Genomic DNA, 230,686 nt, shown 5'->3' with positions numbered 1-230,686 from the left:
GTTGGATGGAAATAATCAAAAAAGAAATAATCCTTTAGTGTTTCTTTGCTACACCCAGGGTTATAGTGAACGTCAAGTTCCCCTTTAAATATCAACTTTAAGAGTATTTTTATATTTTCTTTAAATCTCCCAACTTGGTCTGCAATGTTCGATGTGCATGCATCTTGACAATTTAAACCTTTGCTCTTGTATTCGCTAAACATACTTCTCATTTTAGAGTTAAGATCAAATGCTTTTATTTCAAGATTTGTACTTTTCTTCATATAATCTAAGCCTTTAGCCAGTTTTGCATTGAAACTCTCCGTGAGCTTTGTAGCTAGTTCCCTTGCTTCTTCATCTCTATTAAAAGCTGGTATTGAGCCAACTTCAGGTGCATTTGCAACAACTACATGCTTAACACCATGTTCATTTAGAACCTTAAGTGCATTACATATTTCACTCACTGCTTGTTCCAACACTTCTTCCGCTTTAGTATCGTCATAAGCAGTGGCAACCATAACATCATTTCCGCCGATTATGATGCAAAATAAATCTTCTTTACCTATATCTGGATGATGTTTAATTACCGCATCTAGCTGGTTAGCTAAACGAAATTTATTGAAGAAATAAGAAAAAATAGGGTCAAAAATTTCAGATGCTGTTGCATATGAAACTGCGTAATTCTGACCTTGCTGTTCGTGGCATCTCCCAAAAAATGAATAACTCCACCCAGGTTTAAATTCATCTAAATCTAAATATTTTGCTATATATTCAACAGCAGTAGGGCCATTGCTAAAAGATCTTCCTTGATAAAAAGGATCATCAAATTTTACGCTTTTTGCAAAGGATAAATTATTTAAAATTCCAATGATTGCGCCATTATCGGATAAGCTATCACCCAGAACATAAAAATTTCTATACTTTGAATTAGAATTGTCATTTTTGTTTGTCATAATATTTACCGTAGATTAGCATGTTGTTTCATTAGATTCATAGAAAAAGAAAAATAGCGGTGAAATTATACAACTTTGGCCTAACTTGCTCTCCACTTTTTCCGGACAAAATCAGCTTCTTCTTAACTTGACACGTATACTTAAAAGAACCCTCTAAGTTTTCTAGCACGGCTTGGATGTTTCAACTTGCGCAGTGCTTTTGCCTCTATTTGCCTAATTCTCTCACGTGTTACATTAAAAATTTTTCCTACTTCTTCTAAGGTATGTTCCTTCCCATCTTTACCAAGGCCAAAACGCATTCTTAAAATTCTTTCTTCCTTTGGTGTTAAAGTTGCAAGAACATTGGTTGTAATGCCACGCAAGTCAGCAAGTATTGCAGCATCCTCTGGCCTGGAGACTCGCTTGTCTTCTATACAATCACCAAAGGTACTACTATCATCTTTTCCTGTTGGAGCTTCAAGACTTACTGGATCCCTTGCTATTTTCATAACTTTGCGTATTCTTTCCAGTGGCATTGTCAGTTCTACACTCAATTCCTCTAACGTCGGCTCTCTTCCCATCTCATGAGTCATCTTTCTTAATGCTCTGTTGATTTTACTGATAATTTCCACCATATGAACTGGTATTCTAACTACTTTAGACTGCTCAGGTATTGCTCTAGTGATTGATTGTCTTACCCACCAAGTGCCATAAGTTGAAAATTTATATCCACGTTTGTAATCAAACTTATCCACGGCCTTCATAAGACCAATATTGCCTTCTTGTATCAAATCAAGCAGATCAAGGCCTCTTTTTGAATACTTCTTAGCAATGGAAACTACTAGCCTTAAGTTAGCCTTAATCATTTCTTGCTTTGCTTCAGAGACTTCTCGTTCGTGTTTTTGTATTCTCTTGATTAGCTCCTTAAATTCTTGTACGTTATCTTCCTGTATATGCTGCTTAATACCGTTCAAGGTACTAGCTATATGTTCAGAGTTATCGTCTATAAACCTTAAAAATTTGTTTTTTAATTCACCTGTAAAAGAGGACTGATTTTCATTGATCTTTAAAAGACTTATCTTTTTCAATTCGTGCTTTAAAAGCACGTCATCATAAACTTTATAGAAACTTTCTCTATCGATATCGTATTTTCTAGCCTCAGCAATAAGATTAGCCTCTTCAAGCGTAATGGATCTATTTATCTTATAAAGTTCTTGTGTAATTCTGGCAACAGCAGCATCACTTAACTTAATTTGTAATGCTATAGACCATATTTGATTATACAAATTTTCTAGCTCATTAGAGAAATTTTTAGAATTTTTTCTTAATATCAACGCTTCATTTGTTAAAGTAATTATCTCATCCAATGCAACTATGACCTTTGGCAATAAGTCACTTTCCATTTCAAGAATAGAAACATTTAAATTGACTGAACTTATATCTTCATTATTACCGTCTTTCTCATCATCACTTTTTTTACTATCTTTCTCATCATCACTACAGTACTCAGCATCTTCAGAAACATCCTCAGAATCCTCAACATCTTCAGCACTTTCTTCACTCTCTTCACTTTCTTCTTTGGGTACCACATTAAAATCAGAGTTATAAATTGCATCCAGATCTATAATTTCTCTCAGTAAGAGAGCTCCATTACTTAAATCATCACGCCATACTTTTATCACCTTTAATGTTACTGATGTTTCAATTATTGCACGTAACATGTTATGCTTTTCAGATTCAATTTTTTTTGCTATCTCGATTTCATCTGCCCTTGATAAAAGCTTTACGGAGCTCATGTCTTGTAAATAAATCCTCACTGGATCATCATTTTGTACTAAAGTTGCAGTAACATTTGGCGATGTGTCATCATCATCAAGTTTACTATCATCACTGTTGGAAGGAATATCTTCTTCATCTTCGCTACTTTCAAGCACATTAATTCCGGAATCCTGCAATAAAGATATAGCATCATCTATAAAGTCAGACGAAAAATTTTCATCTGATAATTTATCATTTATATCATCAAAGGTGATAAAACCACCCTTTTTTATACTCTTAGTTACCAGATCTTTGATAATTTTTTTCTTATCTTCTGCATCATTAATAGTTGACATCATTACCTTTATAGTTTATAATTTTATTTCTTATTAACAAACAAACTTACAACGAGCAAGTCTATAATTTTACTTTTAACTTGTGGCTATTTGTTACTTCATATAGTTTAAGATACTGTTAATTTATGTACACTTGTCTTAATCGATTGTTCCATACTTTTCTTCCATTTTTACTGCTATGGATAATCCAACTGAAAATGTTGCAATTCCAACCACTATAGCAGTAAGCATTAAAACATGGGGTATAGGATTGCTATATGAATAAAAATTTGAAACCAATATAGGAGGCAAGGAACTTTTTATATATCCTAGAGATATGTAAAATAGCAAAACAGATGCTTGGAAGACGCTTACCCCTATCATTTTCTTGATTAAATTTTTATCGTTTATAATAATATATAAACCTAGCACCATTAATACAATAATAATCGTATAATTATATAAAGTCATTGTTTTTTCCTACGAGCAAAATTTATATATATAATTAACATAGAGGAGCAGACAGTAAATGCTACACCTAATTCCACCAAAAAAATACCTAATTTTTGACCGGTTCTATTATTGGTTAACAAGATATCATAAGATAAAAAATTTTGGCCAAGTAAAGTTGTTGCAACGCCCGTTCCTCCATAAATTAAAATACCTAACACGTTAGTCAATCTAATCACAGAATAAGGTATTGCTTTTAGAGTTGTAGATACACCAAATAGCATTGAATATAATATTATCCCGGAGGCAATAATTATTCCTGCTTGAAAACCTCCACCCGGAGTGTAATCACCGTGAAATTGTATGTATAAACCAAATAAAATGATAAAAGGTATCATCAAAAATGTTACTGCATTTAATATCGGATCTTTAATCATTTTCTTTTTCTTCTTTTAATATCAACGTTATACAAAGCGCAGCAGTAAAAACTACTATAGTTTCTCCAAACGTGTCATAACCACGAAAGCTTGCCAAAATAGCTGTCACTATATTAGGAATACCGGTAGCTTTTTCGGTATTTTCCACATAATAAGGAGCAACATGCAAGTGGATCGGAGCATTGTGGCTGCCAAAATCTGGCAATTGAATCATAAAATATGACAAACATACAGCCAGAAATAACATAAAAAAAAGCGTTATAGGGTTATGAGATAGATTTACTTTATGATTCTTTATCAAGGAGAGTGCTGCAAACGTAAAAACTGTACTGAGCCCCGCACCAACAGAAGCTTCAGTAATTGCAACATCAGGTGCATTCATAATTAAGTATATAAGCGCAATCAGTGAACTAAATACACACATTAGAACAGCACTTACGACTAAATGTCGCGAGAAAACTATAAAAACCGTAACTGTTAGTAACAACAAAAGTAACACTACATTTAATATTTCTAACACCTTAGCCTTCTTTAACAGTTTTTTTCTTAACTTTATAATGAGTGCGCGCTAAAATATAGCTATTAGTTGAGTTAGCTACCCATATTATAAAAATTAATAATACTATTTTAACAGTATTGATTGAAAATCCATTCTGCAAAGCAAAACCAATTAACAATAACGTTGCACCGCTAGAATCTGTAATACCTGCTGCATGTAACCTAGTATAGAAATCAGGAAATCTGATCACCCCTATATTTGAAATAATTATCAAACAAATACCTAAAAATATGAAAATGGATCCTATCATAAATTATCAAAACAACATTAATCTCATTAGTGCTATAGTTGATATAAAGCTAACGCTAGCATACAACAATGCTATATCAATTAAAAAAAAATTATTCAGAATGATTGATATTGCTGTTATAAGTACAACTACTTGCGTTGAGAAATTATTGAACGCTAAAACCTTATTGTACACATCATTTGACTTAGACACTATGCAACACAACATTACACTCATACAGAACAACAGTGTATAGATAGCAATGCAAATCATTTAAAGACTATGTAACTTCAGTAGATTTCTAAACGGATACTTCTTCATCGCCATCTTGATCATTTATTTCATCATCTATTTCACCATCCACTTCATAATCTTGGCTTTCTTGACTTACATCAAGATCTGTGTTATCAGAAAAATTTAATAAATTCGCTAGCTTACTTGTATTACTGCTGTAAACATTATTCATATTTCCTTTCATGTATTCCTTGCATCTACCTACCAAAAGGCTAAACAGCTCATGAGTATCCACCTGTTTTCCTGCTATTTCATGTAAGGAAACTATGGTATTTTTATGACCTTTAAACTTAGCTGCTTGAATTGGATTACTTGCCCCTGTATTTAAATCATGTGTTCTTTGACTTGCCAACAGAACCAATTTGAAACGGTTACTTACCCGTTCTATACACTTTTCTACAATAGACTCAGCCATAAGATACTACCTTAATAAATTTTATACTATATCACAAAAAACAAGTTGTCAATTTTGTATCTATTGCGATTCAACTTCATGTTTTACTTTTTCTGCCTCAGATTTTATTTCTTGGCTTTCTGTCATCGTGATTGTTATCTCATGATCAAGTTTTTTTAGAAATCCTAACAATCGCTCTAAAGAAAAACCATCTATTTTACCATTTTTAATTTGCGATACCTTTGGCTGATCAATACCAAGTTTCTCAGCTGCAAAAGCCTGAGTCCAAGCATTTTTTTCTATAATTTTATTTATTATATAAAGCAACTTTGTTTTTATTCCTGCACTGTCTAAGTTATTTAACGATATTATTTCCATAATTCTTACACTCACATATCAATTAACTTTATTAAATATTATAACATAATATTTAATATACCAAGATATTAATATCATGTAACTTGTCAATAATTATATGATATCAATATTTAAAACTTTAAGTTGATTATATATTAATATTTTTATCAAATTTCTAGTAATTTTAAATTACCATTTTACCATCAGTCTATCTGAAAAAACCATTTATAGAAAGAACAAGCTAAGATTACAAAGCTTGAAATACAAAAATAATTATTTTATAAATTTATCTTACATAAGAAGTTTATATCTCTATATCTTAACATAGATATTTATTTAAATTTTTAAAATTTCTATTTTAACAAGAATTCTATATATTATATTTATAATATAATTTAAATATTTGTTGCTTTTTAGCTGGAACATTATTTAGTTAGTAAGTAAAATTGTGTTGAATATGACAAAAATAAAAAAAGATGTTGCTGTTATTATGGGAAGTGAGTCAGATTACACCACTATGGTCCATACTGTTGATATGTTAAAAGCATTAGAAGTTTCACATGATATATTCATAATATCTGCACATAGAACACCAGAAAGGCTCTTCAATTTTGCTAAATCTGCACAAGAAGAAGGTTTTAAGGTTATTATAGCTGGTGCAGGAGGTGCAGCTCATTTACCTGGTATGGTTGCGTCACTAACTTGTTTACCAGTTATCGGCGTTCCTGTGCATAGTAAACAATTAAATGGGCTGGACAGTCTACTCTCTATAGTTCAAATGCCAAAGGGTGTCCCAGTTGCAACCATGTCTATAGGAGAAAATGGAGCATATAATGCTGCCATTACTGCCATATCTATATTGTCAATTTCCAACAGTGAAATTGCAGGTAGGTTAAAAAAGTGGAGAGAGAAACAGACCAAAGAAGTAAAAGAAAAACCAGTTTCATAATAAATCTATGGCAATAACTCTTTTAGACACAAAAACCATAAACCGTATAGCAGCGGGGGAGGTGATAGAAAGGCCAGCAAGTGTAGTAAAGGAATTAGTGGAAAATGCAATAGATGCTGGAAGTTTAGAAATAGAGATCAAAATAGAAAGTGGTGGGCGTAACCTTATTATTGTGACAGATGATGGTAACGGAGTAGAAAAAAACGATTTAGAACTTGCGTTTATGCGCCATGCTACTTCAAAATTGAGCGATAGTGAATTAATAGAAATCAAGCATCTTGGCTTTAGAGGAGAAGCTCTGCCTTCAATAGCAGCAGTAAGTAGGATAAAATTATCGTCTAAGGCAAGAGAAGCAAATGAAGCATGGTCTATAAGTTATGAGGGTGGAGAGAAAATAGGGGAGCTAACTCCTTACCCTTTATCACAAGGGACACATATTGAAGTACGAGATTTGTTTTTTGCCACTCCAAATAGACTAAAATTTCTAAAAACCGAAAGAGCAGAAACTCAAAGCATTGTTGATATTGTAAACAACCTAGCAATGATTAACTATCATATAGGGTTTACTCTCACTTCAGGTAATAAAAAGCTCTTAAAATACGCTAAGCAGACTTCGTTATTTCATAGATTGTGTGAAGTAGAAGAAGAATTTCAGGGCAATTCTTTGGAGATCAATGAAGAAGAAGACGACATTAAACTTACGGGACACATCTGTAAGCCGACCGTCAATCGTGGTAAGTCCACTCAGATCTATACGTTTGTTAATGGAAGGCCAATCAAAGATAATCTACTTATTGGCGCAGTTAGGTATGCATATCATGATTTTATTCCAAGCGATAGGTATCCTTTTGCAGCGTTACATTTAGAGATACCTTATGATCAAGTAGATGTAAATGTGCATCCAAATAAGTCAGAAGTAAGGTTTCAGAATAAGAAGCTCATATATGAGATAATGACAAGAGGATTAATTAAAGCATTGTCAAGAAGGATAGGCACTTTTCCAGCGCATGACCAGAAAATGGATTCAACATTGCCGGATCCTTTTGATAAACCTAATGTTCAAAAAGAATTTTATGAAAAAAGACCAAGTCCTTTTAAAAATCAACTAATAAAAGAATTTGCTTCTCCAAATGAAAAAGCAAAAGGCTTATCAGAACAGTCAAAATCGTTTGATTATACCGGCATACAGAAATTTCCATCACAAGCGGAGACTATGGTTCTGGAAAAAAAGGTGTTAGAGCAAGTTGATTTGATAGAGAGCCACCCGCTCGGGTTTGCACGCTGTCAGGTCTATAATACTTATATTATTGCAGAGGTAAGGGACAAATTGATTATAGTCGATCAGCATGCAGCCCATGAAAGACTAGTATATGAATGCTTAAAACAAAAATCAAGTATAAAAAGACAAAAACTGCTTCTTCCTGAAACGGTTGAAATTAAAGATCAGGCTGGAATGGAGATGATTGAAATCTATAAAGATAAGTTATTTGAAATGGGTTTTGATATTGAAATCAAATCAGAGAATAAAGTGATAGTAAAAGAAATCCCTGCAATCTTGGGCACAATAGATGTGAAAGAGATGCTAATTAACATAATTGATAGATTAACGGAAATAGAAGATACATTGCCAGTAGAAGATAAAGTGAACAAAATATTGGCCACTATCGCTTGTCATGGATCAATTAGAGCGGGTAGAAAAATGAGGTTAGATGAAATGAATGAGCTGCTGAGACAAATGGAAAAAACCCCATATTCCGGGCAATGCAACCACGGAAGACCAACTTATATAGAAATGAAACTCAGTGATATTGAAAAACTTTTTGAGCGTAGGTAATGAGGTTGCCATAAATATGTAAGTGCTCCTTTCTCGTCATCCAAGTAGCTCATAGAAACGAAAAAACTTCCTTGACAAACTCCGTCAGCCCCTTTATCATGAAACTGAAGCTATTTATTTATCTTCGCGATCTGTGCAGGTTAATGACAAAAAACTTAGGGTATTTGGCGTCTCATATTTAATTTTTCGCACTACGTGCATCGCATGTCTTTAAAAATTTCTGGGTTTTTACCTATATAAGCCGAAACGCGCTTACAAAGCGTTTAAGACAGCAAAAAACGTCAAATTGACAAGGGAGAATTTGAATACTAGCTACCCTAGGGTTTCTTTGCCTTTTTTCCTGCTTGGTAAATTTCTTAAACACTTGCGGTGTAGGTTAGTTGCAAGTTAAAAGCAGCTAAATCGCTCTTAATCAAGCGTTTTAGAATAAAAAAAACGCCGATATTTTAGTACATGGTAAATAGCCAACCACCACGGGGCTTCTTTTGCCTTTTTTTTCGCTTAGTAAATTTCTTAATGTTTATAGCTAAACGACAACCGTCATCCCGCTACGTGTTAGCGGGATCTATGTTAAGGTATGACAGTTAAGTAGGGGATCTATGTTAAGAGATACCGCGAATGAATCGCGGTATGACGGTTTGCGGCGGCATAGTAATTCGTCATCCCGCTACGTGTTAGCGGGATCTCTTGTTAGCGCCGCGGCGGTATGACGTCTCGCTTGCAACCTATAGCTTTGTCATTCCAGTGCTCCTTTTTTTGTCATCCCAGTGCCTTGACTATTTGGATCCAGAAAACTTAGCTTCGAGTCAAGTAGGCTGCAAATAAAAACTGGATTCCAGCGTCACGCGCTGGAATGACAACCTGACAATCGTCATCCCGCTACGTGTTAGCGGGATCTATGTTAAGAGATACCGCGGCGGTATGACGTATAGAAACTAAAAAAGTTCTTTTTTAAAAAACTTAAGTTATACTTATAAGTATTTGATACTTTTTATAGTGATTATGTCGAGTTTAAGCTGCCTTTATGGTGATAATGCAGAATTTGTGGAAGAAATGTATAGCCGTTATTTGCAGGGTGATAAATCAATCGGGGAGGATTGGTATAGAATTTTTTCAAGCAATTTAGAAGTTAATAAAGCGGAGACCTGCGGTGCACAACATGTAACTAAGGTGGATGATTCAGTTTCTAGTTTAGCAAATTTTTTCAGATCTTACGGTCATTTTTTTGCGGATCTTAATCCGTTATTACCCAATGTGAATAAGGAAGTAGATTATCAGAAATATTCGAATCTATATCCGGCAAGTGACGCTGGAATCTATAGAGATATTTACTGCAAGAACATCGGTTTTGAATTTATGCATATCTCCTCTTATGAGGAGAGGATGTGGCTGCAGGAAAAGATCGAAAATCAAACCTATACGCTGAGTTCACAAGATAAAAAGGAAATACTGAGGCACTTGATCGAATCTGAGATGTTCGAGCAATTTCTCCATATGAAATTTCCTGGATATAAACGCTTTTCTATTGAAGGTGGAGAATCAGCTATCGTTGCAATTGAAAAAATCATTAGTGATTCTACGGTTTTTGGTATTGAAGAAATAGTCCTTGGCATGGCTCACCGCGGACGACTCAATGTTCTAACCAAAGTGATGGGGAAAGAATATGCGGCAATGCTGTCTGAATTTCAAGGCAATCTTGCACACCCAAGTGGTCTTGAGGTGTCCGGTGATGTTAAATATCACCTTGGTTACTCTTCTGATCGAGCACTTTCAGGTGGCAAAAAAATACATTTAAGTTTATGCCCTAATCCATCTCACCTTGAAGCGGTAAATCCGGTTTTGGCTGGAAGAATAAGAGCAAAACAGAATATAAGATCTGTGCTTGGCATATCAATTCATGGTGATGCGGCTTTCATCGGTCAAGGAGTGGTTGCTGAAACTTTAACCTTAAGCAATATTGAAGGCCATAAAGTGGATGGCATTGTGCACATTGTCATTAATAACCAAGTTGGTTTTACTGCTAACCCATGTTGCGCACGATCCTCTTTTTATTGCACTGATATAGCAAAATCAATAGAAGCTCCAGTGTTTCACGTCAATGGAGATAACCCGGAAGCTGTGAGTTTTGCTACAAGTCTGGCGATGGAATATAGGCAGAAATTTAAAAAGGACGTAGTAATTGACATAATGTGCTACCGCAAATATGGCCATAATGAAGGTGATGAACCGAATTTCACTCAGCCACTTATGTATAAGGCGATATCAAAGCATAAAACTCCTGGAACATTGTATGAAGAAAAATTGACTGCAGAGAAAGTATTAGATGGCGATGAAGTAAATAAATTGCGCAGTGAATTCAGGGCAAAATTAGATAAAAGTCTTGCTGAATCAGCGGCTTACACTCCAAAAAAAGCTGACTGGTTCGGTGGAGTATGGTCAAAATTAAGAAGAGCAAAGCTGAACGATTTGAGCGAATACTACACGGATTCTGGTGTTCCGCCAGATGAGCTGAAAAAATTAGGTGTGCGTATAAATAGCAATATCCCAAGTAACTTTAACATTAACAATAAGGTTAGAAAAATACTCGATGGCAGAATAGACAGCATAAATTTTGGTAGTAATATAGACTGGGCAACTGCCGAAAGTCTTGCGTTTGCATCACTGCTCACAGAAAGAATAGGAGTGCGTTTATCAGGACAAGACTCTAGTCGTGGAACTTTCTCGCACCGTCATTCAAGGCTTGTTGATCAGGTAACAGAAGAAGCATTTATTCCGCTAAACAATATAAATGAAAAGCAAGCTCACTTTGAGGTCATAGATAGCGCACTATCTGAGTATGCTGTAATGGGCTTTGAATATGGATATAGTCTTGATTCTCCGTATTCACTGGTGCTCTGGGAAGGACAATTTGGTGATTTTGCAAACGGTGCGCAAATTATGATCGACCAGTTTATCGCATCTGCAGAAACAAAGTGGTTGCGATCAAGCGGTCTAGTTTTATTGCTGCCTCATGGTTATGAAGGACAGGGACCTGAGCATAGCTCCGCACGTATAGAGAGATTTTTGCAACTCTGCGCAGAGGATAATATGCAGGTAGTTAATTGTTCCACTCCGGCGAATTACTTCCATGTCTTACGCAGACAAATGCATAGAGACTTTCGTAAGCCTCTGGTAGTGTTTACACCTAAATCGCTACTGCGCCACAAAAGAGCAGTATCTAACCTATCTGATTTTGAAGGAAAATTCCTCACAGTAATTCCAGAATGTAGAACAGGTTTAGTTTCGAATGATAAAATACGTAAAGTTGTAATATGCAGTGGTAAAGTTTATTACGACATATGTGAAGCACAAAAAATAAACGATATAGCAGTAATACGTTTGGAGCAATTCTATCCTTTTCCTGCAGATAAACTAAGTAATGAACTTGAAAAGTACAAAAACGCTGAAATTATATGGTGTCAAGAAGAACCAAAAAATATGGGAGGATGGTTTTTTGTCAACCCATTGATAGAAGAAGTGTTATCTAATCTCGATATCCAAGCAAAAAGACCTAAGTGTATCGCAAGACCTGCTGCTGCATCTCCTGCATGTGGTTATGTTAGTGTTCACACTCAGCAGCAGGAGGAGATTTTAAAGCAGGTTATGCAGGGGATCTAGCACAATTGTGCAAATATTGAAGCGAAAGCTGGCAAGCGAACATTGTTCATCAGATCTTGACGCTGGGCACTGCAGCCAGGCGCAATAGAAAACGCATTACACCAATAAAGCCCTTTTGGTACTCAAGCAAATATAAAAGATTTTTATTCTATTAAAAAAAATTTAATTTTTATTAAAATTTTCATTTATTTTTATTTAAAAAGTAAACATTATTAATATTTACTTTAATTAATATAGGATATATATGAATACAAAAATATTTGAGATGTTAATAAGGAGAACTGGTCTACGCAGAGATAGCAAAGCTGAGATCATACAGTTAGAGGTTGTCTGGAAACTAGTAAATTCAAGCATATTCCCTCTTTAACATAACCCTACTCATAGCTAGGTATATGAAATTCTCAGTGGATGTTGTGAGTAAATCATACTCCTTCGATAGCCTTCTATTCCTATTAACCCAAGCAAAAGTCCTTTCTACAACCCATCTTCTTGGCTGTACTTTAAACCCTTGTTCTCTTGTTGGTAGTAGCTCAGGTGGCGTATCTTTGTGCACCCAAAATCTACATGGAGGCCTTTTAACAATTTCAATATCTATGTCATATTCTTCCTTTATGTGATTCTTTAAATTTCTTCCTTGGTATCCCATGTCAGCCCACATTTTTTTAACTTTAGTATATTTTGTTCTCATATTGTTTAATGCTATTTTAATACCATCTCTATCATTTTCGTTAGCAGCGCCTACGTAACAACCTAGTATAAAACCCTGAGTGTCTGTAATTATATGCCTTTTTCTACCCTTTACTTTTTTACTTCCATCATAGCCTTTGATCCCCCCTTTTCTGTAGTCTTTACAGATTGACTATCTACTATACAGGCACTCGGCTGCTCATTCCTTCCTATTTTTCTTCTACTATATTTTGTAATTTCATAATTCATTTTCTCAAAAATTCCCTGCTTCTTCCATTGCCTGAACTGCTCATACACAGTCTTCCATAGCGGAAAATCATTTGGTAAATACCGCCATTGACACCCTGTACGCAATACATAGAAAATTGCTTCTAATATTTCTTTTTTGCTATACTTTTGCGGCCTTCCTCCTTTCTTGTATGATACTCTGAAGTGTTTTTCTATTCTTGCCCATTCCCTTTCGCTTAGATCTGTTGGATACTTTTTTCTCATCTTTACCACGTACTAAAATTTCAGATATTATAGCCTTTTACTTGTTTCCGGACAACCTCTAAATAGAAATGAAAAAGCTTTTGTAGATGAGGATAAAGAATCTATCGAATTAGCTGAGGCCATTTTTGAAGAGAATAATATTTTTCGTTTCCGCAAATCAGGTCCTGCTATGGATTACATTTTGCACAAATTAATAAATGATAGGAAGCTTTTCGAGGAAATGAAAGATAGAGGTACAAGTATAATACGTCTTTTTTCTTTGTTATCAATGTATCATGGTCTTCCCAAGTGCTGTGTTGTGAGAAGAAGAGGGCGTATTACTGAGTGTGGAATATTTGCTTATGCTGACAACTGTTTAGAACTAGTACCTTTAGAGGACTTTATACTTATTGAGCCTTCCTCGTACCTCGAGTACATTGTGTTTGACAATGAGAATATCAGAAATAGGTTAGCTGAAGACTTAACTGAAGATAAAACAAAATTAGATATCTTTTTGAATGGAATTTTAGCAACAAAGAATTCGGATTTAGTATTATCTTGTATTAACAAGATAGAGGTTCTTAATGAGGGAGATAGATATTTTGTTAATCTCTTACAGAAAAACAACATGCTAGACTACATCTTAAACAAAGATGATACAACACTTGCAAAATCAACTCTAAAGGAGTTGTTGAAGCTTTCTATTTTGCAGGAAGAAAAAAGCACTGAGTTAGAATCTCCCCAAGCTTCAAGTGTAAATGTTAGCAAAGCTCAGCAACATTGTAGTATATAGCTGGTGATAAAGTTTAAAATAATTGCATATACTGAGGCTCATTTAGGTATAGAGCCTCAGTGGTGCTTAATTTTTCAATTTATGGTAGACTAGTAGCCCTACTATGATGTGGATCTATGCTCGCTTATAACTAAAATTTCACTTCCACCAAGGGGATATTATTCCAGCTATTGCTTCCATAGTCATCAATCGAAGCGTTTAAGTAATCTGTATCAAAGCGTACGGGCACATCAAATTCGAAGCTCGCAGTGATTATTGCATCTTTTACTGGCGGTTTCATGAATGTTATTTCTCCCGTTGAATAATTTACTGAATATTCACTCTCTTCTTTACCATTTAAATAAATCTTTACTGTCCCATGTACTGGCTTTTTGATCATACGTATATGCTTATCTTCCCCACTTACATAAGTTTTGATTAGCTGAAAAGTCGTTTTTTTGTTATCTCCTATACCAATCTCTTGGTTGATGGCTATAAAATCCGACCAATCCTTAAAACGAAACCCTATTGCTTTACCTTTTCGTGCATGAAAAAATGTTATTAGTTCTAGTAGCTGCTCGTTTGATCTGACCCCGTAAGCTATGTTGTATCTAGTGCGTGCATGAGACCAATTGATGTTGCGCTGTTCACAACCATTGTGAGTTGTTACAACGTCAGTGGAAAATTCCGGTCCTCCAGTGGAACCATAAGATATATTTTCTGGAAATCTAATTTCTGTGAATGACATATACCCTCCTGTGAAAGTAAAATAGTTTGGTTGAAGAAAATGTTGTAATTTGAAAGCGTTTCACATAGTATAGCTCTTTCCACAGAAGTCCGGATATGATAAGATTAAGGATAGATGGCGATAAGGAGGTTGGATGCCGGCAGCATATAGTTATGATTTAAGAAAAAAAGCAATGGAAGCACTAGACGAAGGGGAAAGCAGAGAAGCAGTGGCAGCAAGATTTAAAATTGGACGAACTACTTTGTGGGAGTGGCAGCAAAGAAAAAAAGAAACAGGCGACTTTCAGTCAAAAAAACTCGGTAATGGAGGTTACAATCAGAAAATTATCGACTGGAATAAGTTTATCGAATTTGCTAAAAAACACGGTAGAAAAACTCTGTCGGAAATGGCTAAACTTTGGGGCAACGTTAGTATCCAAACGATCCACCGAGCTCTCAGAAAAATTGGATTTACGCGCAAAAAAAGACATATGGATACAAGGAAAGGAACGAAGAAAAACGTGCTGAATTCTTAAAAATTATAGCAACAAAAGAACCAGAAAACTTAGTGTATATAGATGAGTCTGGGATTGATAACACGGAGGACTATCCATATGGGTATTGCCAGAAAGGACAGCGATTTTATGCCCTAAAATCTGGAAAAAAAACTCAACGAATCAGCATGGTTGCAGCCTTAAGTAGAAGAAAGATAGTTGCTCCATTAACATTTGAAGGCCACTGTAATATGGATATTTTTAATGGATGGTTTGAGCAATTTTTGGCACCGATCTTAGAACCTGGACAAACTGTCATTCTTGATAATGCTACTTTTCATAAGTCTGATAAGCTTATCAAGCTCGCTAAAGGAGTCGGTGCAGAAATTTTGTATCTGCCGCCTTATTCTCCAGATTTTAACAAAATTGAGCATCATTGGTTTGCTATAAAAAACAGAGCCAGGAAAAACATTCCTCTATTCGAATCCTTTCGTCGTGCTGTTGATTCTGCCTTCCTATGACCTATTCGGACTATTATGAGAAATGCTATAAATGACGCTATGGAAAGTGGATGAGACTACTGAGTTAAACTGCTGTCACACCCACAGTTACTATACTCAGGTTCATTTGAGTTGTCAAGCAAAAAAATAAAATTTTATGGCAAACTGTAACTAGCCTTGCTTGTGACTTAATTCATCTACTTTTTTGCGTAATACATTCAAATCAGTTGCTCCTACAAACAGGCTATCTCCAATTATTAAAAAAGGTGTACCACCTACTCCCAAATCTCTTACTAGAAGCTTACTGTTGTTTATCATTTGCTCAATTTTGTCCGCGTTATCTTTTATGGAATCATTAAAATCGTCCTCATCAATCCCTATGTTTTTCACTATATCCAATATGCTTTCGTCTGAAAATTCTCCTTTGTGACTTAAAGCAGCATGGTGAAAATCGAAATATTTTTCTTTATCGAGAAAATAGACAGCTAAAGCACTTTTTGCTGCCTTTAAAGAAGCGTTACCAAGTATTGGAGCATCCCTAAAGATATACTTAATTTTGCCGTCGTTAATTAACTGCTTTATATCATTCTTTATAGCTTTGCAATGTCCACAAGAATAGTCAAGGAAGCCTACAGCTATAACACTACTATTTTCATTTCCGGAGTAAGGATAAGTAAGGTCAAATATTTGATCCTTGTATTGTGAAATTTTACTTTTGGTTACATTATCTCGAGCAGCGTAACTACTTTTAATCGACTCCTCTTTGAGAGTTTTTACGATCTTATCAAAATTTCTGCTTATATAATTATCTAATTTCTCACCTATATAATCATCGTTTAGCATTTGGCTGCGATTTGAAAGCCAATTGTTTATTATCGGCAAGCTTGCTATTGCTATTATTAAAATTAATAAAAACGATATTCTAGACATACAATTTATTTAAAAACCTACAACATAAAACTTTTAGTACACATTTATCTGTATATTAAAAGAAGCATCTAATGTTAATATATAAAAACATTTATATCAAGTGTATTTTATAGTCAGTTTTGCCTCGAATACAAACTTTACGTACAATGATTAGGTATATTGTCACAAAGTTCATCAGAAGACTTGATAATGTAGGTGACCAAACTACCCCCAGAATAGCCAATTATGAGATGCTCTATCTTTTACCGCCACGCTGTAAATACGGCGGTAAAACAAAGTTGATAATTTTATTCCGCTGTGTATAATTTTCCGTGGAATAAACATATGAGTGAACCAATAATTGGCAGAGAAAAAGAAATAGCTATTCTACAAGACAAACTTCTTTCTCAATCAGCCGAATTTATTGCTGTTTATGGTCGGCGTCGTGTAAATGTTGTATTATCTGCATTTTATCAGCATAATATAGAAGTAATGTAATGCAGATATTATGCCGATGCCAAATTATACGATTACTTCTAAAATTGCTAATTGCCTTATGAAGATTGAAGCAGCAAAAGAAAAAGTGTTACATTTGCCACTCACTGTATCGATGCTCTCGTCCCTTCGTGAAACTGCACGGCTTTATACCACACACTATTCTACTATGATTGAAGGAAATCGACTTGAACCTAAACAGATTGAAGAGGTTTTAAGTGGTAAAAGCCACTTTCCAAAATATAGGAGAGATGAAAATGAGGTTAAAGGATATTATGCAGCTTTAACTCAAGTTGAACAATGGGCAGCAAGGAGAATACCCATTACTGAGAAAGCTGTTCAAACACTACATGCTCTAGTAATAGCAAGTGGAAAATCTAAAATAAAATCAACACCTTATCGTGATGGTCAAAATGTTATCCGCGATAGTCTTACACGTGCAATAATTTATATGCCACCTGAAGCAAAGGATGTACCAAAGCTCATGAGCAGTATGATTGATTGGATTCGTAACAGTGAGCAAGTGCCTTGCCCAATTATTGCAGGTATTGCGCATTATCAATTTGTAACAATTCACCCTTACTATGACGGTAATGGTCGTACTGCAAGATTGTTGACTACATTAATTTTACACCTTGGTGGGTATGACCTAAAAGGACTTTATTCATTGGAAGAATATTATGCTAAGAATCTAGGAGCGTATTATGAAGCAATCAGTATAGGTCCATCGCACAACTATTACATGGGACGAGCTGAAGCAGATATTACTAAGTGGGTGGAGTATTTCGTAGAAGGTATGGCAAATTCATTTGAGAACGTTTTACAACGTATAAATAAAGAAGAATACCACGCTGATCAGACTGATCTTATACGTAAGCTTGATCCTAAACAACGCAAAGCTCTTGAGCTCTTCCAGGAGTTTTCCGCTATTACAGCTAGTCAGGTTGGCGAACTATTTAATTTTAAGCCTCGTACCAGTGCGCAACTTTGTAAAAAGTGGGTGGAAATGGGGTTTATCAAGATTGTAGATTTTTCCAATAGAGGAAGGAAATACAAACTTAGTAAGCAATATGAGGATTTGATCTCAAATTAACTGAAAGCTCGCTAGGCAGGAAAGTAGTGCATAGGTCAAATTTCAATAAAGTGCTTGAAAACTAAATGTAAACTTAAAATTTTAAAAACTGGAATATGTACAACAACTTACGTGACTTCATCAAAGCCTTAGAAGAAAAAAAAGATCTGATTAGGATTAAGGAGGAAGTTTCAACAGTTCTTGAAATGACAGAAATTCATCGCAGAGTTTTGTCAAGCAAAGGGCCAGCGATCATTTTTGAAAATGTTATCACAGAAAATGGCAAAAATTCGATTCCAGTTTTGGTGAATTTATTTGGTACTATTAAGAGGATTGCATTGGGGTTGAACATAAACCCTGATGAACTAAGAGATCTTGGTAAACTTTTAGCATTTTTGCAATCACCTGAGCCGCCAAAAAACTTTAAGGATGCTATAAAAATGTTTCCTTTGTTGAAAGTCGTGTTATCGATGCGAAGTAAAGTCGTGAGCAAGGCTCCATGTCAAGAGGTAGTGCTAACCGGAGATGAAGTGGACCTAAGTCTACTGCCCATTCAAACATGCTGGCCAAATGAACCTGCACCACTTATCACCTGGCCAATTGTGGTAACGAAAGGACCCACGAAAGAAAAGCAAGATAATTTTAATCTTGGAATATATCGTATGCAGGTTATAGATAAAAAAACAACACTAATGCGTTGGCTTGCACACAGGGGTGGCGCAACTCACCATAAGCGTTGGAAGGAAGAAGGCAGAAATATGAAATTTCCTGCTGCTGCTGTGATCGGTAGTGATCCTGCAACGATTATTGCTGCGGTAACTCCAGTGCCAGAAACATTGTCAGAATACCAATTTGCTGGACTGCTGCGAAAGAAGCCGCTTGAACTTGTAAATTGTAAGACTATTCCACTTCAAGTGCCAGCTCACGCGGAAATCGTTCTGGAAGGCTATGTGAGTTTGGATAGATATCAAGATGAGGGACCATATGGAGACCACACTGGCTACTATAATTCTGTTGAGCAATTTCCAGAATTTAATATTACTGCAATTACTATGCGTAAAAACCCGATATATCTTAGCACTTTCACTGGCAAGCCACCTGATGAACCATCGATTCTTGGTGAAGCACTCAATGAAATTTTTGTGCCCATTCTTATCAATCAATTTCCAGAGATAGTGGACTTTTATCTGCCACCGGAAGGTTGCTCATATAGAATAGCGATAGTGTCGATAAAAAAATCCTATCCAGGGCAGGCAAAAAGAATTGTTATGGGCATACTTTCTTTTCTAAAGCAGTTTTTATACACGAAGTTTATTATCGTTGTTGATAATGATATAAATGTACGTGATTGGAAGGAAGTAATGTGGGCAATGTCAACGAGGATGGACCCTGTGCGTGATACAATCATGATAGAAAGTGTACCTATTGATTATTTAGACTTTGCTTCCCCTGAAAGTGGACTTGGAGGTAAAATGGGATTTGATGCGACAAATAAAATCCCGCCTGAAACCAAACGAGAATGGGGAAAGAAAATTAAAATGAGTGAGGAAATAGTAAGAAAAGTCACGGAAAAGTGGGAGGAATATATGGACTAGACTTCTTGCATAAAAGCAGAAAAAAGTTTGGCGTTTTTTATAATGCCGTAATTAGCATTAACTGATAATTGTGCGTCACAGTGCCCTTTTTTTGTCATCCTATAGCTATACCGCCGCGGTATCTCTTAGCCGCTAACAAGTAGTGGGATGACGAGCTTATCGTCATCCTGCCGCGAACCGTCATACCGCGATTCATTCGCGGTATCTCAGCCGCTAACAAGCAGCGGGATACTTAGGGATGACGGTTGTTGTTTAGCTGTAAATATTAAGAAATTTACCAAATAAAAAAAAGGCAAAAGAAGCCCTGGGGTTATTATCCGCTTTAAAATATTGGCGTTTTTTATGTTTTAAACGCTTGACAAGCGAGATTCAGCCGCTTTTAATTGCAACTAACTTACGCTGCAAATGTTTAAGAAATTTACTAAGCAGAAAAAAAGACAAAGAATCCCCGAGTTAGCTAGTCTTTTACTATCTCTGTCGAGTATTGGCATTTTTTGATGTCTTGTAACGCTTTATAAGCGCGTTCAGCTTATTTAGATAAAAATCTAGATGTAGATGAAGTTTTGTAAAGACATACAGTATCTATATACTGCAAAAAATTGAACATAAGACGCCGATACATTAAGTAATCCTTACCTTTTAATCTGCAGATTGGCGAAAGCAAATACAATAGCTTCAGTTTCATGATAAGAGGGCTGGCGAAGGGTGTCAAGCAATTTTCGTTTCTGCGAGTACCTGAGTTTATTGACTTCATTAGAGCCAAAACTCTTGAGACCTAGGTGATAATTCTATCTAAAAGGATGCCAAAAAAGAGAAGCAACCCTACGTAGGAATTATTTTTAAATATGGACATGCATTGACTGGGATCGTCAGGATTGAAATTTTTGTATTGGCGGTGAAATATGAACCCTACAGCAAGTAGAGCAATATAAAAAATGTTATTTAATGATGATAAGATACCAGCATATAGCCACGTCATAAGAGATATTAAATAAAATCTTTTCAACCAAGATTTTGTTGTATCACCAAAATATAATGCGGTAGATTTCATCCCGAGTTTTTCATCATCTTTTTTATCTTGATGGGCGTATATGGTGTCATAGCTAAGTGTCCAAAAGACGCATCCTATATAAAACAGCAAGGATTCTATACTGATCTGGTTTGTTATTGCTGCTGAGCCCATGAGCGATCCCATATTGAAGGTAAACCCTAAGAACAATTGTGGCCACCAAACATACCGCTTTAATAAAGGGTAAGTAGCTATCATACACATTGAGATTATTCCAAGTATGAGTGTAGTTTTATTAGTTAATAATAAGATTACCAGGGCAATAGACAGTAACAGTGAAAGTAAAGCTAAAGCCTGCTTTATGTTTAATGCACCACTTGCAAGTGGCCTATATTTTGTTCGTTCAACGTGCGCATCTATTTTTCTATCGAAGATATCATTGATTATGCACCCTGCGGGTCTCATTAAAAATGCACCTATAGTAAACAAAACAAGGAGAAAAAGAACCTGATACGATAGAGAAGTTGAGGCTAAAAGAATACCGCTCAAACTGGGAAATAGCACAAGCCACAAACCCGTTAAACTGTGCAACCTCATTAATGAAAAGTAACGATTGAAATGCATTAATTAAGTGTGATTATGTAATATTTTGCTTACATTAACAAAATTATCGAACGCTAAGTCAGGCTTGAAAACTAGTTCAGGTATAAATCGCAAATCAACATAACACAATATAGATTTACGTATTGACCATGCAGACTGGTTCATTTCATTAACAACAGTGTTAATATCACAATTATTCTCAGAAGGATCTCCAGTGCGTCTTTTTTCTGGATCTAAGTAGTCAGCTACTTGAATATTCAATGAAGATAACACAATATATACATCCGCTTTTTTCAAATCTTTACTTAATTTTACGTCAGATACCGCTACATTTTTATTGAACACCTTACCTTCCATTAGAACTCTTGATATTGCTCTATGCAATACCGATGCTATCTTTAGGTTTCTAATTTCCTTTTTCATATCCAGCTACTATAACACCCTTTCTTCTTGCACTAATTGATAAGCTTCCAAAATATCTCCAACTTTAATATCGACATTACCCTCTAGTGATACTCCGCATTCAAAGTTTACACCTACTTCTTTAACACCATCTTTAAATCTACGTAGTGCTTTTAACTTTCCTTCATGCACCAATTTGCCACCACGCATTACCTTAATTAAAGAATCTTTTCTTATGACTCCATCACTTACGTAACATCCAATGATATTACCAGCTTTAGATACATTAAATATTTGCCTTACAGATGCAGAACCAACACGAACCTCTCGTGTAACAGGCTTTAACATTTTAGTTAAATACATTCTCATGTCATCAATGAGCTCGTATATTATGTTATAAGTATGTATTTCTACACCTTTTTGTTTTGCCAAGTCCCTTATTTTTGAGTCCACTTTTACATTAAAAGCTAAAATTACTGCACTTGATGCTTCTGCAAGCAGCACATCTGAATCTGTTATCCCTCCTACTGCTTTGTGTAGGATATTTAATTTCACTTGATCTTTACCGAGTTTATCAATTGAACTTGATATTGCTTCAATAGAACCAGTTACATCGCACTTTAAAACTACAGATAGTTCTTCTATTTCACTGTTATTACGGCTGAATATATCTAAATTATTGTCGCCCAAATCTTCTTTCTTTTTCTTGATCAACTCTAGCCTGTATTCAACAATTTCACGCGCCTGCTTTTCAGAATTTACAACAACAAATTTATCTCCAGCATTTGGTACACCATTTAGACCAGTAATTTCAATTGGAGCGGAGGGTAGTGCTGCTTTTTCTCTTTGACCAAGGTGATTAACCATACTACGTACTTTACTGTATGTTGTACCAACTACCAATATATCACCAACCTTTAACGTTCCTTCCTCAACTATCAATGTAGCTGATATTCCTTTCGCTTTATCTATTTTGGATTCTATTACCCATCCAAGTGCTCGACAATCTTCTATTGCTTCTAGCTTCATTAATTCAGCGATTAACAAAATCGTCTCTTCTAGTTTATCTAAATTAGTTTTCTTTTTTGCTGATACTGGCACAATCATAACATCACCACCAAGCCCTTCAGGGATGAGATCATATTGAGGCAAACTATTAATTATTTTTTCTACATCACCAGGCTCAGATTTATCAATTTTATTAATAGCAACTATAATGGAAACATTTGCTGCTTTTGCATGATTTATTGCTTCAACTGTTTGTTTCATGATTCCATCGTCAGCTGCAACCACTATTACAACTATATTAGTAATATTGGCACCACATGCACGCATCGCAGTGAACGCTTCATGTCCTGGTGTATCAATAAAAGTAATTTTTTGCTTATCTTTTGTCGTTATTTGATAAGCACCTATGTGTTGAGTTATGCCACCTGACTCTCTTTCTGCAACATTAGATTCACGAAATGCATCGAGCAATGAGGTTTTACCATGATCGACGTGGCCCATAAAAGTGACGATTGGTGGTTTAAGTTTTTTAAGCAGGCTTTCTCTGCCTTCTATAAAAAATAAATCCTTTTCTTTGTTGACATCGCTCACTCGTTTGGCCGTATGATTAAATTTTTTCACTATTTCACATGCTATATCTGGATCCACCAGATCATCTACTCTATAACTCTCACCAACTTCTTCTTTGAACATTTTTAGCACACTCTTGCTATCTTCTGCCATACGAATAGATAACTCCCTGATAGTTATTTTGTCTGGTACAATAACTTCTCTTGATATATTTTTACCCTTAGTAAACTTTGACTTTCTACCTCTTATACCAAACCTTTGCTTAAATACAGGGGGTTGTTCAGTTTTTTCATCTATTGCCTGTGCAATTACCAGTTTAGAATGCTTAGAATATATATCTTTGTTGACTTTAAAAGACTTTTTATCGTTGTCCTCATGGTCAATACTATCTTCTTTTGGTTCAACTAAGTGGGTATTACTTAAAACTTGCTTATTTATTTCCTTAGATAAAGCGTCCGCTTCATTTTTCTCGTCAATCTCTTTATTGCTGTCTTCTTTTGCTGTTTTCTCTTTTTCTTCTCTCTGATTTCTTTCTTTCAGCAAAGCAGCATTCTGCACAGCATTAATGCGAAAAATTTGTTCTTTCTCTGTTAAAGAACATAATTTACTCTCGTCAAATAAATTATGTTCTTCTGCATCATGAGATTTTTTTCTTCTTTTTTTTACTACTGTAGCTCCAGTACTTGGGCTAGCTGAAGAGTTTAAATTGAGGTCTAATTTAAGCTTGCTTAAACCTTGGAGCGTTAATTTTTTATCACTGATATCTTCATTATTCATATTATTTTATTATATTAATCCAAGCTTTTTACGTGCTTCTATGATTATTGAATCTACTGTATCTTTTAGATCTTCTTTGCTATCGGATGAGGAAGAGAGTATGCTGCAAAACTCATAACTTGATAAATCTGCTATGTCCTCTAAAGTCTTAATATCATGCTTACTAAGAGCAATTTTATTGTCTATTGATAAAGTTAAATTGATTACATCATCCTCCATACCTAAACTTTTTAGCTCTTCTATTTTTCTATCATTTTCTGCTTTCAGGTACTTATTTGCTCTATTGTGAAGTTCGTTTGCAATATCTTCATTAAAGCCCTCTATTGAAGCAAGCTCTTTAATTGAAGCGCTAGATATGTCTTCTACACTTGAAAAACCTTCTGTTACCAATAGCTGACCCATAATCTCTTCTAAGTTTAAAGCTTCAGCAAATAAAGCTGAACATTGACTAAGTTCTTTACTTCGCCTTTCTGATTCTTGCTGAGTGCTTAATATCTCAATTTTCCATCCAACAAGCTCTGAAGCTAATCTTACATTCTGGCCCTTTTTTCCTATCGCTAAACTCAATTGATCTTCAGCAACTATTAACTCTATGCAATTTTCATTTTCATCAATAATAACCTTCGATACTTCTGCAGGAGTAATGGCTTTAATAACAAATTGACCCAAATCTGAGGAGTAATTTATAACGTCAATTTTTTCACCATTTAATTCGTGTATAATAGTTTTTATTCTATCTCCCTTAACTCCAACACAAGCACCTACTGGATCAATGTTCTTGTCGGGAGAGAAAACGGCAACCTTAGACCTTGAACCAGCATCTCTAGCTATACCTTTAATTGTCACTAATCCGTCAGCAATTTCTGGTATTTCTTGATTTAATAATGCCTCCAAAAAGCCTTCATGAGTCCTAGAAAGAATAATTTGACGTCCATCATCAGAGCGCTTAACAGTCTGTATGTAAGCTTTAACCTTATCACCTTCACGAAATGATTCACCACCAGTTAAATTTCGCAATGGAAGATATGCCCTAGTGCCATTTATGTCTATAATAAGATCTGAATATTCTACTTGTTTAACAATACCATACCTTATTTCTCCCACCTTATCTTTAAATTCCTCATATTGCTTTTTTGACTCTTCATCTTTAATTATTTGAGCAATCTTTTGCTGGGCAATTCTTGCTGAAGCAAGATCAGTGTTAAGAGAGAGTAATTCACTAACAGTATCTCCAACTTTTGCATCTCCTTTTATTAATTTAGCTTGTGTAAGCGTAATTGATTCACACTCGGTATTCTCTTTTTCATTTGATTCATCATCAATAACTTTTAGTTTTCTATATGAAGTAACTTTGCCTGTGTTTCTATCTATATCAACTACAATTTTACTTTTGCTACCATATTTTTGATGAGCCACTGCTTCTATAGCACTTTCTAGTGCCTTTATTACAACATCAAAATCTAAACCTTTTTGAAGTGAAAGCTCTCCTGCTGTTTTTATTACATCAAGGCTTCCAACTATGTTATTCTTGTTACTTTTCTGCTTAACACTGCTTTTACGATTAGCAATCATAATAAATAAATCCAATGTAATTAGTTATAATTATAGCTCCAACGGGCAAAGAACACTATCTTAGATGTTAAATGATTGCTAATTTAAGTCAAGTTTTTTCATGTTTTTGTATAACAAGCAACGCAGGAGTAAAGAATAAAGTTAAAACCGTTGCAGCCAATATTCCACTTGCTATGGTTGTTGAAATGTCAACCCACCACTGGCTTGATGGAGCATCATATGTGATTTGTAGCGTAAAAAAATTGATATTTAACCTGGTAATCATCGGTATTAAACCAAGAACTGTGGTTGCAACGGTAAGCAATATTGGCCTAACGCGAGAAATTGCAGCGTTTATTACACATCGCTTGATGTCATTTTTGTGTACCTTAATTTGGTGATGAAAGGCATCAAGCAATAGTATGTTATTATTTACTATAATTCCCGCCAAAGCAATTATCCCCACTCCACACATAACAACTACGAAAACTTGTTGGATAAGAAAGAAAACAAAAAACACACATGTTGTGGATAAAAACACTGCTGTCATTACGATAAATGTATGGTATACATTATTAAACTGTGTCACTAATACCAATATCATTAGTGTAATCGCTAATATAAAAGCCTTTAACAAAAATGCTCCTGATTTTTGTTGATCTTCTTTGTCGCCTTTAAAATAAATTTTTACTCCCTTGTCCCAATCCTGGGCAATAGAATTCTGAATGAACTTTACTCTTTCATCAACAAGATAGCCAGTATCAACGTCAGCAGAGATTGTCACTATGCGTAATCCATCAATCCTGTTTAGTTTGTTTACCTTTTTTTCGGGAGCATATTTTACTATATTGCTCATAGGATACGGGCCATTAACTGTATTGATAAAAAGATTGTCTATAGTCTTCATGTTGCGATCCTTTCCAGGGAAACGGAGTACAATATCGATTTCTTCATCCGTGTTATTTGGTCTATATTTTCCAATCAACACTCCATTTGTAACCATCTTTATAAAATCGCCAATGGTTGCAACACTTACTTCAGAGCTTGTAGCCTTATTCTTATCAACACTCATATTCCACTCTATTTCAGGTGCTGATCTGCTATCTTGAATATTTATAAACCCGGATGAAGGTTGGTTCATAATTTCTAGAATTTTCTCTGCTGCTAAATTCAAACTGGATGCACTCCCGCTGAGGTTGATTTGTATTGGCTTGTCAGCCGACGGTCCTGGCTTTTCCTCTTGAACATTAATTATTATTCCTTTCATGTCTTGCACACTGCTCCTTATATCATTTAGTATGTGCTTAGCTTTGCGCCTGAAGCGCCAATCCATAAGTTCTAGTTGTATTCTGGCGATAACGTTGTCTGAAAATGCTCCTGATCTAGCATAAGAAACATGAATTTCTTTTTCAATGCTCAAAATGCGTTCTTCCACTTCTTTGAGTATCAGATCTCGTTCTTTGGCTGATAAGCTTTCTTTTGCTTTAACACTGATTAAAATATTATCTGAATCCACTTTCGGAAAAAACTTTACTCCAGGACCAAAAGTAAAGTACAGCACACTAAATGAAAACAAAACGAATACAGTAGCACATACGAATTTTTTAGGATGATCCAAAACCTTCTCTAGCATGCGTACGTAAGCTCTTATTATAGGCCCAGCATTTTTTATTTCACCACTTTCTATAGCACTCATTTTTTTTATTTCTTTTTTTGAAGTTATCGAAGGCTTACCAAATATTGCACCAAGTGTTGGTATAAAAACCAAAGCCATAATGAGCGATCCAGTCAAAGTTAGAATTATTGTAATTGGTATGTACTGCATGAATTTACCAACAGTATCAGGCCAGAATAATAGAGGAAAAAACACTGCTAATTTAGTTAACGTTGATGATAGAACCGGATAAAACATATCACGAACTGAAGTGTAAAAAGCTTCTACTTTGTCCATTCCGCAGATCATCTTTCTATCGGCATATTCGCTGATCACAATTGCATCATCAACCAGCATGCCAACAGCCATAATTAAACTGAAGAGCACAACGATATTTAAGGTTATACCCATAAAGTAAAGAGCTATTATCCCAATGAGAAAGGAACCGGGTATCGAGAGTGCCACAAGAATAGCAATCCTTGTTCCCATAGAAAGCATCATTATGATCAATATTAACAACACAGCAAATATTATGCCGTTTTCCAAGTCATCAAGCACATCGCGGACGTTTTTTGACTGGTCGTTTAAGTACACCACTTTTAAATTTTCAGGTAATTGATCTTTTGCCTTATCCATTAAGTATTTTACTTGATTTACTGTGTCTATTATGTTTTTTCCGTTACGTTTTGAAATTTCTAGCACGACACTAGGTAATCCATTAATGCGAGCAAATCCTTGGTGATCCTCAAACCTAGGGTATACTTTTGCTATATCTTTGATTCTCAAAACTGCATCGCCTTGAGATCTAATAGGAATATTCATAATATCTTCTATATCTTTTAATAACCCTGATATTTTAATCGAATATTTACCGGCCAGTGACCCAGCTCCCACTAGTCTATTATTGCTTGATATAGCTTGGAATATTTCGTTTGATTGAATGTTATATTTTGTTAGAACTGTGGGCTCAATTATAACTTCCACTGTTTCTTTACGAATACCTGCCACTTCAACTTTGAGAACATTTGGCAGAGATTCTATTTCTTTCTTTAACTTGCGTGCTATTTCAGTTAAGGCTCTTTCTGGCAGATTACCAATTAAGCCAACATTTAATATGGGAAATAGACTCAAGTTTATTTCATTTATTATTGGAGATTCCGCTTCAACAGGTAACTTCGATTTTATGTTTGAAAGCTTTGAACGGACATTATCGAGCACTTCTTTATTATCATACTCTGTTCCAAATTCGAGTATCATGTGAGCACCATCATTAGTTGCAAAAGCTCTCAATTCTCTTACACCTTCGATGGATCTTAGTTCATTTTCTATAGGAAGCACTAATAGCTTTTCACTATCTTGAGCAGAAATCCCAGGAAGTCCAACAAACACGCTGATTATAGGAATCTGTATATCAGGATTGCTTTCCCTTGGCATTTTTACATAAACGTATGAACCGAAGATAAAAATTACTATAAGTAATAATACCACCGCCCTGTTTCGCTCTATGAGTAAGCTCTGCATGTTGAATGTTAGCTGAATATGTGTGTTTGTACAATATTATAGTCGAGATACATTGCATATTAATTAATCCTTGTGTAGCTTTAAAACTTTATGCAAATAATTAAAATTTTCGCAAAATTGCAAGTATAAGAAAATTCCTGTATAATAATTCTAGAACAGTATTTGAGAGGTTATTATGGTGGCAATTCTAAATATAACAAAAGGCAAAAATAAAGTTATTGTGTCTGGATTAGCTGGAGCTTTATCAGCTTTAATATTTTTAACAGCAATCCACATTGCCGCAAAGATAGCCATTATCGTTTCTGCTGCTGCAGTTACTTACTTATTACTTTCGCTGATTCATAAAATAAGAACTAAAGCTGAAATTACTCGTGTTTCAGGAGATAAAGTTTCAGAAGATGAAGGTGAAGAAAAAGATACCGTAAAAGAACCAAAAAGAACTGAAACTGAGCTAGAGAGGTTGTCCGGAAACAAGTAAAAGGCTATAATATCTGAAATTTTAGTACGGGGTAAAGATGAGAAAAAAGTATCCAACAGATCTAAGCGAAAGGGAATGGGCAAGAATAGAAAAACACTTCAGAGTATCATACAAGAAAGGAGGAAGGCCGCAAAAGTATAGCAAAAAAGAAATATTAGAAGCAATTTTCTATGTATTGCGTACAGGGTGTCAATGGCGGTATTTACCAAATGATTTTCCGCTATGGAAGACTGTGTATGAGCAGTTCAGGCAATGGAAGAAGCAGGGAATTTTTGAGAAAATGAATTATGAAATTACAAAATATAGTAGAAGAAAAATAGGAAGGAATGAGCAGCCGAGTGCCTGTATAGTAGATAGTCAATCTGTAAAGACTACAGAAAAGGGGGGATCAAAGGCTATGATGGAAGTAAAAAAGTAAAGGGTAGAAAAAGGCATATAATTACAGACACTCAGGGTTTTATACTAGGTTGTTACGTAGGCGCTGCTAACGAAAATGATAGAGATGGTATTAAAATAGCATTAAACAATATGAGAACAAAATATACTAAAGTTAAAAAAATGTGGGCTGACATGGGATACCAAGGAAGAAATTTAAAGAATCACATAAAGGAAGAATATGACATAGATATTGAAATTGTTAAAAGGCCTCCATGTAGATTTTGGGTGCACAAAGATACGCCACCTGAGCTACTACCAACAAGAGAACAAGGGTTTAAAGTACAGCCAAGAAGATGGGTTGTAGAAAGGACTTTTGCTTGGGTTAATAGGAATAGAAGGCTATCGAAGGAGTATGATTTACTCACAACATCCACTGAGAATTTCATATACCTAGCTATGAGTAGGGTTATGTTAAAGAGGGAATATGCTTGAATTTACTAGTTTCCCGACAACCTCTAATTCAGCGTTCTCTATCTTTAAAGCTTTATTTTCTGCTTTTAAGTTTTCTATCTCTGCTTTCAGTTTTTCTATTTTTTGCTGTAAATTTTTGCAAAGTTCTAAAAGGTTTACCACATTACCTCACTTTTGCTCTATGATTATCTTTTTAGATCACTTTGTCTACCTTATTCTACCACTCCGCTGAACGGATACCTTGGGTTAGCTATAGCTAACACCACAATTGTACTAACATTGTGATTTGAGAACAACCTTCACCAGAAAGGGTGTCATTCCAGTGTTAAGCACTGGAATGACGAGAGGTAACGCAAGAAGTTTACTCTTAATAAAAACCTGATGATGAATCATTATTACCAAATTTCGGCCTATTTCTGTTGCTGAAACCAGAACGAGGACGAGGAGGCCTCTTATGGTGACTTCCTCCAGGTTTTCTACTAAATGAATTATTGTAATAATTATCCCTGTCATTTGGACCATCTTTCCTTTCCTCGTTGTAAAGCTCACCTTCAAAAAACTCTCCCGTCTCTTGATCAACCCGACGTCTTGACAACTTTGGACACCCACCTTTTTCGAAGTCAATTACTAGTGCTTTGAAAGTATCATCTTGTTTAAGTACGCTCTCTATAGAATCTATATGTTCATTAGCTACTTCACTTATGTGCATTTTTCCTTTTCTGCCATTAAGAAATTCAAGCTCTACAATAGACTTCTCTATTCTTACAACCTTGACATCAACTATAGAACCTTGTTCTAGTTCTGTTATTGAATCAATCATCATACTCTTTGCAATTTCAGCTTCAGTGCCACTCGTAGCAAAAACAGAAACTTTACCATCATCTCCTATTTCAATTTTTGCATTACTTCTTTCACACACACTGCGTATATTTTTCCCCTTAGAACCTATAGCAGCAGAAATTTTGTCTTTATCTATGTAAAATGATAACATCCTTGGTGCATGGTCTTTGACATCATCACTGTGTTCTGAAATCACTGCATTCATTTTTTCTAAAATATGTAATCTTCCAGCTTTTGCCTGTTCTAATGATTTTTCAACAATTTCAAAGCTTATACCAGAAATTTTCATGTCCATTTGTAGCGCCGTAACCCCTTCACTAGTTCCTGCTACTTTAAAGTCCATATCACCAAGATAATCTTCATCACCAAGTATATCGGAAAGTATTACATACTCGTCTTTATCTTTGATGAGACCCATAGCAATTCCAGCAACAGGGGCCTTTATTGGCACACCCGTATCCATTAAAGCAAGAGAAGTCCCACAAACTGTTGCCATAGAAGAAGAACCATCAGACTCCAAAATTTCGGACACTACTCTTATTGTATAAGGAAATTCAGACTTATCGGGTAAAACAGGATGAATTGCTTTCCAAGCAAGTTTGCCATGACCGATTTCTCTTCTTCCTGGTGCACGCGCAGCAGAAGTTTCTCCAACAGCAAATGAGGGAAAGTTATAATGCAACATGAAATGCTCACGTCTATCCCCTTCAATATCATCCACAATTTGCTCATCTTGAGTGGTGCCAAGAGCAGTAACAACCAGTGCCTGAGTATTGCCTCTTGTAAATAGTGCAGAACCGTGAGTTTTGGACAGAATATCAACTTCAACTTCTATCTGACGTATCTCATCATGCTTACGACCGTCTATCCTTACACTTTTCTTCCTAATTATTTCACGTACTAAAGATCTTTCAAAGTTTTTTACTGCATACGTAATTAACTTTTCGTCTTTTCCAGTTTCTTTAAGAGTATTCAATATATTCTCTCTGATCGCTTCTAGAGCTTGAACTCGCTCTTGTTTTACTGTTTGCGAATATGCTTTTTCAAAATCTTTACCGTATTTTTCGAGCTCTTGTGTTATATCTGATGCATCAATAGGGGCAAAGCTCTCAGGTTTATTGCCAATTGTATCAGCAAACTCTTTTATGAGCTTAATGACAGGCTTAAGGTGTTCATGGCCAAATTTTATTGCATTAAAAACATTTTCTTCAGAGAGCTCTTTTACTTCTGATTCAACCATTAAAATTGAATTTTCATCACCAGACAAAAACAGATCCAAGCTGCTTGCTTTCATCTCTTGAACAGAAGGGTTGAGTATATAGTTATTATTTTCATCACAACCAACCATCACTCCAGCTATAGTAAAGTGAAAGGGAACACCAGAAATTGCAAGAGCTGCAACAGCACCAATCAATGCTGGCACTTCAGGAGGATTGACTGTATCATAAGTTAATAGATTGCACACCACACTAATTTCATCATGAAATCCTTCTGGGAATAGTGGTCTTATACTTCTATCTATTACTCTTGAGATTAAAGTTTCTCTATCAGATGGCTTGCCTTCTCTTTTAAAAAACCCGCCAGGGATCTTACCCATGGCATAGCTTTTTGCGATAAACTGCACATTTAAAGGTAGGAAATCAACGCTTTCTTCCTTCTTTTTACGTACAACAGTTACTAAAACAGAAGTATCACCGTAATTTACAACTACTGAACCATGAGCTTGGCGTGCTATTTTTCCTGTTTCTAAAGATAAGGCACGACCACCCCACTCTATAGATTTTTTTATAATTTTAAACATATTAAATTCCTCGATTATTTTCTAATGCCTAACTTCTCTATTAATTCCTGATAGGCTTCATTACCAAATTTACGCTTTATATAATTTAAGTGCTTGCGTCTTCTACCTATCAATATAAGTAAACCACGCTTAGAGTGATGGTCATGCTTGTGCACTTTAAAATGCTCAGTTAAGTTACTGATCCTCTCGGTCAAAATTGCACATTGTACAAAAGATGAGCCTGTATCATCTTCTTTAATTGCATATATATTTATCAAACTCTTTTTCTTTTCGGATGTTATCGACATCTAAACCTCATTTTAAATATTAAAAACACGAATAGGTTTCACACAACCATAAATAAAACTGCAGATTGCAATAGGTACACTACCCACCACCGTACAACAAATATCATGATTCTTTAAATTACGCAAGTTATTTAATACAACTTCCTGACCTTTTCTGATTTTCCCCGCATCTTCTAGGGAAATTTCAACTTTGAACATCGATTTTAAAGCCGATTCAATGGGGATGACGAAACTTTTTGTATTACTCCCTGTCACTCCATCATCTTCTGTCATCCCACCCCCCTCTGTTATCCAAGTAGCTGACACTGGGATGGCTTTGTTGCATCGCTCTTCGGATAGTAGGTAACGCACAATAAATTTATGAAGCTATCTCAAATTTAGCCATACCAATATCAGTGAACTTATTGAGCAAATAGCATTTAACAAGTAGTTCCTTCTCTCTATTTGTCTCAGATTTATTCCTAAAACTAAACCCGAATGTTTGTTTCAGTTGCGAGAAAAAACTTTCTATATAAGATCTTTTTCCATAACTCATCTCTTTTTTCCACTTCTTTATACCATCTTCATCATATGACTTTATGAGCTTGACTGCAGAATTTCTCTCAGCCATATAGCCTAACTTTGGATGCTCTGCTGCGTTGTTTTTCGGAGGAATTTTCGTTTTTATACCATATTGATTACACAGCTTATAGAGCTTTTCTCTGTCATATGCCCTATCTGCATATAGTACTTTTATGACATACTGAAAATCGACTTCTTTTAGCAAATCACAAGCTCCATAGTGATCAGAGTAGACACCGTTACTGTATTTTACAGCTATGGCTTTTTTGTTGTTTATATTCAACATTACGTGCAATTTTCTCGTTTGCTCATAGCCACGATATTTTCTGTCAGTGCTATTTTCCTTGCTGTGACCAGGAGTGTTGTTGTATATACTAATTCCTGTACTGTCTATAGCAATTTCGATATCTTCCATATTATTTTTATCAATTCTGCAATCATTTATCTTAATATTAAGTTTCTTAAACCTTCTTGATGCTTGTGAATAGCTGATAACTGCCAAATCTCTTCCTATTTGTTGCAAATACCCTTTTATAAACCCGACTGTTTGTCTTAAACCAATTCTAAAGAAACTGACGATTATATGCACCAAAATCACAACTTTATCACTATAAATATAGTTGCCGCCCTGCATTTTTGGACAATTCTCGTACCAATTTTCTATGGCGTCATTGATATAACAAAAAATGCTTCCTCTTTCTTGGAGAAATTTGTTATATTCATGGCAGTTACTGACTCTCATTTTTTGTGGCATATTTTTTCTTCAACAGTTAAATGGCTATTTATAATGAATTTTGTCAGTAACTGCCAGTTCTTTTCACTTGAGCGATGCAACAAAGCCCACTGGGATCCAGTTTCACCTTGTGATGGTGTCATGAAAGTAGCTGACACTGGTTTCCATCCAAGACGGTGTCATTCCTTACTATTACCCACAAATATAAATGGACTAAAAAGTAAAATATTACAATATTAAAGTTTGCAAATATTGAGGGTGTAAAATGGCAAGTAAAAGTAGTGAATGGGCTAAAAATGAATTTGGAGATAAAAGGTTAACTGAGCGATTAGTAAAGATTGCTGATATGTTTGACAAAATTACCTGAAAGTTAGATTAATCAAGCATGTGAAAGTTGGTCAGAAGCAAAAACAGCATAACGTTTTTTTCAAAATGAGAATGTAAAAGAAAGTGATATTTTAGCTACACATATTAATAAGACGGTTGAGAGAACAAAAGCTCACAAGAGGGTTCTTGTCATTCAAGATACCAGTTACATTGTATATAATAACCATAAAAAAACAAGCGGATTAGCAAATTTGTCCAGTTATGATACTGCAAAAGGTATTATAATGCATACAGCTCTTGCCGTTAGTATAGAAGGTTTGGTACTAGGGATACTAGATCAAAAAGTTTATTCAAGACCTGAAGAAACTGAGAACCTTAAAAAAAAGAGCGATCGCATTGAAGATAAAGAAAGCGTAAAGTGGTTGGAAACTTTAAGAAAAACAAATAATATTATTGATCCAACTCAAACTGAGACTATAACTGTATGCGATAGAGAAGCAGATATATATGACTTTTTTGAGCTTGCACATAATCTTAATTCGGCAGTGCTAGTTAGAGCATGCAGAGATAGAGCAGTAAATAGAAAATCTCGATATCCTGAAAAAGGTGAGCAGAAGTTATGGGCATTTATTAAATCCTCTCATTGTGCAGGTACGGTAGAAGTTGAAGTTCCTGTAAAAGATAATAAGCCAAAAAGAACAGCACGTTTGGAAGTTAGATTTGGAAAGTTTATGATGAATCCATCTAAGAATAATATTAGGCATAAGACGGAAGAACTACCTAAATTACCACTTTATGCAGTTTATGTTGTTGAGAAAACTCCCCTTCCCTTAAAAAAAACCGCTAGAATGGATGCTATTAACGAATCTTTCAGTTAATACTTTCGATGAAGCTGTTGAAAAAATTAGTTGGTATCAACTATGTTTTTTAAAAATTTTTTTATTTGTGTAATTTTGCAAATTATATGGGCAATAAAAACCCGTTTGTCATAGAAATAGAATTTTATATCAAACAGCTACCACAGCAATTTCTGCTTAAGCTAATGAATATGTGCTTTAAGTCTGTGTGGACGCACATATTCATTAGCCAATTTCAGTTACCGTTGTGAAGATTTTTAAGTATGCAAATTAATTGCTTCTTTAAGTCTTGTATTAGCAATTACTATAATTTTACGCATTAGGGCTGTTATAGCCACCATCTTCTTCTTACCATCAACTATGTTTTTTAAAATTTTTTGAATTTAGTCTCATTTGTTGATAATTTTGTATTTTTATTCAATTGAAAAATGTATTTTGGTAACAAAGATCCTAGTTTATACAGAAAGAAATTTATATCAAACAGCAACCACTGCTTAGATTTTATGGTTAACGAATATGTGCTTTAAATGTGTGTAGACGCACATATCCGTTAACCTATTTTCTATGCAGATTTTTTTTTATTTCATATTAATTGCTTCTTTAAGTCTTGCATTGGCAATTACTATGATTTTTCGCATTAGAGCTGTTATAGCTACCATCTTCTTTTTACCTCTACCAATAAGATCAGAATAAAAAGCACCAAGTGCAGATTTAGATCTTGCAGCAGCCATAGCAGCTGTGAAAAGCTTTGCACGAACATTGCTTCTACCACCTGTTATCCTTCGGTAACCAATAGTTTTACCGCTTTCTTTTGGATGTGGAGCAACTCCAGCAAGACTTGCAACTTCTTTTTTGTTTAGGTGGCCAAGTTCTGGCATTAGACACACAAAAACTTGTGATAACTTGAGACCTATTCCTGGCACTGTTCTCAAGATTTTTTGACGCTTTTGTAACTCTGGATTTTTATCAATAATTCTTTGTATGGCATCGTTGAACTCATTTATCTGACTGGTAAAAAAGTCTATTGTTTTTTGGCAACTTTCCTTTATATAGTCGTTTTCAGGTGCTGCAAGCCTACATTTCTCTTGAGTTCTCATTTGCGTAATGTCATCACGACGTTGACAGAGTGCAACTAAGGCGGTTTGTTCTTTTGACATAGGCACAAATAGAGATAGAGCACTATAGCGTTCAAAACCATATTGAGCAAGGGCTCTTGCATCTGATTGATCTGTCTTTGCTAAAGTTCCATGTGATATGATAAAACTTTTTACTTTACGAGTATTAGCTCGATGTACAGCAACATTCTTATCAACAAGAAAATGTGCTAAGCCAAGCTCATATTTTCCAGTGTTTTCTAAAGTTACTAGAGAATTAGGTAGGATATCTGAAAATTTTTGAAACAACTGTTGCCAACCAGTAGCATCATTGTCAAACTTGATAGCGCTCCTTTGGTTATAAGCTGCAGCAACATTTTTAAATTTTCCGATATCAATGCCAATGAAATTTTGATAAGATGTAATCATAATAAATAACCTCGATAGTTTAATTAATTTAAGATTGTAAACGGGTGCATACATATGTCCCATGCAACTATTCAAACGTATCGAGAGATGGGGCTAGTTTACCTTGATGGCTACGGTTGTAATACCAACTTTCATTCGGTCGCACACGCCCGTGATAGCCCTATTCCTATAGTGAGTAGGGTTATCTTCCCTCTTATCTCTTTTATATCACATTTTTAACTTACAACTTTCAACAAGCTTAGAATAAAAGGCGCCAAGTATAGATTTTGACCTTGTAGCAGCCATAGCGGCTGTAAAGAGCTTTGAACGAACGTTACTTCTACCACCTGTAATCCTTCGGTAACCAACAGCTTTACCACTTTCTTTTAGATACGGTGCAACTCCGGCAAGACTTGCTACTTCTTTTCTATTTAAGTAACCAAGCTCTGGCATTAAACACAAAAAATCTTGTGATAACTTTTTACCTATTCCAGGAACTGTTTTAAGAATTTTTTGGTGTTGTTGTAATTCGCGGCTTTCATCAATAATCTTTTGTATAGTATAGCCTTTCTTATAATAGTCCGAATGCGATAAGATATGTGTTTATGGCTATAGCAGGCCAGTAGCATATTACGGTCTGTTCGGATTATTGTAAAAAGAGCTATATCATTGAGTTCGTTTATTTGACTATCGAAAAACTCAATGGTCTTTTGACAGCTTTCTTTTATATGATCATTTTCCGGTGCTTCAAGTCTGCATTTTTCTTGAGTTCTCATTTGCGTAATATCATCACGACGTTGACAAAGTGCAGCCAAAGTTGATTGTTCTGTAGAGGTAGGTACAAATAGAGAGATAGTTCTATGGCGTTCAAATCCATATTGAGCAAGAGCTCTTGCATCTGATCTATCAGACTTTGCTAAAGTTCCGTGAGATAAAATAAAGCTTTTTACTTTACGAGTATTAGCTCGATGCACGGCAATATTTTTGTCGGTAAGAAAATGTGATAAGCCAAGCTCATATTTCCCTGTATTTTCTAAAGTCACTAAAGCATTAGGTAGAATATCTGAAAACTCTTGAAATAATTGTTGCCAACCAGAAGCATTATTATCAAATTCGACAGCATTCTTCTGTTTGTGAATTGCAACGACATTTTTAAATTTTCCGATGTCAATGCCAATAAAATTTTGATAAGATGTAACCATAATAAACCTCGATAGTTTTAGTTAATTTAAGATTGTAAACGGGTGCATATATATGTCCCAAGCAACTATTCAAACGTATCGAGAGATAGGGCTAGCGTACCTTGATACCAACGGTTGTAATACCAATTTCCTTTCGGTCGCGCACGCCCGCTATTCCTAGTGAGCAGGGTTATCTTTCTCTCTTATCTCTTTTATATCACGTTTTTAACTTACAATTGCCTTAGATGGAAAATAGAGATATTACATAAAATTTTAAATCCGGTCTCAAAGTTGAAGAATGTAGGCTTGGAATAGCAGAAAGACTAATGAGATATCTAACAGTTATGAGTATTATTGCTTGGAGGATCTTCTTTATTACATCAATTGCAAGAGCTAACCCAACATTACCATGTATAGCATTTCTCATAATAGTCCGAATAGGTCATAGGAAGGCAGAATCAACAGCACGACGAAAGGATTCGAATAGAGGAATGTTTTTCCTGGCTCTGTTTTTTATAGCAAACCAATGATGCTCAATTTTGTTAAAATCTGGAGAATAAGGCGGCAGATACAAAATTTCTGCACCGACTCCTTTAGCGAGCTTGATAAGCTTATCAGACTTATGAAAAGTAGCATTATCAAGAATGACAGTTTGTCCAGGTTCTAAGATCGGTGCCAAAAATTGCTCAAACCATCCATTAAAAATATCCATATTACAGTGGCCTTCAAATGTTAATGGAGCAACTATCTTTCTTCTACTTAAGGCTGCAACCATGCTGATTCGTTGAGTTTTTTTTCCAGATTTTAGGGCATAAAATCGCTGTCCTTTCTGGCAATACCCATATGGATAGTCCTCCGTGTTATCAATCCCAGACTCATCTATATACACTAAGTTTTCTGGTTCTTTTGTTGCTATAATTTTTAAGAATTCAGCACGTTTTTCTTCGTTCCTTTCCTTGTATCCATATGTCTTTTTTTGCGCGTAAATCCAATTTTTCTGAGAGCTCGGTGGATCGTTTGGATACTAACGTTGCCCCAAAGTTTAGCCATTTCCGACAGAGTTTTTCTACCGTGTTTTTTAGCAAATTCGATAAACTTATTCCAGTCGATAATTTTCTGATTGTAACCTCCATTACCGAGTTTTTTTGACTGAAAGTCGCCTGTTTCTTTTTTTCTTTGCTGCCACTCCCACAAAGTAGTTCGTCCAATTTTAAATCTTGCTGCCACTGCTTCTCTGCTTTCCCCTTCGTCTAGTGCTTCCATTGCTTTTTTTCTTAAATCATAACTATATGCTGCCGGCATCCAACCTCCTTATCGCCATCTATCCTTAATCTTATCATATCCGGACTTCTGTGGAAAGAGCTATACTTAACCATCATTACACCGTCATACCGCGATTCATTCGCGGTATCTCTTAGCCGCTAACAAGCAGCGGGATGACGAATTACTTAACCATCATCTACACCGTCATACCGCGATTCATTCGCGGTATCTCAAAGCATAGATCCCGCTAACACGTAGCGGGATGACGGTTGTTGTTTAGCTATAAATATTAAGAAATTTACCAAATGAAAAAAAAGGCAAAAGAAGCCCTGGGGTTATTATCTGCTTTAAAATATTGGCGTTTTTTATGTTTTAAACGTTTGACAAGCAAGATTTAGCTGCTTTTAATTGCAACTAACTTACGCTGCAAATGTTTAAGAAATTTACTAAGCAGAAAAAAAGACAAAGAATCCCCGAGTTAGCTAGTCTTTTACTATCTCTGTCGAGTATTGGCATTTTTTGATGTCTTGTAACGCTTTATAAGCGCGTTCAGCTTATTTAGATAAAAATCTAGATGTAGATGAAGTTTTGTAAAGACATACAGTATCTATATACTGCAAAAAATTGAACATAAGACGCCGATACATTAAGTAATCCTTACCTTTTAATCTGCAGATTGGCGAAAGCAAATACAATAGCTTCACTATCATGATAAGGGCGCTGGCGAAGGGTGTCAAGTAAGTTTCTATATAATATTTTCTAAAATAAATAGACTTCTCGCATCCAATTTTGGCAGCGCGCGACACACAACTGCAATGACAAGGTGTCGCAAGATAAACATCATATTCACACGAAGTACTTGACTTCACTTGTACTAAGAAGCATTTTATATATGTTGTGTGCCCGTAGCTCAGCTGGATAGAGCAACAGCCTTCTAAGCTGTGGGTCGTAGGTTCGAATCCCACCGGGCACACTCTTTTATCAATACTTTCTATAAATCTTCAAGTACTCTGGCACCACATTTTCAATTGCTAATGGTCGAACCTTCATTGTTTCAAGGTCAACTGACTTTTCGATTGAACTATTCATCATAACTTTCACCTGATCTTGAGTAAGCATAGGGTTCGTATCTCCGGTTATTGGTTTTAGCAGCATAGAAATAATTTTATTTTCTAAAAAGAAAGCTATTAACTTTGCCATTGGAAAAGATACATTGATCAACAAACACTTTCTGTTAGTAACATTCAGAATAAACTTCAATAAGCTTTTGAAAGAGTAAACCTTTGGTCCACCCATGTTATAAATTTTCTTGTCTTGCTTATTAAAACTGATAATACGATATACCACTTCAGCTAAGTCTGTTACACATATTGGCTGAAATTTAGTTGTTCCATTGCCAATTAGTGGTAAGAAAGGAAGAATAGTTGCTAATCTTGCAAATTTATTAAAGAAGTTGTCTTCTTTACCAAATACAAGGCTTGGCCTAATTATTATTGCTTTTTGAAATGCTGAAGTTACAGCTTTTTCACCTTCCAATTTACTTTTGGCATATTTTGACAACTTGCTATTTTCTATTCCCATAGCAGAAAAATGTATCATCATAGGTACATTTTTCATTTTTGCAGCTTTTGCTATCCTTTCAGCTATTTTAACGTGAACAGCGTAAAAATCGTGCTTTTTTGCTTCATATAATATTCCCACTAAGTTTATAGCTACATCACATTCTTCCATACCATCCAGAACTGATTTTTCATCAAAAAAATCGCCTTTAAATATTGATATTTGTCCTAAATTGCCACACAATTTTAAACAAGCAGCTTTTTCCTGATTACGAGTGAATATCTTTATTAAATATCCTTCTGCTGCCAAGCGTCTTACGATGTGTTTCCCTATAAACCCCGTTCCACCAAAAATAATTACACGTTTTGTCACAATTAAAGTTCCTAATAATTTGTTACTGTAAATTAATACAATGATTTCGCTTAATATTTTATTACGAATTCCCGTACAATAAGATCCATTTTCATTCCTCGCGAGCCTTTAACTAGAATTGCGTCATTATTCTGAATAATGTTAGCTAAATCACTTTTCAATTGATTAGAATCATTAAAATGCGTGCCTCTTATATTATCTGGCAAAAGCTCATGCAATTCTAACATAAATTTACCAACTGTATAAACTTTATCTATATTATTTTCTGTGATAATCTTAACCAAATCTGTATGAAACTCTATGCTTTCATCACCAAGTTCCAACATATCACCAAGCAAAGCTACTTTTCTCTGATTAGAATATGTACTCAAAGTTTTTATTGCAGTTTTCATCGAAGCAGGGCTGGCGTTATAGGAGTCATCAATTAAATGTATATATTTTTTATTGCATTTGACCTTATGAATATTGCCTCTACCTTTCGCTACACTAAAATTCTTAAGTGCAAGTGGTAATTTTGATAAATCAAGTCCGAGGCTTTGCACAACTGCTGCAACAGCAAGTAGCGAATAAGCAAAATGCTCACCTTGTACACGTAAATTACAGTTTATAATTTGATTATCACTCAGCCTGATTTTTAAACTTAATCTATTAGCAACTCGGTTTGATGTCATTCCAGCGCGTGACGCTGGAATCCAGTCTTTATTATACAACCGTCTGATATGCTCATTTGCAATTGAACTTCCTGGATCCAAGTAGTCAAGCACTGGGATGACAGAAGATAGTGCTGAAATGACAGAAGATTCATCGTTTCTTATTAAGTTTAGTAAACAAACTTCAGCATTTTTATCTTTACCGAAGCTTATTACATTTCTATTGGCGTGTGATGAGAGATAATCATAATATTTATTATCTCTGCTTAAAACCAAAGTACCGTTATTTTTCATACCATACAGAATTTCTAACTTCGCTTGTGCAACGTCAAATAGTGATGAAAAATTTTCAGTATGTGCAGGTTCGATGTTGGTAATAACTGCAATATTCGGATTACTAATTTTTGATAATTCTTTTATTTCACCAGCTTTATTCATTCCCATTTCAAGAATTAAGTACTGGCAGTTTTTTGGAGCTTTCAGAATTGTCAAAGGCAATCCTATATTATTATTTAAGTTACCTTCGTTTGCATGGGACACTCCATATTGCGATAAAACAGTATGCAGCATATCCTTTGTAGTGGTTTTCCCGACACTGCCTGTAACTGCAATAACTTTAGCATCAATAAGAACATTTCTAATGTAGTATGATGCCATATCGTGCAAAGCTTTCAGGGTATCTTGTACAATCATGAGAGGGAAACTTTTATATTTACCCTCACTCACTATTGCAGCGACAGCCCCTTTTAAAAACGCTTCATGCAAAAAATTATGGCCATCAAAATTCTTTCCCTTGAGGGCAATAAATAAATCACCTTTTTTTATGCTTCTTGTGTCCGTTGAAATATTTGAGCTATGTATCCAATTACAACCATTTACGTCTCTTCCGCCAGTTGCATCAATGATATTATTTGTGTTCCATTTAAACATAATTTAGAGTATTCTTTATAATAAATTGAACAATAAAAGTAGCGAAAATACTACATGTTTTAGACAATGTGCAAATAATGGTTGCAATCCCTATAATTCTATCTTATAATGGATATAGAAGTTTAAATTTTTTCGTCTATAATTAAAATGTATTTAGTTATAGAAACTACCTTGGAGGTATGTATGGCAGAATCTATTTGGGCTAAGATAGGCGGAGCAGTTAAAACAGGTGTAGAAGCTACAGGTCGGGTGTTTGCTCTTGTGCCTAAAGCACTTATTTACCCTATAAAGAAGCCGTTTGCTTCAACGGGTGAAATGAAACATGATGCTACAGTTTCGTTAAAGAAAGCTGTTGGTATAGATGTACCTGAAGAAGAAAGGGAATATGATCCACCTATAGAAACCACACAGGCTAGTAAGGATCTTGGTGTACAAATAACAGAGCAAAAGAAAGGGATAGGAAAGGTAAGTTTTTTAGTGTCAAGAACTCTGACGGGAGATATACCTTATTTGGATGATGAACAAATAAAAGCACTAAAAAGTGAGTATTCAAACATCACTATACATAGAGAAGAAAATAAAATTGTAATTGAAGTTGATGTTAAAAAAATAATTGAAGACATTAAAACTGACTATAAAGGAAAGAGTCCAGAGGAGATAAAAAAGCTTGCTATTGAAGAAATTAAACAAAAAGTTGACGGTAACCTTAAAGATCTAGCAAAAATTACTGGTGGAGAATTTAAAGTTCACACAGACTTAAAATTGCTGTATGGTATTGCAGAAAAATTGTATAAGGAATATGATAATCAAAAGCAGTCATCAGACAAAGTTGTGAAGTCTGATGTTGGTCAGCCTTCAGAAACTATAGCTTCAGGTGAGAAAAAATGGGCGCAAGAAGCTATAAAAGCAGGTAAGTCGCAAAGTTGTGGAATGCAAAAATAAGTTATAGGGGAGTATTATGAGTGAAGCTAAAAAAATAGAGGAAAGACATCATAGTCTAACTGTTCCTGGGGATATGTATCACTTACAACCAGGAGTTATTACTGGAAAAAGGGTAAGTGGAATAGAACCCTTTTTGAAAGAACAGCAGGACATGGTAAAAGTAAGGGAACTTGTAAGCTCTTTAAATCTTGAAGATGCTTCTGGTGAAGCGATAAAACCACTATCTACACCTAATGTAGAGAAAAACGAAGAAAGAGGGAAAGGTCGCTCTTAAAATATGAGCAATGAAGTTTATGATAGCGATAACATCTTTGCTCAAATATTAAGAGGTGAGTTACCTTGTGAGAAGGTACATGAAAATGAAAATGTACTAGCTTTTCATGATAAGTACCCTGACGCACCAGTTCATATTTTAGTTATATCAAAAAATCAATATATTTCATATGATGATTTCATTCTAAAAGCTCCTGAAGAGGAAATAGCGGATTTCTTCAAAACTGTAAGAGAGATAGCACACAAATATAATCTAGAAAAAACAGGATATAGATTAGTCACTAACTACGGTGAAAATGGAGAGCAGGTTGTACCACACTTTCACGTGCATATTTTAGGTGGTAAAAAGTTAGGAAAGCATGTAAACTCATAGTGTTATATGTTTTGTTAAATGAGCGAATATTTAACCATAGTAATCTTTATCTGCGTATCAATTGTAGTATCTTTTGCTTTAGGTATATTGCCTATGTTTCTTGCAGTGAGTAAGCCAGATGGTGAAAAGCTTTCCACATATGAGTGTGGCTTCAATCCACTATCCAGTGCAAGGAAAAATTTTGACATTAAATTTTACCTAGTTTCAATATTATTTATAATATTTGACTTAGAAATTGCTTTTCTTTTTCCTTGGGCTGTTTCTTTATCTAAGATAAGCTATGGTGGATTTTGGTCTATGATGGTATTTCTTGCAATACTCACTATAGGTTTTATCTATGAATGGTGTAAAGGTGCATTAGAGTGGGAGTAGTTTATGACAAATCAAATTCTATCTAATGATGACTGGGGTCGTTATAAAAAAGAAGGGTTTCTTGTCACTAAATTTGGTGATTTAACAGATTATGTAATGAATTGGGCAAGGTCTGGTTCATTGTGGCCAATGACATTTGGTCTTGCATGTTGCGCAGTTGAGATGATGCATACTGCATCCAGCCGTTATGATCTTGATAGATATGGTATAATGTTTCGTGCAAGCCCACGTCAATCAGATGTGATGATTGTTGCTGGCACACTAACTAATAAAATGGCAGCAGCATTGCGCAAGGTTTATGATCAAATGGCAGACCCGAAGTATGTTATTTCCATGGGAAGTTGTGCAAATGGTGGTGGTTATTACCATTACTCTTATTCAGTAGTCCGAGGCTGTGATAGAATTGTGCCAGTTGACGTGTATGTCCCTGGATGCCCACCAACCGCTGAGGCGTTGCTATATGGAATGCTATGCCTACAAAACAAAATAAAACGGACTCGGAATGGATAAAACTGCAAAGTATATACAAAAAAAGACCAAATGCGAGTGCATTCAAAAAGATGATGGCATTATTGTAATATATTCAACTTTAGATGAAATTGAAAAGTACCTATTCTTTCTACGTGATGATGAAAAGTGTAGGTTTGAACTATTAGTTGATATTTTTGGGGTTGACTATCCAAATAGAGAGAAGCGTTTCGAGCTAATATACAATCTGCTCAGCATTGTGCATAATATTAGAGTACACATAAAGCTTCAGTTATGTGAAAGCGACATGCCTCCAAGTGTAGCGAAGATATTTAGTACGGCTTTGTGGTTTGAGCGTGAAGTGTTTGATATGTATGGAATAGAGTTTTCTGATCACCCTGATTTGCGTAGGATTCTAACAGACTATGGATTCAAAGGTCATCCAATGTTAAAAGATTTCCCTCTCACTGGTTATGAGGAAGTAAGATATGATATAGAGACAAAAAAGGTTGTGTATAATCCTATAGATTTACCGCAAGATTTTCGTATGTTTGATAGCTTATCGCCTTGGGAAGGTAAAACCATAAAAGTAAATACAAAGGAGTAGAAAATGACAGTACAAAGAAAAAAAATATCTTTAATCGGTGCAGGAAATATCGGTGGAACTCTCACCCATATGATTGCACTAAGGGAACTCGGTGATGTTGTTTTACTTGATATTAGTGATGGAATACCACAAGGTAAAACACTCGACATAGCAGAATCATCCCCTATTGATGGATTTAATGTCAATATTACTGGCACAAATAGGTATGAAGATATAAAAAACTCCGATGCAATTATAATAACCGCTGGCATCGCTAGAAAACCTGGAATGAGCAGGGATGACCTCCTGCAAACCAATGCTAAAGTAATGAAGGAGGTTGGCGAAAATATTAAAAAATATTCTCCAAACGCGTTTGTAATAGTGGTTACCAACCCTTTGGATGCCATGGTTTCAGTGGTGCATAAATTTTCAAACCTTCCAACTAATATGATTGTTGGCATGGCAGGAGTGCTTGATTCTTCCCGTTTTCGTTACTTTCTTGCAAGTGAGTTAAATATCTCAGTTGAAGATATATCTGCTTTTGTGCTTGGAGGACATGGCGACACTATGGTACCACTAATCAATTGTGCTTCAGTTGCTGGAGTTCCACTTACTCAAATTATCGATATGGGTCTTATCACACAGAAAAAAGTCGATGAAATAGTTGAACGCACTCGCAATGGCGGTAAAGAAATAGTTGATCTGCTTAAGTCTGGATCTGCATACTACGCTCCTGCATCTTCAGCTATATGCATGTTAGAATCATATTTAAAAGATAAGAGGCGCATATTACCATGTGCTGCTTACCTTAATGGTGAATATGGTGTAGAAGAGTTGTTTATTGGTGTTCCTGTAATTATTGGAAAAAACGGAATTGAAAAGATCCTAGAAGTTAAAATGAATGATAGTGAACAAGAAATGTTTAATAAGTCTGTAAACTCGGTGAGAGAGCTGGTGAAATCTTTAGGTTCATAAGCAAATTAATGGTTTTATAGAGCTTCTTTATAGCTCAAACAGCCTAAAAAAGTTGCTTGTGGTTACCTTCGCTACTTGTTCTGGTGACTCATTCCACAACTCTGCCAAACAATCAACAACGTATTTCACCATTGCTGGTTCATTCTTTTTTCCCCTATAAGGCTCAGGTGATAGATATGGTGCATCAGTTTCGACTAAAACACGCTCGCGTGGTACATTTTGTGCAATTTCTCTGAGTAAGCTCGCATTTTTAAAAGTAATAATTCCAGAAAATGAAATATATAACCCCAAATCTATAGATTGATAAGCAAGTTCTTTAGAGGAAGCAAAGCAGTGCATTACTCCACTAAAAGCACCGGCTTTCATTTCTGACCTTAACATATCGATCATCTCATTATCAGCGCTTCTTGTGTGAATAACTAAAGGTAGTCCAGTTATTCTTGACGCTTCTATATGTAATGCAAAACTTTTTTTCTGATTGTCTTTGTTGTCAGATTTATAAAAATCTAACCCGGTTTCACCGATACTAATTACCTTTTGGTTCTTGGTAAATTCAACTAATTCATCAACATGTATACACTCACCGTTTTCTATAGCAGCATCAAGCGGATGTATACCAACAGAGGAGTAGACCTGATCATAGGATGAAGAAATTTTTAATAACTTAGGAACATCGTCAATGCTTACGCATATGTTATGCAAAACCTTTACACCATTTTGCTCTGCCCTTGAAATTACTTTTGGTATTTCATCGTCAGAAAAATAAATCAAGTGGCAATGAGAATCTACTATCATGAGCTTATTGTTGAGGCTTTTATTATAGAAGAAAACTCTTCTATCACTGTTTTATAAACTTCTTTTTTAAATGATATAGCACTGGCTACTAAACTATCTATACCTTGCCAACGCCACTCTTTGAACTCTGGATGACCAGTATAATTAATATCAATGTCCTCATCCTCTCCGCAAAACTTCATTAAGAACCACCTTTGCTTTTGACCAGAATATTTTCCATTCCAGCATATTGGTATAACTTCTTCAGGCAAGTTGTAGTATATCCAATCCTTGCTTTTAGTTATAACCTTTACTTTATTAGTACCAACCTCCTCTAGCAACTCACGTAACGCTGCTTGTTCCAGTTCCTCACCATCATCAACACCTCCTTGTGGCATCTGCCAGTAAGAATCGCTATCAAAGCGTTTTCCAATAAAGGCATGTCCTTGTCTGTTAAATAGCATTATGCCAACACAAGGACGGTACTTATCTTTCTGCTCAACCACGAGTACGCTCTGTTTTTAAATGATTTGTTACAGAAGTTTTAATTAATTTTCCATTTTTTTCTTTCTTCATCTCTTCAACAATTTTCTTTGCAACTTCCTTTGCACTCAAGTTCGAGTTATCAATTTCAAGCGAACCCTCAGGTATAAATAGCCTTTTCCCTTCAATTTTCTTTATAGCAAAATCCGGATCAGTAATTTTATTTTCCTGATATCTCTCTTCTGATTGGACACGTCTTACTAGTTTTTCATTATTACAATGTAATACTACAGAAAAAATTTCCATGTCCATTTTTTTACTTAAATTTACCACTGAGTTATATAATCTTTGGTCATAGGGATCACCCTCTATCAATTCATTTGTAAATATATAATGTTTTGATTTTACGTAGTGTTTTTCCAGTATTGCTAATACATTTTCCCTAACTGCAAAAATTTTTTCCCATAGGTCATCTGGAACTTCAGCGTTTTGTAATTTAACAATATCAAATATAATATTATTGAATAGATTATTGCTTACTATTACTGCACCAATGATTTTACACAGTTCCTTTGCAGTAGTAAACTTACCACTGCCTGGAAAGCCGATTAAGTAGATGAGAGTCTTGCCCATAATGAATACTAGTAAAAAGCTATTTTCAATTATATAAAAAGTATATACATTGTACATGCTAAAAACATGATGATAAAATAGATGCAGGTAATACCTTTAACAAGTAGTTGCGTTGAAAATAGTTCATATTTAGAAATTTTGAGTATATAATTATAAATGAATCATATAACCTGTAAACAATGCTTAGCGATATGGAATCGATAAGAAGTACAATTGAAGAGATAATAGATCAAAATAAAGGTCATGATATAGTAACTTTTGATGTGCAGAATAAAACCGTTATTGCAAAATATATGATTATTGCATCTGGTGATTCAAGCCGTCACGTTAAAGCTTTAGCTGAGCACGTAATAAAAAGCCTCAAGCCACATGATAAAATAGATGTAGAAGGTATGGATGAAGGCAATTGGGTAGTTTTGAATTTTCAAGGCATAATGGTTCACATATTCAGGCCGGAAGTAAGGGAGTATTATAAAATAGAAGAGTTATGGAACTAATTGCCTGGATAGCTGGTGCACAACTGCACAAACGTTGTAATTTTGAAGGCAACTCCTGCACAGGTAGTGGTGTCATGAAAGTAGCTGACACTGGAATCCAGTTTTTCATGCAATTTCATCGAAAACGTTGTATAGTGTGCTTGTTTATAATTAAGTTCCAGTGTCTGGGCACTGGCTTCTCTATTAGGGTTACCTTCGGCATTAATGACAGGATAGACTGGGGTTTATAAAATGAAACACGCATCTGAATTTTTAAATTTCATCCAAGAAAGAGGGTACCTATACCAATGCACAAACATTGAAGGACTAGATCAATTATTATTGCAGAGCAATTATATAGTTGCATACATTGGGTTTGATTGCACAGCACCAAGTCTTCATGCTGGTCACCTAATTCAGATTATGATGCTCTGTCACCTACAAAAATTTGGTTATAAGCCGATAGTCTTACTTGGAGGTGGCACAACAAAAATTGGTGACCCATCCTTCAAAGATAAAGCAAGAAGCATCTTGCCTGTAGAGAACATCAATCAAAATACATCCAGTATAAGGAGAATATTAGAGAAAATGGTGTCTTTTAATGACAGCAAGACTGGTGCAATGATAGTAAATAACGCAGATTGGTTGGATAACATAAAATACATAGATTTTTTGCGTGATATAGGAGCTTATTTTTCTGTAAATCGTATGCTAAGTTTTGATAGTGTGAAAACCAGGCTGGATAGAGAGCAAACCTTAAGCTTTCTGGAATTTAATTACATGCTATTGCAAGCTTACGACTTTATTGAATTAAACAAAAAATATGATTGTCGTCTGCAGATTGGAGGGTCAGACCAGTGGGGAAATATAGTAAACGGAATTGAACTTGGAAAAAAGTTGAATTTACCTGAGCTATTTGGCCTTACCATGCCTCTTTTATTAAATGCACAAGGAAAAAAAATGGGCAAAACTGAAAGTGGAGCAGTGTGGCTTGATGATAATATGCTAAAGCCTTACGACTACTGGCAATATTTTCGCAACGTTGATGATCAAGATGTTGGACGTTTTTTAAGATTGCTCACTGATGTGCCAATTGATGAGATTAGAAAATTAGAGTCTTTAAAGGATCAAGAAATAAATGAAGCAAAAAAGGTCTTGGCAACAGAAGTGACAAAAATATGTCATGGTGACAAAGAAGCGGAACTTGCACAATTTGCTGCAATTTCTGCTTTTGAGAATGAAGATAGCTCACTACTTCCTGATTACATCATAAAAAAAGAACAAGTTGCAAGCGGCATATCCTTAGTAGACCTACTACATGACACCGGTTTTGAACCTTCAAAAGGCGCTGCAAAGCGTTTAATACAGGGCAACGGATGCAAGATTAATGATAATGTTGTAAACAATATTGATCATGTAATAAATTTCGAAAGCTTTAAAGATCAGCCATTTATAAAATTATCTGCAGGAAAGAAACGCCATATAAAAGTTGTGGTAGATTAGGTCTCGAAGTAAGAAAACAAATTTTATACAAGTGAGAAATTAGATATGGAGCAAATTTTCAAAATTCGAGAATTATGTATAAAACAACTGGAAAGATAGTAGAAAGCGAAATTCTATTATATATAGCTAAAGTGGCTTAGGTTTACCTACAATTTGAAAAACAACAAATTCGTCATTCCGCTACTCATTAGCGGAATCTATACCGCGAATGAATCCATAACTGTACGGACATTGCAATTTGGGCCTACCAGGAGGGCAATGCCTCTTATCCAAGTACCCTCTTCTTGTCATCCCAGTGCTTGACACTGGGATGACTTTGTTGCATAGCAACTGAAAAAATCTGGTGGCTACTGACAAAATTCATTATAAAATAGCCATTTAACCTTGAAAGAAAAAATATGCCACAAAAAATGAGGGTCAGTAACCATAGCGAATATAACAAATTTCTAGAAAAAAGAGGAAATATTTTTCATTATATCAACGAAGCCATAGAAAAGTGGTACGAGAATGGTCCAAAAATACCAGGTGGCAACAATATTTATAGCGATAAAGTTGTAATTTTGGTGCACATAATAACTTGTTTATTTAGAATAGGCCTGAGGCAAACAGTTGGGTTTATAGCAGGATACCTTGAGCAAATTGGGAAAAATTTGCAAGTTATCAGCTATTCACAATCATCAAGAAGGTTTAAGAAACTCAATATTAAGATCAATGATTGCAGAAAATAATATGGAAGATATCGAAATTGCTATAGACAGTACAGGAATTAGTATATACAACAACACTCCTGGTCATAGCAAAGAAAATAGCGAAGATAGAAAGTATCGCAGCTATGAACAGACAAGAAAATTGCGTGTAATGTTGAATACAAACAGCAAAAAAGCCATAGCTGTAAAATACAGTAACGGCTGATCACTATGGAGCTTGTGATTTGCTAAAAGAAGTCGATTTTCAGTATGTCATAAAAGTACTATATGCAGATAGGGCATATGACAGAGAAAAGCTCTATAAGCTGTGTAATCAATATGGTATAAAAACGAAAATTCCTCCGAAAAACAACGCAGCAGAGCATCCAAAGTTAGACTATATGGCTGAGAGAAATTCTGCAGTCAAGCTCATAAAGTCATATGATGAAGATGGTATAAAGAAGTGGAAAAAAGAGATGAGTTATGGAAAAAGATCTTATATAGAAAGTTTTTTCTCGCGACTGAAACAAACATTCGGGTTTAGTTTTAGGAATAAATCTGAGACAAATAGAGAGAAGGAACTACTTGTTAAATGCTATTTGCTCAATAAGTTCACTGATATTGGTATGGCTAAATTTGAGATAGCTTCATAAATTTATTGTGCGTTACCTACTATCCGAAGAGCGATGCAACAAAGCCCACGCACTGGGATGACAGCAGTCCTACGTCATACCGCGATTCATTCGCGGTATCTCGGCCGCTAACAAGAGATCCCGCTAACACGTAGCGGGATGACGAGCTTATCGTCACGCTGCCACGAACCGTCATACCGCCGCGGCGCTAACAAGAGATCCCGCTAACACGTAGCGGGATGACGAATTACTATCTACACCGTCATACCGCGATTCATTCGCGGTATCTCTTAACATAGATCCCTTACTTAACCGTCATACCTTAACATAGATCCCGCTAACAAGCAGCGGGATGACGGTTGTCGTTTAGCTACAAACATTAAGAAATTTACCAAATAAAAAAAAGGCAAAAGAAGCCCCGTGGTTGGCTAATTACTTACATTATACTTTCAAGTATGGCGTTTTTTTATTCTAAACGCTTAATAACCACGACTCAGCTGCTTTTAAGCTGCAACTAATCTAAATTATAAACATTAAGAAATTTACTAAACAGAAAAAAAGGCAAAAGAAACCCTAGGGTAGCTAATTATTCACTATCCATTTTTTAAGTTGGCGTTTTTTATGTTTTAAACGCTTTATAAGCGCGTTTCAGCTTATGTAGGTAGAAATTTTATAAGACATAAGGTGCACATAGTGCAAAAAATTAAACATGATACGCCAGATACGTGAGTTTTTTGTCATTTAATCTGTACAGAGAAGATAAATAAATAGCTTCAGTGTTTATGATAAGGGGGCTGGCGGAGTTTGTCAAGTGGTTTTTTAGCCACGTTTCCCTGTTATAATGTTCGTTTGCTTGACCTAAGATCCAGGAGTATTTAAACTGAACCCTATACAGTGCTAAAAATGATAGGAAATCTAAGCGGAATAGTTGATGAAGTGCGCAGTGATCACATAATCCTGAACGTGAATGATGTTGGCTATATGGTGTATCTTTCAGCCAAAACTTTAAGTGCTTGTGCAATTGGAAGTAGAATCAAATTACTTATCGAAACCTATGCAAATAACAGAGAAAACACTACTCAGCTATATGGTTTTATAAGCGAAGAAGAACAGCAGTGCTTGAGGTTGCTAGTTAAAGTAAGCGGCGTTAGCTATAAAACTGCAATGTCAATTTTGGGCAAATTAACTCCAGAACAGCTATTTTTGGCAATTATGAATGAAGATAAAGTAGCACTCAAGATGAGCGGACTTGGCCTGAAACTCATAAATCGAATCATCACTGAATTGAGTGGCAAAGTGAGTAAACTAGAAATAAATAACAATAATTTTCATCCAATTAATGAAGATGCCCTTTCAGCATTGATCAATCTTGGGTATGAAAAAATGAAAGCTTATGATACGATAAAAAAATACAGGCCAAATCTGGACACTAAGGATATTATTCGCATGGCGCTTAAGGAGCTTTCAATACTATGAAATCAATATCGTGCGGTAAAGAATATACTGAAGATGTGCGCAATATCAACATCAGGCCTGAACAACTTGATGATTTTGTCGGGCAAAAAGACTTAATACAAAATTTAAAAGTGTTTATAAACGCTGCACAGACGAGAACTGAAGCTTTAGATCACGTTTTATTATATGGTCCTCCAGGGCTTGGCAAAACAACTTTAGCACAAATTGTTTCTAAAGAATTAAGAGTTAGCTTTCGCGCAACTTCTGGTCCTTTACTTAGTAAAGCTGGAGATTTGGCCGCAGTGCTTACCACTTTAAATGCAAAAGACGTTCTATTTATCGACGAAATTCATAGATTAAATCGCAGCATCGAAGAAGTTTTATATACTGCTATGGAAGATTTTTGCCTGGACATATTAGTAGGTGAAGGTCCATCTACTCGCACTTTAAGGATAGATCTACCACCATTTACGCTAATTGGAGCAACAACACGGCTTGGATTACTTTCTGCGCCACTCAGAGATCGTTTTGGCATTCCTTTGCATCTTGAGTTTTATTCCTTTGAGGAGCTGGTTAATATTATAAAAAGAGGCGCAAGAGTTCTTTCTGCTGAAATTGAAGAGGATGCAGCACGGGAAATTGCCTGCCGTGCGCGCGGCACTCCAAGAATTGCTTTGAGGTTACTCAGAAGAATAAGGGATTTTGTTGAAGTGAAAGATGATAAAAAAATTACTTATGAAGTCGCTGATTCTGTATTACTAAAATTGGGTGTAGATAAAATGGGACTCAATAAACTTGATATGAATTATCTAAGATTTTTATTCAACACTTCAGGCCCTGTTGGAATTGACACCATATCTATTGCGCTATCCGAAGATGTTGGCAATATTGAAGAAACAGTAGAACCTTATTTAATCAAAATTAGTTTTGTAAAGCGCACACCAAGAGGGCGCGTTCTAACCGATCAAGCAAAGGAGTATTTGAGCTTTCAACATTAAACATCATAATTTATATTGACTAATTGGCGTGGTATCTATATGCTAACATTAATATATTAAAAATAATGGAGGCATATATGTTAACTAATAGCACTGAAACTGTATCTTTAATTGAAACTTCTTCTAATCTAAATATCAGTCCTTCTGATAATAATTCGATTTCGGATACTAAAAATGTACCTAAATCAACACTAGATGAGAATGTACCTAAATACGTCACTCTTAATAATGCAGAAGAATGGAATGAGCTCTTTATAATGCAGAACAACACTTCTACTAATACCACTAATAAAAAGAAACCAAAACCTTATATTCATAACGATAGTAATGGTATATGTACATATACTGCTCGGGATGAGAATAAATATGGTGGTAAGAACATTATAGGCAAAATTGCTGAACAAATTAAAGAAGAGATATCTAAAAATATAGAAAATAATGATATAGAATTTATAAAACTTAAAGAAAGCAAAAATGAAGATAATATTATTGAGCCTGCCGTAAGAATTGCGATAGGTAGTAATACAAAAGAAATAAGCATGAGTGACATTCTAAATAACGATTTGTGTAAACAATATGGCGTGAAAGCAATTACATTATTGCTACCTCAAAGTAAAGCAAGGGGGCTACGTTGCCGGGTTGATGAACATGGAACAAGAATTTATGAAGTAGCTAATGGGTCATATCAAATGACTTTAAAGTGGAATGCTCAAGGAAAAGAATGTAATATTAAAATTAATATTCATGATAATGGCTCCGTAGAACTTATTGAGGGTAATGGTGTTACTATGGAGCAATTAGCTGCACATAAAGAAGTAAAAGTAGGAAGGCAATATGAAGCAAAGCCTTTACATGAAGTGTTAGCATCACAATTGCCACAAACACAATTACAACAAAGCTCTGAAGAAGTAAAATTTTTGGAGCAGCATTCAACAAATGTAGAAGACTTGAGCGGCGCATCACAAAAGCATCAAGCTCCTGCTGCTTCAAAATAGGTAAAGTAGTGAAAATTCAGTATAAGTTGCTTGCATCTGCAAGTAACTTATACTTTTATGATGAGCAACACAATACTACCAAGAAATTTCTACGAGCGGCCAACTTTGGTTGTAGCCGGGGAGTTATAGCCTTTCTTATAATAGTCCGAATGCGATAAGATATGTGTTTATGGCTATAGCAGGCCAGTAGCATATTACGGTCTGTTCGGATTATTGTAAAAAGAGCTATACTAGGAAAGATGCTGAAATTTTCTAACTTTAGTGGAATAATAACCGAAGTTGAAGCCTATATAGGAATGAATGACCCAGCTTGTCACGCGGCAAGAGGCTATACTAATCGAACCTCAGTAATGTTTGGTATGCCGGGGTTTTCATACGTGTACTTTATATATGGAATGTATTACTGTTTAAATATTGTAACAGAAACAGAAGGGTTCCCAGCAGCAGTGTTATAGCCTTTCTTATAATAGTCCGAATGCGATAAGATATGTGTTTATGGCTATAGCAGGCCAGTAGCATATTACGGTCTGTTCGGATTATTGTAAAAAGAGCTATAATACGAGGATTAAAGCTCATTGAACCGCTTGAAGCAAACTTAGGCGGACCAGGAATACTGTGCAAAAGATTAAACATTACAAAAGAACATAATAAGCAAGACCTTACTATAAGCCACAAATTTTGTGTTTATGAATCTCACCTCAACCCGGATTATGTGTGCACTCCGAGAATCGGAATTAGTAAAGGCCAAGAGAAATTTTGGCGGTTTAAGATTTTCTAAACTTAAGCTCCAGTGATCTTGCGTAGACTATTTGCCAATTGGATAATCACCAGTGAAACAAGCATCACAATATTGTGGTGTAGCATTGTTACACACTTCTCCTTTAACAGCCTGATATAATCCATCAATACTCAAGAAGGCTAGGCTGTTTACTCCTATAACTTCCTTAATTTCCTCTACAGATTTATTTGCAGCAATTAAATCTTTGCACTCTGGCGTATCTATTCCATAAAAACAAGAATGCTTAATTGGTGGGCTTGAAATTTTGAGGTGAATCTCTTTTACTCCTGCATCCTTTAGCATAACTATTATATTTGTTAACGTACTACCACGCACTATACTATCATCTATTAAAATTATGTTTTTACCTTTCAAAGTGTGCTTATTAGCATTGAATTTTAATTTTATTCTAACTTTACGTACTTCAGCGGTTGGTTGTATAAAAGTTCTTCCTATGTAATGATTACGAATTATTCCCAGTTCCATAGGTAATCCTGAATGCTTTGCATATCCAATAGCTGCAGGTATTCCAGAATCAGGTATTGGTACAACCATATCCATATTGTTTTTTGGTGGGCTCTCTTCTGCAAGTATTCTTCCTATTTCTTTTCTTATATCATATATGGACCTATTCTCCATTATGCTGTCTGGTCTTGAAAAATAAACGTATTCAAAAATACAAAAACTTGATTTTTGCTGTGGGAAAGGAAATGCTGAAGCTAGATTACCATTTCGATCAATGGTGACTAACTCACCTGGTTCTATTTCTCTAACAAACTCTGCATTTACTATATCAAGAGCACAAGTTTCAGATGCAAGAACATAAGAACCGTTTAACTTCCCTAAAACAAGAGGCCTGATTCCAGACGGATCACGTACTCCAATAACTACTTCTTGATTGATTGCCACAAAAGAATAAGCACCTTGTATTTGCTTTAATGCATATATAAAACTCTCTAAGAAGCCATCTTTTTCACCGCTTGCTGTCAGATGCACTACTACTTCTGTATCAATATCTGACTGAAAAACGCACTCTTGTTTAATTAATTGTTCGCGTATTGGAGAAATATTAATTAAATTACCATTATGTGCTATGGCAAAATCCCCAAATTTGCCACTTTTGCCAAGCATGGGCTGCACTCCAAACTTATTACCACTTGTTGAGTATCGAACGTGACCTATTGCACAATCTCCAGGTAAGGATTTCTTTATTTCATCTATATCATCAAATACGCTGCTCACTTGACCTTGAAAGTGATAAGAGTGCAGCTTATCGTTGTTACTGGTTACTACGCCAAAAGACTCTTGACCTCTATGCTGCAAAGCGTGGAGAGCAAGTATAGAGTTAAAAGCAGCACTTTGGTTGCAACTTATGCCAAATACCCCACATTCCTCACGCATTTCATCTAGCATAAAAACTATTAAGTAAAGTTTTATTTTACTTTAGCATAGGTAAAATACAAGCATTTTTTTGTTCATCTGCTTTTATTGCCAGCAATAATCCTATGCATATCAAGCTTGCAGCAGTTGTACTTCCTCCATAGGAAAGAAATGGCAGTGGATCGCCTATCACAGGCAAGAGGCCTATTGACATTCCAATGTTTACAAAAAAATGAGCGCTAAAAAAGGCGAAAATGCCGATAGATACCGACTTAGAAAAATAATTTTTCGACCTATAAGCGATAGAGAAAATTACTCCAAGTAATGAGGTATAAAGCAAAATTAAAGCCATGCTACCTAAAAAGCCCCATTCCTCACTCAGCACTGCAAAAGCAAAATCTGTACGTTTCTCCGGCAAAAATCCAAGTTGAGTTTGACTTCCGTTAACAAAGCCCTTACCAAGCAAACCTCCTGAACCAATAGCTATTTGAGATTGCTGCGCATTATAACCTATTCCAAGTGGATCCACTGATGAATCCAAAAATGACAATATCCTTTGCTTGTGATAAGGACGTAAAAAAGGCCAAATAGCCGGTACTGCAAAAATGCCAAGAGTTCCACATATTACTGAATGAGATCTTTTTATTATTGTTGTGAATATAATTGATATCCCTATAAATAACATTATCATAGCTGTGCCTAAATTAGGTTGCTTTAACACCAAGAACACGGGTAAGAAAATAATTATAAGTGCCTTAAGCAATCTTTTAAATTCCATCATTTTATACATACTCTGCTTATCAAAATAGCGAGCAAGCGCAAGTATTAAGCCTACTTTTGCAAATTCTGATGGTTGCAAACTAATTGATCCAATTCTTATCCACCTTGTTGCACCCATTATGTGTGAGCCAAAAAAATTTACTGCTAATAGTGAAATCGCTGCTGCTATATAAAAAAAGTAGGCGTACTTCAAGTAAAAATCTAGCTCTATGAATGACATAGCTATAGCGAGTAGGAAAAAGAAGGAAAATATGACCAGTTGGTGAATCGCAAATGGCACCCACTTTCCTCCAGCAGAAGAGTATTGAACAACAATGCCAACGCAAAACAGCGCTATCACGTTAATGACTAATAACCAATGAATCTTCTTCAGCCTACCCACAATAAAGACCTTATAACCTTAAAGTATAGTAAAATATGAAACAAAGATAAAAATCAAAAAACTAACTTCTCAACTACTAACCGAATTGGAGTGCTATATATTCCAGTTACTACTGTTAAAGCTGCCATAAACAATAGACAGAAAAGCATAGGAAATGGCACATCATTAATTTTGCCTAGTGTCATTCTAGTGCGTGACGTTGCATCATTTTCAAAATACATTTTCTCTACCATCTTCCACATGTATATTAGTGCAAGAAAAGAACCGGCAGCAAAAGCTATCAGGGAAATCCACGCGCGAGATTCGATAATTGCTTTCATTATATACCACTTGCTTACAAAGCCATTTGTTAAAGGCACACCGATTAATGCTAAACTGAGTAGAGTGAACGCAAGTGCTGTATAAGGCATTGATTTCTTGAGTCCCGATAAATTCTCTATTTTTGTTGTATCAAATTTGTAAGAAATACATCCTGCAGCCATAAATAAAGATGTTTTTATTATGCTGTGGTTTACTATGTGAAGAATTGCTGCAAATACACCTGTTTTTGAGTTAAAACTCAGTGCTAAAATTATATAACCAATTTGGCTAATACTAGAGTGAGCAAACAGTCTTTTTATGTCTTTTGCGGTTATTGCAAATATCGACCCAAATACAATAGCGCAAAGTGCGAGGATAATTATCACATTGTCCAGTAGCGGCTTAAATAAGAAAAAATTTTGATGAAAAACAGTATAAAAGATTCTGATGAAAACATATATCATCACTTTTGTCACTGTGCCTGAAAAGAATATGCTAATGAAACTTGGCGCCTCACTATATGCATTAACCAGCCACCTGCTTAATGGAAACAGTGCCATTTTGATTGAGAGACCAACAAAAATGAACAATGTGCCAAGCTTTATGATGTTGTTATCGTATAATGGAACTATTCTTTCAGCCATGTCAGACATATTGAGCGTTCCAGTCATTGAATACAAGAGCCCGATGCCAAATAAATAAAATGTTGCACCTATTGTTCCACTAATTAGATATTCAAATGCTGCAACCAAGGCTTTTTTATCCCTTCCCATTGAAACTAATACATAAGAAGAAAGAGATGAAATTTCCAAGAAAACGTAAAGGTTAAATATGTCGTTTGTTACTAAAATCCCAAGCAGTCCGCTTAAGCACAGTAGAAATAGAGAGTAAAAACCAGTGATTTTGTTTTTGCTAATCTCTTTTTCGTTAATATAAAAGCTATAAAGCACACTAATCAGCGCTATAAAATTCACTAGGGTTAGAATTAAGGAATTTAACACGTCGATTCTTAACTCTATTCCATACGGAGGAGCCCAATTTCCAAGGTGATAAGTTATAATTTCACCTTTATATGTTTTAATGAGTAGTATTGATGAAATGATAAGAGTGATTGTTGTTGCAATAAAAGAAATAAACCAAGATACCTTGTGTTTCTTGGCAAGAAAGCAAAACATTGATGCAATTATTGGGATAATAACTTGTAAGATTGGTAATTGCATTAAATTGTTGTTAATATATCGTTAAAGTATTAGTATATATAATACTTTTTGTTTTAATACCCTTATGTTATCTAAAATTTGTAATGCAATAAAACGCCTATTACGAAGAGAAGATAAATTTGTAGGAAGAGATGAAAATGGAAATTCTTACTATGAATCAAGTAAAGGAAAAAGGTGGGTTATGTATAGCAGTGTTTCTGAGCCTACAACAGTGCCTCCGGAATGGCATATATGGCTTCACTATACTGATAATGTAGTACCAGTTAATAATAAAAAAAGAAAAGTAAAACATACTCCTAATTTAACGGGTACAAAAGATGCATACTATCCAAACCAAAAAGTGAAAAATTACTATAAAAGCTGGAGTCCTGATAACTAAAGATGCGAAGGTCAAATATACTTGAAATAACCGCTGGATTATTTGTATTAATTTTTACTATTTTTCTGATTTTCTTTGCTATTGATAAGCTATCTTACATAAAGAAAAACTATAAGGATTGCTATAAAATATATGGTCTTTTTGCTAACGCTAACGGTATAGGAGTTGGTGATAGTGTCAAGATCTCTGGTGTAGATGTTGGAAGCATAACTGGTGTATCACTTGACAAAGCTACCTACGTAGCACGAATCGATATGTGTATAAGCAAAGACATAAAATTGCCAATTGATAGTTCAGCTCTGATCACTAGCAGTGGAGTTGTTGGCAGTAAATTTGTTAATATATCACCTGGATCAGATATTAAACTAATCTTGCATGGTGGTAAAATAGAGTATACTCAAGCTGAAGCAAACATGGGTGGAATAATGGACAGAATTCTTGGTATGTTTACGAAGTGAAAATGGCAGGATTCCAAGTGTACCCGTTCAGGTGAAGCCTCCTGTAGTTCTAAAGTATTTAAGGAGTTTGCCTTATTTCTTGCCTTTTCTACCGCTTGCTTTGGGGTTTATAGTATAGAAAGTGCCTTAACAGTTGCAGTGCATGTCTATTAATGATAAAATGAAGATTAATTCATTTTGATATTATGATTGGTTTACTGTTTGCCGTACTATTGTTCCTCTGTGGTAGTGATGCACTTGCAAAACAGGAGCCACGTTCAATAGCTGGAGATAATCACATAAAGGTAATAAATTATAACCCACAGGCTATACATAAGTATACGGGTTTTTATGGTTATCAGTCCAGTATATTGTTTGAACCAGGGGAGATAATACAAAACCTTTCAATGGGTGATTCAACTGGTTGGCAACTTCTTCCTCAAGGTAACAGATTGTTTATTAAGCCCATAGATGATATTGCTGATACTAATGCAACTATAATTACCAATAAAAGAGTTTATTACTTTGAACTTCATGCTGAAGAAGCAACTGGACTAGATGATCCAAGATTAGCATATGAAGTAAGGTTTCTTTATCCACTATTTAGCAGTGATGAGATTTACACAACAAATAACGGTGATATCTTCGAACAAGCTAGTCATACCATTATTCCTGATATCAATGATATTGAAGTTGTAAAGAAGGGATTAAATTTTAATTATTCCATCTCGCACGTCAAAGGTAGTCAGTCAATAATACCAATTAAGGTTTTTGATGACGGAAAATTTACATATCTACAATTCAATAAAATAAACTCTGATTTTCCGGCAGTTTTTATGGTTGATTCTGCAGGATATGAGTCTTTAGTAAATTTCCGTACAGTTGATAACTACCTGATAATCGAAAGGGTAAGTTCAGTGTTTACCTTAAGGAATGGATCGAGTACAGTTTGCCTATTTAATGAAACCATACCTTTCAAAAAAGGGTAAAGGCTATAATGCCCGAGATATGGGTGCAAAATTTTTTCTATGATGTTCTGTAATTCCATAAAGGCCAATAGTGTTAAGGTGCTCTTTTGTCCCATATCCTTTATTTTTATACCAATTATATTCAGGATGCTTATTGTGCAATTCTTGCATAAGCCGATCTCTCGTAACTTTTGCAACGATTGAAGCTGCTGCAATTGATGTACTCAAATTATCACCATTTACTATGGATTTCACTTGCCATTTCACTTCAGGTGGTTGATTACCATCAACTAGCACATAATCTAATTCTAGGTCCAAGTCTATCAACGCACGTTTCATTGAAAGTTTTGTTGCTTGCAAGATATTGTATGAATTTATTTCTTCTACGCTTGCCATTCCTATACCAAATTTTGCAACGGATATTATTTTTTCATATAGGACTTGCCTACATTGAGGAGTCAACTTTTTCGAGTCGTTGATTCCATCAATAATTGTATTTCTATCAATAAACACTACGGCTGCGGATATTACTGGACCAGCTAGCGGACCTCTTCCAACTTCATCCACTCCTGCTATCACTCCTGATAATTTATTTTCTAATGTAAAGTCTGGGTATTTCATAGGTTTTTATAATAAGAAAGTTATAGTAAAAACTGAACAGATAATAGAAATTATCCAAAATTTCATAACGATTGCATTTTCTGACCATCCCTTCTTCTCAAAGTGATGATGTATTGGTGCCATAAGAAAAACTCTTTTTCCTTCTCCATATTTAAACTTTGTATATTTAAAACATGATATCTGAATAATAACAGATAGAGTCTCTATTACAAAGATTATTCCAATAATGGCAAAAAGCATTTCTCTTTTAATTAGGACACTAGTTAACCCTAAAGCCGCACCTACCGACAAGCTACCAACATCACCCATAAATATTTTTGCTGGATGTGTGTTAAACCACAAGAAACTTAGAATAGCTCCTATAAATGCAATGCAGAATAAAGTAATATTCATATCTGCCTGAGTTATATATGCAATTAGCCCCAAAAAAGCAAAGGAAGTGATAACTTGAGTTGCAGCAAGGCCATCCAAACCATCTGTGAGATTCACAGCATTAGAAGAGCCGACAATTACAAACGCAGCAAACGGAACATATAGATAGCCAAAATCTATTATTACTCCTTTAAATAGGGACGTTTTTGTAAAACATTCAGCAGAGTATAGCTTAAGTATAAACACACCAACCAGAGCAACAATAAACTGAATAAGTATTTTGGTTTTTGCACTTAAACCTCGATAGTGATTTGTCTTCAATTTTAAATAATCATCAATAAATCCAAGTAGAGCAAAAAATAGAGTTATCAATATCAGCAGCAAAATTTCTGGTGTTAACTGAGCCCAGAGTAAAATTGGTAATAAAGAAGAAATCAGTATTATTATTCCGCCCATAGGTGGTACATTCTTTTTTGTTATTAAATGACTTTCTGGTCCACATGATCTAATTGGTTGCCCATCTTTGCTTATTTTTTTTAGAAGCTTTATAAAATAGGGAAAAAGAATAAACCCAAAAACAAATGAGGTAAAAAATACTTTTGTAGCTAAGATCATCTGCTTACTTAAATTGACTAAGTGTCATACCACCTATAGCTAATAAAGTCAACTTCTGTCATCCTATAGCCTGACCCACAACTGTACGAACATTGTGATTTGGGCCCATCAGTAGGGTGTCATCCCAGTCTGGAATCCACAACTGTACGAACGTTGTAGTTTGGACCACCAGTGGGGTGTCATCCCAGTGCCCAGACACTGGTTCTATGCAACTTAATTAAAAACGTTTGTTTTAGTGTAAGACAATTACCTTTAGCTTATCAGCTCAGTTATAAGCAAAATTTCTGGATTCCAGACTGGAATGACACCATTTGCTGTGCAATTTACCTTCAAAAATGAATGTTCGTACAGTTGTGAACCTGTGGCAGGTATTACATAAGAGCATTTCCCTCTTCTAAATTAAAACGCACTTTTGCCTCCTTTGCAGTCTATACTTTAGATGTATTTAATTTACAAATACTAATTATTTATTAATAATGGTGATATGTAAATATAGTTATAAAATAATTGTTACACTTGAATTCCTTCCTGGTTTCTGTTGTTATCAGAACATTTAAAACACTTTAAGAAAGCTGCTTAGTTAAATTAACTTAGACAAGTAAATAGCAGTTTTGCAGCCTGTTTTTATGAATGATGATAAAATGTTGTAGCCAAATGCGCTTTCAGCATTGTGCTGAATTGCAATATCTTTGTGCTCTAACTCCTCGTCGCGAAATTTACTTATAGTTTCTCTTAATTCCCCATCTTCTAAATGTGAAACTTGCTCTTTGTAGTGCTCCCCGATAACTTCTTCAACTGCAGCAGTGCAAGCCATAGCAGCTTTTTTGCCCATAATGGCAGTTGCAACGCCAAGCGACACTCCTAAAACACGCCAAACAGGCAACAAAACAGTAGGACGAACTTTTTGCTCTTTGATTTTCTCATTAAAATAGTGAAAATGCTTTTTTTCCTGCTCTTCCATTTCAATTATTTCATTGATTATAGAAGATTTCTTAAGAATAAATTTTTGACCAGAATAAATGCAAATAGCTCCATATTCTCCAGCGTGATCTACTCTAATTGCCTGTTGCAAGAACTGATTGTTGCTGTACCTTAAATTATTTAGATTTCTTTCTTTCTCCACAATACACCTTACCTGATACGAACAGAGCTACTATGAGATAAATTAGATTCCATGTTGCTAAGGAAACACCTAGAACGTAATGAGGTCTGTCACAAGATGGAGAGTAATTAGGATTTAGTAGATTATTTCTGAGCTCTTCTATACTAACGTTACTACTTGCTTGCTCTGTACAACCTAAAACATCATGAAATAAGTGGAGTTCAAGACCTATATGATAAAAAGATATTACTGCACCTATGAGGTAGCTGCAAAACATTGCATAGATTAGAATTTTGTTGTCTTTAAGCATGCACGCTACTGCAAGTAATCCAGCGATATAGTAAACTATTCGCTCGTATGTACATAACTTGCATGGCAGCATGTTGAAAAAATATTCTAGCACATATGCAAAAATTAGAGCAGCGGCACTCGACAGCAGAAAGATTGCAGGAATTCTGGAATTATTACACATAACTTTAAGTAAATTATCCCTGAAAGTATAAAGCAGAGTATTCATTTTACATAGGGATTTTTATTTTTTTTCAAAAGCAATCTAACTGGCACACCGTCTGCAAAGAAATTTTTTCTGAGATCGTTAATTAAATAGCGTTTGTAACTTTCATCAACACTTTCAGGTATGTTACATATCAAAGAAAAAGCTGGAGGTTTAGTACCAATTTGAGCGATATACTTCATTTTAACTGCTTTGCCTTTTACAAGAGGGTGAGAATGTTTTCCTACAGCATCTATGAGCCACTTATTCAGTTTTGCAGTGCTGATCTTCTTGTTCAAGGATTCACTCACTTCAAGACACTTATCTATCACATCACCGCAGCGCATGCCTTTTAACGCAGAAATTGTTATAGTTGGCACTTCCAAGAATAACCTGGTTACTTCCTGTTGTTTGACAAATTTTATTAACCTGCTTCTGTCATCCTTACCTATTAAATCACACTTATTTAAAACAACAATAATCCCTTTCCCTCCCTTAATTGCAGCTTCACCAATTGATAAATCCTGCTGCTCAATACCAACTAGGGAGTCTAGCATTAAAACTACCACATGAGAGCGCTTGATTGATTCCATGCTTTTCTCAACAAATCTTGATTCTAAGCCATCTACAACATTCGCCTTTCTGCGGATTCCGGCAGTGTCAATTAGAGTAATTAACTCTCCATCATGATCATATGTAATATCCACAGAATCACGTGTGGTACCTGGCTCTGAACTTGTTATTAGTCTGTTTTCTGCAAGTAAACCATTTAAAAAAGTTGATTTTCCAACATTCGGACGGCCGATGATCGCGATCCTCAGCCTACTCAGTTCATTGTTAGGTAACTCAGTGTTCTCGTTAAAATTTTCAATAACACCAGCTAATGCATCATAAAGATCAACCATGCCAAGATTATGCTCGGCAGAGATATACACCGGGCCAAGAAAATCAAAAAACTGCAAATAATCAACATTTTCGGATTTATGACTCTCGCATTTATTTGCTACTAGTATTACAGGTTTATTTATTTTTCTCTTCAGCCACTTTGCAAACTCTTCATTTCGCTCATTTTGCACTTTTGCATCAACAAGAAAGAAAATTATGTTTGAATTGGATAAAGAAAATTCGATTTGTTCAATAACTTGTAGTGAAAAATTAGTTTGGTCGTTCCATCCTCCTGTATCTATAACTTTAAACTCCAAATCGCTAATTCTCCCCATTCCCTCTCGCCTATCCCTTGTCACTCCTGGAATGTTACTCACTACTGCTGCTTTTCTTCCTACTAATCTGTTGAATAGGGTCGATTTTCCAGCATTTGGTAGGCCTACTATGGCGATTTTTAGCATAATTCAAGGGCATGTTCTATATGAAGTAAATTATAACCGAAACTTTTCAATTTAACTATTGACTTCGTAGATTATATAAGCATACTACAGTTAGAATTTTTTTATTTCGTTATGTAAAATATGGGGTAGTTATGCTAGTGTCAGAGCAAATAGAGAGTGTAGATAGAGAAGAATTAAAGCAACAAAATCATATACATAAAGATACAGAGTATTCGGAAGAGACGACAATATATGGGCATATTAATCAACATATGGAAAAAAACATCTCAAATACATTGCATGAAATATATGATGCTCTTATGTCATATAACGAATCGGAACAGCCAATGGCGTCAACTTAAGAACTTTCATTAGCAAACTCTCCTAAAGACATGATGGCGTTTAGGCTTATCTACTTTATTGCGGCTGTCCCGGTCGGATTTTAACTTTAGCGCGTATACTTAAAAAGGGCTTGAAAGTTTTTTGGCGCAATAAGTACCTGATAGAGTTTCTGTCTCATTACACTAAATAAAACTGAAAAATTTAAACGATACTCAGTAATTTGATCTGGGTTCCAAGGCCCTTGTGCATCACACATATGAAGCGATAATATATTGCACATGACCAAGTTTGCCCAAAATTCTTGTAATACAGCCTCTCCAGAAAAATTCTCTAACTCTGCTCCTACTTTGAGTCGTTTATAGCACTCCTCTATGTGCCACCTTAACACATAAGCTTTGCTCCAAAGTCTCGGTCAAAAACTCTGTTTCTCAGTTGGCTAATGTCAGCACTATAACTCTTACTTTCTGTCCTTTCATTTTATTTTTTAGCTTTTCATTTTCTAATATAAAATCAAAATCTAATTCGCCAGCGTTCCCATAGCTTACTATAATTTCTTTTTTGCAAGCGAAAAATAAAATCTACTTCCAAATTATAATGCTGCTGAATGAATTTTACTGAAGACGATCATAGATAAATAATAATTTCTCTTGATTTAATAAACGCATTTGAGTGATAACTTCGGGTAATTGCTCTGCCGCCAACGTTTGTTCACCTATATTCCAAGCTGCAAGACGAGCACTGCAAATCAATGAAGTATAGCTCTTTTTACAATAATCCGAACAGACCGTAATATGCTACTGGCCTGCTATAGCCATAAACACATATCTTATCGCATTCGGACTATTATAAGAAAGGCTATACACAAATCAACAAACAAATTGCCAATGGTGCCTGTTGTTCCATTTGGTTCAAACTCGGATACAATTTCCCCAGAGCTGGGTAATCTCATACCAGAACCATCTGCTGCAATAAGTCTATAGCCTCTCCAACTCAGGTTCATCCTGATAGGCTGTTTGGATGCTTAAATTCTTGAAAGCCTGTATGGCAAATCTTATATCTTGCTTTAGAAAAAGCTTGCTTTGAGGGTACATGTCAATGGCTCCATAAGTTCACATTCTATTCCCAAACTTTTTTTAACTAACTTTAAAATCATAGAAAATACTGTCGAAAAAGGAAGTTTTCTTGTTCGTGTAAAACTCAACACAATGGATTTTCTGAAAAGTTTTCGAGTATATTATATTTTTAATTTGTAGAATAAGGTTTTTTCCTTTTTGCATATTTCACCTAAAAAGGACACATTTTAGACTTCTTTGTTGAAATAAAACAGAAACAAAAGTGCTGTCCCTTGCACTCTTTGGATAATTTAATGATAAAAAATTTGGAGAGAAATTTTATACACTATCGCTGATATTTTTCCTTAAGTTGACGCCATTGCCTGAACGGATACAACTTAATTTTTAATCTGCAGGAGTCAAGTTGAGAATGTCCAATTTTCCACTTTCTTTATAGCATAACATACTTCAGCGCCTCTTGCTCCTCTTGAAGTCCAATGGGCTCACCACTTATGTGTAAATTAATCGTTAATGTTGTACACGTTCTTTTCTTTTTCTACTCTCTCTTGCTCTTCAATACAATATATAGCAAGCGGATTAGCTTTAAGTCTTTCGACTCCTATTTCTTCTCCTGTTCCATCGCAGTAACCATAAGTGCCTAATTTTATTTTTTCTAACGCCTCCTTAATTTTTTCTTTTCTATCTTTTCGACGCTTGATTAATTCCTCGTTTCCACTATCTTCATCAGAATAGTATGTATCAATACTATTATCTTCTAGTTCTTGTTTCTCTAACTCAGCGAGTATTGATTGTAACTTTAAGCTGAAGTATTCCAGTTGTTTTACGCTCATATATTCTTCATCTTTTGAAGGAGTGTAATCTTCTGGTGACTTTATTTTTGGTAACTTTTCCATAATTGCATTATCAAAAAAATAATAAAACCTATATAATTTATGAACAAAAAATTATACTACCTCAAAGTAAACACTATAATTTATAATAAACATTTAAAAGCCTAGTATGATCGACTCAGTAAAAAAATTAGTAATAGATGATAAGAACTTTACCTATATAGTATGTATTTTTATCATAATGTTAAGTTTATCTTCATTTACACTTAAAAACAACAATAAACAAGAAGTTATGTTAACATTAACATGGATATGTGCTACATTTGTTTTGCAGATTTCTACAAATAATTTGTTTACATCTGATTATCATGATGGAATATTAGAGCAAATCTTTGTACAGCCACTCTCTTCTAGGCTTATAGTTGCTTATAAAATTTTCGCTCACTGGTTATTATTTGGGTTACCGATTTCAGTAATTTCTTCCATATTCAGCTTTGCAATTCTAGGCAATAGTATTGAACACTCAATAGCAGTTGGAGTGTCTTTATTATTTAATACGCTGATAATCACTAATATTTCAGCTACTGGAAATGCATTGATGATTGGTCAAAACAACTTAGCATCAGGAGTATCGCAAATTCTTGTTTTGCCAATGATAATGCCAACCTTTGTGTATTTTAAAATGCTAACTCAATTTGAAAATTTATCCTTGAATATTTATACACTACTAATCACCATCTTAGTTTTTGTTATTTTGATTGTTAACAGCACCATAACTACTCACATGGCACTAAAATTTGCTGTGGAACAGGATTGAAAAATCTTACTGTTATTCAGTAGACTTCTTGCATAACCTAGAAAAAAGGCAAATAGTTATTATAGATTTAGGTTTATCGACAATTTGAAAAACCTTCATTCCAGCATCCTTCCCTGTCATCCAAGTAGCCCTTCGTTGTCATCCCAGTGTCAAAAACTGGGATAACAGCTAACCTGACAACCGTCATCCCGCTACTTGTTAGCGGCTAAGAGATACCGTGACGGTATGACGGTTCGCGGTGGCATGACGATAAGCCTCATCATCCCGCTACGTGTTAGCGCCGCGGCGGTATGACGATTCGCAGCGGCATGACGAGAAAGGGGCTACTTGGATGATACCTTTTTTCTACTTAGTTTGGGTTATGCAAGAAGTCTATTCCTTCATAAGGAGAAGTAGTTAAAGGAATTTACTCTATTTCTCCCTCTTTTTTTATTATTTTTAATCTATAGTTAACGTAAAAGAGATATGCAAAAACTCTATTGATCCATAGTCTGCAAATTATTAATAACACTTACTTTAAAGAACCTCACTTTACGCTGATCTTTGAGCGCTCTTCTGTGGTATTTTGTAAGAGTATAACTTGTGAAATCGTCTTCCCTATAGATTAAAGAGTTACACTGCTTTATATGTGATGCTATCCACTCTGCATAGTCCTGATGATCGGTTGCAATGAATATTTCCCCTGTTATAAGTATTTTTTTTGCTAATAAATTTAAAAATTCCGTATTAATTAATCGTCTTTTATTGTGACTTCTTTTTGGCCATGGATCTGGAAAGAGAATAAAGAATCTTCTTCTAAGAAACTCCTAAGAACCTTCTTCATCTATCGGCTCCTCTTTCATTAGTATATAACCAAATTCCTTTGCTTTTTTAGTCAAATTTTTGACTACTCTCTCTTTGTAGAGTGTTTCATAATAGTTCATTCCTTTTTCTACATATTCTTGTCCATATTTTAGCATATTATAAAAAATACATGCTAATTTCCTTGCTGTAGCAGTGATCGCTTTTGGTATCCCTAGTCGCTTCTTTAACCTCCTGCAGTATGCACCAAGTGCAGTGTTGCTTCTTGATACACAATGAGCAGCAAGTCGCAAGGCAGTTGCAGCACGATTAACAACTTTACGAGTTCTTGTTCCAATAATTTTCCCTCCTGTAATTTTATTAGCAGGACTTAATCCGAGCCAGGAAGAAAAATGCTTTTCTGTCCTCCATTTATTGTGATTTATACCTGTTTCTGAAATGACAGCCTGTATACTTAATACATCAAGTCCTGGAACTCTAGTAAAATCCATCCCCGTTATTCGATATAAATCTTCATCTACGGCAAAATCTGGACTATTCTTCTGTTTTCTCTTTCGTGTCTTATTCAATGCCCTGTTCTCATTCGACTTTGTTTCAAATGTTTTATAGTAATTTTCTATACTTTTATCACATCCCGTTATTTGCTCTTGAAAAAAAGTATATGCTGCATATTCTTGTTTTAGCACAAACAAGTGTTCCTCTCTATAATCACCAGCTAACGCTTTTGCTATAGTAGACTGATCATTTTTTATTCGTGCATCCCTGAATTTAGCCAATTTCTCAGGATCTCTTTCGCCTTCAATTATAGCTTCAATGATTTTCATACCAGTTATCCCAGTAATATGACTAATAACCTTGTGTAATTGAATATTCATTTGAATTAGCGCTTTTTGCATACGTTGAGTATGTTTAGCTGCATTTTCAATTAGATTAGCACGTTGTCTAACGTAACTACGCAGTACACACATTTGATTATCCGGTCTAAATGATCCTTGAAGCAGTCCATAGCTGTGCAATTATTGCAGCCATTGACAATCTTGAACATCAGACTTTCTACCAGGCACATTTTTGACATGTCGCGCATTTACTAATTTTACTTCAAATTTATGTGATTCTAATATTTGAAATAAGGGAATCCAATATACTCCAGTTGACTCCATGGCTACAGTTCTAACCTGACACTTTTTTAACCACTTTGCTAAGTTGTGTAGATCTACTGTAAAGCACCCAAATTTTTGGATACGTTGTTCATCTCTTCCTTCAGGTACACATACATAATGTACAGTCGAGCCAATATCAATCCCTGCTGCATCAAGGTTTATTGTTTTTAATTTACTTTTTGCTTCTGCCATATAAAATCCCTCCTATATTATTATGATAAGAAGCACTTCAGCTTGGGACGGTTAGGTTATACAATCTTCTAAACGAGGTAGCCCAAAAAGAACTCCATCAATGGTTTTACCATTTCCCCCAAAACCATGCTTTCAAACGGGCATTTATAGCACCATTGATTGTTTCGGTTATAGCTGCAGAAGCGCTTCTTCATAACACTATACCCAAAGAACATAAAGTAAAGAGGGAGTTTCTTTTTGGTTTTACAGATTTTATCTGTTCTGGGCTTTCAACACTGTTATCAGGAAAATTTGCAATCAATTCTCTTGCATCTTCTGTCCACATTAAAATATTTTTTATGTTCTGTATTTCTATGTTTGTTAGCAAGCGAGAAACCCCCTTTAAGTAGGGCTCACATCCTATAAATAATAGATCAGGTTCATTGAGCACCTGGTCAAGCATATTTTCACCGTTGCCAAAGCCTATTTCTACCCATATTCTTTTTTGTGAATTTACAATTTTCTCTATAGATTCCTTGCTGTTTTGAATAGAATATTTTTCCAATATTTCATCAACATCAGGTTTTAGCCTGGACCTTCTGGAGAACGATCTAATCCACTTGCTATTCTTAAATAGCATATTCTTGATACATATATAATTTTCTCACTATATTTTATATAGCTTAAACAATTCTCGAAATGAGTTAATGAAAAATTACTTGTCAATAATTGTTAATATTATATAATATATGAGTTCTAATAAAGTTTAAGTTAAAGGTAAAGGTAAAGGTATGAATAATAATAATCCAGTCGTAAATCTACCGGTTACTATCAGAAAGCTATCATCAAACAAATTTATAGAAGAGATATGTCAAGGCCAATTTGAGGATCAAGATAATACCTTGTTTGAAGATTCTTTTGTTAACAAAATTAAAGAAGGAGATGTGGTAGAAGGTGTAATTACAAGAATAAACCCTAACGACGTTGTGGTTGATATTGGTTTAAAATCTGACGGGAGAATTCTGATCAAGGAACTCGGTTGTAATGATGAGGTCATTATTGGCTCGAAAATCAGAGTTTATGTGGAAAGAATTGAAGATTATCATGGTAATGTTGTTCTTAGTCGTGAAAAAGCAATTAGGGACGAAAAATGGAATAAGTTGGAAGAAGATACAGTTACAAGGGCTGAAGTAAGCGGAGTTATTAAACGCTCAATTAAATGTGGCTTTATTGTTGATCTTGGTGACGGAACAAGCGCTTTTTTACCGCTGAGTCATGTGGATTTGAAGCAAGTAAAAGATGCGAAGCACCTTATTGAAACTGAACAAAAGTTCATCGTGCTTAAAATGGATAAGAAGCAGGGCAATATTGTAGTATCAAGAAAGCTGGTGTTAGAAAAATTGCACGCTGGTGAAAAAATTAAATTTTTAGAATCTTTAAATGAAGGCGATATAATAGAAGGGAAAATAAAAAGTATCACTCATTACGGTGTATTTGTCGGTATTCATGAATCAGATGTAGTGGGAGTTATAGATGGATTGTTACATATTACAGATATCTCTTGGAGTAGGGTAAGTCATCCGTCTGCAGTTTTTACTTGTGGTCAGACTATAAAAGTTAAAATTATAAAAATAGATAAGGAAAATGCTAAAATTTCCTTGGGTGTGAAGCAGCTAGAAGATAGCCCTTGGCAAGATGCAGAGTCAAAATATCCAGTTGATAGTGTGCATAAGGGTTATGTAACAAGCATAGAAGATTATGGATTATTTGTTGAGCTTAGACCTGGAATTGAAGGTTTAGTGCACTCGTCAGAAATAACTTGGGTTAAGAGTAATTTACCAGTTAGTAGTCTCGTAACAAGGGGACAAGAAGTATATGTAAAAATTCTCAGTATTGACATTGCTAAGAGTAGGATGAGTTTAAGCATGAAAAGGTGTGTAGACAACCCTTGGCAAGTATTTATCAATAAATATCCTCCTGGTTCTATTGTTTCTGGTGAAGTGAAGAATAATACCGGCTCATATGTATCTGTTGCTTTCGGTGATTCTGAAATAGATGAGAACGTAGAAGGGACAATATATGTGAAAGATTTTAGTTGGTCTAAAAATGGTTCAGATGAGATAAAGAAGTATAATGTAGGTGATAAAATAGAAGCAAAAGTAATAAGGGCTAACGTGAATCGGGCAAGAATTTATCTTGGAATAAAACAAATAGAGTATGATCCTCTTGAAGAACTGATAAAGAAAGTTAAGGTAGGTGATAAAATACAGGTTATTGTAGGTAAGAGAGAAGATAATGGACTAGTCGTTGAAGTTGAGAACGATGTAACCCTTCTAATAGATCAAGAGCATTTACCAGAGAATAAAAAACTCTCTATATCAGAAAAAATAGAAGTTGAAGTATTGGGTGTTGAAGAATATAACATAGCATTATCTGCTAAGTGATAAGGTTTACTTATTTTGGCTTCATATAAATGGCAACAAAGTCTGATATAATAGCGAGGGTAGCAAAAAGACATCCTTTTTTAGATAAGATTGTTATAGCAGCTATAGTTGATAGATTTTTTGGGATACTTTCAAGCACATTGAAACATCATAATAGAGTTGAAATTAGGGGGTTTGGTTCTTTTTCAGTTAGAAGTTATAACTTGAAAGAAACAAGCCATTTAATGTTACAGAAGTTTACAAAGAATCAATACTTTAAAACATATTTTCGTAGCAGTAAAAAATTATCTGATTTGATAAATGAATAAAAATTTATACCATAAATAAGATGAAAGTAGGGGTTTGAGTTTATACTGTACGATAGAAATTTTTAGCACCATATGCAAGTAGTAGAAATAGTTATACGTAATAACACATATAAAATATCTTGCGAAAGTGGGAAGGGGAATCATTTATTACGCCTTGCTAATAGTTTTGACAAGTTAGTTAGTTCTGTATCTCAAAAAACTGGAGGTAAGGGTTCGGATGCATTAAATTTCTTACTTGCAGCACTAATTCTTGAGGATAAAATTTTAGAATTAACAAAGCGATTAGATGAAGTAAATCAAGAGCGCGAAAAGTATAGAAACGAGAAAAGAATAGAATATACTGAGGTACTAGATAAGGTAAATAAGATTATCACTAATCTTGAGTGCATAAAGGATTAGCTTCAATAAAGCAAGCAATTAAATTGACTATCTGACTATTCAAGCCAGGAGGGAGGTTTGTCTTACGAGTTATGTAACAATATAATTCGTAATCATCAAGATCAACTATTTTTTCGTATTCGATTAGTTCGCTTAAGGAAAATTTATCAAGATATTTCAATGCGAAATGCCCTAAAAGTATATCGGTTTCTTTGCAACCCCTATGCCAGCTTCTATATATTAATTTTCTTCTGAGTAGTGAGGTATCTGTCATTACAATTAAACTTTTTTTAATTTAAAAGTTAAACTAAATACTTGTCAAGCGAGGCGCATTTTAATATACTTAACATTTTGTTAAGATCTAAATATACAGGTGGAATTAATTTCTAATCTTATCCATCAATTTAGCGATGGAATATATTATTTTTTATCATTTTCTTTAATAATTTCTGTCATAGTATTCGTGCATGAATATGGGCATTATGTTGTTGCCAAAGCATGCAAAGTTAAAGTTGAATCTTTTTCCATAGGTTTTGGTCCTGAAATTTTTGGTTTTAACGATAAGTCTGGAACTAGATGGAAATTAAGCGTTGTTCCATTGGGTGGTTATGTTAAAATGCTAGGAGATACTAATGCAGCGAGTGTCCCAGCTGATCAACAAGAATTAACGGAAGAAGAAAAATTGTATTCATTTCATACAAAACCGCGTCATAAAAAAGCAGCAGTAGTTTTTGCAGGGCCTTTTGCAAACATGGTATTTGCTGTTATAGCTTTTACAATATTTTTTAGCATAGCAGGTTATTATCGCACTCCACCGGTGATTGAAAATGTAATCGAAGGTAGTGCAGCTAAGCAAGCTGGTTTGTTGCCAGGTGACACTATTACACAAATCAATGAGCATAAAATAAAATACTTTGAAGATATTTCACGTGTGATAATGTCGAATCCTAAAACAAGAATGGAGATTGAGTATAGCAGAAATAATGAGAAGCACAGGACCAGTTTAACTCCATTAATAATCAAGGACAAAGACGTTTTTGGCAACACAATAGAAAGAGAAACTATAGGGATTATTTCAGTCAATACATTAAAGCAGTCGTCTTTTCTTGGGGCTGTGAGCTTATCAGTAAGTGAAACTTACCACACTATGTGCTTAACGATTAAAGCTATCTTTCAAATTATTGTTGGTAAGAGGAGTGCAAGTGAAATAGGTGGACCAATAAAAATCGCAAAATATTCAGGACAATCAGCTAAAAAGGGATTTATTATGGCTCTATATTTTATGGCAATCATTTCAGCTAATTTAGCTGCAATTAACTTGCTGCCAATACCACTGCTAGATGGTGGGCATTTATTTCATTATATCATAGAAGCGGTTATACGTAGGGATTTAAGCTTGAAATGTCAAAAATATGCAGCTATTTTTGGTGCTTTAGTGTTGTTTTTGCTTATGGCAACTGGAATGTCAAATGATATTAGGGATCTTTTTTGAAATAAAATATGAAAAAGCTATTTTATATACTGGTAGTGGTTTTTATTTCTTTTCCTGCCCTGCTTGTTGCTTTAGGAACTGCGGAAAAAGTGCAGGTGAAAGATGTCAAATGTATTGGTAATGAGAGGGTAAGCAACCAGACAATAGGGTTCTATATAAAACTAAAATCTGGTGATTATATAAACGACGATGATATAGACTCAATTATAAAAGATCTATATAAAACAAAGTTATTTGCTAGTGTTAATGCTTACATAGATGATAAAAAAAATTTAGTAATAAAAATTCAAGAAAATCCACTGATTAACAAGGTAGTGTTAAAAGGCAATAAGTTATTTAACAGCAAAGAGCTGCTAAGTAATGTGATTCAATCAAAGTCGCTAACTATTTTAACTGAAACAAAATTGCAAAACGATTTAGTGAATTTAGTCACTACTTATAGAAATAACGGTAAGATTGGTGTTAAAATTGAATATGACCTGAATAAGCTTGATGGCAATAGAGTCAATCTAATTTTTAAAATAAAAGAAGGCAAAACCTCTAAAATTAAGGATATAAGATTTATAGGCAACAAAAACTTTTCTGAAAATGAGCTAGAGCAAGTTATCAAAAGACATAGTAATGACATATTTAGTAAGTTATTTAGAGCTATTTTTAAAGGCGGAAATCATTATTCACCGCAATATCTATTGATTAACACAGAATTGCTCGATCATTTTTATTCATCTAAAGGATATATTCAAAATAATATTCAACCAATTGTTGAGGTTGATAATAACAATCAAACAGAGTTAACTTTTTTGATTGACGAAGGACAGCAGTATTTATTTGGAAATAATGAGGTTAATATTGAAACTGAAATTCAGGATTTGAGCCTAAAAGAAGAAATATTGGATTTTATAACAGAGGAAAACGATAAGATATTTAATAGAGTTAAAATTAATAATACAGTAGAAAAAATAAACAAATATTTAAATGAGAAAGGATATATATTTGCAAAAGTTAATCCAGAGTATGCACAACGTGACAATGTTGTAGATGTAACCTACAGAGTGCTGCCGGGTAAAAAGATTTATATAAATCAAATTACAATTGATGGTAACGATCGCACTTTAGATAAAGTGATCAGAAGTAAGCTAAGTGTAGCAGAAGGTGATGCGTACAATATATCTGAGATTCAAAAGTCACGTAAAAAACTAATGAGTAGTGATTTTTTTGAAACAGTGAAAGTAAATAGTTATGCAGTTAATGATAATGCAGTAAATCTTGACTTAAGTGTTAAAGAAAAAAACACTACTTCGTTGTATTTGGGAGGAGGTGTGTCTCTTCCTGGTGGAGCATTGATTAAAATTGACCTCAAAGACCGTAATTTATTTGGTACTGGAAAAGAGCTCTCTTTTGCTCTTGAAAAAAGTCAATACGTATTTTCTACTGATTTAGAGTTTGTTGAAAATAATTTTAACGATTCTGATACGTCACTAGGCATGGGTGTATTTTATGAAAAACAAGATAAACCAAACACTACTTTTGATAGTTGCGATATGGGATTTTTTACAAAGTTATCATATAAAGTCACAGAGAACTTAACTAATTCCCTTCGCTATTCTTATAAGTATAATCATATACACATGGATAATAAGGGTGGACAAGACACCGATATCTCTGAAATAATACTGGACCGAAAAGGTAAACATCAGATTTCATCAGTGGGATACACGTTGGCATATAATAAACTGGATAACCTCTATACTCCAAAAGAAGGGTATTTACTGCGCTTAAGTCAGGATATTTCAGGATTGGGAGGAAACGTGAATTTCCTGAAATCTGAATTCTTATCTTTTTATACGCACCCTATATTAAGCAAAATTGACGATGATATAACGCTACGCTTTAAGATGGCGGCAGGTCATATTTTTTCTTATACTGATGAAAATCTAAACATTGGCCAGCACTTTTTTAAAGGGGGTAATGAGATTAGAGGGTTTGACCTTTCCGGTATTGGACCAAGAGCAGAAGACAAAAATAAAAGCTCATTAGGAGGCAAAACTTATTTTAATCTAACACAGCAAGTGGATTTTCCTCTACCAAAACTATATGACTATGCTGGTATCAAAGGCTCACTATTTGTTGACTATGCAACACTTTTTGGCTTAGATGATAAAAATAAGAAGTATGAAGGGAAATACTATGATAGCAAGCTTGTGAGAGTGTCACCAGGTTTTGGCTTTTCAATGCTTTCTCCTTTTGGTAGACTTAGATTGGATTTCGGGTTTCCTTTAGTAAAGGAATCTTATGATATAATACCATCACCAAATGTTAAATTTTCTATTGAAGCGGGGATTTGAATGAAATATATACAGTTATTTATATCAGTTATTGCCTTAATTATTTCCTTATTTGTGGGGTATAAGTTTGTAGGATATCAACCTCAGAACACAAAGGCTGCAATTATCGATAGTGACAAAGTCATCAATGAATCTCTTGCTCTGCAAAATATACAACAACAAATAAAGGAGCAGAATTCTAGATTACAACAAGAATTTGAAAATGAGTTAGAAAAACTTAAGCCATCAAAAGAAGAATTTGACCTTTTGTCAGAAGAAGCAAAAAAGGAAAAGACAGGACAATTTAATAAGCACACTGTAAATGTTAGAGATAATTATGCTAAAAAAATGTTACATTTAGAAGAAAGCTATAGAGAAGCAGTAGAGAGTGTTTTTAACAAGATAAAAGAAGTCGCTAAAAAAACGGCAGAAAAAAACAACACAGATTTGGTACTATTTATTTCAAAAAAGAACCAAGTTTTATACTCCATGGATGAAGTTGATTTATCAGATGTGGTATTAAACAATATAAACAAGGAAATACCTGAATTTGCTTTAAAAGGCATTGAATAGACTTATGCAATTTAATATCAGTGATATTATAAAAACACTACCACATTCTTATCCGTTTCTCTTAGTAGATAGAGTTATAGAGTGTGATCCTGGTAAAAGTATAAAAGCAATCAAAAATGTGACTTTCAATGAGCCATTTTTTATTGGCCACTTCCCTGGTCATCCGATAATGCCAGGAGTCTTGATAATTGAATCTCTAGCTCAGGCATCTGCTATATGTGTTCTAGGTAAAGAAACAATAGAAAATAAAGTTGTTTACTTGAGATCCATTGAAAATGCAAAATTCAGAAAGCTAGTTACTCCAGGGGACACATTGATTCTTCAAGCTAACATTCAAAGTGTGTGTTTAGGTGTATACAAATTTAGGTGTATTGCATCTGTTAGCGAAGAAAAAGTTGCAGAAGCAACAATCTCAGCAGTATTGCAAAATAAATAAAATCTTCATCTGTAAGAAACAGCATGTACACTTTATAGTATAGCAATGAAGCTGAATTTCAAAATCTCATTTTCGAATCTATATACTCGCAATGGATTAACAAAATTAGATGAGACATTTTTGAATTATATTAAATCATGTGATGAGAGCTTGTTTTGTTCATTAATTGAAGCAAGAGAAAAAGCAGCTTCTTCTTCGATGTCATCCCAGTGTCACCTCCCATCATCCCAGTGTCACCCCCCGTCATCCCAGTGCTTGACACTGGGATCTAGAAAACAAGAAGGACGGTCAGCTACTTGGATGACAGATAGTCAGTTAATAGTAGACCTCTCATATTTACTTGATGAATTTATTGCAAAACTTTTCAATGTTGAAAAAGAAATAGAGGAGCTAAAGAAAAAGCACAACGACTTTGCTGTAATATATAAGTGCAAAAGATTATTTGTCCAACGCTATGCATTGAAGAAATACACTAATGTGGCGAATATAAATATTACTAACAAACTAAGTCCTTTTCTCACTTTGCCAACAACAGAAAAAAATTTCGCTGAGCAGGTGATGCATTGGTTTGAAGATAAAGAAAATCACAAAGAGGAAATAGAACTTGCGGCACAATATGCAGCGTGGAGAGTGAAAAATAAACAGAGCATATTATTTAGCATACATAAAAAAATTGACCACGAAAACCTCATACCATTTTCTAAAAAAGAAGTAGACAAAGTTGAAGTGCTGTATTCAAATGAAGTAAAAAGACGATACGGTTTTGACCTAACAAGTGAAAAGGCTAGTTTAGATAAAGCATTGGATAATGCTCACTACTGCATATTTTGTCATAAGCAAAGTAAGGATAGCTGCTCAAAGGGGCTAATTAATGATGACAATACTTTCAAAAAGTCTCCACTTAGAGTTGAACTGCACGGCTGCCCACTAGAGCAGAAAATATCAGAAATGAATCTGGTGAAAAGCGAAGGGTACAGCATAGCAAGTCTTGCAATTGTGATGATAGATAACCCATTATGCGCGGCTACTGGACACAGAATATGCAATGACTGCATGAATTCGTGCATATATCAAAAACAAGAACCCGTAAATGTGCCAGCAATTGAAACAAGGATTCTGGATGATGTGCTCAGTTTACCGTACGGATTTGAAATATATTCTCTGCTCAGCCGTTGGAATCCTTTAAATTTTCAGCGTTCATTGCCAAGAGAAAACACCGGAAAAAACGTTCTAGTTGTAGGCCTTGGTCCTGCTGGTTTTAATTTAGCTCATCATTTGTTGAATGATGGGCATAACGTTATCACCATTGATGGACTAAAGATTGAACCTTTGATCGATAATTTCCAGCTAATTAAAGATTTCAAACACGAAAAATTGAGTGAACGCACGGCAGGAGGGTTTGGTGGGGTGGCAGAATATGGCATTACTTCTCGGTGGGATAAGAATTACTTAAAGATTATTAGATTACTGCTGGAAAGACGTGAGCATTTCGCACTTTATGGAGGCATTCGTTTTGGTGGCACGATTAATGTTGATGACGCGTTCAACTCGGGTTTTGATCACATCGCCCTAGCACTTGGCTCTGGTAAGCCACGAATGATCAAAATAAAAAACATACTAGCTCGTGGAGTACGCATGGCATCTGATTTTCTGATGTCGTTACAACTGACTGGCGCTCTTAAATTTGATTCTATAGCAAATCTGCAAGTTCGTATGCCGATAGTTGTCATAGGTGCGGGGCTTACTGCGATTGACACTGCCACTGAAGCTTTAGCGTATTATCCAATTCAAGTAGAAAAATTTCTTCTTCGTTATGAGATATTAGTTGATAAGTATGGAAAGGACTGTGTTGAAAAAGATTGGACAGAAGAAGAACACAAAATTGCAAATGAGCTCATATCGCACGCACAATTGATCCGAGAAAAGCAAAAGTTAGCAAAAAAAGAGAATAGAGAAATAAAAATATTAGAGTTAATGCAGAGCCTCGGGGGAGTGAAAGTTATATATAGAAAAGAGCTAAAAGATTCACCGAGTTATCGATTAAATAGCGAAGAGGTGCAAAATGCACTGTCAGAAGGAATTTACTTTATTGAAAACTTAGAGCCAGTTGAAGTTGTGACGGATAAATATAACCATGCTGAATTAATAAAACTGATAGACACAAAATCCGGCGAAATCAAACGTATAAAAGCACGTTCTATTTTTATAGCAGCAGGTACTGAGCCAAATACAGTTATTGCAACAGAAGATAAAAAGCATTTTAAATTAAGTAATGGGTATTTTACTCATTTGAATTCATCAGGAAAAGAAATAGACCCAATATTTTCTCCTAAAATGCAAAATAAAGATAGAATATTAGTGTATAAGCAAGGCAATAAAACAATCAGCTTTTTTGGTGATCTTCACCCTTCGTATAGTGGCAGCGTCGTGAAAGCTATGGCAAGTGCTAAAAACGGCTACCCTATTATTTCTCAGCTTTTGAGTGGAGTTAATAGCTTCGTTTCTGTCATTCCAGTGTGTGATGTTGTGGGCCAGAAAAAAAATGCGTGGTCAAGTGTTGAAGACCTGGCTAATAAAGAATTATTTAATAGAATCAAAGAGCAATTCACTGCAAAGGTTATAAAAGTTCAATATTTAACAGACAAAGTTGTGGAAATAGTGATCAAAGCACCACTTGCGGCAAAGAATTTTAAGCCTGGGCAATTCTTTAGATTGCAAAATTTTGAAACCAATGGCAGAAAAGCCAATAATACAAACCTTGCTATGGAAGGTATAGCCGTAACCGGCACTGAAGTAGACAAAAAAAAAGGAATTATTTCCACTATTGTGCTGGAAATCGGCGGCTCCACTAATTTATGCAGACACTTAAGAGAAGGCGAGCAAATAATTCTTATGGGCCCAACTGGCAGACCTACTGAGGTTTACTAAGTCTCAATATTAAAGTGATGCCAAATTTTATTTCAAAAAGTAAATAATTTACTAACGCTCGTGCACAAATTAAAAATAAATTATGCACGAGTGTAGCGTTATGAATTAGGAGTGCTATATTAAAGCTTACCTCACTATTAAAGCTATCGGTCAGATTAGATTAAAAACCTAATCTGACCGGTTTCTCTATAACCCTCTAAACTCTGATATAATTATATGATAATTAGTTTAATTAGTGGTTAATATGCAAATTGATTTTATTCATATATTGAGATAGCATAAACCATATTGGTTTTAATTATTGTGCAACTTTATAAATCTTCACTGTTACTTCTACTGACTGTATTAATAGTTATAGTCCTAAAATTACCTGAAAATTTGAGCATTGCAGTAAATTGGTCTCTCCCAATTCTAGATTTTGATTTATCTTTTCGTACCATACTAATATCTTTTTTATCAGTTGCATTTTTAGCTGTTCTACCAGCACAAAATTTGACTTTTTCAGAGATGCTATCTTTTGCTGCTTACACTATTAGTTCACTTTATGCAGTTTTATCTGAACATATGATATTGGTTATAATATTCTGTGAATTAATGACCATCAGTGCATTTTTTATTATCGCAGCTAGCTGTAGAGATAGTGGACCTGCAATAAGGTACGCTTGTGTACACTTTTTCGTTGGAGTTATATTAATAGCAGGATTGGCACTTCAAAGCACTAACCTGATAATTTTGGGTTTATTGATAAACTGCGCTTGTTTTCCTTTTTCATTTTGGGTTGTTGATGCATATCCTGCTGCATCGCCACATGGCACCACATATCTCTCTTTATTTACCACTAAAGTCTCTTTTTTAGTGATGCTTTTACACACTTATAACCTATGGCAAGATTGTACTGAAATATTAGCGCTTGTAGGCGCCATCACTGCAATTTACAGCATTATATTTGCTTCTCTTGAGCAAAATATTCGCAGATTTTTATGCTATAACGTTGTAGGACAAATGGGCTTGCTGATTATTGCAGGAAGTTTGCTCAGTCCTTCGGAAAAAGCAATACCAATTTTGATACTGCATATAATCTTCTCTCTTGTTTATCAATCATTATTGTTTGTGGTCAGTAATTCGATTATTTCACAAACAAAAACAATTAGTTTTAATGGAGTGGGTAAACTGATGTCAGTGGAAGGCATGTGTGCTATAATCGCAATACTTACAATGGCTGCATTTCCTGGAACCGTTGGATTTATCAGTAAATCATATATCACAGCTGAAATTGAAATGAACACTGTTGCCTTAAAAGGGTATAAAAATTTATATAAGCTTCTAAATTTGCTGCTTCATTTAAGCGTGGGGCTAAAGTTTCTTTATTACTTATTTATTGCAAAAAGTAAGTCAAAACCTTTAGCAGAGAGAGGAGGCAAAATGACTATGATTATTTTAGCATTTATATGCGTAATCGCTGGCAATCCTTACTTACCTATTTACAATAAACCTTCGATTTTCGATTTTGTGTACGACACAAAAAATATTTGGTCGCAATTTAATTTATTACTATGTACCACTTTATTGTTTATTCCTTTACGCAAGTTATTTTACCCGAGAGTAAATTTTAAAATGGATGTTGATTGGATTTTTAGAGCTTTCATACCCTATATTATCTTGCTGTTCAATCAGTTAGTCTCTAAAACTAGAGAAATGTTTGCCAGCGTAGTGCAAAACTTGACTAATCCACTTGTTGGTTTATACTTTAATAATATTACTAAACTTAAAGAAGTGCTGAGTTATAACTCAGTGAGTTTTGTTTCAGCTTCTTCTCTCTTTTTAATGAGTATTCTACTAATGCTATTATGTTTAAATCGTTAACTGAAAGTTTAAATTCTGTATTTAGTAAACTGAGAGGAAAGTCAATCATTTCTGAAGATGATTTTAATCTTGCCATGCGTGAAATACGCATAGCCTTAATTGAAGCTGACGTTTCACTTGAAGTTGCAAAAAAATTCATCAACGACATTAAAGATAAAGTGATTGGGGAAAAAGTCATAAAAAGTGTTTCTCCAGCACAAATGATAATTAAAATTGTACAGGATAATTTAGTTGCAGTTCTCGGATCAGAGAAAAGTGACTTAAATCTAGCAGTTAAACCCCCTGCTGTGATTATGACGGTGGGCTTACAAGGTGCAGGTAAAACAACTACCTCAGGAAAGCTTGCTTTAAAACTAAAAAAGCAAAAGAAAAAAGTGATGCTTGCCTCTTTAGACATTTATAGGCCTGCTGCCCAGAAACAACTTGAAGTGCTAGGTAAACAAATAGATGTGCAAACTTTACCTGTAGTAATAGATGAGAAGCCCATTACAATTACAAAAAGGGCAATAGCAATAGCAAAGAACGATAATTATGATGTATTAATACTAGACACTGCAGGCAGGCTTCATATTGACAATAATATGATGAATGAGTTGAAAGCCGTAAAGGAAATAGCTTCACCTGCAGAAGTTATTTTAGTAGCCGACGCAATGATAGGCCAGGATGCGGTCAACATTGCCAAATCATTCAATGAGGTAATAGGTGTAACCGGCATTATTCTCACCCGTGTTGATGGTGATGCACGTGGTGGTGCTGCTCTTTCTATGAAAATGATCGCCGATTGTCCAATTAAATTTATTGCTTGTGGTGAAAAATTAAGTGACCTCGATGATTTTTATCCCGATAGAATTGCAAAAAGGATACTTAGCATGGGTGATGTTGTATCATTGGTTGAAAAAGCTGCTGAGATTGTTGGTCAGGAAGAAATTGATAAGTTACAAAAGAAAGTGAAAAAAGGTAAATTCGACCTAAACGACCTAGTGGGAATGTTAAAAACTCTGAGTAAAATGGATGGCATTAGCAACATAATGAAATTCATTCCTAGTTCATTTACAAAAAAGCTAAGTAGCAGTGTGCCAGATGACAATAAAGTGAAAAAATATATAGCCATCATAAACTCAATGACTGAAAAAGAAAGGCAAAATCCAGATATTTTAAATGGCAAAAGAAGACTTAGAATTTCTAAGGGGTCCGGAACAACTGTAACTGACATTAATCTTCTAATTAAGCAGTATAATCAAATGAGCTCTATGGTAAATAAGTTCAGTAAAGTTGACCATAGTAAACTCAAAGAATCTGATTTGATGGATATGCTAAGCAGAAAGTAAGTCAGCAGGTAGTGGAATGAGACAAATCATCAGTAAACCTTTAGCTATATCAAAAGCGGCTTAGGTCTCGCAAAAAAATTTACAGCTTCTTGCTAGCCAAGAAATTTATTATTAATTTTAAGAAATACTATAGCTGACCCAAGCAACACGTCATACCGCCGCGGTATCTCTAGATCCCGCTAACACGTAGCGGGATGACGAGGCTTACCTTATCGGATTGTTTCAACACGTCATACCGCGATTCATTCGCGGTATCTCAGCCGCTATAGCCTTTCTTATAATAGTCCGAATGCGATAAGATATGTGTTTATGGCTATAGCAGGCCAGTAGCATATTACGGTCTGTTCGGATTATTGTAAAAAGAGCTATAACAAGCAGCGGGATACTATAGCTCTTTCCACAGAAGTCCGGATATGATAAGATTAAGGATAGATGGCGATAAGGAGGTTGGATGCCGGCAGCATATAGTTATGATTTAAGAAAAAAAGCAATGGAAGCACTAGACGAAGGGGAAAGCAGAGAAGCAGTGGCAGCAAGATTTAAAATTGGACGAACTACTTTGTGGGAGTGGCAGCAAAGAAAAAAAGAAACAGGCGACTTTCAGTCAAAAAAACTCGGTAATGGAGGTTACAATCAGAAAATTATCGACTGGAATAAGTTTATCGAATTTGCTAAAAAACACGGTAGAAAAACTCTGTCGGAAATGGCTAAACTTTGGGGCAACGTTAGTATCCAAACGATCCACCGAGCTCTCAGAAAAATTGGATTTACGCGCAAAAAAAGACATATGGATACAAGGAAAGGAACGAAGAAAAACGTGCTGAATTCTTAAAAATTATAGCAACAAAAGAACCAGAAAACTTAGTGTATATAGATGAGTCTGGGATTGATAACACGGAGGACTATCCATATGGGTATTGCCAGAAAGGACAGCGATTTTATGCCCTAAAATCTGGAAAAAAAACTCAACGAATCAGCATGGTTGCAGCCTTAAGTAGAAGAAAGATAGTTGCTCCATTAACATTTGAAGGCCACTGTAATATGGATATTTTTAATGGATGGTTTGAGCAATTTTTGGCACCGATCTTAGAACCTGGACAAACTGTCATTCTTGATAATGCTACTTTTCATAAGTCTGATAAGCTTATCAAGCTCGCTAAAGGAGTCGGTGCAGAAATTTTGTATCTGCCGCCTTATTCTCCAGATTTTAACAAAATTGAGCATCATTGGTTTGCTATAAAAAACAGAGCCAGGAAAAACATTCCTCTATTCGAATCCTTTCGTCGTGCTGTTGATTCTGCCTTCCTATGACCTATTCGGACTATTATGAGAAATGCTATATCTACACCGTCATACCGCGATTCATTCGCGGTATCTCATCCGCTAACAAGAGATCCCGCTAACAAGCAGCGGGATGACGAGCTTATCGTCACGCCGCCACGAACCGTCATACCGCCGCGAACCGTCATACCGCGATTCATTCGCGGTATCTCTAGATCCCGCTAACAAGCAGCGGGATGACGAATTACTTAACCATCATCTACACCGTCATACCGCGATTCATTCGCGGTATCTCAAAGCATAGATCCCGCTAACACGTAGCGGGATGACGAGGTCATGCCACCGCGCGAACCGTCATACCGTCACGGTATCTCTAGATCCCGCTAACACGTAGGGGAATGACGAGGTCATGCCGCCGCAAACCGTCATACCGCCGCGGTATCTCTTAGCCGCTAACACGTAGCGGGATGACGTTTGTCGTTTAGCTATAAATATTTAAGAAATTTACTAAACAGAAAAAAAGGCAAAAGAAACCCTAGGGTAGCTAGTTATTCACTATCCATTTTTTAAGTTGGCGTTTTTTTATGTTTTAAACGCTTTATAAGCGCGTTTCAGCTTATGTAGGTAGAAGTTTGATAAAGACATAAGGTGCACATAGTGCAAAAAATTAAACATGAGACGCCAGATACGTGAGTTTTTTTGTCATTTAATCTGTACAGAGAAGATAAATAAATAGCTTCAGTGTTTATGATAAGGGGGCTGGCGGAGTTTGTCAAGCAAGTTTTTTCGTTTCTATTGTAATGACAGTTATGGCCTGTGCAAGAAATCTATTGATTTACAGCAGGTTCTTTGTTACAGTCCACAGTTATGCAAAGAAACTTAAAGCCTCATGAGTTTATTTACAGCCAGTGGTTTACATAATTTGGAGCTGTATAGCTGAGTATTGTATATGATAATATTGATAACAAACGATGATGGCTTTGGAAGTGAAGGAATAAAATTACTCAAAGAGGTTGCACGGAATTTTGCGTCAGAAATATGGATAGTGGCACCAGATACTGATAGAAGCGGAGCTGCAAGATCTCTTGATTATCCAGTGAAACAATCTATTGGAATAAAACAACATAGTGAAAGGGAATTTAGTGTGTCTGGTACTCCTGCAGATTGTGTCATTATTGCGCTAAATAAAGTTATGAATAAAAAACCAGACTTAATATTGTCCGGAGTAAATATTGGATCAAATGTCGGGGACGATATTTGTTATTCAGGAACAATTGGTGCTGTAATGGAAGGTGCTGCAAGGTCTATACCTTCTATTGCGCTGAGCCAAGTTTATCATGATAAAATAGACTGGCACAATACAAAGGTTTTTGCACCAAAGGTTATTGCCAAGCTAGTTAAGGTTGGTTGGCCTAAAAACATAGTGATGAGTGTAAATTTTCCTGCTACGGAAAAAGTAAAAGGAGTAGAATTTGCTGAACAAGGTGAATATAACATTGATGGGGATTTAACTTTTACTGAAAATTCGAATGGCTCTTTTAGCTTAAATTGGTCTCGAGAGCACTCAGGCAGTGGTAGTATAAATAAAATAAAAGAAGGATTTATTACTATTACACCGGTAAAATTAGATTTTACAGATTATGATACTTTGAATACTATGAAAAATTCTTGTGCAGACGAATTTTCTTCTATAGCTGACTGAGAAAAACATTTGCATTGCTCCTAATAGATATTTTCTATTGTGTTATCGCGAGCAATTATTTTTTCTTCACCTGTATCCATGTTTTTAATCTTTAAAGTTTTACTACTCAATTCTTCATCGCCAAAGATTAAAGCAGCTTTAGCATTTGCTTGATTTGCTTTTTTCATTCGGGTTCTGAGCGTTCCGCTATATTCATAGATTACATATAAACCATTTCTGCGCAATTCATTTGCAAGTGTTAAAGCATGTTTTTCAGCCTCTCTACCGATTGGAATTAGGTAAATAGGTCGCTCTTCTTTCGGAGAATAATTGATTAACTCCATTATGCGCTCAATACCCCCTGCAAATCCTATTGCTGGAGTGTGTTTTCCACCTACTGAAGATACTAAATTATCGTATCTTCCACCGGCAAAAACTGCCCCTTGTGCACCTAAATACTCTGTAACAAACTCAAACACTGTGTGGCAATAATAATCCAAACCTCGAACTAGTTTATTGTTTACGGTATAAGGTATATCAAGAATTGTTAATCCATTTAGTATTTGTTCAAAGAAATCTGAGGACTCTTTCGTATAATAATTGCTGATTTTAGGCGCATCAGAAATTATTGATTTATCTTTCTCATCCTTGGAATCCAGTATTCTGAGTGGATTTTTGATCAACCTATTTTTGCTATCTTCTGATAGATCATTTTGATACTTTGTAAAGTATAAGATCAAAGCTTCTCTATATTTAGTTATTGTTTCACCATCACCTAAAGAGTTGATTTCCAGCTTTACATTTTTATTGATGCCAAATTCAGTTAGTAAGTGCTGAGCGAGTGATATCAATTCAATATCAGCTTTTGGATCTTCTATGCCAAAAACCTCAAAATTTATCTGATGAAATTGCCTTTGTCTTCCCTTTTGCGGTCTTTCATAGCGAAATGCAGGTCCTGTTGAGAATAATTTTATCGGTGTTTGCAGTTTTTTTTCAATGAGTAGCCTGACAATCGCTGCAGTGAACTCAGGACGTAAAGTTATGCTCTTTCCCCCTTTATCATTGAAGCTATACATCTCTTTAGTGATGATATCTGAGCTATCACCTAAGGTTTTTGTAAAAACCTCCGTGTATTCAAATATTGGAGTTTGGGCGGGCAAAAAGCCGTATAGACTTGAGATTCTATTTGCTGTTTGCTGAATGTATTTAAACTTGTACCATTCATCAAACAGGAGATCTTTTGTTCCTCTAACCGTTTGATTAGTCATAGTGTGGTCTCTATACCCGCAACCTCTGGTATGTGGTAGCTCAGCATATTCTGCACTCCTTGCTTGAGGGTAATTGCAGCACTTGGGCATCCGGAGCAAGCTCCTTGCAACTCAACATAAACTATTCCATCTTTATAGCCACGAAATTTGATATCGCCACCATCTTGAGCAACTGCAGGTTTGATATGACTTTCCATCAATTCTTTTATTCTATTTACAATTTCTATATCATTTTTATCAAAAAATTCTTCATCTGGATCATTCACTTCTTCTTTATCTGGCGCTTTTCCACCTGAAGTAAAGTGATCCATGATTGTAGTTAAAATTTCTACTTTTAGTGTATCCCAATTAATTCCACCCAATTTTGTTACTGAAATAAAATCATGACCAAAAAACACTCTTACCACATGTTCTATTTGAAAAAGATTTGCTGCTAACTTGGAGTTTTTTATTTCATCTGCATTTGAAAAATCAGCCGTTTCTCCTTCGTTTAGAATTGCAAATCCAGGAAGGAATTTTAGCGTATTTGGGTTTGGTGTTTCTTCAATCTGGATGAACATGTTATTTACCATGACAATTATAATTGTTACTATTTAATCATAAAATGATAAAAAAATATACATGTCATTCATCTTTTTTCTTTTTTTAGTATTCATAGTAATTACATTTGTCTTGCCTAGCGTTGTTATATTTTTTCTTTTCCTGACAAAAAAAAATAATATGAGTTTCATGATGAACTCTATATTGAGTAAGTTTTTGAACGAATTTAGTAGCAGTAGAAGTTATACTGAAAATTACACTGGTGATAACATGTCCAAGGATGAAGCATTAAAGATACTGGGGCTGAATCCTGAGGCAAGTCAAAATGAAATCAATAAAGCATATCAAAATTTAATGAAATTAGTTCACCCAGATAAGGGAGGCTCGGAATATTTTGCGCAAAAGCTAAATGCGGCACGTGATAAATTGTTAAAAAAGTGATCTTAAAAAAAGTTTTCGTTTAACGAATTTCTTCCTTTGCTTTTTCTAAATACTCCAATATTGCTTCATGTAGTGCAGTCCATGTTATCTGTTCTTCCAGGGAAGGTATAAATTCTTGTCTCCAAGCATTCTTAAACTCCTGAAACCACTGTTTTTCAAAACCCTGAAATTCTAAAGAAATATCTACTTTAAAGCTATCAATTAAACTGGAAACTTCTACAGCTTTAGAGCTATCTAGTGATTTTAAAGATAACACTCCACTCTTTAAAATCTCTAACTCTTCCAATACATTAAGCTTAAATGGTTTATAGAGTGAAGACCATATGCGATATCTTAAATAAGAATCATAGTATAACTTAATTTTGTACATTAAAGTGGTAGATGCATCAGGAGAAATGTTATTCTCATATTGTGCAAGAGAAGATAATAAATTCTCATAATCTACTTTGCTTAAACATGGTTGTAGAGTCGATTTAATTTTTTCACTAAAGGTTAGATAACTAGAAGAAATGCCATGACTATATTCACTAAAGAATTCAGGAAATATATCTGCTTGTTCTAGTTTAAGAGGTAGATCTTTTCTAATTTCTCTTGGTAAATTATGTATTGAAAACTGATAAATAACCCATACAAAATTCTCATCAAACTCATCTGAGTAATCAGCATTATTATCAGGAAAAATTACATTACCTTTCTTATCATTCCAAGGTTCTATCTTATAGAAAAATCTGTTCAGCCTTTGTTTTAATTTCAAAATACCTTCATTTCTATCACCTGCTTTATACAATGTTTTGCCCATTTTGTGTTTAGCATCTTTAGGGTTTATTCTGTCACTTATGTGCAATCCAATTTCATTTTTCTCTAATATAGCTCTTTCCACAGAAGTCCGGATATGATAAGATTAAGGATAGATGGCGATAAGGAGGTTGGATGCCGGCAGCATATAGTTATGATTTAAGAAAAAAAGCAATGGAAGCACTAGACGAAGGGGAAAGCAGAGAAGCAGTGGCAGCAAGATTTAAAATTGGACGAACTACTTTGTGGGAGTGGCAGCAAAGAAAAAAAGAAACAGGCGACTTTCAGTCAAAAAAACTCGGTAATGGAGGTTACAATCAGAAAATTATCGACTGGAATAAGTTTATCGAATTTGCTAAAAAACACGGTAGAAAAACTCTGTCGGAAATGGCTAAACTTTGGGGCAACGTTAGTATCCAAACGATCCACCGAGCTCTCAGAAAAATTGGATTTACGCGCAAAAAAAGACATATGGATACAAGGAAAGGAACGAAGAAAAACGTGCTGAATTCTTAAAAATTATAGCAACAAAAGAACCAGAAAACTTAGTGTATATAGATGAGTCTGGGATTGATAACACGGAGGACTATCCATATGGGTATTGCCAGAAAGGACAGCGATTTTATGCCCTAAAATCTGGAAAAAAAACTCAACGAATCAGCATGGTTGCAGCCTTAAGTAGAAGAAAGATAGTTGCTCCATTAACATTTGAAGGCCACTGTAATATGGATATTTTTAATGGATGGTTTGAGCAATTTTTGGCACCGATCTTAGAACCTGGACAAACTGTCATTCTTGATAATGCTACTTTTCATAAGTCTGATAAGCTTATCAAGCTCGCTAAAGGAGTCGGTGCAGAAATTTTGTATCTGCCGCCTTATTCTCCAGATTTTAACAAAATTGAGCATCATTGGTTTGCTATAAAAAACAGAGCCAGGAAAAACATTCCTCTATTCGAATCCTTTCGTCGTGCTGTTGATTCTGCCTTCCTATGACCTATTCGGACTATTATGAGAAATGCTATAACTCCCAATCAAACAATTTGTGTGGATCTGGTTTACGCATTGTATAGCCAAGCTCTGGATCATACACTATAGTTCCTATTTCAGAATGACTAAATATCATATCCCTTTTAATTTTAAAACGCTCCATAAGGTATAAAATCAGCTCTTTAACAGATCTCATTTGCTCTTCCGGAAAAGGCTCAAGTCCTGTGTTTACAATTTCAATACCTACAGAATAGTTGTTAAGCTTCCGTAACTCTTCAAGCTTACTATCTACCTTAACTCTTGCATAACTAATACCAGCATGCCATGCTTCTTTCTCTAATGGAACCATTAAGGTGATGCTGCCATCCCTATCGACAATAAAATGAACTGACAATCCTCTAGCATTCAGCGTATCTTTTGTACCTTTTAGTGTTGATGTTTCAGTATGGTGAACTATAACCATTAACACTTTTTTACCTGCCCTATCACCATAATTTAAAGCTGAAGCTGGATCTAAAAATAACAAATCCTGATCTTTCAATAATGGTAATTTTTCTTGTAAATCTTGAAAATCATTCTCGATATTGCTTGAACTGGATACTTGCCCAGATATGAGAAATGCTGAGACAGTAATCAGTAAAACTAATAAATATTTGTTGACTTTAGATAGTTGGATTTTCATACCATCTTCATAAACACTTTGTAGATAATTTTTCATTATATAGTTAGAATAGGGTTGTTGAATAAATTTACAAGACAAAATCATACTAGTCTGGTAGTAGTAACATGTTCAGAGATGGAGCATTTAAAGTGCTAGGAATAGATTCTGGAGCGAACCAAAATGAAATCAATAAAGCATATCAAAATTTAATGAAATTAGTTCACCCAGATAAAGGAGGCTCGGAATATTTTGCACAAAAATTAAACGCAGCACGTGACAGGTTGCTGAAGAGGTAATTAATATTGCTTTAAAGTTTTTATTTGTGCGTAAAGGATAAGTTGCTACAATAAAAAAATAAGATAAAAGTAGCAATGGACATGTGTTGAGAAAGGTTTAAGTTATGCAGGAAGATAACAAAAAAGAAACAATAAAAGAAGAAAAAGGCATATTAGGATGGATAGAATATAGATTGCCTATATTTTCTTTTCTAAGACACACTGCTTCTTACCAAGTGCCAAAAAACTTAAATTATGCTTGGAACTTTGGCTCTTTGGCTGGTATAGCGCTGATTTTACAAATAATAACAGGTATATTTCTTGCTATGCACTACACTCCGCATGTTGATTATGCGTTTAATAGTGTAGAGCGCATAATGCGAGATGTGAATTACGGGTGGTTAATACGCTACACTCACGCTGTTGGAGCATCGCTCTTCTTTATGGTAGTCTATGTTCATATAATGCGTGGATTATATTACGGATCTTATAAAAGACCGAGAGAGATGGTGTGGTTTATTGGAATATTTATATTTTTTGCAATGATGGCAACTGCCTTTATGGGATATGTATTGCCTTGGGGACAAATGAGTTTCTGGGGTGCAACAGTTATAACCAACTTATTTTCTGCTATACCTTTAATTGGCAATAAAATAGTTATATGGTTATGGGGTGGTTTTTCAGTGGATAACCCAACACTTAACCGTTTTTTCGCTCTGCATTATCTTCTGCCTTTTGTTATTATTGCTTTAGCTATGCTTCATGTGATAGCTCTGCATAGGTTTGGCTCTGGTAACCCAAGTGGAGTGGAGGTAAAATCAGATAAGGATACCATCCCTCTCTATCCTTATTATATAGTCAAGGATTGCATAACTTTTGGTCTGTTTTTTGTAGTTTTGTTCGCATTTGTTTTCTATGCTCCCAATTATCTTGGGCATCCAGACAATTATATAGAAGCTGATTCTATGGTCACTCCGGTACATATAGTGCCAGAGTGGTATTTTTTACCTTTTTATGCAATGCTACGTTCAATTCCAGATAAACTTACTGGTGTGCTTACCATGTTTGCGTCTATTTTAGTGTGGTTTTTGTTACCTTGGCTTGATAAATCAAAAGTTAAAAGTGGTGCTTATCGCCCGGTGTTTAAGAAATTTTTTTGGGTTTTTGCAATAAATTTTGTACTTCTTGCCTGGCTTGGAGGACAAGAGGTAAAAGAGCCTTACATCACTATGAGTAGGCTATCTACTCTTTATTACTTTGCATACTTTGTGATAGTTTTACCACTGCTTAGTAAGTATGAAAAGCCAAAAGAACCACCAAAAACCTTAAGTGATTCTGTGCCGGAGATGAGGTGATGTCAATTCAAAGCAGATCTCTTACAAAATTCTCTGTCATCCCAGAGCTCTCTTCTGTCATCCCAGAGCCCTCTTTTGTCATCCCAGTGCTTGACACTGGGATCCAGAAAAAAAATAAATGGATTCCAGCATCATGTACACAATTGTATGAACGTTGTATACAACACACAGTGTCATTCCACTATCTTCCGTTGTCATCCCAGTGCTTGACACTGGGATCCAGGTATAAAAATACTTACAAATCATGCAATGGACAACAGATTCTAGGAGTGCATGATAACCATAATGTCAGTGATGAAATAAGCTGGATTCCAGTGTCAGCTACTTGCATGACATCAATTCGAAATTTACTAAAACAGTGGTTATGCATGGGATCTAATGTATTTGCAATCTTCTGCATGTTATTTCTATCTAGTCTTATATCTGCAGAAGAATTTAAATCATCACCAAATAAGAAAATAGACTGGAAATTTGATGGAATTGTCGGATCTTTCGATAGAGAGTCAATTCAGCGTGGCTATAAAGTGTATAAAGAAGTCTGTGCTGCTTGTCATTCAATGAATAGGGTAGCATTTCGTAATTTGCAAGATGTCGGTTTTTCTGAAGAAGATGTAAAACAAATAGCAGCTTCTTATCAAGTTAAAGATGGTCCGAATGATTTGGGTGAAATGTTTGACAGACCTGGAGTACCTTCGGATTATTTTATTGCGCCTTTTGATACAAAAGAAGCAGCTGCAGCAAGCAACAATGGTGCAGTCCCACCAGACTTATCATTAATTATTAAAGCAAGGCATGATGGTGCAAATTATGTCTATTCATTGTTAACAGGCTATCAAAACGGCGAACACGATGAAAATGATTTATATTTTAATTCGTATTTTCCAACAGGCAGATTAGCTATGGCGCCACCACTTTCTGAAGGAATGGTGGAATATGATGGTGCAAGGCAAGCCACAGTTGAAAATATGGCGTATGATGTGATAAATTTTTTACAATGGGCAGCAGAGCCAGAATTAGAGCGCCGGCATAAACTTGGATTAAAAGTAGTGGCGTATTTTATAATTTTAACAGTGTTTTTTGTATTAACTAACAACAAAGTTTGGAGCAAGCTCTATAAAAAGAAGTGATAGTCAATTTTGCCTCAAGCACAATGGTTGTCATCCAAGTAGCTAACACTGGTTCCTTTATGACGGTGTCATCCGAGTAGCTGACACTGGGATGGCTTTGTCGCATCGTACCTTATACGGTAATAATTTACGATAAATTCATGTAGCCATTTCGAATTTAGCCATACCAATGTCAGTAAATTTATTAAGCAAACAGCACTTAATGAGCAGTTCTTTTTCACGATTTAGAGGTTGTCCGGAAACTAGTAAATTCAAGCATATTCCCTCTTTAACATAACCCTACTCATAGCTAGGTATATGAAATTCTCAGTGGATGTTGTGAGTAAATCATACTCCTTCGATAGCCTTCTATTCCTATTAACCCAAGCAAAAGTCCTTTCTACAACCCATCTTCTTGGCTGTACTTTAAACCCTTGTTCTCTTGTTGGTAGTAGCTCAGGTGGCGTATCTTTGTGCACCCAAAATCTACATGGAGGCCTTTTAACAATTTCAATATCTATGTCATATTCTTCCTTTATGTGATTCTTTAAATTTCTTCCTTGGTATCCCATGTCAGCCCACATTTTTTTAACTTTAGTATATTTTGTTCTCATATTGTTTAATGCTATTTTAATACCATCTCTATCATTTTCGTTAGCAGCGCCTACGTAACAACCTAGTATAAAACCCTGAGTGTCTGTAATTATATGCCTTTTTCTACCCTTTACTTTTTTACTTCCATCATAGCCTTTGATCCCCCCTTTTCTGTAGTCTTTACAGATTGACTATCTACTATACAGGCACTCGGCTGCTCATTCCTTCCTATTTTTCTTCTACTATATTTTGTAATTTCATAATTCATTTTCTCAAAAATTCCCTGCTTCTTCCATTGCCTGAACTGCTCATACACAGTCTTCCATAGCGGAAAATCATTTGGTAAATACCGCCATTGACACCCTGTACGCAATACACAGAAAATTGCTTCTAATATTTCTTTTTTGCTATACTTTTGCGGCCTTCCTCCTTTCTTGTATGATACTCTGAAGTGTTTTTCTATTCTTGCCCATTCCCTTTCGCTTAGATCTGTTGGATACTTTTTTCTCATCTTTACCCCGTACTAAAATTTCAGATATTATAGCCTTTTACTTGTTTCCGGACAACCTCTTATAGCTCTTTTCATAGAAGTCCGGATGTGATAAGGATAGATAATGATAAGGAGGTTGAATGCCAGCAGCATATAGTTATGATTTAAGAAAAAAAGCAATGGAGGCGCTAGACGAAGGAGAAAGCAGAGAAGCAGTGGCAGCAAGATTTAAGATTGGACGAACTACTTTATGGGAGTGGCAGCACTGTAGGCTTGACCATAAATTATGTTAAGATAGAAAATGACTATTTTAGATAGAGCTTGATGTAATGCAGTGCGATACAAAATAACGGTAGAATATAATGGTAGTAATTTCTCTGGTTGGCAAAAACAGCAACACTCTGCTAACTCAATCCAGGAGAAGATAGAAAATGCTATATTTAATTTTAGTGGTGAGAAAGTTACTTTGTACTGTGGTGGCAGGACTGATGCAGGAGTTCATGCTTTAGGACAAGTTGCTCATTTTGATATGGAAAAGGAATTTGAGCTTTATAGAATAAGGAATGCAATAAACTATCATTTAAAATCAATTCCTATAGTCGTGCTTAATGCAGAAGTTGTAGATGATGCGTTTCACGCACGGTTTTCAGCAAAAAAAAGATATTACGAATATAGAATAGTTAATCGCTATGCTCCTGCCGCTCTGGAGACGGGTTATGTATGGCAAGTGTTTAGCCCACTTGATGTAAATATTATGCGTGAAGCTGCTAAACATCTACTTGGAAAACATGACCTTTCAAGTTTCCGTTCAAAAGATTGTCAAGCCGCAAATCCGATAAGAACAATTGATGATATCGATATAATACAAAATGGGAATCATATACACATCAAAATATCTGCTATTTCCTTTTTACATAACCAAGTGAGGATTATTGTGGGTACTTTAGTTGAATTTGGAAAAAATAGAACCAATCCGCAAGAAATGCTAAATATATTAAACCAATGCAAAAGAAGTGCCGCTGGAGTTACTGCACCACCTTTTGGCTTATATTTGGTAAAGATAGATTACTAATTTAATAAAAGCTAGTGAAATAAGTGCCATACCGCCACGGTATCTCCAGATTCCGCTAACAAGCAGCGAGATGACGAGTTTAAGTTCTCATTGGCATTACTACATATAATGCACTTGAATCGTCTTCATCAGTGATAATTGTAGCACTATTACCATCGGCTAAGCTAAACTTACATTTATTTTTTATGCAGGATAGAACATCAAGTAAATAACGCGAGTTGAACCCTATTTCTATAGGGGCTTCATTGTAGTCCACTTCTATGGATTCAGTTGCATCACTGCACTCTTGGGAGTTTGAATGCAGAGTTAGCAGCTTTTCTTGTAGTGAGAATTTAATAGATTTTACTTTATTAGATACAACAACGGAAACTCGATCTATAACGTCTGAAAGTTTTTTACTTTCAATAATCATATGCTTATCTTGAGATGCTGGAATAACTGCTTTATAATTTGGAAAAGTTCCATCTATTAATTTTGATATTAGAATATATTCACCGCATGTAAACTTGATTTTTCTGTCTGAGAGTTTTACTTTAATTTCATTACAATCGTCCAATATTTTTAACAGCTCCATAACAGTTTTACGTGGAATGATCACACCAAATTCGCCATTGATGTTCCCAGGCTTTGGCCTCTTTATACATGATAAACGATGGCCATCAGTTGCAACGCAGTACAGAAATTGCTCATCTGTATGTAGATATATTCCATTTAAATTATACCTTGTATCATCTAGTGATACAGCAAATTTTGTTTTAGTTAATAAGTCTATCAGGTCTGTATTTAGTAGAGTAAAATCATGTTTATAATTGTCTTCTTCAAGAGCAGGAAAGCTGCTTGAAACTACATTCGGTAAAGAAAAGTTTGCATTTCCGCAAGACATCAATAATTTTCCTTGGTTGTTTACTTCAAAATTGACATCCAAATCAGCGGGTAACTTCTTCACTATGTCATGTAAAGTATGCGCTGAAATTTTTACTTCTCCTTCTGTTAATACGGTTGCAGCAAGTGAGGCAAACATTGAAATGTCAAGATCAGTTGCCATTAATTTTATGCTGCCGTGTTGTGCTTTGATATTTATACACGCCAAAACATCTATTGCATTACGCCTTTCAACCACTCCACTTACTCTGGATAATGTATTTAAAAGACTTGTGCGGCTCACGCTAAAACGCATCTGCTCGCACACAGAATTTTGCTTTTTGATTTCTGTATCTACACCTGCAACCTCTGACATTGCTAACTCTCAAAAATATATTTTAAATGATATCCACATCCCATATAAAGTAAAGTGCTATTTATATTTCCATTGAAAGAGTAGTCTAGTTTATACTATAGCTGGGTATTCTGTTACAATAATTTACTTTGTATGGCATAAATCATGCATTTTTTGATACGCTTTTTGAAAACCAAGTAGGGAATAAGTATCATCAATGGTCACTGTTTTTGTTTTTCCATTAACTACCATTGATAATCCCTGCTTCATTTTTAGAATGAGATCTTGATCTATTTTTGTATGCTCTGCCCACGCAAAACTTCCCTGTATTATGGGCAGTGTATATTTAATTTTTTTGTCGATATTGAGAGCTACAGGCTCCTTATCATACTGAAAACCAGAGGTAACGCTTACCTCATCTGCTTTTTTATCAACATAACTAACCATTACATACGGCTTGCGATTGGTTGTATAATATTCGCTTTTTTTTTTAGGATAGGATACAATATAACATACTTTCTCTCCATCTTCCAATGCAGTATACACGAGCCAATCTTTATATTTTTCCTTCAATTGTACATCACTAACCGATGCAAAAGCGCCTATCGAAAAAAATATTAGAAATATAAAAAAACTACGCATGCAAACCAAATTTCAAACTTTCAGATTGTATATATTGTTTTACCTTAGCCATCGCCTGCTCAGCCAACTGCCTTATTCTTTCTCTTGAAACACAATATTTTTTACTAAGTTCATCCAGAGTTTGAATGTTTTCAGACAAATATCTACTGATAAAAATGTCTCTTGCCCTTTCGTTGAGACTCGCTAGTGCATTGTTTAAAATTGTTTCTTTTAATTCTTTTTCTTCATGATTCTGATAGGTTACTTCTTGACTGACCAAGTTACATGGGATCATATCTTGCAACTCCCTTTTAGAGTCATCACCTATTTTTATGCAATCGTTTAGCGACTGATCCTTACAAGCCATACGGTAATTCATCTGCAGAACGTCTCCTTCGGATACAGAAAGCTCATTAGATATTGCTTTTATTTCTTCATTATTTAAAGTTTCCCTGTTTGTATACTGTAAAATTCTTTTTTTTATTTTACGTAAACTAAAAAACAATCTTCTTTGTGCTTGCGTTGTGCCTATTTTCACAAACGACCAAGATTTCAATATAAAGTCTTTTATTGAAGCTTCAATCCACCACACTGCATAAGTTGAAAAACGAAACCCTAAATCAGGATTAAACTTTTTCACTGCGTGCATTAAACCCATATTTCCTTCCATAACCAGGTCCATCAACAATAGCCCATAATTTTTGAATTTCATTGCAATTTTCACTACCAAATTCAAATGGCTGGTAATCAATTTATGAGCAGAAGAAACATCCTTACATTGGTTCCAATTTTTTGCTAATCGTACCTCTTCCTCTTGAGACAGCATAGGAAATTTTTGCACCCTAGCAATATATTGCATGAGATTGGTTCTGCTATCGACACATAAGTTTGCCATTGAGGTCAACATAACAACTTAAATCAAAACTTCATGCATATAATATATTGATTTTCGAGCAAAAATTCAAGCTTTGATTTGAAAAAAGTACAAATTTTCCATCTAATTTCTTGGAGACAGTAGGCCGCAGTGTTAGCTAATTGGATAACATTATGTAACCTTAGATGATATTCTACCAGTACAATGGTAAACGTTATAGCTTAAACACATAGCAAATAGTGTTATTCCAGTGCCTTGACACTGGAATCCACATTTCTTTTTTCTAGATCCCAGTGTCATGCCACTTAGATGGCAAGAAAAAACTCACTGGGATAACAAGACTGAGATAGACTAGAAATTAAACGCTACTCCAGCTTCTGCACCAACAGTGCTGTAAAGAACTTTGTATGCGCCTGCATCAGTAACCTGTCTGGTTGAATCTTGAGGATCTGTTTTTTTTCCATCAAAATTAGCACCATAAGAACCGAAATAACGAGCTCCAGCATAAAGTTTGACTTCTGGAGTTACATCATAACTAACACCAGCTTTTACTTGACCAGCAAAACCAAATTTACTTTTTTGATCATTCACAGCGGGTTCCAAAGGAGTGCTAATATACGCTGCACCAACACCAACACCAATGTATGGAGTGATAGGCATATCTTCAATTGCTATATCGTAATACACGTTCACTAATCCTGAAATTGCTGTTACACTGTCTGCAATAGTATTTGCTGGGTCAAATGTTACATCTTTAACATCATTTTTGTTTAGGTATGAATAAACTCCTTCAACATCAACCCTGATGTCGTCCATTTTGTAACCAAATGCACCACCACCAGCTATAAAAGATGGTTTTAATGGACTGTAATCACTCTTGTCTTTCTTATAGGTAATACCATCAACTTTTGTGAAAAGAGGTAAAAATTCACCGTTGTATTGCAAACGAACGTAGTAGCTAGTTTCTTCATCACTTATTGGACCAACAGGATCTGAAAAAGCAGAGTTTGATAAACTTAGCAACGTTGCTAAAGCGGCTGCTGAAAAAAACTTTTTATAATGCATAATTGTCCTCGTAAAAAAATTAAAATTCCACTTTAGCAGTCTAAGTAACAACTAAAGTTAAGTCAAGTGCTAACTTAATAACACAAAATATTCTACATTTTAACTAATTTTTAGGAGAAGACAAAGATTTTATTAATGAATAAATACGACTTTTTTACTCTTGATTTTTTGGTATAGCTAACACAGGTAAGATTTACTATCGAAAGACCTCGTCATTCCGCTGCTTGTTAGCGGATGAGAAATCCACAACTGTACGAACATTGCAATTTGGGCCTACCAGGAGGGCAATGCCTCTTATCCAAGTACCATCTTCTTGTCATCCCAGTCTGGGATCCAGGAATTTTATTAAGTTGGTAAGCATAAAAGTAGCCGTTTTATGTTAAAACACAATGTTCTTGATGAGATTACGGCAAGGCTGGATTCCAGACTGGAATGACATCGTTTACTATGTGCCATATTGCAATGTTTGTACAGTTGTGGAATGAATCACGGTATGACGTAGGGCTATGCTAGTATAGGTACATTATATGAAGAAGTACTAGCGTTGGGAATATTAGAAAAAAAATACTTACACTAAAAGAAACTTCAGTAGTAAATTCAAAAAGGAAGTTTAAACCCAGATGGTAAACCCATCATACCTGCAAGATCAGAAGTTGCATTCGCCATATCTTCTTCTGCTTTTTTAACGGCATCATTAAACGCTGCTGTTACTAAATCCTCTACTATATCTTTTTCCTCATTTCTCATAAGTTCTAAGTCTATGTTCACCTTTTTAGCTTTATAGCTACCTATTTTTATGACTTCCACTAATACAGAAACTTTGCCACCACCAGAAATACCTTGAAACTCTTTTCCAACATATTTTTCTTGAGCTTCTGCAAGCTTTTTTTGCATCTCTTGCGCTTGTTTCATTATTTGACTAAAACCCACAACTTACTCCTTATTTTCTATATTAACTACTTTTGCACCTTTAAACGTGTCAAGGATATCCTTAACTGCAGGTGCATAATTTAAATTACTCACTTCCCTGTTTATATAACCTGTATCAACTGCAACAACCCACTCTTGCTGAGTCACCTGGTTTAAGTAATTTTTTAAATCATTGCAAAAATTACTATCCAACTTAGATACAGCTTTTAATTTTAAATATCCAGGTTTACAATCTATTAATTGTAGATTATTACACAGTTGTTTGTAAAGATAAATTTGGTTACTTCGCCTTAATAGTTGCAAAATCTTATCAAAATCGTAATTTTGTTGTTTATTTTCCACATGGATCCCAGTGTCACGCACTGGGATGACAGAGTGGGGTTGTTGTTTACTTTCCACATATTTTTTTGGATCCGAGTAGTCAGCTACTTGGATGACAGAGGGGGAAGGTGCAACAGGTCTGCCCTGTCTATTTCCTTGCTCTACATTCTGCGAAAGAACTTTTTTGATCACCTGTTCCGGAGAAGGCAGATCAGAAAGATAACAGAGGCTAATTAACATCATTTCAGCAGCAACATCGTTGCATGTTGAAGTTTTTATATCTTGAATACCTTTAAGCAACATCTTCCACAATCTCGAAAAAAATATTAAAGATCTCTTTATACTTAAATCTTTTATCCTATTCTTTTCATGCTCTGTAACTGCATTATCAATCTCTTTTGTAATCAAAAAACGGCATACTAACTGAATTGTTTGCAATAGACCTTCAAAAATACTAAGTGGGTTTGCTGTTTTTACCGCCTTGTCAAACACTGATAGAGCTTTCTGTAAATCACCTTCTAATATTGCCCCTAATAGATCAAATATAATATCTTTATCCACTAGGCCAAGTATGTCTGTCACATTTTTAGTGGATATTGCACCATCTTTGCTATATAGCACTGCTTGATTCATCAAAAACAAGGCGTTACGCATTGAATTTCCAGAGTGTCGTGCAATTAATTCTAATGCTCCCTTTTCAATGGAATAACTCTCTTTTTGTGCAACATCATTTAAACGTTCCACTATTTTAGCTACAGGAATGTTGTGTAAATCAAATCTTTGACAACGTGCAATAATAGTTATTGGTATCTTTTTTATTTCCGTAGTTGCTAAAATGAACTTTACACTAGATGATGGCTCTTCTAGGGTTTTAAGTAATGCGTTAAATGCACTGCTAGATAGCATGTGTACTTCATCTATAATGTAGACTTTGAATTTAGAGCTTATAGGTGAATAGCAAATATCTCCCAGGATTACTTTAATATCGTCAATGCTAGTGTGACTTGCTGCATCGATTTCAATTACATCTGGATGGCTTGAATTTTTTATTGCTAGACAATTTTCACATGATCCGCAAGGTTCAAAAATTGGCCCCAGGGAACAATTCAAACATAAAGCTATTATCCTTGCAGTGGTGGTTTTACCAACTCCACTACTACCAGAGAGCAGTATAGATTGTGGGATTTTGTTTAAAATAAAAGCATTTTCTAATACACGCACTAATATATCTTGACCTACTAGATCTTTGAAGCTACTAGGACGATGTTTTAATGCTATATTCATAGCCTCGGATAAAACAAATAATGAAATAGGTATGCAACCCAAAAAGGTTCTGATATGGCTGCTTCATTTCTGATCTGACCAAATTACAGAGTTTTTGCCTGCATACCTTATAAAATATTATACTTTTTTTTTTATTTAGCAAGGTATATCCTATATTAGCTCTATAATTTGATATGTTAAATTTTTTACAGTGCTATTTTGAAGTAAACAAAAAGTTAGTTGTCATGCAAGTCACTACAAGATTGTCACTCCAATGTTTATTTATGTCATTTCAGCGCTTATTTATGTCATCCCAGTGCCTAGGCATACAGCTGTATGAATGTTGTGATATAAGAGCAATTTTTACCGAAAAGGATGTCATCCCAGTGCTTGACTACTTGGATCCAGAAAACTTAACTGTAAATGAGCGCACTAGGCAATTGTATAACAAGAACTGGATTCCAGTGTCAGCTACTTGCATGACACTACCTGCTACGCAAACTTCTGTGGACTACAAAGAAAGTTCGTACAGTTGTAGGTCAAGCCATAGAGTAACAAAAAAAGGATATTGGTATAACAAAAGAGGAACATTATGATTTTATATCATTTTCCTCTTTGTCCATTTTCACGAAAAGTTAGAGCTTTTCTAAAAGAAAAAAAATTAGGCTGTGATCTAGTGTATGAAAATCCGTGGGAAAAGCGGAATGAATTTATGGAGATCAATCCAACCGGGCAAGTACCAGTGTTAATAGATAATAACTTTGTAATAGCGGATAGTAATGCCATTTGTGAATATATAGAAGAGACTTACAATAGCGACGTCAAATTACTTGGTTCATCCACTATTATTAAGTCTAAAATACGCGCTCTAATCAATTGGTTCGATAACAAATTTTACAATGAAGTTACTAAGTATATTATGAATGAAAAAGTAATTACTAACCGCAGCCCTGACTCTAGATTTCTTCATGCAGCTCAGCATAACCTGCCTTGCCATATGGAATACACCGAACACTTAATTAACAAGAACGTTTGGCTTGCAACTGATAAGTTCACTTTAGCTGATATTACTTTAGCATCGCATATTTCCGTAATGGATTATGTAAGTAGTTTTCCATGGGAAAAAAGTAAAATTTTAAAAGAATGGTACTCCATTGTTAAATCAAAGCCTTGTTTTCGTGAGATATTATTAGAGAGGATTTCTGGTTTAATCCCTCCTAAACATTATGCTGACCTTGATTTTTAACTTATGTTAGCTTTAAAGCTACAGTCATTCCTTCATCAGTTGGAATCAATATAGAGAAATATTTTTTTTCATCTGATAATCTATTATTAAACTCCCTCATGGCATGCCATGATTTTTCTGATACTTCTTTTGGAGGCGATTCTAAAAATACTGTGTTAAACAGTAGAGTGTTATCTGCAACGATTAGCCCATCTTGTTTAATGTATGACTCTGCCCAATCTAAATACTTAGGATAACTACTTTTGTCAGCATCAATAAATATCATGTCAAATGGTGCTTTTGCTGATAATTCATTAATTTTTTCCAGTGCATCGCCTTCTATTAGAGTAATTTTATCACTTAGATTAAAAGCACTAAAATTTTTTTTTGCTATTCTTGAGTGTTGAGGATTATTTTCTATTGTATATATATGACCGTCTTTTAGTAGAGCTTTTGCCATGCAAATCGACGAGTAACCGTATAACGTGCCAATCTCAACAATACTTTTGATTTTTTGGATTTTTATAAATAAACTTAATAGCTTTCCTTCTTCAGGGCCAATTTGAATATGTTGCTTTTTTTCAAGAATACAATATTCTTCTATTTTTTTATATTCTTTTGCAAATAGATTTCTTATGTATGACAATTTTATACTAAAATTATTACGCATATATTATAAATTAGGGAGACTTAATTCATACACAATTTATAAATATAATAATATAGTTTAAAATAATAAAAACATTTATTTTAAGTTATTATTTCATATTATAAAATTTTAAGTGACAAAAATTATTATATATCGTACTATAGTTAACTAGTATAATAAACAGTCGATTATTATGCTAGAATTAAAGGGATTGTTTATGCGCATTTCTCTTTTTAAAATATAATTTTTATAATCAATTAGAGGGGGTTATATGTCTTATACTATTGCTGGTGAAGTTGAAACGTTAAACAAAAAATCTAACAAGAATGAAGGGGTTATGTTACTACATAATCCAGCTTATCGTGAAAAGTATAAAGAACGTTTTGATGAAGCTCAGAGAAGAGTTATGGATATGGTTCAGTTTTATGATGGGACAATAGTATTAATAGAGAATAAAATCGCTATGTATTACTACACTTGGCACAGTAAAAAAAGAGAGTTTGAGCGTAAAAAACAACAAACAGTAGTGAAAAACAATGACTCAGCATAGAGTCTTTTATATGGTAAGCTACAGTGGTATTACTTCACTATAGCTTTTCCATATAATTTATCTATCACATTAGTGAAATATTTCAGCTCTTTATACCCTCCATGTTTAACTTTATTATGCTCTATATATGATTTATCATCGTTAAGCTTGATGAAAAATATTGGAGTGGCTGTGATACCAAGTTTATTAATTGCCAGTGATTTATCATTTACGATTTTATCCATTATTTTCTTATCATTAATGCATTGGTTAAATGCATCTTGCTTTAAGTTGCTTAGTGCAGCAATTCTTTGTAGTAAAGTCAAATCACTTAAATTGTAGTAATTCCACGAATCTATTGAGTTAAAAACAGCTTTGTTAAAATTAAAGTAGTCTTCTTGTTTTTCGTAGCAATGACTTAGCATTGCAGCCTTTAGCCCTCTGTAATCCAAAGGAAAATGACGAAATATATATAACATCTTACCTGTGTCTATATATTTCTCTTTAATTTTAGGAAAAACATTCCTATGAAAAAGAGAGCAGTGATAACAAGTTAATGAAGCATATTCTATCATTAGAATTGGTGCTTTTGGATCTCCTAATAATTTATCATTAGGTAATGGCGATAATAGCTCATTTGATGTTATTTCATTGGGTTTTTTTTGAATGTATTGGTTATCGGATAAATCTTGCTTAACAACTGCATAAGAATTAACACTTATGAAAATTAATAAAAACAATAGTCTAAAAATCATTACAATATAAACACTTAACTTACTAAAAAAAATTATACATTTATATTAATAATGTCAAGATAACTTTTGTTTAGCAAGGCTTTCAGCCCTATCTTTAAATGCAGCAATTATTTTACTTTGTGTATACTTATATACTGAGTTTAATAAAGTGGAAAATGAGTTGGACTTAAACTTAAACTCTATATAAAACTTTACCATAGTTTTATTTTCATCTATGGGAATGAATTGCCATTCATTGTATAGATGTTTAAATATTCCATTTGATGATACAGCTTTTATCCAACCTTCATTTGTTCCACTTGGAGAAAGAGAAGTAACTTCTGATGTATATCTACCTTTAATTCCATGAAAAGCTGCGAGGAGATCCACAACCATTTGGTTGTTAATTTTTTCTTTTATATAAACGGCTTTGCACCAAGGAACAAAATCAGGATACCTTTCAACATCAATTACAATTTGGAATACTTCATTAGGCAAACATAGGAAAACACCCTGTTCTTTGTATTGATGAAGCATAAATGTTAAACCAATCAAAATAGGATCCGTATCTACCGTCAGCCTTAGTAGATTCCTGAGACTAAAGTTAAGGTGGGCATCGCGTATCAATTTCAACGAAATTAACAGAGGCAATTCCCTTGACTAGAAATTATCGCTCGGGAAATTTAACTTAACTCATAACGCATAGAACAGACCCTTAATTAATTGTAGATGATTTATACAAGGTGTGTCTATAGATATATTAAAGCTAGCGATTATTATTTAATCTTTATTAAACTTTGCATTCTAAGTATCATAGCTAATAAATATATCTTATGAACATTACTAAAGTTTTAACTATCATTGTTTTTATTGTAATTTCTTCAAGTGCTTACACTAATTGTACAGATCACAAAATTTTTGTGCATACTATGAAGCAACAAGTGGATGGTATATCTACAAAGGAGAATAAAAAAAACCGGGAATGTGTGCAAAAAAAGCTTCAGGAGGTCATTCAAAACAATGTTAACCTCAAAGGAATATCGCAATTCGTCATAGGAAAACATTGGGCTTTAGTTAAACAAAAAGAAAAAGAAGATTTTTTAAGAGAGTATGAAGTGTATCTTACGCGTTTGTGCGTTAAAATTTTATATAAATACATGCATGATAGTGAAATGATCATAATGAGTACAAAAGCAGTTGACGATGAAACTTGCTTAATTGGTACAAGATTTTCTTACGGTGATGAAGAATTTACAAATATTGATTTTAAAGTTACTAAAAATAACAGTTCTTTCTTGATAAGTGATGTTGTAATGAGTGGAATAAGTATTGCTATTAATCAACGTTATCAATTTAGTGAAAAAATCGACACGCATGGCATAGCAAGCGTTATAGCTGAATTAAAATGCAATAACAATCCATGATATATATGCCTCATTGGCCTAAGCCACTTGGTAGCAGGCCGAATGATTTTTCTCTTGATCGCATAAAAGGCTTTCTTAGCAAACTAGATAACCCCGAGAAAAAAGTGCCTCCCGTAATTCATATAGCTGGAACTAATGGGAAAGGCTCAACACTAGCATTTATAAGATATATAATGCAAGCAGCAGGGTATAAGGTACACGCATACACTTCTCCACATTTAGTGAGTTTTAATGAGAGGATAGTGATAGCCGGCAGCTATATCGACGATAATGAATTATATAGCTTATTAGAAGAATGTCGTGCAGTAATTGCAGAACAACCTATCACTCTGTTTGAAGCTGCAACTATTGCAGCTTTTTTAGCTTTTTCTCGTCATAAAGCCGATATAACTTTAGTTGAAGTGGGTATGGGTGGAAGGCTTGATGCAACAAATGTTATAGATAATCCGATTTTAACAATAATTACTTCCATTGCACTTGATCATACGGAATATCTTGGCCCTACTGTAGAAATTATAGCAGGTGAAAAGGCTGGAATAATGAAACCTAATGTTCCTTGCGTAATAGCACCGCAAGAAAAATCTATAGTGAACACGCTAGAACACCACGCAATAAATAAGAAATCTCCCTTGTATAGAGGAGGTCTTGAATGGAATTGCAAAAAAAAGAACAACAAAATGGTTTTTCAATCAGCTATTCAATCAATAGAATTTCCTTTGCCATCTTTAAAGGGTGATCATCAGGTGATTAATGCAGGCAATGCTATTGCAGCATGTAGTATTTTAAGTGGAAAGTATGAATTTGATATTGGAGAAGAGGATATCACTTCAGGTTTACAGTGCACTTATTGGCCTGCACGGCTAGAGTCTATAAAAGAAGGTAATTTAATTTTCCTACTACCGAAAGATTGGCAATTATTTTTAGATGGTGCACACAATAATGATGGTGCTAGAGTACTATCTCAGTGGGTAAAAGATAATTTTGCTGAAGGTATTTATATGGTTTTTGGTGTTACTAGTAACAGAAATGTGGAAGAGTTCTTAGAGCACTTAAAGCCATATATCAAGCTACTATGTGCGGTTTGTGTTAAGTCTGAACCTAAAGCAACAAATACAAATTTGATTAGGGAAAAAGCCAATAACATAGGAATAAAAGCAGTTGAATGTGAATCAATTGGCGATGCAATATCAAATCACATATTAAAAGCCTCTACCCAAAACGTCAAAACCATACTAATCTGTGGCTCATTGTTCCTAGCTAGAGACTTCGCTATGGAGAATAGCTAACTTTGATGATATTAACTGACCGATGGGGAAATAACTTTGATTGCTCATAGTACTGCTTGGCTTTTCGTTATCGACTTCTATAAACTGATCATCACCTTTAAATTGCTCCTCAATTGAATTTATAGCTGTCTTTTTGAGAATATAATTACTTGCAGCATTTAAAATAGGTGAAGTAACAATTAAAAGCGTGAATGGTAATGAAAGTAATAAGCCGGATAACATCATAGAGTTAGTTATACCAAAGCCGTTGGCAACTAAATCTAATCCCATACCGAAAAACATTAAAGATGTACAGATTGTGTTGCTCAAAATAACTGAATTTTTTAGCCACTTTAATTTAGTCCTATCACTCTTTGAAAAATTTTCGCATTCTTGGTCAAAGTTAAACAATAATAAAATATTAGTCTGATGATTAAACTCTTTCACATTTCTAGTATAAATGCTCTTAACAGCTAGATTTAAAATAGATCCTGCTAACAAGGGAGCAAGAAAACCTACTGCTATTGGTACATTAGAAGAAATACCATTAATTATTAAAAATGCAATTGATGTGAAGGATACTAAAAGAACTCCTAAGAGATTTGAATAAGAAGAATATTTTACATAAGCAGTTACATTATTGTTAATTGACTGCTGCTTATTATAGAGTTTATTTCTGCACTTATCATCTAAGTATTTTTGCAATTCTTCATAACTGCGACTCCACAACTTACCGCGTAATTCTTTTATTAAATTATTTCTTTTATTGAGACCTTTCTCCAATGGCTCTATTATAAATTCTTCAAAAAATGGCCTATTTAATGCAATAACCTTAAATTTCTCCTCCGCTTCTTTATTGTTTGGGTTTTTATCTGAGTGATATTTTAACGATAATTTACGGTATTGTTGACTAAGCTTTTTCTTAATATTCTTAATGTCAGAATTTACCACATCCTCCTTTTGAATATTAAATGTTAAAAACAACTGCTTTAAAGCGTGGTACTCATTTTCATTCAAAACATTTCTAGCCACATTACACCTACAAATTAACTAACTATTAATGTTCTATAATATACATATTTCCAAACTATGTCAATTATTTCATAAATATCTTTGGTAAAAATTATTTCTGTTATGACTAGCATGATAAGTGTATGAAGCGACTAAAATTGTCATTACAGCGCTTAGTGTACGACAGTGCTCCAACATTTAGGGTTGCAGTTTTCATGGCAGATCTGAGTAGCTGACCCATCTAAGAGGTGTCATTCAAGTAGCTGACACTGGAATGGCTTTGTTGCATCGCACCTTATACGGTAGTATAGCATTTCTCATAATAGTCCGAATAGGTCATAGGAAGGCAGAATCAACAGCACGACGAAAGGATTCGAATAGAGGAATGTTTTTCCTGGCTCTGTTTTTTATAGCAAACCAATGATGCTCAATTTTGTTAAAATCTGGAGAATAAGGCGGCAGATACAAAATTTCTGCACCGACTCCTTTAGCGAGCTTGATAAGCTTATCAGACTTATGAAAAGTAGCATTATCAAGAATGACAGTTTGTCCAGGTTCTAAGATCGGTGCCAAAAATTGCTCAAACCATCCATTAAAAATATCCATATTACAGTGGCCTTCAAATGTTAATGGAGCAACTATCTTTCTTCTACTTAAGGCTGCAACCATGCTGATTCGTTGAGTTTTTTTTCCAGATTTTAGGGCATAAAATCGCTGTCCTTTCTGGCAATACCCATATGGATAGTCCTCCGTGTTATCAATCCCAGACTCATCTATATACACTAAGTTTTCTGGTTCTTTTGTTGCTATAATTTTTAAGAATTCAGCACGTTTTTCTTCGTTCCTTTCCTTGTATCCATATGTCTTTTTTTGCGCGTAAATCCAATTTTTCTGAGAGCTCGGTGGATCGTTTGGATACTAACGTTGCCCCAAAGTTTAGCCATTTCCGACAGAGTTTTTCTACCGTGTTTTTTAGCAAATTCGATAAACTTATTCCAGTCGATAATTTTCTGATTGTAACCTCCATTACCGAGTTTTTTTGACTGAAAGTCGCCTGTTTCTTTTTTTCTTTGCTGCCACTCCCACAAAGTAGTTCGTCCAATTTTAAATCTTGCTGCCACTGCTTCTCTGCTTTCCCCTTCGTCTAGTGCTTCCATTGCTTTTTTTCTTAAATCATAACTATATGCTGCCGGCATCCAACCTCCTTATCGCCATCTATCCTTAATCTTATCATATCCGGACTTCTGTGGAAAGAGCTATACTTAAGAAATAGTGACCTTACCCAGAAAAAGTGGAGAGAAAGAAAAGAGTTTTTTTGGGTAAAATAAAATTTTGGAGGATTAGAAATGGTAAGAGAATATACGGCAGAATTCAAATTGGAAGCTGTTAAACTGGCAAATGAACAAAGAAAGGCAGGTCAAACAATTACAAAAATAGCAAAGGATTTAGGAATAAAGGGTGGTTTATTAGGAAAATGGATAAAGAAACACAACGAAAAAAAGTCAGCGGCAAATGCATTTCCAGGTAGAGGTAACATGGCTCCTTACGACAAAGAGAGGTTTGATTTACAAAGCAAGAGTAACAAGGGAAAGAGACATTTAAAAAAAAGCCCTGGCCAGTCAAAAAGAGTAAAATATTTTTTCATAAAAGAGCATAGTAAACACTATAAAGTGCAGGAATTATGTAGGGTTTTCTGCTAGTGGCTACTATAAGTGGACCACAAGAAAAATAAGCAGTAGAGAATCAGCAAATAAAGAGCTACTCGAAGCTATTCAAAAAATATATCAAGCTTCTAAATTTAGATATGGAGCTCCTAAAATTCATGCTGAATTGAAGGCTTTGGGTAAAAGTTGCAATTTGAAAACGGTGCAAAGTATTATGCAGAAAAATGACATCAGGGCTATACTGAGAAGAAAGTTTAAAATTAAAAAACAACAAACAGATAATAGAGCTGTAGCTCCCAATATACTAGATCAAAACTTTATTGTTGATCAACCAAATAAAGTATGGGATTACTTACATCAAAACCAAGGAGGGATGGCTATATTTGGCAGCAATAATTCTCACGTATGGTAGTTAATGAGTAGTGCAATAAATAAACAATTGGTTATGAACTCTTTATTAATGGCCATTAATAGGCGTAAACCTGTTAAAAATCTACTGCTGCACAGTGACCAAGGTTCACAATATACTGCGCAAGGGTATCAATATCTCTTAGCTTCTAAGAAACTCCCTCTATTAGTTTATCTTGTTTTACCAAGATATAGCCAAATTCCTTTGCTCTTTTGATCAAATTTTTCACAGTTCTATCTTTATAGCGTGTTTCATAGTATTCCATTCCTTTTTCCACATATTCCTGCCCGTATTTGAGCATACTATAAAATATGCATGCTATTTTTCTTGCAGTAGCTGTTATTGCTTTTGGCGCTCCTAATCGTTTTTTTAATCTCCTGTAGTATGCACCCAATGAACTTTTACTATTTCCTACAGAATTAGCAGCCATTCGAAATGCATTCGCAGCACGATTAATGACTTTACGCGTTCTTGTGCTAAACACTTTTTCTCCTGTAATTTTATTGGCAGGGCTGAGTCCTAACCACGATGAAAAGTGCTTTTCTGTTGACCATTTATTATGGTTTATACCAGTTTCTGAAATTATGGTCTGTATACTTAGCACATCAAGTCCTGGAACTTTAGTAAAATCCATACCAGTTACTCGGTGCAGTTCTGCAAAGCAAAACCCGGCTTACTTTTGCTATACTTATTCTTTTCCTTACTCAGCTGTTTACTTTCGTAAGACTTTGTTTCAAACGTTTTATAATAGGCCTCAATATTTCTATCACACTCTGCTATTTTTTCTTGGTAAATATTATATAGTTCAAATTCTTGCCTTAGCGTGAATAGGTGCTCCTCCCTATAGTCACCAGATAACGCTTTTGCAATAGTGGATTTATTGTTTTTAATATTTGGACTCCTGAACTCAGCCAGTTTGTCAGGGTTCCTTTCACCTTCTACAATTGCTTTAATGATGTGCATTCCAGTAACACCAGTAATATCACTTATAACTTTATGTAACTGAATATTCATTTGAATTAATGCCTTCTGCATACGTAGAACATGCGTAGATGCACTTTCAGTGAGAGTCTTACGTTGCCTAACATAACTACGCAGTATACATATTTGATTGTCTGGTCTAAATGACCCCTGAAGTAATCCGTAACTGTGCAGTTGTTGAAGCCATTGACAGTCTTGAACATCTGACTTCCTTCCAGGTACGTTCTTTACATGTTTTGCATTTACCAATTTTACTTCGAACCCAGATGATTCAAGTATTTGAAACAAAGGGATCCAGTATACTCCAGTAGATTCCATAGCTACAGTCGTAACTTTACACTTTTTTAACCACCGTGCTAAATTATGAAGATCTTCAGTAAAACAGCCAAATTTTTGAACACGTTGTTCATCTCTTCCTTCTGGTACACATGCGTAATGTACAGCTGAACCAATATCAATCCCCGCTGTATCAGGATTGACTATCTTTAATTTACTTTTTGCTTTTTTCATGGTAACCTTCTCTTTATAATTTACAATAGTGAAGCGCTTCAGCTTGGAATGGTTAAATAATACACTCTTCTAACCGAGGTAGTCTAAGGACTCCATCAATGGTTTAACCGTTTCCTCCAAAACCACGCTGCAAAACGGGCACTTAAGGCACCATTGCATAGTTCGGTTATAACTGCAGGAGCGCTTCTTGTAAATTATACCTAACTATTACTGAAAATCTAGATAGGGAGTTTTTTGTCTGGTTTAACAGACTTCATCCGTTCGGCGCTGTAAAGAATATAGATGAGTAATAAAGGCTGTTGTTACGACAATTCTGTTGCAGAAAGCTTCTTTAGCTCATTGAAAAGAGAAATACTTATTGATACTTCACAACACTCTGCTCAACAAACTAGAACTGCAATATTTGAATACATAGAAATTTTTTATAACAAACAACGTCACTATTAACTATTGCATTCCAGAACAATTTGATGCATCATTCTTTTTGTAAAAAACATTCCACACTTTCTCTCCACTTTTTCTGGGTAAGGTCATATGTGTACATCCCCATCATGAATGCTATTTTCGGTAAAATCTCTTACAACGCTCAAAAGCAGAAAAACAAAAACTTGATTTTCTCAGCTAAATAGTGGACCATCAAAAGCACGCATAAATATCTACAATGAAAGAAAAAACTTTCACAATCATCGATGGCTATGGTTTTCTTTTCAGAGCTTACTATGTACTACCTCACTTAATTACCACAACAGGAATGCCAATAGGTGGTGTATATGGCTTTCTGAATATGGTTCTTAAGTACATTGCCCATTCGGACTACTTAACTATAGCACTTGATGCAGGGAAAAAGAATTTTAGGCACAATTTATATCCTGAGTACAAAGCGAACAGAGTAACGCCTCCTGAGGATCTAACTCCACAGTTCACCATACTGAGGGAAGCGGTAGAAGCTTTTAACCTCAGCTATGAAGAGATTGAAGGTTATGAAGCAGATGATATAATTGCAACACTAGCTGCAAAATACGCCAACCACCAAGACTTTAAAGTGGTAGTCGTTTCATCAGATAAAGATTTATTTCAACTCTTGAACCACAATATTTTAATATTCGACCCCATTAAAAATATATATATAGATGAAAAACAAGTAATAGAAAAATTTGGCGTAAACTCACACAAGCTTCTTGATTTATTTTCTCTAACTGGTGATGCATCTGACAACATTCCAGGCGTTCCGGGAATAGGTCCGAAGACTGCAGCTAAATTACTGGATGAATTTGATTCATTGAATAATATTATAGAGAACATTGATAATATCGAGCAAACGAGGATTCGTAATATTTTCACCGAACATAAGGAAAAAGCTCTAATTTCAAGAGAACTTTTATCACTATGCGAAAAAGTAGACCTTCAACATGATATTGCAAAATATGAAGTCCATTCTCCAAATATGGAAAAACTATTATCCTTTTTAAAGAAGTATGAATTCAATTCCTTAATAGGGAAAGTGGAAAAGCTTTTTTCCTATAATGGGTCTAGCACAAAAGAGAAAATAGAATATAGTAGTGAAGAGTTAGAGAAATTTTTGGAGCATTGTAGATATGAAGGCAAAATTGCAATTCATTACCACCTTGAAAACAATGTATTAAGTCTATCTTATAGCGAAAGTAATATTTTTTATATAGAGCAAGACAGCATACAAGATGCACTCATTATAATTAACTTAACTTTGCTCTCAAATGGAGTGCTTAAAATAATACATAACATTAAAGAGATCAGGAAAATCTTCCCTACAGTAGAGAAGATGCTAGATTCAGTTGATGATTTGATGATAATGTCGTATAGCTTGGATACAGGAAAGCATGATCACAGTATTCCAAACATAGTTGCGCATAATTTGAGTGAAAATGCAGAAATTTTCTCGGCAAAAACTTTAATAGCAATTCATGAAAAGCTAAAGCAAAGGTTATTTCAGGAAAAATTGCTCACAATTTACGAGCGCTTCGATAAGCCACTTATGAAAGTAATATTTGATATGGAGAAAAATGGGATATTACTGAACATACAAAAATTACAGGAGCTGTCCGATAAATTTCAGCAGGTAATTGCCGTGCTTGAAGATGAGATATATAATTTGGCAGGAGAAAGATTTAATATTGCTTCGCCAAAACAATTAAGTGATGTTTTATTCAACAAAATGGGGCTTAATAAAAAGAAAAAGTCAAAAAAATCTGGATCGTATAGCACCAATTATGAAGTTCTAGAGGCACTCGAAGAAGAAGGGGTAGAAATCGCAAGTAAAATCTTAAATTGGCGACATTTAAGTAAATTAAAAGGCACCTACACTGATGCATTAATAAAGCAAGTTGATCCACTTGATGGTAGAATACACACAAGCTTTTCAACGACTGCAACTGCAACTGGAAGGCTGAGCTCCAGCAATCCTAATTTACAGAATATTCCTATCAGAAGCGAAGAGGGAAATCTCATCAGACAAGCATTTATTGCGCCAAAAGGGCATAAGATAATTTCTGCTGACTATTCACAAATAGAATTAAGACTCCTGGCACACGTTGCAAACGTTGCAGCATTTAAAGAAGCTTTTGCAAACGGACAAGATATTCATGAGATCACCGCAAGGCAAGTTTTTGGAGTGCAAGAAATAGATGAGCAATTAAGACGCAAAGCAAAATCCATCAATTTTGGAATTATATATGGCATTAGCCCATTTGGTCTTGCAAAGCGGCTTGGAATTACCATTGCGGAAGCTGCTGAATACATTAATTACTATTTTTCCTGTTACCCAGAAATAAAGGCCTATATGGAAAAAGCAGTGTCTATCGCAAGATTGCATTGTTATGTAGAAACTTTGTTTGGCAGGAGATGCTTTGTAAGAGACATAAACAATACAATTCCTTATATAAGACAATTTGCAGAAAGGGCAGCAATAAACGCACCACTGCAAGGAACCGCTGCTGATATAATAAAACGTGCGACAATTCAGCTTTTTGACCAATTGAAAGTAGGTAAAATAATCCTCCAGGTTCACGATGAACTACTGGTTGAAGTAGAAGACGAAAAGGTGCAAGAAACAGCAAAACTTATAAAAGATATAATGGAAAATGCAATAGAAATTTCTATACCACTTGAAGTAGAAATAAAAATTGGCGACAACTGGGGTCTAAATTCCCTTAATTATGACTTAAACATCGTGAATTCTAGGAGTATAAATCATTTGAACTAATACGAAAAATATGTTAGAATAGAACATAGCAAATGCAAATAGGTCAGCCATGATAGGCCCACAAGTAAAAAGTTCAAAACCTCCAAAGTTACCTACTCAGGTAACTAACAAAGATGAGAAAGTTTTTAAATTTGAAAAAGAGAAACATCAGTTAATCTATCGTACTTTCCTAGATATTTTTAAAAATCCAGAAAAACTAGAAGAGCAAACGAAACAGGAAATAGAAAAGAAGGAACAGGAAATAGAAAAGAAGAAACAGAAATTGAAAGAAAAACAAAAATTACAGAGTGATCTGAAGTCATTAAAGGAACGGTTACCTCGATTACAGGATGAAAATGAAAAGAAAATTTTTACTTTTGTATTTGAGAATAGTGGAAAGATATTCAACAATGTCAATCCAGAAGATATAAAATCACTCAGTGAAGAGAATTTTTCTCAGTTTTTACTTTCCGTATTTGAGAAAATTAGAGAGAAAAAATTAGCTAATGAGGAGAATCTCAAGAATGGTAAAATAAAAGAAGTAGTAGATGACTGTGTAGCTGATATACGCGGTACAGAAGCTAAAGATTCATCCATAAAGTTCGTATTGGAAATGCCGCTGCTGCTAATTGGAGGGATCAAAATAGACCCGAAAAATATTTCTGGCTCCTTTATGGATGGGGTGAAAGAAAAAATACCATTCTTAGGTAAAGACAAAAAAGAGGAAGATGAACCACCACTTAGTGATGAAGAGATGGTAACAACGTTCTTAAGCAAGATCTTTTTTCCTGTCCTTCTTTCCACTATTCCAATGTTAATTTTTGGTCCTACTACACTCGGAGTAGTTCTTACTGCTATCGGCACAATATTTGCCATAAAAGGAGGAGTGGAGGTTCTTTTTTCAAATAACAAAAAAGGTACTTTGTATGACCCTAGCTCACAAGATAAAGATGATACAGAAAAGAGAGCAAAACTGAATGGAAAAATTCTCGAGGGCATTGATGATATTTTAAAAACCCCAGTTACAGAAGTTGAGAAAGGCACCTCTGTTTCTGAACAAATTTCCCAAGGAAAAGAAAAGAGTGAACAACAGCCTGTTCCTGAGCAAATTTCCCAGGTAGGAAACGAAAAAAGTGAGCAGCACGATCAATCTTGGACAGGAAAGGAAAACAAACGAAGGGAAAAACCACAGAGCAGCAAAGGTAAGACTACTCAGGTTTGCTAAAAGTGAATTGTGTAAGAGATCTGCTATTATTCTATAGCACATACAACAGGAGTATGGTCAGACGGATTTTCTAGCTTACGCAATCTATCATCTATGTAGCATGTTTCCAATTTATCTACAGCTTGTGGTGATAACAGCATATAATCTATTCGCATTCCTTGATTATTTCTGAGTGAATTGCCTTGATAATGCCACCAAGTGAATTGTTGCAAATTTGGGTGAGATATTCTAAACGCATCTTTAAACCCAAGATTCAAGATCGCTCTTAACTTCTCACGTTCTTTTATATGAAAGCACACTTGGCCATTCAATAAGTTTGAATCAAAGACATCAATTTCATCCGGTGCAACATTATAATCGCCAGCTATAATAGTTAACTCTTCATTCTTTAACAAAGTGCTCATCCTTTCATATAGATTATCAAAAAACTTGAGTTTATATTCAAATGCTTGAGAGTCCGGGCTTTGACCGTTTGGAACGTATACACTTCCCACCCTTACCTTCTGATTATTGTGCTTTATTATGCACTCTATATAACGCGCTTCTTGATAACCTTCTACGATATCAATCTTAAACTTCTCCAGTATCGGATATTTAGATAAAACACAAACGCCATTTCTTGCAACTTGTCCATAGACAGCACATTCATATCCCAGCTTCTCTATCTCTGCATAAGGAAATTGCTCTTCCATACATTTTATCTCTTGCAGCAAAATTATATCTATCTGACTATCAACTATAAAACTACAAAGTTGGTTAACTCTTTTACGTATGGAGTTTACATTCCAAGTTGCAATCTTTAGCATCAACAATCCTTATTAATTATATCAATTAAACTCTCCCCAGTAGGCAACCTCGATGTTATAATTTTTTTCCATTTGATTAACTTTAAACTATCAGCAATGTTTTTACTCATGGTATATGCAACTGCATTATTCATCACATGAGATAACCCACTTTTTAGAACTAATGAACAAAATATCCTTGCTGTCTGTGAGGAAAAAAAAGCAACACTATCAATTTTACCATCCAATAGTAAATTTTTACACCTATTAGTTAGATTCCTTTTTATAATTGTTTTATAGAGTACAACTTCTCTTACGTTAAAATCTTCTTCAGATAATCTCTTTTTTAGGTCACATGATACTTCTTGTCCCCTTATATACAAGAACTTTATTGCGTTTGAATAATGAGCTTTTATGAATGATATCAGACCATCAACGTTGCTGTCTGCTGAGATTATATCAGAAAATCCCAAATTTTTTGCAGCCTGCATGGTTGAATTACCAACTGTAATAATCGGAAAGTCATCCTCTTTGCATATTTGACTAAGAGCCTTTACACTGTTTTTACTTGTAGATATCACAACGTCAAATTCGTACGCAGATATATCAGGATTTAAGTACTTTATTGTGAATACTGGTTCTATAAAAACTTTGTATCCATACTTTCTCAATATATTTCTTGTATTGAACGAGTCCAATAAAGGCCTCGTTAATAAAATAGACTTCATTCTGATTTATTTCACTACTAGTAAAATAGTACCCTTTATACACAAATTACTGAATAAAAACTTTTATTTTGATAGCTTGAGCAATTATTCAAGTAATTGATGTGGAAGTAGGAGTACTAAGCGCTCCTACCCCAATAAGCCCACAATTTCTGCTTACACTTTTTTGACGCTAATTACATCGAACTCTTTTGAATGGCTTCCTTCAGTGGAATTATATAGCTAATATTCCTGTATAAGTTAAATAAGTTAATACTTAAGCTTGTACTCTTGCAGTATTTGAAGAGAGATTCTCAAGGACGTTTTTTGTCTGTGGTTCACTAATCATAGTTTGAACGATATTAGCTGCCATAATAACACAGCCTAGAATAAAAAAAGGCGTAGAAACAAAATAAATAACAGAAGACTCAAAAAGCGACATAGATGCAATACCTCCTATTAGAAATGAAGCACTGGATGCTATATCAAGATAGATCTTTGTTAACTTTTTTTGTCCTGGAGTGTTTTTTATGCCAGATTTCTTATTAAGATTCTGTTGTCGGGAATGATCATTTAGTGACCATATATTTAAAGCAAACGAAAGTGCACTGAATATAGTGCCGGCAATACTAAAATACAGACTTAAGACAGGAATATTCAAGACCAATGCCGCTATGTATCCAATGAAAGAGATAGTAGATAGTGTAGTAACTAAGCGTTTCGAGTAAGTTCGTACCTTCTTTCTGTAGGCTAACTTATCTTTTTCACCATACATAGCATAAATATTACCTAATATGTTATATTATAACATTAATTAATTCAATAAGCAATATGGAAGCTAAGAGTGCCCGAGAGAAGACTTGAACTTCCACAACTTAAAAAGTTACTAGCACCTGAAGCTAGCGCGTCTACCAATTCCGCCACCCGGGCTTTTTATAGTTTACTATGTTAAAGTTAAATAATATACTTAAACAATTTTTAGTTCAAAGGTAATGCCAAATCTAGATCAAATATTTTTTGCTCAAAACAATGTTAACATTAATAACGTATATAAAATAGTCAATAACGCTTTGAGCAATAGCGATGGTGGTGAGCTGTTTCTAGAATTTTGCCAGTCGGAGTCCCTGGTTTTTGAGGATAACATATTAAAACACATGGACTTGAATACTAGGAGGGGATTTGGTTTAAGGTCTTTTTGTGAAGATAGTACATCTTTCGTTTGTTCTTCTGAGATCAGCGAAAAAGAAATTAGTAATGCTGCTTCTATGGTAAAAAGCTCAGTGTCTTTAAACAAGACAAATTCAATAAATTTAAACGAAGAGACAAAAAGCCTATATTCGAGGATTAACCCTATAAATGAAATGGATCTGAATTCAAAGATTAAGCTACTCAATGAGGTTAATGAGTATGTAAGGTCCAAAAATAACTGCATGAAGCAAGTAAAAATAACTCTAAGTGGAGAATGGCAAGTTGTACAAATAATAAAGGGTGATCACAGATTAAGCGATATCAGGCCTCTGGTACGTTTTAATGTGCTAGTCATTGTAGAAAAAGATGGCCGTACCGAAAGAGGTTCTGCAGGGCATGGTGGAAGGGACTCTTATAGTAAGTTTATTTCTGAGAAAAAGTGGAAAGAAGTTGCAAACCAAGCGTTAGAACAAGCACTGGTAAATCTTGAAGCAATTCCAACTCCAGCCGGAGAAATGACAGTCGTTTTAGGTCCAGGCTGGCCAGGAATATTGTTACACGAAGCCGTGGGTCATGGACTTGAGGGCGACTTCAATCGCAAAAAAGTCTCAGCATTTTCAAATTCTGTGGGTAAACAAGTAGCAGCTAGTGACATCACAGTAGTTGATGACGGAACTCTGCCCAATTTGCGCGGCTCTATCAGCGTAGACGATGAAGGCACTCCACCCAGTTATAATATATTGATAGAGGATGGGATCCTAAAAGGATACATGCAGGATCATATGAACGCTAAACTCATGGGTGTAAGCCCAACTGGTAATGGTAGAAGAGAAAGTTATAAAGAAGTTATTATGCCGCGCATGACAAACACCTATATGTTGCCCGGAAAGTATACACCGAAGGAAATAATATCTAGCGTAAAGAAAGGTCTATATGCAGTAAATTTCGGTGGTGGGCAGGTTGATATAACGTCAGGAAAATTTGTTTTTTCATCTTCGGAAGCTTACCTAATAGAAAATGGCAAAATTACACAGCCAGTAAAAGGAGCAACACTAATTGGTGACGGTCCAACAGTGTTGAAAAAAGTATCTATGGTTGGTAATGACTTAAAGTTAGATCCTGGTGTTGGCACATGCTCGAAAGATGGACAAAATGTGCCCGTTGGAGTTGGTCAGCCGACACTCAAAGTCGACGCAATAACTGTTGGTGGAACTGAGATATAGATAAGGGCTAAAACGGATTCCAGCGCACGGCGCACAGCTGTACAAACATTATGATTTGGAAGCAATTGCCACCAATAGGGTGTCATCCCAGTGTCTGGGCACTGCCTTTGTGTTTGAGGCAAAACTGGCTATAACATTTAACACACTGCTTTCGCAAATAAATGTTCGTACAGTTATGTGTCAGCTACTTGGATGACACTTTTGTACTTGATGCAAGATTATATCTTGAAAAAATTAAGTTTTAATGCTATAAAATAATTGTAAATTTTGTCTCCGTGGTAGCTTTATGAATGTTGAAAGTAAAAAAATACACGATGCTAAAATAAAATTACCAATATTTCTTGATTATCAATCTACTACTAAAGTAGATCCCCGTGTTTTAGAGGTGATGATACCTTACTTTGGTGAGTTCAGCAATGCACACTCTCGCAGCCATTCATTTGGTTGGACTGCTGAAGAAGCAGTGGAAAAAGCAAGGAAACACATCGCTGATCTGGTGAACGCAGATAGCAAAGAAATTATCTTTACCTCAGGTGCAACTGAGTCAAATAATACAGCAATCAAGGGCGTTGCTCACTTTTATAAAAATAAAGGAAATCATATAATCACTGTCTGCACGGAGCATAAGTGTGTTCTGGATTCTTGTCGGCATCTGGAAAATGAAGGCTTTAAAGTTACATATTTGCCTGTTAAGCAAAACGGAATTATAGATTTATCAAAGCTTGAGGAAGCAATTACTGATCAAACAATCCTGGTTTCAGTGATGATGGTAAATAATGAAATCGGAGTAATTCAGCCTGTCAAAGAAATTGGTGTAATATGTAGAAAGCATAATATATTTTTCCACACAGATGCAGCTCAAAGCTTTGGAAAAGTTCCAATTGATGTTAATGAGATGTGCATTGATCTTATGAGTCTCTCTAGCCACAAAATTTATGGACCTATGGGAATAGGCGCATTATATGTACGTAGAAAGAATCCTCGTGTTAGGCTGATACCACTAATTAGTGGTGGTGGACAGGAAAGAGGCATGCGTTCTGGAACAGTTCCAACACCTCTTGCAGTTGGTTTTGGTGAAGCGGCACGTATTGCTAGAGAAGAAATGAAAAAAGAAACAACTAGAGTGGAAGAATTAAGGGATATTTTGTATAACAAGATAAAAGAAGCGTTTCCTGATATCGTTTTAAATGGTGATTATGAAAATAGAATTCCTGGCAACCTAAACTTGAGCTTTCCTTATGTTGAGGGTGAGTCTCTCATCATGGCAATCAAGGATTTAGCAGTAAGTTCTGGTTCTGCGTGCACGTCTGCGTCTCTTGAGCCTTCCTATGTCGTACGGTCGCTAAATAATGGCCATGACCTTGAGCATTCATCAATTAGATTTGGCCTAGGCCGATTTACAACTAAAGAAGAAGTTTTGTATGCAGCAGATCTTGTTGCTAAAAATGTTGGCCGACTGAGAGAAATGAGCCCACTTTGGGAGATGGTACAAGAAGGAGTAGATTTGAACACCGTGAAATGGGACTCTCATTAAATGTATCCGTTCCAACTGCAAATGCACTTTGAAATTACTCTGTACCGTTCACACTTAATTCTTCAATCTCACTAATAGAAAGGCCAGTAAACTTGACAATAGTGTTGACATCAACATTATTAGCCAGCATTGCTTTTGCGACTTCAATTTTCCCTTCCTCTTTACCAATTTTGATGCCTCTTTCTTCGCCAATTTGGATGCCTTTTTCAGTAGCAAGGTCAAGTCTGTATTCAAGAATGGCTTCTTCTTTCCGTAGATCCATTATTCTTTCCTCGTAAGCTACTAAATCTTTTTCATTCCAGCTAAACCTGTCTAATTCATCGTAGGCTAACTTTATTATTGGTGCTTTTTCTGCTATTTTCCTTAAGTCTTCTTCCGTAGTTTCATCTGCATATTTGAAGAAAAATAACCAACGATCCACTATGCTTTCTAGCTGTTCTTCCTTATTCTTAGGAAATTTAGGTAGTTCAATAAATACAAATTGAAAATCTTTTAAGTCATGCTCATTGGTTTTCTCATCTCTTATAGTGTGGCTGGATATATAATCAAGCTTATCAGGAAATAAATTACAATTAGAGATAGCAATAAAGAAAACCTTCTTTAAATCAATGTACTTACCAGATTTATCAGCTTGCCTTGAGTAAGCCTTAGCAGCATATAGTTGAGCTCGTTTTTCGAAGCCTTTATCGCGAGTGAGCTGGTCAGGTAAGGAAGCAGTATTACTACTACCCCCTCCCTTAGAAACGCAGCATGCAGGTTTCCCAACACTACGCTTGAGCCCCTTATCTAAGTTCTTCTTTTCTAGAACCGGCTTGTCCTTCATGATTCCTCAGGAAACATCATTCTTAATGGTGACACCAACAGTAGAGAACCTTCTCTTGAGAAAGAGCTTGCTAACATTCTTGTTCGTTTCACTCTCTCATCAAAATACTTTTTCCATTTTAAGTCAAGGGGATTTGCATCCGCTCTGATTTTAACATGTCGTCTGATAGGTATATCAATCAGCTTAAGCAGTCTTAAATACCGTATCTCTTTTGGTTTGTTCTTGCATAGGGGTGCAGCAAAAACCCATTGGCGTTGACCCATTACTTTGAAGTAACGATTCTTTATCCAACGTAATCCTTTACGAGGATGTCTTTTCTTTGCCCATTTCCATAAACTATGCCAAATTTCATTGTCGATCTTTCTAAACGCTTTTTTAGCACACACATGGTGATAGTAATTTCCCCATCCTCTCAGTAGAGAGCTGAGTGACTTAATTACTATAGCCTGAGTGTTCGCTATATTTGCTTTTATCAATGTACGTGCTTTATTAAGAAGTCTTTTAATACTTTCTTTCGAAGGTTTAATAATTAACTTCTTATTATATCTACGTACATTACAACCAAGAAAGTCAAACCCTGTTGTGATAGATGTAATCTTTGTCTTCTCTTCTGACAGAATTAAACCTCGCTCATGAAGAAAAGATGATACTAAAGGCTTAACTTCCTTTTCCAGTACTTCATGTGTGAAACCTGAAATAATAAAGTCGTCTGCGTATCTGATTACATTCACTCCACTTCTGATTTTGTTTCTTTTTCTACTGCCGAGTTTACCAAATCGACTTTCCAATAACTTTTCAAGTCCGTTTAAGGCTAAATTGGCTAGTATTGGAGAAATTATACCACCTTGCGGGGTACCTGCAGTTGTGGGATACAGAGTTTTTGATTCTAGGAAGCCAGCTTTTAACCAACTATGCAGAATTTTTTTCTCCATAGGAATATGCTTCATAAGCCATTCATGATTAATGTTGTCAAAGCATCCTTTGATATCACCTTCAAGTATCCATTGTAGTTGATTACGACTTGCCAGTAACAAATGACAAGCTACTGTAGCATCTGCACAGGATCTTTTAGGTCTAAAGCCATAGGAGTGACGATCACTGATCGTTTCAGCTATCGGTTCCAGAGCAAACAGATATAATGCTTGCATGGCTCTATCTTTTATCGTGGGTATTCCAAGAGGTCTTCTTTTGCCATTAGATTTACTGATATAAATCCGTTTTAGCGGAGAAGGTTTATATCCTCTTTGCTTTAACTGCTTTATTCCTTGAAATTTAGCATTGCAAGTTGACCATAGTTGACGATCTACACCCGCTGTGTTTTTTCCTTGGTTTTCAGTTACTCTCTTAACAGCCAAAGCTTTTCCGCTAAAAGAGCGTGTGAGAAGATGTTGTAAAGTTTTTACCTTACCCCATCTTCCTTCTTGGACAGCCTTAACAATACGTCTTTGTAGCCTCACAATAACTTTCTGGCATTTCTTCCATGGCAACTGCTTCCATGCTTCAAAGCTTTTGGTAGATGCACTTACAGGTTTACTTGTAATCATCTGCTTTCCTACCTTAAGTGGTTAACAAAGTTTCTTGTCACGAGGGACCAAACGGAAGTCTGCTCGTTTTCACGCGAATTAATGTTACAAATTCTATCCATTTCGTTACAAAATGGCATTCGCTTTCTCCATTCTCCTTTACCTGCACTTCCATCAGCATTCCTTGCGGTTTGCTTGCCATGTAGGCGAAAATACAGGCTTACCCTGTTTCTCCAGTCATACAATAGTGGGTTAGGTGGCTTCTCTATACCGGTGGAGTTATTATTTGCGTACATCTAGAAATGAAAAATGTAACTTATCCACATTACCTTTTGGTCAGAGCTTATCAGCATCTTTAGCTCTTTCATCGTATCGGTACTTATAAAGCTTCACTTACGTTCACCATACCACTAGCCTAGCCCTCCAACCACATGATGCTTGCAGTTTATGCCCCTCTCACGATTGAGCATCTTCTTTTTCAAGAGGAGGTTCATTGTCCGCATCGCTTGGCACCAACCGGTTGCCCGATTCGCACTGATGCGTAGACTCAGACGGCAAAACATCTGGTTTAATAAGTTTTAGAATCCTTTCAGTTTCTTTCTGAATGAATTCCTCTCCTTTTAAACAATATGACCGAAGACTTTCAGGTCGCACCATTTCTGCTATATATCTATTTCCGTGAGAATCCTTGCAGAGAACATCAACAATACTTTGTTTATCAGAGGCAACTTCGGGATCCATAATAGTGCTAAGAAACTCAACTTCTTGTATTGCATTTATCTCAGTAAACCCTAAAATATCGTTCAAAAAGTGGATCAGGATATTCTTATTTTTTTCCGTTCCAAAGATTTTTTTGAAACACAAATCATTGCGAGGATCGAGAAATTTTGAAAGAGCCATGGCAAAAATGCTTGAAAATATTAATAATTATACACTATTATTAACAATTATTCAACCATATTTTTGAAGATAGCTAGTTTCTGTATTTATTTTAAATTGAAGAAAGCTCAAATGAAAGATCGTGCTTTGCTAAAAATCACAGAATGCAGTCTGGTTACAAATAAACTATTTTGACAGTTAATGGGGTCTAGTTTTGATGTATGGACTATCCAAAGAAAAGGGTGGTATCATAACTTCAAAAACTTTTATGCTTTCTTCATTCAGAAATTCATACTTACCCTGCATTATTCCTGACGGTACATTTAAGTAGGTTCCACTTGTGTATTTAAATACCTCTCCAGATTTTATCACAGGCTGTTCTCCGATAACACCAACTCCGGCAATTTCATTTACTTTGCCCTTATAATCTATTATTTGCCAATGACGACTTAACAATTGAATAGTTGATTGGCTTTTGTTTTTTATCTTAACGTTATACATCCATACATAGCAATTTTCATAAGGAATGGATTGCTCTTCAATGTAAATTGGTAAAACTGTAACTTCAACAAAGTTGGTAGTCAATGTGTATTCTAGAATCATTATAGAATATTCATGATAAAAAGATAACATTCTAATTATATACTTTTTTCATAGATTTTTCAAGTATACTTTAATTAGGAAATATCAATTTATAGTATGAATGAACCAGATGCGCTGAGCAAAAAAGTAATAGGAATAATAGGTGGTGGACAATTAGGTAAAATGACTGCTATCGCTGCAACAAAACTTGGACAGAAAACACATGTTTTTGCCAGTGCTAAAGACGATCCGGCTTGCTCTGTTGCTGATGATTTCACAATAGCAGATTTCTCTGATAAGAAAGCTCTTGAATCTTTTGCACAGAGTGTGGATTTAGTTACTATTGAGTCTGAAAATATTCCATGTAGTGCAATTGATATCGATGTAAATTTTTATCCGGGTAAAAAAGCGTTACACATTTCGCAGAACAGACTGAGAGAAAAGGATTTTATTAAAAACTTGGGTATAAAAACTGCTAACTATAAGAGTATACAAAATTATAATGAGCTACTGAAAAGCAGTAGAGCTTTTGGCTATCCAATAAGGCTGAAAACAACAGAAATGGGTTACGATGGAAAAGGACAATATGTGCTTGAGAATGATTCTGAAGTGAAGCAATTTGCTTCCTTTGATTGGAATACAGAGTACATTCTTGAAGCAAGTGTTGATTTACTGAAAGAGGTTTCAATAGTCGTTGCAAGAGATAAAAACTGTAAAGTAGCTTTTTTTCCTATAGCAGAAAATTACCACGTTGATGGAATACTTGATACTTCAACAGTGCCAGCTAAAATAGATAGCAAATTAACTCAAGAGGTACAACGAGCTGCAAAGAAAATAGCAAATGCGCTTGATGTAATAGGAATTCTGGCTATTGAATTTTTTGTTACTAAAGATAACGAATTGTTAGTTAATGAACTAGCTCCCAGACCTCACAATTCTTGCCACTGGAGCTTGGATGCATGTAACGTTAGTCAATTTGAACAGCTAGTTAGGATAATATGCGGGCTACCTATGCAGGAAGTAGTATTACGCTTTCCTTGTATGACAAAAAATATAATAGGTAATGATATATATGATTCTCATAAGTATTTGAGCAACGAAAAAGCTAGTTTAACCATATATGGGAAAAAAGAGGTTAGAGATAAGCGTAAAATGGGACATGTCAATATAGATTTAAGTTAACAGTTTTTCTACGTCATACCGCCACAACTGTACGAACATTGTGATATGAGAATAATCTCCGCCAGGAAGGGTGTCATCCCAGTGCCCAGACACTGGGATCCAGTTTTCCATATAATCTCATCGAAAACGTTGTAACCATCAACTATGTTTTTTAAAATTTTTTGAATTTAGTCTCATTTGTTGATAATTTTGTATTTTTATTCAATTGAAAAATGTATTTTGGTAACAAAGATCCTAGTTTATACAGAAAGAAATTTATATCAAACAGCAACCACTGCTTAGATTTTATGGTTAACGAATATGTGCTTTAAATGTGTGTAGACGCACATATCCGTTAACCTATTTTCTATGCAGATTTTTTTTTATTTCATATTAATTGCTTCTTTAAGTCTTGCATTGGCAATTACTATGATTTTTCGCATTAGAGCTGTTATAGCTACCATCTTCTTTTTACCTCTACCAATAAGATCAGAATAAAAAGCACCAAGTGCAGATTTAGATCTTGCAGCAGCCATAGCAGCTGTGAAAAGCTTTGCACGAACATTGCTTCTACCACCTGTTATCCTTCGGTAACCAATAGTTTTACCGCTTTCTTTTGGATGTGGAGCAACTCCAGCAAGACTTGCAACTTCTTTTTTGTTTAGGTGGCCAAGTTCTGGCATTAGACACACAAAAACTTGTGATAACTTGAGACCTATTCCTGGCACTGTTCTCAAGATTTTTTGACGCTTTTGTAACTCTGGATTTTTATCAATAATTCTTTGTATGGCATCGTTGAACTCATTTATCTGACTGGTAAAAAAGTCTATTGTTTTTTGGCAACTTTCCTTTATATAGTCGTTTTCAGGTGCTGCAAGCCTACATTTCTCTTGAGTTCTCATTTGCGTAATGTCATCACGACGTTGACAGAGTGCAACTAAGGCGGTTTGTTCTTTTGACATAGGCACAAATAGAGATAGAGCACTATAGCGTTCAAAACCATATTGAGCAAGGGCTCTTGCATCTGATTGATCTGTCTTTGCTAAAGTTCCATGTGATATGATAAAACTTTTTACTTTACGAGTATTAGCTCGATGTACAGCAACATTCTTATCAACAAGAAAATGTGCTAAGCCAAGCTCATATTTTCCAGTGTTTTCTAAAGTTACTAGAGAATTAGGTAGGATATCTGAAAATTTTTGAAACAACTGTTGCCAACCAGTAGCATCATTGTCAAACTTGATAGCGCTCCTTTGGTTATAAGCTGCAGCAACATTTTTAAATTTTCCGATATCAATGCCAATGAAATTTTGATAAGATGTAATCATAATAAATAACCTCGATAGTTTAGAGGTTGTCCGGAAACAAGTAAAAGGCTATAATATCTGAAATTTTAGTACGGGGTAAAGATGAGAAAAAAGTATCCAACAGATCTAAGCGAAAGGGAATGGGCAAGAATAGAAAAACACTTCAGAGTATCATACAAGAAAGGAGGAAGGCCGCAAAAGTATAGCAAAAAAGAAATATTAGAAGCAATTTTCTATGTATTGCGTACAGGGTGTCAATGGCGGTATTTACCAAATGATTTTCCGCTATGGAAGACTGTGTATGAGCAGTTCAGGCAATGGAAGAAGCAGGGAATTTTTGAGAAAATGAATTATGAAATTACAAAATATAGTAGAAGAAAAATAGGAAGGAATGAGCAGCCGAGTGCCTGTATAGTAGATAGTCAATCTGTAAAGACTACAGAAAAGGAGGGATCAAAGGCTATGATGGAAGTAAAAAAGTAAAGGGTAGAAAAAGGCATATAATTACAGACACTCAGGGTTTTATACTAGGTTGTTACGTAGGCGCTGCTAACGAAAATGATAGAGATGGTATTAAAATAGCATTAAACAATATGAGAACAAAATATACTAAAGTTAAAAAAATGTGGGCTGACATGGGATACCAAGGAAGAAATTTAAAGAATCACATAAAGGAAGAATATGACATAGATATTGAAATTGTTAAAAGGCCTCCATGTAGATTTTGGGTGCACAAAGATACGCCACCTGAGCTACTACCAACAAGAGAACAAGGGTTTAAAGTACAGCCAAGAAGATGGGTTGTAGAAAGGGTTGATGTTGATCTTTGGTTGCGTTCTTATAATCAAACAAGACCTCACTCAGCGAATACTTCTACACCTATACAAACATTTTTTGACAGTAAACATATTTGCTTTTCAGAAAAACATTGGTAGGATTAGACAAGAGTCTTATATTAATTTTTACTACATCAATTCTTCTGTGTCAGATAAAATCTTGTCTTTTAAAGAAGATATTACATATTATTTCTGAAATCCAGTCGAGTTACTAACAACCGATACCTCATTAAGATAATTATTGGGTAACGATTTAAACTTCTTTGCAACATTCATAATTCTTGAACCTACCGCATTTGGATCTACATTTTTAATCTCTGCAATAAGTGCTTCTTCAACATCCATAGTTCTGTTCTCAGACACTTGCTTAGAAAATTCGGCAACCTGACTACTAAATTTTCCAGTACTCTTTACTCTTTTTATTCTATCATCAGCATTTAATAACTTCCTTTTTTTCCCTGTAAATTCTTCTTTATCCAATGAATCCTTGTGAGCAATTTCTACACTTTCTCTTTCCCTTGCTTTCTTATTTAACGAATACCCAGATGATGAGACCTCTCCACCCCCCTGTTCTTTTCTTGGATACGCATGCACACCACTAGACTCCTCTAGTATACCAATTGATGTTTGGAAATCCACTTCATTTAATCTTTCCATAACCAACAAAGCTTTCTCCTTGCAGGATCTTCCTTTAGCATGCTCACCTAAAATGTTATAAACTTTTTCAAGCATTAATAGCACTCTGTGTACAGTAGAAGCCTGATATTCGTCAGAATAATCAACTAAACTAATAACTTCCGAGCTCTGACTAACGTAGCTAAATACTTGCTCATATTTTTTAAAATATAAGCAAGTATCAATAAAGCCTTCTAGCGCTTCAGCTACTATTGTATGATATTTTGCATCATTGATACTAACTGAACCTTTTAAAGTCTTTAATACAATATCAAGATTACAATATTGCATATCATAATCCTCTAAATCTCTATAACCAATACCGAGTCTTAATCTTATTTTTAACATTGTATCAAGATCGCTAGTAGAAAGTTTTTCATAATAACTCAAGGCTTTCTCAAGACAATCGACTTCTTCATAATAATTGTCAGTATCCCTATGAGTACTAGCAATTCTGCACAAAAGGTCAATCAATTTGTGATAGGCAAAATCACCACCCGGATTAAAAGAAACAAAATTAGCAGAGGCAGTTTTAAGCGCAATCATCTCATAATAAATATTATTTTGTTCTTCATAATGTTGAGCTATTTCTAATAGTAAATCAGTTGCTTGGTATTTACTCAAAAAAGAATTTTGCTCAAAAACAAAGCTAGTAAGTTTATCAGAAAACTCTTTTTCTGCTATAGAATACTCCAGTTTATTCTCAAGATCACAACATTCCATGAGATATCTAGATGTTGAAAGAGAAGAATCGTGCTTGTCTAAAAAAATGGACATAGCTCCTTTAACTAGAACCTTCTTTGTATGTGGGTTACTCCCAACCCTAGCAACAGCTAACAGAACCTTGGCGAATGACAATTCATCCTTATGATAATAACATTCGTAAACTGTAGACAGTAAATCCTCGTTTAAAATGAAACTAGTTTTTTCCACATAAGAGCCCAAAGTATGACAAGCATCAACCAGTTTTACAAAAGCTCCAGATACTTCATGACCATAAGGAGAACCCTGATTTCTATAAAGCTCTCTAAAAATCTCTATGCTCTTCTCAAGACTATTGATTTCTGAAACATTTTTTCCCAAATTTCGCTGAGCATCAGCAAGATTTAATAGTGCATAAGCTGTTTCAGAAGCACAACCAGGATAATTTTTTACAATTTCTATACCTTTTTCAAGATATAAGATCTTTCCAATATCGTCTTGTAAAAATCCAGTAGCATTACCAAGTTTTATAAGTACTTCAGCCACCTTCACCTGAGTTGCATCAAGTCGGGATTCAACCCCCAAGAGCTTTGTAAGCACTGATACTTCATTGTCTGCTACTTTCAGGTCGGAATATGCTTCAACCAATAACCATAATAAAGGCTGTACATAACATCTTTCTACATCTGATGCACTTTCAGGATCCTTTGCTGCCCAACTCTCTACACGAAACAAAAACTCCTCTAAGTGTAGTGACAACTGTTCCTTCGTATCATAGTCTTCCGCACCTTTAATACCAACAGGGAAAAGACTTTTTAGTAATTCATAAGTCTTTTTGATAACCTCTTTCGTTCTTTTCTGATCATCTAATTGTAATCGGATTACTTCTTGAACCAATTTTTGAACATTTAGTGTGCTTTGTTCTTGTTTACCGTTCACCATAGAATATCTTGTAAGCAAACGAATAGCTAACTCCAACTTATTCTCATCACCTCCCGCTAAATTTAAAAACATTCTCCTATCGATACTCAGAGGTTCAAGATAAGACACAATGTCCAAAATCTCTAAAGCCAGACATCCATGTTCTTTATTACTTGATATCATATCAAGTGTAACCTTCCACGTCGTAAAAGTTGTACTAGTATAAGTATTATCAACACCCATAAACACATCAGAACCAAGCAGTTCCTTTTTCTTTTTGTTATATTGATTCAAATAATTACTAAGACCAAACCTACCTGGGCTTTGATCTAGAATATGTGACACTGCTTGTCGTAGAGCTAAGGGAAAAGATTCCATTATACTTACCAATTTTTCTATTTCTTCGTCTTGAGAATCATCCTTTATCTCCAGTCCTTTTTTTACAAATTGCAACGCATCATCTGATAACAACCCTTTTAGTTCTATACATCCTATTCCTTCCAATTCTCGATCACGAGAAGTAATTAAAATATAAGGCTTGTTATCACTAGATTTTAGAGAGTACAATGGTAAAAACTCCTTTAGACACTTAACATTCCAAGCATTATCAAAAATAAAGAGACTTTTCCTATCTGCAAAAAAACTATATACTTCTTTCACAATATCTCCTGCAGTCTTTTTCTTTCCATCTCTGCAATCAAGATTAATCCCCAACCTATTATCTCTAGCTAATCCAAGAAAAGACTGCACAAGCTCTGCCTTGCCCCCAGCATTTATCCATATTACATTTTCGTCGTAATCCCTGAAATATTTTTGCGCATACTTCCTAGCTAACTCAGTTTTGCCTATGCCACCCAACCCAACAATAGACACCATTTGTGATATCACTGACGTTTTTTCTGAACTTTGTATCCTACTATGTAAATCACTTAATTCTTTTTCTCTTCCAGTAAATAATGCCACTGGACCTTTTACTTCAAACCAAATCGGCTTTGAATTTCCTTTCTTCACTGCCTTTAAAATGGCTTTCTCATATTCAGCATATTCTAAAGCTGATTGAGTTCCACCAGTTCCACTTGAGTTATCTGAAGAAACTCTGGTGTCACCTCGACGAAGTGACAAACAACGTAGCATTGCCATTGGACTATTATCACTACTAGAACCTTCTGATTGTCTACTTTCCCCACCTCCTGGACCTTGTCCACCTCCTGGACCTTGTCCACCTCCTGGACCTTGTCCACCTCCTGGACCTTGTCCACCTCCTGGACCTTGTCCACCTCCTGGACCTTGTCCACCTCCTGGACCTTGTCCACCTCCTGGACCTTGATTTATAATCAAATCCTTTATACTATTTATTTCACTTTTAAGAGAAGCAATATCACCTTTCTGAGCTATTCCTTCGATTTTGATTTGTTCTAGTATTTCCTGAGCTTTCTCTTCTAAATTTATTCCTCCTAAAGTATATTGATACTCATCTTCTTGGACAGTTGAATTGCGACCCACGTAGACTGTTTTTCCCTTTTTCGTTATAGCGTCAACCCCTTCTTCCTCAAAGCTTAAAGGATGTCTGTAGCCGTATCGATCGCCAGAAGTTCTGCAAAATTGTAAATACACAGAGTTTGATTCTTCCTTTATAATTATACCCGTTTGATTGTATACTCCATTAGAAGACGTATGTTGTCCATTGTGCCTAAAGCTAATTGAAGACTCATCTAATCCTTCAATGTCACCTAAAAGAACACCTTCTATTATCGAATCAACCGATAAATCCTCCAATTTTTCACAAGCATAGTATATTGCTCTAAAGACAGCACATAATGATAGCTTTGACAGGGCTGGAGTATTAAGTCCACTACCTGTCAATTCCATAAATTGCTTTTCAAAACTTTGGAAAATTCTCATTCCAGCTTCCAATAAGATTAGATCGGAAGCAATCTTAGCTTTGGATTCAAAAATTTCAACAATTTTCTCAGCTTTTCTTTTTCTCCTAGACAGACTACTAATAACCGTACTAGTAAAGTTTCTGGCAAATAATGTCGCTGAAGGTGCAGCTCCTAAAAAGGAACCGGTAACTGCACAACCTGCCATCGCCCCAGCGAATGAAACCGGAAATTCTTTTAAGACTTTTTTAGCAAATCCCCCTTTTGACATCTGGTGAGATTTAGCTGATTCGAATAAGACGTAAGCATTACTCATAAAAGATTCTGCAAAAAAAAATAATTTCCTCCCTACCTCCATGGGCGGTTGATGAACAAAAACTACTTCAGCACTTTCCCTTGAAGTGCCTGGTTGATCGCTTCTTCTCGAACTAATCATAATTCCCCCACATAAATCTAAGTGTTTTAATTGTACAAGTCAAAATTAGAAATGCAAATATTTTATTTTTAAATCAGTATTATAGCTCTTTTTACAATAATCCGAACAGACCGTAATATGCTACTGGCCTGCTATAGCCATAAACACATATCTTATCGCATTCGGACTATTATAAGAAAGGCTATACTAATAGAGAAAGAAGAAAATGACTTTTGCCAATCTTTGGAGTACCACCTATGACCAAAAGACCACCTGGTGTCAAAATTCTTGGGCCTATTATATCTTTTGGCATTGGTGATTTATCGTTTAAGTAATGGTTTACAGAAAATGCTTTTTCTTCGTTTTGTTTTTCTTGTAATATGGAACTTCTTTCATCTTTACCGTTCAACCATGTTTCAGCAGAATCTATATTACCTTTAACTAAAGTCCAAAGGTCTATTATATTTCCTTTCTTTTCTTCGATCAGGTTGTACCAATTTCCTGCATTTTCTCCTTCCATTTCAACTATTATCTTATTTCCATTTCTACTGCCAATATAGAATTTATCTTGGTAAGATTTGCCTTCAGGTAACAAATAAGATAAACAATCTTTGATGTTATTAATTAATAATGATTTTATTTTCAAAGCATTTTTAGATGAAAAATCCATAAAATTCTCCTTGTTTATTCCAAATTTGTTCAACATATTTTTTAGACGTTTAAAGTCAAGATTAGCCAGCTCACAAACAGTTTCAAAAGATCGTGAGCGAATCCATTGACAAGCCTCTTTTTTAAGTTTAGGGTTTTTTCCTGCTGCATCCTGAATAGCTCTAGTAATAACAGCAGCCCACAACTTTCCTTCGTCATACTTCAAAATGGCAACCAATCATCTTGAAAACTTTTTTGTAATTCTGGAGTAATAACTGTAGTAATCCTATTTCTATCTCCGTATGTATTATTAGTTTCAACGCCTACTTTTACTGTAAACTCTAAATCGTTGAAATCAGCTATAGAGTTTATTCTTCTAGCGGTAACTGCTTTCTCTGAAGTGTCATTTGCATGAATATTTCTGGATGATTCCAAAATACTACGCAGCATAGAACGTCCAGATTCTCCCCAGATGTCTTCTTCACCTTCTGCTTTGCCATTTTTGATACCTATAATCTGAAAAATCTTGCGTTTTGCATATGGGCCTTCAGTGACGGTAAATTCTACATTTAAATAGATACTGCCAGTAGTGTAGTTTTTAGTGAACCAATTTTCATAACCTCCAGGCTTTATTGCCATTTTTACCTTGACTATTGTACCTTTCGGTATTAAACTGTTCTGCAGTTTTGCATTATTAAAATCAGTTAAAAAATCTTGTAGCATACGCTCTCCTATAAGTTGACTTTAAAGTGAAAGTTAGCTATTCCATTAGCTGCCAATGACCATTTATCTTATCGACAAGTTTGTTTGGCACGCGTTCACCATTGCGAAGCTCAAATACTATCTGGCGTGCACTGCTTTCTTCATCATGAGCAAACATCACCATACCAGTACTGTAAAATCCACGTAAAGATCCAGCACCACTTAGGCCTTGAAATGGATCTTCTTCGAGCATCTTTTTCGATAATTTTTTTGTATGATGAGTGAGTACAATACAAGCATCTGGATTGACAGCACTGCGTAGCTTCTCAAGAGTCTTTTGCAGAAAGAACAGCATAGCACTATTATCATTTTCATTCCCATATTCACTGCTAAAGATGTTACGTAATGGATCTATGGCCAAAACATCAGGTTTAAAGCGTTCATTTACAATCTCCTTAATTTCACTTATTTCATCATGATTAAATGATAAGTGCACTTTTGGCGTAATGATTAAGTTGTTAGCAGCTACATTCAAAAGTTCATTATCAAGTTGTTGCAAACGTTCTTTCATATATTCATATTCAATTTCAGTTTGCATGTAGAAAATTTTTAAAGGTCTATTTGAAGCCATACCAAGAAAAGAAACACCTGCAGCCATATGAACGAGCCATGAAATCAAAAAGTCGCTTTTGCCGATTTTAGGTGGGCCACCCAGTACCAATAAGCCTCTTTTTGTTAAAATTCTTGGTGAGATTATATCCTCTGGTGTTGGCGATCGATCGTCCAAGTATTCTTTCACACTGAAAAAAGGAATTTTTTGACCAATAGTTAAAAAGTTTTGTAGCATATAATAACCTCCTATATGTTGGGCGTGACAGGTTGAATTGCAAAAGCTTTAGTTTTAATTTTTGTAAGAAGTTTTCCTAGATGCGGTTCTTCAACCATATTAAGGCAACCACTTCGATCTTTAGCAGGATATCCCCAAGAATTAATCGTCTGACAGACAAATGAACGAACCTCTGTACCATCCTCTTTCTTGATTCCAACCATACTAATTACTTCGTCAACTATCCCAGGAATTTCACTTGCAGTTTTAGCTCCTTCACATTGAGGTAGCCAAGTCGAGCGATTGAAATCATCGAGGTATTGTCCAAGAGTTCCAACTGTAATGATGTCTTTATTTGGAATATGTTGAAACTGATTGAGCCAAGCCATCATCTCTTGAGCAAGTAACCCGTAAGCAGCTCTCATATCTTGTTTTCCTGATCTTTCAGAAAAAGCTTCAGGTTGCATTTTTGCCCATAATAGACATAAACGAGAGGCTACTGTAATACTATCGATAAAAACACATCGATACTTGAGAAACTCTGAAGAAAGCTCTTTGTATTTACTGGATACATGCTCATAGTGTCTTTGGCTATACGCTGAGTCAGATTTTAACGCAGGATTAGGACCACCTATGAGACATGCAATATCTCTTGCCTCATTCCAAGTACGAATACTTACAGAATCCCCTTGCCAATCTTGAACAGCAAGTAAACCTGCCTCAAAATCAAGACAAAGTGTTGGTTCATTTATGGTCTTTAAGAGACTAGTTTTACCTATACCATAAGGACCAAAGATGACCATTTTTATACCTGTTTGAACTTTTAGCCGTTCATTGCTGTTCATTATTTTCATTTTTCTCCCAGTACCTAAATATATATGTACGATGACCTAGGCAATTCGTCCGCAATTTGCAAAAAAAAATTTTTGAGCAAATATAATCGAGAGCCTATAACTTCTCTAAAACTGAGAATTTATTGCGTATTCGTTCTAGTGTGCGATAGATAGTTGTCTTTGGTATTTTGGTTATTACAGAAACTTCAGTAATAGTAAATACCTTAAGTAATTGACATAAATTACTATCTTTTTCAGACAAAGTTGAAATTATATTATTTATATCAGTGCGAATTATCGCTTCGATTTCCGAGTTCCTATGATCTGGAATATCGTCGTTTATATCATCAAAAGTTATATTACGTTTTAGACATAACTGATTGCGTAACATATTGCGAGCACAATAATTAGCTAATCTAGCAACGAAAGTACTAAAACTACTTCTTTTCTCATCGTGCCGGTTAAGATATTGCCAAACCTGACAAAAAAGCTCTTGTTCTATATCTTCGAGACTTTCGTTAATAAAACAGCTTTTGGATTTAAGGCGCGAAGCTTGAAATCTCACATGTTTAACAATTGTAGAATCGATTCCTTGATAAGAATTCTTCATAAAAACTCCAAAAGTTTCATGAATAGAGATTTTTACCAAGACTTTGTATGACTAATTTATTATAAAAAAGTAGTAATAATTTTTTTATCTAAAAGAATAAAATCTTTAAAAATTAAAATAAGATTTAAACGTTTTGATACACTACTGAAGCTACTTTTTCATAGGTAAAAAACTACCAATTTCGTACCTAATTTCTGAATTACTAATTAGTATTTCAGAAAGCAGTAATCGTTAAGTTATTGATAATATTGTCTTTTTTATGTTCTATTCCTAAAAGCCGTTTCTAAAGTTAAGTGGCTAAAATCGGCCAGTGAAGAGGATTTACGGATTACTGAAGTCTTATATATATTATATATATATTTAAATACAGGTAAAATATAATATATGATAATATAATAATATAAATATTGGCGTAATATAAGTTATGTAAAATAGTTATTAAGATAAGTAAAAACTCAAATGGCAGGATATGAAATTTTTTTTAATTTTTTTTCAAAATTGCGGACGAATTTGCGAGTCATCGTACATATATATTATACAGGGCATTGAACTTTAATTACACAAAGGAGTTTTTGTACGTCAATCTTAACGCTAGATCTCGGCAAGCAAACAGGCTGGGCAATTCTAACAGATGGAATAATTGAAAGTGGGAGCAAAAGCTTTCATGGTAGTCGTTTCAGCGGAGGTGGAATGTGTTTCTTAAACTTTTGCAATTGGCTCAATTCTTTGAAAGACATTTCTGCAGTGTACTTTGAGGAGGTGAGAAGACATTTAGGAACTGATGCAGCCCATTGCTACGGTGGGTTTCTTGCAGTGCTGTCTGCTTGGTGTGAAGAGAACAATATTCCCTACCAAGGTGTTAATGTTAAAACTATAAAACGCTTTATAGCAGGCAAAGGCAATGCAAGTAAGAGTGAAGTTATTGAAGCGATACGTGAAAAAAGTTTTTCACCTAGAGATGATAATGAGGCCGATGCTTTGGCATTAATGTTCTATATTAGTAAAGATATTAATAAGACGAAAAATCCATAAAAAGTGGGTCCTTTCAGCCAGAATGGCGGATTTGGTGGGTTCAACCCCAGGCCTTCTTTAGCGTCAGAGATATTTTGAATATTAACTTTTTAATTATTAAGGATTTAAATTATATGAATTTAGCAATCCACTACTATCCTGTTGAAAACCTCGTCGAATATAAGCGTAATCCTCGTAAAAATGATGATGTAGTAAATAGAATGTGTGCTTCAATCAGGGAATTTGGCTTTCGTATACCAATAGTTGCAAAAAGCGATGGAACTGTGGTTGATGGTCATTTAAGACTTAAAGCAGCAAGAAAACTTGGTATGGAGAGTATTCCAGTGGTCTTAAGTGATAATTTAAATGAACCACAAACTAAAGCTTTTCGGTTACTGGCAAATCAATCAGCTATAGCTCTTTCCACAGAAGTCCGGATATGATAAGATTAAGGATAGATGGCGATAAGGAGGTTGGATGCCGGCAGCATATAGTTATGATTTAAGAAAAAAAGCAATGGAAGCACTAGACGAAGGGGAAAGCAGAGAAGCAGTGGCAGCAAGATTTAAAATTGGACGAACTACTTTGTGGGAGTGGCAGCAAAGAAAAAAAGAAACAGGCGACTTTCAGTCAAAAAAACTCGGTAATGGAGGTTACAATCAGAAAATTATCGACTGGAATAAGTTTATCGAATTTGCTAAAAAACACGGTAGAAAAACTCTGTCGGAAATGGCTAAACTTTGGGGCAACGTTAGTATCCAAACGATCCACCGAGCTCTCAGAAAAATTGGATTTACGCGCAAAAAAAGACATATGGATACAAGGAAAGGAACGAAGAAAAACGTGCTGAATTCTTAAAAATTATAGCAACAAAAGAACCAGAAAACTTAGTGTATATAGATGAGTCTGGGATTGATAACACGGAGGACTATCCATATGGGTATTGCCAGAAAGGACAGCAATTTTATGCCCTAAAATCTGGAAAAAAAACTCAACGAATCAGCATGGTTGCAGCCTTAAGTAGAAGAAAGATAGTTGCTCCATTAACATTTGAAGGCCACTGTAATATGGATATTTTTAATGGATGGTTTGAGCAATTTTTGGCACCGATCTTAGAACCTGGACAAACTGTCATTCTTGATAATGCTACTTTTCATAAGTCTGATAAGCTTATCAAGCTCGCTAAAGGAGTCGGTGCAGAAATTTTGTATCTGCCGCCTTATTCTCCAGATTTTAACAAAATTGAGCATCATTGGTTTGCTATAAAAAACAGAGCCAGGAAAAACATTCCTCTATTCGAATCCTTTCGTCGTGCTGTTGATTCTGCCTTCCTATGACCTATTCGGACTATTATGAGAAATGCTATATTTAAAAATTCCGACACCTGATGTTTAGCAACAGCTTGAATAAATTTCTTATTAAATCTTGAATCGTTATATAGATCTTCTAAATTTTCATCGTAGTGTTTTGCTTCATTTACAGCAAGCTTTATTATCTCTTCTATACCACTTAGAAGTTTCCTATACAATTTGTCGTATCTATTGCCTAGCACGTGTGCAGCGAATGTTTGTTCAATGTATTTTGTTATGTAATTTTGCAGCGTATTATCTATCGTGCTTATATTCATCAGCCTGCTTTAATATTATATTAACTATTTTACACATAAAAAGGTTAATATTGAATTAATAGAATACTTCTGAAGTCAAATTTTACTGAAAATTATGGTATTTAAGATATAATTGTCAGCATGAAATAAAAACATAAATAAAATGGATCTTGTAACAAAAGTGAAGCTCAAGATAAAGATGAATAAGGGTAAAATCATAAATATACTTATCATTTGTGGTGTAATTTTTTTCATATACCTTATTCATGAGCCAGTTGTAGATATGGTAGAAAAAATTATAAGTAAAATAAAAGGTCTCTTTTAAAAATAGAAAAAGTGAACTTTTTCCATCATCCAAACTTGAACCTGGAAAATTTAGTTAATGCATAAACTACTTATGTTGGCTATGAGTTCAACTGTATAAAATTCCGGTAAATTAAAATAAGTATTCATAAAAATATTGTTTTCTATAAACAGAGTATCTATAATGCTAGCTTTGGGGTAAAGTATTGCAGAGGAATTTTTTAATCTGGTTGTTGGCGTCACTGTTTTATGCATACCAATATATATTACGCGTAATTCCAAATATTATAATTCCTGAATTGGTAGTAAGGTTTAATATAGGAACAACAGAAATAGGACAATTTTGTGGACTGTATTATGTAGGTTATGTGTTAGCACATATTCCTGTAGGTATTCTTTTAGATAGATTTGGTTCTAAAGTTGTTATACCGATTTGTATTGCATTAACATCTTTAGGTGCTTTACCTTTAGTCAGTTCTAATGATTGGAGTTATTCTATTATTGGAAGAATAATTACTGGTATTGGATCCTCTGCTTCAGTACTTGGACTCTTTAAAATAATAAGAATCTATTACCATAGAGAAAAATTTGCCATGATGTTCAGCATATCGGTTATTATTGGCATTTCAGGTGGTGTATTTGCCACCAAACCATTACATGTCTTACTTGATAAGTTTGGGTGGGATTATTTATTTACTGTGTATATAATGCTTGGATTATTGCTTGCTTTAACTACCTTTATATCTATACCTAAAGTTGGCACCTCAGACGAAGAATTAAATATTAAAAATTTAAGCAAAGTTATATTTAATAAAGATATTTTATTGAAAGCCCAGAACAGATAAAATCTGTAAAACCAAAAAGGAACTCCCTCTTTACTTTATGTTCTTTGGGTATAGTGTTATGAAGAAGCGCTTCTGCAGCTATAACCGAAACAATCAATGGTGCTATAAATGCCCGTTTGAAAGCATGGTTTTGGGGGAAATGGTAAAACCATTGATGGAGTTCTTTTTGGGCTACCTCGTTTAGAAGATTGTATAACCTAACCGTCCCAAGCTGAAGTGCTTCTTATCATAATAATATAGGAGGGATTTTATATGGCAGAAGCAAAAAGTAAATTAAAAACAATAAACCTTGATGCAGCAGGGATTGATATTGGCTCGACTGTACATTATGTATGTGTACCTGAAGGAAGAGATGAACAACGTATCCAAAAATTTGGGTGCTTTACAGTAGATCTACACAACTTAGCAAAGTGGTTAAAAAAGTGTCAGGTTAGAACTGTAGCCATGGAGTCAACTGGAGTATATTGGATTCCCTTATTTCAAATATTAGAATCACATAAATTTGAAGTAAAATTAGTAAATGCGCGACATGTCAAAAATGTGCCTGGTAGAAAGTCTGATGTTCAAGATTGTCAATGGCTGCAACAATTGCACAGCTATGGACTGCTTCAAGGATCATTTAGACCGGATAATCAAATGTGTGTACTGCGTAGTTACGTTAGACAACGTGCTAATCTAATTGAAAATGCAGCTAAACATACTCAACGTATGCAAAAAGCGCTAATTCAAATGAATATTCAATTACACAAGGTTATTAGTCATATTACTGGGATAACTGGTATGAAAATCATTGAAGCTATAATTGAAGGCGAAAGAGATCCTGAGAAATTGGCTAAATTCAGGGATGCACGAATAAAAAATGATCAGTCTACTATAGCAAAAGCGTTAGCTGGTGATTATAGAGAGGAACACTTGTTTGTGCTAAAACAAGAATATGCAGCATATACTTTTTTTCAAGAGCAAATAACGGGATGTGATAAAAGTATAGAAAATTACTATAAAACATTTGAAACAAAGTCGAATGAGAACAGGGCATTGAATAAGACACGAAAGAGAAAACAGAAGAATAGTCCAGATTTTGCCGTAGATGAAGATTTATATCGAATAACGGGGATGGATTTTACTAGAGTTCCAGGACTTGATGTATTAAGTATACAGGCTGTCATTTCAGAAACAGGTATAAATCACAATAAATGGAGGACAGAAAAGCATTTTTCTTCCTGGCTCGGATTAAGTCCTGCTAATAAAATTACAGGAGGGAAAATTATTGGAACAAGAACTCGTAAAGTTGTTAATCGTGCTGCAACTGCCTTGCGACTTGCTGCTCATTGTGTATCAAGAAGCAACACTGCACTTGGTGCATACTGCAGGAGGTTAAAGAAGCGACTAGGGATACCAAAAGCGATCACTGCTACAGCAAGGAAATTAGCATGTATTTTTTATAATATGCTAAAATATGGACAAGAATATGTAGAAAAAGGAATGAACTATTATGAAACACTCTACAAAGAGAGAGTAGTCAAAAATTTGACTAAAAAAGCAAAGGAATTTGGTTATATACTAATGAAAGAGGAGCCGATAGATGAAGAAGGTTCTTAGGAGTTTCTTAGAAGGTTTGTTTGGCGGTTTTATGGTTGGACCATTAGAAGGCTTTGCAGATGCGTGGTCCGCAACATTCTTGCATGAGATGTACGCTATAGATAGACACATTGCATATAGCATTTCAAAATGGATACTAGTAGGCTTTGGCTTTGGGCATTTATTACTTCCTTACATATTAGCAAAAAATCCAACCAAGCACTATGAAATAATAATTTCTTGTGCTATGGCCATGATAATTGTGTTCTTATTACTTTTTATATGCAATATTAGTGAACTCCTGGCATGTATATTACTATTCATTATTGGTCTTGCTTCTGCATACCAAATTGTTTTTACTGCTAAAGTTGTAAGTTGTGTAAAAAACGAAGCAGTAGCAAGTGCAGGATCTGTAGGTAATTCCATAGTTATGAGTTTTGGTTATTTTTTTCACGTCATTATTGCAAATATAATGAATTTTTATTGGAACGGTGAAATTATCGATGGAAAGCCATTTTATGGAACTGATGTAATGGTTAAGTCTATGTTAATAATACCTATATGCCTACTAATAGGAATGATAGGCTTTTGGTTACTTAAAGTTATAAGCTGTAAAAAGAGCTAAGCAGATTTAGATGATTAATATAGTATTGTTTTTTATAACTAAAGTATCTATAATCCTAAATTTTAGCTGAGATTCATGTTGCAGAGGAATTTTTTAATCTGGTTGTTGACGTCACTGTTTTATGCATACCAATATATATTACGCGTAATTCCAAACATAATTGCGCCTGAATTAATAACAAAATTTAACATAAGTATTGCAGATGTTGGCCAGTTTGGTGGGTTATACTATGTAGGCTATACGCTAGCTCATATACCTATTGGTCTTTTCCTTGATAGATTTGGACCAAAGTTTGTTTTACCTGCTTGTACCGTTTTGACATTTACCGGAACACTACCGCTTATATGCTTTGATGAGTGGAGTTATTCAATAATTGGAAGAATAATTGTGGGAATTGGGTCATCCGCTTCGGCAATTGGAATCTTTAAAGTTGCAAGCATGTATTTTGCGCAAGAAAAATCAGCAAGAATGGCCAGCTTATCTATAATTATAGGAATTTTGGGAGGGATATGTGGCGGGTTACCTTTAGACTTCTTACTCGATAAATTTGGCTGGAATTATGTTATCTATACATTCTCAGCATTTGGGTGTTTACTTGCTCTGTTGCTGTTCTTAGTAACGCCTGAAAGCAATGCTCAACAGGAAAAAGTTAGCATTAGAGACTTAAAAAACATACTTTTCAACAAGCATATTATTCTAATTAGCTTTTTTGGTGGACTCATGGTCGGTCCAATGCAAGGTTTTGCCGATGGTTGGGTGAAAGCATTCTTTTTTGAAGTATATAAAATGAATGAAGACTTGGCATCTTCTCTCTCTTCCGTAATATTGATAGGAATGTTAACAGGATCATTCTCTTTGGCTTATTTATTGGAAAAATATAAAAATAAGCATTATGAAGTAATAATTGCATGCTCATTTGCAATGATCGCTAGTTTTCTTTTGCTTTTTACTCAGATTGGTGGCTTGTATGTTGTATTACCTACGCTTTTTATTATTGGCTTCACATCTGGATATCAGGTGGTTACCATTTACAAAGCGATAAGTTATGTAAATAATAACTTAGTAGGCCTGGCTACAGCTGTGTCAAACATGATAGTTATGGTTTTTGGCTATTTTTTTCACACTGGGATCGCAAAAATAATAGATTTGTGTTGGGATAGGACAGTGATACAAGGAAATCCTGTGTATAGTGCTGAATTGCTGATAAAAGCAACATCTATTATTCCTGTATGTTTGCTGATAGCTGTTTTTGGGCTCTTATGGTTAAAAAAGCAGGATAAGCAGTCTTAAAATTGCTTGTGCATCTTAAAATTAAAGCGAGGTTTGATCTATGATGAGTGTTTTAAAAAAAATCTGTGGCTCTAAAAATAGTTTAAAGTCTTTTGATAACGAGGTTTATCAGTCTATAGAAAAAGAATTACAACGCCAAAAATCACAATTGCAATTAATTGCATCAGAAAATTTTGCAAGCAAAGCGGTAATGGAGGCACAAGGCTCTTTTCTGACTAATAAATACGCAGAAGGTTATCCAGGTAAAAGATATTACTGTGGTTGTGAGCATGTGGACAAAATTGAAAGTCTGGCTATAGAAAGACTTTGTAAGTTGTTTGGTGTTAAATTTGCAAACGTTCAACCTCATTCTGGTTCTCAGGCAAACCAGGCGGTATTTGCTTCACTGCTTACTCCAGGCGATACAATACTTGGATTATCACTGAGTTGCGGTGGGCATCTAACTCATGGTGCGGCACCAAGCCTTTCTGGTAAATGGTTTAAGTCAATTCAATATACAGTGAATAAAGACACTTACTTGCTGGATATGGATGAGATAGAAAAGCTGGCGCTGGAGCATAAACCGAAATTGATCATAGCTGGTGCTTCTGCTTATCCAAGAAAAATGGACTTCAAACGCTTTCGCGAGATTGCAGATAAAGTTGGTGCTTATTTGCTTGCAGACATTGCTCACTATGCAGGGCTTATTGCAGCGGGCGAATATCCATCCCCTGCTGAATATGCACATGTTATGACTTCCACGACTCACAAAACTTTGCGTGGTCCTCGTGGTGGAATAGTGATGACCAATGATGAAGCATTACACAAAAAAATTCAATCCGCAGTTTTTCCAGGATTGCAGGGCGGGCCACTTATGCATGTGATAGCTGCAAAAGCTGTTGCATTTAAAGAAGCATTAGCACCAGAGTTTAAGACTTATAGCAAGAAAGTCGTGGAAAATGCGAAAGTGCTGGCTCAAGAATTGCAAAAGCATGGACTTGACATTATAACCGGTGGCACTGACTCTCATATAGTGCTAGTTGACTTAAGATCGCAGAAATTAACTGGAAAAGACGTTGTAGATAGCCTTGAGAGAGCCGGTATTACCTGTAATAAAAACTCTGTACCATTTGATACAGCAAAGCCGACCATCACTTCAGGGCTCCGTTTTGGCACCGCTGCTGAGACAACACGCGGACTTGAGGCAGAAAATTTTAAAGAGATAGCTGGTCTAATAAATGAAGTAATTCAAGGATTAATCAGCGGAAATAGCTCAAGTGTCGAAAAAGCAGTAAAAGCTAAAGTTGAAAGGATTTGTAGTAATTTTCCTATTTATTAATTTATGTGGTGTCATCCAAGTAGCTGGTAGAAACGAAAAAACTTACTTGACACCCTTCGCCAGCCCTCTTATCATGAAACTGAAGGTATTCATTTATCTTCAATCTGTGCAGATTAAACGACAACAGTATTACGTAATTGGCGTCTTATTTTTAATTTTTTGCACTATGCGCACCCTACTTCTTCACAACATTTCTGGGTTTTTACCTATATAAGCTGAAACGCGCTTATAAAGCGTTTAAGACAGTATAGCACGCCAATTTGCAGGGTTAGAGAGTGACAACTAGCTAATACGGGATTTCTTTTGCCTTTTTTTCTGCTTAGTAAATTTCTTAAACATTTAAACTAAGATGAGTTGCATTTAAAAGCAGCTAAATTGCAGTGTTTAAGACTTAAAAAACGCCAATACTGAAAATATAGCCTTTCTTATAATAGTCCGAATGCGATAAGATATGTGTTTATGGCTATAGCAGGCCAGTAGCATATTACGGTCTGTTCGGATTATTGTAAAAAGAGCTATAGACAATGACTGGGGCTTCTTTTGCCTTTTTTTCGTTTGGTAAATTTCTTAATGTTTGTAGCTAACATGAACAAACATTTGAGAGTATAGCATTTCTCATAATAGTCCGAATAGGTCATAGGAAGGCAGAATCAACAGCACGACGAAAGGATTCGAATAGAGGAATGTTTTTCCTGGCTCTGTTTTTTATAGCAAACCAATGATGCTCAATTTTGTTAAAATCTGGAGAATAAGGCGGCAGATACAAAATTTCTGCACCGACTCCTTTAGCGAGCTTGATAAGCTTATCAGACTTATGAAAAGTAGCATTATCAAGAATGACAGTTTGTCCAGGTTCTAAGATCGGTGCCAAAAATTGCTCAAACCATCCATTAAAAATATCCATATTACAGTGGCCTTCAAATGTTAATGGAGCAACTATCTTTCTTCTACTTAAGGCTGCAACCATGCTGATTCGTTGAGTTTTTTTTCCAGATTTTAGGGCATAAAATCGCTGTCCTTTCTGGCAATACCCATATGGATAGTCCTCCGTGTTATCAATCCCAGACTCATCTATATACACTAAGTTTTCTGGTTCTTTTGTTGCTATAATTTTTAAGAATTCAGCACGTTTTTCTTCGTTCCTTTCCTTGTATCCATATGTCTTTTTTTGCGCGTAAATCCAATTTTTCTGAGAGCTCGGTGGATCGTTTGGATACTAACGTTGCCCCAAAGTTTAGCCATTTCCGACAGAGTTTTTCTACCGTGTTTTTTAGCAAATTCGATAAACTTATTCCAGTCGATAATTTTCTGATTGTAACCTCCATTACCGAGTTTTTTTGACTGAAAGTCGCCTGTTTCTTTTTTTCTTTGCTGCCACTCCCACAAAGTAGTTCGTCCAATTTTAAATCTTGCTGCCACTGCTTCTCTGCTTTCCCCTTCGTCTAGTGCTTCCATTGCTTTTTTTCTTAAATCATAACTATATGCTGCCGGCATCCAACCTCCTTATCGCCATCTATCCTTAATCTTATCATATCCGGACTTCTGTGGAAAGAGCTATAACTTCTGCTAGTAGGGTGTCATCCCAGTGCCCAGACACTGGGATCCAGGAATTTTATTAAGTTAGTAAGCATAAAAGTAGCCGTTTTATGTTAAAATACAACATTTTAATGATTATGAAAAGGCTGGATTCCAGCGGGCTTTGTTGCATCGCTAGCTATGATGGATTAAAGATAAAAAAGATGGAGAATATCAGTAGCTTATTATTCTGGTATTTATAATAAGAACGGTCAGTGAATACCTAAATTTGAGTAAAAGAAATTTCACTACCACTCACTAATCTGGCTAAAATTCAAGAATTTCAATGCTTTAGCTATTTTCAATAGAATTAAATTTATTAATATAAATAATAAATTACTATTCTTAAATTTGATCAGATTGATTGCAAAAAAACAAGATTTTCAATAGGTTGCTTATAATTCTAACTATAGTTAGCCTTTCATAAGTAGCGATGCAACAAAGCCATTCCAGCGTCACGCGCTGGAATGACATTGTAGGGTGTTATCCGAGTCCTTTTTCCGTCATCAGAGGACCATATGACGTCATCCAAGTAGCGTGACTACTTGGATCTAAGCTGTATAGCCTTTCTTATAATAGTCCGAATGCGATAAGATATGTGTTTATGGCTATAGCAGGCCAGTAGCATATTACGGTCTGTTCGGATTATTGTAAAAAGAGCTATAAAGTTAAGTTTTCTGGATCCCAGTGGGCTTTGTTGCATCGCTAGCTATGATGGATTAAAGATAAAAAAGGTGGAGAATATCAGTAGCTTATTATTCTGGTATTTATAACAAGAACGGTCAGTGAATACCTAAATTTGAGTAAAAGAAATTTCACTACCACTCACTAATCCGGCTAAAATTCAAGAATTTCAATGCTTTAGCTATTTTCAATAGAATTAAATTTATTAATATAAATAATAAATTACTATTCTTAAATTTGATCAGATTGATTGCAAAAAAACAAGATTTTCAATATGTTGCTTATAATCCTAATTATAGTTAGCCTTTCATAAGTAGCGATGCAACAAAGCCATCCCAGTGTCTGGGCACTGGGATGACACCGAAGGGGCTACTCGGATGACAAACCCTGTCATTCCAGGGCGTGACGCTGGTTTCCATCCAAGACGGCAGTGCTTGACACTGGAATGACAAGAAGAGGGCACTGCCCTCCTTGTATGTATTAGATATAGGCCGAGTTGTGGTCGTGATAAATGTGATCGCTTGCGCAATCGAACATTTTCACAAAACCATTCTCTAGATAAAGATTATATTCGTGATGTTGATCTGATAATACAATATTATCTTGCTCCCCTGAATTGAAATGACTTGAATCTGACAGCAATTCGTAATTTGGATTATCTATTTTACTAATGCTGTTTATTATAGCTCTTTCCACAGAAGTCCGGATATGATAAGATTAAGGATAGATGGCGATAAGGAGGTTGGATGCCGGCAGCATATAGTTATGATTTAAGAAAAAAAGCAATGGAAGCACTAGACGAAGGGGAAAGCAGAGAAGCAGTGGCAGCAAGATTTAAAATTGGACGAACTACTTTGTGGGAGTGGCAGCAAAGAAAAAAAGAAACAGGCGACTTTCAGTCAAAAAAACTCGGTAATGGAGGTTACAATCAGAAAATTATCGACTGGAATAAGTTTATCGAATTTGCTAAAAAACACGGTAGAAAAACTCTGTCGGAAATGGCTAAACTTTGGGGCAACGTTAGTATCCAAACGATCCACCGAGCTCTCAGAAAAATTGGATTTACGCGCAAAAAAAGACATATGGATACAAGGAAAGGAACGAAGAAAAACGTGCTGAATTCTTAAAAATTATAGCAACAAAAGAACCAGAAAACTTAGTGTATATAGATGAGTCTGGGATTGATAACACGGAGGACTATCCATATGGGTATTGCCAGAAAGGACAGCGATTTTATGCCCTAAAATCTGGAAAAAAAACTCAACGAATCAGCATGGTTGCAGCCTTAAGTAGAAGAAAGATAGTTGCTCCATTAACATTTGAAGGCCACTGTAATATGGATATTTTTAATGGATGGTTTGAGCAATTTTTGGCACCGATCTTAGAACCTGGACAAACTGTCATTCTTGATAATGCTACTTTTCATAAGTCTGATAAGCTTATCAAGCTCGCTAAAGGAGTCGGTGCAGAAATTTTGTATCTGCCGCCTTATTCTCCAGATTTTAACAAAATTGAGCATCATTGGTTTGCTATAAAAAACAGAGCCAGGAAAAACATTCCTCTATTCGAATCCTTTCGTCGTGCTGTTGATTCTGCCTTCCTATGACCTATTCGGACTATTATGAGAAATGCTATACTTTGCCATTACCACTTGATATAGCTAAACTATAACTATCACCATCCTTCATTATCTTGATGGACACCTTATCTTCAGGTAACACTATAAGCTTCTTTGTGCCACTATCGTGGATTACGAATTTGCCTTTTTCAAAATAGTATTTGTCTTCCGGCAAAGCACCAACCTTATAATCTGATGTGTGCAGTTTGTTCCAAAAATCTAACACAGATTGCTTTTCTGCTCCTTCCGCTCTATCATACAAGGCTTTCACATCATTATAATTTATCGTTACATTTGCCTTATGCTTCCCTTCTGAGTCCTGCTCGTAGCTCTTTTCTATTTTGAGAATTGTGTCTTTTAATACTACCTGTTCTTGCTCTTTCTCCTCCACTGAAGCTGACCTTTTTGCCCTTGTTGGAATTTGTGGCTGATCAGACTGCATTTCACTATTGTCGTTTGATGCAGTTTTCTCTTCAGCAGCTTGTGCAACAACATTAGTAGTACTATGAACTTCTGTCTTAGTTTCACTTAGAGGTTGTCCGGAAACAAGTAAAAGGCTATAATATCTGAAATTTTAGTACGGGGTAAAGATGAGAAAAAAGTATCCAACAGATCTAAGCGAAAGGGAATGGGCAAGAATAGAAAAACACTTCAGAGTATCATACAAGAAAGGAGGAAGGCCGCAAAAGTATAGCAAAAAAGAAATATTAGAAGCAATTTTCTATGTATTGCGTACAGGGTGTCAATGGCGGTATTTACCAAATGATTTTCCGCTATGGAAGACTGTGTATGAGCAGTTCAGGCAATGGAAGAAGCAGGGAATTTTTGAGAAAATGAATTATGAAATTACAAAATATAGTAGAAGAAAAATAGGAAGGAATGAGCAGCCGAGTGCCTGTATAGTAGATAGTCAATCTGTAAAGACTACAGAAAAGGGGGGATCAAAGGCTATGATGGAAGTAAAAAAGTAAAGGGTAGAAAAAGGCATATAATTACAGACACTCAGGGTTTTATACTAGGTTGTTACGTAGGCGCTGCTAACGAAAATGATAGAGATGGTATTAAAATAGCATTAAACAATATGAGAACAAAATATACTAAAGTTAAAAAAATGTGGGCTGACATGGGATACCAAGGAAGAAATTTAAAGAATCACATAAAGGAAGAATATGACATAGATATTGAAATTGTTAAAAGGCCTCCATGTAGATTTTGGGTGCACAAAGATACGCCACCTGAGCTACTACCAACAAGAGAACAAGGGTTTAAAGTACAGCCAAGAAGATGGGTTGTAGAAAGGACTTTTGCTTGGGTTAATAGGAATAGAAGGCTATCGAAGGAGTATGATTTACTCACAACATCCACTGAGAATTTCATATACCTAGCTATGAGTAGGGTTATGTTAAAGAGGGAATATGCTTGAATTTACTAGTTTCCGGACAACCTCTTATAGCCTTTCTTATAATAGTCCGAATGCGATAAGATATGTGTTTATGGCTATAGCAGGCCAGTAGCATATTACGGTCTGTTCGGATTATTGTAAAAAGAGCTATAATAGTCCGAATGCGATAAGATATGTGTTTATGGCTATAGCAGGCCAGTAGCATATTACGGTCTGTTCGGATTATTGTAAAAAGAGCTATATATAGGGGGTATAATCATGGGCATAATAGATAATTTTTTAATTAAATCTGTCAAAAACAATGACATAAAAGGTGTTAAACTGACTCTAATTCTCTATGATGCATTAAATAGTTTTAGAAAATTCTTTTCAAAGACTATGTCTCTCAAGAATACAGGATCATTTGATATAAATAATAATCAAGCTTTAAATCAGGCTTTAGGACATGCTACAGATCACAAAATAATGGAATTGCTGATTAATCGTGGAGCTGATATCCACTCAATAGATGAGAATGGAAAGAATGTTATAATTCGTGTTATTGAGAGTTTAGCAGAATCAAAAAATCTAAAATTGGATAGTGAGAAAAACTTACCAGCAGAGATAATTCTTCACCCCACAGTTTCCTTTTTACTAGGAAAAGGCGCAGAGTATTATTCTACAGATGATTTGAATGTTGAAGCTATACAACAAAAACCTCCTAGAACCTCTGAATATGAGCCAATAACTATGTACGCTGAGGTGAACAACAATGTAATACCACCTCAAAAACCTTCTAGAACTTTTGAGTATAAGCCAAAGAGCACTAATTATGATGCTTTGCCTTCAAAAGAGCCAATTTACGCTGAGGTGTATGATGCTAAGGTTAGTAACTCATTAGGGGAGAATGGTTATTTGAGTGTATCAGAAGAATCTATTTATGCTGAAATATATGATTCACATAAAAAATCCACTGAAAATTTATCATTGGAAGATAGTGGTTATTTGAGTATATCAGAAGAACCTATTTATTGCACTATAGATGATCTTTCAGAACAAAAAAGCCTACTAGCCTAAAACAGAAAGAGCCAGAACAGTCGTCAGAACCTATTTATGCTAGGGTAGATTTGTCCAAGAAAAGAGCAGAAAGAAAAGCAAAAGACATAAAAGCTAATTCTGGAACTTGCCATGGGTTAGTGCAAGATAAAGTGAATGATTGGCAAGTGAAGCTAAATGAGCTAAGTGCTAATAAGTCGATAAGTCAGCAACAGACTAATGATCAAAAAATTAAGACCAAGGCTGGCTTTAGTGTAGAAGAAATAAGGCAGAAATATGAGCGTAGAGATTCTGGCTATGATTCCGATACAAAAGTTGAACAACAATTAGAATTAGCTCCTAAATCTGAGATAGGTTCAGTGAGTATTGAGCGTGGAGTAATAGGAGGCTGTCGATATAAGATTACTGATATATCCCTCTAACTATGTGATTCAAAATAATTGAATTGACTTTATATATGTAATCGATATAACCTAGTTAGATTCAAGTTGACTCTTTCGTCTAGTGGTTAGGACACCACCCTTTCACGGTGGTAACACGGGTTCAAATCCCGTAAGAGTCACTCAAGTAGAATATAATTAAAGTTTTGAATGGGAAAAATTAGGCTCTATGTTGAAGAAGCTTTATCACAAGGCGTGAGTTTAGCACTTAATCCACAACAAAGTCACTATATTTGCAATGTAATGCGGCTTAAGAAGTATGATAATCTCTCTCTTTTTAATGGAAAAGATGGAGAATGGTTAGGAGAAGTAGTTAATATATCGCGTAAATTGACAGAAGTTACACCCAAAGAATGCACTAAACAACAGCAATATGAGGAAAATTTATACCTGTATTGTGCCATGGTAAAAAGTGCTGCTTTGAACAACATAGTAAGACAGGCAACTGAAATGGGAGTAATCTGCATTCAATTTATTTCAACAGAACGTACAGTGGTAAAAAATATTAACCTAAGTAGAGCAAAATTACAAGCAATCGAAGCAGCGGAACAATCAGGTAGGATAAGTATACCAGAGATTTTGCCTCCTATTAACTTTTGTGAGTTACCTGATTCCCAAAGTAAAAATTTTGTTTTGTGTGATGAAACAGGTAAAGCTGACAAAGTGCTGAAAGGCAAAAAAAATGTTGCTATTATTGTTGGTCCTGAAGGTGGTTTTTCATCTTATGAACTTGATCTTGCCGATAAGTTTTGTCAAAAATTGAGTCTAGGAAAAAGAATTTTAAGGGTCGATACTGCTGTAGTTGCTGCACTCACTTTCACCAATTGGTGTAGCTAGATTTTTAAATATGGCTAAGGTTTGGGTCATAAAGAAATCTGGTTCAGTGTTGCGCGCACAAAAACCCTGTAGACTTTCTACGAAGCAGTCTGTTGTTAAAGAGGAGCTAATAAAAAACATATTCTAAGATAATATTAAATCTCATATTATATTTTTTCTAAAGTAAACAAATGAATCTTGCATTTTGCCTGAGTTATTGATACTCTGAGTAAAGAAGTCGGGGCGTAGCGCAGCCTGGTAGCGCATTTGGTTTGGGACCAAAGGGTCGGGAGTTCAAATCTCTCCGCCCCGATGTTAGTATAATTGTAAGAACGCTGTAACATAAGAGCAATCTCCATCAGTAAGCAAGTAGCTGACACTGGAATGACATTATTTACCATGTAAATTATGGCATATTACATTTTAACGCTCAAGTTTATAAAATAATTGACAATGTTAATTTTCTAATTTATAAATAGATTTTGAAATGATTACCGAAGGAGGTATAGAGTTTGATAGAAGTATCAGTCCATTATGGTGATGTAGACAGAGCTCTTCCAGTATTGAAAAAAACAATTCAAAAGGAAGGAAGAGGGTTGAAAATGAAAAAACAATATCATGAAAAAAAATCAGAAAAAAGAGCTAAAAAGAAAGCTGAAGCTAAAAAAAAGAGGTACCAACAAGAGTGCAGAAGGCAACGTTATGGTTGGTAGTTTGTACTCAAGTTAATAGTTTATCATTGGTTATTTTATGAATATTCACGAATATCAAGCGAAAGAAGTTTTGCATAAATTTAATGTCCCAGTGCCAAAAGGTTTTGTTGCTACATCTGCAGAAGAAGTAAAGACTCAAGTAAGTCAATTAAAATCTGACGTGTTTGTAGTTAAAGCTCAAATTCATGCAGGTGGTAGGGGTAAAGCCGGTGGCGTAAAGCTAGCAAAGTCAGTTGAAGAAGCTCAACAGTTTGTAAAGGACATGATTGGTATGACTTTAGTTACTCATCAAACAGGGCCAAGCGGGCAGCAAGTAAGAAAAGTGTACGTTGAAGAAGGCTCAAGCATTAAGAAAGAGTATTATTTAAGCCTGGTAATCGACCCGAAGCTCAGTAGGCCAATATTCATATTTTCCTCAGAAGGTGGAATGGACATCGAAGAAGTGGCAAAAAATTCTCCTGCAAAAATTGTGAAATTTGATATTGATCCTGCTACAAGTTTTGATAGCAGCAAGTTAAGCAGCAGTTTTCATTTGAGTCCAGAACAAATAGAAAAGATATCGAACATTGCAAAAAAAATATATGATGCGTTTATTGCAACTGATGCGAGCCAAATTGAAATTAATCCACTGGTTGAAACAAATTCTGGAGATTTTATTGCGCTCGATGCAAAAATTAATTTCGATGATAATGCTTTATATCGTCACCCAGAAATTATGGAACTTCGTGATTATGATGAGGAAGTGAAAGAAGAGATAGAGGCTTCAAAGTATGGGCTCAGTTACATCAAAATGGATGGCAGTATTGGTTGCATGGTAAATGGTGCAGGTCTTGCTATGGCAACAATGGATATAATAAAATACTACGGAGCAGAGCCTGCTAACTTTTTGGATGTTGGTGGTGGAGCGAGTAAAGAAACTGTAACTGAAGCATTTAAAATCATATTGTCTGATAGCAACGTAAAAGGAATTCTGGTTAACATATTTGGTGGTATAATGCGTTGCGATATTATCGCAAGTGGAATTGTTGCGGCTGCAAAAGAAATGAGCATTAAAGTTCCTCTAGTGGTTAGATTATCAGGTACTAATTTTGAAGAAGGAAAAAAAATTTTAGAAGAGTCAGGATTAAATATTATTGCTGCAGATGAGCTAGATGAAGCTGCGCAAAAGATAGTAAAAGAGGTAAAATAAAGCATGTCCGTTTTAGTAAACAAAGATACAAGATTAATATGCCAGGGTTTTACTGGTGCACAAGGCACATTTCATTCAGAGCAAGCAATTGATTACGGAACGAAAATGGTGGGAGGTGTAACTCCTGGAAAGGGTGGGAGCACTCACCTTAATTTACCGGTTTTTAATACTGTAGCAGAAGCCAAAGAAAAAACCGGTGCAAATGCTACAGTTATATATGTACCTGCTAAATTTGCTGCTGCTGCAATACTTGAAGCAATAGATGCAAAAATAGAATTGATAATTTGTATTACAGAGGGCATTCCTATACTTGATATGGTGAAAGTTAAGCGTGCGCTTATCGGCTCAAAAAGTCGATTGATTGGTCCCAACTGTCCGGGAATTATTATACCTGAAGAATGCAAAATAGGAATTATGCCTGGCCATATCCATAAGCGTGGACACATAGGAATTATGTCTCGCTCCGGAACTTTAACTTACGAGGCAGTAGCACAAACAACCGCTGTTGGTCTTGGTCAATCCACGTGTATCGGAATTGGGGGGGATCCAATTCATGGTATGACATTTGTCGACTGTATGGAGCTCTTTTTAAAAGATGACGATACTCATGGTATTGTAGTTATTGGTGAAATAGGTGGAAACGAAGAAGAAGATGTATCACATTTTGTGAAAACAGAAAAAACTAAAAAGCCAATCGTTGGTTTTGTAGCAGGCCAAACGGCACCTCCAGGAAGACGTATGGGACACGCTGGAGCAATCATCTCCTCCAGCGGTGGAAGTGCTGGTGCAAAACTAGAAGTTATGCGGAGTGCCGGAATTGCAATTGCTGAAACCCCTGCAGTAATTGGTAAGAAGGTATTGGAAGTAATGCATCACTAGAATTAGGGTCACAAAAACCCTATATCACCGGTCATGAATACGTTATTTGCCCATTCGATTAATAACTTGCCTCCTGGTAAATTTACTGAAGTCTGTTGGGCAACCAGATATCCACGTAGTGTGGATGCAACAAGTGCTGCACAGGCTGCACTACCGCATGATGCAGTAATGCCTGTACCTCTTTCCCAAACTCTTAAAGCTATTTCTCCAGACTTTTCAACTTGTGCAATACTAATATTAATTTTCTGAGGAAATAATACGTGACTTTCCAACTTTGATCCTAAACTTTGCAATGGTATTTCATTTACGTTATCAACAAAAAAAACTATGTGAGGATTACCAATATTTACTGCAACAGGATCTTTTAGCATTTCAAGCTCTATAGGTAAGTGAAGAGTGTCACACTCAGTAGACAAGGGAATTTCATGCCATTTTAGCAAAGGTTTGCCCATGTTAACCTTTATGGATTTATCACCCACTTTAAAACACTCTAAAATGCGTTTGTTTACCAGCTCAATAGTGATATACTCAGTACCTTTTTCTGACATTATCAAATATCCAACACAGCGTGCTGCGTTTCCGCACATTTCAGCTCGACTGCCATCAGCATTATAGATATGCATAAAACAGTCTGCAGCATTAGACATTGTTATAATTATCACTTGATCACAACTGCTTTGATCAGCAATTTGTCTATGGTTCCAGTCTAAATTGTTTGTTGAACGTGAGTCTATGATAACGAAGTTGTTACCAGTGCCGTGCATTTTGATAAAATTTTCAGGACCTTGGCCACTCATCATAAAAAAACATTTCTTCTATTGGTCTCCTTTTTTTCTTACTTGTTTCAGCGCCCTCTTCTTCGTAACCAACCGCTATCACTGACATTACGTTAAAGTCATTGGGTATATTGAACTCTTTCACTATTTTATCTCTATCAAATCCACCCATTTGATGGGCCATTAAGTTCATAACTGCAGCTTGTAACATAAGTCCATAATTCGCTGCACCAGTATCGTGATTAGCCCAAAAATTTTCACCTTTATCAGATTTGCGGAAATTCTTAGCGCTTAAAGATATGATTAACACTTGTGCATCTTTTGCCCACTTTTGATTAGATTCATCAAGGCAATTTAGCAGCTTTTCCCATGCGCTTTGATTGTTCTGTTTGTTGCATATTACGTATCTCCAGGGTTCATCACCAAAACATGAGGGAGTCAGCCTTACAGCTTCCATTAAAATATCCATGTCTTCCTGAGATATTGCTCTTGTAGGATCGTATGAACGTCCGCTGTGTCTTGCTTTCATCAACGATAATAGATCTTGTTTACTCATCATTTTTAATTTAATAGTGCATAAATAATTCATTGTAGCACAATATAAGCAAAATTTAAATTGCAAAACCTCTCATAAACATATATTACATTTAATAAGTTATTTTTATTGGGAAGGTATGTTTATAACACAATCTAGCAGCAGATCAACACTGGCTGAAATATTGTCTTGCGTTTTACTTTTATTCTTGATGGCTCAAATAAGTATACCATTGCAGCCTGTGCCTATCACATTGCAAACTTTAGGAGTAATGCTTATTGGGCTTAAATTTAACCGCAGAACAGCATTCTATTCTGTGCTTACATATCTATCACTTGGTGCAGCAGGATTGCCTGTTCTTGCAAATTTTTCTGGTGGTTATCACGCTCTCCTTGGACCAACAGGTGGATATTTAATTGGCTTTTTAGCTGCTGTTATGGTAATGAGCAAAGTAAATGAATTACTGAACTCTAAGTATAAATCATTTGTATGTAATTCTTTAAGTTGTCTGGCTGGTACAGTTGTAATCTTTATTTGTGGTGTTAGTTGGCTTGCTGTTTACTTGGGTCTGGAACAAGCAATAATGGTGGGTGTTTTACCATTTATCCTTCCTGGTTTGATAAAAATTTTTCTACTTGTAGCAGCTTTGCAATATTTGAAAAAATGATAAAATTTCGCCCTCATCATTTTATGTGCACCCTCGCGTTTCGGGGATATGGGTATTCTCAGGGTTTTGTAGAAAATTATAAAAGGATAGCAAGCAAAGTAATTAGTACTCAAATCGAAGTAGTTGGTAACCTTGATAATATCTGTAGTGCTTGTCCAAATCAGACTAAACAAGGTAAATGCACCACACAAGCTAAAGTTTTAGAGCTAGATAGAAGGCATATGGAAGTTTTAGGAATTAAAATTGGCGAGACTTTGACCTGGAGTGAAGCGGTAGAAAAGATTAGGGAGAAAATGTCTTTAGAGAAATTCGAGTACGCATGTGAGGGGTGCAACTGGCAGCCATATGGAATATGTAAAAATGCCCTTTTAAATCTACAAAGGTAGTTGACAAAATGTTAAGATAAATTGAAGCATTTTTGTGGAAATAAAGCGAAATATGGAAGACAAAAGATAAATGCATTCTGAAAGGCTACACAGCATGTTCGTCCCGCTAATTAATAATATCTTTATTATTGTATGAGATAGGTAATTTAGCATTTATGAATTTGTAATGTGTTGCATATAGCTCAAAGAAATAAGGTTTACTGGTTACACGCTGCAGCCAATGCCACAACACTAGGACCTATGTTTATCTGCATGTTAATTTGCGTTGTGATTTTATGGAGGTCTTCTGTTACCTATGCTAGTGAAAATTTGGAGATACAGAAGGCCTTTGATAGTGTTGTCAAGCATATAAAAGCTGATAAAAAATATAAAGATCTTGATGTTATTGAGAGAAAAAGTGATAAATTTAACATCAAAATTGCGCAGAATTCTGGCAAGAGTTTTGACATATACTCTACTTTAAAAAAAGCAAAAGATTCCTTTGAATCAGGAGATAATGAAACAGCTATTTCTCTCCTTAATCAGATCATTGCAAAGTTTCCTTATCATAAAAATGCTTTAATTGGATTGGGAAATATTTATTACGCTAATAAAGAATACAAAAAAGCTGTAGAGATTTACACAAGACTGTTAAAAGAACACCCTAGTAACCCTTACATATTAAAAAATTTTCTGACGATAATCTCACAATATGATCCTGATCTGGCGTTGAGTGAAATGTTAAAATTGTATGATATACATAAAAATTATGCTCCTTTATTAGCAAATTTAGGTCTGATCTATATGAAAAAGGAGGATTATGTAAAAGGTAAAGAGTATATGATAACTGCTATTTCCCTCGATGAAAACAATATTTTTTATACTTATAATTTAGCTGTTATTCTAGATAAACTTTCAGATTTTCAAAATGCTACAATATTCTACTTAAAGTTGTTAAACATGGCTACAACTTCGAAAGATGTGAGTGAAAAAATACCTTTATACAAAGTGACAGCAAGACTAAAATTTATAAAACTTCACAGCACGCACCCAAAGATTTCATAAAAGCTTATAGCTTACCTAAAGCTAATTTATCGCTATTTTTGTTTACAATAATAATATTGAGCTATAGAATTAGATCTAAAGGGGCAATTAGCTCAGCTGGTAGAGCATCTCGTTTACACCGAGGAGGTCGGCAGTTCAAGTCTGTCATTGCCCATTTGCTTAACTGAATGTTAGTATTATTAATTACTTCAATTAAAGTATAGAAAATGCAGGATAATATAGTACCAATCTCAATAGTAAAAGAGCTGGAAGATTCTTATCTTTCCTACGCAATGAGCGTTATCATAAGCAGGGCTATACCTGACGTGCGGGATGGATTTAAACCTGTTCATAGGCGTATATTATATGCAATGTCGAGAGCTGGATTCGATGCCGGTAAGCCATATAAAAAAGCGGCTCGTATAGTTGGGGACGTAATGGGGAAATATCACCCACATGGTGATGCAGCTATTTACGATTCCTTGGTTAGGATGGCTCAAGATTTCTCTCTTCTTTTACCGCTTATTGATGGGCAAGGTAACTTTGGTTCGATAGATGGAGATCCACCAGCTTCAATGCGATACACAGAAGCAAGACTTCAAAAAGTGTCACACTTTTTACTGAATGATATTGATGAAGATACAGTTGATTTTAGGCCAAACTACGATGGAAATGAAACAGAGCCTGTTGTGCTGCCTGCAGAGTTTCCGAATCTATTGGTAAACGGTGCAAGTGGTGTTGCAGTTGGTATGGCAACCAATATTCCTTCTCACAACCTTGGAGAAATAATAGATGCTTGTATATTATATGTAGATAATCCTGAAGTTACTTTGGATGAGTTACTTGAAGTGATGCCAGGGCCGGATTTTCCAACTGGGGGAACAATTCTTGGAAGGTCTGGAATAAGATCAGCATTTGCAACTGGTCGTGGATCAATTGTTGTGCAAGGCAAGACTCATATAGAAGATCTGCCACAAGATAGGCAAGCAATAGTGATTGATGAAATACCTTACCAGGTAAATAAAGTAAAATTAATTGAGAAGATAGGTGAGCTTGTAAAAGAAAAAAGAATTGATGGTATAACAGAAATTAGGGATGAGTCCGATAAGTCTGGTATTAGAGTAGTAATTGACCTCAAAAGAAATGCTGAAGCAAGTTTTATACTTAATCAAATATTGGGGCTAACTCCACTAAGAAGTAGTTTTAGTGTTAACACTTTAGTGCTCAATAACAACAGGCCTGCTTTGATGTCATTGAAAGAAATCATAGAGGCCTTTATTGATTTTAGAAAAGAAGTGTTAATCAGGAGAACAGAATTTCGTCTAAGAAAAACGAGAGAAAAAGCTCATATATATATAGGGCTCTACATTGCGGTCCTCAGCATAGATGAAGTGATAAAAATCATCCGCGGTGCAAAAGATCCTGCGGAAGCAAGTAGAGAACTTTTAAATAAAGAATGGAAAACTTCGAATGAAATCAACACTATTATCGAGTTGATTTCAGATAGCGCAAGTTTTTTGAAAGATGGAGTGTATAGATTAACTGAGCTACAAATTAAAGCTATCCTTGATATGAAACTGCAGCGTTTAACAGGCCTTGAAAAAGACAAATTAGAAGCTGAGCTAAGTTCAATGATCAACCTGATAAAAGAATATATCGCTTTTCTTGGCTCAGGAGAGAAGTTGATGAAAGAAATAAAAAACAATCTACAAGAAATAAAGAACAGATTTGCTGTGCCGCGAAAAACTTCAATAGAAGAGTCAGACGCGGACATTGAAGCTGAAGATCTAATTCCACAAGAGGATATGGTGATAACCGTAACTATGAATGGTTATATCAAGCGTGTAAAACTTTCTCACTACAGAACTCAGCGTCGTGGTGGAAAAGGAAAGCTAGGACAGGGATTAAAAGAAGAGGATGTAATCACAGAATTATTTGTTGGAAATACCCATACTAGCTTTTTATTCTTTTCTAACATTGGTCGAGTTTATAGATTAAAAGTTTATAAGTTACCTCTTGCAGAGCCAACCGCACGTGGAAGAGCACTTGTTAACATATTTCCGCTTAGCGATGGTGAAACTATAACTAATATCATGCCATTGCCAAGTGAAAATGACGAAAATCAAAACATAGTTTTTGCTACTGCCTATGGAAACATAAGGCGTAACTCCTTAGCGGACTTTCACTATATTCCAAGCAATGGAAAAATAGCAATAAAGCTCGATGAAGGAGACAAATTAGTATCGGTTAAGGTATGTAATGAAATTGACCATGTTTTACTTTCAACAACGCTTGGAAAAAGTATCAGATTTGTTGTAAGTGATGTGCGTCAATTTAAGAGTCGCAATTCAGATGGCGTAAGAGGTATCAAACTTGTAAAGAATGACAGCGTGATATCCATGACCATATTAAATGGGATAGGTGTAGCAACAGAAACAAAAGAACTTTACTTAAAAGTTCCACTTGCAAAAAGACTGGGGACTGCAATTAATAACTCCATTGATTCTAAATTGGAAAAGACTTTGAATGATTTAGGAATAGATGACGAATTATTCTTAAAACTTGCAGTGAATGAGGAGTTTATATTAACTATTACTGAAAATGGCTTTGGTAAAAGAACTTCTGCGTATGAGTATAGAGTAACTAACAGGGGTGGTGTTGGTATCACCAATATTCTTACTACTAGCAGAAACGGTAATGTTGTTGCTAGTTTTCCAGTTGAGCAGGGTGATAATATAATGCTTATTACAGATAAAGGAAAGTTAATTCGCATTTCGGTCAATGAGATTAGAATTGCAGGACGCAGCACTCAAGGAGTCACTCTGTTTAAAACAGAAAGTAGAGAAAAAGTGGTGTCAGTAGCGAAAATTGAAGATCCTGATTCCACTGAAGATAGTATTTTTGAAGTTGAAAACTCTATCGCTTCTTAACCGTAGTATAGGTTAAACAAAAAGCGCAAGTTTTTGTTGATTAATACGCAGTATTTAAATTAAAATATATACTTATGGCTAAGTAAAGATCAATGGACAAAAAATTAACTAAAAATAAAAAACCACTGGCAGACAAAGAGGATAAAAAAACACCTCCTGTTAAAGATCTTACTAAAAATAAGAGTAGGAGAGATTTTATAACATTAACTACATGCGCTATGGCAGGTATAGGAGCTGCAAGCGGACTTTGGCCACTGGTTAAATCTATGAATCCTTCTGCTGAAGTTCTAGCAACTTCCACAGTGGAGGTGAATTTGTCTGGAATTCAGGAAGGACACGGAGTAAAAGTAAAGTGGCAAGGTAAACCAGTATTCATTCGTAGACGCACAAAGCAAGAAATTGAGGCTGCAAGAGCTGTGAATGTGAAGAGCTTGAGGGATCCTCAATTAGATGAGCAGAGAGTATACGAAGGAAAAGACGAATGGTTAATTATGCTTGGAATATGTACACATCTTGGGTGTGTACCGGTTGACCACGCTACAAGAGATGGTAATGGTTGGTTCTGTCCTTGCCACGGTTCATATTATGATACATCAGGTCGAGTAATTGGGGGTCCTGCACCGAAAAATATGGCTGTACCTGATTATTTTTTTCCCAGTGAGAATGTTGTGGTAATTGGCAAGAAGGCTTAACGAATATAAATAAACTCGTTAAAAAAAACTCACAGGATCAACATCTATTATCACTGCAATACTCGAATTCAAGTTACAATTTTTAATCCAATATTTCAGCTTTTTTTGTATGGATAGACTATGCTTATTGTGTATTTTTAATAATACCCTATACCGATACTTATTATTTAAAAAATTTATCGCTGCTGGTGATGGGCCAAGAATTTCAAATTCCTTTTTGTCTACACCTACATTTTTTTCCTGGATACAAATAGTTGAGCTACTTGAATGACAGAGAAGAGATTTTACTATTTCATTCGCTGCTTTTTGTGTTGCAATCTGATTCTTACCACAGATTATAAGCGCTATTAATCTGCTAAATGGTGGCATTTTGGCTTCGCGTCTTGACTTAAGTTCGATTTCATAAAATGAGTCTCTTTTTTGATGCAGCAATGCTTTTATTATTGAACTTTCAGGATTATTGGTTTGCACTATTACCATTCCTTTTTCATTAAACCTTCCTGATCTGCCTGCAACTTGGTGCAATAATTGATACGTCTTTTCCGCTGCTCTCAAATCAGAATTTTCGAGACTCAAATCTGCATTCATTACTCCAACCAAAGTTAATTTGGGAAAATTGTGCCCTTTAGCAATTATTTGTGTGCCGATTATAATGTTCACCTCTTCTTTCAATATCAAATCAATTACGTTACTAACCGACTTCTGATCGCTGCTTATCATCGCAGTTTTTGCGTTTGGTATTAATTTCACCATTTCTTCAAGCAACCTTTCAATTCCTATGCCGTAGAGGGACAATGGCTGTTCACTTTGGCAATTAGAGCATTTTTCTGGAAGTTTCAATTGATAAGAGCAGTGGTGGCACAAAAGAGCATTTTTTTTCTTGTGATATGTAAGCCAAACAGCACAATTTAAGCAGGAAATTTTATATCCACACTTTTTACAAATTGCCAGTTGTGCATACCCTCTGCGGTTTAGAAAAAGCATAACCTGCTGTTTTTTCTCTATGGTTTGTTTGATGCTTTCAAAAAGCTCAGAGGAGATCCATTGCTTGTTGTTCCTCATATCTACTACTTTAATGAGTGGCAATTCTGCACCACCAAATCGTTTAGTTAGCTTTACATGATTGTAATTCCCGTTTTTAACATGATGAATCGTTTCAAGCAGTGGAGTAGCTGATGATAAAATAATCGGAATATTTTCAAATTTGGCTAAGATTATCGCCATATCTCGAGCATTATATATAATTCCCTGTTCTTGTTTAAAAGATGAGTCGTGCTCTTCATCAACGATAATCAATTTTAGGTTTTTATAAGGCAAAAAAAGCGCTGACCGTGCACCAATAATTATCTGCGCATTTCCATTTGCTATATTGAGCCAATTATTCCGGCGAGTTTTTGGAGTGAGCCCTGAGTGCCATTCAACTAAGTTTTTTGATATCTGACCGCGAACACGATTTACCAATTGTGAAGTTAAAACAATTTCAGGTAGGAGGATTAAAATTTGTGTACTACCTTCTCCTGATGTCATTTCAACATATTCTGGTGTCATACTAGTACGTGGCAAAGACGGTATGCTAAATGTTACAGTGGGTTTTGCCTTGAGTATAAAGGTTTCATTCCAGTGCTTGACACTGGAATCCAGGAATTTTGATTGTAAATTAGGTATTGGTTTTAAGTTAAAATAAACATTTGTAATGAGGTTATATGAAAAACTGGATCCCAGTGTCAGGCTACTCGGATGACACCCTCTTGGTAGACCCAAATCACAATGTTCGTACAGTTGTGTCTCTGGGCACTGGGATGGTAAAGTCTGAGCAGCATTTGGAACGGCAGTGTAATTCTTAATCAATTGTGCAATCACAGAGAGATAAACTTCCGTTTTTCCAGATCCTGTCTCACCGTCAAGCAAAGTCACTGAATACTCGTTCAAATTGCTGATTATTTTATCACTAGCTATCTGCTGTTCAGGGCTTAATTGGCAACTTATTTCACTTGTTTCCTGCTTTTGTTCAACACAAACCAATTTATCTATGTGATTTACTTTTAACACTCCTCCCATTATCACTTTGGCAAGCATACCAATAGGTATTAAATTGTATTGTGCAACCCACTCTGCAAATGCAATCAATTTTGGTCTAATATTTGGTAAATCGATTTTTTGCTCAATAAATTTTAATTCTCGGTTACTTTTATCACTGTATTTCCAAACTATTCCGATTAAGCGTTTTTTGCCAAATGGCACCACTACGTAATCTCCAAGTAAAATCTCAGTATTTTCCTCAATTGCATATGAAAATAACTGATCAATTGGAAGTGGTAGTAATACGTCAACTGTTTTTGCCATAGTGATTGAGTTTAACATTGTTTTAAAGAGCTTGTAACTTTATTAAGCTTGGCAATATAGATGAATCGGTACAGAGAAAATCTTAACGTTTAACACATTTTTCATAGTACAGACCGTATGATTGATAAATAAAATGATTTATAGAATTTGTGGAGGCTACCAATGGTCAACGACAAGATTACTTTGAACTTTGAAATAGAAAAAGGCGAACCTATAGATCGATACTACTTTTCTGCACATATAAAGCTTACAGATGAAAGCAAAAATCTTTTGCGCGAGAAGCTTGGCAGTACAATTCAATTCGATAATCTAGATGATCACTTCAATCTTAACCATGAGAATTTTTATATCTACTACAACAAATATAGTGAGCACAATGGTAGAAGTGAGCTACACGTTAGGGATGATAACGGTAAATATTTAACCTCCAATCTTCCACTTAATTACTATGGATTCTCAATGGAACTATCACCTGACGGAGCGTCAATTGCAGATTATGGTTTTTATCCTCTGTATGCAATCTATAACCCAAATCACTATGATAAAGCAAAGGAAAAAGTATTTGATGATCACGGTGAATTGTCACCAATTGCATCAAATGTGTTAGATAATTTTTTAAGCAACACAAATAGCTTAACCACACAAGATATATTACAAAATGTATTCTCACAACTGCAGAAGAAAGCTGATGAAGAAGCAGAAAGATTGGCAAGAGAGAGAGAAGCAGAAAGACAAAGGGAGGAAGAGTTAAATGAAAAGAACGAGGAGTTAAAAGAACTTGTAGAAAAGGATGAGATTAAAATATTCAAAGTGGTAAAAGGTAATGATTTAGGTAATGGGCATTCAGCAGTAGTTTTACAACTTGATGGGGAAGAAGGTGACAAGATACCTCTCGACTCTAGTAAATACTACATAGCAGAGTATAGACACCACCCAGAATGGGAAGGCGATGAATATTTAAATTTTGTTAGCCCTGATAGTGATATGCTGGTTAATTATGAAAACTTATTTTTTGTGCTCAATCAAAGCTCCTACTCAGACTTTGAAAGTGGGTTTTATTCAGAAAACAGAACCGATCCCCATAATTATGCTAAATATTCAAAGGAACCATATTTGAGTGGTGACCAGCTATCTGAAAAATTATCTAATGAATTGGAGGAAGATAGCAATCAGATAGGTACTGAATTTACAATTGATGATGAGCAAGTAGACGAAGAAGTTGTGGTAGAGAGTGAAGCCAAGTCTGGGGAGAAAGGAACGGTTGGTGAGGATAACGCAAAAAATATAGCCTTTCTTATAATAGTCCGAATGCGATAAGATATGTGTTTATGGCTATAGCAGGCCAGTAGCATATTACGGTCTGTTCGGATTATTGTAAAAAGAGCTATACTATACAGGAAGAAGAATCTAACTATATAGATCAAATGCAAGCGGATGATAGCAGCAGTTATAAACCAGCTTTGCAAAGCAATCGTGATGATTATGCTGATACGAAAAAAGCTCTGCAGGAAAAATTGCATGGAGATGAAATACACAAGCAAAGTAATGAGAAAGCTCAAAAAGATATAGAAGTAAAAAAAGTAACTGTGGAAACTGACAGTAGCAGTAATAAGACTGAAAAACAAACAAAACCAACAGAAGATGAACAAGAAACTGTTATGGCAAGTGTGATAGAAAATATGGATAAAAATTCTGATATTGAAGCAGAAACTTCTAACAGTGTTGCAAATTCACAACATCCCTTAAAAATAAAGACAGGAAGTCCTCTTGAAGTGGGAAAGTATAAGGTGGAGCTGCAAGTGACATATGATGATGTAAAGAATTTTTATGATACCGTACGTGGTAAATATCATGCTGGCGATGGATATAACTACGAACAAGTAATGGTTTTATATAATGAAATTGTTAGGCCCGCTCACAATCATCATTACGAGCTGTTTACTCTTGATGAAGCACATGTTGCTAATGATCACCTGTTTATCAAGGGTCAGGATTTTGGAACTCTAAATGATTTTAATGAGATGTTCTATAAAAGTGATGAGTTAATGTGATGTAAAAAGCAAGATTCAATCTGGTGAACGAGAGTTAACTGACAGAGGAGATTGACACGTATGCCTTTATCTTTAAGATTGTTTATCAAGTATAGACATCAGCTCGCCCCATTCTCTTTTACCAATATTACTTTCTTCTCTAGTAACGTTTTCCCCTTTAATTAATTTGCGAATTATTTCTAGACCAGTTCTTGAAATACAGGCTGATTCTAGGCAATATTCAACAAAGGCATTGTAGGCCAGTGGAACCCATTTTTTTATTATATCCAGCATAACTTCTGCATAAACTCTGATTTCATATTGGGCATGCTTATCAGCTCTGAGCTTCAAAAAATGAAGGAGATTATGCAGATCTATTTTCCAATAAAATTGCGTGTAGTAATTAAGCATTAGGTTAGTTCTGGCAATTTCTCTTGCAAGCCCCTGCTCAATAAATTTTTCATAATGAGAATATACTAAATTAGAGTCATTTATTAGAGAATCTATTATTTCCTTTGAGGTATCTGGATCAAAAGCTTCCCCGCTACCTTGTTTATTATTGTCAGATTGTTTTGCAACTTGTTCTGGTTTAGGTGTATAAAATTCATTATCAAGTATTGAATACCTTGCTGAATATTCATTCACATTTGCAGTTCTATGCCTTATCCATTGCCTTGCAACAAAAATTGGAAGTTTCACGTGAAACTTAATTTCACACATTTCAAATGGAGTTGTATGATGATGTCTCATTAAATACTTTATAAGTGCTTCATCCTGACTTATCTGTTTTGTTCCCTTGCCATAAGAAACACGAGCAGCTTGAACTATAGCGCTATCAGAGCCCATATAATCCACTACTCGAATAAATCCATGGTCTAATACCTTATGTTCTTCATATAAGATTGCATCTATTTCTTTTACTATAGTTCGTTTGGTTGCTTCATTCATAAAATATCCTCAAGACGAAATGGAGATATCAGCTCCACATGAATTGAGTTTTTCATGCATTGCTTCATATCCTCTCCATAAATGATGTGAATTGTTTATTATAGTTTCTCCACCGGCTACCAAAGAAGCAAGCACCAAGGCTGCTGTTGATCTTAAGTCAGTAGCATATAGATTAGCTCCAGATAAGCTTTTTATTCCACTTATAGTAGCTTTGCTTTTCTCGATGCTGATATTAGCACCTAACTTTCTCAATTCATCTGCATGTGTAAATCTGTTTTCAAAAATGTTCTCTTCAATTACTGATATCCCATCAGCGATGCACATTGCAGACATCAGTTGTGGTTGCATATCACTGGGAAAATTGGGATATGGATCTGTCGCAACGTTAGCAGACTTAATAGAGCCATTTTTTCTGGAAATAACAATGCCTCCATCATACAGTTCAACCATAGCTCCTATAGTCTCCAACTCATTTGTAATACACCTTATATCAGATAGATTTATTCCTTCCAACTCCAACTTACCACCGGTTATTATAGCAGCTAGTGCATAGGTGCCTGCTTCTATGCGATCTGGTATTATTTTATGAACACATCCATTTAGTGCTTCAACTCCTGTTATTATGACCTTTGTATTATCAATTTCAATATCAGCACCCATTTTCTTCAGAAAATCTATTAAATCAAGAACTTCCGGCTCAGTTGCAGCATTGTTTATTGTTGTCACTCCTTCTGCAAATGTTGCTGCCATTATTACATTTTCTGTTGCGCCAACACTTATTTTCTCAAATGTGATTTCTTTTCCTTGTAGCTTTCCTTTCACTGTTGCAATTATATTATAGCCGTCAATTTCAATTTTAGCTCCCATTTCTTCTAATGCTTTAATATGCATATCAACGGGACGCTTTCCAATGTTGCATCCACCAGGAAATGCTGTTCTCGCTTTGCCAAATCTGCTAAGCATTGGACCCAATATTAGAAAAGAAGTTCTTAGCTTACTTGCGGTTTTATATGGCATCACGTGATTGTTGATATTGCTGCAGTCAATTTTCAAAGTATGGTTCGCTTTATAATTTTTATTGTGCATAAAGTTCACTTCTGCTCCAAGACTTTCAAGCAACTTAGACATTAGATGCACATCAATTAAATCAGGTACATTATGCAAAATTACCGGGGAGCTACTTAATAGACTTGCTGCCATTATTGGTAAAACAGCATTTTTTGAGCCATTAATCTTGATTTTTCCGACCAAAGGTTTGTAGTTATTTCTTATTAATATCTTGTGCATTTAATTAGATATAAAGTATAATTCATTAGTTTATTGAAGTCTTACTAAGTATAATAGATTGACCGTAAAAGGCAAAATTTGCTTTTTCTTCCTCATCATCCCAGTGTCATGCTACCTGCATGACACCTGATGCGAATTGCCCCCGAAATTTTATACTATGAATTACTCAAATGACGCTCTCGAGCTTTATCAAACCAAATAACACCAATTGCAACAATGAAATAACCAGCTGCTCCTAATGTAAGGCGAATTACTGCATCGAAAGTTGACAGAGGAGGAGACGGCATTAGAATGCTCAAAACACTATACACAAGATTATTTGTTGCATGAGCAATAGTTACTGGCCAAATCGAGTTGTCTTTTTCAAACAACCAGGTAAACATTATAGACATTGCACAAATATAAAGGGTATAAGCACAAATAGTCGGGAATGTAAAGCCATCCTTCCACAAAGCTGAGCCAGCAACCACATAAGTTGGTATGTGCCATACTGACCAAATAATACCGACAATAATTGCTCTGATATAAAAATTTGATATTTTGCTTTTAAGATTTTTCAAAAGATAGCCACGCCAACCGATCTCTTCACCAAGAGACATAATGATCCACATCACAAAGGTTGATAATAAAACAAATAACATCACTAATGGACTCAAAACTGCACTCAAATCCTTTACACGGTCTAACGTAAAAGACTCTCGGAAAAATGAAAAACCGCAATAAATTGACAAAAGACCATTGGAAATTAGCATACTTACCAGAATAAGTATAAACCCTAATAGACAGTTTTTTGGCGAACTAAGTTTAAAAAGATCCCTTACCTTCTGTTTATTATAAATGGTTAGCAAAATTGCAACTGAAGCCGGAACAAATGTTGTTAATAATGTTATGTCTTTGAAAGGTAAGCACCAAGCTATAATGCACGTCAAAAAATATGTAATTACAACAAATAATGTACAATTAGAGGTTGTCGGGAAACTAGTAAATTCAAGCATATTCCCTCTTTAACATAACCCTACTCATAGCTAGGTATATGAAATTCTCAGTGGATGTTGTGAGTAAATCATACTCCTTCGATAGCCTTCTATTCCTATTAACCCAAGCAAAAGTCCTTTCTACAACCCATCTTCTTGGCTGTACTTTAAACCCTTGTTCTCTTGTTGGTAGTAGCTCAGGTGGCGTATCTTTGTGCACCCAAAATCTACATGGAGGCCTTTTAACAATTTCAATATCTATGTCATATTCTTCCTTTATGTGATTCTTTAAATTTCTTCCTTGGTATCCCATGTCAGCCCACATTTTTTTAACTTTAGTATATTTTGTTCTCATATTGTTTAATGCTATTTTAATACCATCTCTATCATTTTCGTTAGCAGCGCCTACGTAACAACCTAGTATAAAACCCTGAGTGTCTGTAATTATATGCCTTTTTCTACCCTTTACTTTTTTACTTCCATCATAGCCTTTGATCCCCCCTTTTCTGTAGTCTTTACAGATTGACTATCTACTATACAGGCACTCGGCTGCTCATTCCTTCCTATTTTTCTTCTACTATATTTTGTAATTTCATAATTCATTTTCTCAAAAATTCCCTGCTTCTTCCATTGCCTGAACTGCTCATACACAGTCTTCCATAGCGGAAAATCATTTGGTAAATACCGCCATTGACACCCTGTACACAATACATAGAAAATTGCTTCTAATATTTCTTTTTTGCTATACTTTTGCGGCCTTCCTCCTTTCTTGTATGATACTCTGAAGTGTTTTTCTATTCTTGCCCATTCCCTTTCGCTTAGATCTGTTGGATACTTTTTTCTCATCTTTACCCCGTACTAAAATTTCAGATATTATAGCCTTTTACTTGTTTCCGGACAACCTCTAATTGTATGGTCCCAGAGTGTGATGGTGTGGATTTAGTATAAATAATTCTGGAGACTGTGTCCACTGATAACATATAAATTCATAAGGAGTAAGACCCTTAAGAGTTTTGAGTCTCTTTGCATAATTATAAGCCATAACAAAGTTATAAAGGTGTTCTTTAAGTTGCTGGTGCGATTGATAGTAATACTTCTTAACTGTAGCATCCTTTAAAGTTTTATTCATACGCTCGACTTGCCCATTCGTCCAAGGATGGCTAACTTTTGTCAAACGATGTTCAATAACATTCTCTTCGCAAACTCTATCAAATATATGTTGGAAAGCATACTTATGACGCTTCTGGTTTGTAAATTGTATACCGTTATCTGTCAAAATAGTATGGATTTTATACGGTAAAATTCTAATCAAATTACGTAAGAACTCAGCAGCTATGGGTTTTGTAGCACTGTTACACAACTCAACATAGGTAAATTTGGATGTCCTATCAATAGCAACAAACAAATGTAATTTGCCCTCCTCAGTTCTAACTTCAGCAATATCAATATGAAAGTAACCGATAGGATATTGTTTGAATTTCTTTTTTGACTTAACTTCTCCATCAACAGTTGGTAATCTGCTAATGTTGTGTCTTTGTAAACAACGATGCAAGCTAGAGCGAGTCAAATGCGGAATTGTAGACTGCAGAGCGTAAAGGCAATCATCTAGTGGCAGTAGTGTATACTTGCGAAATGTAACTATTATAGCTTCCTCTTCTAGCGTTAAAACAGTTGATCTTGGATGCTTTGGACCCATATCAGCATCTTTCGTAAATGAACGTTTTCTCCACTTAATAATAGTTTTTGGATTAAGGTTATAATGCTTGGAGAGTTTTGCTATGCTCTCTTTTCTATTTTGTATTGCTCTACGAATCGTCTGTGTTGTTTTGGCGCACCCATGTAATATCTGTCCCATAATGACTCCTTAAATGATGATGATAGTATACCATCACTCTCTGGGACCATACATCTAATAGTGGTTAAATTCATGCATACGCCCATCAATTCCTTTTCTGCATTATTGATCTTTATTCATAAATTGTCAATAAAATACTTCTTCAGGGATGAATAGAATATTTTTTCTTTTTGAATTGCTATTGATAGTTTAATTTTTATATGTATTCCCTTTCACAACCGTTTGTCATCCCAGTGTCACGTGCTGGGATGACAGTAGGAGAGCTGCTTGCATGACAAGAGGAGGGTACTGGAATGACAAGAGGAAGACACTGGGGTGACATCAACTAAACTTGTCCAAATATGAGCGATGCATTAGTGCCACCAAAACCAAACGAATTAGAAAGTGCATATTGAATTTTATGCTCCTGAGCTTTAAACGGTACAAAATTTAAATCACATCCTTCTGAAGGCTTGTGTAAATTTAAGGTTGGCGGAATAATTCCATTATTTAACGCAAGAATACTGAATATTGCTTCAACGCTCCCTGCAGCACCAAGTAAATGTCCTATAGAAGATTTAGTTGAAGAAACAGGTATTTTATAAACGTAGTCACCGAATAACTGTTTCATTGCTATTACTTCAATTTTATCTCCAAGTGGCGTTGAAGTTCCATGTGCATTGATATACCCTACTTGATTGGGATTAATTTGTGCGCTCTTTAAAGCAAGCTGCATTGCCTTAAATGCGCCTCTTCCTTCTGGATGTGGTGCTGTAATGTGGTGCGCATCTCCTGTGAGTCCGTACCCAACCAGTTCAGCATGTATTTTTGCCCCCCTTTTTTTCGCATGTTCGTATTCCTCCAGCACCAATATACCTGCTCCTTCACCCATAACAAAACCATCGCGTTCTTCATCCCATGGCCTTGAAGCTTCTTCCGGTTTATCGTTAAATTTAGTTGATAACGCCTTCATAGATGCAAAACCTGCAATTCCAACTCTACACAGTGCACTTTCTGCTCCACCTGCAATCATAACATCCGCTTCACCAAGTTTTATAGTTCTTGCTGAGTTTATGATTGCATGCGCACCTGTTGCACATGCGGTTACTGCTGAATCGTTTGGACCTGTAAATTCGTATTTAATAGAAATATGGCCAGATATCAAATTTATTAGACTTGCAGGGACAAAAAATGGACTGACACGTCTGGGCCCTTTTTCCTGTATGGTAATAACATTTTCCTGAATTGACGGAAGACCACCTATACCAGAGCCAATAGTCACACCAACACGTTCCCGATTGATATTTTGGCTTTCCAAAATTAATGAATCATCTACTGCCTGAATAGCTGCTGCAATACCGTAATGGATAAAACGATCTGTCCTTTTTGAGTCTTTCTCAGAAATATAATCTAGTGGATTGAAATGGTGCTCAATGTTGTCTGATTGCAACGGCACCTGCCCTGCAATTTTGCAAGCAAGATCAGAAGAGTCAAATCTATCCGTATTGATTGCTTTTATGCCAGACTCACTTTTTATTAGCCTTGACCAAGTGTTGTCAACATCTGCCGCTAGTGGAGTGATTAAACCAACACCAGTGACTACTACTCTTCTGCTCATTTAACACCAACTATTAGCCTTTTTTATTATTAATGTACTCAACTATTTGCTCCATAGTTTCCATTTTTTGTGCGTCTTCATCTGGAATTTCTATTCCAAACTCTTCTTCTGCTGCCATGATGATTTCAACTGCATCTAAGCTGTCTGTACCATGCTCCGAAAGCTTTGAAGAGCTGTTGAATTTCTCTACATCCTTACTAATATGCTCTAGTATAATCTTTTTCACTTTTTCTTCTATGTCTTCTCTAGTGCTCTTTGCTAGTTCGCTATTCACATTTCTTACCAAAAAAATAACCTATTCTTTGATGTTATAAAAAATTTTTATGTTTGCAATATCTTTTATAACTGGTAAACTACAGTAAAGTTTTCTACTGCCCTAGCTGGCTAGCGTTACGTGCTAAACAATTAACAATTCAAAAATGCTAGACGAAACAACAAAAAATTTGCTTATTGTAGAAGTAAATAAACTCTTACCCGAAAATAGCGAGAATAAGCTTATATCAGCTATGCGTTATATACTCCTTGCTCCTGCAAAACATATACGCTCCTTTTTAGTCGTAGCTTCATCGCGAGTGTTTAACGCGGAAGCTAAAAAAGTAATATCAGTTGCTGCAGCAATTGAATTTGTTCATGCTTACTCTCTAATTCACGATGATTTACCGTGCATGGACAACAGTGATACTCGCAGAAGCCAGCTAAGCTGCCATAAAAAATTTGATGAAGCAACAGCAGTGCTTGCCGGAGATGCACTACTTACTCTGGCTTTTGAGGTATTATCTTCGTTAAATGAGAAACGCTGTGAGATCATAAAAGTTCTTTCTCAGGCAATAGGAATTAGGGGAATGGTGGGAGGACAGGCTTTAGATATTAACAGTGAGCATATAGATTTTAGCCCCCAACCCTCTGTCATTCAAGTAGCGGACACTGGGATCCAGAAGGCTTTGCCTACAAGCATTTCATGCAAAAAGCCATGCGATAGTGGAGCTGAACATGAAATGGATTCCAGTGTCAGCTACTTGCATGACACCCTTTCTACCTTAAAACTACAACATTCGTACGGCTGTATGTATGACGCTGGAATGACGTCGGGCCAAGCTGATAAAATAAAAGAAATTCATTTGATGAAAACCGCAAAACTATTTGCAGCTTCATGTGAAATAGGTGCTATAATAGGGGGTGCTACAGACAAGCAACGTAAAGCGTTATATAACTATGGAATAAATCTAGGGCTTATCTTTCAAGCTAAGGATGATATTGAAGACTACGAACAAGATAAAACAAATAATCTTATGTCTGTGCTTGGTAAAAGTGAAGTAGAGGACTATATAGACGGCCTCTTTAAACAAGGCTTGGATAATTTGAGTGCGCTTTCAGGGGATACTAATTATTTATATGATTTATTGAATCAAGTAAAGAAAGATGGTTAGAAAAATTATATTACAAATGCTTATTTCCGTAGTAATGATTCTCACTTTAACTTCTGCTTTTGTGTTTACTATTGTCTATATAAACAAAGGTAAACCGGAAAAAAAGGACAAGCTTTATGAGATAAATGCCACGCATGGTGGTTTGATACAGACGATAGCACATTACCTAGTGAAGCCAATACTTGAATCAGCACTTGACCGCTATATTGAAAAGCATGGGCTGACAGAATATTTAGAAGAAATAACGCAGCAAAAGGAAGAAGATTCAATAAATTTTTATGAAATTACTGAAGGCAGTGGCAGCAAGGCTTTTTGTGGCCTGGAAGTCCTATTGCAAATATATAAAATTTCTAATAATAACTCAGCAACACTCCCTAGCAAAGTTTCTGATGTTACTTTGAAAATAGGTCAAGATGACCTAAAAGAAGTGAGTTTAGGGGTAATAGGTATGAAAGAAGGCGGAGAGCGTGTAGTTACTATTGCCAATGAGAACAAAATGAATTTTAATTCTTATTACGTCAAACTGATCGAAGTAAAGGATAAATATCCCGACTCAGTAAATAATCTGATGGTTTTTAATGACTTAATTAACAAGACTGGAAAACAAGTAAGGTGCGGTGATGAGATATCGGTTAAATATAGCGTAAAGGAGCATAATGGGGAATATATAGTCAAAGATCAAACAGTGCAATTTAGGGTTGGCGATAAAAAAATACCACTTGCTATAGAGCTTGGAGTTGTGGGAATGAGAGCTGGTAATAAAAGAACTATTCTTTCTCCGCCTGACCTTTTGACTATTACTGACGATATGTTAATAAAAGACATAGATTATGATGAAGAAAATATCTCAATAATTGACTTAAGCTTAGATGTTAAGCAAGAGGTCGCAGCACACCATTCTACTGTTGAAAAACAGCCTAAAGAATATAGCTGAAATTTTAGGTCTACTGGCTAATCTTCTGAACACTCTCTATACTACTTAAAGTAGGCTTTTCGTTTTTCCTAAAGTATAAACTTAGATAAATCAAGCTGCTTCGAAATTGACTCAAGTTTATCTTTTACATACTTGCTGTCTATAATGAATTTTTCGCTATTTTTCTCAGAAGCAATGAAACTTATTTCATCTAAAAGCTTCTCCATGACAGTGTGAAGCCTTCTTGCGCCTATATTTTCCACTTGCCTATTAACTGTAAACGCTATTTCAGCTATGGTTTTTATACCATCATCAGTGAACTCAAGTGTCACATTTTCTGTTTTCATTAAAGCTATGTACTGCTTTAACAAACTAGATTCTGGTTCCTTTAATATTCTTATTAAATCCTCTTGAGTAAGTGCCTTAAGTTCTACCCTGATCGGTAATCTGCCCTGCAATTCCGGTAAGAGGTCAGATGGTTTAGACTGATGAAAAGCACCAGATGCAATAAATAATATATAGTCTGTTTTTACATGGCCATACTTAGTTGTAACAGTTGTTCCTTCAAGTAATGGTAACAGATCGCGTTGCACTCCTTCTCTGTTTACTTCACCTTTTACTTCTGTACGCGCTGCAATTTTGTCTATTTCATCCAAAAATACTATACCGTCATTACTAACAAGATCAATGGCTTCTTTGATTATCTTATCTTCATCCATTAGCCTTTCACTTTCTTCATTAATTAATATTTCACGCGCTTCTTTTACCTTCACCGTAATAGTTTTTGTTTTTTTGCTCCCGTTAAACATCTTGCCCATTATTTCTGTTACATTCATCACACCAACTTGCCCACCTGGCATGCCTGGTATATCGAAAGTAGGTAACATACTCTTGCTCTCTCTGACGTTAATAGAAACTTCTCCGTCCTCAAACTCTTTATTCCTCAACCTTTCTCTAAAAATTTTTTTACTCTCTTCGGTTGCATTTTCGCCTACCATAGAGTTTACTATTGTTTTCTCAGCTAAAATTAAAGCCTTTTTAGCTAAGGCTTTACGGGCTTTCTCTTTAACTAAAACTATTGCTGCATCAACTAAATCGCGTATTATCGAATCAACGTCACGTCCAACGTACCCTATTTCAGTAAACTTCGTTGCCTCAATTTTTATGAACGGTGCACCGGCAAGTTTTGCTAAGCGACGAGCTATTTCAGTTTTACCAACCCCTGTATGACCGATCATCAATATATTCTTAGGTATGATTTCATCACGCAATGGAAATGGAACCTGATTGCGACGCCAACGATTTCTGAGCGCAATAGCAACAGCACGCTTTGCATCATCCTGTCCGATTATGAATCTGTCCAATTCTTTAACTATCTTCTGTGGTGGCAGGTCATCTAACAAAACTTGAGTGCTGTCATTAACTTGAACATCGCTGTCATTTGAATCAAAACCACTCTTAGTATCTTTATAGAGGTTATCTTTTTCATCGTAGGTGTCACTACTACAAGACCGCCCTTCTGAAAGGGTTATGGGCTGATTGGAAAAATTGGTGCATAAAGTTTTTTGCTTGGAAGACATATCACTCCTCTATCTTTTCAATAACTACATTATGATTTGTATAAACACATATATCGCCAGCTATCTTCATAGCCTTTTTCGCAATTTCCTCTATTGATATTCCTTTAATGTCAATTAAAGCTCTTGCTGCAGATAGAGCAAAATTTCCCCCAGAGCCAATAGCTGCGACTCCATCTTCAGGTTCAAGAACATCACCTGTTCCCGTAATTACTAATGAAATAGATTTATCTGCAACGATCATCATAGCTTCTAATTTCCTCAGATATTTATCCATTCTCCAGTCTTTTGCAAGTTCAACACATGCTCTCATTAATTGCCCTGGGTGCTTGTCAAGTTTAGATTCTAATCTTTCAAAAAGAGTAAATGCGTCGGCTGTTGCCCCGGCAAATCCAGCAATTACGGAATCACCAGAAAGACGCCTAACTTTTTTTGCTCCAGATTTTATAACAGTGTGGCCCAGTGAAACTTGTCCGTCACCTATTACTACTACACTTTTATCTTTTCTAATTGATAATATAGTAGTGCCATACATTTTATTGTTATCGTGTTGAATCATTTTTCTATCACTTTAAATAAGAATCTCATTATACTTTAATCTTTAGTCAAATTTACTAAATATGTTCAACTATAGCTTATAATATAATACCTTCCTTATAACATTTAAAGTGCAGATGCAAAACATAATTCACCCAGATTTGGAAAAAAGTATAAATAATTGGTTCGAAGCAAAATTTAATGGCCTTACATCGCCATTTTATAGCTCTATAGATCTTAGAAACTCTGGCTATAAAATCGTTCCAGTAGACGCTAATTTATTTCCTGCGGGGTTCAATAACTTAAGTGAAGAATCAAGAACAATGGCAGCAAGATTGATAAAAAGCTACTTTAAAAGACATCAATACAAAAAGGTTCTTATAATACCGGAAAATTATACACGCAATAAAATGTATATAGAAAACGTATTTGTTATAGAGAAAGTACTACAACTCGCAGGTTTTGAAACTAGAATTGGCCTTTTACATAATGAAGTATACAATTTAATAGAACAGTATGAAACTGTTGTGAAAGAAAACTCTCTGCTAAAGACAACTTCAGGATTTGTGCCTGATGTTATTATACTGAACCGTGATATGACGAGCCACATTCCAGACACGCTAAAAGACGTAAAGCAAGATATAGTACCAAGCCCACTATACGGTTGGCATAGCAGACAGAAATTTAAGTATTTTGAAATCTATCAAGAATTAGCGTCTGAGTTTTGTAGCGAATTTAAAATGGACCCATGGCTAATTTCTGTGCTTACAGAAAGCTGTGATGGAGTCGATTTTGATGATGATTCATCACTAAAAGCAATAGCGGCTAAAGTTGACCAAATATTATCTCTAGTGCAAAAAAAATACGAAGAATATAAAATAAAAACACAACCTTACGTTTTTATCAAAGCAAGCAATGGCACATATGGGATGGGCATTATAACAGCAACAAGTGGAGAGGAAATATTAAACCTCAATAAAAAAAAGCGTCATAAAATGAAAAAGATAAAAGAAGGAATAGCAATCAATAGCGTTATTATACAAGAAGGTGTACCAACCATTGACATGTTTAAAAGCAGTTCTGCAGAACCGCTAATATACTATATAGGAGATACTTCAACATGTTACTTATACCGATGTAATAGCAGAAAAGATGTATATTCTAGCTTGAATGCCACTGACTGTGAGTTTCATGATGTTAGCCAGGTTGTGGAAGGTAAAATTCTATCACTTTGGAGTATTGTTAGCAAATTAGCAGTACTAGCGTTGGCAGTAGAAATAAAATCTTTTCATCCCTAATTCTTATACCTCTACAGTGCTGTCATTAGAATGACCGTTTATATTATGAACATCATCAAGTTCAGTGGAAGGATCATCATTGACAGGTTGATTAAACAACTTATCAAGTTGAACTGCAAGAAATACTGCACTATATATTATGCTGACTGTTACGCTTAAGTTGAAATTATAGATTATACCACTACCCAAGTTTATTGGTATAGTTGGAGTTTCTATCCTTCTTAATATGAAGTTTAATAAACCTAACGACAAAGTTAATGTGCTGATAATAAGGTCCTTCTTACACTTAGCAGACTTTTCAGGATCCTTATTATCCAGATATTTCTTGCATGTATAATAATAGCTTATAGGTTCTGAAATGAACAAAAATAGGATCGTTGATGTTGAACTAATATAACTTGTTACATCTGCATTACCTCTAGCCAAAAAATGGATGACTTTCAACATCATCAATGCTTCTATGGTGCTGCTTGCAAGGTTAGCCGATTTACCCAAAATTTTTGCTAATTCTTTTTTACCCTTAGGGTCTTTATAATCTTTTACCAAATCCCGTAAGATAAATGCAGAATGGGCAATGTATAGGGTAGATGTCGGAAATTTCACCCATCGGGCAACATTCTTTATAAAGGAGATATTGGATCTATTATTGTCAATGAACTCGCAGCAAAATTGCAGTGAAATCTTACACAATAGGGCTGTTAAACCTGTTGTGATGCAGATTACCTTTCTGATATCATGATTATAAGCATCATGTACCTTTTGTGCGGGCGTGTTAGATTTCTTTTTTAGCTTGTTTAGCATAAAATAGTTAATAAAATAATAACTTTCTGTTATTCTATCACATAAAATCCTAAAAGAAAAGCCCTATGAATCAGGACTTTAAGGGAGATTTATGCACAAATCGGCTAAGCATTTTATAAACAAGGGATCGGTACTGAGAGTTGGCACACGAAAGTAATATCCATCCTTGATAATTGCTTTATATTCTATATCAAGTTCAACTAGAGTTTCTGAATGCTCAGAAACAAAAGATATAGGTGATAGAACTACAGGTACACCATCAGCTTTTGCGCGTAATAGCTCACTTTCAGTGCTTGGCTCTAGCCATTTTACAGGACCAATCTTACTCTGATAACATATTGACCAATCTAAGTTATTGATAGCTAACTTTTCTACTATTAACTCTACGCTTCTTTCTACCTGTGAAGCGTAAGGGTCGCCCTTTTTAATGATACTAAGAGGTAAGCTATGGGCTGAAAATAGGACTCTTGGTTTACCGATTTTGCTAGCCAATTTATAGTACTTAGCTATCAGATTAGCGTGAGCTTCAATAAAATCTTGGTTATCATAATAACGGTGAATCATTTTTGTATTGCATTTTAGGCCATACCGTTTAGCATTTTTTTGCCAATTCTCGATGGATGACAGAGTTGTGGTAGTTGAATATTTTGGATACAGTGGCAGCAGAATTACTTCGTCAGGATCAAACTGTTTTACACTTTCAATAACTTCGTCAGCAAATGGACGCCAATAGCGCATGCAGATGAATACCTTGTGTACATGGTTTCTATTTTCGTTTAATTTTAGTTCTAAAGCATTAGCTTGCATTTTTGTATTCTCTAGAATTGGCGATTTACCTCCAATTTCCTCGTATATTTTTCGTGCAGTATTTTCTCGTTTCGCAGATATAAACTTTGCTAAAAGAAACCGAAAGGGATTCGGTAGATTGATTATTCTCCTGTCATAAAAAAGGTTGAATAAAAAAGGACGGACCGCATTTAGTGAATCAGGCCCGCCAAGATTAAATAAGATAACTGCCTTTTTCACCTACGCACTACTACAACAAGTTACTTCTGGGGTGCCTATAAAATTAGCTACACACTCATCAAATTTAGTTATAGGCACTAAATTTCTTACACTGGCATACAATAAGTGGCCTGATCTCTTCAGGTTACTCTTGGTGGATGTGAAGTTCCAATCGAAAAATGTATCGACAAAAAGACTTGGTACCGTTTCAAGAAGTTCAACAGCAGCTAAAGATAGCATTATATAACTTTGCAGGACCTTCAAAAGAACCTTTAGAGGGAAAAGTAAAACTTTAACGAAAAGAGAGGTGCTACTCGTTTCATCCGGTGGTTGCTCTGAGTTAGGCGAATTATACTCGATGTGTTTTCTACTTTTATCGAAAATAGGGTAGATTATAGTATCTTTCTCAAATTCCTTATTCACTGTTTCTTTTGGGCAACCTGTTTGTTTTTCTAATAATTTTTCACGTAGATTAAAAGTTCTGACAATAAAACATGTGGCAATCATTAAGACAGCACAAGCAAGTGCACATTGTAAAAGACTTAAACCACCTACTATAGCCGGCAGTGCAAAACAAACAAGCGGTGCTATGATTATCATTTCAAGCAATGGAATAGTATTCCTTTTCATTGCAAAGGCAGCACCTTTTTTTAATTCTGTATTATGATGTGAACTATATTCCAAATAACTTAAAAAGGCCAAATTAAAAGTTAAAAATCCTTTTGTTCCACAAAAAAGTGATGACTTAAAGTTACTTACTAATTTTTTAGTAGTAGATTTAGCTTGTTTTTTAGTGGTAGGCTCAGCTTGTTTAGTAGTGTTATTTTTACAACATTCACCCATACAATACCTCCTTGATGGTTTATTCTTAACTATAAATAAAAAACTACTTTTATCAAATCAAAATTTGCAATAAAATGAATCCATAAATATACAATCTTATATAAGGAAATAATATGGCAATTGAGAAGACACTTTCAATCTTAAAACCTGATGCAGTAAAAAATAATATTACAGGCAATATAAATTCCTACATCGAACAATCTGGGCTGAAAATCACAGCACAAAAAATGATGTTACTAACAAAAAAACAAGCAGAGCTGTTTTATGAAATTCATAAAGATAGGCCTTTTTTTGGGGAATTAGTAGAGTTTATGACCTCTGGTTCTGTGGTAGTTCAAGTTTTAGTTGGTGAAAATGCAGTAAGTAAATACAGACAAATCATGGGAGCTACCAATCCAAAGCAGGCAGATAAAGACACAATCAGGGGTGATTTTGCTGATGATATTAGTGAAAATAGAGTCCACGGCTCGGATAGTCTAGAAAATGCTCGTAAGGAGATAGCTTTCTTTTTTGCTGAATGTGAGTTGGTGTAGTTAACTCAGATTGGCGTCATCCAAGTAGCTGACAACATAGAAACGAAAAAACTTACTTGGCACCCTTCGCCAGCGCCCTTATCATGATAGTGAAGCTATTGTATTTGCTTTCGCCAATCTGCAGATTAAAAGGTAAGGATTACTTAATGTATCGGCGTCTTATGTTCAATTTTTTGCAGTATATAGATACTGTATGTCTTTACAAAACTTCATCTACATCTAGATTTTTATCTAAATAAGCTGAACGCGCTTATAAAGCGTTACAAGACATCAAAAAATGCCAATACTCGACAGAGATAGTAAAAGACTAGCTAACTCGGGGATTCTTTGTCTTTTTTTCTGCTTAGTAAATTTCTTAAACATTTGCAGCGTAGGTTAGTTGCAATTAAAAGCGGCTGAATCTCGCTTGTCAAGCGTTTAAAACATAAAAAACGCCAATATTTTAAAGCGGATAATAACCCCAGGGCTTCTTTTGCCTTTTTTTTCATTTGGTAAATTTCTTAATATTTATAGCTAAAGTAATTTAAAAGTCCGTGAAGGGTGTCATGCCAGTGCTTGACACTGGCATCCAGTTTTCCATATAATCTCATCAAAAATGTTTATTTTCTAGCTACTTTTATACTTATCAACCCAGTATGCTTACTTACAATTAAAATTTCTGGATCCCAGTGTCTGGGCACTGGGATGACAGCTAGCCTGACAACCGTCATCCCGCTACGTGTTAGCGGCTAAGAGATACCGCGAATGAATCGCGGTATGACGGTTCGCGGCAGTATGACGTAGAGCTCACGTTAGCTATACTTTTATGCTTACAAACTTAATAAAATTCCTGGATCCCAGTGTCTGGGCACTGGGATGACAAAAAAGGAGGCACTAGGATGACAAAGGAGAGCTACTCGGATGATACCTTTTTTCTACTTAGTTTGGATTATGCAAGAAGTCTATTATAATCAGGCTTTAAGTGTGCGGAAGTAATTTTTTGCGTTAGAGTAAAAAATTTTTTCTATAGCTAATCAAAGTGGGATCAAGAGAAACTTACCACTTTCTTTACAAAGGGTTTGATGTTACCATTTGACTGCCTATTCTGAATTTATTGAATGAACGTTAACATAAAGAATCTAGTTCATGCTTTCTCTAAATTGCCAAGTTTAGGGCCATCATCATCACGCAGGTTAGTTATACATTTACTCCAAAACAAAGAAAAAGTTATGCTACCGCTTGCATCTTTGATTAAAGAGCTAGCAGATCTTATAATAGAGTGTGAAGTTTGCGGAAATCTAGATACTAAGTCACCTTGTTCTATTTGTACTAACCCAAAACGTGACACTAAGTTACTGTGTGTAGTAGAAGAATTGGGTGATCTATGGGCGTTTGAAAAAGGAAATATATATTCAGGTTTATACCATGTTTTGGGTGGCAGATTGTCTGCGATAAATGGCATAGGTCCAAAAGAACTCAACCTTGATACTATTCTGGAAAGAGTGACAAAATCTAAAGTTGAAGAGATAATTATTGCAATTAATCCGACATTAGAGGGTCAAGTTACTGCACAATATATAATTGAATTGCTAAAAAATTTGGATGTGAAAATATCACGTCTTGCTTGCGGCATACCAATGGGCGGAGAAATTGACTATCTTGATGAAGGAACGCTGAGGATAGCACTTACTTCAAGACAAGAATATGAGTTAAATATAAAATAAGACATGTGCTTAAAAAAACTTATATCGCTAATAACATTCAAAAAGAAAGGAATAGCGCCACCACTTAAAGTGGTGGCTTGGAAAAATGACCGCCTAAACTATAAGCAATTTACGAATAAGTTCAGCACTATAGTAAAAACGATTGATCAGTCTTTTACAATAATATCTTTGGAAGGATATAGTGGATGGGGCAAGACGTTTTTTTTGAAAGAATGGGTAAAAGAGTTAAAACAGCAAAATGAAATTGCAGCTTATTATAGCGCATGGGATATCAATGCATTGGACCAACCACTTCCTTCTTTTTTAAATTTTCTATTTGAAGATTTATTTGCATCGTATGAAGTAAAAAGAAGCGTTATACAACAGTTCAAGAACATAAACCAAGAGCTATTTTCTCTAAACACACTAGGAAAGCTGATCAGTAAATCTCCACTTGCTATGCTTTCAGTATTTCTTGATGCTGCAAAAGAGGCTGATAAAAAAGACATAGGTTTTGTCTTGAGTGAATTAAGTCTTCTCCAAAGAAGAAAAGAGAGTACTAGAGATTTTAAAACACAGTTAGCGGATGTGGTTAATAAAATCAGAAAAGACAAAAACATTTATATAATGGTGGATAATCTTGATGTGTGCCGTCCTAAATTCGTTGTCGATTTTTTGGAATCTATAAAGTATATGCTTGATGTGGAGGGGCTGGTTTTCATTATTCCTGTAAGTAAAGATAAGAGTAATGTACAAAGAGCAATCAGCACAATACTTGGACCAAATTTTGACCTAAAATCTTTTACTGATCTCTCTTTACATTTGCCAAAACAACCGATAGAAAAATTTACAAAAGAACTATTTGAAAATATTAAATTACCGAAAAAATCAAAAAGTTTAATTATAGATAGTTTTATATTTTATGCAGAAAGTCTATTGCTATCGCTGAAAACAATAGAATACTGCGTGAAAAAAATAAAACTATGTCTTCTGAATTATATAAAGGAAGAATTACCTGATCCGAATTTGTTTTCATTTTTGGTAATACTGCAATCGATAAATATTGATATATATGAGGAATTAGGTTTTTCATATCAAACAGCATTGGAAAAAATTGAAAGTGAATATAAATCTTTAGTTCTAAATGGTCAAGAAGAATGGGAAAAACTTAAAACCTCTCTAGAAACTGCTTTTGCAGAGAAGGAGTCAAAAATTAACAAAGCTATAAAGGACATAATATTTTAAAAAGATACCCTACCTTTGCATATACAAGGATAGGGTAACATTTGATTAACGCCCTTTTACTATGTCACTACCTTGTTCAAACTTTCTGATTAATTCGCTTACATTGACATTAGATAATTTTTTGCCTGCAGATTTGTCATTATGTGAAGCATCAGGTTTATGAAGGTCCTCCTTACTGTTACTCCTAGTAATATTACATCTAACAATGTTTGAATTATTAGACTTATCGCTTATATCTGAAATATTACTTTTTTCACTGTACGAAGACGAGTTGCTCGACATATTGTCTAAACTAAAACGCTTTTTACCTTGATAGATTGGATTCCAATCAAGAGGATTATAAGCTTTAGCTTTTTTATCAAGAGTACTGCTACTAACATCACTGATACCACTATCCCCTGAATCACGGCGTTGTTTGTTAGGAGTGCTATGAATGTTGTCTTCCATGAGTTTTTGCATTGTTGAGCCAAATGTTCTTCCAAGATTGCTACTTACTGTTTTATTACTATCATTTGCTTGGGAATGAGATGCATTTCGCTCAAAAATCGCTTTTATTCCAGCAAATTTAGCTTGGGAAGATTTCGGAGGAACAGGTGGGGCAACCATGCCTTTTGAGTTAATCTTTCCTTCATTTTTAGGAAAAATTTTTGAATTATTTTTTTCTACTGTAGTATTCATTTTTTTACCTCTAAGCCTATTAACTAGTAGAATTATAAACTTAGAGGTATTAATTTTGTAATAACGATGCTAATAAGTTACCGCAGTTTCAATAAACATCACCAGAGGATTCTCTATATAATGCTTAAAGGCATTTAAAAACTTTGCTCCGAGTGCCCCATCAACTGCTCTATGGTCAACAGAGAGCGTTACTGTCATTATTTCTGCTATTTCTATTTTCTCATTCATAACAATTGGTTGTTTTTTAGATGCACCAACTGCCATAATGCAAGATTGCGGCGGATTGATTATAGCACTGAAGGCTTTTATACCAAACATCCCTAAGTTGGAGATAGTAAACCCTCCTCCTTGAAACTCTTCAGGTTTCAATTTTCCAGATCTTGCTCTGCTTACTAAATCTTTCACTTCTTTTGATATAGATAAAATACCCTTTTTATCAGCATTTTTTACTATAGGAGTAATTAGCCCATCTTCAAGTGCCACAGCGATTGAAATATCTATATTTGAATATCTCAGTATTTTATTATCTATCCACGAAGAATTTATATCAGGAAATTTCTTCATGCTGAAAGCTGCAGCTTTTATGATTAGATCATTAATTGTTACTTTATTGTTTTCATCTGCTGAGTTAATCTCGTTTTTTAACGATATTAACTTATCAACCTGGCAGTCTACAGTTAAATAAAAATGTGGAACATTCTGTTTTGATTCAGTCAGGCGCTGTGCTATCACTTGGCGCATGTTGCTTACTTCAACTATGGTATCTTTCTCAGGACTTTCAGTATGTATACCACTGCCTAAAAACTCCAACACATCAGCCTTAATTATGCGACCATATGGTCCTGTACCTTTTAATTGCTGCACATTAACCCCTTCATTTTGAGCTATTTTCTTAGCTAATGGGCTTATTTTTGTTCTACCTTCTGCATAACCCTCTGTCATCTGAGTAGCTGACACTGGGATCCATTCTTCTTTTCTAGATCCCAGTGTCAAGCACTGGGATGACATTGAGGGGTTGGATTCCAGCGTCACGCGCTGGAATGACACCGAAGAATGACTTATTGGCTTTCCGTTTAAATCTTGGTGTTCTAATTTTTGATTATCAACAGCACTTTTTGTCACTTCCTTTTTAACTGCACTATTGATGGAAGTTGAAGTATAGTTGTTAAGTGCACTTTCATCTTCTCCTTCTTCCAGCATTAAAGCTATTGGTTGATTTACAGGCACGCCACTTGTTCCTTCTGTTACTAAAATTTTTGCTAAAACTCCTTCATCTATAGATTCAAACTCCATTATGGCTTTATCAGTCTCTATCTCAGCAATTACGTCGCCTACTTCAACTTTGTCTTGTTCTTTTTTATGCCACTTTACAATTTTTCCTCCAGTTTTGCTCATTGTCGGTGAAAGAGCAGGCATTAATATTTCTATAGGCATTGATTTTGCATTTAAAGATCTATTCAATTTTTAATTTACTCTTTATCTTATGTCAACCTAATCGTGAATTATGATGAATAAGTCTGTTACACTATCCCTCACGTTATCCCAGTGCGTGACACTGGGATCTTGGTTCAGTACTATTATCCTATTGTTTTTATTATTTAGCCATAGCTTGTTTGCTAATAACTTTGTTTCAACCAAATCAAATAAGATCAACATGAGAACGGGGCCAGGGTTTCACTATCCTGTAAAATGGATATACACTTGCAAAAATCTGCCCCTGAAAGTGATAGAAGAGTTTGAGAGTTGGAAAAAGGTCTGCGATATAGATGAAGACTGCGGATGGATAAAAGGCAATCTTCTTAGTGATAAGCGCTACGCGATTGTAAAAGAAGATACTTATGGATATCAAAAACAGAGTGTAGACAGCAAGATTACTATGAAAATAGACAAGTTTGTTGTGATGAAGATAGAAAAATGCAACGAAGAATGGTGCCTTCTTTCCACCCCAAAACGCAAAGCATGGGTACAAAAAAAACATATATATGGGGTTGATTAGGTTGACAAAAGATCTAAATTAACACTAGTTTCTGGGCCTTCTGTAGCATGCTCTTCAGATGAAGCAGAGGGTTCTTGAGGCTCTGGAGACTGTACAGGGCTATCACAGAAACTCCTTAACATCTCCTCAGCGGATGAATCTAAAATTTGTACAATAGACTTTTCACTCTGCTCTTTTAGCGATTGATCCACTCTAGAAATCAACTCAGAAAACTCGCTACCTGATTTTTCAGCTTCACTTTTTATTTTACTTTCTATGCTTGCAATATTACCTTGGTCAATTTCTTCTTTTGTTATGTTGAATGACTTTGCAACATCTTGATATCCAATCTTGCAATTTCCACAACCAATTATGCAAAAAGTAATAGAATCAGATATTTCGCTTGCAGCCCAATTATGTATAGTGTAAGCCAAATAATTGTCATGGTATTTAATGCTAAATTGTTGTTCTATTAACTCAGAAATTTTATTCTTTAGAGACATAAAGCACCCTCCTCTTACATTCGTTATACCTTTTTGTTAAGATACAGCAATTACACCATTTACTACATGCTTTACTTTAATTAATTATTAAAACAAGAGCATCATTTCCAGAGCTATATCTTTTTACCTTGATAATTCTTTTTTGACTTCCTCTTTAATTATCCCACTTATATTCACGTTAAGATCCCCTACCCAAAAATCAGTCATAGTTTCAAGATCGTATAGATCCTCTATTACTTTTTTAATAGCAGCATTTATTTCTTCTTCGTCAAATTCCTTTATAATAGGTCTAATCCTCACATACCCTGGAGAGCCTTTACCATAAATTCCTTTGCTTTTATTAATGCAGCCACCTGCACCAGATCTACTGCTTCTCAAACCACTTCCACACTCTACTGTTTCATACTTGATTTCACCATTTTCTATACATGCTATTTGATTGTCTTGTGTAGACTTCAGTTTATCTGCCTTTACAATTTTCTCCTCTAGCTTTAAATCTTGCTTATGAATTACTGTTTCCTCATAACCCTTACCACCGTATGTTCTATACTCACCTCCACCTGCAACAGTAATCAGTTGCTGGCAATGTTGCTTCTGCGAATTGCACATTTCTATGAAAACAGGTCCCCCGTCCTTATCTGAGAAGTTACTTTCCTGGTTACCCCCTCCCTCTGTGACTTGCACCTTAATTATAGGATAATTAGGATCGATTTTCAGTTTAGCTTTAATATAATCTCCTGGCATCCCTACTCTGCTTTCAGTAGAATGGCATTTTTGATTGTCACAGCCACTACCTTGTATATGACCTGCTTCACCACTTCCCCACGCTTCTATTTTAATACGATCAAATTTTATTGATAAGTCATCTGTATAAACATCTTTATTTTTATGATCATAGGATTTTTCATTATTTTTTTCAAGATCTGGTTTCTTATTTTTCAGATGTTCCTTGATTATCTCTTTTAATTTTTCTTTTAATTTCTTTTTGAGACCTTCTAAATCGAACCTACACAATTTATCAGCGTAAAAAACCTCTGTTCTGTTTGCTTTAATCAGTTGATCTTTTAATTGTGTACACTTTCGTACTTCATTTTTTTCATCTCTTAATACTTTACCATCCTTATCTTTACAATCCACTTCCTCATACCTTAAGTAGAATGGCTTATCATCTTCATTTTTATTCAAATATTGTTTTGAACGGCTACACTTTCCATCAAAGCAGATGCAACCATCATCACCTTGCTCACATCCTTCTTTATGCTCTACATCCGTCAATTTGTATACTACTTTCAGTCCTTCACCAGATTTTAATTTTTCGTCTATTTTGCTATCTTTCTTCACACAATAACTGCATTCTTCCTTCTTCTGCTCATTTTCATCAGGGAAGAAAACATACTCTTGCTTATTAAATATTATTTTATCCAACCTCTCTTGAGTTTCTTTCAAAGGATAAACTATTTCCTTGCTTGGAAGATAATAGAACTGATTTGATTCCTTGGAGTAAACAGCATTGTATTTAGTATATCTTGTTCCCATTAATTTTAGTGGTATTATTTTATTTTCTCTTTTAAGAACAAACTCCTCTGGTTCTGGCTGCCATCCAGAAAGACAAAGCATTTTACTGTTAGAATTTCCTTTATACTTTACTTCTATTTCCGGCTGCCCAGAGTTATTAAATTCACATTGAATAGATTTGTCTTTTAACTTTTTCTCAAAATCATTAAAATTATAAAAACTTCCGCCTTTAGAACATTTAATTTGCACATCAGGAACATAGCCATATTCTTTCAGAACTTTAAATTGTTGCGGATTACTTTCTAATATACCTTCTATAATATTATCAATATTACTATCAGTTGTTTTTGCTACTATTGCTGGTTTTACTACTTTTAAAGATAGGGGGCCAATGTTTATAGGATGGTTGAGGTCAGTATTAACATTAAAAGTACAGGAACCATTACTATAGGTTCCATGTGCTTTAGCACAAGTGCTCTCACTCATCTTCATTTCTACTTTCAATGTATTTGCATTTACTATCTCCACTATCTCAGGTTCTGGAGCAGGTGGTGCAGGAAAACAGCGGATGAACTGTGGATTGTTTTCATCTATACTTTGAGTTCCAAGGTATTCAGCGCAGAGCTTATCTTTTTCTCTATAAGTTTTGAAGTAGTACGTGATGCCATCTTTGTCTAAAATAGAGCGCCACTCAGCTTTATTTTCTCCATACCCTTTAGGGAAATCTAATTTTTCTCCAATCTCTCCGTCTCTTCCTTTCAGATCACCAATGATTACCTTAACCTTAGGATTAAAGTAATCATTGTCTTTATCTGTTATAGGAACAATTCTAACTTGTGGAAGCGACATTGCAAGTTGTTCACAAAATGGAGGGGGGCCAGGTGCAAGTGGAACAGGAGCACATTTTACTGCCGTTTGGTAGCAGGTATCACAGACTTTTTCCATCTCCCCAGGACGGAAAATATTCTCACCCGAAAATACTCTAGAACCCCATGAAGAAATTCCTGACATACAAGCCCCTTTTTGACTGCAAGCACATATTTTAGGAGAGTTAGCGAATCTTCTTTTTTCCTCATCAGTAACACCGTCTGCCCATTCCCATTTAAGACCCCGAGCAATTTCTCCTCCAGCTTTTGTTTTATCTCCTTCCCAGTCGATAAAAGCTGCAGCAGAAACTCCAGCTCCTGTACCTTGCGTTCCATATATCTGGCGGCAGGATTCCCCACTTTGTAAGTCATAACAATAACTTTGTCCATCATAAGCACATACTCTAATTTTGGGATTAAAGTAACCATCAACTCCTTGATCTTTTATTGCTTGCACCTTAATTTCCTTTACCCAATCTCCACCAACTATTGCTTCCCACCAAGTATTACTTTCTACAAATGTTGGACAATCAGCATATCCTTGATACGAAAGACCAAGTATCAAAAAAAATATCAATAAGAAATTAAGCCTTACACTTCTCATAAAATACCGGTAACCACTCATTAACTTCTTCTCCTTTTTCTTTTATTGCCTCATACATATACTTTATAGTCTCTTTGTTAGCTGAAAGTACATGTATTTCTTGCATATCCTTCAAATCCAGATTTAAGGTTACTAATCCTTTGTACTGTTTTATCAAAAATAAACCTTCCTGTGTTGGCGTCTGCAGAATTATATTCAGCTCCTCTTTCGACAGAGAAAATGCCTTCATGTATAATCTATTTGCATTGACGTTCGGCATCAAGATTCTTGTATCAACATGTTTATCTAAATATTGAGTAAATTTGCTAGCAAATGCGAGATTTAAATTCTCAGTACTTAGGATTACTACAACATTTAGTTCCGTCATTCTTTGCATCCAGTTATCAAACTCTTTCTCTGTAGGAAAAATATTACTTATCTCCCATGCTTCATCCAAAACAAGTATTGCAGGCGAGCCATCACATTTTGCCTCAAAAGAATATAAAAAATAGTAAAGTATCACGGACATACATTCCTTTTGTTTTGTAAGGTTTGCGGTGTTGAGAGATATAATTTTTGTTTCCCAGTCAATATCTGATTCATCACCATCTTGAAATAAGTAAGCAAAGTCACCATCGTCACACCATCTACTTATCTTACCCCCAAGGAGCAAGAGCACCTCAGAAATTTGTGAAATAGAACGTGATTCCTTGGGTATAGCAAATATAGAATCCACAATTTTTCTTATCTTTTCTTCTACGTCCACCAAGCTCGTATCGGCTACCATTCTTCTGATCAGTTCAACCAACATATTGCGATTGGAAGCACTATCTTCAATGTTTAGTGGATTAAATTTTAGGCTTTTGTCCTTATATTTTGGATCGATTATGTAATATTTACCACTCACTGCTTTAGTAAAAATTATTGATTTTCCAGTGTTATCCAATATGACAATTCTTGGGTTAAACTTTCTTGATTCTGATAATAGAAAATTAATGAGTGAAGTTCTGCCTGAATTTGGAGCTCCGAGTATCGTAGTATGGCCATTATTTCTTTTTCCATGAAAATTAAAGAAGTAAGGATTTCCTTTTTTTGAGAAAAAAATCATTACCGCTTCTTTCCACCTTCTTCCTTTTAATGTACCTGACGTAAAATCGTGCAGCATAGCAAAGCTGCAAGCGTATTTTGTTAAGATATTTTTCGGTTGCGTAATAAAAGCAAAATTGCCTGGAAGTTGTGCCCAAAAATGACTTTCCATATGTAAATCAGTTCTAAACATCATGAAGCCAACTAATGACATTATAGAAGATAAATCACTAATACTTTCAGCTAACTTATTCCTATCATCTGCAAATATTGTAAAAATAATTTTCTGTTGGCAGAAGTCTATACTAGAGGTCTTTTCAAGCTCTATTATTTCTTCAATTCCTGAGCTTTTAAGTAAGGTATTATCCTCACTAATTTGCAGCATGTTGATTTGTTTTTTAAATTCTTTTATTGCTTTGTTATTACTAGTAAATATCATTATTTCTGTAATGATAAATTCAGATTCAAGCTGCAAGCATCTATCTATATTACCTAAGGAGATTTCCCGGTATTCTTTTATGCTGAAAATAGAGCCAAATTTCTGTTGATTTTCAAATATTGTTTGAAACGTATTGAAACCAAAAGCTATTTTAAAATTTCTAATATATTGCGACAGGTCCCTTTCATGTATTGGATAATCTTTGTGCGTTAATGTAACAATATAGTGGAGAAATTCTATCATTTCAGAATATATTTTACCTTCACTAAACCTTAGACTCAGTTTTTTAGCTCCAAAAGGTCCTAAATCATCTTGAATTACGTCAGTTATCTTTTGCAACTCCTGATGGCTTTCTTGTAAAGACAACTTATGCTTATTCTTTATTCTATTGAAAAAAAACGAATTATTAGTATGCTTGCCAAAATCGCTAAACAATATTACAATGTATAGTTCATTTATATACTGTAATTTACTATCAGTTAGTTTATTAAACCACGTTGAATGTAGGTTGTCAGAGAAGTCTTCAGTTTTATTCCATTTCAAGCTCAGTTTATTGCGCTTTCTAACGGTATGAATCCAAACGGTAAAACACAGGCTATTAATATTTTTTGATATGCTTTTTCTAATTTCAGTTCTGAGGTCGCTGTAGTTATCAACAGAAGAATAATCTTCTAACTTGATTATTTTTAACAATTCTCCCTGTTTTGTTAGTATGGTTTCTTCATCGTAATGACAAGCATAAGGAACAAAATCTAAATCAATGCTTTCTAGTAATGCTAAGTTGTTCTTTTTTTTAAGCTTAGAGTTAACTGTTGGTACTTTTAACTGCATATGCGTATTCAATAAAGATAATTAAAAAAGATAAAAATACTATCTTAATTTTTATCTTTTTTTTCGCTATCGGATTGTAATTTTATATCTTTTGCAAAGTTAAATTTTTCTTTTAAGTAGTCTGTTGCCTTTTCTGTACTACCGAACATCAGGACCAGTACACCAAACATTATCATAAAAAAGATTAGACCTCTGAACACTACTGCAAGTATCACTGCAGCTATACACAACCCTATGATTGTTGAAGGACTCATATTTTCTACAGTATCTTTAACTGAAAATGAAGAAATAAAATTTTTTACCGTTTCTTGTATACCCTTTAATTCATCACTCGCCGAACTTGCTTCGCTAGAATATGATGCAAAAATGAAACTTAATAAGGCTATAAAAACCAAAACTTTATTCAATTGAATGCGCATCAACTAAACACCTTTTAGACATCCCTCAAATATAACAACTTTTATATCAATAGGCAAGAACTGAATTCACTTATCCACTACAAGTAACACATATTTAATTTTTACCGCTGCGAACATGCTGTAAGCTCTTATCATCAACAAGAGGACTCACATTAATGGATGTTAATTTACTTGATAGGAAGTTTGAATGCAATTCAGCTACTGCTGCTATAGCAAGCACTGCAACCATAGCAAGTAGTCCTGCTCCTATCAATCCTGATGTCATTGCTCCTGCAACAATGCACCCTATTGTGGAGAGAGCACAACCTGCTACAAGTGCAACGTGAAGATTTCTGTTATTGGGTTGGTTTTTAAGTAGGATATCTTTCTTAACTTGATCTGGATTTGCTTGACCATCTGAGTTTTCATTTTCTTGCATTTTTGGCTCTTTTTTTACAGTCTGCTCTGGCTGCACTTGAGTCTCGTTTTCTTTTGGGGATTCCAAATTTGATTCTAATAACTCAGTTTTTTCTCCACCCTCTGGTTGTAAGCCATTATCTCCTTCAACAGAGCTCAATGTTGAGTTTAAACTTTCCTCAGATGAAGTGCTTGTTACTAAAGTTAAACTGCTCCTTCTGCTACTTACTGGTGATTTCAAACTTTCTTTACTCGTTCTAGGTGAGTCTATTCCACTATCTGAGTCATTGCCACTACTGAGTTTAGAAGTTTTCTTCTCCTCTATTTCTTTCACAACCTTGCTATATTTTTCAAACACTTCCTCTGCAACATCTGAATTACTAAGTATTTTATTATCACCACTTTTTTTCTCAGCTACATTCAAGGGTGTTTCTTGTGTGTTGTTTTGCTCTTCAATATGTTTTAGCTGCATTTGATCTTCAATATTTTCTTCAACAGCATTTGGTATTGAGCTTACACTGCTGCTCCTGTTAGTAATATCCAAAATTGTTTTTACTATTTTTCCTCTTATTGTTTGTGGTCTTTGTGATTGTTCTCTTTCATTGTTAAATACTGTAGGTACAGCTAGTTCTTCTGATTTTATTACTTCATCTTTCAATGCAGGAAGAAAGTTTTCGATATAATACTTATAATGTTTTTGATATTCCTCTTGTTTTTCTGGTGATTTTTCTAATTGTTCTCTCAGCGATTTTTCTAATTCAGTTAATACCTCAGGACTAGCTCCTTCCTTGAACAACTCTATGCATTTTTTGATAGTTCCATCTCCCTTTTGTGGGCTTCCATATTTATGATTTTCTTTTGTTACCTTTTTGTATATAGTGTCGTGCAATTGTTGGTTAATATCTTTTTTAGAACTTAGCATAGACTCCTCCATACATAACAAAATGTATAGATACCTCTTTAGCGTTAATTTTACATTAAAACTGGGCAATTATGCCATATTATAAATAATTGCGGCAACTTGCTTATTGGAAGGTCGCTTAACTATTTGCTTTCTGGGCTTTCTACTTCTACAGATTTGCTATTAATATGATTCTTTGCTTGTTGAACTAACATATCCACTACTTCTTTTACAGGCTTTTCCTTATCAACCATGCCAACACTTTGGCCAGCCATTAAAGATCCCGTTTCAACATCTCCATCAATTACTGCTCTTCTTAAAGCTCCAGCCCAGAATTTTTCTATTTCAAGCTGCCCATCTTCTTTTGAGATCTGTCCCTTTTGGTATTCATCAATAACTTCTTTTTGACGCTTCATAAAGTCATCGCTTGCTTTGTTGGCTATAGCTCTTACTGGAATTACAGGAAAATCAGCACTTATCTGTACAGAAGGTATTGCATTACGTGCGGCTGATTTAATAAACACTTCCTTAAAATTTTTGTGGGCAATTGACTCATTAGTGCAGACAAATAATGTGCCTATTTGACAGCCACTTGCTCCTATTTCTAAGTAATTAACTATCACTTCGCCTCTACCTATTCCACCTGCAACAAACACTGGTATTTGTTCATTTTCAAAATGAGGCAATATCTCTTGTGCAAGAACAGAAGTGCTCACTGGACCTATATGTCCACCTGCTTCCATTCCTTCTATTATTAACGCATCTACTCCCATTTTCACTAACCTTTTCGCAAGGCTTAATGCTGGTGCAAAGCACATAACTTCAATGCCTGCACCCTTGATTTTTTCTATATTAGGCTTTGTTGGCAGTCCACCGGCAAGCACTATATGGCTCACTTTCGTTTCAATACACACATCTATCAACTCACTCAACTTTGGGTGCATAGTAATTAGGTTTACACCAAATGGCTTGTTAGTTAATTTTTGTGTCTCTATGATTTCTTTTTCCAGTAAGTCTGGGAACATTGCACCACATGCAATCACACCAAAACCACCAGCGTTTGAGATTGCCGAAACCAAATTTCTCTCTGAAACCCAGCTCATAGCACCACCCATTATAGCAAACTCACTGCCAAGAAAATCTGTTCCTTTTTTCCAGAGGCTACTTAACATATAACCTATATCATGCGTTTAAAAATGTTTTGTTTATCTATAAATGTGTGCTTCAAAGCGCCAAGTATATGTAAGATTATAAAGAGTACCATAAAATATGCAAGCATCGAATGTAGCTCGTTAGCCGTGTTAGCTAGATCTTTGTTTTGATTAATCAACAAAGGGATATGAAAAAAATATTTGATCTGTTTGCGAGAAGCAGAAGACATGACATAGCCAGATAGTGGCATTAGCACCATCAAAGAATATAAACCAAAGTGTACTGCTTTACTTATATTGATTACAAACCGAGAAAAATTTGCTGGAAGTGGTGGAACATAAGTAAAGACGCGAAAAAATATGCGTACTATGATTAATCCAAGAATAGTGATACCGCAAGCCTTATGAATAGCGTATATGTTGAACTTAATTTCATTGCTAAGTGGCAGGCTTTTCATATAAAGTCCAGAACAAAGCATACCGATAATAAAAACAGCCATCAACCAATGGATAACCCTTAAACCTAGGCTATATTTATCGTCTTCCATTTTGATTACCCTAAAGTAGCATTTATATAATAGAAAAACTATTTTTCAATCAAAATTATTAAAGCAATTTAGATTTACCGACAATGTAGCTATACAAATTCGACCCAGCCGAGAGTCAAGTAGCAGGCACTGGCATCTAAGTCATAGAAACGGATCAAATGCAAAACTTGCTTGACAAGCCTTGCCAGTCCCCTTATCATGAAACTGAAGCTATTTATTTATCTTCTCTGTACAGATTAAATGACAAAAAAACTCAACGTATCTGGTGTCTCATGTTTAATTTTTTGCACTATGTGCACTCTATGTCTTTATCAAATTTCTAGGTTTTTACCTATACAAGCTGAAATACGCTTATAAAGCATTTAAAACATCAAAAAACGCCAACTTAAAAAATGGATAGTGAATAATTAGCTACCCTAGGGTTTCTTTTGCCTTTTTTTCTGTTTAGTAAATTTCTTAAACATTTATGACTAAAGGTTAGTTGCATTAAAAAGCAGCTAAATCGCGGTTATTAAGCGTTTAGAATAAAAAAACGCCATACTTGAAAGTATAATGTAAGTAATTAGCCAACCACGGGGCTTCTTTTGCCTTTTTTTCTGTTTAGTAAATTTCTTAAATATTTATGGCTAAACGACAATCGTCATCCCTGTAAAGGTCAAGTATCCCGCTACGTGTTAGCGGCTAAGAGATACCCGGCGGTATGACGGTTCGTGATGGCATGACGATAAGGTTCCAGTGTCAAGCGTTTGGCGTGCAAATTTCCTTAAACGTTCGTATAACTCAAAACTTTACTTTAGGTCAAACTGCTGTATAGTGGCTTTATAGCTTTAGTTTTACAATGAATATACCCAGTATAGAAAATTGTGATCTTCACAATAAAACCGTCTTACTCAGAGTTGACTTCAATGTTCCTATAAAAGATGGAGAAATTCGTGATGTCACTCGTATTTTGAGAGCATTGCCTACTATTCAGTATTTAGTGAATGCGAGTGCAAAGATTATTATTATATCACATTTCGGACGCCCAAAGGCCAGAGACAATAATCTGTCGCTAAAAAATGTAATTGACACTTTATCGCAGTTACTAAATAAAAAAGTGAAATTTATTGACGATTGCGTTGGTGAAAAAGTACAAAGAGCAGTAAGTGTTATGGATGCAGGAGATATAATATTACTAGAGAATCTAAGATTTTATGAAGGGGAAAAGGAGAATGATGCAAACTTTGCCAGACAATTAGCATCTCTAGTGGATATATATGTAAATGATGCATTTTCTTGCTCTCACAGAGCTCACGCTTCTATTTCACGCATTACAGAATTTTTACCTTCCTATGCAGGATTTTGCTTGCAAGATGAGCTAAAGTATCTTGAAAAAGCTGTATCGTTTAAAGCTAAACCTATTACTGCGATAGTTGGGGGAGCTAAAATATCAACTAAAATAAAAGTGCTTATGAAGCTAACAGAAAAGGTTAATTACCTAGTTCTAGGTGGTGCAATAGCCAATAATTTTTTGTCATTTAGCAAAGTAAATATAGGGAAATCTTTCTTTCAAAATGGTGTTGACGACCTTCTACATAATATTGTTGAAACAGCAAATAAAAACAATTGCAAAATAGTTGTGCCAGAAGACGTTCTGGTTGCAGTAAACTCTGATTACAGCACTAGTATTTCAAGAAGAACTGAGTCCATTTTGGACGGTGATATAATTTTGGATATCGGACCACAAACTTTGAGTACAATAAGCAGTATAATAGCAAGCAGTAAGACTCTGCTGTGGAATGGACCTATTGGTGTTTTTGAACATTCAGCTTTTGCAAGCGGTACAATAGGGGTAATGAAAATCGTAAGTGACTTAACGCACAAAGGAAAGTTAACCAGCATAATAGGGGGAGGCGATAGTCTATCTGCAATAAGCGCTGCAGGCCTTACCGATAAGGATTTTACATATGTTTCCACTGGTGGAGGAGCATTTTTAGATTGGTTAAGTGGCGATGAAATGCCGGGAGTTGCTGCTCTGCAAAAACGATTAGATTAAAACTTTTTTAAATTATTTCTTATAGGCTAGCTTTTTTGTGAACGTGATTATGTCGAAGACAGTTAAACTAATTTTGTGTTTAATAATACCAATAATAGGATTTATTTTTTATATTAAGGATCATTATTTTCACACCGGCTATGTAGAAGAAAATGTTGAAGTCAATTTTGAACCATTTTTCAGTTCACAACCAGCCACCGTTTCAGAATTAACTGACTTCGATAGAGGAGTGTTGAAAGCCCAGAACAGATAAAATCTGTAAAACCAAAAAGAAACTCCCTCTTTACTTTATGTTCTTTGGGTATAGTGTTATGAAGAAGCGCTTCTGCAGCTATAACCGAAACAATCAATGGTGCTATAAATGCCCGTTTGAAAGCATGGTTTTGGGGGAAATGGTAAAACCATTGATGGAGTTCTTTTTGGGCTACCTCGTTTAGAAGATTGTATAACCTAACCGTCCCAAGCTGAAGTGCTTCTTATCATAATAATATAGGAGGGATTTTATATGGCAGAAGCAAAAAGTAAATTAAAAACAATAAACCTTGATGCAGCAGGGATTGATATTGGCTCGACTGTACATTATGTATGTGTACCTGAAGGAAGAGATGAACAACGTATCCAAAAATTTGGGTGCTTTACAGTAGATCTACACAACTTAGCAAAGTGGTTAAAAAAGTGTCAGGTTAGAACTGTAGCCATGGAGTCAACTGGAGTATATTGGATTCCCTTATTTCAAATATTAGAATCACATAAATTTGAAGTAAAATTAGTAAATGCGCGACATGTCAAAAATGTGCCTGGTAGAAAGTCTGATGTTCAAGATTGTCAATGGCTGCAACAATTGCACAGCTATGGACTGCTTCAAGGATCATTTAGACCGGATAATCAAATGTGTGTACTGCGTAGTTACGTTAGACAACGTGCTAATCTAATTGAAAATGCAGCTAAACATACTCAACGTATGCAAAAAGCGCTAATTCAAATGAATATTCAATTACACAAGGTTATTAGTCATATTACTGGGATAACTGGTATGAAAATCATTGAAGCTATAATTGAAGGCGAAAGAGATCCTGAGAAATTGGCTAAATTCAGGGATGCACGAATAAAAAATGATCAGTCTACTATAGCAAAAGCGTTAGCTGGTGATTATAGAGAGGAACACTTGTTTGTGCTAAAACAAGAATATGCAGCATATACTTTTTTTCAAGAGCAAATAACGGGATGTGATAAAAGTATAGAAAATTACTATAAAACATTTGAAACAAAGTCGAATGAGAACAGGGCATTGAATAAGACACGAAAGAGAAAACAGAAGAATAGTCCAGATTTTGCCGTAGATGAAGATTTATAGCCTTTCTTATAATAGTCCGAATGCGATAAGATATGTGTTTATGGCTATAGCAGGCCAGTAGCATATTACGGTCTGTTCGGATTATTGTAAAAAGAGCTATATATCGAATAACGGGGATGGATTTTACTAGAGTTCCAGGACTTGATGTATTAAGTATACAGGCTGTCATTTCAGAAACAGGTATAAATCACAATAAATGGAGGACAGAAAAGCATTTTTCTTCCTGGCTCGGATTAAGTCCTGCTAATAAAATTACAGGAGGGAAAATTATTGGAACAAGAACTCGTAAAGTTGTTAATCGTGCTGCAACTGCCTTGCGACTTGCTGCTCATTGTGTATCAAGAAGCAACACTGCACTTGGTGCATACTGCAGGAGGTTAAAGAAGCGACTAGGGATACCAAAAGCGATCACTGCTACAGCAAGGAAATTAGCATGTATTTTTTATAATATGCTAAAATATGGACAAGAATATGTAGAAAAAGGAATGAACTATTATGAAACACTCTACAAAGAGAGAGTAGTCAAAAATTTGACTAAAAAAGCAAAGGAATTTGGTTATATACTAATGAAAGAGGAGCCGATAGATGAAGAAGGTTCTTAGGAGTTTCTTAGAAGTTTGTGGAGATTGGGGAGCACATCCAGATAAAGAAGATTTCAAAATTTTACTTAGTTGTCCGCAGCATCAAGAAGTAGTGAAAGGAATATATAAGTGATTACGCCAGATGCGGATTTGGAGTTACTTAAAGATGAACTGGCTAACATTTGGTTTACAAATAGTGGAAGTGAAAAAGAAACTATAGGAACAAATGGGTGTCATGCAAGTAGCTGACACTGGCATCCAGTTCTTTCGCGCAGTTCCATCAAAAACGTTGTAAAGCGCTTTCGTGTTTACCAACTTAGTGCCCAATCTGGACCCAGACTGGGATGACAAGAAAGGAAGCACTGGGATGACACCATCATAAAGTGAACCAGTGTCAGCTACTTGCATGACACCCATTTGTTGTAAACTCACTTTTTCTTGATTTTTTGGTTTATCTTATCTACCTACTTTGCTACTCTGCTGAACGGATACCCTTTCTTAGGTATATTTTCAAACTCACCAATTAAAGTTTTTATATCTTGCGGTAAATCAGAGACAAATTCCATGTATTCCTTACTTTTTGGGTGGTATAAGCCCAGTGTATAAGCATGTAGTGCTTGTCTATTGAAATTACGAATGAAACTAGAGTTTTTAGCATATTTTGTGCTTTTACTACTATTTTTTCCATAAACTTGATCACCAACTATGGAATGTCCTATGTGGCTCATGTGGACTCGAATTTGGTGTGTTCTGCCTGTCTCTAAAGTGCATTTAACGAGGCTTACTTGTCCTATAACTTTTTGCACTAAATAGTGAGTGATTGCTAATTTGCCTGTGATTTTTGTTACACACATCATTTCTTTATTACCGCGTTTGGGAGCAATGTTAGTTTTTATCGTGCCTTGCTGAGAAGATAATATTCCCCAAACTATTGCTAAATATTCTCGCTTTACTTTACGATTTGATAACAATTCAGACAAAAAACTATGGGCTGCTTCATTTTTTGCAATTACCATTAGCCCACTAGTATCTTTATCGAGTCTATGAACAATTCCTGGTCTTACATCAAGGTGAGCGATAACTGCGTTCAAAAGCGTATCATTGTTTGTCCCAGCACCTGGGTGCACTGTTAATCCACTTTGTTTACTCAGAACTATAATGTCCTCATCTTCATAGACGATATCAAGTTTTATGTCATAATTAGGCTCAATTGATGTGGATATGTCAGGTTGAACGAGATGCACCACATACTCTTCATCTGGTTTTACTATGTGGTCATTATTAATTATCGGTGTGCCAAGTAATTTCACCTGCTCATTTTGTATCAATCTTTGCGCTTTGCTGCGTGATATGTTGCATTTTTCAGCTATATAGGTGTCTAACCTTAATTTCTCTTTATCATTATTAACACTTAAGGTTACTTCTAAGTGGTCTATAACAACTACCCCGCGCGAGCTACTGCAAATGCTGCTTGAATATTTTGATCTACAAAATCAACTTTTGTACTAGGAAGATCATCTTGTTTTTTAATATGGCAAATTGTTTGAGAGCCATCTTTCCAGTGAATTATTATTTTGTTATCAAAATCCCGTAATGTTGCCTCAACCTTTTTTTCTTTATTATCTTTTTCTTCCAGCTTAATAGATTCTAATAAATAATATAGAAAGTCACTTGGTTTGCCGTTGATTTTTTCTTTCCATTCATCTGTTTTTTCTTGTTCAGATTTTTTTTGCTCTAACTTTTCCTTCTTTTGCTGCAGCTTATTTTGTTCTGCTTCCAGCTCTAACTTTCTAACTGTGTCACGTAGTTCTTTGACTTTATTTTCTAACACTAATAATTTATTAGTATTATTTCCATTGTTAGCTTCTAAATCAGGCGTACTTGGTTGAGCTTGCTTCTTTTTTATTTCTTCTAATTCATTCCTTACTACGTTTAATTGCTTCTTCAATTCCGTTTTTTCCTTTTCTGTATCCTCTTTTAACTTTTTTAGCATGCTAAGGAACTCGTTATTATTAGACTGCGTAGTTGATTGAAGCCAGCCTACAAAGCGGCTTGGTTCAAATCGTTCAATCTTATCTTCAGCAATTTTAATAGCATTCTCTAACCTAGAAAAAGTACCTTCAATATCTAGTGAATGTGCTTTTTTTGTCAATTCTTTAGTGTTGTTTAAAACTTCTGAAATTTCTGCATGTAGCCAATCTAAATCTTTTTTGATGTCTTCTCTGATTTTTTTTAGGTGATCAAGCGTTTCTTTAATGTTAATATTTGCAGGCTTTAAAAGACTATTATCAAGTAAATCGCAAGCTTTTTTAAGGTTACTGTCAAATGAGTTGCAAAGCGGACTAAGTAGTTTTTTCATTAGAGATATTAGTTCATTTTCCCTTTTACCAAGCTTATTTTCTACTACTGATACAACCATGCCCTTTCCAGACCAGTATGGAAATAGAAGACCTAAAGAACTGTGTTTTCTAATAGTATGATTTTCATGATCCACGCTATTACTTATTAGATTGCTAGGTGTTGATATGATGCATAAAAGAATAGCGACTAATAAAGCTATTAATATTATTGGAGCATTAATGGATTGTGATATTGCTGAAACTACTATAATAGTACCAAATACATATGATCCAGTAAACAAGAGAATCCTATTTCTATTTTCTGCTTCTATATCTTCTAGTATTTCTCTCTGCGTCTTAGAAATTGGTAAAACTATTGAAAGCTTTTCCCCCTTTTTATCTAAATTTGTTACAATTTCAATTTTTTTAGCTTCTTGAGCAATCTGGCTGTACTGTTCATCAACTTGATAGTTTCCTATTTTTTTATCTATTTCATTCTCTTTTATTTTTTGTGTATTTATAAAGTTTATAACAGCAGTAAATAAGAGAACTATAAGAGGAATAAAGGCAAGAGGTGCTGGCGTGAACGCAAACCCAGCAATACTTACTGTAACAGGCTGAATAGAAAAGGCAGTAAATGCTATAAGAGTAGCAATGGTACTTGCTATCGATATAGTACCAGAATACTTTCTTATAGAGCTCAAAATTCTACTGGGCTGGTCAGAAAGTTTTCTAAATCCTAAAAAATCAAAATAGTCTTTGAAAGGATCTTGAGTGTCTGTAACCATAACATTTTTCTAGTTTAAACTTATTTAGGTATACATTAACCAAACCTTAAAATCAAGTTTCTTAATTTTTCAACATGTGCCAAGGCCTATTGGAGCGCACTGTATTAATCTTTACGTAACGATTTGTTAACCAAACAGAATGTGTGCCATACGTTTCTAGATCAGCATGTTTAATAATTTTAGCGTTGCAAGCTGAATAGTCGAATTCACTTAATTGAATTATCAGATCAACACTATTACAGTTTCTCAAGATATCTTCTTTTTTATAAGCAAGCAGTACTGATTTATTATTTCCTTTATTATATATACAGCCATACTTTAGTCTTTTATCTGGATTGCTATATTTTGTATGATTCAAAATTTGGTTCTGTCCGTTTTGCTTTGCCCACGTTTTGATAACAAAATTTCTGCTTTTTCTAGTGAGAGAATATAGTAAGTTATCACTCTCCTTTGCAGCAACATTATCAGCATTTATTAGGATGTCGGGGGTTTTATATGCAGCGCTAAAGCAAATACCTAGTACAATAAAAAAAAATCCCAAAAAACGCCAATTTCTTTCCCACAAGCACAGCCACAATAACCCAAATGTTATTATAATAATTGATGAGGCAGGAAAAGTACGAATGGGAATAACCAAATACTGAAGACTAGCGATAGCGTTTGTTATATACAAAATGCTGTCAATTGGGCGCTCTATAAATGGCGCTATAATCCATTCAATACCTAAAGGAATCAATAAGACATAAATTATTCCAAGTGGAATAATAATTAATGTAACTATTGGTATAGCAACTAAATTTGTGATAATGCCACTAATTGAAAAATAATTAAAATTATATATCGTATACGGAACAGTTGCTAAACTTGCTATTACTGAGCTGATCATTATCGACACAAAATATTTCATTATTTTTATTTTGAATAATTTATTAGCATTAATTTGATAACTGGCAACCAGTGCCAAAACAGCAGAAAATGACATCTGAAAGCCTGGCTTTAAAATTGCTTCAGGTTCTATGATAAGTATCACTGCAGCAGCAAACGCAATTGCTATTAACCCTCGATATTTTCTCTCTATCATTATTGCAACGAGTACTAAAATCACCATAATGTAGGCACGCTGAGCAGAAATTTGCATACCGGTAATCAATAAATAAAACGTGGTTGGCAAGATATAGCTCTTTTTACAATAATCCGAACAGACCGTAATATGCTACTGGCCTGCTATAGCCATAAACACATATCTTATCGCATTCGGACTATTATAAGAAAGGCTATAGTAAGGAATGCAGATATTTTCTTGGTGTTATACTTAAGAGTCAAAGTTTCAGATATTGCGAATAAATTACGAAACACTACAAAAAACAGACCAGCAACAAATGATAAATGCAAACCAGATATGGCAAACAAATGTGCTATACCTGAATCTCGTATCGCGTCCATAGTTTTTTGATCTATGCCATCTTTTTTACCGATCAGTAATGCAGAGATTATATCCGCATGTGGTTTTTTGATATTTTGCTGCAGGTTTTCATAAATGTATTGACGGAAAGATTCTATATACTCTAGAAATTGCCTTGCTTCAGCCTTTTTGTGTAGGGCTATTTTGCTTGTTGCAAAACCTGTTGCACTTATTTTCTGGTAATATGCTATTCTTGCAAAATCGTATGCATACTCCGAAGGTGCAATCTTTAGAGGGAAGAGTTTTGCTGATAATTTTACTTGATCGCCTATTTTAATGCCTTTTTCCACTTTGGTTCTAACTGATATTCTGATGTTATCTAGAGCTCTATCCGGTGTCATTCCAGCGCGTGACGCTGGAATCCATATCTTTTTTTTCTGGATCCCAGTAGGCTTTGTTGCATCGCTACTTATGAAAGGCTAACTATAATTAGGATTATAAGCAACTTATTGAAAATCTTGTTTTTTTGCAATCAATCTGATCAAATTTAAGAATAGTAATTTGTTATTTATATTAATAAATTTAATTCTATTGAAAATAGCTAAAGCATTGAAATTCTTGAATTTTAGCCAGATTAGTGAGTGGTAGTGAAATTTCTTTTACTCAAATTTAGGTATTCACTGACCGTTCTTGTTATAAATACCAGAATAATAAGCTACTGATATTCTCCACCTTTTTTATCTTTAATCCATCATAGCTAGCGATGCAACAAAGCCATCCCAGTATCAAGTACTGGGATGACAAAAGGGGGCACTGGGATGACAAAAGGGGGCGCTGGGATGACAGGAGAGGATTTTGAGATAGTAGGGGATTTTTCAACAGAAAGCAGAAATTGTTTATATGAGCCCCTGTCGTTAATATCCTTCACTGTGGCAACGATATTTTTTACATACCTCTCTTTATCAAGAATTTGAGTATCAACTAAAGCTGTTCTTAATTTACTGGCTGTAAATCCTATGAGCACTGCAATTAAAGCAATGCATAATATTGCGTACTTTCTGTATAATATTGCAATCAAAATTAGTGTGGGTAAAAGCAAAAGAAAAATAGATATGCAGCTTGGTTCAAAACTTAGGGAAAAATATGTTAAAATTCCTGCACACTGAAGAACAGGAAACCACAGTATCAAGTTATATTGTTCATTGCGCAGATTGTTACGTATATATAGCTCTTTTTACAATAATCCGAACAGACCGTAATATGCTACTGGCCTGCTATAGCCATAAACACATATCTTATCGCATTCGGACTATTATAAGAAAGGCTATAACTAACTATTATGTCAAGAAAAGTTAATAAGTGTGTCGATATTTGCATGTGGTGAAATTTTATTTTTCTTTTTTCATTATTTGTATATATAATAACTAAATAAGCAACGACGCGGGATGGAGCAGCTCGGTAGCTCGTCAGGCTCATAACCTGAAGGTCGTAGGTTCAAATCCTACTCCCGCAACCATTTTTAAGGATATAGTTGTTCCACTTTCCAATCGCTTCCCTCAACAAGAGTGTATCTAAATCTAATATGCTTCCTATATTCACCTTCTTGCCAAAATTCAATTACTTTTGGGATTACGCAAAATCCCACCCAAAAATCAGGACGAGAAACTTGTGTATTGTGAAATTCTTTTTCCTTCAATTTTATAGCTTGCTCAAAATCTTGCCAATCTTTCAGAATGCTCGATTGTTTTGAGCACCATGCGCTAATTTGACTACCCAGCGCTCGAGAAGAGAAGTATTTGTCAGTTCTTTCATCGTTTAGAAGTTTAACCTCTCCTTCAATTCGCACTTGCCTAGCAAATTCTATCCAATGAAACACTAACGCAGCTTTGGGGTTCTCAGTCAATTCTTTCCCTTTTTTACTGTTTACGTTAGTGAAAAACACAAAACCTTCTTTGCTATATTCCTTTAGTAATACCACTCTTGCAGATGGAATACAGTCTTTGCTACAAGTTGCTAGCGTCATTGCAGTTGGTTGTTCACACGGAGAATTAAGTACTGCTTTGTACCACTTTGAAAACAAATCAAATGGATCTTTTTCAAGTGAAAATATCATATCAAAAAATAAAATCTTAATTCTGGCACGCGTTGCAAAAATAAGTGCTACGGCCATTTTGTCGTATAAGTGTTATGATATTATTGCAAATCTTGCAAGGTTTTTGAACTTTACCATATACGTAAAAGTTATTTTGAAAGTATCCAGCAGATCCAGATGGCTGTGCATAATCTTTCAGTGTTGAACCACCTGCAGCAATTGCATCACTCAGAGTATTTTTTATTTCAGCAGCAAGTTTTTCGCACTCTCTATAGGTCAAGTTTTTTGCTGACCTGAGTGGTGATATACGGGCTCTAAACAAGCTCTCAGAAGCATATATGTTGCCTACGCCAACTATTGATTTATTGTCCATTAACGCTGATTTGATATTCACTTTTTTGTTTTTCAGCAACTCCTGTAAATAGTCTCCACTGAATTCATCCGTGAGGGGCTCTATTCCAAAATCGCTAAAAAAATCCGTTTCTTGTTCTTTATTTAAAACGATAACTAATCCAAATCTTCTTGGGTCATTAAAAATTATTGAAGTATTGTCAGAAAATAAAAATACCACGTGATCATGCTTATTCCGCATTTGATCGTGGTCAGCATATATAAGCTTTCCGCTCATGCCAAGATGTATGATTACAGCCACACTACCATCTGTATTCCAGATGGTATACTTACCTCTACGCTTGATGTTGCGTATGACTTTGCCCTTTAGCATATCATCAATATTTTTTGTTATTGGGGCACGTAAATTCCAATTATTCACTATAACATTACTGATTTGCTTGTTTTTAATTTTATCAAGCAAAAAATTAGAGATTACTTCCACTTCCGGTAGTTCTGGCATGATACCTCCTTCAAAACTTAAGTTTCTGATGGTAATTTTGTCGTTCTCAAATACATTCGAGTATTCTGCGGTGCTTTCTCCTAAAAATTCCTCACCACAAACGAGTTTTGAAAGGGTTCTCTGTCTACTCTGTTGCTGCTTTTTTCTTTTCAAAATATTTTGCTTTAAAGCTTTCGCTAATCTTTTTTTCTCCTCTTCTTTTTCCTTATTCTTTTTTGTGTTATTCATTATCATAATATATAAACTTGCCGTTGTAGCTCAGGTGGTAGAGTACGTCATTGGTAATGACGAGGTCCCAAGTTCGAGTCTTGGTAACGGCACACTGATTATACTTATAATATTGCATAACTTGTAAGCAAGGCTTAGAAGAAAGTTACAGAGGTAAGTTGTCATGCTTTTTCCATATCCTTTCTACCTTCTTGTTTTTGAGTAGCTCTAATGCTTTACAAAAGTGATACCTTGTTTTACTTGGCACTATAATGTCATCAATGTATCCATATGATGCAGCAAAAAATGGGTTAGCAAATTTTTCTTTATATTCTTTAATTAACGTTTGCTGATCTTTTTCGTGTCGAAATATAATCTCAACTGCACTTTCAGGGCCCATCACAGCTATTTCAGCAGTTGGCCAGGCATAATTTATATCACCTTTTAGATGTTTCGAATTCATAACAATGTATGCACCACCATACGCTTTTCTAGTGATAAGGCTAATTTTCGGCAAGGTCGCTTCAGCGTAAGCGTAAAGCAGTTTCGCTCCGTGTTGTATTATATTATTGTATTCTTGATTTGTACCCGGCAAAAATCCTGGAACATCAATAAGTGTGATGATCGGAATGTTAAATGCGTCACAAAACCTTACAAACCTCGCAGCTTTTCTTGAAGAATCAATATCCAAACATCCTGCAAGGTGCATAGGTTGATTTGCAACAATACCGACAGTATTTCCTCCAATTCTACCAAAACCAGTTATGATATTACGAGCAAAATCAGGTTTCAGTTCAAAGAAATTCCTTTCATCACAAACTTTTTCAATGAGTTCATACATATCATAAGGAGTATTAGGATTGGTAGGAATTAGAGTGTTTAAGGATTCATCAATGTCGTCAACATCATTACAGATTGGTGCAGATTTTGGTGATTCTTGATTATTTGCTGGTAAGAAAGTAAAGAATTCACGCATTTTTAGCAGCATTTCAACATCATTATTGAATGCAAAATCCGCTACTCCTGTTTTGCTTGTATGAATTTTTGCTCCACCGAGGTCTTCGAAACTTACATCTTCGTAGGTAACCTTTTTTACTACATCTGGCCCGGTTATAAACATATATGAACTGTTTTTCACCATGAAAGTAAAGTCAGTTAATGCTGGGGAATAAACTGCACCTCCTGCACATGGGCCCATAATTAAAGAAATTTGTGGTATAACACCCGATGCACTTACGTTTCTTTGAAAAATTTCTCCATAACCAGCAAGAGAATTTACTCCTTCCTGAATTCTGGCTCCACCAGAATCATTTAGTCCGATAATTGGAACTCTGGCATTAATTGCCATATCCATAATTTTGCATATTTTTTTTGCATGTGACGCACCAAGTGAACCACCAAAGACAGTAAAATCCTGAGAATAAACAAAAACTTTTCTGCCATAAATAGTACCATGACCAATCACTACCCCATCACCTAAAAAATTAGCATTTTGCATGCCAAAATCATTTGCATGATGTTTTACGAATTTATCGTATTCTGCAAAAGAACTTTCATCGAGCAATATACTGAGCCTTTCTCTAGCAGTTAATTTCCCTTTTTCATGTTGTTTGGTAATCCTGTCAGAACCGCCTCCTTTTTCAGCTTCTAGTGCTTTGGTTTTTAGATTTTCTAGTATTTTAAAGTCTTGCATACAATAAAGTAGTTTTCAAATTAGTTGTAGACTTTATTAAGTTTACAAACCCTACTAACTATACACATACACTATTGCTATATGCAACAATGTATGTATGATAATTGTTAATGCTCTGGTGATTCATGGTCACTACTTTGAAAATGTTGCGATGTGTCAACACTTTTCATATTAGAAAGAGGTGGACTAACTGCACTGCTTTTCGTTTGTGCAAAACTTTTAGCAGCTTCAACAACCTTGCTTATACGAGGTTCTTTTTCTAGCTCTTTTAGGTACTTTGAGAAGATTTCACAACTTTTGTCATCCATATGTACCATTATTTTACCAAAACTTTCAGCTTTTTCAGAAGATAAAATCATTTCGATCTTTTCATCGCCTACCCTAAAGGTCATTTTTACTTTGCCTTGCATATCATGATATTGCCAGCTTTTTATTCAGATTAGATTATCTCCTTCTCCTATTCGCAATGCACCATATTCTAAGTCCTTAAATTCCGGGGAGTTCATAAATTTTGCAGGAGTGATCACACTTTTTTCTGGACACTGTACATAATAAAATTTATTATCTCTTTCTACTACAATTCCTTTTTTTTTGTCATTTTCAATACTATCACTTACAATTTGTTTTAGACGTGACAAATATTCGCCGCGTTCTTTCAGTATATCTTCTGGCAATAATCTCCGAACTTCTTGGCTCACATCAGTGCCTGTTGAAACTAGATTAAACATTTCTAACATAAGAGGCCGTAGTTTTTCTTTTCCAGTCTCAGTAACATTTTTATCTTGCTCCATGAGGTGGTATAAGATCAGTATCGAATAATCTATTATTGATGACTTTTTTCTCCTTGGAATACATCAACACTAAACATGACCTTGTGCTTTTTTGCATCGTCTATAGATTTTTGAAGTCTCTTTGCTATGTTTTCGATAGCTTCATCATTAGGTAAGTGTTCAGGCAATGGCATCAACTTAAGGAAAAATATCAGCGATAGTGTATAAAATTTCTCTCCAAATTTTTTATCATTAAATTATCCAAAGAGTGCAAGGGACAGCACTTTTGTTTCTGTTTTATTTCAACAAAGAAGTCTAAAATGTGTCCTTTTTAGGTGAAATATGCAAAAAGGAAAAAACCTTATTCTACAAATTAAAAATATAATATACTCGAAAACTTTTCAGAAAATCCATTGTGTTGAGTTTTACACGAACAAGAAAACTTCCTTTTTCGACAGTATTTTCTATGATTTTAAAGTTAGTTAAAAAAAGTTTGGGAATAGAATGTGAACTTATGGAGCCATTGACATGTACCCTCAAAGCAAGCTTTTTCTAAAGCAAGATATAAGATTTGCCATACAGGCTTTCAAGAATTTAAGCATCCAAACAGCCTATCAGGATGAACCTGAGTTGGAGAGGCTATAGACTTATTGCAGCAGATGGTTCTGGTATGAGATTACCCAGCTCTGGGGAAATTGTATCCGAGTTTGAACCAAATGGAACAACAGGCACCATTGGCAATTTGTTTGTTGATTTGTGTACTTCATTGATTTGCAGTGCTCGTCTTGCAGCTTGGAATATAGGTGAACAAACGTTGGCGGCAGAGCAATTACCCGAAGTTATCACTCAAATGCGTTTATTAAATCAAGAGAAATTATTATTTATCTATGATCGTCTTCAGTAAAATTCATTCAGCAGCATTATAATTTGGAAGTAGATTTTATTTTTCGCTTGCAAAAAAGAAATTATAGTAAGCTATGGGAACGCTGGCGAATTAGATTTTGATTTTATATTAGAAAATGAAAAGCTAAAAAATAAAATGAAAGGACAGAAAGTAAGAGTTATAGTGCTGACATTAGCCAACTGAGAAACAGAGTTTTTGACCGAGACTTTGGAGCAAAGCTTATGTGTTAAGGTGGCACATAGAGGAGTGCTATAAACGACTCAAAGTAGGAGCAGAGTTAGAGAATTTTTCTGGAGAGGCTGTATTACAAGAATTTTGGGCAAACTTGGTCATGTGCAATATATTATCGCTTCATATGTGTGATGCACAAGGGCCTTGGAACCCAGATCAAATTACTGATACCAATTCCCACTGCACAATAAACGGATAGATAACAATGGAAAAAAAGCCATACTATTGCCTTTCTTTCTCACTCCACAATTAAATAACTCTACAATATCGCTTATTTGATTCACTAATAATGAGAATTGGTATGAGTATCGTTTAAATTTTTCAGTTTTATTTGGTGTAATGAGGCAGAAACTCTATCAGGTATAGCTCTTTTTACAATAATCCGAACAGACCGTAATATGCTACTGGCCTGCTATAGCCATAAACACATATCTTATCGCATTCGGACTATTATAAGAAAGGCTATACTTATTGCGCCAAAAAACTTTCAAGCCCTTTTTAAGTATACGCGCTAAAGTTAAAATCCGACCGGGACAGCCGCAATAAAGTAGATAAGCCTAAACGCCATCATGTCTTTAGGAGAGTTTGCTAATGAAAGTTCTTAAGTTGACGCCATTGGCTGAACGGATACGGAATGACACCATCCTTTCTTCTGGATTCCAGACTGGAATGACACCTCTGGACACTTCCGTCGTAAAGGAACCAGTGTCAGCTACTCGGATGACACCTTTTTTCTACTTAGTTTGGGTTATGCAAGAAGTCTAATGAAGTGAAAATAAATTTATTTACCAAAATAGAGTTGCCTTGGTCTACAGATCTTAGTTTCTTTATCATTTATCATTTCATACCACTGAGTAACCCAACCAGTGGTTCTTGCAAGTGCAAAAATAGGCGTGAACATATTTGAGGGGATATCAATAGCATTCATTATTATACCTGAGTAAAAATCAACATTTGGATATAACTTACGCACGATAAAATATTCATCCTTTAAAGCTATTTCTTCAAGTTTTTTTGCAATTTTAAGCAGTTCATTATTTTGTTCTAGTTTACTTAGAACCTCATGGCAAGCGCCTTCCAATATACGCGCGCGCGGATCATAATTTTCATAAACACGATGTCCAAATCCCATCAATTTAAATGGATCTTTATCATCTTTAGCTTTTTCGATGAATTTATCTATATCTCCACTTTGCTCTATCTCTTTTAGCATATTTATAACTGCCTCATTAGCTCCACCATGTGCTGGTCCCCAAAGTGTAGCAACTCCTGCAGAGAGGCTTGCAAACAGATTAGAACCAGCCGATCCCACCAATCTGACAGCCGCCGTAGAAGCATTCTGTTCATGATCAGCATGGAGAGTAAATATTTTATCCAGAGCTTTTGCAAAAAGGGCGCTTTTATCATTATCAACAGCATCGCCAAATATCATCTTTAAGAAATTTTCACTGTAACTTAATTCATTGTTAGCATTTATGAATTCCTGATTGTTGATATGCCTATAAATCATTGCAATAATTGTGGAAACTTGCGCTATTGCAGAAATTCCAAAATCTAGGTCTTCACCATTGACATTGTTGCCATGCTTTTCATGATAAGATGCTGACAAACTTGCAAAACATGCAACTAAGATTGACATAGGGTGAGCAGTTTTTGGAAATGCTTTAATTACATTTGTAACTTGCTCTGATACTTTGGATGATTCTTGTATTTTGAGAAGAAATTTTTTGTGTTGCTCTGAACTGGGTAATTCACCATAGAGCAATAAATAAATCACAGCAGTAAAATTATTATTCTCTGCCAAATCAGCTATATTATGTCCCCTATATTTAAGAACTCCTTCATCTCCATCAATGAATGTAATTGTAGAAGAGCATGAAGCTGTAGAAACAAACCCTGGATCGTAAGTGAATAATCCTGTCATCTTATATAAATCCTTGATATTTAACACATCAGGACCTGTTGTTCCGCTTAATACAGGTAGCTCGATTTTTAATCCATTACTTAGTTCTAATAGCACTTTTTTATCCATCACTTAAGCTACTTAAATTTTATACAGAATATACAAACTGAGGAGTATATATTAATACAGTTAACTTTACATTAACCGTATTAAGCGGTCATCAATGCTTTTACTTTTGCATTTAAGCGACTTATTTTACGCGCAGCAGTATTCCTATGAATAACACCTTTATTCACACACTTGTGTAAATTAGATTCAGCATTCCGAAATGCCAGAACAACATTTTCTTTGTCGCCAGACTTGATTATATCAACCAATTTTCTAATAGAGGTGCGAGTTTTACTTTTCCGCATCTTATTTATTAAAGTGCGCTTTGCTATTACCTTTATCATTTTTTTAGCACTCTTATGATTTGCCATATATTAATACCTAAAATACTGTACTTTTCTTTTAATTATAAAGTTTTTTTGTTAATTTGCAATATCAGTTTTTCCTATGGTTAATCTACTGCTTCTCTCTTCAATAATTTTTTCTAAACTTTGCAAGAATTCATTTTTGTTTAACCCAGGATATATTGGGGGCAATATTTCTATTACTGCCTTTCCGGGATTCTTTCTCAGAGAAAGTATGCTTTTTGGCCAAAACAAACCAGTATTTAAAGCAACCGGTAACACAGGAACAGATAATACGCTATATAAAGCAGCAATACCTGGTTGATATTTTATATTTTGGTTTATAGTTGTTCTTGTACCTTCAGGAAATATTATTATGCTTCTATTTTCTTTTATACGCATTTTTGCTAGTTTGATTATATGGCGTATAGAACTGATACCATCTGAACGGTTAATAAAAATCATTTTCAGCGCTATAAGATGCAAACCAATGAATGGAATCCATTTCAATTCACGTTTTAAAATAAAAACCGCTTTTCTAAATAGTAGTATAAAAATAAATGTTTCAAATGGAGATTGGTGTTTAGATGCAATGATAAAAGGTTGCTTAGGGATGTTTTCCATTCCCCTCACTTCATATTTAATGCCACATAATAAACGCAGCATGAATAATACAACTCTCACCGAACAGACGAGGAAAATGGTTATTACACACTCAGAAAAGAAAATTACAGGGAGAGTAATGAAAGTATAGAATACCTCCCATAATATAAGAAAGAAATTAAACAATAAACTTGAAATCACAAACTCACATAAATTTATTTAAATTTAACTTTATTACAAATTAAAAACAATAAATTTAATTATTGATCATCTGAGTAATAGGATGCGAATCAGCTAATTTGTCCTTTAACTTTTCGTTAGCAATATGAGTATATATTTGTGTTGTAGAAAGGTTAGTATGGCCAAGAACTTTCTGTATCAACACAATATTTGCTCCGCTATTTAGTAGATGGGTAGCAAAAGAATGCCTAATCACGTGTGGAAAGATCTTATTTTCATCAATATTGCATTTTCTTGCCAACTCCTTCATTAATTGACCGACCCTCTGCCTTGTAATTGGTTTATTAGGTTTATCACCTGGGAATAGCCAATCGGATTCCTTTTCTTTAGAGATCAGATTATCACGAACTGATAAATAATTTCTAAGGCTCTGCAATGCTTGTTCATTAAAAAGAATTTGCCTCTCTCTACCACTTTTTCCTTTTATTATTATATAGCATTCTTTGTTATTACTGTTTATTAAATGTGACACTTCACATAATTTCATACTAATTAGTTCAGAAACACGCATTCCAGAAGAGTAAAGGATATCTAAAATCGCACATAGCCTTTTACTGCTTATCTCTTTATTCGATTCGCTTGCTGATTTTCTCACTGTGTCCATTAGCAAAAATATTTCTTCGACACTTAAATACTTAGGCAAAGGACGAGAAACTTTTGGATTCTTTAATTCAGCATCATTAGCCGGCGCTGGATTAAAATCTATTATTCCGTCATTAAATAGACACTTGTAAAAATTTTTCATAGCGGATATTTTTCTTGATGTAGAGCTACTTTTATATTTTTTTTGTGTACATAAAGATTTCACATAATCTTTAATATTGGTTTTGTTTACACCAACCAAGGTAGTGCCGCTTTCCAATAAAAATTCTTCAAACTGGTGTAAATCCGAACGATAACTTTCCAGAGTATTTTGTGCAGCGGACCTCTCTGAAGCTAAAGCATCTATGTAATATGTTATGTAAAGATTTTCTTTTTTATTTTGCGACTGTTTATTTTTCATTATCAGTTCCTATATTTATTTCTTTGGCTATAATGTGATTAGAAGTGTTCCCTGTGTTTCTTATGAGAAAATATGAGACAAATAAAGCATTTATCAATAGAGTGAACATCACAAACTTTTGCTTTAACCTTTTTCTTAAATTTAATCTTACTCTTATCATAGTTAAATTATAACGTTAAATCTATAAAAAACACCTTATAAAGTGAGCTCTACTATAAATATAGAATACTTCTTAGCTGTATCTATCTATATTTATTATAACATAACATTTATTATAATTCTAACATAGACAGGTGGAGATTTCAATTACGTGAGTGTTATGGGTGTTAATAAATTTTTAATATACACAATGAGTATTTTACAAAAGAAGAAATCAAATGGCATCTTTTTTTAATAAAGTGCTAATAAAAGGAACGGTCACATTTGACCCTATAGATTCATTATCTATCTTTTCTATAATTTTATCAATGCTATAGAAAGAACGTTCTATTCTTGCTAAAATATAATTAATCACTTTTAAATCAATTTTTAACTGTTTATCTGAAAATCGTTTTATTAGCATAATTCTTAATAATTCCTCGCTTGCAGGCAAAATTTTTACGCTGATAGTTGATAATATTCGAGAACTTAAATCTCTTAATTTGAAGTTAAGCTTTTTTGGTGAAATTGAAGAAGTGATTAGCAGCCTCTTGTCGTTTTCTTTCATGTAATTGTAACAATGTAATAACATTGCTTCATCTTTAATGTTTTGTACGTCTTCTAAAATAAAAGCATCGCTATACCTAATCTCGCTTACGAAGTTATTCACATTGATAAAGATTGCATCGTTTATTGATTGCCAAATATGAGCAAGATGAGTTTTACCGGAGCTTTTAGGTCCAAAAAGAATCAGACATTTCCAAGATAAATCATTAACTACCGAATTATATACGTGCTTATTTTCATCTAAGATGATGTAATTTTGCCGACTATAATCAGCTCGATTATTGTCAAATAAATTTAATTGCACGTTAAGCCTCTTACGTAACCTCTTTCTGGTAGTAATTTTTGCGCAAAAATTTACTTACGCTCCTCAAATGTGTCAGGTATTCTGGGCTCATTTCTCCTCTTACCATAAATTGATTATGCAAAAGGTCTGTTAGCCGTTTTTATAAAGCTCACTTTTAAAATATTTATTGATTGCATATTCTACTGATACATTGAACATTGCTATTATTGGAATAAAAAGTAATATACCTGTAAATCCAAAATATGAAGCGCATATAGTAATTCCCAGAATAATTACAGTTGGATGTATATGAACTTTTTTTCCTATTAATAAAGGAACTAATATGTTTGAATCTATTAATTGTCCAACACCAAATAATAGCAAAACGGCAGCACTTTCAAACCATCCACTAAATTGAGTGATAGCGCTCAAAAACCCAATAATGGTATATAATAATGGCCCTACGTAAGGTATGAACGTTAACATTCCTGATAAAATTCCAATAACAATAGAGTGTTCCAATCCGATTATGCTCAGGCTCACAGAGTAAAAGACCATCATGACAATACATACATTTACCTGCCCCTTTAGATAATTAGATATAATGAAATCCACTTTGGAAAAATAATCTGCAATTTTTCCTCTGTAAGGAATAGGGATTAATTTATTAGCTTTTTCTATAATTAAAGGCCAATCACGTAATATATAGAAAAACACTACAGGAGTAATCACCATTAATGATACCGTGTTAAAGCTTGAACTTAACACTTGGATTATAAAGTTACTAGCAATATCAAGAGCATTCATGAAATAAGATACATAGTTGCTGTAATTTTCTGCTAGATTTTTAGATAAATGATCAAATAAGCTATCCTCGATTTTCATATTAAGAAATTCTAATACAGAGGGGATTACTTTAAACTTTAATGAAGGCACTTTACTCACTAAGAAATTTAATATTGAAGTAATTTGAACATATATAATAGGTAAAACAAATGTTATGACTAGTATAAAAGCTATTAATAAAATAAGTATTATAAAAATTACAGAACATGAACGTGGTATTCTATACTTTTCAAACTTGACTACTAGCGGATTAAACAAATATGCAATAATAATAGATATTAAACATGGAAAAATCATAGGACGCATCAGGAATAACATCCCTATTATAAAAAGCAGTATGAAACAAATAGTTATATGACGTTTTTGCATGTGTTTAGCATAGCTAATTTACTGAAAAATATGCAATTTATTTTTCCTATGTTGAAAGTATTTTACGATTTGTAATACTATCATTTTTTACTAAAATTTAGTTGTTTAATCCGCAGGCAAAGATAGATTTTGAGCTCTCTAAATATCTCTTTTGCTATTATAATTATGCTAGTTAATAGGGGAAGTAACTTTTATATGATGTCAGAAATTTTATTTTTCGGAAAGAATCTTGGATAGAGAGAAAAGCTTCTACAAAAAGAAATATGTGCGCTAAGAAATACAAAATAGCAGCATTAATAGTTGCAGCGGGAGTAGGCAGTAGATGCAATTCTACGATTCCTAAGCAATATATAAAACTGGCAGGTAAATCTGTTTTATTTCATACAATTAAAAGATTTCTGGCTAACCAATATATAGATTACATAAGAATAGCAATTAATAGAGACCATGAAAGTTTCTATGAGAAAGCTATATCACTAATTACAGACACTAAATTACTAAGCCCTGTATACGGAGGAGAAAACAGGCAAAGTTCAGTTAAACTAGGGCTTGAAAGCTTACAAAAAATTAACCCAGATTTTGTAGTTATACACGATGCTTGTAGGCCTTTTGTGTCAGATGTTCTGATAGATAACTTGGTTGAATCTATGATTAATGATCAATATACAGGAGTAGTTCCAGCAATAGAAGTTGAAGACACTATGTCATTGGTGAGTAATAGTTTTATTGAATCTACGATTTCAAGAGGAAAGCTCAGAGCCATACAAACCCCTCAAATTTTTAATTTCAAAGAATTATTATCATGCCATCAATCAGTCAAAGAATTTACTGACGATTCATCACTAATGGTAGAGCACAAAAAACATGTTGCGATTATTAAAGGTGAGAAAAGCAATTTTAAGTTAACCACAAAAGAGGATATCAATATGGCAAAGCTTCTTTTTGAAGAGCCAAAATTTCGTGTCGGAGCCGGTTATGATATACATAAGTTCATTAAAGTTCAAAATGGTGCTGAAAGCTTTATAAAAATTTGCGGTGTGAAAATTGAACACAACATGGCAATAGAAGCGCACTCTGATGGTGATGTTGCAATACATGCAATCGTTGATGCAATACTCGGAGCACTGGGATGTGGCGACATAGGAGAGCACTTTCCTCCTAGTTCCTCTGAATGGAAAGATTGCAATTCATCTCACTTTCTTGACTTTGCTGCTAAAAAAGCAAAAGAAAAAGGGTACAGCGTGTCTAATTTAGATATTACTATAGTTTGTGAAGAGCCTCAAATATCGCCTTACAAAGTAGAAATGAAGAAATTCATATCAAAAGCATTAGAAATTGATGATGAATTTGTAAATATCAAAGCAACCACTGCAGAGAAATTAGGTTATATTGGAAGAAATGAAGGAATAGCAGTGCATGCTTCTGTGTTATTGCATACAAACTTTTATTGGAAATAGAAACGAAAAAACTTACTTGACATCCTTCGCCAGCCCCCTTATCATGAAACTGAAGCTATTTATTTATCTTCTCTGTACAGATTAAGTGACAAAAAAACTCACGTATCTGGCGTCCCATGTTTAATTTTTTGCACTATGTGCACCTTATGTCTTTATAAAATTTCTAGGTTTTTACCTAATATAAGCTGAAATGCGCTTATAAAGCATTTAAAACATCAAAAAACGCCGATTTAAAAAATGGATAGTGAATAACTAGCTACCCTAGGGTTTCTTTTGCCTTTTTTTCTGTTTAGTAAATTTCTTAATGTTTATAATTTAGATTAGTTGCGGCTTAAAAGCAACTAAATCGCGGTTATTAAGCGTTTAGAATAAAAAAACGCCATACTTGAAAGTATAATGTAAGTAATTAGCCAACCACGGGGCTTCTTTTGCCTTTTTTTTCGTTTGGTAAACTTCTTAAACATTTATGGCTAAACGACAACCGTCATCCCGCTACGTGTTAGCGGGATCTAGAGATACCGCGGCGGCATGACGTAGGACTGCTGTCATTCAAGTAGCTGACGCTGGTTTCCATCCAAGAGGGTATCATCCCAGTGCCCAGACACTGGGATCCAGAAAAGTTTGCTTGTAAGCAAGCAAACTAGCATAGAAAGTTGTAAGTTAAAAATGTGATATAAAAGAGATAAGAGGGAAAGATAACCCTACTCACTATAGGAATAGGGCTATCACGGGCGTGTGCGACCGAATGAAAGTTGGTATTACAACCGTAGCCATCAAGGTAAACTAGCCCCATCTCTCGATACGTTTGAATAGTTGCATGGGACATATGTATGCACCCGTTTACAATCTTAAATTAATTAGAGGTTGTCGGGAAACTAGTAAATTCAAGCATATTCCCTCTTTAACATAACCCTACTCATAGCTAGGTATATGAAATTCTCAGTGGATGTTGTGAGTAAATCATACTCCTTCGATAGCCTTCTATTCCTATTAACCCAAGCAAAAGTCCTTTCTACAACCCATCTTCTTGGCTGTACTTTAAACCCTTGTTCTCTTGTTGGTAGTAGCTCAGGTGGCGTATCTTTGTGCACCCAAAATCTACATGGAGGCCTTTTAACAATTTCAATATCTATGTCATATTCTTCCTTTATGTGATTCTTTAAATTTCTTCCTTGGTATCCCATGTCAGCCCACATTTTTTTAACTTTAGTATATTTTGTTCTCATATTGTTTAATGCTATTTTAATACCATCTCTATCATTTTCGTTAGCAGCGCCTACGTAACAACCTAGTATAAAACCCTGAGTGTCTGTAATTATATGCCTTTTTCTACCCTTTACTTTTTTACTTCCATCATAGCCTTTGATCCCCCCTTTTCTGTAGTCTTTACAGATTGACTATCTACTATACAGGCACTCGGCTGCTCATTCCTTCCTATTTTTCTTCTACTATATTTTGTAATTTCATAATTCATTTTCTCAAAAATTCCCTGCTTCTTCCATTGCCTGAACTGCTCATACACAGTCTTCCATAGCGGAAAATCATTTGGTAAATACCGCCATTGACACCCTGTACGCAATACATAGAAAATTGCTTCTAATATTTCTTTTTTGCTATACTTTTGCGGCCTTCCTCCTTTCTTGTATGATACTCTGAAGTGTTTTTCTATTCTTGCCCATTCCCTTTCGCTTAGATCTGTTGGATACTTTTTTCTCATCTTTACCACGTACTAAAATTTCAGATATTATAGCCTTTTACTTGTTTCCGGACAACCTCTTAGAGGTTGTCCGGAAACTAGTAAATTCAAGCATATTCCCTCTTTAACATAACCCTACTCATAGCTAGGTATATGAAATTCTCAGTGGATGTTGTGAGTAAATCATACTCCTTCGATAGCCTTCTATTCCTATTAACCCAAGCAAAAGTCCTTTCTACAACCCATCTTCTTGGCTGTACTTTAAACCCTTGTTCTCTTGTTGGTAGTAGCTCAGGTGGCGTATCTTTGTGCACCCAAAATCTACATGGAGGCCTTTTAACAATTTCAATATCTATGTCATATTCTTCCTTTATGTGATTCTTTAAATTTCTTCCTTGGTATCCCATGTCAGCCCACATTTTTTTAACTTTAGTATATTTTGTTCTCATATTGTTTAATGCTATTTTAATACCATCTCTATCATTTTCGTTAGCAGCGCCTACGTAACAACCTAGTATAAAACCCTGAGTGTCTGTAATTATATGCCTTTTTCTACCCTTTACTTTTTTACTTCCATCATAGCCTTTGATCCCCCCTTTTCTGTAGTCTTTACAGATTGACTATCTACTATACAGGCACTCGGCTGCTCATTCCTTCCTATTTTTCTTCTACTATATTTTGTAATTTCATAATTCATTTTCTCAAAAATTCCCTGCTTCTTCCATTGCCTGAACTGCTCATACACAGTCTTCCATAGCGGAAAATCATTTGGTAAATACCGCCATTGACACCCTGTACGCAATACATAGAAAATTGCTTCTAATATTTCTTTTTTGCTATACTTTTGCGGCCTTCCTCCTTTCTTGTATGATACTCTGAAGTGTTTTTCTATTCTTGCCCATTCCCTTTCGCTTAGATCTGTTGGATACTTTTTTCTCATCTTTACCCCGTACTAAAATTTCAGATATTATAGCCTTTTACTTGTTTCCGGACAACCTCTTATAGCATTTCTCATAATAGTCCGAATAGGTCATAGGAAGGCAGAATCAACAGCACGACGAAAGGATTCGAATAGAGGAATGTTTTTCCTGGCTCTGTTTTTTATAGCAAACCAATGATGCTCAATTTTGTTAAAATCTGGAGAATAAGGCGGCAGATACAAAATTTCTGCACCGACTCCTTTAGCGAGCTTGATAAGCTTATCAGACTTATGAAAAGTAGCATTATCAAGAATGACAGTTTGTCCAGGTTCTAAGATCGGTGCCAAAAATTGCTCAAACCATCCATTAAAAATATCCATATTACAGTGGCCTTCAAATGTTAATGGAGCAACTATCTTTCTTCTACTTAAGGCTGCAACCATGCTGATTCGTTGAGTTTTTTTTCCAGATTTTAGGGCATAAAATCGCTGTCCTTTCTGGCAATACCCATATGGATAGTCCTCCGTGTTATCAATCCCAGACTCATCTATATACACTAAGTTTTCTGGTTCTTTTGTTGCTATAATTTTTAAGAATTCAGCACGTTTTTCTTCGTTCCTTTCCTTGTATCCATATGTCTTTTTTTGCGCGTAAATCCAATTTTTCTGAGAGCTCGGTGGATCGTTTGGATACTAACGTTGCCCCAAAGTTTAGCCATTTCCGACAGAGTTTTTCTACCGTGTTTTTTAGCAAATTCGATAAACTTATTCCAGTCGATAATTTTCTGATTGTAACCTCCATTACCGAGTTTTTTTGACTGAAAGTCGCCTGTTTCTTTTTTTCTTTGCTGCCACTCCCACAAAGTAGTTCGTCCAATTTTAAATCTTGCTGCCACTGCTTCTCTGCTTTCCCCTTCGTCTAGTGCTTCCATTGCTTTTTTTCTTAAATCATAACTATATGCTGCCGGCATCCAACCTCCTTATCGCCATCTATCCTTAATCTTATCATATCCGGACTTCTGTGGAAAGAGCTATACTTATCCGAAAAGAAAAGAAATTGTTGCAGAATTTTACAATGAACATCACATTAACGAAAGTGATTTAAAGACTCTGGAAAAGGGGAAAGATTTAGTAAATAAAATAAATAACATTAACTTACTGCAACAAAATGAAAAAAATGAGGAATTCAATATTAGAAAGACACTTGCTCAATCAATAAAAATGCCTTCCATAGAAAAACACAAGTTAGAACATTCAAAATAACCTTGGCGAAGTATGGCAAAATATACAACTTATGGATAGTCTATTTCATTTTAACTCCTGGCACGCTTTAGTAATACTATCACATCCAATTTCTAATTGTTCCTGAGAGGTTGCATAAGAAATTCTGATAAAATTTTCTAGACCAAATGCAATTCCTGGAACCACAGCAACCAAATGATCTCCCAGTAAGTATTCAGTAAAATCTAAATCATTATTTATTATCTTACCACTTTTTGTGCTTTTACTGAGCAATCCTTCACATGAGACAAATAAATAAAACGCACCTTGTGGAACAGACGCTGATAATCCCGGGGCAGAATTTAGCTCTTTCACCATAAAATCTCTACGACTCTTAAAAATCCTTGTTCTTTCTTTCAAAAAACTATGATCACCGTTTAATGCTGCTGCTGCTGCTGCTTGTGCTATCGAATTTGGATTAGAAGTGCTTTGAGACTGCAGCGTAGAGATAGCTTTTACCACATCACTTCTACCTGCAATATACCCTATTCTCCAGCCTGTCATTGCATAGGCTTTTGATACTCCATTGACTACAAAAACTCTATCATAAAGCTTCGGCTCAACCTGAGCGATAGTAAAAAACTTTTCGTCGTATATTATATGCTCATAAATATCATCTGTAACGACATTCATATGTGGATATTCAAGCAATATTTGTGCTATGTCTTTCAATTCATCACATGTGTACACAGCTCCTGCAGGGTTGTTCGGTGAGTTAAGAATTAACCATTTAGTTTTTTTAGTTATCCTGCTTTTCAATAATTCCGCTGTCAGTTTAAAATTTTGTTTGCATTCTACTACAACTGGCAAGCCGCCAAAAAGACTTACCATATCAACATATGAAACCCAATAAGGAGCTGGAATAATAACTTCATCTCCAGAGTTAATTGTTGCCATGAACAAATTGAATAACACCTGCTTAGCACCTGTACCAACACAGATTTGGTTAAGCGTGTACTCGAGGTTATTATCCTTTCTTAACTTATTAATTATTGCTTCTTTCAGCTCACGCGTTCCATCAACAGCAGTATATTTAGTCTTACCTTCACTTATTGCTTGAATAGCTGCTTTTTTTATATGATCTGGAGTATCAAAATCCGGTTCTCCTGCAGCTAAAACACAGATCTTTTTTCCTTCATTTTTCAACTTATTTGCCTTATCAGTTACAGCAATCGTAGGTGATGGTTTTATTAGGGACATTCTTTTTGCAAGGTCTGACATATCTTACTGAAGCTAAATTCAAATGATAAACCCCGTACAACAAAAAAGCTAGAATTTTGTGTATTGTATTAGTAGCTTTTTACCAGGTTTACCAATGCAGCAATATTTTCAACTGGAGTATCAGGGAGTACTCCATGTCCGAGATTAAATATGAAGGGTAAATCTCTAAAGCAATCTATTATACGTTTTGCTTCTTTGATTGCTTCCGTTTTATTATAGGCTAAAAGATTAGGATCAAGGTTTCCTTGTAGAGGGATGTTTAGATTCGCTTTCGCCCATTTTATTGGAACATTATAATCTATACTTACTGCAGATACACCTGTTTGTTCGCAGTAATCTTTATAAAGATTTCCAGCAGACCTTGGAAAACCTATTATTGGAAAATCAGAAAATCTATCCTTTATTGCCAAGATAATTCTCTTTGTTGGTTCGATAACATATTCTTTAAACAATGGTTCCGATAACGCACCAGCATTACTGTCAAATAGCTGAATAACATCTGCTCCAAATTCTATCTGTTTAATTAGATAAATAATCGTTACTTCCGTTATTCGTTCAATTATTTCCTTCAAACACGAAGGATAAAAATTTAATACTTTGGAAAAAGTTTTGCTGCTCCCACCTTCTATGATGTATGAGGCTACTGTCCATGGTCCACCAGCAAATCCTATGAGAGATTTTTCTTTTGGTAATTGGCTTCTGACTTTTTTTATAGCGTTTAGAATTGGTAAGGTTTTAGTTTCAATTTCTTGTGGACCCTTCAATTCCTTAGGACTTTCCACGGGTTTTATTATTGGACCTACACCGCGTACGAAATTCACGTCACAACCCAAAACATCAGCTATTATTAAAATGTCTGAAAAAATTATCGCCGCATCCATGTCAAATCTTGTCACCGGCTGTAACGTCAATTCTGTCACTAAATCTGTGTTGTAGCATATCTCCATAAAATTATTCATATTTTCTACTGCTTTGCGGTACTCAGGAAGAGACCTGCCAGCCTGACGCATTAGCCAGATAGGCACTCTTCCACCCGGCTCATTTCTCTTAATAATTTTCGCTATTGTTGTTTTGCCGCTTTCCA

The 230,686-nt window shown here is 35.0% G+C and carries 207 protein-coding genes, 7 tRNA genes, 2 other RNA genes and 29 pseudogenes (1 of these 245 cut by a window edge); 110 read left to right on the top strand and 135 right to left on the bottom strand.

Features of this window, described 5'->3' with window-relative positions; genetic code table 11:
• The 9 genes from AAGD90_RS01235 to AAGD90_RS01195 form a co-directional block, all read right to left on the bottom strand.
• Positions 1 to 932 carry the 5' portion of an SGNH/GDSL hydrolase family protein gene (locus AAGD90_RS01235; RefSeq protein WP_010082050.1) on the bottom strand. It extends 49 nt beyond the left edge of the window, so the window shows 932 of its 981 coding nt (coding positions 1-932); the start codon lies at positions 930 to 932; its stop codon lies beyond the left edge, outside the window.
• 140 nt (positions 933 to 1,072) lie between these two features.
• On the bottom strand, positions 1,073 to 3,025 hold the full coding sequence (gene rpoD / locus AAGD90_RS01230; protein WP_012673419.1) for an RNA polymerase sigma factor RpoD: 1,953 nt from the start codon (positions 3,023 to 3,025) through the stop codon (positions 1,073 to 1,075).
• A gap of 138 nt (positions 3,026 to 3,163) precedes the next feature.
• Positions 3,164 to 3,475 carry a cation:proton antiporter subunit C gene (locus AAGD90_RS01225; RefSeq protein WP_006279706.1) on the bottom strand — a complete coding sequence of 104 codons (312 nt, stop codon included), beginning with the start codon at positions 3,473 to 3,475 and terminating at the stop codon, positions 3,164 to 3,166.
• The gene (locus AAGD90_RS01220; protein ID WP_006279705.1) at positions 3,472 to 3,891 is read right to left on the bottom strand and encodes a Na(+)/H(+) antiporter subunit B; all 420 of its coding nucleotides are present in this window, start codon (positions 3,889 to 3,891) and stop codon (positions 3,472 to 3,474) included. The genes AAGD90_RS01225 and AAGD90_RS01220 overlap by 4 nt, the downstream gene beginning before the upstream one ends.
• Positions 3,884 to 4,411: a DUF4040 domain-containing protein gene (locus tag AAGD90_RS01215; protein ID WP_015589497.1), complete on the bottom strand. Its 528-nt coding sequence runs from the start codon at positions 4,409 to 4,411 to the stop codon at positions 3,884 to 3,886. The genes AAGD90_RS01220 and AAGD90_RS01215 overlap by 8 nt, the downstream gene beginning before the upstream one ends.
• A gap of 1 nt (position 4,412) precedes the next feature.
• Entirely contained in the window at positions 4,413 to 4,700 is a 288-nt protein-coding gene (gene mnhG / locus AAGD90_RS01210; protein ID WP_006279703.1) for a monovalent cation/H(+) antiporter subunit G, read from the bottom strand.
• Positions 4,701 to 4,706: 6 nt separating this feature from the next.
• Positions 4,707 to 4,952 (bottom strand): monovalent cation/H+ antiporter complex subunit F, encoded by a 246-nt coding sequence (locus tag AAGD90_RS01205; RefSeq protein WP_007548527.1) that lies wholly within the window; start codon positions 4,950 to 4,952, stop codon positions 4,707 to 4,709.
• 28 nt (positions 4,953 to 4,980) lie between these two features.
• Positions 4,981 to 5,388, bottom strand: a complete 408-nt coding sequence (gene rpoZ / locus AAGD90_RS01200; protein ID WP_264705819.1) for a DNA-directed RNA polymerase subunit omega — start codon at positions 5,386 to 5,388, stop codon at positions 4,981 to 4,983.
• A gap of 60 nt (positions 5,389 to 5,448) precedes the next feature.
• The gene (locus tag AAGD90_RS01195) at positions 5,449 to 5,745 is read right to left on the bottom strand and encodes a helix-turn-helix domain-containing protein (RefSeq protein ID WP_010081926.1); all 297 of its coding nucleotides are present in this window, start codon (positions 5,743 to 5,745) and stop codon (positions 5,449 to 5,451) included.
• Positions 5,746 to 6,181: 436 nt separating this feature from the next.
• Between AAGD90_RS01195 and purE the strand changes: the two genes are divergently transcribed.
• From purE to AAGD90_RS01180, 3 genes are all read left to right on the top strand, one after another.
• The gene (gene purE / locus AAGD90_RS01190; protein WP_341821996.1) at positions 6,182 to 6,673 is read left to right on the top strand and encodes a 5-(carboxyamino)imidazole ribonucleotide mutase; all 492 of its coding nucleotides are present in this window, start codon (positions 6,182 to 6,184) and stop codon (positions 6,671 to 6,673) included.
• A gap of 7 nt (positions 6,674 to 6,680) precedes the next feature.
• Positions 6,681 to 8,507 (top strand): DNA mismatch repair endonuclease MutL, encoded by a 1,827-nt coding sequence (gene mutL, locus AAGD90_RS01185; protein WP_341821995.1) that lies wholly within the window; start codon positions 6,681 to 6,683, stop codon positions 8,505 to 8,507.
• 1,002 nt (positions 8,508 to 9,509) lie between these two features.
• Positions 9,510 to 12,164, top strand: coding sequence for a 2-oxoglutarate dehydrogenase E1 component (locus AAGD90_RS01180; RefSeq protein ID WP_341821994.1), 2,655 nt, complete (start codon positions 9,510 to 9,512; stop codon positions 12,162 to 12,164).
• 346 nt (positions 12,165 to 12,510) lie between these two features.
• On the opposite strand, the pseudogene AAGD90_RS01175 reads toward AAGD90_RS01180, so the two are convergent.
• Positions 12,511 to 13,343 (bottom strand): annotated as a pseudogene (locus AAGD90_RS01175) (IS5 family transposase).
• A 418-nt stretch (positions 13,344 to 13,761) separates the two neighbouring features.
• On the opposite strand from AAGD90_RS01175, the gene AAGD90_RS01170 reads away from it, so the two are divergent.
• The gene (locus AAGD90_RS01170; RefSeq protein WP_341821993.1) at positions 13,762 to 14,115 is read left to right on the top strand and encodes a hypothetical protein; all 354 of its coding nucleotides are present in this window, start codon (positions 13,762 to 13,764) and stop codon (positions 14,113 to 14,115) included.
• Positions 14,116 to 14,245: 130 nt separating this feature from the next.
• On the opposite strand, the gene AAGD90_RS01165 is transcribed toward AAGD90_RS01170, so the two are convergent.
• Positions 14,246 to 14,842 (bottom strand): TIGR02217 family protein, encoded by a 597-nt coding sequence (locus AAGD90_RS01165; RefSeq protein ID WP_138265061.1) that lies wholly within the window; start codon positions 14,840 to 14,842, stop codon positions 14,246 to 14,248.
• Positions 14,843 to 14,975: 133 nt separating this feature from the next.
• Here AAGD90_RS01165 and AAGD90_RS01160 point away from each other — a divergent pair.
• A protein-coding gene (locus tag AAGD90_RS01160; protein ID WP_156518142.1) for an IS630 family transposase occupies positions 14,976 to 15,835 on the top strand; the annotation gives its coding sequence in 2 pieces (ribosomal slippage) (positions 14,976 to 15,300 and positions 15,300 to 15,835; 861 coding nt in all).
• 150 nt (positions 15,836 to 15,985) lie between these two features.
• On the opposite strand, the gene AAGD90_RS01155 is transcribed toward AAGD90_RS01160, so the two are convergent.
• Complete coding sequence (locus AAGD90_RS01155; protein ID WP_341821992.1) at positions 15,986 to 16,744, bottom strand: DsbA family protein; 759 nt, start codon at positions 16,742 to 16,744, stop codon at positions 15,986 to 15,988.
• A 324-nt stretch (positions 16,745 to 17,068) separates the two neighbouring features.
• On the opposite strand from AAGD90_RS01155, the gene AAGD90_RS01150 reads away from it, so the two are divergent.
• From AAGD90_RS01150 to AAGD90_RS01140, 3 genes are all read left to right on the top strand, one after another.
• Positions 17,069 to 17,221 carry a hypothetical protein gene (locus AAGD90_RS01150; RefSeq protein ID WP_007548541.1) on the top strand — a complete coding sequence of 51 codons (153 nt, stop codon included), beginning with the start codon at positions 17,069 to 17,071 and terminating at the stop codon, positions 17,219 to 17,221.
• 16 nt (positions 17,222 to 17,237) lie between these two features.
• Positions 17,238 to 18,311, top strand: coding sequence for a Fic family protein (locus AAGD90_RS01145; RefSeq protein WP_264373652.1), 1,074 nt, complete (start codon positions 17,238 to 17,240; stop codon positions 18,309 to 18,311).
• 95 nt (positions 18,312 to 18,406) lie between these two features.
• The gene (locus AAGD90_RS01140; RefSeq protein WP_341821991.1) at positions 18,407 to 19,885 is read left to right on the top strand and encodes a UbiD family decarboxylase; all 1,479 of its coding nucleotides are present in this window, start codon (positions 18,407 to 18,409) and stop codon (positions 19,883 to 19,885) included.
• 775 nt (positions 19,886 to 20,660) lie between these two features.
• On the opposite strand, the gene ubiA is transcribed toward AAGD90_RS01140, so the two are convergent.
• The 5 genes from ubiA to AAGD90_RS01115 all read right to left on the bottom strand — a co-directional run bounded on the left by ubiA (position 20,661) and on the right by AAGD90_RS01115 (position 28,980).
• Complete coding sequence (gene ubiA, locus AAGD90_RS01135; protein WP_182319897.1) at positions 20,661 to 21,518, bottom strand: 4-hydroxybenzoate octaprenyltransferase; 858 nt, start codon at positions 21,516 to 21,518, stop codon at positions 20,661 to 20,663.
• Between the two features lie 3 nt (positions 21,519 to 21,521).
• Positions 21,522 to 21,920, bottom strand: coding sequence for a ribosome-binding factor A (locus tag AAGD90_RS01130; RefSeq protein WP_006279769.1), 399 nt, complete (start codon positions 21,918 to 21,920; stop codon positions 21,522 to 21,524).
• Between the two features lie 9 nt (positions 21,921 to 21,929).
• Positions 21,930 to 24,254 carry a translation initiation factor IF-2 gene (gene infB, locus AAGD90_RS01125; protein WP_341821990.1) on the bottom strand — a complete coding sequence of 775 codons (2,325 nt, stop codon included), beginning with the start codon at positions 24,252 to 24,254 and terminating at the stop codon, positions 21,930 to 21,932.
• Positions 24,255 to 24,263: 9 nt separating this feature from the next.
• Positions 24,264 to 25,826 carry a transcription termination factor NusA gene (nusA, locus tag AAGD90_RS01120; protein ID WP_015589511.1) on the bottom strand — a complete coding sequence of 521 codons (1,563 nt, stop codon included), beginning with the start codon at positions 25,824 to 25,826 and terminating at the stop codon, positions 24,264 to 24,266.
• An 88-nt stretch (positions 25,827 to 25,914) separates the two neighbouring features.
• Complete coding sequence (locus AAGD90_RS01115) at positions 25,915 to 28,980, bottom strand: efflux RND transporter permease subunit (RefSeq protein ID WP_341821989.1); 3,066 nt, start codon at positions 28,978 to 28,980, stop codon at positions 25,915 to 25,917.
• A 175-nt stretch (positions 28,981 to 29,155) separates the two neighbouring features.
• Here AAGD90_RS01115 and AAGD90_RS01110 point away from each other — a divergent pair.
• Together AAGD90_RS01110 and AAGD90_RS01105 are read left to right on the top strand one after the other, a co-directional pair.
• Positions 29,156 to 29,437: pseudogene (locus tag AAGD90_RS01110) on the top strand (hypothetical protein); the annotation flags it as partial.
• Positions 29,438 to 29,495: 58 nt separating this feature from the next.
• Positions 29,496 to 30,328 (top strand): IS5-like element ISWpi1 family transposase gene (locus AAGD90_RS01105; protein WP_341821644.1). Its coding sequence is split into 2 segments (ribosomal slippage): positions 29,496 to 29,865 and positions 29,865 to 30,328, totalling 834 coding nucleotides; the frame shifts between segments, so codons are not numbered across the junction.
• Here AAGD90_RS01105 and AAGD90_RS01100 read toward each other — a convergent pair.
• From AAGD90_RS01100 to AAGD90_RS01075, 6 genes and pseudogenes are all read right to left on the bottom strand, one after another.
• A pseudogene (locus tag AAGD90_RS01100) lies at positions 30,314 to 30,469 on the bottom strand (IS66 family transposase); the annotation flags it as partial. The gene AAGD90_RS01105 and the pseudogene AAGD90_RS01100 overlap by 15 nt on opposite strands.
• Positions 30,470 to 30,674: 205 nt before the next feature.
• Positions 30,675 to 32,948: a polyribonucleotide nucleotidyltransferase gene (pnp, locus tag AAGD90_RS01095; protein WP_095742791.1), complete on the bottom strand. Its 2,274-nt coding sequence runs from the start codon at positions 32,946 to 32,948 to the stop codon at positions 30,675 to 30,677.
• A gap of 14 nt (positions 32,949 to 32,962) precedes the next feature.
• On the bottom strand, positions 32,963 to 33,235 hold the full coding sequence (gene rpsO, locus AAGD90_RS01090) for a 30S ribosomal protein S15 (protein WP_006279944.1): 273 nt from the start codon (positions 33,233 to 33,235) through the stop codon (positions 32,963 to 32,965).
• Between the two features lie 12 nt (positions 33,236 to 33,247).
• Entirely contained in the window at positions 33,248 to 33,508 is a 261-nt protein-coding gene (locus tag AAGD90_RS01085; RefSeq protein ID WP_012673289.1) for a hypothetical protein, read from the bottom strand.
• An 85-nt stretch (positions 33,509 to 33,593) separates the two neighbouring features.
• Positions 33,594 to 34,550, bottom strand: a complete 957-nt coding sequence (locus AAGD90_RS01080) for an IS5 family transposase (RefSeq protein ID WP_341821988.1) — start codon at positions 34,548 to 34,550, stop codon at positions 33,594 to 33,596.
• A complete protein-coding gene (locus AAGD90_RS01075) occupies positions 34,535 to 34,672 on the bottom strand; it encodes a hypothetical protein (RefSeq protein WP_209452472.1) in 138 nt (45 codons plus the stop codon). The genes AAGD90_RS01080 and AAGD90_RS01075 overlap by 16 nt, the downstream gene beginning before the upstream one ends.
• 122 nt (positions 34,673 to 34,794) lie before the next feature.
• On the opposite strand from AAGD90_RS01075, the pseudogene AAGD90_RS01070 reads away from it, so the two are divergent.
• Positions 34,795 to 35,777, top strand: a pseudogene (locus AAGD90_RS01070) (IS4 family transposase); the annotation flags it as partial.
• A 193-nt stretch (positions 35,778 to 35,970) separates the two neighbouring features.
• Here AAGD90_RS01070 and AAGD90_RS01065 read toward each other — a convergent pair.
• The 4 genes and pseudogenes from AAGD90_RS01065 to AAGD90_RS01050 all read right to left on the bottom strand — a co-directional run.
• A pseudogene (locus tag AAGD90_RS01065) lies at positions 35,971 to 36,081 on the bottom strand (IS110 family transposase); the annotation flags it as partial.
• A gap of 210 nt (positions 36,082 to 36,291) precedes the next feature.
• Entirely contained in the window at positions 36,292 to 37,236 is a 945-nt protein-coding gene (locus AAGD90_RS01060; RefSeq protein ID WP_265022222.1) for an IS110 family transposase, read from the bottom strand.
• A 210-nt stretch (positions 37,237 to 37,446) separates the two neighbouring features.
• Positions 37,447 to 37,776, bottom strand: a pseudogene (locus AAGD90_RS01055) (IS110 family transposase); the annotation flags it as partial.
• 104 nt (positions 37,777 to 37,880) lie between these two features.
• A pseudogene (locus AAGD90_RS01050) lies at positions 37,881 to 38,417 on the bottom strand (IS110 family transposase); the annotation flags it as partial.
• 216 nt (positions 38,418 to 38,633) lie between these two features.
• Between AAGD90_RS01050 and AAGD90_RS01045 the strand changes: the two are divergent.
• Positions 38,634 to 38,863: pseudogene (locus AAGD90_RS01045) on the top strand (IS4 family transposase); the annotation flags it as partial.
• Here the strand turns inward: AAGD90_RS01045 and AAGD90_RS01040 are convergent.
• A protein-coding gene (locus AAGD90_RS01040) for an IS630 family transposase (protein WP_156518142.1) occupies positions 38,839 to 39,698 on the bottom strand; the annotation gives its coding sequence in 2 pieces (ribosomal slippage) (positions 38,839 to 39,374 and positions 39,374 to 39,698; 861 coding nt in all). The pseudogene AAGD90_RS01045 and the gene AAGD90_RS01040 overlap by 25 nt on opposite strands.
• An 860-nt stretch (positions 39,699 to 40,558) precedes the next feature.
• Between AAGD90_RS01040 and AAGD90_RS01035 the strand changes: the two genes are divergently transcribed.
• Positions 40,559 to 40,632 (top strand) — tRNA-Arg (locus AAGD90_RS01035).
• Between the two features lie 8 nt (positions 40,633 to 40,640).
• Here the strand turns inward: AAGD90_RS01035 and AAGD90_RS01030 are convergent.
• On the bottom strand, positions 40,641 to 41,591 hold the full coding sequence (locus AAGD90_RS01030) for a complex I NDUFA9 subunit family protein (RefSeq protein WP_010082395.1): 951 nt from the start codon (positions 41,589 to 41,591) through the stop codon (positions 40,641 to 40,643).
• 50 nt (positions 41,592 to 41,641) lie between these two features.
• Complete coding sequence (locus AAGD90_RS01025) at positions 41,642 to 43,171, bottom strand: UDP-N-acetylmuramoyl-tripeptide--D-alanyl-D-alanine ligase (protein WP_264329492.1); 1,530 nt, start codon at positions 43,169 to 43,171, stop codon at positions 41,642 to 41,644.
• A gap of 183 nt (positions 43,172 to 43,354) precedes the next feature.
• Between AAGD90_RS01025 and AAGD90_RS01020 the strand changes: the two genes are divergently transcribed.
• The 7 genes from AAGD90_RS01020 to mdh are packed head-to-tail and all read left to right on the top strand — an operon-like array spanning position 43,355 to position 47,160.
• Entirely contained in the window at positions 43,355 to 44,113 is a 759-nt protein-coding gene (locus AAGD90_RS01020; RefSeq protein ID WP_341821987.1) for a hypothetical protein, read from the top strand.
• A 16-nt stretch (positions 44,114 to 44,129) separates the two neighbouring features.
• A complete protein-coding gene (locus tag AAGD90_RS01015; protein ID WP_006279579.1) occupies positions 44,130 to 44,387 on the top strand; it encodes a hypothetical protein in 258 nt (85 codons plus the stop codon).
• A gap of 3 nt (positions 44,388 to 44,390) precedes the next feature.
• Positions 44,391 to 44,759 carry an HIT domain-containing protein gene (locus AAGD90_RS01010; protein WP_010082356.1) on the top strand — a complete coding sequence of 123 codons (369 nt, stop codon included), beginning with the start codon at positions 44,391 to 44,393 and terminating at the stop codon, positions 44,757 to 44,759.
• Between the two features lie 18 nt (positions 44,760 to 44,777).
• Positions 44,778 to 45,131, top strand: a complete 354-nt coding sequence (locus AAGD90_RS01005; protein ID WP_006279576.1) for an NADH-quinone oxidoreductase subunit A — start codon at positions 44,778 to 44,780, stop codon at positions 45,129 to 45,131.
• Positions 45,132 to 45,134: 3 nt separating this feature from the next.
• Positions 45,135 to 45,641, top strand: a complete 507-nt coding sequence (locus AAGD90_RS01000; RefSeq protein ID WP_006279574.1) for a NuoB/complex I 20 kDa subunit family protein — start codon at positions 45,135 to 45,137, stop codon at positions 45,639 to 45,641.
• On the top strand, positions 45,634 to 46,206 hold the full coding sequence (locus AAGD90_RS00995) for an NADH-quinone oxidoreductase subunit C (protein WP_006279573.1): 573 nt from the start codon (positions 45,634 to 45,636) through the stop codon (positions 46,204 to 46,206). Before AAGD90_RS01000 ends, AAGD90_RS00995 begins: the two co-directional genes overlap by 8 nt.
• Positions 46,207 to 46,209: 3 nt before the next feature.
• Positions 46,210 to 47,160: a malate dehydrogenase gene (gene mdh, locus AAGD90_RS00990; protein WP_209472522.1), complete on the top strand. Its 951-nt coding sequence runs from the start codon at positions 46,210 to 46,212 to the stop codon at positions 47,158 to 47,160.
• A 27-nt stretch (positions 47,161 to 47,187) separates the two neighbouring features.
• Here the strand turns inward: mdh and AAGD90_RS00985 are convergent, their stop codons facing one another.
• From AAGD90_RS00985 to AAGD90_RS00975, 3 genes are read right to left on the bottom strand one after another with little or no spacing between them, the layout of a single operon-like run.
• Positions 47,188 to 47,955: a TatD family hydrolase gene (locus AAGD90_RS00985; protein WP_010082353.1), complete on the bottom strand. Its 768-nt coding sequence runs from the start codon at positions 47,953 to 47,955 to the stop codon at positions 47,188 to 47,190.
• Complete coding sequence (locus tag AAGD90_RS00980; RefSeq protein ID WP_007548581.1) at positions 47,952 to 48,398, bottom strand: RNA pyrophosphohydrolase; 447 nt, start codon at positions 48,396 to 48,398, stop codon at positions 47,952 to 47,954. Before AAGD90_RS00980 ends, AAGD90_RS00985 begins: the two co-directional genes overlap by 4 nt.
• 34 nt (positions 48,399 to 48,432) lie before the next feature.
• Positions 48,433 to 49,050 carry an AAA family ATPase gene (locus tag AAGD90_RS00975; protein ID WP_022626414.1) on the bottom strand — a complete coding sequence of 206 codons (618 nt, stop codon included), beginning with the start codon at positions 49,048 to 49,050 and terminating at the stop codon, positions 48,433 to 48,435.
• Positions 49,051 to 49,229: 179 nt separating this feature from the next.
• On the opposite strand from AAGD90_RS00975, the gene rsfS reads away from it, so the two are divergent.
• The 9 genes and pseudogenes from rsfS (at position 49,230) to AAGD90_RS07145 (ending at position 56,573) form a co-directional block, all read left to right on the top strand.
• Positions 49,230 to 49,547, top strand: coding sequence for a ribosome silencing factor (rsfS, locus tag AAGD90_RS00970; protein WP_006279567.1), 318 nt, complete (start codon positions 49,230 to 49,232; stop codon positions 49,545 to 49,547).
• A gap of 231 nt (positions 49,548 to 49,778) precedes the next feature.
• Positions 49,779 to 51,029: a tyrosine--tRNA ligase gene (gene tyrS, locus AAGD90_RS00965; RefSeq protein WP_007548582.1), complete on the top strand. Its 1,251-nt coding sequence runs from the start codon at positions 49,779 to 49,781 to the stop codon at positions 51,027 to 51,029.
• Positions 51,030 to 51,427: 398 nt separating this feature from the next.
• Positions 51,428 to 51,757: a transposase gene (locus AAGD90_RS00960; protein WP_007548762.1), complete on the top strand. Its 330-nt coding sequence runs from the start codon at positions 51,428 to 51,430 to the stop codon at positions 51,755 to 51,757.
• Positions 51,741 to 51,941 (top strand): hypothetical protein, encoded by a 201-nt coding sequence (locus AAGD90_RS00955; protein ID WP_341821986.1) that lies wholly within the window; start codon positions 51,741 to 51,743, stop codon positions 51,939 to 51,941. The genes AAGD90_RS00960 and AAGD90_RS00955 overlap by 17 nt, the downstream gene beginning before the upstream one ends.
• Positions 51,942 to 51,960: 19 nt before the next feature.
• Complete coding sequence (locus AAGD90_RS00950) at positions 51,961 to 52,368, top strand: transposase (protein ID WP_007548764.1); 408 nt, start codon at positions 51,961 to 51,963, stop codon at positions 52,366 to 52,368.
• 882 nt (positions 52,369 to 53,250) lie between these two features.
• Positions 53,251 to 53,823 (top strand): Holliday junction branch migration protein RuvA, encoded by a 573-nt coding sequence (ruvA, locus tag AAGD90_RS00945; protein ID WP_209472514.1) that lies wholly within the window; start codon positions 53,251 to 53,253, stop codon positions 53,821 to 53,823.
• A complete protein-coding gene (ruvB, locus tag AAGD90_RS00940) occupies positions 53,820 to 54,800 on the top strand; it encodes a Holliday junction branch migration DNA helicase RuvB (RefSeq protein WP_010963048.1) in 981 nt (326 codons plus the stop codon). The genes ruvA and ruvB overlap by 4 nt, the downstream gene beginning before the upstream one ends.
• 77 nt (positions 54,801 to 54,877) lie before the next feature.
• Positions 54,878 to 55,795 (top strand): hypothetical protein, encoded by a 918-nt coding sequence (locus AAGD90_RS00935; RefSeq protein ID WP_341821985.1) that lies wholly within the window; start codon positions 54,878 to 54,880, stop codon positions 55,793 to 55,795.
• A gap of 60 nt (positions 55,796 to 55,855) precedes the next feature.
• Positions 55,856 to 56,573: pseudogene (locus AAGD90_RS07145) on the top strand (DNA-3-methyladenine glycosylase).
• A gap of 27 nt (positions 56,574 to 56,600) precedes the next feature.
• Here the strand turns inward: AAGD90_RS07145 and purF are convergent.
• From purF to AAGD90_RS00905, 3 genes are read right to left on the bottom strand one after another with little or no spacing between them, the layout of a single operon-like run.
• Positions 56,601 to 57,986 (bottom strand): amidophosphoribosyltransferase, encoded by a 1,386-nt coding sequence (purF, locus tag AAGD90_RS00915; protein ID WP_341821984.1) that lies wholly within the window; start codon positions 57,984 to 57,986, stop codon positions 56,601 to 56,603.
• Between the two features lie 25 nt (positions 57,987 to 58,011).
• A complete protein-coding gene (gene rodA / locus AAGD90_RS00910; RefSeq protein WP_341821983.1) occupies positions 58,012 to 59,115 on the bottom strand; it encodes a rod shape-determining protein RodA in 1,104 nt (367 codons plus the stop codon).
• A 53-nt stretch (positions 59,116 to 59,168) separates the two neighbouring features.
• Positions 59,169 to 60,635 carry a proton-conducting transporter membrane subunit gene (locus AAGD90_RS00905; protein WP_264722945.1) on the bottom strand — a complete coding sequence of 489 codons (1,467 nt, stop codon included), beginning with the start codon at positions 60,633 to 60,635 and terminating at the stop codon, positions 59,169 to 59,171.
• A 64-nt stretch (positions 60,636 to 60,699) separates the two neighbouring features.
• Between AAGD90_RS00905 and AAGD90_RS00900 the strand changes: the two genes are divergently transcribed.
• The 3 genes from AAGD90_RS00900 to virB9 all read left to right on the top strand — a co-directional run bounded on the left by AAGD90_RS00900 (position 60,700) and on the right by virB9 (position 62,440).
• Entirely contained in the window at positions 60,700 to 61,014 is a 315-nt protein-coding gene (locus AAGD90_RS00900) for an NADH-ubiquinone oxidoreductase subunit NDUFA12 family protein (RefSeq protein WP_007548590.1), read from the top strand.
• A 2-nt stretch (positions 61,015 to 61,016) separates the two neighbouring features.
• A complete protein-coding gene (gene mlaD / locus AAGD90_RS00895; protein ID WP_007548591.1) occupies positions 61,017 to 61,472 on the top strand; it encodes an outer membrane lipid asymmetry maintenance protein MlaD in 456 nt (151 codons plus the stop codon).
• Between the two features lie 185 nt (positions 61,473 to 61,657).
• Positions 61,658 to 62,440 carry a P-type conjugative transfer protein VirB9 gene (gene virB9, locus AAGD90_RS00890; protein ID WP_015589382.1) on the top strand — a complete coding sequence of 261 codons (783 nt, stop codon included), beginning with the start codon at positions 61,658 to 61,660 and terminating at the stop codon, positions 62,438 to 62,440.
• 3 nt (positions 62,441 to 62,443) lie between these two features.
• Here virB9 and AAGD90_RS00885 read toward each other — a convergent pair whose 3' ends face one another.
• The 5 genes from AAGD90_RS00885 to der all read right to left on the bottom strand — a co-directional run bounded on the left by AAGD90_RS00885 (position 62,444) and on the right by der (position 66,968).
• The gene (locus AAGD90_RS00885; RefSeq protein WP_341821982.1) at positions 62,444 to 63,040 is read right to left on the bottom strand and encodes a ribonuclease HII; all 597 of its coding nucleotides are present in this window, start codon (positions 63,038 to 63,040) and stop codon (positions 62,444 to 62,446) included.
• Positions 63,041 to 63,046: 6 nt separating this feature from the next.
• Positions 63,047 to 64,027, bottom strand: a complete 981-nt coding sequence (mraY, locus tag AAGD90_RS00880; protein WP_341821981.1) for a phospho-N-acetylmuramoyl-pentapeptide-transferase — start codon at positions 64,025 to 64,027, stop codon at positions 63,047 to 63,049.
• Positions 64,028 to 64,607: 580 nt separating this feature from the next.
• On the bottom strand, positions 64,608 to 65,150 hold the full coding sequence (locus AAGD90_RS00875) for a demethoxyubiquinone hydroxylase family protein (protein ID WP_006279362.1): 543 nt from the start codon (positions 65,148 to 65,150) through the stop codon (positions 64,608 to 64,610).
• Positions 65,125 to 65,646, bottom strand: a complete 522-nt coding sequence (locus tag AAGD90_RS00870; protein WP_010963042.1) for a disulfide bond formation protein B — start codon at positions 65,644 to 65,646, stop codon at positions 65,125 to 65,127. The genes AAGD90_RS00875 and AAGD90_RS00870 overlap by 26 nt, the downstream gene beginning before the upstream one ends.
• The gene (gene der / locus AAGD90_RS00865) at positions 65,643 to 66,968 is read right to left on the bottom strand and encodes a ribosome biogenesis GTPase Der (RefSeq protein ID WP_341821980.1); all 1,326 of its coding nucleotides are present in this window, start codon (positions 66,966 to 66,968) and stop codon (positions 65,643 to 65,645) included. The genes AAGD90_RS00870 and der overlap by 4 nt, the downstream gene beginning before the upstream one ends.
• Before the next feature lie 131 nt (positions 66,969 to 67,099).
• Here der and AAGD90_RS00860 point away from each other — a divergent pair, with 131 nt between their 5' ends.
• Positions 67,100 to 67,309, top strand: a complete 210-nt coding sequence (locus tag AAGD90_RS00860; protein WP_010081834.1) for a hypothetical protein — start codon at positions 67,100 to 67,102, stop codon at positions 67,307 to 67,309.
• A gap of 9 nt (positions 67,310 to 67,318) precedes the next feature.
• On the opposite strand, the pseudogene AAGD90_RS00855 reads toward AAGD90_RS00860, so the two are convergent.
• Together AAGD90_RS00855 and AAGD90_RS00850 are read right to left on the bottom strand one after the other, a co-directional pair.
• Positions 67,319 to 68,566: pseudogene (locus AAGD90_RS00855) on the bottom strand (transposase).
• A gap of 296 nt (positions 68,567 to 68,862) precedes the next feature.
• Positions 68,863 to 69,255, bottom strand: coding sequence for a TraR/DksA family transcriptional regulator (locus AAGD90_RS00850; RefSeq protein ID WP_341821979.1), 393 nt, complete (start codon positions 69,253 to 69,255; stop codon positions 68,863 to 68,865).
• Between the two features lie 106 nt (positions 69,256 to 69,361).
• Between AAGD90_RS00850 and AAGD90_RS00845 the strand changes: the two genes are divergently transcribed.
• Positions 69,362 to 70,009, top strand: coding sequence for a heme exporter protein CcmB (locus AAGD90_RS00845; protein ID WP_010963039.1), 648 nt, complete (start codon positions 69,362 to 69,364; stop codon positions 70,007 to 70,009).
• Positions 70,010 to 70,485: 476 nt separating this feature from the next.
• Here AAGD90_RS00845 and AAGD90_RS00840 read toward each other — a convergent pair.
• The 3 pseudogenes from AAGD90_RS00840 to AAGD90_RS00830 all read right to left on the bottom strand — a co-directional run.
• A pseudogene (locus AAGD90_RS00840) lies at positions 70,486 to 70,800 on the bottom strand (tRNA (guanine-N7)-methyltransferase); the annotation flags it as partial.
• Between the two features lie 15 nt (positions 70,801 to 70,815).
• Positions 70,816 to 72,162 (bottom strand): annotated as a pseudogene (locus tag AAGD90_RS00835) (IS110 family transposase).
• 268 nt (positions 72,163 to 72,430) lie between these two features.
• Positions 72,431 to 72,781, bottom strand: a pseudogene (locus tag AAGD90_RS00830) (tRNA (guanine-N7)-methyltransferase); the annotation flags it as partial.
• A gap of 151 nt (positions 72,782 to 72,932) precedes the next feature.
• Here AAGD90_RS00830 and AAGD90_RS00825 point away from each other — a divergent pair.
• The 3 genes from AAGD90_RS00825 (at position 72,933) to AAGD90_RS00815 (ending at position 75,292) form a co-directional block, all read left to right on the top strand.
• Positions 72,933 to 74,585: a 30S ribosomal protein S1 gene (locus tag AAGD90_RS00825; protein WP_341821978.1), complete on the top strand. Its 1,653-nt coding sequence runs from the start codon at positions 72,933 to 72,935 to the stop codon at positions 74,583 to 74,585.
• Positions 74,586 to 74,614: 29 nt separating this feature from the next.
• Positions 74,615 to 74,893 carry an HU family DNA-binding protein gene (locus AAGD90_RS00820; protein ID WP_010963035.1) on the top strand — a complete coding sequence of 93 codons (279 nt, stop codon included), beginning with the start codon at positions 74,615 to 74,617 and terminating at the stop codon, positions 74,891 to 74,893.
• 72 nt (positions 74,894 to 74,965) lie between these two features.
• Positions 74,966 to 75,292 carry a cell division protein ZapA gene (locus AAGD90_RS00815; RefSeq protein ID WP_010082086.1) on the top strand — a complete coding sequence of 109 codons (327 nt, stop codon included), beginning with the start codon at positions 74,966 to 74,968 and terminating at the stop codon, positions 75,290 to 75,292.
• On the opposite strand, the gene AAGD90_RS00810 is transcribed toward AAGD90_RS00815, so the two are convergent.
• Positions 75,267 to 75,545, bottom strand: a complete 279-nt coding sequence (locus tag AAGD90_RS00810; protein WP_006279484.1) for a succinate dehydrogenase assembly factor 2 — start codon at positions 75,543 to 75,545, stop codon at positions 75,267 to 75,269. The genes AAGD90_RS00815 and AAGD90_RS00810 overlap by 26 nt on opposite strands.
• Before the next feature lie 99 nt (positions 75,546 to 75,644).
• Here AAGD90_RS00810 and rseP point away from each other — a divergent pair, with 99 nt between their 5' ends.
• The 9 genes from rseP (at position 75,645) to surE (ending at position 89,198) form a co-directional block, all read left to right on the top strand.
• Positions 75,645 to 76,763: an RIP metalloprotease RseP gene (gene rseP / locus AAGD90_RS00805; protein WP_341821977.1), complete on the top strand. Its 1,119-nt coding sequence runs from the start codon at positions 75,645 to 75,647 to the stop codon at positions 76,761 to 76,763.
• Positions 76,764 to 76,771: 8 nt separating this feature from the next.
• On the top strand, positions 76,772 to 79,108 hold the full coding sequence (gene bamA / locus AAGD90_RS00800) for an outer membrane protein assembly factor BamA (protein ID WP_138264850.1): 2,337 nt from the start codon (positions 76,772 to 76,774) through the stop codon (positions 79,106 to 79,108).
• Positions 79,109 to 79,660 (top strand): OmpH family outer membrane protein, encoded by a 552-nt coding sequence (locus AAGD90_RS00795; protein WP_341821976.1) that lies wholly within the window; start codon positions 79,109 to 79,111, stop codon positions 79,658 to 79,660.
• 4 nt (positions 79,661 to 79,664) lie between these two features.
• Positions 79,665 to 80,096, top strand: coding sequence for a 3-hydroxyacyl-ACP dehydratase FabZ (gene fabZ / locus AAGD90_RS00790; protein ID WP_010082082.1), 432 nt, complete (start codon positions 79,665 to 79,667; stop codon positions 80,094 to 80,096).
• A 45-nt stretch (positions 80,097 to 80,141) separates the two neighbouring features.
• Positions 80,142 to 83,024, top strand: a complete 2,883-nt coding sequence (locus tag AAGD90_RS00785; protein WP_341821975.1) for an FAD-dependent oxidoreductase — start codon at positions 80,142 to 80,144, stop codon at positions 83,022 to 83,024.
• A gap of 303 nt (positions 83,025 to 83,327) precedes the next feature.
• Complete coding sequence (locus AAGD90_RS00780; RefSeq protein WP_341822165.1) at positions 83,328 to 84,887, top strand: proton-conducting transporter membrane subunit; 1,560 nt, start codon at positions 83,328 to 83,330, stop codon at positions 84,885 to 84,887.
• Positions 84,872 to 86,215 carry a signal recognition particle protein gene (gene ffh / locus AAGD90_RS00775; RefSeq protein ID WP_341821974.1) on the top strand — a complete coding sequence of 448 codons (1,344 nt, stop codon included), beginning with the start codon at positions 84,872 to 84,874 and terminating at the stop codon, positions 86,213 to 86,215. Before AAGD90_RS00780 ends, ffh begins: the two co-directional genes overlap by 16 nt.
• Before the next feature lie 451 nt (positions 86,216 to 86,666).
• Positions 86,667 to 87,526, top strand: a protein-coding gene (locus AAGD90_RS00770; protein ID WP_156518142.1) for an IS630 family transposase whose coding sequence is annotated in 2 segments (ribosomal slippage) — positions 86,667 to 86,991 and positions 86,991 to 87,526 — 861 coding nt in all. Because the reading frame shifts where the segments join, the coding sequence is not laid out codon by codon here.
• 919 nt (positions 87,527 to 88,445) lie between these two features.
• Positions 88,446 to 89,198, top strand: coding sequence for a 5'/3'-nucleotidase SurE (surE, locus tag AAGD90_RS00765; protein ID WP_010081939.1), 753 nt, complete (start codon positions 88,446 to 88,448; stop codon positions 89,196 to 89,198).
• Positions 89,199 to 89,218: 20 nt separating this feature from the next.
• Here surE and hisS read toward each other — a convergent pair whose 3' ends face one another.
• Positions 89,219 to 90,445: a histidine--tRNA ligase gene (gene hisS, locus AAGD90_RS00760; RefSeq protein ID WP_341821973.1), complete on the bottom strand. Its 1,227-nt coding sequence runs from the start codon at positions 90,443 to 90,445 to the stop codon at positions 89,219 to 89,221.
• A complete protein-coding gene (locus tag AAGD90_RS00755) occupies positions 90,442 to 91,005 on the bottom strand; it encodes a NifU family protein (RefSeq protein ID WP_341821972.1) in 564 nt (187 codons plus the stop codon). Before AAGD90_RS00755 ends, hisS begins: the two co-directional genes overlap by 4 nt.
• 160 nt (positions 91,006 to 91,165) lie before the next feature.
• On the opposite strand from AAGD90_RS00755, the gene AAGD90_RS00750 reads away from it, so the two are divergent.
• Complete coding sequence (locus AAGD90_RS00750) at positions 91,166 to 91,426, top strand: J domain-containing protein (protein WP_227738613.1); 261 nt, start codon at positions 91,166 to 91,168, stop codon at positions 91,424 to 91,426.
• A 19-nt stretch (positions 91,427 to 91,445) separates the two neighbouring features.
• Here the strand turns inward: AAGD90_RS00750 and AAGD90_RS00745 are convergent, their stop codons facing one another.
• Positions 91,446 to 92,306, bottom strand: coding sequence for a hypothetical protein (locus AAGD90_RS00745; RefSeq protein WP_341821971.1), 861 nt, complete (start codon positions 92,304 to 92,306; stop codon positions 91,446 to 91,448).
• 50 nt (positions 92,307 to 92,356) lie between these two features.
• Between AAGD90_RS00745 and AAGD90_RS00740 the strand changes: the two genes are divergently transcribed.
• A protein-coding gene (locus AAGD90_RS00740; RefSeq protein ID WP_156518142.1) for an IS630 family transposase occupies positions 92,357 to 93,216 on the top strand; the annotation gives its coding sequence in 2 pieces (ribosomal slippage) (positions 92,357 to 92,681 and positions 92,681 to 93,216; 861 coding nt in all).
• Positions 93,217 to 93,241: 25 nt separating this feature from the next.
• Here AAGD90_RS00740 and AAGD90_RS00735 read toward each other — a convergent pair.
• Positions 93,242 to 93,928, bottom strand: a complete 687-nt coding sequence (locus AAGD90_RS00735) for an N-acetylmuramoyl-L-alanine amidase (RefSeq protein ID WP_341821970.1) — start codon at positions 93,926 to 93,928, stop codon at positions 93,242 to 93,244.
• A 68-nt stretch (positions 93,929 to 93,996) separates the two neighbouring features.
• Between AAGD90_RS00735 and AAGD90_RS00730 the strand changes: the two genes are divergently transcribed.
• The 3 genes from AAGD90_RS00730 to AAGD90_RS00720 all read left to right on the top strand — a co-directional run bounded on the left by AAGD90_RS00730 (position 93,997) and on the right by AAGD90_RS00720 (position 96,628).
• Positions 93,997 to 94,167 (top strand): J domain-containing protein, encoded by a 171-nt coding sequence (locus tag AAGD90_RS00730; RefSeq protein WP_010082675.1) that lies wholly within the window; start codon positions 93,997 to 93,999, stop codon positions 94,165 to 94,167.
• 104 nt (positions 94,168 to 94,271) lie between these two features.
• Positions 94,272 to 95,501 carry a cytochrome b gene (locus AAGD90_RS00725; protein ID WP_006280242.1) on the top strand — a complete coding sequence of 410 codons (1,230 nt, stop codon included), beginning with the start codon at positions 94,272 to 94,274 and terminating at the stop codon, positions 95,499 to 95,501.
• A gap of 368 nt (positions 95,502 to 95,869) precedes the next feature.
• Positions 95,870 to 96,628 carry a cytochrome c1 gene (locus AAGD90_RS00720; protein WP_010963022.1) on the top strand — a complete coding sequence of 253 codons (759 nt, stop codon included), beginning with the start codon at positions 95,870 to 95,872 and terminating at the stop codon, positions 96,626 to 96,628.
• 251 nt (positions 96,629 to 96,879) lie between these two features.
• Here AAGD90_RS00720 and AAGD90_RS00715 read toward each other — a convergent pair.
• A protein-coding gene (locus AAGD90_RS00715) for an IS5-like element ISWpi1 family transposase (protein ID WP_341821642.1) occupies positions 96,880 to 97,712 on the bottom strand; the annotation gives its coding sequence in 2 pieces (ribosomal slippage) (positions 96,880 to 97,343 and positions 97,343 to 97,712; 834 coding nt in all).
• A gap of 119 nt (positions 97,713 to 97,831) precedes the next feature.
• Here AAGD90_RS00715 and AAGD90_RS00710 point away from each other — a divergent pair.
• Both AAGD90_RS00710 and truA read left to right on the top strand, forming a co-directional pair.
• Positions 97,832 to 97,954, top strand: a pseudogene (locus AAGD90_RS00710) (IS630 transposase-related protein); the annotation flags it as partial.
• Positions 97,955 to 98,025: 71 nt separating this feature from the next.
• On the top strand, positions 98,026 to 98,763 hold the full coding sequence (truA, locus tag AAGD90_RS00705) for a tRNA pseudouridine(38-40) synthase TruA (RefSeq protein WP_010963021.1): 738 nt from the start codon (positions 98,026 to 98,028) through the stop codon (positions 98,761 to 98,763).
• Between the two features lie 79 nt (positions 98,764 to 98,842).
• On the opposite strand, the gene dnaN is transcribed toward truA, so the two are convergent.
• The 7 genes from dnaN to ffs all read right to left on the bottom strand — a co-directional run bounded on the left by dnaN (position 98,843) and on the right by ffs (position 105,185).
• Entirely contained in the window at positions 98,843 to 100,000 is a 1,158-nt protein-coding gene (gene dnaN, locus AAGD90_RS00700; protein ID WP_341821969.1) for a DNA polymerase III subunit beta, read from the bottom strand.
• A 123-nt stretch (positions 100,001 to 100,123) separates the two neighbouring features.
• Positions 100,124 to 100,621: an invasion associated locus B family protein gene (locus tag AAGD90_RS00695; protein ID WP_006279310.1), complete on the bottom strand. Its 498-nt coding sequence runs from the start codon at positions 100,619 to 100,621 to the stop codon at positions 100,124 to 100,126.
• On the bottom strand, positions 100,614 to 101,507 hold the full coding sequence (locus tag AAGD90_RS00690) for an RNA polymerase factor sigma-32 (RefSeq protein ID WP_341821968.1): 894 nt from the start codon (positions 101,505 to 101,507) through the stop codon (positions 100,614 to 100,616). The genes AAGD90_RS00695 and AAGD90_RS00690 overlap by 8 nt, the downstream gene beginning before the upstream one ends.
• A gap of 318 nt (positions 101,508 to 101,825) precedes the next feature.
• Positions 101,826 to 102,539, bottom strand: a complete 714-nt coding sequence (locus AAGD90_RS00685; RefSeq protein WP_341821967.1) for a P44/Msp2 family outer membrane protein — start codon at positions 102,537 to 102,539, stop codon at positions 101,826 to 101,828.
• A gap of 597 nt (positions 102,540 to 103,136) precedes the next feature.
• Positions 103,137 to 103,451, bottom strand: coding sequence for a YbaB/EbfC family nucleoid-associated protein (locus AAGD90_RS00680; RefSeq protein ID WP_038199344.1), 315 nt, complete (start codon positions 103,449 to 103,451; stop codon positions 103,137 to 103,139).
• 21 nt (positions 103,452 to 103,472) lie between these two features.
• Entirely contained in the window at positions 103,473 to 105,074 is a 1,602-nt protein-coding gene (gene dnaX / locus AAGD90_RS00675; protein WP_341821966.1) for a DNA polymerase III subunit gamma/tau, read from the bottom strand.
• A gap of 21 nt (positions 105,075 to 105,095) precedes the next feature.
• Positions 105,096 to 105,185: signal recognition particle sRNA small type (ffs, locus tag AAGD90_RS00670), an RNA gene on the bottom strand.
• 236 nt (positions 105,186 to 105,421) lie between these two features.
• Between ffs and AAGD90_RS07140 the strand changes: the two are divergent.
• Together AAGD90_RS07140 and AAGD90_RS00660 are read left to right on the top strand one after the other, a co-directional pair.
• Positions 105,422 to 105,538 (top strand): annotated as a pseudogene (locus AAGD90_RS07140) (WPE palindromic element domain-containing protein); the annotation flags it as partial.
• A gap of 107 nt (positions 105,539 to 105,645) precedes the next feature.
• Positions 105,646 to 106,299, top strand: coding sequence for a glutathione S-transferase family protein (locus tag AAGD90_RS00660; protein ID WP_010081992.1), 654 nt, complete (start codon positions 105,646 to 105,648; stop codon positions 106,297 to 106,299).
• A 1-nt stretch (position 106,300) separates the two neighbouring features.
• On the opposite strand, the gene AAGD90_RS00655 is transcribed toward AAGD90_RS00660, so the two are convergent.
• Entirely contained in the window at positions 106,301 to 106,948 is a 648-nt protein-coding gene (locus AAGD90_RS00655) for an O-methyltransferase (protein WP_010081993.1), read from the bottom strand.
• A 250-nt stretch (positions 106,949 to 107,198) separates the two neighbouring features.
• Between AAGD90_RS00655 and AAGD90_RS00650 the strand changes: the two genes are divergently transcribed.
• The gene (locus tag AAGD90_RS00650; protein ID WP_341821965.1) at positions 107,199 to 107,477 is read left to right on the top strand and encodes a DUF2671 domain-containing protein; all 279 of its coding nucleotides are present in this window, start codon (positions 107,199 to 107,201) and stop codon (positions 107,475 to 107,477) included.
• Positions 107,478 to 107,506: 29 nt separating this feature from the next.
• Here AAGD90_RS00650 and AAGD90_RS00645 read toward each other — a convergent pair whose 3' ends face one another.
• The 3 genes from AAGD90_RS00645 to ssrS all read right to left on the bottom strand — a co-directional run bounded on the left by AAGD90_RS00645 (position 107,507) and on the right by ssrS (position 108,907).
• Positions 107,507 to 108,211: a DsbA family protein gene (locus AAGD90_RS00645; RefSeq protein ID WP_038199341.1), complete on the bottom strand. Its 705-nt coding sequence runs from the start codon at positions 108,209 to 108,211 to the stop codon at positions 107,507 to 107,509.
• 54 nt (positions 108,212 to 108,265) lie between these two features.
• Positions 108,266 to 108,745 carry a type II toxin-antitoxin system RatA family toxin gene (locus tag AAGD90_RS00640; protein WP_244663039.1) on the bottom strand — a complete coding sequence of 160 codons (480 nt, stop codon included), beginning with the start codon at positions 108,743 to 108,745 and terminating at the stop codon, positions 108,266 to 108,268.
• A gap of 1 nt (position 108,746) precedes the next feature.
• A non-coding RNA gene (gene ssrS / locus AAGD90_RS00635) (6S RNA) lies at positions 108,747 to 108,907 on the bottom strand.
• A gap of 116 nt (positions 108,908 to 109,023) precedes the next feature.
• Between ssrS and AAGD90_RS00630 the strand changes: the two genes are divergently transcribed.
• The gene (locus tag AAGD90_RS00630; protein ID WP_010963011.1) at positions 109,024 to 109,614 is read left to right on the top strand and encodes a phospholipid-binding protein MlaC; all 591 of its coding nucleotides are present in this window, start codon (positions 109,024 to 109,026) and stop codon (positions 109,612 to 109,614) included.
• The gene (locus AAGD90_RS00625) at positions 109,611 to 110,900 is read left to right on the top strand and encodes a bifunctional folylpolyglutamate synthase/dihydrofolate synthase (RefSeq protein ID WP_022626401.1); all 1,290 of its coding nucleotides are present in this window, start codon (positions 109,611 to 109,613) and stop codon (positions 110,898 to 110,900) included. Before AAGD90_RS00630 ends, AAGD90_RS00625 begins: the two co-directional genes overlap by 4 nt.
• Here the strand turns inward: AAGD90_RS00625 and AAGD90_RS00620 are convergent.
• Complete coding sequence (locus AAGD90_RS00620; RefSeq protein ID WP_341822201.1) at positions 110,868 to 111,830, bottom strand: J domain-containing protein; 963 nt, start codon at positions 111,828 to 111,830, stop codon at positions 110,868 to 110,870. The genes AAGD90_RS00625 and AAGD90_RS00620 overlap by 33 nt on opposite strands.
• Positions 111,831 to 112,226: 396 nt before the next feature.
• Positions 112,227 to 113,086 (bottom strand): IS630 family transposase gene (locus AAGD90_RS00615; RefSeq protein WP_156518142.1). Its coding sequence is split into 2 segments (ribosomal slippage): positions 112,227 to 112,762 and positions 112,762 to 113,086, totalling 861 coding nucleotides; the frame shifts between segments, so codons are not numbered across the junction.
• 150 nt (positions 113,087 to 113,236) lie between these two features.
• On the opposite strand from AAGD90_RS00615, the gene AAGD90_RS00610 reads away from it, so the two are divergent.
• From AAGD90_RS00610 to AAGD90_RS07130, 3 genes are read left to right on the top strand one after another with little or no spacing between them, the layout of a single operon-like run.
• On the top strand, positions 113,237 to 113,590 hold the full coding sequence (locus AAGD90_RS00610) for a transposase (protein WP_264329466.1): 354 nt from the start codon (positions 113,237 to 113,239) through the stop codon (positions 113,588 to 113,590).
• Entirely contained in the window at positions 113,544 to 113,966 is a 423-nt protein-coding gene (locus AAGD90_RS07135; RefSeq protein WP_410529995.1) for an IS3 family transposase, read from the top strand. Before AAGD90_RS00610 ends, AAGD90_RS07135 begins: the two co-directional genes overlap by 47 nt.
• 3 nt (positions 113,967 to 113,969) lie before the next feature.
• Positions 113,970 to 114,179, top strand: coding sequence for a hypothetical protein (locus AAGD90_RS07130; protein WP_405197159.1), 210 nt, complete (start codon positions 113,970 to 113,972; stop codon positions 114,177 to 114,179).
• Here AAGD90_RS07130 and AAGD90_RS00600 read toward each other — a convergent pair.
• Positions 114,112 to 115,454 (bottom strand): annotated as a pseudogene (locus AAGD90_RS00600) (IS110 family transposase). The gene AAGD90_RS07130 and the pseudogene AAGD90_RS00600 overlap by 68 nt on opposite strands.
• A gap of 282 nt (positions 115,455 to 115,736) precedes the next feature.
• Here AAGD90_RS00600 and AAGD90_RS00595 point away from each other — a divergent pair.
• The 3 genes from AAGD90_RS00595 (at position 115,737) to AAGD90_RS00585 (ending at position 119,896) form a co-directional block, all read left to right on the top strand.
• A complete protein-coding gene (locus AAGD90_RS00595) occupies positions 115,737 to 115,901 on the top strand; it encodes an IS3 family transposase (RefSeq protein WP_010082072.1) in 165 nt (54 codons plus the stop codon).
• 214 nt (positions 115,902 to 116,115) lie between these two features.
• Positions 116,116 to 118,692: a DNA polymerase I gene (gene polA, locus AAGD90_RS00590; RefSeq protein WP_341821964.1), complete on the top strand. Its 2,577-nt coding sequence runs from the start codon at positions 116,116 to 116,118 to the stop codon at positions 118,690 to 118,692.
• Between the two features lie 49 nt (positions 118,693 to 118,741).
• The gene (locus AAGD90_RS00585; protein ID WP_341821963.1) at positions 118,742 to 119,896 is read left to right on the top strand and encodes a hypothetical protein; all 1,155 of its coding nucleotides are present in this window, start codon (positions 118,742 to 118,744) and stop codon (positions 119,894 to 119,896) included.
• 26 nt (positions 119,897 to 119,922) lie between these two features.
• Here the strand turns inward: AAGD90_RS00585 and AAGD90_RS00580 are convergent, their stop codons facing one another.
• The 4 genes from AAGD90_RS00580 to AAGD90_RS00565 all read right to left on the bottom strand — a co-directional run bounded on the left by AAGD90_RS00580 (position 119,923) and on the right by AAGD90_RS00565 (position 122,315).
• Complete coding sequence (locus tag AAGD90_RS00580) at positions 119,923 to 120,702, bottom strand: exodeoxyribonuclease III (protein ID WP_264329463.1); 780 nt, start codon at positions 120,700 to 120,702, stop codon at positions 119,923 to 119,925.
• Complete coding sequence (locus tag AAGD90_RS00575; protein ID WP_182321018.1) at positions 120,702 to 121,409, bottom strand: uroporphyrinogen-III synthase; 708 nt, start codon at positions 121,407 to 121,409, stop codon at positions 120,702 to 120,704. Before AAGD90_RS00575 ends, AAGD90_RS00580 begins: the two co-directional genes overlap by 1 nt.
• A gap of 253 nt (positions 121,410 to 121,662) precedes the next feature.
• Complete coding sequence (locus AAGD90_RS00570; protein WP_010962975.1) at positions 121,663 to 122,160, bottom strand: hypothetical protein; 498 nt, start codon at positions 122,158 to 122,160, stop codon at positions 121,663 to 121,665.
• A 70-nt stretch (positions 122,161 to 122,230) separates the two neighbouring features.
• Positions 122,231 to 122,315 (bottom strand) — tRNA-Leu (locus tag AAGD90_RS00565).
• A 62-nt stretch (positions 122,316 to 122,377) separates the two neighbouring features.
• Between AAGD90_RS00565 and tldD the strand changes: the two genes are divergently transcribed.
• Both tldD and AAGD90_RS00555 read left to right on the top strand, forming a co-directional pair.
• Positions 122,378 to 123,796: a metalloprotease TldD gene (gene tldD / locus AAGD90_RS00560; RefSeq protein ID WP_341821962.1), complete on the top strand. Its 1,419-nt coding sequence runs from the start codon at positions 122,378 to 122,380 to the stop codon at positions 123,794 to 123,796.
• A 286-nt stretch (positions 123,797 to 124,082) separates the two neighbouring features.
• Complete coding sequence (locus AAGD90_RS00555) at positions 124,083 to 125,330, top strand: IscS subfamily cysteine desulfurase (protein ID WP_151807811.1); 1,248 nt, start codon at positions 124,083 to 124,085, stop codon at positions 125,328 to 125,330.
• A 34-nt stretch (positions 125,331 to 125,364) separates the two neighbouring features.
• Here AAGD90_RS00555 and AAGD90_RS00550 read toward each other — a convergent pair whose 3' ends face one another.
• The 4 genes and pseudogenes from AAGD90_RS00550 to apaG form a co-directional block, all read right to left on the bottom strand.
• Positions 125,365 to 126,153, bottom strand: coding sequence for an Rpn family recombination-promoting nuclease/putative transposase (locus AAGD90_RS00550; RefSeq protein WP_006280130.1), 789 nt, complete (start codon positions 126,151 to 126,153; stop codon positions 125,365 to 125,367).
• Positions 126,150 to 127,697, bottom strand: a complete 1,548-nt coding sequence (gene ltrA, locus AAGD90_RS00545; protein WP_341821897.1) for a group II intron reverse transcriptase/maturase — start codon at positions 127,695 to 127,697, stop codon at positions 126,150 to 126,152. The genes AAGD90_RS00550 and ltrA overlap by 4 nt, the downstream gene beginning before the upstream one ends.
• A 633-nt stretch (positions 127,698 to 128,330) precedes the next feature.
• A pseudogene (locus AAGD90_RS00540) lies at positions 128,331 to 128,576 on the bottom strand (PD-(D/E)XK nuclease family transposase); the annotation flags it as partial.
• A 177-nt stretch (positions 128,577 to 128,753) separates the two neighbouring features.
• Positions 128,754 to 129,155: a Co2+/Mg2+ efflux protein ApaG gene (gene apaG, locus AAGD90_RS00535; RefSeq protein WP_179951370.1), complete on the bottom strand. Its 402-nt coding sequence runs from the start codon at positions 129,153 to 129,155 to the stop codon at positions 128,754 to 128,756.
• Between the two features lie 99 nt (positions 129,156 to 129,254).
• Here apaG and AAGD90_RS00530 point away from each other — a divergent pair, with 99 nt between their 5' ends.
• Positions 129,255 to 130,319, top strand: a complete 1,065-nt coding sequence (locus AAGD90_RS00530; RefSeq protein ID WP_006279559.1) for a 5-(carboxyamino)imidazole ribonucleotide synthase — start codon at positions 129,255 to 129,257, stop codon at positions 130,317 to 130,319.
• Between the two features lie 362 nt (positions 130,320 to 130,681).
• Here AAGD90_RS00530 and AAGD90_RS00525 read toward each other — a convergent pair whose 3' ends face one another.
• Positions 130,682 to 131,626: an IS110 family transposase gene (locus AAGD90_RS00525; protein WP_265022222.1), complete on the bottom strand. Its 945-nt coding sequence runs from the start codon at positions 131,624 to 131,626 to the stop codon at positions 130,682 to 130,684.
• 81 nt (positions 131,627 to 131,707) lie between these two features.
• Here AAGD90_RS00525 and AAGD90_RS00520 point away from each other — a divergent pair.
• A pseudogene (locus AAGD90_RS00520) lies at positions 131,708 to 132,417 on the top strand (IS5-like element ISWpi1 family transposase); the annotation flags it as partial.
• 210 nt (positions 132,418 to 132,627) lie between these two features.
• On the opposite strand, the gene AAGD90_RS00515 reads toward AAGD90_RS00520, so the two are convergent.
• Complete coding sequence (locus AAGD90_RS00515) at positions 132,628 to 137,055, bottom strand: NB-ARC domain-containing protein (protein WP_341821961.1); 4,428 nt, start codon at positions 137,053 to 137,055, stop codon at positions 132,628 to 132,630.
• A 117-nt stretch (positions 137,056 to 137,172) separates the two neighbouring features.
• On the opposite strand from AAGD90_RS00515, the gene AAGD90_RS00510 reads away from it, so the two are divergent.
• Positions 137,173 to 137,295, top strand: a complete 123-nt coding sequence (locus AAGD90_RS00510; RefSeq protein ID WP_341821960.1) for a hypothetical protein — start codon at positions 137,173 to 137,175, stop codon at positions 137,293 to 137,295.
• Here AAGD90_RS00510 and AAGD90_RS00505 read toward each other — a convergent pair.
• The 5 genes from AAGD90_RS00505 to AAGD90_RS00485 form a co-directional block, all read right to left on the bottom strand.
• The gene (locus AAGD90_RS00505; protein ID WP_341821959.1) at positions 137,237 to 137,887 is read right to left on the bottom strand and encodes a hypothetical protein; all 651 of its coding nucleotides are present in this window, start codon (positions 137,885 to 137,887) and stop codon (positions 137,237 to 137,239) included. The genes AAGD90_RS00510 and AAGD90_RS00505 overlap by 59 nt on opposite strands.
• Before the next feature lie 17 nt (positions 137,888 to 137,904).
• Positions 137,905 to 138,405, bottom strand: a complete 501-nt coding sequence (locus AAGD90_RS00500) for a hypothetical protein (RefSeq protein WP_341821958.1) — start codon at positions 138,403 to 138,405, stop codon at positions 137,905 to 137,907.
• A gap of 37 nt (positions 138,406 to 138,442) precedes the next feature.
• On the bottom strand, positions 138,443 to 139,231 hold the full coding sequence (locus tag AAGD90_RS00495) for an AAA family ATPase (protein ID WP_182158718.1): 789 nt from the start codon (positions 139,229 to 139,231) through the stop codon (positions 138,443 to 138,445).
• A gap of 11 nt (positions 139,232 to 139,242) precedes the next feature.
• Complete coding sequence (locus tag AAGD90_RS00490) at positions 139,243 to 140,064, bottom strand: ATP-binding protein (protein WP_341821957.1); 822 nt, start codon at positions 140,062 to 140,064, stop codon at positions 139,243 to 139,245.
• 94 nt (positions 140,065 to 140,158) lie between these two features.
• The gene (locus AAGD90_RS00485; RefSeq protein WP_190321275.1) at positions 140,159 to 140,653 is read right to left on the bottom strand and encodes a sigma-70 family RNA polymerase sigma factor; all 495 of its coding nucleotides are present in this window, start codon (positions 140,651 to 140,653) and stop codon (positions 140,159 to 140,161) included.
• Positions 140,654 to 141,235: 582 nt separating this feature from the next.
• Here AAGD90_RS00485 and AAGD90_RS00480 point away from each other — a divergent pair.
• The 3 genes and pseudogenes from AAGD90_RS00480 (at position 141,236) to AAGD90_RS00470 (ending at position 143,001) form a co-directional block, all read left to right on the top strand.
• A complete protein-coding gene (locus AAGD90_RS00480; protein WP_038228276.1) occupies positions 141,236 to 141,685 on the top strand; it encodes a crossover junction endodeoxyribonuclease RuvC in 450 nt (149 codons plus the stop codon).
• A 113-nt stretch (positions 141,686 to 141,798) separates the two neighbouring features.
• A pseudogene (locus AAGD90_RS00475) lies at positions 141,799 to 142,077 on the top strand (ParB N-terminal domain-containing protein); the annotation flags it as partial.
• A 64-nt stretch (positions 142,078 to 142,141) separates the two neighbouring features.
• A protein-coding gene (locus AAGD90_RS00470; protein WP_341821956.1) for an IS630 family transposase occupies positions 142,142 to 143,001 on the top strand; the annotation gives its coding sequence in 2 pieces (ribosomal slippage) (positions 142,142 to 142,466 and positions 142,466 to 143,001; 861 coding nt in all).
• 29 nt (positions 143,002 to 143,030) lie between these two features.
• On the opposite strand, the pseudogene AAGD90_RS00465 reads toward AAGD90_RS00470, so the two are convergent.
• Positions 143,031 to 143,291: pseudogene (locus AAGD90_RS00465) on the bottom strand (hypothetical protein); the annotation flags it as partial.
• 488 nt (positions 143,292 to 143,779) lie between these two features.
• Between AAGD90_RS00465 and AAGD90_RS00460 the strand changes: the two are divergent.
• The 5 genes from AAGD90_RS00460 (at position 143,780) to glyA (ending at position 149,229) form a co-directional block, all read left to right on the top strand.
• Complete coding sequence (locus tag AAGD90_RS00460) at positions 143,780 to 144,418, top strand: MFS transporter (protein ID WP_341821955.1); 639 nt, start codon at positions 143,780 to 143,782, stop codon at positions 144,416 to 144,418.
• A 252-nt stretch (positions 144,419 to 144,670) separates the two neighbouring features.
• Positions 144,671 to 146,017, top strand: coding sequence for an IS110 family transposase (locus AAGD90_RS00455; protein WP_341821667.1), 1,347 nt, complete (start codon positions 144,671 to 144,673; stop codon positions 146,015 to 146,017).
• Complete coding sequence (locus tag AAGD90_RS00450; protein WP_341821954.1) at positions 146,001 to 146,621, top strand: hypothetical protein; 621 nt, start codon at positions 146,001 to 146,003, stop codon at positions 146,619 to 146,621. Before AAGD90_RS00455 ends, AAGD90_RS00450 begins: the two co-directional genes overlap by 17 nt.
• 75 nt (positions 146,622 to 146,696) lie before the next feature.
• Positions 146,697 to 147,911 (top strand): MFS transporter, encoded by a 1,215-nt coding sequence (locus tag AAGD90_RS00445; RefSeq protein ID WP_174515890.1) that lies wholly within the window; start codon positions 146,697 to 146,699, stop codon positions 147,909 to 147,911.
• A 40-nt stretch (positions 147,912 to 147,951) separates the two neighbouring features.
• A complete protein-coding gene (gene glyA, locus AAGD90_RS00440) occupies positions 147,952 to 149,229 on the top strand; it encodes a serine hydroxymethyltransferase (protein ID WP_209472475.1) in 1,278 nt (425 codons plus the stop codon).
• Between the two features lie 634 nt (positions 149,230 to 149,863).
• On the opposite strand, the gene AAGD90_RS00435 is transcribed toward glyA, so the two are convergent.
• The 3 genes from AAGD90_RS00435 to AAGD90_RS00425 all read right to left on the bottom strand — a co-directional run bounded on the left by AAGD90_RS00435 (position 149,864) and on the right by AAGD90_RS00425 (position 151,951).
• Positions 149,864 to 150,723 (bottom strand): IS630 family transposase gene (locus AAGD90_RS00435; RefSeq protein ID WP_156518142.1). Its coding sequence is split into 2 segments (ribosomal slippage): positions 149,864 to 150,399 and positions 150,399 to 150,723, totalling 861 coding nucleotides; the frame shifts between segments, so codons are not numbered across the junction.
• Between the two features lie 622 nt (positions 150,724 to 151,345).
• Positions 151,346 to 151,507 carry a hypothetical protein gene (locus AAGD90_RS00430; RefSeq protein WP_341821953.1) on the bottom strand — a complete coding sequence of 54 codons (162 nt, stop codon included), beginning with the start codon at positions 151,505 to 151,507 and terminating at the stop codon, positions 151,346 to 151,348.
• Positions 151,508 to 151,795: 288 nt separating this feature from the next.
• Positions 151,796 to 151,951, bottom strand: a complete 156-nt coding sequence (locus AAGD90_RS00425; RefSeq protein WP_153296799.1) for a hypothetical protein — start codon at positions 151,949 to 151,951, stop codon at positions 151,796 to 151,798.
• A gap of 283 nt (positions 151,952 to 152,234) precedes the next feature.
• On the opposite strand from AAGD90_RS00425, the gene AAGD90_RS00420 reads away from it, so the two are divergent.
• Positions 152,235 to 153,094, top strand: a protein-coding gene (locus tag AAGD90_RS00420; protein ID WP_156518142.1) for an IS630 family transposase whose coding sequence is annotated in 2 segments (ribosomal slippage) — positions 152,235 to 152,559 and positions 152,559 to 153,094 — 861 coding nt in all. Because the reading frame shifts where the segments join, the coding sequence is not laid out codon by codon here.
• 25 nt (positions 153,095 to 153,119) lie between these two features.
• Here the strand turns inward: AAGD90_RS00420 and AAGD90_RS00415 are convergent.
• A complete protein-coding gene (locus AAGD90_RS00415) occupies positions 153,120 to 153,548 on the bottom strand; it encodes a hypothetical protein (protein ID WP_341821952.1) in 429 nt (142 codons plus the stop codon).
• Between the two features lie 148 nt (positions 153,549 to 153,696).
• Here AAGD90_RS00415 and AAGD90_RS00410 point away from each other — a divergent pair.
• Positions 153,697 to 154,529, top strand: a protein-coding gene (locus tag AAGD90_RS00410) for an IS5-like element ISWpi1 family transposase (protein ID WP_341821644.1) whose coding sequence is annotated in 2 segments (ribosomal slippage) — positions 153,697 to 154,066 and positions 154,066 to 154,529 — 834 coding nt in all. Because the reading frame shifts where the segments join, the coding sequence is not laid out codon by codon here.
• Here AAGD90_RS00410 and AAGD90_RS00405 read toward each other — a convergent pair.
• Positions 154,504 to 154,713, bottom strand: coding sequence for a hypothetical protein (locus AAGD90_RS00405; RefSeq protein WP_341821951.1), 210 nt, complete (start codon positions 154,711 to 154,713; stop codon positions 154,504 to 154,506). The two genes, AAGD90_RS00410 and AAGD90_RS00405, sit on opposite strands and share 26 nt — an antisense overlap.
• A gap of 53 nt (positions 154,714 to 154,766) precedes the next feature.
• On the opposite strand from AAGD90_RS00405, the gene AAGD90_RS00400 reads away from it, so the two are divergent.
• The 8 genes from AAGD90_RS00400 to sucD all read left to right on the top strand — a co-directional run bounded on the left by AAGD90_RS00400 (position 154,767) and on the right by sucD (position 159,580).
• Positions 154,767 to 155,564, top strand: coding sequence for a hypothetical protein (locus AAGD90_RS00400; RefSeq protein WP_244663027.1), 798 nt, complete (start codon positions 154,767 to 154,769; stop codon positions 155,562 to 155,564).
• Between the two features lie 50 nt (positions 155,565 to 155,614).
• Complete coding sequence (locus AAGD90_RS00395; RefSeq protein WP_341821950.1) at positions 155,615 to 155,965, top strand: hypothetical protein; 351 nt, start codon at positions 155,615 to 155,617, stop codon at positions 155,963 to 155,965.
• A gap of 68 nt (positions 155,966 to 156,033) precedes the next feature.
• A tRNA-Glu gene (locus AAGD90_RS00390) sits at positions 156,034 to 156,105 on the top strand.
• A 28-nt stretch (positions 156,106 to 156,133) separates the two neighbouring features.
• Entirely contained in the window at positions 156,134 to 156,820 is a 687-nt protein-coding gene (locus AAGD90_RS00385) for a 16S rRNA (uracil(1498)-N(3))-methyltransferase (protein WP_006279818.1), read from the top strand.
• Between the two features lie 218 nt (positions 156,821 to 157,038).
• Positions 157,039 to 157,112, top strand: a tRNA-Pro gene (locus AAGD90_RS00380).
• Between the two features lie 199 nt (positions 157,113 to 157,311).
• Positions 157,312 to 157,512: a 30S ribosomal protein S21 gene (gene rpsU / locus AAGD90_RS00375; protein WP_006279819.1), complete on the top strand. Its 201-nt coding sequence runs from the start codon at positions 157,312 to 157,314 to the stop codon at positions 157,510 to 157,512.
• 37 nt (positions 157,513 to 157,549) lie between these two features.
• Entirely contained in the window at positions 157,550 to 158,701 is a 1,152-nt protein-coding gene (gene sucC / locus AAGD90_RS00370; RefSeq protein ID WP_006279820.1) for an ADP-forming succinate--CoA ligase subunit beta, read from the top strand.
• 3 nt (positions 158,702 to 158,704) lie between these two features.
• Positions 158,705 to 159,580, top strand: coding sequence for a succinate--CoA ligase subunit alpha (sucD, locus tag AAGD90_RS00365; RefSeq protein WP_341821949.1), 876 nt, complete (start codon positions 158,705 to 158,707; stop codon positions 159,578 to 159,580).
• 8 nt (positions 159,581 to 159,588) lie between these two features.
• Here the strand turns inward: sucD and dapF are convergent, their stop codons facing one another.
• Both dapF and AAGD90_RS00355 read right to left on the bottom strand, forming a co-directional pair.
• Positions 159,589 to 160,377 (bottom strand): diaminopimelate epimerase, encoded by a 789-nt coding sequence (gene dapF / locus AAGD90_RS00360; protein WP_265044046.1) that lies wholly within the window; start codon positions 160,375 to 160,377, stop codon positions 159,589 to 159,591.
• Complete coding sequence (locus AAGD90_RS00355; RefSeq protein WP_264329414.1) at positions 160,358 to 160,945, bottom strand: nitroreductase family protein; 588 nt, start codon at positions 160,943 to 160,945, stop codon at positions 160,358 to 160,360. Before AAGD90_RS00355 ends, dapF begins: the two co-directional genes overlap by 20 nt.
• Positions 160,946 to 161,030: 85 nt before the next feature.
• Between AAGD90_RS00355 and AAGD90_RS00350 the strand changes: the two genes are divergently transcribed.
• The 6 genes from AAGD90_RS00350 to petA all read left to right on the top strand — a co-directional run bounded on the left by AAGD90_RS00350 (position 161,031) and on the right by petA (position 166,589).
• Positions 161,031 to 161,558: a biotin transporter BioY gene (locus tag AAGD90_RS00350; RefSeq protein WP_264705842.1), complete on the top strand. Its 528-nt coding sequence runs from the start codon at positions 161,031 to 161,033 to the stop codon at positions 161,556 to 161,558.
• The gene (locus AAGD90_RS00345) at positions 161,555 to 161,944 is read left to right on the top strand and encodes a DUF1284 domain-containing protein (RefSeq protein WP_341821948.1); all 390 of its coding nucleotides are present in this window, start codon (positions 161,555 to 161,557) and stop codon (positions 161,942 to 161,944) included. The genes AAGD90_RS00350 and AAGD90_RS00345 overlap by 4 nt, the downstream gene beginning before the upstream one ends.
• 168 nt (positions 161,945 to 162,112) lie before the next feature.
• Positions 162,113 to 162,988, top strand: a complete 876-nt coding sequence (locus tag AAGD90_RS00340; RefSeq protein WP_007548480.1) for a tetratricopeptide repeat protein — start codon at positions 162,113 to 162,115, stop codon at positions 162,986 to 162,988.
• Positions 162,989 to 163,069: 81 nt separating this feature from the next.
• Positions 163,070 to 163,142: transfer RNA gene (locus AAGD90_RS00335), tRNA-Val, on the top strand.
• Between the two features lie 52 nt (positions 163,143 to 163,194).
• Positions 163,195 to 165,897, top strand: a complete 2,703-nt coding sequence (gene gyrA, locus AAGD90_RS00330; protein WP_341821947.1) for a DNA gyrase subunit A — start codon at positions 163,195 to 163,197, stop codon at positions 165,895 to 165,897.
• A gap of 92 nt (positions 165,898 to 165,989) precedes the next feature.
• On the top strand, positions 165,990 to 166,589 hold the full coding sequence (gene petA, locus AAGD90_RS00325; protein ID WP_010963095.1) for a ubiquinol-cytochrome c reductase iron-sulfur subunit: 600 nt from the start codon (positions 165,990 to 165,992) through the stop codon (positions 166,587 to 166,589).
• Between the two features lie 18 nt (positions 166,590 to 166,607).
• Here petA and priA read toward each other — a convergent pair whose 3' ends face one another.
• Complete coding sequence (gene priA / locus AAGD90_RS00320) at positions 166,608 to 168,932, bottom strand: primosomal protein N' (RefSeq protein WP_410529981.1); 2,325 nt, start codon at positions 168,930 to 168,932, stop codon at positions 166,608 to 166,610.
• Positions 168,933 to 169,094: 162 nt separating this feature from the next.
• Here priA and AAGD90_RS00315 point away from each other — a divergent pair, with 162 nt between their 5' ends.
• On the top strand, positions 169,095 to 170,249 hold the full coding sequence (locus AAGD90_RS00315; protein ID WP_341821945.1) for a hypothetical protein: 1,155 nt from the start codon (positions 169,095 to 169,097) through the stop codon (positions 170,247 to 170,249).
• Positions 170,250 to 170,356: 107 nt separating this feature from the next.
• A complete protein-coding gene (locus tag AAGD90_RS00310; RefSeq protein WP_341821944.1) occupies positions 170,357 to 170,983 on the top strand; it encodes a hypothetical protein in 627 nt (208 codons plus the stop codon).
• 72 nt (positions 170,984 to 171,055) lie between these two features.
• Here the strand turns inward: AAGD90_RS00310 and thyX are convergent, their stop codons facing one another.
• The 8 genes from thyX to acpP all read right to left on the bottom strand — a co-directional run bounded on the left by thyX (position 171,056) and on the right by acpP (position 177,897).
• On the bottom strand, positions 171,056 to 171,910 hold the full coding sequence (gene thyX / locus AAGD90_RS00305; RefSeq protein ID WP_010082033.1) for an FAD-dependent thymidylate synthase: 855 nt from the start codon (positions 171,908 to 171,910) through the stop codon (positions 171,056 to 171,058).
• Positions 171,911 to 171,919: 9 nt separating this feature from the next.
• Entirely contained in the window at positions 171,920 to 173,197 is a 1,278-nt protein-coding gene (murA, locus tag AAGD90_RS00300; RefSeq protein ID WP_006279833.1) for a UDP-N-acetylglucosamine 1-carboxyvinyltransferase, read from the bottom strand.
• Between the two features lie 155 nt (positions 173,198 to 173,352).
• Positions 173,353 to 174,192, bottom strand: coding sequence for a type II CAAX endopeptidase family protein (locus AAGD90_RS00295; RefSeq protein WP_341821943.1), 840 nt, complete (start codon positions 174,190 to 174,192; stop codon positions 173,353 to 173,355).
• A protein-coding gene (locus AAGD90_RS00290) for an IS5-like element ISWpi1 family transposase (protein ID WP_341821942.1) occupies positions 174,185 to 175,017 on the bottom strand; the annotation gives its coding sequence in 2 pieces (ribosomal slippage) (positions 174,185 to 174,648 and positions 174,648 to 175,017; 834 coding nt in all). Before AAGD90_RS00290 ends, AAGD90_RS00295 begins: the two co-directional genes overlap by 8 nt.
• A gap of 58 nt (positions 175,018 to 175,075) precedes the next feature.
• Entirely contained in the window at positions 175,076 to 176,026 is a 951-nt protein-coding gene (locus AAGD90_RS00285; protein ID WP_341810740.1) for an IS481 family transposase, read from the bottom strand.
• A 196-nt stretch (positions 176,027 to 176,222) separates the two neighbouring features.
• Positions 176,223 to 176,348, bottom strand: coding sequence for a hypothetical protein (locus AAGD90_RS00280; RefSeq protein WP_255322260.1), 126 nt, complete (start codon positions 176,346 to 176,348; stop codon positions 176,223 to 176,225).
• 3 nt (positions 176,349 to 176,351) lie between these two features.
• Positions 176,352 to 177,623: a beta-ketoacyl-ACP synthase II gene (gene fabF / locus AAGD90_RS00275; protein ID WP_341821941.1), complete on the bottom strand. Its 1,272-nt coding sequence runs from the start codon at positions 177,621 to 177,623 to the stop codon at positions 176,352 to 176,354.
• A 13-nt stretch (positions 177,624 to 177,636) separates the two neighbouring features.
• Complete coding sequence (acpP, locus tag AAGD90_RS00270; protein WP_006279836.1) at positions 177,637 to 177,897, bottom strand: acyl carrier protein; 261 nt, start codon at positions 177,895 to 177,897, stop codon at positions 177,637 to 177,639.
• Between the two features lie 145 nt (positions 177,898 to 178,042).
• On the opposite strand from acpP, the gene AAGD90_RS00265 reads away from it, so the two are divergent.
• Positions 178,043 to 179,050: a polyprenyl synthetase family protein gene (locus tag AAGD90_RS00265; protein WP_010082029.1), complete on the top strand. Its 1,008-nt coding sequence runs from the start codon at positions 178,043 to 178,045 to the stop codon at positions 179,048 to 179,050.
• A complete protein-coding gene (locus AAGD90_RS00260) occupies positions 179,043 to 179,984 on the top strand; it encodes an FKBP-type peptidyl-prolyl cis-trans isomerase (protein WP_010963087.1) in 942 nt (313 codons plus the stop codon). The genes AAGD90_RS00265 and AAGD90_RS00260 overlap by 8 nt, the downstream gene beginning before the upstream one ends.
• Positions 179,985 to 180,052: 68 nt before the next feature.
• Here AAGD90_RS00260 and hslU read toward each other — a convergent pair whose 3' ends face one another.
• Positions 180,053 to 181,543, bottom strand: a complete 1,491-nt coding sequence (hslU, locus tag AAGD90_RS00255) for an ATP-dependent protease ATPase subunit HslU (RefSeq protein ID WP_006280200.1) — start codon at positions 181,541 to 181,543, stop codon at positions 180,053 to 180,055.
• 1 nt (position 181,544) lies between these two features.
• Entirely contained in the window at positions 181,545 to 182,099 is a 555-nt protein-coding gene (hslV, locus tag AAGD90_RS00250) for an ATP-dependent protease subunit HslV (RefSeq protein ID WP_006280198.1), read from the bottom strand.
• Between the two features lie 115 nt (positions 182,100 to 182,214).
• On the opposite strand from hslV, the gene gshA reads away from it, so the two are divergent.
• The gene (gene gshA, locus AAGD90_RS00245) at positions 182,215 to 183,375 is read left to right on the top strand and encodes a glutamate--cysteine ligase (protein ID WP_341821940.1); all 1,161 of its coding nucleotides are present in this window, start codon (positions 182,215 to 182,217) and stop codon (positions 183,373 to 183,375) included.
• Positions 183,376 to 183,378: 3 nt separating this feature from the next.
• On the opposite strand, the gene AAGD90_RS00240 is transcribed toward gshA, so the two are convergent.
• From AAGD90_RS00240 to AAGD90_RS00230, 3 genes are all read right to left on the bottom strand, one after another.
• Entirely contained in the window at positions 183,379 to 184,176 is a 798-nt protein-coding gene (locus AAGD90_RS00240) for a hypothetical protein (RefSeq protein ID WP_209472377.1), read from the bottom strand.
• Positions 184,177 to 184,254: 78 nt separating this feature from the next.
• Positions 184,255 to 185,202, bottom strand: coding sequence for a ferrochelatase (gene hemH / locus AAGD90_RS00235; RefSeq protein WP_341821939.1), 948 nt, complete (start codon positions 185,200 to 185,202; stop codon positions 184,255 to 184,257).
• Entirely contained in the window at positions 185,203 to 186,024 is an 822-nt protein-coding gene (locus tag AAGD90_RS00230; RefSeq protein WP_264374062.1) for a hypothetical protein, read from the bottom strand.
• A gap of 113 nt (positions 186,025 to 186,137) precedes the next feature.
• Between AAGD90_RS00230 and ndk the strand changes: the two genes are divergently transcribed.
• The gene (gene ndk / locus AAGD90_RS00225; protein WP_341821938.1) at positions 186,138 to 186,557 is read left to right on the top strand and encodes a nucleoside-diphosphate kinase; all 420 of its coding nucleotides are present in this window, start codon (positions 186,138 to 186,140) and stop codon (positions 186,555 to 186,557) included.
• A gap of 311 nt (positions 186,558 to 186,868) precedes the next feature.
• On the opposite strand, the gene AAGD90_RS00220 is transcribed toward ndk, so the two are convergent.
• A complete protein-coding gene (locus AAGD90_RS00220; RefSeq protein WP_179945710.1) occupies positions 186,869 to 187,045 on the bottom strand; it encodes a hypothetical protein in 177 nt (58 codons plus the stop codon).
• A 609-nt stretch (positions 187,046 to 187,654) separates the two neighbouring features.
• On the opposite strand from AAGD90_RS00220, the gene recR reads away from it, so the two are divergent.
• Together recR and AAGD90_RS00210 are read left to right on the top strand one after the other, a co-directional pair.
• Positions 187,655 to 188,260, top strand: a complete 606-nt coding sequence (gene recR, locus AAGD90_RS00215) for a recombination mediator RecR (RefSeq protein ID WP_341821937.1) — start codon at positions 187,655 to 187,657, stop codon at positions 188,258 to 188,260.
• Between the two features lie 3 nt (positions 188,261 to 188,263).
• Entirely contained in the window at positions 188,264 to 189,484 is a 1,221-nt protein-coding gene (locus AAGD90_RS00210; protein ID WP_213863284.1) for a P-loop NTPase fold protein, read from the top strand.
• A gap of 45 nt (positions 189,485 to 189,529) precedes the next feature.
• On the opposite strand, the gene AAGD90_RS00205 is transcribed toward AAGD90_RS00210, so the two are convergent.
• Both AAGD90_RS00205 and AAGD90_RS00200 read right to left on the bottom strand, forming a co-directional pair.
• On the bottom strand, positions 189,530 to 190,162 hold the full coding sequence (locus AAGD90_RS00205; RefSeq protein WP_213863283.1) for a hypothetical protein: 633 nt from the start codon (positions 190,160 to 190,162) through the stop codon (positions 189,530 to 189,532).
• 69 nt (positions 190,163 to 190,231) lie between these two features.
• On the bottom strand, positions 190,232 to 191,596 hold the full coding sequence (locus tag AAGD90_RS00200; protein WP_341821936.1) for a pyruvate dehydrogenase complex dihydrolipoamide acetyltransferase: 1,365 nt from the start codon (positions 191,594 to 191,596) through the stop codon (positions 190,232 to 190,234).
• Positions 191,597 to 191,666: 70 nt separating this feature from the next.
• Here AAGD90_RS00200 and AAGD90_RS00195 point away from each other — a divergent pair, with 70 nt between their 5' ends.
• Positions 191,667 to 192,158, top strand: a complete 492-nt coding sequence (locus AAGD90_RS00195; protein WP_341821935.1) for an SH3 domain-containing protein — start codon at positions 191,667 to 191,669, stop codon at positions 192,156 to 192,158.
• Here the strand turns inward: AAGD90_RS00195 and AAGD90_RS00190 are convergent.
• From AAGD90_RS00190 to AAGD90_RS00160, 7 genes are all read right to left on the bottom strand, one after another.
• Positions 192,155 to 192,640 (bottom strand): hypothetical protein, encoded by a 486-nt coding sequence (locus AAGD90_RS00190; RefSeq protein ID WP_213863282.1) that lies wholly within the window; start codon positions 192,638 to 192,640, stop codon positions 192,155 to 192,157. The genes AAGD90_RS00195 and AAGD90_RS00190 overlap by 4 nt on opposite strands.
• A 123-nt stretch (positions 192,641 to 192,763) precedes the next feature.
• On the bottom strand, positions 192,764 to 195,625 hold the full coding sequence (locus AAGD90_RS00185) for a hypothetical protein (RefSeq protein WP_341821934.1): 2,862 nt from the start codon (positions 195,623 to 195,625) through the stop codon (positions 192,764 to 192,766).
• Positions 195,606 to 197,960 carry a type VI secretion protein gene (locus AAGD90_RS00180; RefSeq protein ID WP_341821933.1) on the bottom strand — a complete coding sequence of 785 codons (2,355 nt, stop codon included), beginning with the start codon at positions 197,958 to 197,960 and terminating at the stop codon, positions 195,606 to 195,608. The genes AAGD90_RS00185 and AAGD90_RS00180 overlap by 20 nt, the downstream gene beginning before the upstream one ends.
• Positions 197,961 to 198,004: 44 nt before the next feature.
• Complete coding sequence (locus AAGD90_RS00175) at positions 198,005 to 198,379, bottom strand: hypothetical protein (protein ID WP_022626145.1); 375 nt, start codon at positions 198,377 to 198,379, stop codon at positions 198,005 to 198,007.
• A 94-nt stretch (positions 198,380 to 198,473) separates the two neighbouring features.
• Complete coding sequence (locus tag AAGD90_RS00170; protein WP_264329821.1) at positions 198,474 to 199,697, bottom strand: hypothetical protein; 1,224 nt, start codon at positions 199,695 to 199,697, stop codon at positions 198,474 to 198,476.
• A gap of 122 nt (positions 199,698 to 199,819) precedes the next feature.
• On the bottom strand, positions 199,820 to 200,848 hold the full coding sequence (locus tag AAGD90_RS00165) for a nitronate monooxygenase (protein WP_341821932.1): 1,029 nt from the start codon (positions 200,846 to 200,848) through the stop codon (positions 199,820 to 199,822).
• 5 nt (positions 200,849 to 200,853) lie between these two features.
• Positions 200,854 to 201,375 (bottom strand): cytochrome b, encoded by a 522-nt coding sequence (locus tag AAGD90_RS00160; RefSeq protein WP_341821931.1) that lies wholly within the window; start codon positions 201,373 to 201,375, stop codon positions 200,854 to 200,856.
• An 838-nt stretch (positions 201,376 to 202,213) separates the two neighbouring features.
• On the opposite strand from AAGD90_RS00160, the gene AAGD90_RS00155 reads away from it, so the two are divergent.
• Positions 202,214 to 203,410 carry a phosphoglycerate kinase gene (locus AAGD90_RS00155; protein ID WP_174515946.1) on the top strand — a complete coding sequence of 399 codons (1,197 nt, stop codon included), beginning with the start codon at positions 202,214 to 202,216 and terminating at the stop codon, positions 203,408 to 203,410.
• Between the two features lie 179 nt (positions 203,411 to 203,589).
• On the opposite strand, the gene AAGD90_RS00150 is transcribed toward AAGD90_RS00155, so the two are convergent.
• Positions 203,590 to 203,760, bottom strand: coding sequence for a hypothetical protein (locus AAGD90_RS00150; protein ID WP_341821930.1), 171 nt, complete (start codon positions 203,758 to 203,760; stop codon positions 203,590 to 203,592).
• A 155-nt stretch (positions 203,761 to 203,915) separates the two neighbouring features.
• Here AAGD90_RS00150 and AAGD90_RS07125 point away from each other — a divergent pair.
• Positions 203,916 to 205,366, top strand: a pseudogene (locus AAGD90_RS07125) (IS110 family transposase).
• On the top strand, positions 205,350 to 205,478 hold the full coding sequence (locus AAGD90_RS00135; RefSeq protein WP_341821929.1) for a hypothetical protein: 129 nt from the start codon (positions 205,350 to 205,352) through the stop codon (positions 205,476 to 205,478). Before AAGD90_RS07125 ends, AAGD90_RS00135 begins: the two are co-directional and overlap by 17 nt.
• A 331-nt stretch (positions 205,479 to 205,809) precedes the next feature.
• Here the strand turns inward: AAGD90_RS00135 and AAGD90_RS00130 are convergent, their stop codons facing one another.
• From AAGD90_RS00130 to AAGD90_RS07120, 5 genes and pseudogenes are all read right to left on the bottom strand, one after another.
• Entirely contained in the window at positions 205,810 to 206,715 is a 906-nt protein-coding gene (locus AAGD90_RS00130) for an RluA family pseudouridine synthase (RefSeq protein WP_341822200.1), read from the bottom strand.
• Between the two features lie 71 nt (positions 206,716 to 206,786).
• Positions 206,787 to 208,472 (bottom strand): hypothetical protein, encoded by a 1,686-nt coding sequence (locus AAGD90_RS00125; protein WP_341821928.1) that lies wholly within the window; start codon positions 208,470 to 208,472, stop codon positions 206,787 to 206,789.
• A gap of 61 nt (positions 208,473 to 208,533) precedes the next feature.
• Positions 208,534 to 209,646: pseudogene (locus tag AAGD90_RS00120) on the bottom strand (ComEC/Rec2 family competence protein); the annotation flags it as partial.
• Between the two features lie 104 nt (positions 209,647 to 209,750).
• Positions 209,751 to 210,317: pseudogene (locus AAGD90_RS00115) on the bottom strand (ComEC/Rec2 family competence protein); the annotation flags it as partial.
• Between the two features lie 368 nt (positions 210,318 to 210,685).
• Positions 210,686 to 211,096: pseudogene (locus AAGD90_RS07120) on the bottom strand (competence protein ComEC); the annotation flags it as partial.
• Positions 211,097 to 211,313: 217 nt separating this feature from the next.
• On the opposite strand from AAGD90_RS07120, the gene AAGD90_RS00105 reads away from it, so the two are divergent.
• Positions 211,314 to 211,390, top strand: a tRNA-Met gene (locus AAGD90_RS00105).
• 3 nt (positions 211,391 to 211,393) lie between these two features.
• Here AAGD90_RS00105 and pdxH read toward each other — a convergent pair.
• Together pdxH and mutM are read right to left on the bottom strand one after the other, a co-directional pair.
• Positions 211,394 to 211,987: a pyridoxamine 5'-phosphate oxidase gene (gene pdxH / locus AAGD90_RS00100; protein ID WP_022626142.1), complete on the bottom strand. Its 594-nt coding sequence runs from the start codon at positions 211,985 to 211,987 to the stop codon at positions 211,394 to 211,396.
• A 16-nt stretch (positions 211,988 to 212,003) separates the two neighbouring features.
• Positions 212,004 to 212,819 carry a bifunctional DNA-formamidopyrimidine glycosylase/DNA-(apurinic or apyrimidinic site) lyase gene (gene mutM / locus AAGD90_RS00095; protein ID WP_010963068.1) on the bottom strand — a complete coding sequence of 272 codons (816 nt, stop codon included), beginning with the start codon at positions 212,817 to 212,819 and terminating at the stop codon, positions 212,004 to 212,006.
• A 247-nt stretch (positions 212,820 to 213,066) separates the two neighbouring features.
• On the opposite strand from mutM, the gene AAGD90_RS00090 reads away from it, so the two are divergent.
• Positions 213,067 to 213,139, top strand: a tRNA-Thr gene (locus AAGD90_RS00090).
• 53 nt (positions 213,140 to 213,192) lie between these two features.
• On the opposite strand, the gene AAGD90_RS00085 is transcribed toward AAGD90_RS00090, so the two are convergent.
• The 3 genes from AAGD90_RS00085 to AAGD90_RS00075 all read right to left on the bottom strand — a co-directional run bounded on the left by AAGD90_RS00085 (position 213,193) and on the right by AAGD90_RS00075 (position 215,510).
• Entirely contained in the window at positions 213,193 to 214,719 is a 1,527-nt protein-coding gene (locus tag AAGD90_RS00085) for an acyl-CoA carboxylase subunit beta (protein ID WP_341821926.1), read from the bottom strand.
• A gap of 107 nt (positions 214,720 to 214,826) precedes the next feature.
• A complete protein-coding gene (locus AAGD90_RS00080; RefSeq protein ID WP_231115838.1) occupies positions 214,827 to 215,129 on the bottom strand; it encodes a hypothetical protein in 303 nt (100 codons plus the stop codon).
• A gap of 24 nt (positions 215,130 to 215,153) precedes the next feature.
• The gene (locus AAGD90_RS00075; RefSeq protein WP_223823154.1) at positions 215,154 to 215,510 is read right to left on the bottom strand and encodes a hypothetical protein; all 357 of its coding nucleotides are present in this window, start codon (positions 215,508 to 215,510) and stop codon (positions 215,154 to 215,156) included.
• Between the two features lie 321 nt (positions 215,511 to 215,831).
• On the opposite strand from AAGD90_RS00075, the pseudogene AAGD90_RS00070 reads away from it, so the two are divergent.
• Positions 215,832 to 216,793: pseudogene (locus AAGD90_RS00070) on the top strand (transposase); the annotation flags it as partial.
• A gap of 612 nt (positions 216,794 to 217,405) precedes the next feature.
• Here the strand turns inward: AAGD90_RS00070 and AAGD90_RS00065 are convergent.
• The 6 genes from AAGD90_RS00065 to AAGD90_RS00040 all read right to left on the bottom strand — a co-directional run bounded on the left by AAGD90_RS00065 (position 217,406) and on the right by AAGD90_RS00040 (position 223,028).
• Positions 217,406 to 218,656, bottom strand: a complete 1,251-nt coding sequence (locus AAGD90_RS00065; protein WP_341821925.1) for a citrate synthase — start codon at positions 218,654 to 218,656, stop codon at positions 217,406 to 217,408.
• 80 nt (positions 218,657 to 218,736) lie between these two features.
• A complete protein-coding gene (gene rpsT, locus AAGD90_RS00060) occupies positions 218,737 to 219,006 on the bottom strand; it encodes a 30S ribosomal protein S20 (RefSeq protein ID WP_012673338.1) in 270 nt (89 codons plus the stop codon).
• 51 nt (positions 219,007 to 219,057) lie between these two features.
• Complete coding sequence (locus AAGD90_RS00055; protein ID WP_010081980.1) at positions 219,058 to 219,645, bottom strand: lysophospholipid acyltransferase family protein; 588 nt, start codon at positions 219,643 to 219,645, stop codon at positions 219,058 to 219,060.
• A gap of 193 nt (positions 219,646 to 219,838) precedes the next feature.
• Positions 219,839 to 220,825, bottom strand: a complete 987-nt coding sequence (locus AAGD90_RS00050; RefSeq protein ID WP_341821924.1) for a site-specific tyrosine recombinase — start codon at positions 220,823 to 220,825, stop codon at positions 219,839 to 219,841.
• A gap of 373 nt (positions 220,826 to 221,198) precedes the next feature.
• Positions 221,199 to 221,834 carry a DnaA ATPase domain-containing protein gene (locus tag AAGD90_RS00045; RefSeq protein WP_213863258.1) on the bottom strand — a complete coding sequence of 212 codons (636 nt, stop codon included), beginning with the start codon at positions 221,832 to 221,834 and terminating at the stop codon, positions 221,199 to 221,201.
• A 129-nt stretch (positions 221,835 to 221,963) separates the two neighbouring features.
• Positions 221,964 to 223,028: an AI-2E family transporter gene (locus tag AAGD90_RS00040; RefSeq protein WP_341821923.1), complete on the bottom strand. Its 1,065-nt coding sequence runs from the start codon at positions 223,026 to 223,028 to the stop codon at positions 221,964 to 221,966.
• A 263-nt stretch (positions 223,029 to 223,291) separates the two neighbouring features.
• Between AAGD90_RS00040 and ispD the strand changes: the two genes are divergently transcribed.
• Positions 223,292 to 224,485, top strand: coding sequence for a 2-C-methyl-D-erythritol 4-phosphate cytidylyltransferase (gene ispD, locus AAGD90_RS00035; RefSeq protein WP_341821922.1), 1,194 nt, complete (start codon positions 223,292 to 223,294; stop codon positions 224,483 to 224,485).
• Positions 224,486 to 225,369: 884 nt separating this feature from the next.
• On the opposite strand, the pseudogene AAGD90_RS00030 reads toward ispD, so the two are convergent.
• The 3 genes and pseudogenes from AAGD90_RS00030 to AAGD90_RS00020 all read right to left on the bottom strand — a co-directional run bounded on the left by AAGD90_RS00030 (position 225,370) and on the right by AAGD90_RS00020 (position 228,071).
• Positions 225,370 to 226,202 (bottom strand): annotated as a pseudogene (locus tag AAGD90_RS00030) (IS5 family transposase).
• An 86-nt stretch (positions 226,203 to 226,288) separates the two neighbouring features.
• A pseudogene (locus tag AAGD90_RS00025) lies at positions 226,289 to 227,121 on the bottom strand (IS5 family transposase).
• Positions 227,122 to 227,211: 90 nt separating this feature from the next.
• Positions 227,212 to 228,071, bottom strand: a protein-coding gene (locus AAGD90_RS00020) for an IS630 family transposase (protein ID WP_156518142.1) whose coding sequence is annotated in 2 segments (ribosomal slippage) — positions 227,212 to 227,747 and positions 227,747 to 228,071 — 861 coding nt in all. Because the reading frame shifts where the segments join, the coding sequence is not laid out codon by codon here.
• A 64-nt stretch (positions 228,072 to 228,135) separates the two neighbouring features.
• Here AAGD90_RS00020 and AAGD90_RS00015 point away from each other — a divergent pair.
• Positions 228,136 to 228,363 (top strand): annotated as a pseudogene (locus tag AAGD90_RS00015) (hypothetical protein); the annotation flags it as partial.
• A 45-nt stretch (positions 228,364 to 228,408) separates the two neighbouring features.
• Here the strand turns inward: AAGD90_RS00015 and AAGD90_RS00010 are convergent.
• A complete protein-coding gene (locus AAGD90_RS00010) occupies positions 228,409 to 229,602 on the bottom strand; it encodes a pyridoxal phosphate-dependent aminotransferase (protein WP_010082012.1) in 1,194 nt (397 codons plus the stop codon).
• Positions 229,603 to 229,693: 91 nt separating this feature from the next.
• Positions 229,694 to 230,644 (bottom strand): annotated as a pseudogene (gene hemE, locus AAGD90_RS00005) (uroporphyrinogen decarboxylase); the annotation flags it as partial.
• Between the last annotated feature and the right edge of the window lie 42 nt (positions 230,645 to 230,686).

The sequence above is a fragment of the Wolbachia endosymbiont (group A) of Ischnus inquisitorius genome (assembly GCF_964026985.1).
Taxonomy (GTDB): domain Bacteria; phylum Pseudomonadota; class Alphaproteobacteria; order Rickettsiales; family Anaplasmataceae; genus Wolbachia; species Wolbachia pipientis.
The sequence above is the reverse complement of the archived record's forward strand: the minus strand, read 5'-3'. Positions and strand labels throughout refer to the sequence as shown.

Bases quoted from the DNA above. Each gene is read 5' to 3' on its own strand.
- AAGD90_RS00730 (WP_010082675.1), top strand. From the start codon at position 93,997: ATGTTCAGAGATGGAGCATTTAAAGTGCTAGGAATAGATTCTGGAGCG.
- AAGD90_RS00725 (WP_006280242.1), top strand. From the start codon at position 94,272: ATGCAGGAAGATAACAAAAAAGAAACAATAAAAGAAGAAAAAGGCATA.
- AAGD90_RS00870 (WP_010963042.1), bottom strand. From the start codon at position 65,646: ATGAATACTCTGCTTTATACTTTCAGGGATAATTTACTTAAAGTTATG.
- AAGD90_RS00285 (WP_341810740.1), bottom strand. From the start codon at position 176,026: ATGGGACAGATATTACATGGGTGCGCCAAAACAACACAGACGATTCGT.
- petA (WP_010963095.1), top strand. From the start codon at position 165,990: ATGGACAAAAAATTAACTAAAAATAAAAAACCACTGGCAGACAAAGAG.
- dnaN (WP_341821969.1), bottom strand. From the start codon at position 100,000: ATGTCAGAGGTTGCAGGTGTAGATACAGAAATCAAAAAGCAAAATTCT.
- AAGD90_RS01080 (WP_341821988.1), bottom strand. From the start codon at position 34,550: ATGCCACAAAAAATGAGAGTCAGTAACTGCCATGAATATAACAAATTT.
- gyrA (WP_341821947.1), top strand. From the start codon at position 163,195: ATGCAGGATAATATAGTACCAATCTCAATAGTAAAAGAGCTGGAAGAT.
- mdh (WP_209472522.1), top strand. From the start codon at position 46,210: ATGACAGTACAAAGAAAAAAAATATCTTTAATCGGTGCAGGAAATATC.
- AAGD90_RS01165 (WP_138265061.1), bottom strand. From the start codon at position 14,842: ATGTCATTCACAGAAATTAGATTTCCAGAAAATATATCTTATGGTTCC.
- ltrA (WP_341821897.1), bottom strand. From the start codon at position 127,697: ATGATTACAAGTAAACCTGTAAGTGCATCTACCAAAAGCTTTGAAGCA.
- AAGD90_RS00495 (WP_182158718.1), bottom strand. From the start codon at position 139,231: ATGCTACAAAACTTTTTAACTATTGGTCAAAAAATTCCTTTTTTCAGT.
- AAGD90_RS00155 (WP_174515946.1), top strand. From the start codon at position 202,214: ATGAATATACCCAGTATAGAAAATTGTGATCTTCACAATAAAACCGTC.
- AAGD90_RS00075 (WP_223823154.1), bottom strand. From the start codon at position 215,510: ATGGAGCAAGATAAAAATGTTACTGAGACTGGAAAAGAAAAACTACGG.
- AAGD90_RS00525 (WP_265022222.1), bottom strand. From the start codon at position 131,626: ATGATTACATCTTATCAAAATTTCATTGGCATTGATATCGGAAAATTT.
- hslU (WP_006280200.1), bottom strand. From the start codon at position 181,543: ATGTCTTCCAAGCAAAAAACTTTATGCACCAATTTTTCCAATCAGCCC.
- AAGD90_RS00085 (WP_341821926.1), bottom strand. From the start codon at position 214,719: ATGCAAGACTTTAAAATACTAGAAAATCTAAAAACCAAAGCACTAGAA.
- AAGD90_RS00355 (WP_264329414.1), bottom strand. From the start codon at position 160,945: ATGAATTATTTATGCACTATTAAATTAAAAATGATGAGTAAACAAGAT.
- AAGD90_RS00240 (WP_209472377.1), bottom strand. From the start codon at position 184,176: ATGCTAAACAAGCTAAAAAAGAAATCTAACACGCCCGCACAAAAGGTA.
- AAGD90_RS00345 (WP_341821948.1), top strand. From the start codon at position 161,555: ATGATAAAATTTCGCCCTCATCATTTTATGTGCACCCTCGCGTTTCGG.
- AAGD90_RS00955 (WP_341821986.1), top strand. From the start codon at position 51,741: ATGATTGCAGAAAATAATATGGAAGATATCGAAATTGCTATAGACAGT.
- fabF (WP_341821941.1), bottom strand. From the start codon at position 177,623: ATGAGCAGAAGAGTAGTAGTCACTGGTGTTGGTTTAATCACTCCACTA.
- AAGD90_RS00080 (WP_231115838.1), bottom strand. From the start codon at position 215,129: ATGCAAGGCAAAGTAAAAATGACCTTTAGGGTAGGCGATGAAAAGATC.
- AAGD90_RS00010 (WP_010082012.1), bottom strand. From the start codon at position 229,602: ATGTCAGACCTTGCAAAAAGAATGTCCCTAATAAAACCATCACCTACG.
- AAGD90_RS00180 (WP_341821933.1), bottom strand. From the start codon at position 197,960: ATGCAGTTAAAAGTACCAACAGTTAACTCTAAGCTTAAAAAAAAGAAC.
- AAGD90_RS00280 (WP_255322260.1), bottom strand. From the start codon at position 176,348: ATGTCACCCCAGTGTCTTCCTCTTGTCATTCCAGTACCCTCCTCTTGT.
- pdxH (WP_022626142.1), bottom strand. From the start codon at position 211,987: ATGATATTTTCACTTGAAAAAGATCCATTTGATTTGTTTTCAAAGTGG.
- AAGD90_RS01150 (WP_007548541.1), top strand. From the start codon at position 17,069: ATGAGTGAACCAATAATTGGCAGAGAAAAAGAAATAGCTATTCTACAA.
- AAGD90_RS00040 (WP_341821923.1), bottom strand. From the start codon at position 223,028: ATGCAAAAACGTCATATAACTATTTGTTTCATACTGCTTTTTATAATA.
- sucD (WP_341821949.1), top strand. From the start codon at position 158,705: ATGTCCGTTTTAGTAAACAAAGATACAAGATTAATATGCCAGGGTTTT.
- rpsT (WP_012673338.1), bottom strand. From the start codon at position 219,006: ATGGCAAATCATAAGAGTGCTAAAAAAATGATAAAGGTAATAGCAAAG.
- hslV (WP_006280198.1), bottom strand. From the start codon at position 182,099: ATGATTCAACACGATAACAATAAAATGTATGGCACTACTATATTATCA.
- purE (WP_341821996.1), top strand. From the start codon at position 6,182: ATGACAAAAATAAAAAAAGATGTTGCTGTTATTATGGGAAGTGAGTCA.
- AAGD90_RS00850 (WP_341821979.1), bottom strand. From the start codon at position 69,255: ATGGAAAAGTTACCAAAAATAAAGTCACCAGAAGATTACACTCCTTCA.
- AAGD90_RS01220 (WP_006279705.1), bottom strand. From the start codon at position 3,891: ATGATTAAAGATCCGATATTAAATGCAGTAACATTTTTGATGATACCT.
- virB9 (WP_015589382.1), top strand. From the start codon at position 61,658: ATGATTGGTTTACTGTTTGCCGTACTATTGTTCCTCTGTGGTAGTGAT.
- AAGD90_RS00315 (WP_341821945.1), top strand. From the start codon at position 169,095: ATGGTCAACGACAAGATTACTTTGAACTTTGAAATAGAAAAAGGCGAA.
- AAGD90_RS00160 (WP_341821931.1), bottom strand. From the start codon at position 201,375: ATGGAAGACGATAAATATAGCCTAGGTTTAAGGGTTATCCATTGGTTG.
- ndk (WP_341821938.1), top strand. From the start codon at position 186,138: ATGGCAATTGAGAAGACACTTTCAATCTTAAAACCTGATGCAGTAAAA.
- AAGD90_RS01020 (WP_341821987.1), top strand. From the start codon at position 43,355: ATGGCAGAATCTATTTGGGCTAAGATAGGCGGAGCAGTTAAAACAGGT.
- AAGD90_RS00820 (WP_010963035.1), top strand. From the start codon at position 74,615: ATGGCAACAAAGTCTGATATAATAGCGAGGGTAGCAAAAAGACATCCT.
- AAGD90_RS01015 (WP_006279579.1), top strand. From the start codon at position 44,130: ATGAGTGAAGCTAAAAAAATAGAGGAAAGACATCATAGTCTAACTGTT.
- AAGD90_RS00135 (WP_341821929.1), top strand. From the start codon at position 205,350: ATGAAGAAGGTTCTTAGGAGTTTCTTAGAAGTTTGTGGAGATTGGGGA.
- AAGD90_RS00205 (WP_213863283.1), bottom strand. From the start codon at position 190,162: ATGAATACTACAGTAGAAAAAAATAATTCAAAAATTTTTCCTAAAAAT.
- AAGD90_RS00445 (WP_174515890.1), top strand. From the start codon at position 146,697: ATGTTGCAGAGGAATTTTTTAATCTGGTTGTTGACGTCACTGTTTTAT.
- surE (WP_010081939.1), top strand. From the start codon at position 88,446: ATGATAATATTGATAACAAACGATGATGGCTTTGGAAGTGAAGGAATA.
- AAGD90_RS00515 (WP_341821961.1), bottom strand. From the start codon at position 137,055: ATGATTAGTTCGAGAAGAAGCGATCAACCAGGCACTTCAAGGGAAAGT.
- tyrS (WP_007548582.1), top strand. From the start codon at position 49,779: ATGAAACACGCATCTGAATTTTTAAATTTCATCCAAGAAAGAGGGTAC.
- AAGD90_RS00125 (WP_341821928.1), bottom strand. From the start codon at position 208,472: ATGGTTACAGACACTCAAGATCCTTTCAAAGACTATTTTGATTTTTTA.
- AAGD90_RS01085 (WP_012673289.1), bottom strand. From the start codon at position 33,508: ATGACAGAAGATGATGGAGTGACAGGGAGTAATACAAAAAGTTTCGTC.
- AAGD90_RS00610 (WP_264329466.1), top strand. From the start codon at position 113,237: ATGGTAAGAGAATATACGGCAGAATTCAAATTGGAAGCTGTTAAACTG.
- AAGD90_RS00720 (WP_010963022.1), top strand. From the start codon at position 95,870: ATGGGATCTAATGTATTTGCAATCTTCTGCATGTTATTTCTATCTAGT.
- AAGD90_RS00845 (WP_010963039.1), top strand. From the start codon at position 69,362: ATGATCGACTCAGTAAAAAAATTAGTAATAGATGATAAGAACTTTACC.
- AAGD90_RS00580 (WP_264329463.1), bottom strand. From the start codon at position 120,702: ATGCTAAAGATTGCAACTTGGAATGTAAACTCCATACGTAAAAGAGTT.
- dapF (WP_265044046.1), bottom strand. From the start codon at position 160,377: ATGAGTGGCCAAGGTCCTGAAAATTTTATCAAAATGCACGGCACTGGT.
- AAGD90_RS00980 (WP_007548581.1), bottom strand. From the start codon at position 48,398: ATGCTATTTAACAGACAAGGACATGCCTTTATTGGAAAACGCTTTGAT.
- AAGD90_RS00170 (WP_264329821.1), bottom strand. From the start codon at position 199,697: ATGCTAAGTTCTAAAAAAGATATTAACCAACAATTGCACGACACTATA.
- AAGD90_RS00175 (WP_022626145.1), bottom strand. From the start codon at position 198,379: ATGCGCATTCAATTGAATAAAGTTTTGGTTTTTATAGCCTTATTAAGT.
- AAGD90_RS00260 (WP_010963087.1), top strand. From the start codon at position 179,043: ATGGTTAGAAAAATTATATTACAAATGCTTATTTCCGTAGTAATGATT.
- AAGD90_RS01000 (WP_006279574.1), top strand. From the start codon at position 45,135: ATGACAAATCAAATTCTATCTAATGATGACTGGGGTCGTTATAAAAAA.
- AAGD90_RS00310 (WP_341821944.1), top strand. From the start codon at position 170,357: ATGCAAGCGGATGATAGCAGCAGTTATAAACCAGCTTTGCAAAGCAAT.
- purF (WP_341821984.1), bottom strand. From the start codon at position 57,986: ATGCTAGATGAAATGCGTGAGGAATGTGGGGTATTTGGCATAAGTTGC.
- priA (WP_410529981.1), bottom strand. From the start codon at position 168,932: ATGGCAAAAACAGTTGACGTATTACTACCACTTCCAATTGATCAGTTA.
- AAGD90_RS00660 (WP_010081992.1), top strand. From the start codon at position 105,646: ATGATTTTATATCATTTTCCTCTTTGTCCATTTTCACGAAAAGTTAGA.
- AAGD90_RS00885 (WP_341821982.1), bottom strand. From the start codon at position 63,040: ATGAAATACCCAGACTTTACATTAGAAAATAAATTATCAGGAGTGATA.
- AAGD90_RS00650 (WP_341821965.1), top strand. From the start codon at position 107,199: ATGTCTTATACTATTGCTGGTGAAGTTGAAACGTTAAACAAAAAATCT.
- ruvB (WP_010963048.1), top strand. From the start codon at position 53,820: ATGAAATCAATATCGTGCGGTAAAGAATATACTGAAGATGTGCGCAAT.
- mlaD (WP_007548591.1), top strand. From the start codon at position 61,017: ATGCGAAGGTCAAATATACTTGAAATAACCGCTGGATTATTTGTATTA.
- AAGD90_RS00220 (WP_179945710.1), bottom strand. From the start codon at position 187,045: ATGAAAAAAAAGGCAAAAGAAGCCCTGGGGTTATTATCCGCTTTAAAA.
- AAGD90_RS00785 (WP_341821975.1), top strand. From the start codon at position 80,142: ATGAAGCTGAATTTCAAAATCTCATTTTCGAATCTATATACTCGCAAT.
- AAGD90_RS00385 (WP_006279818.1), top strand. From the start codon at position 156,134: ATGGGAAAAATTAGGCTCTATGTTGAAGAAGCTTTATCACAAGGCGTG.
- AAGD90_RS00655 (WP_010081993.1), bottom strand. From the start codon at position 106,948: ATGCGTAATAATTTTAGTATAAAATTGTCATACATAAGAAATCTATTT.
- AAGD90_RS00825 (WP_341821978.1), top strand. From the start codon at position 72,933: ATGAATAATAATAATCCAGTCGTAAATCTACCGGTTACTATCAGAAAG.
- AAGD90_RS01155 (WP_341821992.1), bottom strand. From the start codon at position 16,744: ATGTCTAGAATATCGTTTTTATTAATTTTAATAATAGCAATAGCAAGC.
- der (WP_341821980.1), bottom strand. From the start codon at position 66,968: ATGCTAAAAATCGCCATAGTAGGCCTACCAAATGCTGGAAAATCGACC.
- murA (WP_006279833.1), bottom strand. From the start codon at position 173,197: ATGCACAAGATATTAATAAGAAATAACTACAAACCTTTGGTCGGAAAA.
- AAGD90_RS00975 (WP_022626414.1), bottom strand. From the start codon at position 49,050: ATGGGCAAGACTCTCATCTACTTAATCGGCTTTCCAGGCAGTGGTAAG.
- rpoZ (WP_264705819.1), bottom strand. From the start codon at position 5,388: ATGGCTGAGTCTATTGTAGAAAAGTGTATAGAACGGGTAAGTAACCGT.
- nusA (WP_015589511.1), bottom strand. From the start codon at position 25,826: ATGATTGCTAATCGTAAAAGCAGTGTTAAGCAGAAAAGTAACAAGAAT.
- AAGD90_RS00485 (WP_190321275.1), bottom strand. From the start codon at position 140,653: ATGAAGAATTCTTATCAAGGAATCGATTCTACAATTGTTAAACATGTG.
- AAGD90_RS00960 (WP_007548762.1), top strand. From the start codon at position 51,428: ATGCCACAAAAAATGAGGGTCAGTAACCATAGCGAATATAACAAATTT.
- AAGD90_RS01010 (WP_010082356.1), top strand. From the start codon at position 44,391: ATGAGCAATGAAGTTTATGATAGCGATAACATCTTTGCTCAAATATTA.
- thyX (WP_010082033.1), bottom strand. From the start codon at position 171,910: ATGAATGAAGCAACCAAACGAACTATAGTAAAAGAAATAGATGCAATC.
- AAGD90_RS00455 (WP_341821667.1), top strand. From the start codon at position 144,671: ATGGCAGAAGCAAAAAGTAAATTAAAAACAATAAACCTTGATGCAGCA.
- AAGD90_RS01180 (WP_341821994.1), top strand. From the start codon at position 9,510: ATGTCGAGTTTAAGCTGCCTTTATGGTGATAATGCAGAATTTGTGGAA.
- AAGD90_RS00625 (WP_022626401.1), top strand. From the start codon at position 109,611: ATGATATATATGCCTCATTGGCCTAAGCCACTTGGTAGCAGGCCGAAT.
- gshA (WP_341821940.1), top strand. From the start codon at position 182,215: ATGCAAAACATAATTCACCCAGATTTGGAAAAAAGTATAAATAATTGG.
- AAGD90_RS00750 (WP_227738613.1), top strand. From the start codon at position 91,166: ATGAGTTTCATGATGAACTCTATATTGAGTAAGTTTTTGAACGAATTT.
- AAGD90_RS00695 (WP_006279310.1), bottom strand. From the start codon at position 100,621: ATGCGTAGTTTTTTTATATTTCTAATATTTTTTTCGATAGGCGCTTTT.
- AAGD90_RS00690 (WP_341821968.1), bottom strand. From the start codon at position 101,507: ATGTTGACCTCAATGGCAAACTTATGTGTCGATAGCAGAACCAATCTC.
- AAGD90_RS01140 (WP_341821991.1), top strand. From the start codon at position 18,407: ATGTACAACAACTTACGTGACTTCATCAAAGCCTTAGAAGAAAAAAAA.
- AAGD90_RS00405 (WP_341821951.1), bottom strand. From the start codon at position 154,713: ATGCTACTGGCCTGCTATAGCCATAAACACATATCTTATCGCATTCGG.
- AAGD90_RS00905 (WP_264722945.1), bottom strand. From the start codon at position 60,635: ATGCAATTACCAATCTTACAAGTTATTATCCCAATAATTGCATCAATG.
- rpsO (WP_006279944.1), bottom strand. From the start codon at position 33,235: ATGTCGATAACATCCGAAAAGAAAAAGAGTTTGATAAATATATATGCA.
- infB (WP_341821990.1), bottom strand. From the start codon at position 24,254: ATGAATAATGAAGATATCAGTGATAAAAAATTAACGCTCCAAGGTTTA.
- mutM (WP_010963068.1), bottom strand. From the start codon at position 212,819: ATGCCAGAACTACCGGAAGTGGAAGTAATCTCTAATTTTTTGCTTGAT.
- AAGD90_RS00795 (WP_341821976.1), top strand. From the start codon at position 79,109: ATGAAATATATACAGTTATTTATATCAGTTATTGCCTTAATTATTTCC.
- AAGD90_RS00860 (WP_010081834.1), top strand. From the start codon at position 67,100: ATGCTAGTGTCAGAGCAAATAGAGAGTGTAGATAGAGAAGAATTAAAG.
- AAGD90_RS01145 (WP_264373652.1), top strand. From the start codon at position 17,238: ATGCCAAATTATACGATTACTTCTAAAATTGCTAATTGCCTTATGAAG.
- AAGD90_RS00555 (WP_151807811.1), top strand. From the start codon at position 124,083: ATGAATGTTGAAAGTAAAAAAATACACGATGCTAAAATAAAATTACCA.
- AAGD90_RS00295 (WP_341821943.1), bottom strand. From the start codon at position 174,192: ATGCTTGAATTTACTAGTTTCCCGACAACCTCTAATTGTACATTATTT.
- AAGD90_RS00585 (WP_341821963.1), top strand. From the start codon at position 118,742: ATGATAGGCCCACAAGTAAAAAGTTCAAAACCTCCAAAGTTACCTACT.
- ffh (WP_341821974.1), top strand. From the start codon at position 84,872: ATGTTTAAATCGTTAACTGAAAGTTTAAATTCTGTATTTAGTAAACTG.
- rpoD (WP_012673419.1), bottom strand. From the start codon at position 3,025: ATGTCAACTATTAATGATGCAGAAGATAAGAAAAAAATTATCAAAGAT.
- AAGD90_RS00065 (WP_341821925.1), bottom strand. From the start codon at position 218,656: ATGGATAAAAAAGTGCTATTAGAACTAAGTAATGGATTAAAAATCGAG.
- AAGD90_RS00055 (WP_010081980.1), bottom strand. From the start codon at position 219,645: ATGCTGCGTTTATTATGTGGCATTAAATATGAAGTGAGGGGAATGGAA.
- AAGD90_RS00490 (WP_341821957.1), bottom strand. From the start codon at position 140,064: ATGAAAATAATGAACAGCAATGAACGGCTAAAAGTTCAAACAGGTATA.
- AAGD90_RS00415 (WP_341821952.1), bottom strand. From the start codon at position 153,548: ATGCAGTCTGATCAGCCACAAATTCCAACAAGGGCAAAAAGGTCAGCT.
- AAGD90_RS00735 (WP_341821970.1), bottom strand. From the start codon at position 93,928: ATGAAAAATTATCTACAAAGTGTTTATGAAGATGGTATGAAAATCCAA.
- AAGD90_RS00530 (WP_006279559.1), top strand. From the start codon at position 129,255: ATGAATGAACCAGATGCGCTGAGCAAAAAAGTAATAGGAATAATAGGT.
- AAGD90_RS00985 (WP_010082353.1), bottom strand. From the start codon at position 47,955: ATGATAGTAGATTCTCATTGCCACTTGATTTATTTTTCTGACGATGAA.
- hisS (WP_341821973.1), bottom strand. From the start codon at position 90,445: ATGACTAATCAAACGGTTAGAGGAACAAAAGATCTCCTGTTTGATGAA.
- AAGD90_RS00810 (WP_006279484.1), bottom strand. From the start codon at position 75,545: ATGACAGATACCTCACTACTCAGAAGAAAATTAATATATAGAAGCTGG.
- AAGD90_RS00200 (WP_341821936.1), bottom strand. From the start codon at position 191,596: ATGCCTATAGAAATATTAATGCCTGCTCTTTCACCGACAATGAGCAAA.
- pnp (WP_095742791.1), bottom strand. From the start codon at position 32,948: ATGTTTAAAATTATAAAAAAATCTATAGAGTGGGGTGGTCGTGCCTTA.
- recR (WP_341821937.1), top strand. From the start codon at position 187,655: ATGAACGTTAACATAAAGAATCTAGTTCATGCTTTCTCTAAATTGCCA.
- AAGD90_RS00165 (WP_341821932.1), bottom strand. From the start codon at position 200,848: ATGTTAAGTAGCCTCTGGAAAAAAGGAACAGATTTTCTTGGCAGTGAG.
- AAGD90_RS00900 (WP_007548590.1), top strand. From the start codon at position 60,700: ATGTTATCTAAAATTTGTAATGCAATAAAACGCCTATTACGAAGAGAA.
- AAGD90_RS01060 (WP_265022222.1), bottom strand. From the start codon at position 37,236: ATGATTACATCTTATCAAAATTTCATTGGCATTGATATCGGAAAATTT.
- AAGD90_RS00190 (WP_213863282.1), bottom strand. From the start codon at position 192,640: ATGTCTCTAAAGAATAAAATTTCTGAGTTAATAGAACAACAATTTAGC.
- AAGD90_RS00575 (WP_182321018.1), bottom strand. From the start codon at position 121,409: ATGAAGTCTATTTTATTAACGAGGCCTTTATTGGACTCGTTCAATACA.
- AAGD90_RS00550 (WP_006280130.1), bottom strand. From the start codon at position 126,153: ATGAAGGACAAGCCGGTTCTAGAAAAGAAGAACTTAGATAAGGGGCTC.
- fabZ (WP_010082082.1), top strand. From the start codon at position 79,665: ATGCAATTTAATATCAGTGATATTATAAAAACACTACCACATTCTTAT.
- mnhG (WP_006279703.1), bottom strand. From the start codon at position 4,700: ATGATAGGATCCATTTTCATATTTTTAGGTATTTGTTTGATAATTATT.
- AAGD90_RS00500 (WP_341821958.1), bottom strand. From the start codon at position 138,405: ATGCTACAAGATTTTTTAACTGATTTTAATAATGCAAAACTGCAGAAC.
- AAGD90_RS00570 (WP_010962975.1), bottom strand. From the start codon at position 122,160: ATGTATGGTGAAAAAGATAAGTTAGCCTACAGAAAGAAGGTACGAACT.
- AAGD90_RS01205 (WP_007548527.1), bottom strand. From the start codon at position 4,952: ATGATTTGCATTGCTATCTATACACTGTTGTTCTGTATGAGTGTAATG.
- AAGD90_RS00450 (WP_341821954.1), top strand. From the start codon at position 146,001: ATGAAGAAGGTTCTTAGGAGTTTCTTAGAAGGTTTGTTTGGCGGTTTT.
- AAGD90_RS01005 (WP_006279576.1), top strand. From the start codon at position 44,778: ATGAGCGAATATTTAACCATAGTAATCTTTATCTGCGTATCAATTGTA.
- AAGD90_RS00210 (WP_213863284.1), top strand. From the start codon at position 188,264: ATGTGCTTAAAAAAACTTATATCGCTAATAACATTCAAAAAGAAAGGA.
- mutL (WP_341821995.1), top strand. From the start codon at position 6,681: ATGGCAATAACTCTTTTAGACACAAAAACCATAAACCGTATAGCAGCG.
- AAGD90_RS00265 (WP_010082029.1), top strand. From the start codon at position 178,043: ATGCTAGACGAAACAACAAAAAATTTGCTTATTGTAGAAGTAAATAAA.
- AAGD90_RS01075 (WP_209452472.1), bottom strand. From the start codon at position 34,672: ATGACACCATCACAAGGTGAAACTGGATCCCAGTGGGCTTTGTTGCAT.
- AAGD90_RS00645 (WP_038199341.1), bottom strand. From the start codon at position 108,211: ATGATTTTTAGACTATTGTTTTTATTAATTTTCATAAGTGTTAATTCT.
- tldD (WP_341821962.1), top strand. From the start codon at position 122,378: ATGCCAAATCTAGATCAAATATTTTTTGCTCAAAACAATGTTAACATT.
- AAGD90_RS00630 (WP_010963011.1), top strand. From the start codon at position 109,024: ATGAACATTACTAAAGTTTTAACTATCATTGTTTTTATTGTAATTTCT.
- AAGD90_RS01195 (WP_010081926.1), bottom strand. From the start codon at position 5,745: ATGGAAATAATATCGTTAAATAACTTAGACAGTGCAGGAATAAAAACA.
- AAGD90_RS00680 (WP_038199344.1), bottom strand. From the start codon at position 103,451: ATGAAACAAGCGCAAGAGATGCAAAAAAAGCTTGCAGAAGCTCAAGAA.
- AAGD90_RS01130 (WP_006279769.1), bottom strand. From the start codon at position 21,920: ATGAAAAAGGAAATTAGAAACCTAAAGATAGCATCGGTATTGCATAGA.
- AAGD90_RS01225 (WP_006279706.1), bottom strand. From the start codon at position 3,475: ATGACTTTATATAATTATACGATTATTATTGTATTAATGGTGCTAGGT.
- AAGD90_RS01025 (WP_264329492.1), bottom strand. From the start codon at position 43,171: ATGTTTAAATGGAACACAAATAATATCATTGATGCAACTGGCGGAAGA.
- AAGD90_RS00050 (WP_341821924.1), bottom strand. From the start codon at position 220,825: ATGAAAAATAAACAGTCGCAAAATAAAAAAGAAAATCTTTACATAACA.
- AAGD90_RS00815 (WP_010082086.1), top strand. From the start codon at position 74,966: ATGCAAGTAGTAGAAATAGTTATACGTAATAACACATATAAAATATCT.
- AAGD90_RS00430 (WP_341821953.1), bottom strand. From the start codon at position 151,507: ATGCAACAAAGCCCACTGGGATCCAGAAAACTTAACTTTATAGCTCTT.
- AAGD90_RS07130 (WP_405197159.1), top strand. From the start codon at position 113,970: ATGAGTAGTGCAATAAATAAACAATTGGTTATGAACTCTTTATTAATG.
- ruvA (WP_209472514.1), top strand. From the start codon at position 53,251: ATGATAGGAAATCTAAGCGGAATAGTTGATGAAGTGCGCAGTGATCAC.
- dnaX (WP_341821966.1), bottom strand. From the start codon at position 105,074: ATGAATATAGCATTAAAACATCGTCCTAGTAGCTTCAAAGATCTAGTA.
- sucC (WP_006279820.1), top strand. From the start codon at position 157,550: ATGAATATTCACGAATATCAAGCGAAAGAAGTTTTGCATAAATTTAAT.
- rsfS (WP_006279567.1), top strand. From the start codon at position 49,230: ATGCTTAGCGATATGGAATCGATAAGAAGTACAATTGAAGAGATAATA.
- glyA (WP_209472475.1), top strand. From the start codon at position 147,952: ATGATGAGTGTTTTAAAAAAAATCTGTGGCTCTAAAAATAGTTTAAAG.
- AAGD90_RS00755 (WP_341821972.1), bottom strand. From the start codon at position 91,005: ATGTTCATCCAGATTGAAGAAACACCAAACCCAAATACGCTAAAATTC.
- AAGD90_RS00350 (WP_264705842.1), top strand. From the start codon at position 161,031: ATGTTTATAACACAATCTAGCAGCAGATCAACACTGGCTGAAATATTG.
- AAGD90_RS00400 (WP_244663027.1), top strand. From the start codon at position 154,767: ATGGGCATAATAGATAATTTTTTAATTAAATCTGTCAAAAACAATGAC.
- AAGD90_RS00685 (WP_341821967.1), bottom strand. From the start codon at position 102,539: ATGCATTATAAAAAGTTTTTTTCAGCAGCCGCTTTAGCAACGTTGCTA.
- bamA (WP_138264850.1), top strand. From the start codon at position 76,772: ATGAAAAAGCTATTTTATATACTGGTAGTGGTTTTTATTTCTTTTCCT.
- AAGD90_RS00995 (WP_006279573.1), top strand. From the start codon at position 45,634: ATGGATAAAACTGCAAAGTATATACAAAAAAAGACCAAATGCGAGTGC.
- AAGD90_RS00510 (WP_341821960.1), top strand. From the start codon at position 137,173: ATGCTACTGGCCTGCTATAGCCATAAACACATATCTTATCGCATTCGG.
- polA (WP_341821964.1), top strand. From the start codon at position 116,116: ATGAAAGAAAAAACTTTCACAATCATCGATGGCTATGGTTTTCTTTTC.
- AAGD90_RS00195 (WP_341821935.1), top strand. From the start codon at position 191,667: ATGATGAATAAGTCTGTTACACTATCCCTCACGTTATCCCAGTGCGTG.
- ubiA (WP_182319897.1), bottom strand. From the start codon at position 21,518: ATGCATTTCAATCGTTACTTTTCATTAATGAGGTTGCACAGTTTAACG.
- AAGD90_RS00595 (WP_010082072.1), top strand. From the start codon at position 115,737: ATGAGTAATAAAGGCTGTTGTTACGACAATTCTGTTGCAGAAAGCTTC.
- AAGD90_RS00230 (WP_264374062.1), bottom strand. From the start codon at position 186,024: ATGGGTGAATGTTGTAAAAATAACACTACTAAACAAGCTGAGCCTACC.
- mraY (WP_341821981.1), bottom strand. From the start codon at position 64,027: ATGATCTTAGCTACAAAAGTATTTTTTACCTCATTTGTTTTTGGGTTT.
- AAGD90_RS00185 (WP_341821934.1), bottom strand. From the start codon at position 195,625: ATGAGAAGTGTAAGGCTTAATTTCTTATTGATATTTTTTTTGATACTT.
- ispD (WP_341821922.1), top strand. From the start codon at position 223,292: ATGTGCGCTAAGAAATACAAAATAGCAGCATTAATAGTTGCAGCGGGA.
- AAGD90_RS01115 (WP_341821989.1), bottom strand. From the start codon at position 28,980: ATGCAGAGCTTACTCATAGAGCGAAACAGGGCGGTGGTATTATTACTT.
- AAGD90_RS00935 (WP_341821985.1), top strand. From the start codon at position 54,878: ATGTTAACTAATAGCACTGAAACTGTATCTTTAATTGAAACTTCTTCT.